213 protein-coding genes and 7 pseudogenes (1 of these 220 cut by a window edge) are annotated in these 226,518 nt (G+C 58.5%); 106 read left to right on the top strand and 114 right to left on the bottom strand.

Annotated elements, in window-relative coordinates; translation table 11 throughout:
• Window positions 1-164 carry the start of a MarC family NAAT transporter gene (locus tag CWM54_RS04750; protein WP_002904403.1) on the bottom strand. Its footprint begins 505 nt before the window's first position, so the window shows 164 of its 669 coding nt (coding positions 1-164); the start codon lies at window positions 162-164; its stop codon lies off the left edge, out of view.
• A gap of 261 nt (window positions 165-425) precedes the next feature.
• Here CWM54_RS04750 and marR point away from each other — a divergent pair, with 261 nt between their 5' ends.
• The 3 genes from marR to marB are packed head-to-tail and all read left to right on the top strand — an operon-like array spanning window position 426 to window position 1,513.
• Window positions 426-860 carry a multiple antibiotic resistance transcriptional regulator MarR gene (gene marR, locus CWM54_RS04745; protein WP_008804963.1) on the top strand — a complete coding sequence of 145 codons (435 nt, stop codon included), beginning with the start codon at window positions 426-428 and terminating at the stop codon, window positions 858-860.
• A 19-nt stretch (window positions 861-879) separates the two neighbouring features.
• Entirely contained in the window at window positions 880-1,254 is a 375-nt protein-coding gene (gene marA / locus CWM54_RS04740; protein ID WP_002904397.1) for an MDR efflux pump AcrAB transcriptional activator MarA, read from the top strand.
• A gap of 40 nt (window positions 1,255-1,294) precedes the next feature.
• Entirely contained in the window at window positions 1,295-1,513 is a 219-nt protein-coding gene (marB, locus tag CWM54_RS04735) for a multiple antibiotic resistance protein MarB (RefSeq protein ID WP_038422522.1), read from the top strand.
• A 45-nt stretch (window positions 1,514-1,558) separates the two neighbouring features.
• Here the strand turns inward: marB and eamA are convergent, their stop codons facing one another.
• Window positions 1,559-2,458, bottom strand: coding sequence for an O-acetylserine/cysteine exporter (eamA, locus tag CWM54_RS04730; RefSeq protein WP_061154654.1), 900 nt, complete (start codon window positions 2,456-2,458; stop codon window positions 1,559-1,561).
• Window positions 2,459-2,652: 194 nt separating this feature from the next.
• Between eamA and ydeE the strand changes: the two genes are divergently transcribed.
• Both ydeE and CWM54_RS04720 read left to right on the top strand, forming a co-directional pair.
• Entirely contained in the window at window positions 2,653-3,846 is a 1,194-nt protein-coding gene (gene ydeE, locus CWM54_RS04725; protein ID WP_100680192.1) for an efflux MFS transporter YdeE, read from the top strand.
• 140 nt (window positions 3,847-3,986) lie between these two features.
• Window positions 3,987-4,469: a helix-turn-helix domain-containing protein gene (locus tag CWM54_RS04720; protein ID WP_012541779.1), complete on the top strand. Its 483-nt coding sequence runs from the start codon at window positions 3,987-3,989 to the stop codon at window positions 4,467-4,469.
• 35 nt (window positions 4,470-4,504) lie between these two features.
• Here the strand turns inward: CWM54_RS04720 and urtE are convergent, their stop codons facing one another.
• The 7 genes from urtE to CWM54_RS04685 form a co-directional block, all read right to left on the bottom strand.
• On the bottom strand, window positions 4,505-5,203 hold the full coding sequence (gene urtE, locus CWM54_RS04715) for an urea ABC transporter ATP-binding subunit UrtE (RefSeq protein ID WP_008804968.1): 699 nt from the start codon (window positions 5,201-5,203) through the stop codon (window positions 4,505-4,507).
• Window positions 5,204-5,212: 9 nt separating this feature from the next.
• Window positions 5,213-6,010, bottom strand: coding sequence for an urea ABC transporter ATP-binding protein UrtD (gene urtD, locus CWM54_RS04710; protein WP_002904321.1), 798 nt, complete (start codon window positions 6,008-6,010; stop codon window positions 5,213-5,215).
• Window positions 6,010-7,083 (bottom strand): urea ABC transporter permease subunit UrtC, encoded by a 1,074-nt coding sequence (gene urtC / locus CWM54_RS04705; RefSeq protein ID WP_008804969.1) that lies wholly within the window; start codon window positions 7,081-7,083, stop codon window positions 6,010-6,012. Before urtC ends, urtD begins: the two co-directional genes overlap by 1 nt.
• Window positions 7,083-8,657 (bottom strand): urea ABC transporter permease subunit UrtB, encoded by a 1,575-nt coding sequence (gene urtB, locus CWM54_RS04700; protein WP_008804970.1) that lies wholly within the window; start codon window positions 8,655-8,657, stop codon window positions 7,083-7,085. Before urtB ends, urtC begins: the two co-directional genes overlap by 1 nt.
• Window positions 8,658-8,718: 61 nt before the next feature.
• A complete protein-coding gene (gene urtA / locus CWM54_RS04695; protein ID WP_012968272.1) occupies window positions 8,719-9,990 on the bottom strand; it encodes an urea ABC transporter substrate-binding protein in 1,272 nt (423 codons plus the stop codon).
• A gap of 170 nt (window positions 9,991-10,160) precedes the next feature.
• Window positions 10,161-11,264, bottom strand: a complete 1,104-nt coding sequence (locus CWM54_RS04690) for a cobalamin-independent methionine synthase II family protein (RefSeq protein WP_100696202.1) — start codon at window positions 11,262-11,264, stop codon at window positions 10,161-10,163.
• Window positions 11,265-11,412: 148 nt separating this feature from the next.
• Complete coding sequence (locus CWM54_RS04685) at window positions 11,413-11,811, bottom strand: rhodanese-like domain-containing protein (protein ID WP_100696200.1); 399 nt, start codon at window positions 11,809-11,811, stop codon at window positions 11,413-11,415.
• Window positions 11,812-11,878: 67 nt separating this feature from the next.
• On the opposite strand from CWM54_RS04685, the gene ftrA reads away from it, so the two are divergent.
• Both ftrA and CWM54_RS04675 read left to right on the top strand, forming a co-directional pair.
• Window positions 11,879-12,976, top strand: a complete 1,098-nt coding sequence (ftrA, locus tag CWM54_RS04680; RefSeq protein WP_100696198.1) for a transcriptional regulator FtrA — start codon at window positions 11,879-11,881, stop codon at window positions 12,974-12,976.
• Entirely contained in the window at window positions 12,945-13,160 is a 216-nt protein-coding gene (locus CWM54_RS04675; RefSeq protein ID WP_004205985.1) for a DUF4177 domain-containing protein, read from the top strand. The genes ftrA and CWM54_RS04675 overlap by 32 nt, the downstream gene beginning before the upstream one ends.
• A 52-nt stretch (window positions 13,161-13,212) precedes the next feature.
• Here CWM54_RS04675 and CWM54_RS04670 read toward each other — a convergent pair whose 3' ends face one another.
• Window positions 13,213-13,653 (bottom strand): GNAT family N-acetyltransferase, encoded by a 441-nt coding sequence (locus CWM54_RS04670; protein ID WP_100696196.1) that lies wholly within the window; start codon window positions 13,651-13,653, stop codon window positions 13,213-13,215.
• Between the two features lie 265 nt (window positions 13,654-13,918).
• Window positions 13,919-14,983 (bottom strand): LacI family DNA-binding transcriptional regulator, encoded by a 1,065-nt coding sequence (locus tag CWM54_RS04665; protein WP_100696194.1) that lies wholly within the window; start codon window positions 14,981-14,983, stop codon window positions 13,919-13,921.
• A 196-nt stretch (window positions 14,984-15,179) separates the two neighbouring features.
• Between CWM54_RS04665 and CWM54_RS04660 the strand changes: the two genes are divergently transcribed.
• Window positions 15,180-18,287: a beta-galactosidase gene (locus CWM54_RS04660; protein ID WP_100696192.1), complete on the top strand. Its 3,108-nt coding sequence runs from the start codon at window positions 15,180-15,182 to the stop codon at window positions 18,285-18,287.
• 54 nt (window positions 18,288-18,341) lie between these two features.
• The gene (locus tag CWM54_RS04655; RefSeq protein ID WP_100696190.1) at window positions 18,342-19,607 is read left to right on the top strand and encodes an MFS transporter; all 1,266 of its coding nucleotides are present in this window, start codon (window positions 18,342-18,344) and stop codon (window positions 19,605-19,607) included.
• A 28-nt stretch (window positions 19,608-19,635) separates the two neighbouring features.
• Here CWM54_RS04655 and CWM54_RS04650 read toward each other — a convergent pair whose 3' ends face one another.
• Window positions 19,636-20,724, bottom strand: coding sequence for an AAA family ATPase (locus tag CWM54_RS04650; protein WP_023322574.1), 1,089 nt, complete (start codon window positions 20,722-20,724; stop codon window positions 19,636-19,638).
• An 86-nt stretch (window positions 20,725-20,810) separates the two neighbouring features.
• Window positions 20,811-21,071 (bottom strand): hypothetical protein, encoded by a 261-nt coding sequence (locus CWM54_RS04645; protein ID WP_008804980.1) that lies wholly within the window; start codon window positions 21,069-21,071, stop codon window positions 20,811-20,813.
• 294 nt (window positions 21,072-21,365) lie between these two features.
• On the opposite strand from CWM54_RS04645, the gene blaLEN reads away from it, so the two are divergent.
• A complete protein-coding gene (gene blaLEN / locus CWM54_RS04640; RefSeq protein ID WP_100696188.1) occupies window positions 21,366-22,226 on the top strand; it encodes an LEN family class A beta-lactamase in 861 nt (286 codons plus the stop codon).
• Window positions 22,227-22,244: 18 nt separating this feature from the next.
• Here blaLEN and CWM54_RS04635 read toward each other — a convergent pair whose 3' ends face one another.
• Window positions 22,245-23,006 (bottom strand): DeoR/GlpR family DNA-binding transcription regulator, encoded by a 762-nt coding sequence (locus tag CWM54_RS04635; RefSeq protein ID WP_074385925.1) that lies wholly within the window; start codon window positions 23,004-23,006, stop codon window positions 22,245-22,247.
• A gap of 260 nt (window positions 23,007-23,266) precedes the next feature.
• Here CWM54_RS04635 and ltnD point away from each other — a divergent pair, with 260 nt between their 5' ends.
• The 7 genes from ltnD to CWM54_RS04600 all read left to right on the top strand — a co-directional run bounded on the left by ltnD (window position 23,267) and on the right by CWM54_RS04600 (window position 30,969).
• The gene (gene ltnD / locus CWM54_RS04630) at window positions 23,267-24,169 is read left to right on the top strand and encodes an L-threonate dehydrogenase (protein ID WP_100696186.1); all 903 of its coding nucleotides are present in this window, start codon (window positions 23,267-23,269) and stop codon (window positions 24,167-24,169) included.
• A gap of 11 nt (window positions 24,170-24,180) precedes the next feature.
• Window positions 24,181-25,446, top strand: coding sequence for a 3-oxo-tetronate kinase (gene otnK, locus CWM54_RS04625; protein WP_100696184.1), 1,266 nt, complete (start codon window positions 24,181-24,183; stop codon window positions 25,444-25,446).
• Window positions 25,439-26,059: an aldolase gene (locus CWM54_RS04620; RefSeq protein ID WP_100680178.1), complete on the top strand. Its 621-nt coding sequence runs from the start codon at window positions 25,439-25,441 to the stop codon at window positions 26,057-26,059. The genes otnK and CWM54_RS04620 overlap by 8 nt, the downstream gene beginning before the upstream one ends.
• Window positions 26,060-26,063: 4 nt before the next feature.
• On the top strand, window positions 26,064-26,846 hold the full coding sequence (locus CWM54_RS04615) for an HPr family phosphocarrier protein (RefSeq protein ID WP_100696182.1): 783 nt from the start codon (window positions 26,064-26,066) through the stop codon (window positions 26,844-26,846).
• Between the two features lie 57 nt (window positions 26,847-26,903).
• A complete protein-coding gene (locus CWM54_RS04610) occupies window positions 26,904-28,268 on the top strand; it encodes a GntP family transporter (RefSeq protein WP_100696180.1) in 1,365 nt (454 codons plus the stop codon).
• 426 nt (window positions 28,269-28,694) lie between these two features.
• On the top strand, window positions 28,695-29,306 hold the full coding sequence (locus CWM54_RS04605) for a helix-turn-helix transcriptional regulator (protein ID WP_100696178.1): 612 nt from the start codon (window positions 28,695-28,697) through the stop codon (window positions 29,304-29,306).
• Window positions 29,307-29,751: 445 nt separating this feature from the next.
• The gene (locus tag CWM54_RS04600; protein ID WP_100696176.1) at window positions 29,752-30,969 is read left to right on the top strand and encodes a diguanylate phosphodiesterase; all 1,218 of its coding nucleotides are present in this window, start codon (window positions 29,752-29,754) and stop codon (window positions 30,967-30,969) included.
• A 20-nt stretch (window positions 30,970-30,989) separates the two neighbouring features.
• On the opposite strand, the gene CWM54_RS04595 is transcribed toward CWM54_RS04600, so the two are convergent.
• The 3 genes and pseudogenes from CWM54_RS04595 to CWM54_RS28380 form a co-directional block, all read right to left on the bottom strand.
• The gene (locus tag CWM54_RS04595) at window positions 30,990-31,502 is read right to left on the bottom strand and encodes a 2-oxo-tetronate isomerase (protein ID WP_100696174.1); all 513 of its coding nucleotides are present in this window, start codon (window positions 31,500-31,502) and stop codon (window positions 30,990-30,992) included.
• A 168-nt stretch (window positions 31,503-31,670) separates the two neighbouring features.
• Window positions 31,671-32,144, bottom strand: a complete 474-nt coding sequence (locus CWM54_RS04590) for an Hsp20 family protein (protein ID WP_100680175.1) — start codon at window positions 32,142-32,144, stop codon at window positions 31,671-31,673.
• Window positions 32,145-32,587: 443 nt separating this feature from the next.
• Window positions 32,588-32,680 (bottom strand): annotated as a pseudogene (locus tag CWM54_RS28380) (hypothetical protein); the annotation flags it as partial.
• On the opposite strand from CWM54_RS28380, the gene CWM54_RS29420 reads away from it, so the two are divergent.
• Together CWM54_RS29420 and CWM54_RS04575 are read left to right on the top strand one after the other, a co-directional pair.
• On the top strand, window positions 32,640-32,735 hold the full coding sequence (locus tag CWM54_RS29420; RefSeq protein WP_272482055.1) for a YnaM/YnfT family protein: 96 nt from the start codon (window positions 32,640-32,642) through the stop codon (window positions 32,733-32,735). The pseudogene CWM54_RS28380 and the gene CWM54_RS29420 sit on opposite strands and share 41 nt — an antisense overlap.
• A gap of 428 nt (window positions 32,736-33,163) precedes the next feature.
• A complete protein-coding gene (locus CWM54_RS04575) occupies window positions 33,164-33,793 on the top strand; it encodes a helix-turn-helix transcriptional regulator (RefSeq protein WP_100680568.1) in 630 nt (209 codons plus the stop codon).
• On the opposite strand, the gene CWM54_RS29470 is transcribed toward CWM54_RS04575, so the two are convergent.
• Complete coding sequence (locus tag CWM54_RS29470; protein WP_012541799.1) at window positions 33,790-33,912, bottom strand: small membrane protein; 123 nt, start codon at window positions 33,910-33,912, stop codon at window positions 33,790-33,792. The genes CWM54_RS04575 and CWM54_RS29470 overlap by 4 nt on opposite strands.
• 344 nt (window positions 33,913-34,256) lie before the next feature.
• Window positions 34,257-34,796: pseudogene (locus CWM54_RS04570) on the bottom strand (GNAT family N-acetyltransferase).
• 219 nt (window positions 34,797-35,015) lie between these two features.
• Here CWM54_RS04570 and CWM54_RS04560 point away from each other — a divergent pair.
• A complete protein-coding gene (locus CWM54_RS04560; RefSeq protein WP_100696166.1) occupies window positions 35,016-35,909 on the top strand; it encodes a LysR family transcriptional regulator in 894 nt (297 codons plus the stop codon).
• A gap of 4 nt (window positions 35,910-35,913) precedes the next feature.
• Here CWM54_RS04560 and CWM54_RS04555 read toward each other — a convergent pair whose 3' ends face one another.
• The 3 genes from CWM54_RS04555 to CWM54_RS04545 all read right to left on the bottom strand — a co-directional run bounded on the left by CWM54_RS04555 (window position 35,914) and on the right by CWM54_RS04545 (window position 37,977).
• Window positions 35,914-36,507 carry a LysE family translocator gene (locus CWM54_RS04555; protein WP_100696164.1) on the bottom strand — a complete coding sequence of 198 codons (594 nt, stop codon included), beginning with the start codon at window positions 36,505-36,507 and terminating at the stop codon, window positions 35,914-35,916.
• Window positions 36,508-36,652: 145 nt separating this feature from the next.
• On the bottom strand, window positions 36,653-37,342 hold the full coding sequence (locus tag CWM54_RS04550) for a VIT family protein (protein ID WP_074385938.1): 690 nt from the start codon (window positions 37,340-37,342) through the stop codon (window positions 36,653-36,655).
• Window positions 37,343-37,395: 53 nt separating this feature from the next.
• Window positions 37,396-37,977: a cytochrome b/b6 domain-containing protein gene (locus CWM54_RS04545; RefSeq protein ID WP_100696899.1), complete on the bottom strand. Its 582-nt coding sequence runs from the start codon at window positions 37,975-37,977 to the stop codon at window positions 37,396-37,398.
• Window positions 37,978-38,074: 97 nt separating this feature from the next.
• On the opposite strand from CWM54_RS04545, the gene CWM54_RS04540 reads away from it, so the two are divergent.
• Window positions 38,075-38,356 (top strand): hypothetical protein, encoded by a 282-nt coding sequence (locus CWM54_RS04540; protein WP_206053111.1) that lies wholly within the window; start codon window positions 38,075-38,077, stop codon window positions 38,354-38,356.
• 690 nt (window positions 38,357-39,046) lie between these two features.
• On the opposite strand, the gene CWM54_RS04530 is transcribed toward CWM54_RS04540, so the two are convergent.
• On the bottom strand, window positions 39,047-39,958 hold the full coding sequence (locus tag CWM54_RS04530) for a LysR family transcriptional regulator (protein ID WP_061154681.1): 912 nt from the start codon (window positions 39,956-39,958) through the stop codon (window positions 39,047-39,049).
• 101 nt (window positions 39,959-40,059) lie between these two features.
• Here CWM54_RS04530 and CWM54_RS04525 point away from each other — a divergent pair, with 101 nt between their 5' ends.
• From CWM54_RS04525 to CWM54_RS04515, 3 genes are all read left to right on the top strand, one after another.
• A complete protein-coding gene (locus CWM54_RS04525) occupies window positions 40,060-40,464 on the top strand; it encodes a carboxymuconolactone decarboxylase family protein (protein ID WP_061154682.1) in 405 nt (134 codons plus the stop codon).
• Between the two features lie 292 nt (window positions 40,465-40,756).
• The gene (locus CWM54_RS04520; RefSeq protein ID WP_100696160.1) at window positions 40,757-41,389 is read left to right on the top strand and encodes a histidine phosphatase family protein; all 633 of its coding nucleotides are present in this window, start codon (window positions 40,757-40,759) and stop codon (window positions 41,387-41,389) included.
• A gap of 67 nt (window positions 41,390-41,456) precedes the next feature.
• Window positions 41,457-42,377, top strand: a complete 921-nt coding sequence (locus CWM54_RS04515; protein WP_100696158.1) for a LysR family transcriptional regulator — start codon at window positions 41,457-41,459, stop codon at window positions 42,375-42,377.
• Here CWM54_RS04515 and CWM54_RS04510 read toward each other — a convergent pair.
• The 9 genes and pseudogenes from CWM54_RS04510 to CWM54_RS28370 form a co-directional block, all read right to left on the bottom strand.
• The gene (locus CWM54_RS04510) at window positions 42,374-44,068 is read right to left on the bottom strand and encodes a thiamine pyrophosphate-binding protein (protein WP_100696157.1); all 1,695 of its coding nucleotides are present in this window, start codon (window positions 44,066-44,068) and stop codon (window positions 42,374-42,376) included. The two genes, CWM54_RS04515 and CWM54_RS04510, sit on opposite strands and share 4 nt — an antisense overlap.
• Window positions 44,069-44,456: 388 nt before the next feature.
• A pseudogene (locus CWM54_RS04505) lies at window positions 44,457-44,854 on the bottom strand (DUF1367 family protein); the annotation flags it as partial.
• A 247-nt stretch (window positions 44,855-45,101) separates the two neighbouring features.
• Window positions 45,102-45,629 (bottom strand): hypothetical protein, encoded by a 528-nt coding sequence (locus CWM54_RS04500; protein ID WP_100696155.1) that lies wholly within the window; start codon window positions 45,627-45,629, stop codon window positions 45,102-45,104.
• Between the two features lie 111 nt (window positions 45,630-45,740).
• Window positions 45,741-46,250, bottom strand: a complete 510-nt coding sequence (locus CWM54_RS04495) for a hypothetical protein (RefSeq protein ID WP_100696153.1) — start codon at window positions 46,248-46,250, stop codon at window positions 45,741-45,743.
• Window positions 46,251-46,690: 440 nt separating this feature from the next.
• Window positions 46,691-47,011 carry a TonB family protein gene (locus tag CWM54_RS04490; protein ID WP_100696151.1) on the bottom strand — a complete coding sequence of 107 codons (321 nt, stop codon included), beginning with the start codon at window positions 47,009-47,011 and terminating at the stop codon, window positions 46,691-46,693.
• An 81-nt stretch (window positions 47,012-47,092) separates the two neighbouring features.
• Entirely contained in the window at window positions 47,093-47,356 is a 264-nt protein-coding gene (locus CWM54_RS04485) for an immunity protein (protein WP_100696149.1), read from the bottom strand.
• A gap of 62 nt (window positions 47,357-47,418) precedes the next feature.
• Window positions 47,419-47,544 (bottom strand): annotated as a pseudogene (locus tag CWM54_RS04480) (DNA polymerase III subunit theta); the annotation flags it as partial.
• A 40-nt stretch (window positions 47,545-47,584) separates the two neighbouring features.
• A complete protein-coding gene (locus tag CWM54_RS04475) occupies window positions 47,585-48,085 on the bottom strand; it encodes a hypothetical protein (protein ID WP_100696147.1) in 501 nt (166 codons plus the stop codon).
• Window positions 48,086-48,159: 74 nt separating this feature from the next.
• Window positions 48,160-48,318, bottom strand: coding sequence for a hypothetical protein (locus CWM54_RS28370; RefSeq protein ID WP_165785882.1), 159 nt, complete (start codon window positions 48,316-48,318; stop codon window positions 48,160-48,162).
• A 37-nt stretch (window positions 48,319-48,355) separates the two neighbouring features.
• On the opposite strand from CWM54_RS28370, the gene CWM54_RS04470 reads away from it, so the two are divergent.
• A complete protein-coding gene (locus tag CWM54_RS04470) occupies window positions 48,356-48,733 on the top strand; it encodes a hypothetical protein (protein WP_240613986.1) in 378 nt (125 codons plus the stop codon).
• Window positions 48,734-48,881: 148 nt separating this feature from the next.
• On the opposite strand, the gene dcp is transcribed toward CWM54_RS04470, so the two are convergent.
• Complete coding sequence (gene dcp, locus CWM54_RS04465; RefSeq protein ID WP_100696143.1) at window positions 48,882-50,927, bottom strand: peptidyl-dipeptidase Dcp; 2,046 nt, start codon at window positions 50,925-50,927, stop codon at window positions 48,882-48,884.
• Between the two features lie 130 nt (window positions 50,928-51,057).
• Between dcp and ydfG the strand changes: the two genes are divergently transcribed.
• Together ydfG and CWM54_RS04455 are read left to right on the top strand one after the other, a co-directional pair.
• A complete protein-coding gene (gene ydfG / locus CWM54_RS04460; RefSeq protein WP_061154691.1) occupies window positions 51,058-51,807 on the top strand; it encodes a bifunctional NADP-dependent 3-hydroxy acid dehydrogenase/3-hydroxypropionate dehydrogenase YdfG in 750 nt (249 codons plus the stop codon).
• A gap of 91 nt (window positions 51,808-51,898) precedes the next feature.
• Window positions 51,899-52,585: a GntR family transcriptional regulator gene (locus CWM54_RS04455; RefSeq protein ID WP_008805006.1), complete on the top strand. Its 687-nt coding sequence runs from the start codon at window positions 51,899-51,901 to the stop codon at window positions 52,583-52,585.
• 51 nt (window positions 52,586-52,636) lie between these two features.
• Here the strand turns inward: CWM54_RS04455 and CWM54_RS04450 are convergent, their stop codons facing one another.
• The 4 genes from CWM54_RS04450 to CWM54_RS04435 all read right to left on the bottom strand — a co-directional run bounded on the left by CWM54_RS04450 (window position 52,637) and on the right by CWM54_RS04435 (window position 56,846).
• Window positions 52,637-53,068, bottom strand: a complete 432-nt coding sequence (locus tag CWM54_RS04450) for a universal stress protein (protein ID WP_008805007.1) — start codon at window positions 53,066-53,068, stop codon at window positions 52,637-52,639.
• A gap of 267 nt (window positions 53,069-53,335) precedes the next feature.
• Window positions 53,336-54,799 (bottom strand): mannitol dehydrogenase family protein, encoded by a 1,464-nt coding sequence (locus tag CWM54_RS04445; protein ID WP_100696141.1) that lies wholly within the window; start codon window positions 54,797-54,799, stop codon window positions 53,336-53,338.
• A 286-nt stretch (window positions 54,800-55,085) separates the two neighbouring features.
• Window positions 55,086-56,369 carry an MFS transporter gene (locus CWM54_RS04440; RefSeq protein WP_064170107.1) on the bottom strand — a complete coding sequence of 428 codons (1,284 nt, stop codon included), beginning with the start codon at window positions 56,367-56,369 and terminating at the stop codon, window positions 55,086-55,088.
• A gap of 114 nt (window positions 56,370-56,483) precedes the next feature.
• The gene (locus CWM54_RS04435; RefSeq protein WP_162493261.1) at window positions 56,484-56,846 is read right to left on the bottom strand and encodes a YnfA family protein; all 363 of its coding nucleotides are present in this window, start codon (window positions 56,844-56,846) and stop codon (window positions 56,484-56,486) included.
• A gap of 108 nt (window positions 56,847-56,954) precedes the next feature.
• On the opposite strand from CWM54_RS04435, the gene CWM54_RS04430 reads away from it, so the two are divergent.
• Window positions 56,955-57,296 carry a DUF1283 family protein gene (locus CWM54_RS04430; protein ID WP_061154695.1) on the top strand — a complete coding sequence of 114 codons (342 nt, stop codon included), beginning with the start codon at window positions 56,955-56,957 and terminating at the stop codon, window positions 57,294-57,296.
• A 78-nt stretch (window positions 57,297-57,374) separates the two neighbouring features.
• Window positions 57,375-57,935: a spermidine N1-acetyltransferase gene (speG, locus tag CWM54_RS04425; protein WP_008805012.1), complete on the top strand. Its 561-nt coding sequence runs from the start codon at window positions 57,375-57,377 to the stop codon at window positions 57,933-57,935.
• Here the strand turns inward: speG and CWM54_RS04420 are convergent.
• Window positions 57,929-58,639: a YnfC family lipoprotein gene (locus CWM54_RS04420; protein WP_100696139.1), complete on the bottom strand. Its 711-nt coding sequence runs from the start codon at window positions 58,637-58,639 to the stop codon at window positions 57,929-57,931. The genes speG and CWM54_RS04420 overlap by 7 nt on opposite strands.
• 101 nt (window positions 58,640-58,740) lie before the next feature.
• Here CWM54_RS04420 and CWM54_RS04415 point away from each other — a divergent pair, with 101 nt between their 5' ends.
• The 6 genes and pseudogenes from CWM54_RS04415 (at window position 58,741) to clcB (ending at window position 65,099) form a co-directional block, all read left to right on the top strand.
• On the top strand, window positions 58,741-59,010 hold the full coding sequence (locus tag CWM54_RS04415; protein WP_008805014.1) for a DUF1161 domain-containing protein: 270 nt from the start codon (window positions 58,741-58,743) through the stop codon (window positions 59,008-59,010).
• 165 nt (window positions 59,011-59,175) lie between these two features.
• Window positions 59,176-61,533: pseudogene (gene ynfE, locus CWM54_RS04410) on the top strand (selenate/tellurate reductase subunit YnfE); the annotation flags it as partial.
• A gap of 10 nt (window positions 61,534-61,543) precedes the next feature.
• Window positions 61,544-62,161 (top strand): DMSO/selenate family reductase complex B subunit, encoded by a 618-nt coding sequence (locus CWM54_RS04405; RefSeq protein ID WP_100696135.1) that lies wholly within the window; start codon window positions 61,544-61,546, stop codon window positions 62,159-62,161.
• Between the two features lies 1 nt (window position 62,162).
• The gene (locus tag CWM54_RS04400; RefSeq protein ID WP_100696133.1) at window positions 62,163-63,020 is read left to right on the top strand and encodes a DmsC/YnfH family molybdoenzyme membrane anchor subunit; all 858 of its coding nucleotides are present in this window, start codon (window positions 62,163-62,165) and stop codon (window positions 63,018-63,020) included.
• 41 nt (window positions 63,021-63,061) lie between these two features.
• Window positions 63,062-63,670: a Tat proofreading chaperone DmsD gene (dmsD, locus tag CWM54_RS04395; RefSeq protein WP_008805018.1), complete on the top strand. Its 609-nt coding sequence runs from the start codon at window positions 63,062-63,064 to the stop codon at window positions 63,668-63,670.
• A gap of 133 nt (window positions 63,671-63,803) precedes the next feature.
• Window positions 63,804-65,099, top strand: coding sequence for a voltage-gated ClC-type chloride channel ClcB (gene clcB / locus CWM54_RS04390; protein ID WP_100680149.1), 1,296 nt, complete (start codon window positions 63,804-63,806; stop codon window positions 65,097-65,099).
• Here clcB and bioD read toward each other — a convergent pair.
• The 3 genes from bioD to CWM54_RS04375 form a co-directional block, all read right to left on the bottom strand.
• Window positions 65,052-65,747 carry a dethiobiotin synthase gene (bioD, locus tag CWM54_RS04385; RefSeq protein WP_061154702.1) on the bottom strand — a complete coding sequence of 232 codons (696 nt, stop codon included), beginning with the start codon at window positions 65,745-65,747 and terminating at the stop codon, window positions 65,052-65,054. The two genes, clcB and bioD, sit on opposite strands and share 48 nt — an antisense overlap.
• A gap of 127 nt (window positions 65,748-65,874) precedes the next feature.
• Window positions 65,875-67,095, bottom strand: a complete 1,221-nt coding sequence (gene mlc / locus CWM54_RS04380; protein WP_044649713.1) for a sugar metabolism global transcriptional regulator Mlc — start codon at window positions 67,093-67,095, stop codon at window positions 65,875-65,877.
• Between the two features lie 124 nt (window positions 67,096-67,219).
• Window positions 67,220-68,122: a LysR family transcriptional regulator gene (locus tag CWM54_RS04375; protein ID WP_100680148.1), complete on the bottom strand. Its 903-nt coding sequence runs from the start codon at window positions 68,120-68,122 to the stop codon at window positions 67,220-67,222.
• 130 nt (window positions 68,123-68,252) lie between these two features.
• Between CWM54_RS04375 and CWM54_RS04370 the strand changes: the two genes are divergently transcribed.
• A complete protein-coding gene (locus CWM54_RS04370; RefSeq protein WP_008805023.1) occupies window positions 68,253-69,503 on the top strand; it encodes an MFS transporter in 1,251 nt (416 codons plus the stop codon).
• Between the two features lie 30 nt (window positions 69,504-69,533).
• Here the strand turns inward: CWM54_RS04370 and CWM54_RS29160 are convergent, their stop codons facing one another.
• Entirely contained in the window at window positions 69,534-69,626 is a 93-nt protein-coding gene (locus CWM54_RS29160) for a KPN_01571 family protein (protein WP_004206050.1), read from the bottom strand.
• Between the two features lie 225 nt (window positions 69,627-69,851).
• On the opposite strand from CWM54_RS29160, the gene CWM54_RS04365 reads away from it, so the two are divergent.
• From CWM54_RS04365 to CWM54_RS04350, 3 genes are all read left to right on the top strand, one after another.
• Complete coding sequence (locus tag CWM54_RS04365) at window positions 69,852-71,339, top strand: carboxypeptidase M32 (protein WP_100696132.1); 1,488 nt, start codon at window positions 69,852-69,854, stop codon at window positions 71,337-71,339.
• Between the two features lie 175 nt (window positions 71,340-71,514).
• Window positions 71,515-71,934: an acid resistance repetitive basic protein Asr gene (gene asr, locus CWM54_RS04360; RefSeq protein WP_043875352.1), complete on the top strand. Its 420-nt coding sequence runs from the start codon at window positions 71,515-71,517 to the stop codon at window positions 71,932-71,934.
• Between the two features lie 937 nt (window positions 71,935-72,871).
• Entirely contained in the window at window positions 72,872-73,684 is an 813-nt protein-coding gene (locus tag CWM54_RS04350; protein ID WP_165785881.1) for a trypsin-like serine peptidase, read from the top strand.
• Here CWM54_RS04350 and CWM54_RS04345 read toward each other — a convergent pair whose 3' ends face one another.
• Window positions 73,685-75,841 carry a putative bifunctional diguanylate cyclase/phosphodiesterase gene (locus CWM54_RS04345; protein WP_100696128.1) on the bottom strand — a complete coding sequence of 719 codons (2,157 nt, stop codon included), beginning with the start codon at window positions 75,839-75,841 and terminating at the stop codon, window positions 73,685-73,687.
• Here CWM54_RS04345 and CWM54_RS29465 point away from each other — a divergent pair.
• Entirely contained in the window at window positions 75,801-75,890 is a 90-nt protein-coding gene (locus CWM54_RS29465) for an ArsR family transcriptional regulator (RefSeq protein WP_407028635.1), read from the top strand. The two genes, CWM54_RS04345 and CWM54_RS29465, sit on opposite strands and share 41 nt — an antisense overlap.
• A 56-nt stretch (window positions 75,891-75,946) precedes the next feature.
• Here the strand turns inward: CWM54_RS29465 and kpnF are convergent, their stop codons facing one another.
• A complete protein-coding gene (kpnF, locus tag CWM54_RS04340) occupies window positions 75,947-76,276 on the bottom strand; it encodes a multidrug efflux SMR transporter subunit KpnF (RefSeq protein WP_061154707.1) in 330 nt (109 codons plus the stop codon).
• Complete coding sequence (gene kpnE, locus CWM54_RS04335; RefSeq protein ID WP_008805029.1) at window positions 76,263-76,625, bottom strand: multidrug efflux SMR transporter subunit KpnE; 363 nt, start codon at window positions 76,623-76,625, stop codon at window positions 76,263-76,265. The genes kpnF and kpnE overlap by 14 nt, the downstream gene beginning before the upstream one ends.
• A gap of 441 nt (window positions 76,626-77,066) precedes the next feature.
• Between kpnE and CWM54_RS04330 the strand changes: the two genes are divergently transcribed.
• The 9 genes from CWM54_RS04330 (at window position 77,067) to mdcH (ending at window position 85,386) form a co-directional block, all read left to right on the top strand.
• Window positions 77,067-78,101 carry an AI-2E family transporter gene (locus tag CWM54_RS04330; protein ID WP_100680145.1) on the top strand — a complete coding sequence of 345 codons (1,035 nt, stop codon included), beginning with the start codon at window positions 77,067-77,069 and terminating at the stop codon, window positions 78,099-78,101.
• A gap of 225 nt (window positions 78,102-78,326) precedes the next feature.
• The gene (gene mdcA, locus CWM54_RS04325) at window positions 78,327-79,982 is read left to right on the top strand and encodes a malonate decarboxylase subunit alpha (RefSeq protein ID WP_100680144.1); all 1,656 of its coding nucleotides are present in this window, start codon (window positions 78,327-78,329) and stop codon (window positions 79,980-79,982) included.
• A complete protein-coding gene (locus tag CWM54_RS04320) occupies window positions 79,982-80,824 on the top strand; it encodes a triphosphoribosyl-dephospho-CoA synthase (RefSeq protein ID WP_100696126.1) in 843 nt (280 codons plus the stop codon). Before mdcA ends, CWM54_RS04320 begins: the two co-directional genes overlap by 1 nt.
• Before the next feature lie 17 nt (window positions 80,825-80,841).
• On the top strand, window positions 80,842-81,141 hold the full coding sequence (mdcC, locus tag CWM54_RS04315) for a malonate decarboxylase acyl carrier protein (protein ID WP_012541865.1): 300 nt from the start codon (window positions 80,842-80,844) through the stop codon (window positions 81,139-81,141).
• The gene (locus tag CWM54_RS04310) at window positions 81,134-81,967 is read left to right on the top strand and encodes a biotin-independent malonate decarboxylase subunit beta (protein WP_012541866.1); all 834 of its coding nucleotides are present in this window, start codon (window positions 81,134-81,136) and stop codon (window positions 81,965-81,967) included. The genes mdcC and CWM54_RS04310 overlap by 8 nt, the downstream gene beginning before the upstream one ends.
• On the top strand, window positions 81,967-82,767 hold the full coding sequence (gene mdcE / locus CWM54_RS04305; protein WP_100696124.1) for a biotin-independent malonate decarboxylase subunit gamma: 801 nt from the start codon (window positions 81,967-81,969) through the stop codon (window positions 82,765-82,767). Before CWM54_RS04310 ends, mdcE begins: the two co-directional genes overlap by 1 nt.
• A 136-nt stretch (window positions 82,768-82,903) precedes the next feature.
• Window positions 82,904-83,863 carry an AEC family transporter gene (locus tag CWM54_RS04300; protein ID WP_012541868.1) on the top strand — a complete coding sequence of 320 codons (960 nt, stop codon included), beginning with the start codon at window positions 82,904-82,906 and terminating at the stop codon, window positions 83,861-83,863.
• Between the two features lie 3 nt (window positions 83,864-83,866).
• Window positions 83,867-84,484, top strand: coding sequence for a malonate decarboxylase holo-ACP synthase (locus tag CWM54_RS04295; protein WP_100696122.1), 618 nt, complete (start codon window positions 83,867-83,869; stop codon window positions 84,482-84,484).
• Entirely contained in the window at window positions 84,484-85,386 is a 903-nt protein-coding gene (mdcH, locus tag CWM54_RS04290; RefSeq protein ID WP_100696120.1) for a malonate decarboxylase subunit epsilon, read from the top strand. The genes CWM54_RS04295 and mdcH overlap by 1 nt, the downstream gene beginning before the upstream one ends.
• Here the strand turns inward: mdcH and CWM54_RS04285 are convergent.
• The 4 genes from CWM54_RS04285 to CWM54_RS04270 form a co-directional block, all read right to left on the bottom strand.
• Window positions 85,376-86,302 carry a LysR substrate-binding domain-containing protein gene (locus tag CWM54_RS04285; RefSeq protein ID WP_100696118.1) on the bottom strand — a complete coding sequence of 309 codons (927 nt, stop codon included), beginning with the start codon at window positions 86,300-86,302 and terminating at the stop codon, window positions 85,376-85,378. The genes mdcH and CWM54_RS04285 overlap by 11 nt on opposite strands.
• Window positions 86,303-86,472: 170 nt before the next feature.
• Window positions 86,473-87,657, bottom strand: a complete 1,185-nt coding sequence (locus CWM54_RS04280) for a multidrug effflux MFS transporter (protein ID WP_100696116.1) — start codon at window positions 87,655-87,657, stop codon at window positions 86,473-86,475.
• A 186-nt stretch (window positions 87,658-87,843) separates the two neighbouring features.
• Window positions 87,844-89,454, bottom strand: coding sequence for a malate dehydrogenase (quinone) (mqo, locus tag CWM54_RS04275; RefSeq protein ID WP_240613990.1), 1,611 nt, complete (start codon window positions 89,452-89,454; stop codon window positions 87,844-87,846).
• 309 nt (window positions 89,455-89,763) lie between these two features.
• Window positions 89,764-90,687, bottom strand: coding sequence for an N-acetylmuramic acid 6-phosphate etherase (locus CWM54_RS04270; RefSeq protein WP_100696112.1), 924 nt, complete (start codon window positions 90,685-90,687; stop codon window positions 89,764-89,766).
• Window positions 90,688-91,060: 373 nt separating this feature from the next.
• Between CWM54_RS04270 and CWM54_RS04265 the strand changes: the two genes are divergently transcribed.
• Both CWM54_RS04265 and dcuR read left to right on the top strand, forming a co-directional pair.
• Complete coding sequence (locus CWM54_RS04265) at window positions 91,061-92,677, top strand: sensor histidine kinase (protein WP_100680137.1); 1,617 nt, start codon at window positions 91,061-91,063, stop codon at window positions 92,675-92,677.
• Window positions 92,674-93,393, top strand: a complete 720-nt coding sequence (gene dcuR / locus CWM54_RS04260) for a two-component system response regulator DcuR (RefSeq protein ID WP_008805043.1) — start codon at window positions 92,674-92,676, stop codon at window positions 93,391-93,393. Before CWM54_RS04265 ends, dcuR begins: the two co-directional genes overlap by 4 nt.
• Here the strand turns inward: dcuR and CWM54_RS04255 are convergent.
• Both CWM54_RS04255 and CWM54_RS04250 read right to left on the bottom strand, forming a co-directional pair.
• Window positions 93,374-94,324, bottom strand: coding sequence for an FAD:protein FMN transferase (locus CWM54_RS04255; RefSeq protein WP_100696109.1), 951 nt, complete (start codon window positions 94,322-94,324; stop codon window positions 93,374-93,376). The genes dcuR and CWM54_RS04255 overlap by 20 nt on opposite strands.
• 65 nt (window positions 94,325-94,389) lie before the next feature.
• Window positions 94,390-97,167, bottom strand: coding sequence for a flavocytochrome c (locus CWM54_RS04250; RefSeq protein WP_100696107.1), 2,778 nt, complete (start codon window positions 97,165-97,167; stop codon window positions 94,390-94,392).
• A gap of 641 nt (window positions 97,168-97,808) precedes the next feature.
• Here CWM54_RS04250 and CWM54_RS04240 point away from each other — a divergent pair.
• The 3 genes from CWM54_RS04240 (at window position 97,809) to CWM54_RS04230 (ending at window position 102,808) form a co-directional block, all read left to right on the top strand.
• Window positions 97,809-99,320 (top strand): anion permease, encoded by a 1,512-nt coding sequence (locus CWM54_RS04240; protein ID WP_012968326.1) that lies wholly within the window; start codon window positions 97,809-97,811, stop codon window positions 99,318-99,320.
• A gap of 54 nt (window positions 99,321-99,374) precedes the next feature.
• Complete coding sequence (gene fumA, locus CWM54_RS04235; protein ID WP_100696105.1) at window positions 99,375-101,027, top strand: class I fumarate hydratase FumA; 1,653 nt, start codon at window positions 99,375-99,377, stop codon at window positions 101,025-101,027.
• 164 nt (window positions 101,028-101,191) lie between these two features.
• Entirely contained in the window at window positions 101,192-102,808 is a 1,617-nt protein-coding gene (locus tag CWM54_RS04230) for a mechanosensitive ion channel family protein (protein WP_165785880.1), read from the top strand.
• A 1,003-nt stretch (window positions 102,809-103,811) separates the two neighbouring features.
• On the opposite strand, the gene pcaC is transcribed toward CWM54_RS04230, so the two are convergent.
• From pcaC to CWM54_RS04190, 6 genes are read right to left on the bottom strand one after another with little or no spacing between them, the layout of a single operon-like run.
• Window positions 103,812-104,201: a 4-carboxymuconolactone decarboxylase gene (gene pcaC, locus CWM54_RS04215; RefSeq protein ID WP_100696102.1), complete on the bottom strand. Its 390-nt coding sequence runs from the start codon at window positions 104,199-104,201 to the stop codon at window positions 103,812-103,814.
• Window positions 104,191-104,958 carry a 3-oxoadipate enol-lactonase gene (gene pcaD, locus CWM54_RS04210; protein ID WP_100696100.1) on the bottom strand — a complete coding sequence of 256 codons (768 nt, stop codon included), beginning with the start codon at window positions 104,956-104,958 and terminating at the stop codon, window positions 104,191-104,193. The genes pcaC and pcaD overlap by 11 nt, the downstream gene beginning before the upstream one ends.
• Window positions 104,948-106,300 carry a 3-carboxy-cis,cis-muconate cycloisomerase gene (locus CWM54_RS04205; protein ID WP_100696099.1) on the bottom strand — a complete coding sequence of 451 codons (1,353 nt, stop codon included), beginning with the start codon at window positions 106,298-106,300 and terminating at the stop codon, window positions 104,948-104,950. The genes pcaD and CWM54_RS04205 overlap by 11 nt, the downstream gene beginning before the upstream one ends.
• Window positions 106,301-106,309: 9 nt before the next feature.
• On the bottom strand, window positions 106,310-107,512 hold the full coding sequence (gene pcaF / locus CWM54_RS04200; RefSeq protein ID WP_100696097.1) for a 3-oxoadipyl-CoA thiolase: 1,203 nt from the start codon (window positions 107,510-107,512) through the stop codon (window positions 106,310-106,312).
• Window positions 107,513-107,522: 10 nt separating this feature from the next.
• Complete coding sequence (locus CWM54_RS04195; RefSeq protein WP_061154726.1) at window positions 107,523-108,179, bottom strand: 3-oxoacid CoA-transferase subunit B; 657 nt, start codon at window positions 108,177-108,179, stop codon at window positions 107,523-107,525.
• 10 nt (window positions 108,180-108,189) lie between these two features.
• On the bottom strand, window positions 108,190-108,876 hold the full coding sequence (locus CWM54_RS04190) for a 3-oxoacid CoA-transferase subunit A (RefSeq protein WP_100696095.1): 687 nt from the start codon (window positions 108,874-108,876) through the stop codon (window positions 108,190-108,192).
• A gap of 169 nt (window positions 108,877-109,045) precedes the next feature.
• Here CWM54_RS04190 and CWM54_RS04185 point away from each other — a divergent pair, with 169 nt between their 5' ends.
• Window positions 109,046-109,852, top strand: a complete 807-nt coding sequence (locus CWM54_RS04185) for an IclR family transcriptional regulator C-terminal domain-containing protein (protein ID WP_061154728.1) — start codon at window positions 109,046-109,048, stop codon at window positions 109,850-109,852.
• Here the strand turns inward: CWM54_RS04185 and smrA are convergent.
• Complete coding sequence (gene smrA / locus CWM54_RS04180) at window positions 109,849-110,412, bottom strand: DNA endonuclease SmrA (protein ID WP_061154729.1); 564 nt, start codon at window positions 110,410-110,412, stop codon at window positions 109,849-109,851. The genes CWM54_RS04185 and smrA overlap by 4 nt on opposite strands.
• A gap of 101 nt (window positions 110,413-110,513) precedes the next feature.
• Window positions 110,514-111,422, bottom strand: coding sequence for a LysR family transcriptional regulator (locus tag CWM54_RS04175; RefSeq protein ID WP_061154730.1), 909 nt, complete (start codon window positions 111,420-111,422; stop codon window positions 110,514-110,516).
• A 166-nt stretch (window positions 111,423-111,588) separates the two neighbouring features.
• Between CWM54_RS04175 and CWM54_RS04170 the strand changes: the two genes are divergently transcribed.
• The 3 genes from CWM54_RS04170 to abgT all read left to right on the top strand — a co-directional run bounded on the left by CWM54_RS04170 (window position 111,589) and on the right by abgT (window position 115,994).
• The gene (locus tag CWM54_RS04170) at window positions 111,589-112,899 is read left to right on the top strand and encodes a M20 family metallo-hydrolase (RefSeq protein ID WP_100696093.1); all 1,311 of its coding nucleotides are present in this window, start codon (window positions 111,589-111,591) and stop codon (window positions 112,897-112,899) included.
• The gene (locus tag CWM54_RS04165) at window positions 112,899-114,344 is read left to right on the top strand and encodes a M20 family metallopeptidase (protein ID WP_100696091.1); all 1,446 of its coding nucleotides are present in this window, start codon (window positions 112,899-112,901) and stop codon (window positions 114,342-114,344) included. The genes CWM54_RS04170 and CWM54_RS04165 overlap by 1 nt, the downstream gene beginning before the upstream one ends.
• Window positions 114,345-114,467: 123 nt before the next feature.
• Window positions 114,468-115,994 (top strand): p-aminobenzoyl-glutamate transporter, encoded by a 1,527-nt coding sequence (abgT, locus tag CWM54_RS04160; RefSeq protein WP_100696089.1) that lies wholly within the window; start codon window positions 114,468-114,470, stop codon window positions 115,992-115,994.
• A gap of 32 nt (window positions 115,995-116,026) precedes the next feature.
• Here the strand turns inward: abgT and CWM54_RS04155 are convergent, their stop codons facing one another.
• A complete protein-coding gene (locus CWM54_RS04155; protein ID WP_061154734.1) occupies window positions 116,027-116,185 on the bottom strand; it encodes a hypothetical protein in 159 nt (52 codons plus the stop codon).
• A gap of 257 nt (window positions 116,186-116,442) precedes the next feature.
• Between CWM54_RS04155 and ogt the strand changes: the two genes are divergently transcribed.
• The 3 genes from ogt to uspE all read left to right on the top strand — a co-directional run bounded on the left by ogt (window position 116,443) and on the right by uspE (window position 118,994).
• The gene (ogt, locus tag CWM54_RS04150) at window positions 116,443-116,958 is read left to right on the top strand and encodes a methylated-DNA--[protein]-cysteine S-methyltransferase (RefSeq protein ID WP_023297535.1); all 516 of its coding nucleotides are present in this window, start codon (window positions 116,443-116,445) and stop codon (window positions 116,956-116,958) included.
• A 194-nt stretch (window positions 116,959-117,152) separates the two neighbouring features.
• Window positions 117,153-117,905, top strand: coding sequence for a fumarate/nitrate reduction transcriptional regulator Fnr (gene fnr / locus CWM54_RS04145; protein ID WP_002903394.1), 753 nt, complete (start codon window positions 117,153-117,155; stop codon window positions 117,903-117,905).
• Between the two features lie 138 nt (window positions 117,906-118,043).
• Window positions 118,044-118,994, top strand: coding sequence for a universal stress protein UspE (gene uspE / locus CWM54_RS04140; protein WP_061154735.1), 951 nt, complete (start codon window positions 118,044-118,046; stop codon window positions 118,992-118,994).
• Between the two features lie 116 nt (window positions 118,995-119,110).
• Here the strand turns inward: uspE and CWM54_RS04135 are convergent, their stop codons facing one another.
• The 3 genes from CWM54_RS04135 to pntA all read right to left on the bottom strand — a co-directional run bounded on the left by CWM54_RS04135 (window position 119,111) and on the right by pntA (window position 122,376).
• On the bottom strand, window positions 119,111-119,299 hold the full coding sequence (locus CWM54_RS04135; RefSeq protein WP_061156371.1) for a YdiH family protein: 189 nt from the start codon (window positions 119,297-119,299) through the stop codon (window positions 119,111-119,113).
• Window positions 119,300-119,447: 148 nt separating this feature from the next.
• Window positions 119,448-120,836, bottom strand: coding sequence for a Re/Si-specific NAD(P)(+) transhydrogenase subunit beta (gene pntB / locus CWM54_RS04130; RefSeq protein WP_100680126.1), 1,389 nt, complete (start codon window positions 120,834-120,836; stop codon window positions 119,448-119,450).
• A 10-nt stretch (window positions 120,837-120,846) separates the two neighbouring features.
• On the bottom strand, window positions 120,847-122,376 hold the full coding sequence (pntA, locus tag CWM54_RS04125) for a Re/Si-specific NAD(P)(+) transhydrogenase subunit alpha (RefSeq protein WP_023340072.1): 1,530 nt from the start codon (window positions 122,374-122,376) through the stop codon (window positions 120,847-120,849).
• Between the two features lie 521 nt (window positions 122,377-122,897).
• On the opposite strand from pntA, the gene ydgH reads away from it, so the two are divergent.
• The 3 genes from ydgH to folM all read left to right on the top strand — a co-directional run bounded on the left by ydgH (window position 122,898) and on the right by folM (window position 126,167).
• Window positions 122,898-123,848 (top strand): DUF1471 family protein YdgH, encoded by a 951-nt coding sequence (gene ydgH, locus CWM54_RS04115; protein WP_061154737.1) that lies wholly within the window; start codon window positions 122,898-122,900, stop codon window positions 123,846-123,848.
• Window positions 123,849-124,025: 177 nt separating this feature from the next.
• The gene (locus CWM54_RS04105; protein ID WP_061154738.1) at window positions 124,026-125,408 is read left to right on the top strand and encodes an amino acid permease; all 1,383 of its coding nucleotides are present in this window, start codon (window positions 124,026-124,028) and stop codon (window positions 125,406-125,408) included.
• Between the two features lie 36 nt (window positions 125,409-125,444).
• Window positions 125,445-126,167, top strand: a complete 723-nt coding sequence (gene folM, locus CWM54_RS04100) for a dihydromonapterin reductase (RefSeq protein ID WP_100680125.1) — start codon at window positions 125,445-125,447, stop codon at window positions 126,165-126,167.
• Here the strand turns inward: folM and CWM54_RS04095 are convergent.
• Entirely contained in the window at window positions 126,164-126,499 is a 336-nt protein-coding gene (locus tag CWM54_RS04095; RefSeq protein WP_061154740.1) for a GlpM family protein, read from the bottom strand. The genes folM and CWM54_RS04095 overlap by 4 nt on opposite strands.
• A 128-nt stretch (window positions 126,500-126,627) precedes the next feature.
• Between CWM54_RS04095 and rstA the strand changes: the two genes are divergently transcribed.
• The 5 genes from rstA (at window position 126,628) to tus (ending at window position 131,494) form a co-directional block, all read left to right on the top strand.
• Window positions 126,628-127,344 (top strand): two-component system response regulator RstA, encoded by a 717-nt coding sequence (rstA, locus tag CWM54_RS04090; RefSeq protein WP_100680124.1) that lies wholly within the window; start codon window positions 126,628-126,630, stop codon window positions 127,342-127,344.
• Window positions 127,345-127,595: 251 nt separating this feature from the next.
• Window positions 127,596-127,958, top strand: a complete 363-nt coding sequence (locus tag CWM54_RS04085) for a hypothetical protein (RefSeq protein WP_061154742.1) — start codon at window positions 127,596-127,598, stop codon at window positions 127,956-127,958.
• A gap of 244 nt (window positions 127,959-128,202) precedes the next feature.
• Window positions 128,203-128,943 carry an SDR family oxidoreductase gene (locus CWM54_RS04080; RefSeq protein WP_100680122.1) on the top strand — a complete coding sequence of 247 codons (741 nt, stop codon included), beginning with the start codon at window positions 128,203-128,205 and terminating at the stop codon, window positions 128,941-128,943.
• 242 nt (window positions 128,944-129,185) lie between these two features.
• Entirely contained in the window at window positions 129,186-130,487 is a 1,302-nt protein-coding gene (gene rstB, locus CWM54_RS04075; RefSeq protein ID WP_061154744.1) for a two-component system sensor histidine kinase RstB, read from the top strand.
• Between the two features lie 74 nt (window positions 130,488-130,561).
• Window positions 130,562-131,494, top strand: coding sequence for a DNA replication terminus site-binding protein (tus, locus tag CWM54_RS04070; protein ID WP_100680121.1), 933 nt, complete (start codon window positions 130,562-130,564; stop codon window positions 131,492-131,494).
• On the opposite strand, the gene fumC is transcribed toward tus, so the two are convergent.
• Together fumC and fumA (CWM54_RS04060) are read right to left on the bottom strand one after the other, a co-directional pair.
• Window positions 131,484-132,884, bottom strand: coding sequence for a class II fumarate hydratase (gene fumC, locus CWM54_RS04065; protein ID WP_061154746.1), 1,401 nt, complete (start codon window positions 132,882-132,884; stop codon window positions 131,484-131,486). The genes tus and fumC overlap by 11 nt on opposite strands.
• 337 nt (window positions 132,885-133,221) lie before the next feature.
• Window positions 133,222-134,868 (bottom strand): class I fumarate hydratase FumA, encoded by a 1,647-nt coding sequence (gene fumA, locus CWM54_RS04060; RefSeq protein ID WP_100696087.1) that lies wholly within the window; start codon window positions 134,866-134,868, stop codon window positions 133,222-133,224.
• Window positions 134,869-135,069: 201 nt separating this feature from the next.
• Between fumA (CWM54_RS04060) and manA the strand changes: the two genes are divergently transcribed.
• Both manA and CWM54_RS04050 read left to right on the top strand, forming a co-directional pair.
• The gene (manA, locus tag CWM54_RS04055; RefSeq protein ID WP_100696085.1) at window positions 135,070-136,248 is read left to right on the top strand and encodes a mannose-6-phosphate isomerase; all 1,179 of its coding nucleotides are present in this window, start codon (window positions 135,070-135,072) and stop codon (window positions 136,246-136,248) included.
• Window positions 136,249-136,335: 87 nt separating this feature from the next.
• Window positions 136,336-137,913: a YdgA family protein gene (locus CWM54_RS04050; RefSeq protein WP_100696083.1), complete on the top strand. Its 1,578-nt coding sequence runs from the start codon at window positions 136,336-136,338 to the stop codon at window positions 137,911-137,913.
• A gap of 39 nt (window positions 137,914-137,952) precedes the next feature.
• Here CWM54_RS04050 and CWM54_RS04045 read toward each other — a convergent pair whose 3' ends face one another.
• The gene (locus CWM54_RS04045; protein WP_008805079.1) at window positions 137,953-138,981 is read right to left on the bottom strand and encodes a Mal regulon transcriptional regulator MalI; all 1,029 of its coding nucleotides are present in this window, start codon (window positions 138,979-138,981) and stop codon (window positions 137,953-137,955) included.
• Between the two features lie 173 nt (window positions 138,982-139,154).
• Here CWM54_RS04045 and malX point away from each other — a divergent pair, with 173 nt between their 5' ends.
• Both malX and CWM54_RS04035 read left to right on the top strand, forming a co-directional pair.
• Window positions 139,155-140,747: a maltose/glucose-specific PTS transporter subunit IIBC gene (malX, locus tag CWM54_RS04040; RefSeq protein ID WP_012541901.1), complete on the top strand. Its 1,593-nt coding sequence runs from the start codon at window positions 139,155-139,157 to the stop codon at window positions 140,745-140,747.
• A 52-nt stretch (window positions 140,748-140,799) separates the two neighbouring features.
• Window positions 140,800-141,972, top strand: a complete 1,173-nt coding sequence (locus CWM54_RS04035; RefSeq protein WP_100696081.1) for a MalY/PatB family protein — start codon at window positions 140,800-140,802, stop codon at window positions 141,970-141,972.
• Between the two features lie 13 nt (window positions 141,973-141,985).
• Here CWM54_RS04035 and CWM54_RS04030 read toward each other — a convergent pair whose 3' ends face one another.
• The gene (locus CWM54_RS04030; RefSeq protein WP_008805082.1) at window positions 141,986-143,014 is read right to left on the bottom strand and encodes a CorA family divalent cation transporter; all 1,029 of its coding nucleotides are present in this window, start codon (window positions 143,012-143,014) and stop codon (window positions 141,986-141,988) included.
• A 299-nt stretch (window positions 143,015-143,313) separates the two neighbouring features.
• Between CWM54_RS04030 and ydfZ the strand changes: the two genes are divergently transcribed.
• A complete protein-coding gene (ydfZ, locus tag CWM54_RS04020) occupies window positions 143,314-143,517 on the top strand; it encodes a putative selenium delivery protein YdfZ (protein ID WP_061154751.1) in 204 nt (67 codons plus the stop codon).
• Between the two features lie 69 nt (window positions 143,518-143,586).
• On the opposite strand, the gene CWM54_RS04015 is transcribed toward ydfZ, so the two are convergent.
• Window positions 143,587-144,066, bottom strand: a complete 480-nt coding sequence (locus CWM54_RS04015; protein ID WP_162678305.1) for a hypothetical protein — start codon at window positions 144,064-144,066, stop codon at window positions 143,587-143,589.
• A 237-nt stretch (window positions 144,067-144,303) separates the two neighbouring features.
• On the opposite strand from CWM54_RS04015, the gene CWM54_RS04010 reads away from it, so the two are divergent.
• The 4 genes from CWM54_RS04010 (at window position 144,304) to CWM54_RS03995 (ending at window position 146,855) form a co-directional block, all read left to right on the top strand.
• The gene (locus tag CWM54_RS04010) at window positions 144,304-144,657 is read left to right on the top strand and encodes a DUF1304 domain-containing protein (protein WP_100696075.1); all 354 of its coding nucleotides are present in this window, start codon (window positions 144,304-144,306) and stop codon (window positions 144,655-144,657) included.
• Window positions 144,658-144,760: 103 nt separating this feature from the next.
• Entirely contained in the window at window positions 144,761-145,972 is a 1,212-nt protein-coding gene (yedE, locus tag CWM54_RS04005) for a selenium metabolism membrane protein YedE/FdhT (protein ID WP_023322530.1), read from the top strand.
• The gene (gene yedF / locus CWM54_RS04000; RefSeq protein ID WP_002903233.1) at window positions 145,969-146,202 is read left to right on the top strand and encodes a sulfurtransferase-like selenium metabolism protein YedF; all 234 of its coding nucleotides are present in this window, start codon (window positions 145,969-145,971) and stop codon (window positions 146,200-146,202) included. The genes yedE and yedF overlap by 4 nt, the downstream gene beginning before the upstream one ends.
• Before the next feature lie 260 nt (window positions 146,203-146,462).
• Entirely contained in the window at window positions 146,463-146,855 is a 393-nt protein-coding gene (locus tag CWM54_RS03995; RefSeq protein ID WP_061154754.1) for a DUF1398 domain-containing protein, read from the top strand.
• Window positions 146,856-146,893: 38 nt separating this feature from the next.
• On the opposite strand, the gene CWM54_RS03990 is transcribed toward CWM54_RS03995, so the two are convergent.
• Window positions 146,894-147,052 carry a YqaE/Pmp3 family membrane protein gene (locus tag CWM54_RS03990; protein WP_002903230.1) on the bottom strand — a complete coding sequence of 53 codons (159 nt, stop codon included), beginning with the start codon at window positions 147,050-147,052 and terminating at the stop codon, window positions 146,894-146,896.
• Between the two features lie 282 nt (window positions 147,053-147,334).
• Between CWM54_RS03990 and gap the strand changes: the two genes are divergently transcribed.
• Entirely contained in the window at window positions 147,335-148,333 is a 999-nt protein-coding gene (gene gap / locus CWM54_RS03985) for a type I glyceraldehyde-3-phosphate dehydrogenase (protein WP_061154755.1), read from the top strand.
• Window positions 148,334-148,381: 48 nt separating this feature from the next.
• On the opposite strand, the gene aldA is transcribed toward gap, so the two are convergent.
• Window positions 148,382-149,821 carry an aldehyde dehydrogenase gene (gene aldA / locus CWM54_RS03980; RefSeq protein WP_049152573.1) on the bottom strand — a complete coding sequence of 480 codons (1,440 nt, stop codon included), beginning with the start codon at window positions 149,819-149,821 and terminating at the stop codon, window positions 148,382-148,384.
• On the opposite strand from aldA, the gene CWM54_RS28360 reads away from it, so the two are divergent.
• Window positions 149,820-149,957: a hypothetical protein gene (locus CWM54_RS28360; protein ID WP_046622578.1), complete on the top strand. Its 138-nt coding sequence runs from the start codon at window positions 149,820-149,822 to the stop codon at window positions 149,955-149,957. The genes aldA and CWM54_RS28360 overlap by 2 nt on opposite strands.
• Window positions 149,958-150,018: 61 nt before the next feature.
• Here the strand turns inward: CWM54_RS28360 and CWM54_RS03975 are convergent, their stop codons facing one another.
• The gene (locus CWM54_RS03975; RefSeq protein ID WP_100696073.1) at window positions 150,019-150,819 is read right to left on the bottom strand and encodes a YdcF family protein; all 801 of its coding nucleotides are present in this window, start codon (window positions 150,817-150,819) and stop codon (window positions 150,019-150,021) included.
• A gap of 20 nt (window positions 150,820-150,839) precedes the next feature.
• Window positions 150,840-151,115, bottom strand: coding sequence for a hypothetical protein (locus CWM54_RS03970; RefSeq protein WP_100696071.1), 276 nt, complete (start codon window positions 151,113-151,115; stop codon window positions 150,840-150,842).
• An 86-nt stretch (window positions 151,116-151,201) separates the two neighbouring features.
• On the opposite strand from CWM54_RS03970, the gene CWM54_RS03965 reads away from it, so the two are divergent.
• Window positions 151,202-152,527, top strand: a complete 1,326-nt coding sequence (locus CWM54_RS03965) for an MFS transporter (RefSeq protein WP_100696069.1) — start codon at window positions 151,202-151,204, stop codon at window positions 152,525-152,527.
• A gap of 210 nt (window positions 152,528-152,737) precedes the next feature.
• Here CWM54_RS03965 and CWM54_RS03960 read toward each other — a convergent pair whose 3' ends face one another.
• Genes CWM54_RS03960 through CWM54_RS03935 form a run of 6 tightly spaced genes read right to left on the bottom strand, consistent with a single transcriptional unit; the run spans window position 152,738 to window position 160,249 of the window.
• A complete protein-coding gene (locus CWM54_RS03960) occupies window positions 152,738-154,168 on the bottom strand; it encodes an amino acid permease (protein ID WP_061154759.1) in 1,431 nt (476 codons plus the stop codon).
• A 9-nt stretch (window positions 154,169-154,177) separates the two neighbouring features.
• A complete protein-coding gene (astE, locus tag CWM54_RS03955) occupies window positions 154,178-155,173 on the bottom strand; it encodes a succinylglutamate desuccinylase (protein ID WP_100696067.1) in 996 nt (331 codons plus the stop codon).
• Between the two features lie 10 nt (window positions 155,174-155,183).
• Window positions 155,184-156,524 carry an N-succinylarginine dihydrolase gene (astB, locus tag CWM54_RS03950; RefSeq protein ID WP_100696065.1) on the bottom strand — a complete coding sequence of 447 codons (1,341 nt, stop codon included), beginning with the start codon at window positions 156,522-156,524 and terminating at the stop codon, window positions 155,184-155,186.
• A gap of 21 nt (window positions 156,525-156,545) precedes the next feature.
• Window positions 156,546-158,012 carry a succinylglutamate-semialdehyde dehydrogenase gene (gene astD / locus CWM54_RS03945; RefSeq protein ID WP_100696063.1) on the bottom strand — a complete coding sequence of 489 codons (1,467 nt, stop codon included), beginning with the start codon at window positions 158,010-158,012 and terminating at the stop codon, window positions 156,546-156,548.
• Window positions 158,003-159,025, bottom strand: coding sequence for an arginine N-succinyltransferase (gene astA / locus CWM54_RS03940; protein WP_165785129.1), 1,023 nt, complete (start codon window positions 159,023-159,025; stop codon window positions 158,003-158,005). The genes astD and astA overlap by 10 nt, the downstream gene beginning before the upstream one ends.
• Before the next feature lie 18 nt (window positions 159,026-159,043).
• Window positions 159,044-160,249, bottom strand: a complete 1,206-nt coding sequence (locus CWM54_RS03935) for a bifunctional succinylornithine transaminase/acetylornithine transaminase (RefSeq protein ID WP_100696059.1) — start codon at window positions 160,247-160,249, stop codon at window positions 159,044-159,046.
• A gap of 169 nt (window positions 160,250-160,418) precedes the next feature.
• Here CWM54_RS03935 and CWM54_RS28355 point away from each other — a divergent pair.
• A pseudogene (locus CWM54_RS28355) lies at window positions 160,419-160,565 on the top strand (hypothetical protein).
• Window positions 160,566-160,777: 212 nt separating this feature from the next.
• Window positions 160,778-162,052: a Glu/Leu/Phe/Val family dehydrogenase gene (locus tag CWM54_RS03930; protein WP_061154764.1), complete on the top strand. Its 1,275-nt coding sequence runs from the start codon at window positions 160,778-160,780 to the stop codon at window positions 162,050-162,052.
• Between the two features lie 66 nt (window positions 162,053-162,118).
• On the opposite strand, the gene CWM54_RS03925 is transcribed toward CWM54_RS03930, so the two are convergent.
• From CWM54_RS03925 to CWM54_RS03895, 7 genes are all read right to left on the bottom strand, one after another.
• Complete coding sequence (locus CWM54_RS03925; protein ID WP_100696057.1) at window positions 162,119-162,772, bottom strand: HAD family hydrolase; 654 nt, start codon at window positions 162,770-162,772, stop codon at window positions 162,119-162,121.
• Window positions 162,753-163,538 (bottom strand): AfsA-related hotdog domain-containing protein, encoded by a 786-nt coding sequence (locus CWM54_RS03920; protein ID WP_100696055.1) that lies wholly within the window; start codon window positions 163,536-163,538, stop codon window positions 162,753-162,755. Before CWM54_RS03920 ends, CWM54_RS03925 begins: the two co-directional genes overlap by 20 nt.
• Window positions 163,539-163,551: 13 nt before the next feature.
• Window positions 163,552-164,757 (bottom strand): acetyl-CoA C-acyltransferase, encoded by a 1,206-nt coding sequence (locus tag CWM54_RS03915; RefSeq protein WP_023297522.1) that lies wholly within the window; start codon window positions 164,755-164,757, stop codon window positions 163,552-163,554.
• Between the two features lie 2 nt (window positions 164,758-164,759).
• On the bottom strand, window positions 164,760-166,244 hold the full coding sequence (locus tag CWM54_RS03910; RefSeq protein ID WP_100696053.1) for an FAD-dependent oxidoreductase: 1,485 nt from the start codon (window positions 166,242-166,244) through the stop codon (window positions 164,760-164,762).
• Window positions 166,245-166,305: 61 nt separating this feature from the next.
• Complete coding sequence (locus tag CWM54_RS03905) at window positions 166,306-167,370, bottom strand: aldo/keto reductase (protein ID WP_100696051.1); 1,065 nt, start codon at window positions 167,368-167,370, stop codon at window positions 166,306-166,308.
• Window positions 167,367-168,554, bottom strand: a complete 1,188-nt coding sequence (locus tag CWM54_RS03900) for an MFS transporter (RefSeq protein WP_100696049.1) — start codon at window positions 168,552-168,554, stop codon at window positions 167,367-167,369. The genes CWM54_RS03905 and CWM54_RS03900 overlap by 4 nt, the downstream gene beginning before the upstream one ends.
• 49 nt (window positions 168,555-168,603) lie before the next feature.
• Window positions 168,604-169,602 carry an aldo/keto reductase gene (locus CWM54_RS03895; protein ID WP_100696047.1) on the bottom strand — a complete coding sequence of 333 codons (999 nt, stop codon included), beginning with the start codon at window positions 169,600-169,602 and terminating at the stop codon, window positions 168,604-168,606.
• Between the two features lie 100 nt (window positions 169,603-169,702).
• Here CWM54_RS03895 and CWM54_RS03890 point away from each other — a divergent pair, with 100 nt between their 5' ends.
• The 6 genes and pseudogenes from CWM54_RS03890 to CWM54_RS03865 all read left to right on the top strand — a co-directional run bounded on the left by CWM54_RS03890 (window position 169,703) and on the right by CWM54_RS03865 (window position 176,082).
• Window positions 169,703-170,617 carry a LysR family transcriptional regulator gene (locus tag CWM54_RS03890; protein ID WP_100696045.1) on the top strand — a complete coding sequence of 305 codons (915 nt, stop codon included), beginning with the start codon at window positions 169,703-169,705 and terminating at the stop codon, window positions 170,615-170,617.
• A 137-nt stretch (window positions 170,618-170,754) separates the two neighbouring features.
• Entirely contained in the window at window positions 170,755-171,186 is a 432-nt protein-coding gene (locus tag CWM54_RS03885) for a MarR family winged helix-turn-helix transcriptional regulator (protein WP_008805105.1), read from the top strand.
• Window positions 171,186-172,838 (top strand): annotated as a pseudogene (locus CWM54_RS03880) (MFS transporter). The gene CWM54_RS03885 and the pseudogene CWM54_RS03880 overlap by 1 nt, the downstream one beginning before the upstream one ends.
• A 28-nt stretch (window positions 172,839-172,866) precedes the next feature.
• Entirely contained in the window at window positions 172,867-173,952 is a 1,086-nt protein-coding gene (locus tag CWM54_RS03875; protein ID WP_100696043.1) for an HlyD family secretion protein, read from the top strand.
• On the top strand, window positions 173,949-175,319 hold the full coding sequence (locus CWM54_RS03870) for an efflux transporter outer membrane subunit (protein WP_100680105.1): 1,371 nt from the start codon (window positions 173,949-173,951) through the stop codon (window positions 175,317-175,319). Before CWM54_RS03875 ends, CWM54_RS03870 begins: the two co-directional genes overlap by 4 nt.
• A 103-nt stretch (window positions 175,320-175,422) precedes the next feature.
• Window positions 175,423-176,082 carry an O-methyltransferase gene (locus CWM54_RS03865; protein WP_100680104.1) on the top strand — a complete coding sequence of 220 codons (660 nt, stop codon included), beginning with the start codon at window positions 175,423-175,425 and terminating at the stop codon, window positions 176,080-176,082.
• A gap of 100 nt (window positions 176,083-176,182) precedes the next feature.
• Here CWM54_RS03865 and CWM54_RS03860 read toward each other — a convergent pair whose 3' ends face one another.
• Both CWM54_RS03860 and hrpA read right to left on the bottom strand, forming a co-directional pair.
• A complete protein-coding gene (locus CWM54_RS03860) occupies window positions 176,183-177,088 on the bottom strand; it encodes a hypothetical protein (RefSeq protein WP_227521607.1) in 906 nt (301 codons plus the stop codon).
• A 137-nt stretch (window positions 177,089-177,225) separates the two neighbouring features.
• A complete protein-coding gene (hrpA, locus tag CWM54_RS03855; RefSeq protein WP_240613998.1) occupies window positions 177,226-181,071 on the bottom strand; it encodes an ATP-dependent RNA helicase HrpA in 3,846 nt (1,281 codons plus the stop codon).
• Between the two features lie 260 nt (window positions 181,072-181,331).
• Here hrpA and azoR point away from each other — a divergent pair, with 260 nt between their 5' ends.
• From azoR to nadS, 3 genes are all read left to right on the top strand, one after another.
• Window positions 181,332-181,937: an FMN-dependent NADH-azoreductase gene (gene azoR / locus CWM54_RS03850; RefSeq protein WP_100680102.1), complete on the top strand. Its 606-nt coding sequence runs from the start codon at window positions 181,332-181,334 to the stop codon at window positions 181,935-181,937.
• 244 nt (window positions 181,938-182,181) lie between these two features.
• Complete coding sequence (locus tag CWM54_RS03845) at window positions 182,182-182,514, top strand: type II toxin-antitoxin system RelE/ParE family toxin (RefSeq protein WP_100680101.1); 333 nt, start codon at window positions 182,182-182,184, stop codon at window positions 182,512-182,514.
• Between the two features lies 1 nt (window position 182,515).
• On the top strand, window positions 182,516-182,800 hold the full coding sequence (nadS, locus tag CWM54_RS03840) for a NadS family protein (protein WP_088716961.1): 285 nt from the start codon (window positions 182,516-182,518) through the stop codon (window positions 182,798-182,800).
• A 32-nt stretch (window positions 182,801-182,832) separates the two neighbouring features.
• Here nadS and paaY read toward each other — a convergent pair whose 3' ends face one another.
• The 13 genes from paaY to paaA form a co-directional block, all read right to left on the bottom strand.
• Window positions 182,833-183,429 (bottom strand): phenylacetic acid degradation protein PaaY, encoded by a 597-nt coding sequence (gene paaY, locus CWM54_RS03835; protein WP_008805114.1) that lies wholly within the window; start codon window positions 183,427-183,429, stop codon window positions 182,833-182,835.
• A 9-nt stretch (window positions 183,430-183,438) separates the two neighbouring features.
• On the bottom strand, window positions 183,439-184,365 hold the full coding sequence (gene paaX, locus CWM54_RS03830) for a phenylacetic acid degradation operon negative regulatory protein PaaX (RefSeq protein WP_165785879.1): 927 nt from the start codon (window positions 184,363-184,365) through the stop codon (window positions 183,439-183,441).
• A gap of 99 nt (window positions 184,366-184,464) precedes the next feature.
• Entirely contained in the window at window positions 184,465-185,781 is a 1,317-nt protein-coding gene (paaK, locus tag CWM54_RS03825) for a phenylacetate--CoA ligase PaaK (protein ID WP_004224503.1), read from the bottom strand.
• A 26-nt stretch (window positions 185,782-185,807) separates the two neighbouring features.
• Window positions 185,808-187,013, bottom strand: coding sequence for a 3-oxoadipyl-CoA thiolase (gene pcaF, locus CWM54_RS03820; RefSeq protein ID WP_100696035.1), 1,206 nt, complete (start codon window positions 187,011-187,013; stop codon window positions 185,808-185,810).
• Window positions 187,013-187,435: a hydroxyphenylacetyl-CoA thioesterase PaaI gene (gene paaI, locus CWM54_RS03815; protein WP_008805118.1), complete on the bottom strand. Its 423-nt coding sequence runs from the start codon at window positions 187,433-187,435 to the stop codon at window positions 187,013-187,015. Before paaI ends, pcaF (CWM54_RS03820) begins: the two co-directional genes overlap by 1 nt.
• Window positions 187,425-188,849 (bottom strand): 3-hydroxyacyl-CoA dehydrogenase, encoded by a 1,425-nt coding sequence (locus CWM54_RS03810; protein ID WP_165785878.1) that lies wholly within the window; start codon window positions 188,847-188,849, stop codon window positions 187,425-187,427. Before CWM54_RS03810 ends, paaI begins: the two co-directional genes overlap by 11 nt.
• Complete coding sequence (paaG, locus tag CWM54_RS03805; RefSeq protein WP_023297510.1) at window positions 188,850-189,638, bottom strand: 2-(1,2-epoxy-1,2-dihydrophenyl)acetyl-CoA isomerase PaaG; 789 nt, start codon at window positions 189,636-189,638, stop codon at window positions 188,850-188,852.
• A 2-nt stretch (window positions 189,639-189,640) separates the two neighbouring features.
• On the bottom strand, window positions 189,641-190,408 hold the full coding sequence (gene paaF, locus CWM54_RS03800; RefSeq protein WP_008805121.1) for a 2,3-dehydroadipyl-CoA hydratase PaaF: 768 nt from the start codon (window positions 190,406-190,408) through the stop codon (window positions 189,641-189,643).
• Entirely contained in the window at window positions 190,405-191,475 is a 1,071-nt protein-coding gene (paaE, locus tag CWM54_RS03795) for a 1,2-phenylacetyl-CoA epoxidase subunit PaaE (RefSeq protein WP_100696033.1), read from the bottom strand. The genes paaF and paaE overlap by 4 nt, the downstream gene beginning before the upstream one ends.
• Window positions 191,476-191,482: 7 nt before the next feature.
• Window positions 191,483-191,980: a 1,2-phenylacetyl-CoA epoxidase subunit PaaD gene (paaD, locus tag CWM54_RS03790; protein WP_100696031.1), complete on the bottom strand. Its 498-nt coding sequence runs from the start codon at window positions 191,978-191,980 to the stop codon at window positions 191,483-191,485.
• Between the two features lie 11 nt (window positions 191,981-191,991).
• On the bottom strand, window positions 191,992-192,747 hold the full coding sequence (gene paaC, locus CWM54_RS03785) for a 1,2-phenylacetyl-CoA epoxidase subunit PaaC (RefSeq protein WP_100696029.1): 756 nt from the start codon (window positions 192,745-192,747) through the stop codon (window positions 191,992-191,994).
• A gap of 7 nt (window positions 192,748-192,754) precedes the next feature.
• A complete protein-coding gene (gene paaB, locus CWM54_RS03780) occupies window positions 192,755-193,042 on the bottom strand; it encodes a 1,2-phenylacetyl-CoA epoxidase subunit PaaB (RefSeq protein WP_004224492.1) in 288 nt (95 codons plus the stop codon).
• Between the two features lie 11 nt (window positions 193,043-193,053).
• Window positions 193,054-193,983: a 1,2-phenylacetyl-CoA epoxidase subunit PaaA gene (paaA, locus tag CWM54_RS03775; RefSeq protein ID WP_025713674.1), complete on the bottom strand. Its 930-nt coding sequence runs from the start codon at window positions 193,981-193,983 to the stop codon at window positions 193,054-193,056.
• Window positions 193,984-194,269: 286 nt separating this feature from the next.
• Between paaA and paaZ the strand changes: the two genes are divergently transcribed.
• Together paaZ and tynA are read left to right on the top strand one after the other, a co-directional pair.
• The gene (gene paaZ, locus CWM54_RS03770; RefSeq protein ID WP_100696025.1) at window positions 194,270-196,321 is read left to right on the top strand and encodes a phenylacetic acid degradation bifunctional protein PaaZ; all 2,052 of its coding nucleotides are present in this window, start codon (window positions 194,270-194,272) and stop codon (window positions 196,319-196,321) included.
• A 640-nt stretch (window positions 196,322-196,961) separates the two neighbouring features.
• A complete protein-coding gene (gene tynA, locus CWM54_RS03760) occupies window positions 196,962-199,229 on the top strand; it encodes a primary-amine oxidase (protein ID WP_100680090.1) in 2,268 nt (755 codons plus the stop codon).
• 2 nt (window positions 199,230-199,231) lie between these two features.
• Here tynA and CWM54_RS03755 read toward each other — a convergent pair whose 3' ends face one another.
• From CWM54_RS03755 to CWM54_RS03725, 7 genes are all read right to left on the bottom strand, one after another.
• Window positions 199,232-200,215 carry a zinc-dependent alcohol dehydrogenase family protein gene (locus CWM54_RS03755; protein ID WP_165785877.1) on the bottom strand — a complete coding sequence of 328 codons (984 nt, stop codon included), beginning with the start codon at window positions 200,213-200,215 and terminating at the stop codon, window positions 199,232-199,234.
• A 22-nt stretch (window positions 200,216-200,237) separates the two neighbouring features.
• Window positions 200,238-201,056 (bottom strand): phytanoyl-CoA dioxygenase family protein, encoded by an 819-nt coding sequence (locus CWM54_RS03750; RefSeq protein WP_100696021.1) that lies wholly within the window; start codon window positions 201,054-201,056, stop codon window positions 200,238-200,240.
• Between the two features lie 24 nt (window positions 201,057-201,080).
• Window positions 201,081-202,250, bottom strand: coding sequence for an acetylornithine deacetylase (gene argE / locus CWM54_RS03745; RefSeq protein ID WP_100680088.1), 1,170 nt, complete (start codon window positions 202,248-202,250; stop codon window positions 201,081-201,083).
• Window positions 202,243-202,917 (bottom strand): DUF1028 domain-containing protein, encoded by a 675-nt coding sequence (locus CWM54_RS03740; RefSeq protein WP_100680087.1) that lies wholly within the window; start codon window positions 202,915-202,917, stop codon window positions 202,243-202,245. Before CWM54_RS03740 ends, argE begins: the two co-directional genes overlap by 8 nt.
• Window positions 202,914-203,348 carry a RidA family protein gene (locus tag CWM54_RS03735; protein ID WP_061154791.1) on the bottom strand — a complete coding sequence of 145 codons (435 nt, stop codon included), beginning with the start codon at window positions 203,346-203,348 and terminating at the stop codon, window positions 202,914-202,916. The genes CWM54_RS03740 and CWM54_RS03735 overlap by 4 nt, the downstream gene beginning before the upstream one ends.
• A gap of 24 nt (window positions 203,349-203,372) precedes the next feature.
• On the bottom strand, window positions 203,373-204,632 hold the full coding sequence (locus tag CWM54_RS03730; protein WP_100696019.1) for a flavin-containing monooxygenase: 1,260 nt from the start codon (window positions 204,630-204,632) through the stop codon (window positions 203,373-203,375).
• A gap of 168 nt (window positions 204,633-204,800) precedes the next feature.
• A complete protein-coding gene (locus CWM54_RS03725; protein ID WP_100696017.1) occupies window positions 204,801-205,715 on the bottom strand; it encodes a LysR substrate-binding domain-containing protein in 915 nt (304 codons plus the stop codon).
• A 488-nt stretch (window positions 205,716-206,203) separates the two neighbouring features.
• On the opposite strand from CWM54_RS03725, the gene CWM54_RS03720 reads away from it, so the two are divergent.
• From CWM54_RS03720 to CWM54_RS03705, 4 genes are read left to right on the top strand one after another with little or no spacing between them, the layout of a single operon-like run.
• Window positions 206,204-207,724, top strand: coding sequence for an amino acid ABC transporter permease/ATP-binding protein (locus CWM54_RS03720; protein ID WP_100696015.1), 1,521 nt, complete (start codon window positions 206,204-206,206; stop codon window positions 207,722-207,724).
• Window positions 207,725-207,750: 26 nt separating this feature from the next.
• The gene (locus tag CWM54_RS03715; RefSeq protein ID WP_100680086.1) at window positions 207,751-208,623 is read left to right on the top strand and encodes a phytanoyl-CoA dioxygenase family protein; all 873 of its coding nucleotides are present in this window, start codon (window positions 207,751-207,753) and stop codon (window positions 208,621-208,623) included.
• A gap of 23 nt (window positions 208,624-208,646) precedes the next feature.
• A complete protein-coding gene (locus tag CWM54_RS03710; RefSeq protein WP_061154796.1) occupies window positions 208,647-209,477 on the top strand; it encodes an ABC transporter substrate-binding protein in 831 nt (276 codons plus the stop codon).
• A gap of 5 nt (window positions 209,478-209,482) precedes the next feature.
• Entirely contained in the window at window positions 209,483-210,214 is a 732-nt protein-coding gene (locus CWM54_RS03705; protein ID WP_100680085.1) for a class II aldolase and adducin N-terminal domain-containing protein, read from the top strand.
• A gap of 17 nt (window positions 210,215-210,231) precedes the next feature.
• On the opposite strand, the gene CWM54_RS03700 is transcribed toward CWM54_RS03705, so the two are convergent.
• Together CWM54_RS03700 and CWM54_RS03695 are read right to left on the bottom strand one after the other, a co-directional pair.
• Window positions 210,232-211,122 carry an oxidoreductase gene (locus tag CWM54_RS03700; protein ID WP_100696013.1) on the bottom strand — a complete coding sequence of 297 codons (891 nt, stop codon included), beginning with the start codon at window positions 211,120-211,122 and terminating at the stop codon, window positions 210,232-210,234.
• 124 nt (window positions 211,123-211,246) lie between these two features.
• On the bottom strand, window positions 211,247-212,746 hold the full coding sequence (locus CWM54_RS03695) for an aldehyde dehydrogenase family protein (RefSeq protein ID WP_100696011.1): 1,500 nt from the start codon (window positions 212,744-212,746) through the stop codon (window positions 211,247-211,249).
• A gap of 235 nt (window positions 212,747-212,981) precedes the next feature.
• Here CWM54_RS03695 and feaR point away from each other — a divergent pair, with 235 nt between their 5' ends.
• On the top strand, window positions 212,982-213,884 hold the full coding sequence (gene feaR, locus CWM54_RS03690) for a transcriptional regulator FeaR (protein ID WP_100696009.1): 903 nt from the start codon (window positions 212,982-212,984) through the stop codon (window positions 213,882-213,884).
• On the opposite strand, the gene CWM54_RS03685 is transcribed toward feaR, so the two are convergent.
• The 3 genes from CWM54_RS03685 to CWM54_RS03675 are packed head-to-tail and all read right to left on the bottom strand — an operon-like array spanning window position 213,885 to window position 217,037.
• Window positions 213,885-214,208, bottom strand: a complete 324-nt coding sequence (locus CWM54_RS03685) for a YdbL family protein (protein ID WP_012541948.1) — start codon at window positions 214,206-214,208, stop codon at window positions 213,885-213,887.
• A 7-nt stretch (window positions 214,209-214,215) separates the two neighbouring features.
• The gene (locus tag CWM54_RS03680; protein WP_012968375.1) at window positions 214,216-214,401 is read right to left on the bottom strand and encodes a YnbE family lipoprotein; all 186 of its coding nucleotides are present in this window, start codon (window positions 214,399-214,401) and stop codon (window positions 214,216-214,218) included.
• Window positions 214,398-217,037 carry a YdbH family protein gene (locus CWM54_RS03675; RefSeq protein WP_100696007.1) on the bottom strand — a complete coding sequence of 880 codons (2,640 nt, stop codon included), beginning with the start codon at window positions 217,035-217,037 and terminating at the stop codon, window positions 214,398-214,400. The genes CWM54_RS03680 and CWM54_RS03675 overlap by 4 nt, the downstream gene beginning before the upstream one ends.
• Before the next feature lie 205 nt (window positions 217,038-217,242).
• Between CWM54_RS03675 and CWM54_RS03665 the strand changes: the two genes are divergently transcribed.
• From CWM54_RS03665 to hslJ, 3 genes are all read left to right on the top strand, one after another.
• Complete coding sequence (locus CWM54_RS03665; RefSeq protein ID WP_100696005.1) at window positions 217,243-217,743, top strand: DedA family protein; 501 nt, start codon at window positions 217,243-217,245, stop codon at window positions 217,741-217,743.
• 147 nt (window positions 217,744-217,890) lie between these two features.
• Complete coding sequence (locus tag CWM54_RS03660) at window positions 217,891-218,880, top strand: 2-hydroxyacid dehydrogenase (RefSeq protein WP_008805143.1); 990 nt, start codon at window positions 217,891-217,893, stop codon at window positions 218,878-218,880.
• A gap of 122 nt (window positions 218,881-219,002) precedes the next feature.
• A complete protein-coding gene (gene hslJ, locus CWM54_RS03655) occupies window positions 219,003-219,443 on the top strand; it encodes a heat shock protein HslJ (protein ID WP_061154805.1) in 441 nt (146 codons plus the stop codon).
• Window positions 219,444-219,488: 45 nt separating this feature from the next.
• On the opposite strand, the gene CWM54_RS03650 is transcribed toward hslJ, so the two are convergent.
• The gene (locus CWM54_RS03650; RefSeq protein WP_004140155.1) at window positions 219,489-219,752 is read right to left on the bottom strand and encodes a DUF333 domain-containing protein; all 264 of its coding nucleotides are present in this window, start codon (window positions 219,750-219,752) and stop codon (window positions 219,489-219,491) included.
• Window positions 219,753-220,115: 363 nt separating this feature from the next.
• Between CWM54_RS03650 and nifJ the strand changes: the two genes are divergently transcribed.
• The 4 genes from nifJ (at window position 220,116) to uspF (ending at window position 225,998) form a co-directional block, all read left to right on the top strand.
• The gene (nifJ, locus tag CWM54_RS03640; protein ID WP_100696003.1) at window positions 220,116-223,643 is read left to right on the top strand and encodes a pyruvate:ferredoxin (flavodoxin) oxidoreductase; all 3,528 of its coding nucleotides are present in this window, start codon (window positions 220,116-220,118) and stop codon (window positions 223,641-223,643) included.
• A 358-nt stretch (window positions 223,644-224,001) separates the two neighbouring features.
• A complete protein-coding gene (ompK37, locus tag CWM54_RS03635; protein ID WP_100696001.1) occupies window positions 224,002-225,126 on the top strand; it encodes a porin OmpK37 in 1,125 nt (374 codons plus the stop codon).
• A 142-nt stretch (window positions 225,127-225,268) separates the two neighbouring features.
• Window positions 225,269-225,481: a KTSC domain-containing protein gene (locus CWM54_RS03630; protein ID WP_074386033.1), complete on the top strand. Its 213-nt coding sequence runs from the start codon at window positions 225,269-225,271 to the stop codon at window positions 225,479-225,481.
• Between the two features lie 82 nt (window positions 225,482-225,563).
• The gene (gene uspF, locus CWM54_RS03625) at window positions 225,564-225,998 is read left to right on the top strand and encodes a universal stress protein UspF (protein ID WP_008805149.1); all 435 of its coding nucleotides are present in this window, start codon (window positions 225,564-225,566) and stop codon (window positions 225,996-225,998) included.
• The last annotated feature ends 520 nt before the right edge of the window (window positions 225,999-226,518 follow it).

Genomic DNA, 226,518 nt, shown 5'->3' with positions numbered 1-226,518 from the left:
AGGATGGCGAACACATACACCGATGCCATCAACGCCTGCTTGTTCCGCTCGGCGTTGTTCATATTGCCCGCCAGGCCGAGGAACAGCGCCACGGTGGTCAGTGGGTTTGCCAGCGGTAAAAGCACCGCCAGGCCAAGCCCTATTGCTTTAAACAAATCGAACATAGTTAATTAAAGTCCCGTTAATATTCATTTTTTAAGTATTGTTTCGTTCCGTGAGTATACCGGCTTCGACACTTTCGCCGCCAGCCTGCTGATAAACCACTTCCGCTAAAAATTAACAAGCGTTAGCAAAACCACAAACAGTGACCCACGTCAGATTTTTTTATTTTAGCAAATCGTGGCATCGGCCAATTCATAATGTTGACTTATGATTGCCTGGGCAATAGTATCACTTGCAACTAATTAATTGCCTGGGCAACCATCATGAAAAGTACCAGCGACCTGTTTAATGAAATGATCCCGTTGGGCCGCTTGATCCAGATGGTTAACCAGAAAAAAGATCGCCTGCTCAACGACTACCTCTCACCCATGGATATTACCGCGACCCAGTTTCGCGTGCTCTGTTCCATTCGTTGCGAAGTATGTATTACCCCCGTTGAGCTGAAAACCGTGCTTTCCGTCGACCCGGGCGCGATGACGCGTATGCTCGACCGCCTGGCGTGCAAAGGCTGGATTGAACGGTTACCCAACCCCGCTGACAAGCGCGGCGTGCTGGTGCAGTTGACACCGGACGGCGCAGCCCTTTGCGAGCAGTGTCATCAGGTTGTGGGTCAGAAGTTACACCAGGAGTTAACAAAAAATCTGTCGGCGGACGAAGTCGTCGCGCTTGAGCAACTACTCAAGAAGGTCCTGCCGTAAAATAAGAAGAGGTAAGATGATGTCCAGACGTAATAATGACGCCATCACTATCCATAGTATTTTGTCGTGGATCGAGGATAACCTGGAATCGCCCCTGTCGCTGGAAAAAGTGTCTGAGCGTTCAGGTTACTCCAAGTGGCACCTGCAACGAATGTTTAAGAAAGAGACCGGCCATTCCCTCGGCCAGTACATCCGCAGCCGCAAGCTGACGGAGATTGCGCAAAAGCTCAAGCAGAGCAATGAGCCCATTTTGTACCTGGCGGAACGCTACGGTTTCGAGTCGCAGCAGACCCTGACGCGAACGTTCAAGAACTATTTCGATGTTCCGCCCCACAAGTATCGCATAACGAATGTACCTGGCGAATCCCGCTATCTGCATCCGCTAAATAACTGATGTTAATCGCCTGCATTATCAAAGACGTATTGAGGAAATCATGAAATTATTCGCTACCGCAGCTATCGTACTCCTGTCGCTGGTCTCCAGCCTCAGCTATGCGGAGCAAAACACCACGCCGGTGCGTCAAAACCAGCGTGATACAATGATTATCCCTTCGGAACATAACGATTCGCCATTTGATTTCAATCATATGGCGGCTGGCAGTGATAAATCCGACGAACTGGGCGTGCCGTACTACCAGCAGCACGACCTGTGATGCCATTACACGCGTAATTGTGTAGCCCCTTCTTCGGGGCTTTTTTTATCCGCGCGCTATACCCGGCCGCACCAGACGTAAGCCGAAGACGTTAATATAGAGCCCGGCCATAATCAGTACCGCCCCGGTGAGCTGCAGTCCGCTCAGCGTCTCCCCCAGCAGCAGCGCAGCGCTGGCCATCCCCACTACCGGCACCAGCAGCGACAGCGGCGCCACCCGCCAGGTCTCATAGCGCCCCAGCAGCGATCCCCAGATACCATAGCCGACGATAGTGGCGATAAACGCCAGATAGAGCAGCGACAGTATCGTCAGCAGATCGATGTGTTGCAGACTCGCCAGCATGGTCTGCGGGCCATCAATTAGCCATGAGGCCAGCATAAACGGCAGCACCGGGATCAACGCGCTCCACACCACCAGCGACATAATGGGCGGCCGGGCGGCATGCGACATGATTTTCTTGTTGAAGATATTACCGCAGGCCCAGCTGAGCGCTGCCGCCAGGGTCAGCATAAAGCCCACCAGCGGCACATGCTCCCCGCCGAGGCTGCCCTCTACCAGCACCAGCACGCCAAAGATCGCCAGCGCGATCCCCGCCAGCTGCTTGCCCTGCAGACGTTCGCCAAAGACGAAGGCGCCGAGAATGATGGTAAAGAAGGCTTGCGCCTGCAGTACCAGCGAAGCCAGCCCGGCAGGCATACCCAGGCCGATAGCGCAGAACAGAAAGGCAAACTGACCAAAGCTAATGGTCAGGCCATAACCCAGCAGCAAGCGCAGCGGGATGGCAGGCCGGGACACAAACAGCAGCGCCGGGAAGGCGACCAACATAAAGCGCAGCCCCGCCAGCATCAGCGGCGGCATATTGTGTAATCCCAGCTTAATCACCACAAAGTTAAGCCCCCACACCACCACTACCAGCAGCGCCAGCAGTCCATCTTTCCTCGTCATACCCTGCCTCTGTCGTTATTAGAATTTTTGTGAACAAAATCAAAGTAACCAAAAAGCGGCCATCGGGATAGATCATTATTTTTGGCAGGCCAGGAAGTGCGCCCGGCGACCGGGCTGACCTGTACAAGGCGTAATGAGCATGTTATTTGTGATCGAAGACATAAAATTATAACAACATGACAGGCAAGGAAATCATGATCACCACTCTCAGGCGCTCCACCATCGCGCTGCTGGCATCGTCGTTACTGTTAACTATTGGCCGCGGGGCCACACTGCCGTTTATGACTATTTACCTCACCCGACGTTATCAGCTGGATGTCGATGTGATTGGCTACGCGCTGTCGCTGGCGCTGGTGGTCGGCGTGCTGTTCAGCATGGGCTTTGGCATCCTCGCGGATAAGTTCGACAAAAAGCGCTATATGGTGTGGTCAGTGCTGGTGTTTATTCTGGGATTTAGCGCGATACCGCTGGTCGATAATCCCATCCTGGTGGTGATCTTCTTTGCGTTGATCAACTGCGCCTACTCGGTGTTTTCCACCGTGCTAAAAGCCTGGTTCGCCGACCGACTGACGCCGGAGAAAAAAGCGCGTATCTTCTCGCTGAACTATACCATCCTCAATATCGGCTGGACCGTCGGGCCGCCCATCGGCACGCTGCTGGTGATGCACAGCATCAATTTGCCGTTCTGGCTGGCGGCCGCCTGCGCCGCCTTTCCATTGGTGTTTATTCAGCTGTTTCTCCAGCGGGAGGTGGCCGCGGCCCAGCCGGGTGCTGCCGCCTGGTCTCCCTCAGTGTTGCTGCATGACCGGGCGCTGCTGTGGTTTACCTGCTCCGGGCTGCTGGCCTCCTTCGTCAGCGGCGCTTTCGCCTCCTGTCTCTCGCAGTATGTACTGGTGGTCGCCAGCAGTGACTTCGCCGAGAAAGTGGTGGCCGTCGTGCTCCCGGTTAACGCCGCGGTGGTGGTCGCTTTGCAGTACGCGGTTGGCCGACGACTGAGCGCCAGAAATATTCGCCCGCTGATGACCTTCGGCACCGTCTGCTTTGTTATCGGCCTCGTGGGCTTTATGTTCTCTGGCGCCAACCTGTGGGCGTGGGGGATCTCGGCGGCGATCTTCACCCTCGGCGAAGTGATTTATGCCCCCGGGGAGTATATGCTGATTGACCATATTGCCCCGTCGGGGATGAAGGCCAGTTACTTCTCCGCCCAGTCGCTGGGGTGGCTGGGCGCGGCATTTAACCCGATGTTCACCGGGATGATCCTCACCCATCTGCCGCACTGGTCGCTTTTTGTCATTCTTATCGTGGCGATTGTCGCCGCCTGGCTGATGATTTTCCGCGGGATGAATGCCCGTCCCTGGCAGCCGGATTGTCCGCTGGCCAACGCCTGACGCCAGCTGGCATGCGGCTGTCGGGTTGATGTCGGGTTGATGTCGGGCCGCTGTCGGGTCGCTGTCGTGGTGGCTGGCGGCCCGGTTCACCATACTCCATCACAGGTTTACATCCGCAGAACGTCATGGAGCATACGAATATGAACAGCAACAATCAGGTCAAACAATTACGGCTACAGCGCGCCTGGTCCCAGGAGCAGCTGGCCGAAATGGCGGGTCTCAGCGTCCGCACGATCCAGCGCATTGAGAATGGCGAACGCCCGGGGCTGGAGACCCTCAGCGCCCTCGCCGCGGTCTTTGAGGTCACGGTGGCCGAGATCGGCGGCGAAGCCTCGCGGGAGGGTGCGCCGGGCCCGGAAGCCTCGCTGGATCTGCGCATAGAGGAAGCCAAAGCGCGGGTGCATCAGGAGAGCCGCTTTTTCCGTTCGCTGTCGGTGGCGCTGGTGGTTTGCGTGCTGCTGGCGGTGCTTAACCGCTTTACTAATCCACAGTACTACTGGTCCGGCTGGGTCGCCCTGATCTGGGGCGCCCTGCTGGTGGTGAGAGGATTACGCCTGTTCGTGTTCGGCGAATGGATCAAAAACTGGCGCCAGGCGCGCCTGCAGCGGCTGTTGCGCAAATAGCCCGCAAACCGGCGGCGCGCACGCCGCCGGCCTGGTCAGATGGTCACCATGGCGCGCACGCCGTCGCTCTCCATATCACCGCCCTTACCCTGCTGGACGATGGCGCCGCGCGACATCACCAGGTAGTGGTCCGCCAGCCCGGCGGCAAAGTCATAGAACTGCTCCACCAGCAGGATCGCCATATCCCCGCGGCTCGCCAGCTGGCGGATCACCTCGCCAATCTCTTTGATAACCGAAGGCTGGATCCCCTCGGTGGGTTCATCAAGGATCAGCAGCTGCGGACGGCTGGCCAGCGCGCGGCCAATCGCCAGCTGTTGCTGTTGACCGCCGGATAAGTCACCGCCCCGCCGCTGCTTCATGGTCTTGAGCACCGGGAAAAGCTGGTAGATCTCCTCCGGCACCTGCTGCGCTTCGCGGGCGGGAAAGCGCGACAGCCCCATCAGCAGGTTTTCTTCCACTGTCAGGCGCGGAAATATCTCGCGCCCCTGGGGAACGTAGGCGACCCCGGCCTGCACCCGCTGGTGCGGTTTGCGATGGGTGATGTTCTGATCCTGCCAGCGTACCTCACCGCTGCGCGCCGGGATCAGCCCCATCAGGCATTTCAGCAGCGTGGTCTTACCGACGCCATTGCGCCCCAGCAGGCAGGTGACTTCGCCCTGACGGGCGGAAAAATCCACCCCACGCAAAATATGGCTGCCGCCGTAGTATTGATGTAGCTGACTCACCTGTAACATTGGCGCTCCTTAACGTCCCAGATAAACTTCAATGACCTGCTCATTGGCCTGCACCTCCCGCAGCGATCCCTCCGCCAGCACCTGGCCCTGATGCAGGACCGTCACCCGGTCGGCGATGGTCTCGACAAATCCCATGTCGTGCTCCACCACCATCAGGGAGTGCTGTCCAGCCAGGGTACGAAACAGCTCCGCCGTATACTCCGTTTCCGCATCGGTCATGCCGGCCGCCGGCTCATCAAGCAGCAGCAGATGCGGCTCCTGCACCAGCAGCATGCCGATCTCAAGAAACTGTTTCTGGCCATGGGACAGCAGACCGGCCTGGCGGTAGCGCTCGCCGTCGAGACGCAGCAGGCGCAGTACCTCATTCAGCCGATCGTCCTGTTCGCTGCTCAGCCGGGCGCGCAGGCTGGCCCACACCGATTTATCTCCCTTCATCGCCAGGGCGAGATTTTCCGCCACCGTCAGCGCTTCGAAGACCGTCGGCTTCTGAAACTTGCGCCCGATGCCCTGGCGGGCGATGGCCACCGGGTCAAGAGTGGTCAGATCCACCGACTGGTCATAGAGCGCTTTGCCGCTTTGCGGCCGGGTCTTGCCGGTGATCACGTCCATCAGGGTAGTCTTGCCCGCCCCGTTGGGGCCGATCACGCAGCGCAGTTCGCCGACGCCTATCGCCAGCGACAGATCCGTCAGCGCCCGGAAACCGTCAAAGCTGACGTTGATATTCTCCAGCTGCAGCACCGGATCGGTTTGTTCGCGAAAGCGATCGCCGGGCAGCTGACGGGTAAACAGTCCTTCATCCGGTTGCATTAGCGGTCTCCTCGACGCAGCAGGCCCATCACTCCGCGGGGTAAAAACAGGGTCACGATGATGAAGATGAGGCCCAGAAACAGCTGCCAGTACTCTGGCATCGCCACGGTGAAAATGCTTTTCGCGCCGTTGACCAGCCCCGCGCCAAGCACCGGGCCGATCAGGGTGCCGCGCCCGCCGAGCGCGACCCAGATGGCGGCCTCGATGGAGTTGGTCGGCGACATTTCGCTGGGGTTGATGATCCCGACCTGCGGGACATATAACGCCCCCGCCAGACCGCAGAGCACCGCCGACAGCGTCCATACCAGCAGCTTGAAGCCGCGCGGGTCGTACCCGCAGAACATCAGCCGGTTTTCGGCGTCACGCACCGCGGTGAGGATCCGGCCAAACTTACTCTGCGCCAGCGCCGAGCCCAGCCACAGGGTCAGCAACAGCAGCAAAACCGTGGCCATAAACAGGGTGGCGCGGGTGCCGGTGGCGGTGACCGGAAAACCCAGCAGCGTGGTAAAACCGGTGAAGCCGTTGTTGCCGCCAAACCCGGTCTCGTTGCGAAAGAACAGCAGCATACCGGCATAGGTCAGGGCCTGGGTCATGATCGAGAAATAGACCCCTTTGATCTTCGAGCGAAAGGCAAACCAGCCGAAAACCAGGGCCAGCAGACCGGGAACCAGCACCACCAGCGCCATCGCCCAGGCGAAATGCTGCGTGCCCCACCAGAACCAGGGCAGCTCGCTCCAGGAGAGAAAAGACATAAACGCCGGCAGGCCGTCGCCCGCCGCCTGGCGCATCAGGTACATCCCCATGGCGTACCCGCCGAGGGCAAAGAAGATCCCGTGCCCCAGCGACAGCATGCCCGCATAGCCCCAGACCAGATCCAGCGCCACCGCCACAATGGCGTAGCAGAGGATTTTGCCGCTCAGCGTCAGCAGCCAGCTCGGCACCGCCAGCGGATGCGAGGCCGGCAGCAGCGCCAGGAATGGCATACTCAGCAGCCCCAGCACCAGCAGGATCCCCAGCCAGCGCAGAGGCCGCGGCGCGCGCTGTGCCAGCGTTAAGGTGATTGGTTGGCTCATCAGTCAATAACCCTCCCTTTCAGCGCGAACAGACCCTGCGGGCGTTTCTGAATAAACAGAATAATCATCACCAGGATCAGGATTTTGCCCAGCACCGCGCCCATTTGGGGTTCGAGAATTTTGTTGAAAATGCCCAGCCCAAAGGCCGCCGCCACGCTGCCGGCCAGCTGGCCGACGCCGCCCAGCACCACTACCAGAAACGAGTCGATGATGTATCCCTGACCCAGTTCAGGCCCGACGTTGCCAAGCTGCGACAGCGCCACGCCGCCCAGCCCGGCAATACCGGAGCCGAGGCCAAAGGCCAGCATATCCACCCGCCCGGTAGGCACGCCGCAGCAGGCGGCCATCGCCCGGTTCTGCGTCACGGCGCGGACGTTCATCCCCAGACGGGTACGGTTCAGGATGAGCCAGGTAAAACACAGCACCAGCAGGACGAACGCCAGCACCGCCAGCCGGTTCCACGGCAGGATCAGGTTCGGCAGGACCTGCACGCCGCCGGAGAGCCAGGCCGGGTTTGCCACCTCCACGTTCTGCGCGCCAAACAACATCCTCACCAGCTGGATAAGCATCAGGCTGATCCCCCAGGTGGCGAGCAGCGTTTCCAGCGGCCGACCATACAGATGACGAATAATGGTGCGCTCCAGCGCCATGCCGATCCCGGCGGTCACCAGAAACGCCACCGGCAGCGCGACCAGCGGATAAAAGGCCAGCCATTGCGGCGCGAGCTGCGCCAGCGCCTGCTGTACCAGCCAGCAGCTGTAGGCGCCGATCATTAACATCTCACCGTGGGCCATGTTAATCACCCCCAGCAGGCCATAGGTGATCGCCAGCCCCAGCGCGGCCAGCAGCAGCACCGATCCCAGCGACAGCCCCATAAAGGCCTGGCCCAGCAGATCGCCGAGCAGCAGACGATGTTTGATCTTTTGCAGGCTGTCGCTGGCCGCCTCGCGCACCGCCGCATCCGGCTCATGCTGGGCATCGGTAAAGGGGATCAGCAGCGCCTGGGTTTCCGGGTCCGCGGAATGGCCGAGCAGCGTCACGGCGGCCAGCCGCGCGCTGGCCTCAGGCTGAGTGAGCTGCAGGCGCGCCAGCGCCACCTCCAGCAGGCCCCGCACATTTTCATCGGTTTCTGCCTGCAGCCGCTGTTGCAGCAGCGCGGCCATGGCCGGGGTCGCTTCCCGCTGAAGCGTGCGCGCGGCGGAAGCTCTCTCCGTGACGTTGTCACTTAAAATAAGGTGGCTGGCCAGCGCGCCGGCAGCCAGATTGCGCAGCCTGTTGGTCAGACGGACCGGTCGGGTTTCGCCCTGCGGCGCGGCGACGGCACCCAATGGCTGTAATCCGCCCTGTCGGGTGCGGAAAGCATGTTTTCCGTCGTCCATCACCAGGCTCTCGGTGGTCAACGCCCGCAGCAGCGGCAGACGATCCGCCTGCGGTGCTGCCGCCCACTGGGTCAACAGCTGCGCCTGCTGGCTGCGGCTGGCGGCAACGAAGTCGTCCGCCTCCGCGGCCTGCGCCCGCCACGGCAGCAGGATCAGCAGTAGCGCCAACACACTCATGAGACGCAATGCGTTCATGTCGTTCTCCTCTGGTCAGCGGCCGACAGGTGCTATGCTCCAGCCCCGCCGGCCCTGGCGCTTACTGGCTGACGGTTTTCACCGGATGGTCAGGTTTCTTATCGTTACCGGGGATCCACGGACTCCACGGCTGCGCGCGGACGGGTTTATCGGTTTGCCAGACCACGTTGAACTGACCGTTACCTTCAATTTCACCGATCATCACCGGCTTATGCAGATGATGGTTGGTGGCATCCATAGTCAGGGTAAAACCGGACGGCGCATTGAAGGTCTGCCCGGCCATCGCCTCGCGCACTTTGTCGACATCGGTGGTGCCCGCTTTGGTCACCGCCTGCGCCCACATATGCAGACCCACCCAGGTCGCTTCCATCGGATCGTTGGTCACCACCGTATCGGCATTCGGCAGCTTGTGCGCTTTGGCGTACGCGCGATAGTCGGCGACAAAGGCTTTGTTGGTCGGATTATCGACGGACTCAAAGTAGTTCCATGCCGCGAGGTTGCCGACCAGCGGCTTAGTATCGATGCCGCGCAGCTCTTCTTCCCCTACCGAGAAGGCCACCACCGGCACATCGGTCGCTTTCAGACCCTGGTTAGCCAGCTCTTTGTAGAACGGCACGTTGGAATCGCCATTGATGGTGGAGACCACTGCCGTTTTGCCACCGGCGGAGAATTTTTTGATATTGGCGACGATGGTCTGGTAATCGCTGTAGCCGAACGGGGTGTAGACCTCCTCGATATCTTTGTCCTGGATCCCTTTGGCATGCAGGAAGGCGCGGAGGATCTTGTTGGTGGTGCGCGGATAGACGTAGTCCGTCCCCAGCAGGAAGAAACGTTTGGCGCCGCCGCCATCCTCACTTAGCAGGTATTCCACCGCCGGGATAGCCTGCTGGTTAGGCGCCGCGCCGGTATAGAAGACGTTGGGGGACATCTCTTCCCCTTCATACTGCACCGGGTAGAACAGCAGGCCGTTCAGCTCCTCAAACACCGGCAGCACCGATTTACGTGAGACCGATGTCCAGCAGCCAAACACCACCGCCACTTTATCCTGGGCCAGCAGCTGGCGCGCCTTCTCGGCAAACAGCGGCCAGTTGGAGGCCGGGTCGACCACCACCGGCTCCAGTTTCTTGCCCAGTACCCCGCCTTTGGCGTTGATGTCGTCGATGGCCATCAGCGCGACGTCCTTCAGCGGCGTTTCGGAAATCGCCATCGTCCCGGAGAGCGAATGCATGATCCCGACTTTGATGGTGTCGGCGGCGTAGGCCTGGAATGAGAGGCCCATAGCCATAACAGAGGCGGAGAGTGCAAAAGCTTTTAATAACGTTCTACGTTGCATGATTCACTCCTGAGTAGCGCAAAAATAAAGAATTAACAGCTAACCAGAGGTGATAAGGCAAAAACGGTGCCAGGTTGTGAAAGCAGCAGGATGCGGGACAGGTGGGCGGCGGAGACGGTGGGGACGGCAGCGTTGCCTCATCACGGTGCAACGCTGCGCTATGAAAGTCATTACCAGACGTCGGCGGCGATCGACGTCACCAGACGGACTTTTTGCCACTGCTGGTCTTCGCTGAGGGCATTGCCCTCTTCAGTGGAGGCGAAACCGCACTGCGGGCTCAGGCAGATCTGCTCGAGCGGCACGTACTGCGCCGCCTCGGTGAGACGCGCTTTTACCCCCTGCGGATTTTCCAGCTCGCCATTTTTGGTGGTGATCAGCCCGAGGACCACCTGCTGATGGCCGGGACGAATAAAGCGCAGCGGCGCGAAATCCCCGGAGCGGTCGTTGTCGTACTCAAGGAAGAAGGCATCGACATTAACGCCGCCAAACAGCACCTCGGCAACCGGCTCGTAACCGCCTTCCGAGATCCAGGTTGAACGGAAGTTACCCCGGCAGACGTGCAGGCCCACCGTCAGATCGGCCGGCTTACCTTCCAGCGCCTGGTTCAGCACCCGGGCATAAATGCGCGCCAGCGCATCCGGATCGTCGCCGCGTTCGCGTACCTGCTGACGCTGGGCATCGGAGCACAGATAGGCCCACACGGTATCGTCCAGCTGCAGATAGCGGCAGCCGGCGTCATAAAACGCGCGGATCGCGTCGCGCCAGGTGGTGGCCAGATCGTCGAAGTAGTCGCTAAGGTCCGGGTAGACTGTGGCATCAATATCTTTCCGCCCGCCGCGGAAGTGCAGCACGCTCGGGCTGGGAATGGTCATCTTCGGCTGCGCGTCGCCGCTGATGCTTTTCAGATAGCGGAAATCCTCCAGCATCGGGTGGTCGCCGAAGGCCAGCTTGCCGGTGACGCGAACGCCGTGCGCTTTGGTCTGCACGCCGTTGAACTGGATCCCCTGCTCGGCATCGTAACGTTCAACGCCCTGCAGGCCATCGAAGAAATCGAAATGCCACCATGCGCGACGAAACTCACCGTCGGTGACCACATGCAGGCCGCAGTCGCACTGCTGCTGGACCAGATGACGGATCGCGTTATTCTCAATCTCGCGTAGCTGACTGGCGTCGATAATCCCCTCAGCCAGCTGCTGACGCGCCTGTTTAATGCTGTCCGGGCGTAAAAAACTGCCGACGATGTCTGCGCGGAACGGGGCCTGTTGACGTTGCATGCTGTCTCCTTAGCGGTGGGCGCGTTAGTTGCCCACCGTGATAGTTCATTATTTGAATTTTTAGACTTCTGGATGGCTATATGTCCAGATACTGGCATGCAGGTTGGCGGGTCGCAAACGAGAATATTTCATGGTACATGAAAAAAATTCATTCAGCGTCGGCGAACGCAAATCCTTCATCCTCCCAGCCGGTGAGCCCGCCGAGCATCATTTTCACCGGCCGTCCCAGCTCGGCCAGCTTCAGCGCGGCCATATCGGCGCCGTTGCAGTGCGGCCCGGCACAGTAGACCACAAACATGGTATCTGTCGGCCAGGCTGCCATTCTCCCGGCGGTGATCTCCCGGTGCGGGAGATGCAGCGCGCCAGGCAGGTGACGCCTGGCGAAGGCTTCCTCGCTGCCAACCACGTGCAGCAGGACAAAGTCGACCTCGCCGGCACGCTGGGCGCTGTGCACATCGGCGCAGTCGGTTTCAAGATGCAGCTTGTGGCGGAACCAGCGGATAGCCTCAGCGGAGGTGGCGGGGGTAAATTGGGTTACTACACTCATGGCGTCTTCTCCTTGTCTGTGATAACACTACTTTACTGACGCCCATCACCCTGATCTGCCGGCAACCATGACAGAAAACGCTAACATCCTGACAACCCCTTCTGTGACACCGTCACGTCATCAGGTGATCGCCCTCGCCTACGATGGACTCTGCACCTTTGAGTTTGGCGTAGCCGTGGAGATCTTCGGCCTGCCGCGCCCGGAAATGGGCGGCAACTGGTACCAGTTCGCGGTCGGCGCCGTCGATGAAGGTCCGCTGCGCGCCACCGGCGGCATCCGCCTGATGACTGACGGCGGGCCTGAACTTCTCGCCCAGGCGGATACGATTGTGGTCCCCGGCTGGCGCGGCATCGACGCCCCGGTCCCGGAGGCGCTGTGCGCCGCCCTGGCTGCCGCCCACGCCCGCGGATGCCGGATTATTTCCATCTGTTCCGGGGTGTTCGTTCTCGCCGCCGCCGGGCTACTCAATGGCCGCCAGGCAACCACCCACTGGCGCTACACCGCGGCGCTGCAGTCCCGTTTCCCGCAGATCCAGGTGGTGGAAGATGTGCTTTACGTGGGCGATGATTTGCTGATGACGTCCGCGGGCAGCGCGGCGGGGATCGACCTTTGTCTGCACCTGGTGCGCAAGGATTTCGGCAGCGAAGCAGCCAACGTCGTCGCCCGCCGCCTGGTGGTCTCTCCCCATCGCGACGGCGGTCAGGCGCAGCAGGTCCTGCGCCCGGTAGCCCGCAGCCGGGAGAGCCAGCGCCTTGGGCAGCTGTTTGACTATCTGCACCAGCATCTTGCCGCCAGCCATACCGTCGCTTCCCTCGCCCAGCGCACCGGCATGGGACCACGCACTTTCTTGCGCCGCTTTGAGGAGGCCACCGGTAAAACGCCCGCCCGCTGGCTGCTGGACGAGCGGCTGCTGCGCGCCCGCCAGCACCTGACGGAGAGCACGATGTCCATCGATCAGATCGCTGAGTGCTGCGGGTTTGCCAGCGCCGGCACCCTGCGCCACCATTTTCGCCAGCAGTTTGCGCTAAGCCCGCTGCAGTACCGGAAACAGTTTGCCACTTCTCCGATTGCAAAATCGTCGCGGCAACGGACAATAGACAGCAACAGTAAACGGGTCGCCAGGAGGGTCGATGATGAAGAAAGAGTGTCGGGTAGTGATCTATAAAGAGGGGCTGCTGGGCAGCCTGTTTTTTGGCGAAGCCAAGGCGGACCCTGACAAAATGAGCCAGTTTCTCAGCAGCTATACCCGTGAAGGATGGGAAGTGAAAACCATGTCGGTGGAGCGCCGCCGCACCGCTTTGTTCTGGTCGCGGGAAGCGTATCTTTTCGTGCTCGAACGCCCCCTCTGACAGCCTGCGCCTGGTTTACACGTTTAAGCCAGGCGTTTCTAAGCGCCTGCTTTCATCGCTGACGGATATAGCCCTGCTCCTGCATGTTGTGCATGCCCTCATCGCTGGCGCAGACCATGCCGGTGGTCAGCATGGCAAAACCAAAGCGCTGATAAAACGTAATTTTATCGGCGACCGCATAGATAAAAATTTTGCCAAAGGGAAGCAACTGCTCCCGGATGGCCAGCATCAACTGTTGTCCGTAACCCTGCCCCTGACGGGCGGGGACGATCGCCACATCCGACAGATAGCTGCTCCAGGTACAGTCGCTGATAGCTCGCGCCACGGCAATCAACTGGCCGTTCTCATAGCCAAACCAGCAGAAGGTGCTCTGGCGGAACGCCTGCTCCAGTTGCTGAACATCGCGCTCATTCAATCCGGCCTCGGCGATAATGGTTCGCACCCGCTGCCAGTCCACCCGCGCGATCGCCTCTTTACCCTCTATCACCATCATAACCTTGCCTCCCGTCGTCTCCCGGATGGATCCCCGGAAGCAAGATCTAGCATGCCGCGGCAGGATATGCCAGGCGGAAAGGCGAACGGAAGAAAACGATAGAGGCAGGCGATGGCAAAAAAAAACCGCCATATGACTGGCGGTAAATCAATGCTTGCATGGATAGATTGTGTTTTGCATTTTTCGCAGACAGATAATCCTGACCTCTCTACGTTTGATGACGAGGTTAACAGAGTCAACCTCAATAAAGCCTAAACGGCCTGCGCTAAAGTTTTTCCACCAGCGCTTTCAACTGCGCGAGGGTCTGCTGCTGGTCCTCCGCGACGGCGGCAGGCCAGGCCGACTGGCGCACGATAAGCCGGGTCGGCAGCAGCTCGCGGATCCGCAGCTGCGGCGCCGCCATCAGGGCGATCAGCCGCTCCACCGCCCGCTTGCCCAGCAGATCGAAGTCCTGCGCCACCGTAGTGAGCGGCGGCTGGAAATAGAGGCTGTCGGCGGTGTCGTCATAGCCGGTCACCGATACCGCCCGGCTACCGCTGCGATTAAGCTGGGCCAGCGCGCTGAGCACGCCGAGCGCCATTTGATCGTTCGCCACCACAATGGCGCTGATCCGCGGCTGCAGATGCAGCAGCTCGAACGTTTTTTGCCAGCCGCTGGCGGCGCTCCAGTCGCCAAACACCGTTGTTGAGCGAGCGATATTCAGACTGTGTAGCGCCTCGCGCCAGCTGGCGAGACGCAGACGGGCGGAAACCGAACTTTCCGGGCCCGCCAGCAGGCCGAATTCGCGATGCCCCAGCTCCCACAGGTGGCGCACACAGGCTCCGCAGCCGTCGCGGTGGTCGAAGCGCACGCAGCAGACATCGGCCTCCGGAGAGACATCAAGAAACAGGCAGGCCATATCCGGGTTCTCTTGCACCAGCCGCTCGGCGGTGGCGCTCTCCAGGGGCAGACTGACGATCACCCCGCGAATATGCTGAGCGCGCAGCTCATCCAGCCGCGCCTGTAGCGCGACAAAATCGGCCTGCGCCGGCATCGCTATCGCCACTTCCAGCTGATGCAGGCTGGCATGGCTTTTTATCGCGGCGGCGATCTGCGAGGGGGCATGCAGCGTCAGCGAGGCGGTAATTAGCCCGATGGAGGGCGCCGCCTTGCCGGCAAGCAGTTGCGCCGAGCGGTTAGGCACGTAGTGCAGCGTCTGCATCGAGCGGATCACCTGTTCCCGGGTGCGGGCTGACACCACCTCAGGACGGTTCAACACCCGGGAGACCGTCTGTTGGGAGACCCCCGCCGCGCGGGCGACATCCTCCAGGGTTGCGGTACGACGCGGCATATTTTCTCCTCAGCGATAACAATGTCGTGCGCTAACATTTTATGTTTAACGCGCGACAAAAAACAGCGTTTTGCCCCCGCTTTCGTGATCGTCTGTTCATTTCATTTTCAGCGTGATTGCTGGAAAAAACAAATTACCCGATAACGTTAATCATCCTGTTTAGCGAATGACATTTTCTGACTTACCGGGGATTAAAATGCAAATTAGCGATACCGGCCACAGCCACACGCCCGACTTTCACGCCGTCCTCGCCCGTGAAGACTGGCAGAACCAAACCATTACCCACCTTAACCGCCTGCCGGCGCATCCCGCTTTCGCCAGCTGGCGCGATGAGCTTGCCGCCCGGGATAACCATCCCTCCACACGCCGCCGTCAGCTGGACGGCGAGTGGCAGTTCGCTTACGCCCGCAGCCCGTTCGCCGTCGATGCGCAGTGGCTGACGCAGGATCTGCCGGACAGCCGCGGCACGCCAGTGCCCTCCAACTGGCAGATGGAGGGTTATGACGCGCCGATCTACACCAACGTCCGCTATCCCATCGATACCACGCCACCGCGGGTACCGGAGGATAACCCGACCGGCTGTTATTCCCTGCACGTTGAGATCGAAGAAGCCTGGCGCGCAGATGGACAGACGCAGATTATTTTCGATGGCGTCAACTCGGCATTTCATCTGTGGTGCAATGGCGTCTGGGTCGGCTATTCACAGGACAGTCGCCTGCCGGCAGCGTTCGATCTCAGCCCCTTCCTGCGTCCAGGCGCCAACCGCCTGTGCGTGATGGTCATGCGCTGGAGCGCCGGCAGTTGGCTGGAAGACCAGGATATGTGGCGGATGAGCGGCATTTTCCGCTCGGTGTGGCTGCTGAATAAGCCGCAGCAACGGCTATGCGACGTGCAGTTGACGCCAGCCCTCGACGCCCTCTACCGCGATGGCACTCTGCAGGTCCAGGCGACGATCGAAGCGACAGAGGCGGCGCTTGCCGGGCTCAGCGTCGGGGTTAGCCTGTGGCGCGGCGAGGAGCAGGTCGCCGCCGGGCGGCAGCCGTTAGGCACCCCGGCGGTGGATGAACGCGGCCACTACGCGGAACGGGTCGATTTCTCCCTGGCGGTGGCGACGCCGGCGCACTGGAGCGCGGAAACCCCGAACTGTTATCGCGCCGTGGTCACCCTGTGGCGCGGCGACGAACTGCTGGAGGCCGAAGCATGGGACATCGGTTTTCGCCGCATCGAGATTGCCGATGGCCTGCTGCGTCTCAACGGCAAACCGCTGCTGATCCGCGGCGTTAACCGCCATGAGCATCATCATTTGCGCGGTCAGGTGGTCACCGAGGCGGATATGGTGCAGGACATTCTGTTGATGAAGCAGAACAACTTTAACGCCGTGCGCTGCTCTCACTACCCCAACGCGCCGCGCTGGTATGAACTCTGCAACCGCTACGGTCTGTACGTGGTCGATGAAGCCAATATTGAAACCCACGGGATGGTGCCGATGAATCGGCTGTCCGACGATCCGGCGTGGCTGCCAGCCTTCAGCGCCCGCGTCACCCGGATGGTACAGAGCAACCGCAACCATCCGTGCATTATCATCTGGTCGCTGGGCAACGAGTCCGGCGGCGGCGGTAACCACGAAGCGCTGTACCACTGGCTGAAACGCAACGACCCGAGCCGTCCGGTGCAGTACGAGGGCGGCGGCGCGGATACCACCGCCACCGATATTATCTGTCCGATGTACGCCCGCGTCGAACGCGACCAGCCGATCCCGGCGGTACCCAAATGGGGGATCAAAAAATGGATCAGCCTGCCCGGCGAACAGCGGCCGCTGATCCTTTGCGAATATGCCCACGCGATGGGCAACAGCCTCGGCAACTTCGCCGATTACTGGCAGGCCTTCCGCGAGTATCCGCGGTTGCAGGGCGGGTTTATCTGGGACTGGGCCGATCAGGCGATCCGCAAAATCTTTGACGACGGCAGCGTCGGCTGGGCCTATGGCGGCGACTTTGGCGATAAGCCTAACGATCGCCAGTTCTGTATGAACGGTCTGGTGTTTCCCGATCGCACGCCGCATCCGTCGCTGGTGGAGGCGAAGCACGCCCAACAGTATTTTCAGTTCACGCTGCTGTCGACCTCGCCGCTGCGGGTGCGCATCACCAGCGAATACCTGTTCCGTCCAACCGATAACGAAGTGGTGCGCTGGCAGGTGCAGTCGGCCGGTGAAACCCTGTATCACGGCAACCTGACCCTTGCGCTGCCCCCTGAGGGCAGCGACGAGATAACGCTGCTCGACAGCCTGATCCTGCCTGAAGGCGCCCGCGCGGTGTGGCTGACGCTGGAGGTGACCCAGCCCCGGGCGACCGCCTGGTCAGAAGCGGAACACCGCGTCGCCTGGCAACAGTTTCCCCTGCCCGCCCCGCTGGCGCTGCCGGCGCCCACCGTGCCTGCCGGCGCTCCGGATCTTATCGTCAGCGACGAGGTCTGGCAGATCCGCGCCGGTTCGCAATGCTGGACCATCGATCGCCGGACGGGTCTGCTGAGCCGCTGGTCGGTTGGCGGTCAGGAGCAGCTGTTGACCCCCCTGCGTGACCAGTTTATTCGCGCGCCGCTCGACAACGACATCGGGGTCAGCGAAGTAGAGCGCATCGACCCCAACGCCTGGGTGGAGCGCTGGAAAAGCGCCGGCCTGTACGATCTTGAGGCGCACTGCGTCCAGTGCGATGCGCAGCGCCTGGCAAATGAAACCCTCGTCGACTGCCGCTGGCACTATCTGCGCGGCGAAGAGGTAGTGATTGTCAGCCACTGGCGCATGCACTTCACCGCGGACGGTACGCTGCGGCTGGCGGTGGACGGCGAACGGGCAGAAACCCTACCGCCGCTGCCGCGGGTCGGGCTGCACTTCCAGGTGGCGGATCAGCAGGCGCCGGTGAGCTGGCTGGGGCTGGGGCCGCATGAGAACTACCCCGACCGGCGGAGCAGCGCCTGCTTCGCCCGCTGGGAGCTGCCGCTGGCGGCGATGACGACGCCCTACATCTTCCCGACGGAAAACGGCCTGCGCTGTGATACCCAGGCGCTGGACTGGGGACGCTGGCACGTCAGCGGTCATTTCCACTTCTCCGTTCAGCCGTGGAGTACCCGTCAGCTGATGGAGACCGACCACTGGCACAAGATGCAGGCCGAAGACGGCGTGTGGATCACCCTCGACGGCCTGCATATGGGGGTGGGCGGCGATGACTCCTGGACCCCCAGCGTGCTACCGCAGTGGCTCCTGAGCCAAACGCGCTGGCAGTACGAGGTCTCATTGCGTTGCCTTTAATCCGTGGGGGCGACAGCCCCCACCCTACAAACAGAATAACAAGGGATCATGGTGATGAAATTCTCTGAACTGGCGCCACGAGAACGGCATAATTTTGTCTATTTCCTGCTGTTCTTTTTCTTTTACTATTTCATTATGTCGGCCTACTTTCCGTTTTTTCCGGTGTGGCTGGCGGACGTTAACCATTTAACCAAAACGGAAACCGGGATCGTTTTCTCGTCTATTTCGTTATTCGCCATTATTTTTCAGCCGGTGTTTGGCCTGATGTCGGATAAGCTCGGCCTGCGCAAACATCTGCTGTGGACTATTACGGTGCTGTTAATTCTGTTCGCACCGTTCTTTATTTTCGTTTTTTCACCGCTGCTGCAAATGAATATTATCGCCGGGGCACTGGCGGGCGGGATCTATCTGGGGATTGTTTTCTCCAGCGGCTCCGGGGCGGTGGAAGCCTATATCGAACGCGTCAGCCGGGCCAACCGCTTTGAATATGGCAAAGTGCGGGTCGCAGGCTGCGTCGGCTGGGCGCTGTGCGCCTCGATAACCGGCGTGCTGTTCGGCATCGATCCCAACATCACCTTCTGGATCGCCTCCGGTTTTGCGCTGGTGCTCGGTCTGCTGCTCTGGTTGTCGCGACCGGAAAGCAGCAACAGCGCCGAGGTTATCGAGGCGCTGGGCGCCAATCGCAAGGCCTTTTCGCTGCGCACGGCGGCAGAGCTGCTGCGTATGCCGCGCTTCTGGGGCTTTATCGTCTATGTGATCGGCGTCGCCAGCGTCTATGACGTGTTTGACCAGCAGTTCGCCAACTTTTTCAAAAGCTTTTTCGCCAGCCCGCAGCGCGGGACCGAAGTGTTTGGCTTTGTTACCACCGGCGGCGAGCTGCTCAACGCGCTAATTATGTTCTGCGCCCCGGCCATCGTTAACCGCATCGGCGCCAAAAACGCCCTGCTGACCGCGGGGATGATCATGTCGGTGCGTATTCTCGGGTCGTCTTTTGCCTCATCGGCGGTGGAGGTGGTGATCCTCAAGATGCTGCATATGTTTGAGATCCCCTTCCTGCTGGTCGGGACCTTTAAATATATCTCCTCCGCCTTTAACCCGCGGCTCTCGGCCACCCTGTTTCTGATCGGCTTTAACCTGTCGAAACAGCTTTCCGGGGTGGTGCTTTCCGCCTGGGTTGGCCGGATGTACGACACCGTCGGCTTCCATCAGGCCTATCTGATCCTCGGGTGTATCACCCTGAGCTTCACCCTGCTCTCGTTCTTTACCTTACGGGGCGGGAAAAATCTGCTGCCAGCAGCGGGGACGCAGACCCCCGCCTGACTCCGGCTCCCGTCAGGGACGACGGGACTCACTCGACAATCCGCGTCTCCCCGCCGCGATTCTCCAGGGCATAGCGCTGGCAAGGCGCCCCGGCGGCAATCAGCTCCGCCAGCTCTGCCGAGTGGCTGGTCAGCCAGATCTGGCTGTAGCGCGAGGCCTCGATAATCAGCCGGGCCAGCGCGGGCAACATGTCGCGATGCAGGCTGTTCTCCGGTTCATTGATCGCCAGAAAGGCCGGCGGGCGCGGGCTGAGCAACGCGACGGCGAGGCACAAAAAGCGCAGCGTACCGTCAGACATCTCCGCCGCCAGCAGCGGGCGGCGGATCCCCTCGCGACGCATTTTCAGGGCGAAACGTGACTGCTCGTTTTCACAGTAAAACTGGCAGCCAGGAAAGGCGTCGGCGAGGATCTCGTGCAAAATCTCTTCCGCGCCAATTTCGACAATGGTCTGAAAGGCGGCCGCCAGATTATGGCCATCGCTGTCGAGCACTGGCGAACGGTATCCCACGGCCGGCTGACGCAGCGGCGAATGGCGGCCGATGGCGAACTCATGGTAAAACCGCCAGCGGCGCAGGGTCTCCCGCACCCGCGACACCTCGGGAAAACGATGCGGTTCGCCGAGCTGACCGAACACCGACTCGTTTTCATAGATGCTCTCAGTGAACGTACTTTTCTCCCCCGTCACATCGACGAGAAACGCCGCCTGATTCTTACGCTGCAGTACGCGGGAGGAAGGCCGGCGGGAGTAGCCGGCCAGCCAGATGTTCTCTTCTTTAACGATGGGATCGAGCATGAACTGCGTCGGATAGGGCAATTTTTCCGGGAAGCCTATCTGCAGCTCATAATCGAAGCTGTCGGTCCGGCAGGCGATTTGCAGACGGCGGGGATGACGATCAACGGGCGAACGCTCCCCGGACCACATCATATTCTCCAGACCGCCCTCTTCGCTGATAAACCCCGACAGCTTGCCGTCAGCGGCGGCGGTCAGCAGGTGGATGGCGTTATAAATATTGGATTTGCCGCAGCCGTTGGGGCCGAAGACAATGTTCAGCGGCCCGAGCTCCAGCGCGATATCCCTGACCGAGCGAAAGTTTTGAATACGGATGTACTGAATCATCATAGGTCCTGCCCTGGAAATAGAAGGCTGCCACAGTAGCATAGCGGCGCCAGGGATACCCTCTCACGCCCTCATTCGGGCAGGGTTTAACAGAACATTTTTTTCATTCCACGGGTCAGGGCGACCCGCGTCAGCTTGTCGCTATCCTGATGGGCTTCACTGAAGACGCCAAAATAATAGCGTTCATCGTCAATGGTTTGACTGACAATACGATAGCTCAGCGGTTGCCCGGATGGGGCACCGTACTGAGCAGGCGTCACCGAGACCTCGGTCGCGTCATCGGCGACGCTGACCAACAGCCCGTCGGCCTTACCTCCCACCAGCATGACCTTAATTATCGGGTGCACCAGTTCCTCCCGGGATGGCGTATATCATTGGCGAACCGCGGAGTCCGGCGGGCATTGTTGTCAACAAACGGCGCCAGCCTGAGTGCGGCATTACGTACTTTCTTATAGTTCATCGCGGCCTTGAGTCAAAAAATAGCGTGCTGAGGCTGGGCTAAATATTGATTATTCGAAATAAAAGATGACAAATGATGAAGGAAAAAAGAGGAATTGTGAATCAGCAAAACGCCGGGTTATTCTTATTTGTCGCTCCTTTGCTCGCCTTTATCGGCCCTCACTCAAGGAAGTATTGCGGTTATGCGTTATGTTCGCCTGTGTGTTATCTCCCTGTTAGCCACCCTGCCACTGGCGGTAGACGCCGGTCCACAGCCGCTTGAGCAGATTAAACAAAGCGAAAGCCAGCTGTCGGGCCGCGTGGGGATGGTGGAAATGGATCTGGCCAGCGGCCGCACGCTGGCCGCCTGGCGCGCCGATGAACGCTTTCCCATGGTGAGCACCTTTAAAGTGCTGCTGTGCGGCGCGGTGCTGGCGCGGGTGGATGCCGGGGTCGAACAACTGGATCGGCGGATCCACTACCGCCAGCAGGATCTGGTGGACTACTCCCCGGTCAGCGAAAAACACCTTGTCGACGGGATGACGATCGGCGAACTCTGCGCCGCCGCCATCACCATGAGCGATAACAGCGCCGGCAATCTGCTGCTGGCCACCGTCGGCGGCCCCGCGGGATTGACCGCCTTTCTGCGCCAAATCGGTGACAACGTCACCCGCCTTGACCGCTGGGAAACGGCACTGAATGAGGCGCTTCCCGGCGACATGCGCGACACCACTACCCCGGCCAGCATGGCCGCCACGCTGCGTAAACTACTGACCGCGCAGCATCTGAGCGCCCGTTCACAGCAGCAGCTCCTGCAGTGGATGGTGGACGATCGGGTTGCCGGCCCGCTGATCCGCGCCGTGCTGCCGGCGGGCTGGTTTATCGCCGACAAGACCGGGGCTGGCGAACGGGGTGCGCGCGGCATTGTCGCCCTGCTCGGCCCGGACGGCAAAGCGGAGCGCATTGTGGTGATCTACCTGCGGGATACCCCGGCGAGTATGGCCGAGCGTAATCAACATATCGCCGGGATCGGCGCAGCGCTGATCGAACACTGGCAACGCTAACCCGGCGGTAGGCACGCGTTATCCGGCCCTCAGCACCTCGCAGGCGTGCCGGGCGATATGACTGGCGGCGGCATCGGACAGATTCCGGTCAGTAATGATGGTGGTGAACCGGGTCAAGGGTAACGCCATAAACGTGGCCACCTGATTGTATTTCGAACTGTCGCACAGCAGGATGCTTCTTGCGCTGACCTGGCTGACGGTCTCCTTGACGGTAACCTTGTTCTCATCAGGGGTGAAAATACCGCGGCTGTCCCAGCCGCTGGCGGAGATAAAGGCCGTATCGATAGCCAGGTGGCGTAACGTTCGCGCCGCCGATTCGCCCACGCAGGAGCGATTCTCCCGGCACAGCGTGCCGCCGGTGTGGATCACGCCGCACTGGCTGGCATCGATCAGCAGTTGGGTTATCTCAAAATCATTGGTGACCACCTGCAGATCATCCCGGTCGAGGATCGCCCGCGCCAGCGCCAGGGTGGTGGTCCCGGCATCCAGATAGATACAGCTGTTTTTGGCGATGTGACTCGCCGCCAGCGCGCCAATCGCCTGTTTCTCCTCACTCTGCAGGGTACTTTTCACCAGATGACTGGGTTCTGTGGCCAGCCGGCTGACGGCGCGCACGCCGCCCGAGACGCTGACCAGCAGCCCCTGTTCCTCCAGTTTACTGACGTCCCGACGGATGGTCATATGGGACACGCCGAGGATCTCCGTCAGCTCATTGATGCTTACCGCCCCACGCTGCTCCACCAGGGCTAAAATACGCTGATGTCGTTCTATTGGAATCACCGCTCTCCCCTTACCATTTTTTCACACCAGGCGTCACCACTCGGGCTGCGGGCCTGGCGACACCCTGTATTGTTATCGCGCTTTACCACTGTTTTTACGCTATTTTAGGGCAAGAATCGCCGTTGTGCAGCCTCTTTCCGCCTGTGAATTTTTTATATTCATGTGGGTTATTCGTGATAGCTCTCACATTACTTCACATGATAACGCTTTATTCTATCATTAAATCACATTAATTAACTAATATTCACAAGGAGACCATCATGGCTGCACACACTAACGTCTGCGTGATTGGACTGGGTTCAATGGGCATGGGCGCCGCCCGCGCCTGCCTGCAGGCGGGCCTGAACACCTGGGGCGTTGACATCAACCCCGACAACTGTCGCGCACTGCTGGCGGCGGGCGCCAAAGGCGCGGGGCCCAGCGCGGTGCCTTTCGCCGCTGAACTGGATGCGGTCGTGCTGTTGGTGGTCAATGCCGCCCAGGTGCGGGGGATCCTGTTCGGCGAAACCGGCCTCGCCGCCCATCTGAAGCCGGGCACCGTCGTGATGGTGTCGTCCACCATCGCCTCCGCCGATGCCCAGGCGATGGCCGCGGCGCTGGCAGAATACCAGCTATTGATGCTTGACGCGCCGGTATCGGGCGGCGCAGTGAAAGCGGCCGCCGGCGACATGACGGTGATGGCCTCCGGGAGCGATGTCGCCTTTGCCCGCCTCGCGCCGGTGCTGGACGCTGTGGCCGGCAAAGTCTACCGCATCGGGAGCGACATTGGCCTTGGCTCGACGGTAAAGATTATTCATCAGCTGCTGGCCGGGGTGCATATCGCCGTTGCCGCCGAAGCGATGGCGCTGGCCGCCCGCGCCGGGATCCCGCTGGAGACGATGTACGACGTGGTGACACACGCGGCGGGTAATTCCTGGATGTTTGAGAATCGCATGCAGCACGTGCTGGATGGCGATTACTCGCCAAAATCCGCCGTCGATATTTTTGTCAAAGATCTCGGTCTGGTGAATGACACCGCCCGGGCGCTGACCTTCCCGCTGCCGCTCGCCACCACCGCGCTAAATATGTTCACCTCCGCCAGCAATGCCGGATTCGGCCGGGAAGATGACAGCGCGGTGATCAAGATTTTCAACGGCATCACCCTGCCGGGCCACAAACAGTGAGGAGAGATAACATGCAGCTTGGTGTCATTGCCGATGACTTCACCGGCGCCACGGATATCGCCAGCTTTCTCGTGCGCAACGGCATGCCGACGGTGCAACTGAATGGCGTGCCGACCCGCGATCTTCCGCTGACCAGCGAGGCGGTGGTCATCAGCCTGAAAACCCGCTCCTGCCCGGCGGAAAGCGCCGTCAGCCAGTCACTGGCCGCGCTGCGCTGGCTGCAGGCCCAGGGCTGTCAGCAATTCTACTTCAAGTACTGTTCCACGTTCGACAGCACCGCGCAGGGCAACATTGGCCCGGTGCTGGATGCCCTGCTGGCCGAGCTGGGCGAGACGCGGACGGTCATTTCCCCGGCGCTGCCGGTGAACGGCCGCACGGTCTATCAGGGGTATCTGTTTGTCGGCGAGCAACTGCTGAATGAGTCCGGGATGCGCCACCATCCGGTGACGCCGATGGAGGATGCGCACCTGGGCCGCTTAATTGAGCGCCAGGGGCGCGGAAAAGCCGCGCTGATTGCCTGGCCGATTGTCGACCGGGGACCGGAGGCGGTCGCCGCCGCGCTGGCGACAATCAGCGATCCGGCGGTGCGCTATGTGGTGCTCGACGCCCTCAGTGAACAGGATTTGCTCACCCAGGGCGCAGCGCTGCGAGAGATGAAGCTGGTCTCCGGCGGTTCCGGTCTCGCCATCGGCCTCGCCCGCGACTGGGCGCAACGTCATGGCGCCCGGGGTGAAAGCGCTCAGGCGGGCATGCCGCTGGCCGGCCCGGCGGTGGTGCTCTCGGGCTCCTGCTCGGTGATGACCAACAGCCAGGTGGCGGCCTATCGTGAACAGGCCCCCGCCCGCGCCGTCGACTTAAGCGCCTGCTTTACCGATCTGGAGAGCTACGTCAGGACGCTGACTGACTGGGTGGACGCGCAGCGCGATGCGCCGCTGGCGCCGATGATCTATGCCACCACCGAGCCGCAAACGCTGCAGCGGATCCAGGCGCAGTATGGCGACAAGGCCAGCAGCGAACGGGTGGAACAGCTGTTTGCCGCCCTTGCCGCCGCCCTGAAGGCGAAAGGATTTACCCGGTTTATTGTGGCCGGAGGGGAAACATCGAGCATTGTGGCGCAGACGCTGGGAGTCGAGGCGTTCCATATTGGGCCGACCATCTCCCCCGGCGTGCCCTGGGTGCGTGACACCCGCCAGCCGCTCTCCCTGGCGCTGAAGTCAGGTAACTTCGGCGATATCCACTTCTTTGCCCGTGCCCAGCAGGAGTTTCGTCATGACTGAGCAACAGCTGCGAGATGAAATGGTGCAGATTGGCGCCTCGTTGTTTAGCCGCGGCTATGCCACTGGCTCCGCCGGCAATCTGTCGCTGCTGCTGCCGGACGGCAACCTGCTGGCGACGCCGACCGGCTCCTGCCTCGGCGAACTGCAGGCACATCGGTTGTCGGTGGTGACGCTGCAAGGTGAATGGATCTCCGGCGACAAACCGTCGAAAGAGGTCACTTTTCACCGGGCGGTCTATTTGCACAACCCGGCCTGCAAGGCGATCGTCCACTTACACAGCCACTATCTGACCGCGCTCTCCTGCCTGCAGGGGCTCGATCCGCACAACTGTATTCGTCCCTTTACCCCCTATGTGGTGATGCGTGTCGGCGACGTCCCGGTGGTTCCCTACTACCGACCGGGCGATGACCGTATTGCCCAGGCGCTGGCCGGGCTGGCGCCGCGCTATAACGCCTTTTTACTGGCCAACCACGGTCCGGTGGTCACCGGCTCATCGCTGCGCGAAGCCACCAACAATACCGAAGAGCTGGAAGAGACCGCGCGGCTGATATTTACCCTCGGCAACCGTGAGATCCGCTACCTGACCACTGACGAAGTGGATGAACTGAGATAAAACCATGCCAAAATTTGCTGCTAATTTAACCATGCTGTTTACCGAGCTGCCGTTCCTGGACCGGTTCGCCGCCGCTGCCCGCGCGGGTTTTGAAGCCGTGGAGTTTCTGTTTCCCTATGAGTATGACGCCGGGGAAATTAAACAGCGCCTGCAGGAAAACCAGCTGCAGCTGGTGCTGTTCAATACCCCGCCCGGCGACGTCAACGCCGGAGAATGGGGGCTCGCCGCGGTGCCAGGCAGAAGCGCCGAGGCCCGCCAGCAGATCCAGCTGGCGCTGGAGTATGCCTGCCAGCTGGATTGCCCGCAGGTGCATATCATGGCCGGCGTGGTACAGCCGGGGATGGATCGCGCAGCCTGCGAGGCCGTGCTTATCGATAATCTGCGCTACGCAGCGGAGTGCTTTGCCCGCCACGACAAGCGGATACTCATCGAAGCGCTGAATCCTCAGACCAAACCGGGCTATCTCTACCACAGCCAATATCAAACGCTGGAGATGGTGAAACGGGTCGACAGGCCGAACGTCGCGGTGCAGTTAGATCTGTTTCACGCGCAGAAGGTAGACGGCAATTTAAGCCATCTCATTACCGAATATGCCGGCCAGTATCGCCATATTCAGATTGCCTCCCTGCCCGACCGTCATGAACCGGATGAGGGCGAAATAAACTATCCGTGGCTCTATGCGCTACTGGATAAAACCGGTTATGACGGCTGGATCGGCTGCGAATATATCCCCCGAGCAGACACGCTTTCCGGGCTGGGGTGGTTCTCGGCCTACCGGAAAAAATAAACGCCGTTTTCTAAAAAAATAACTCTCTGTACACCTGTTAATACCCGAGGCAAACCTATGTCGACATCGGCGCTGTTACTTATTGCGTTAGCCAGCGTAGTGCTGTTGCTCCTGTTGGTGATCAAAGCGAAAGCACATCCTTTTGTGGCGCTCCTGATCGTCAGCCTGCTGGTGGCATTCGCCACCGGCATTCCGGCAGATAAAATTATTACCACCATTGAAAAAGGCATGGGCGGCCTGCTTGGTCACATCGCCAGCATTATTATTCTGGGCTCTATGCTGGGGGTGCTGATTGAAATGTCCGGCGGCGCCGAATCGCTGGCGAAAACGTTGACCGGCGTACTGGGTGCAAAACGGACCATTGCCGCCTTAACCATCGTGGCTTTTATTCTCGGCACGCCGGTCTTTTTTGAAGTCGGCTTTATCATCATCATTCCGTTAATTTACGGCTTCAGCAAAGTCGCCCACGTGTCGCCGCTGAAGTTTGGCCTGCCGATGGCCGGAGTGATGTTAACCGTGCACGTCGCGCTGCCCACCCACCCTGGCGCGGCAGCGGCGGCAGGCATTCTGCATAGCGATGTCGGTTGGCTGATGCTGGCGGGAATTGGGGTATCGATAGTCGTCGGTATCGTGGGTTATTTTGTCGCCCGGTTTATCAATCGGCGCCATTATCATCTGTCGATTAACGTGCTGGAGCAGCAGCAAACGGCTGAAGTGCCGGACCTCTCGGTTAACGCGCAGCAGACCCGTCTGCCGCCGCCGAATGCGCTGGTTATCAGTGGGCTGATCGTGGTGCCCATCATGCTGATTGTTTCCGGGACACTCTGTCAGGCGCTGCTGCTGCCGGAAAACGCGGTTCGCCAGCTGATGACCGTCATTGGTACCCCGCCGGTCGCCCTGCTGATCTCGCTGGGATTGGCCAGCTGGACGCTGGGCATCCGTCGGCGGATGAGCCTGAAAAAGCTGGGCGAAGTCACCGGCAGCGCGATCCCCTCTTCGGCGGATGTGATCCTCGTCGCCGGCGCCGGCGGCGCCTTTGGTGGCGTACTGGTCGCCTCCGGCATCGGCAATGCCTTAGCCGAGGCGCTGGAGACCATTCATCTGCCGCTGATGCCCGCCGCCTTCCTGCTCTCGCTGGTACTCCGGGCCTCGCAGGGATCGGCTACCGTGGCGATCCTCACCACCTCCGGTCTGCTGTCTCAGGCGGTTATCGGGCTGGATCCGATTCAGCTGGTGCTGGTGACGCTGGCGACCTGCTTCGGCTCGCTTGGGTTATCGCACGTCAACGATGCCGGGTTCTGGGTCGTCACGCGCTATCTCGGGCTCTCGGTGCCGGACGGGTTAAAAACCTGGACCGTGCTGACGACCATCATGGGAGTGACGGGCTTTCTGATCACCTGGCTGCTGTGGTTTGTACTGTGATATTCGCGAAGGTGGCCGCCAGGCCACCTTTCACGATCCGCCCCCCATGGACTTCACGCAATGGAAGATGGCTGAGGCAAACTGACTTCGTACCGCTGGGGCGTTTTTGCCCCATTTTTCATCAAGCCCAGCAGGTGTCTTTCGCCATGTTGTTACGGCTTCTGTTTAAGCTACTCGCTCCCTCCTCATCAGCCTGCCTTAACCTACCGTAAGAGAAGTTTACCCTGGTGAAAATACAGGAATATATTCACCAGCCAGGTAATCACTAAGAAAATTCCTACACACACCAACCTTTATCTCACTTTCCCTGATAAATATTGCATTAGAGAAGTATATGACCTAGATTACGCCGTCTAATAGCAACTGGATTACTATTTTTCGTTATTTTATCTCACCTCCATTCGCTATGCCCAACAGGGATGTCACATGCTCACTTTTCTGTTTAATATAAAAAATCACTATTTTAGAATGGCGATTGCAGAGCTCATTCATGAGATTATGAATACCTCCAACCAGACAACATACACGCTTTCCCAGCAATGGAACGTACAGGGCATTGCCAGTGCGAATATTATTTTCACAGAGATGACTGCAGGGGAGTGGTACTTGTGTCATGACATATTCAAAGAGACAAACGAATGTTTTAAGCTATTTATTCTGCAATCCAGTGAACAACACCTTACCACCTCTGAATTACCGAATTGCCTTCAGAGTGCGGTATTTATTGATAAACAGACTACGGCGTCTACTCTAAAAAAAGAAATAACCAAGGCGGTGATGTCTTGCGCTACCCCGAGTGTCCCCCATTCCTTTAATCGTCTCAGACGCTGTATTAACTGCTCTTGTAGGTCGGTTAGTGAAGCACAATTGAGAGTGATATACGCATTCAGCATTGGCCTCAGTCCGCATGAAATCGCGGCCGCATTAAATATTAGTCATAAGACCATTTACTCACACAAACAGCATATTATGCATAAGTTTAAATTACAGAGCCAGCAACAATTTAATAGTTTTATTCAGATATTAACCAGACGTTAAACCTTCACAGCGCTCTATTATCCTCGGGATTGCTCTTGTACCCGGGAAGTGATATTACCTGCAGCACTGTTGAAAATTACATTTTTTCTGCGCCCGGAAATATACGAGTTCTCTGGAAAGAATACGACCTGGTGTATATCCTGGATACTCTCTTCTTGCTTAGAACAAACCGCTTTTTTGGCACAATTATATGACTTACCGCCAAACCTGACGATTAGCGACATCCTTAACGCCCGTGAATCACCGCAGTAATAAAAAGATAGCTAAACATCCGATTCCCTGTAGAGTGGAGGGAATCACCATGTGAATCTCCCGTTCCGCGTAGCGGACATCACGGTTGGTTGAATGTCAGAAAATGCTGGCCTCCTCCTTGAGGGTATGGCCAAACCTCCCTATTTTCGCTCTGTACAGGCCATCGGGCTCTGCTACAGCGAACGGAATGACTATGCTAACCACCTTGATTTACCGCAGCCAGGTTGATCCTGCCTGGCCACTGATCGATCTTGACGCCCTTATTCATCGCGCCAGCGGGAAAAATATGCCCCTCGGGATAACCGGCATTCTGCTGTTTAATGGCCAGCAGTTCTTTCAGGTGCTGGAAGGAAATGAGGAAATCCTCGAGTCGTTATTCAGCGCAATACAATGCGATCCCCGCCATCGCGACGTGGTGGAGCTGATGCGCGACTACTCGGCCTTTCGCCGCTTCCGGGATGTCGGGATGCGCATGCTGGATCTCCGCCATTATGAGAGCGACGCCGCGGTAGAAGCGATACTGCGCTTCAGCACCTTCGGTGAAACCGAGCCAATCAACGACCGCATGTTCAGGCTGATTAGCGCCTTTATCGCCGACGGCGGACGCTATTGCCTGCCCGAGTCTCTGCAACCCTCTCGCTGGACGATGACTCCCGCAATGGGCAACGCCTCGCCGCGCAACCTGGCGGACCAGCCCTGCCAGTTCGCCCTGCAGGCCATCGTCGAGCCGGCTAAAAGGCGGGTCTCTTCCTTTGAAGCGTTGATCCGCAGCCCGACCGGCGGCTCACCCGTGGAAATGTTTGCCGCCATTGCGACTGAAGATCGCTACCGTTTCGACCTCGAGAGCAAAGCGTTCGCCTTCTCTCTTGCCGCCCGCCTTTCGCTCGGCAAACAGCAGCTGGCGATCAACCTGCTGCCGGGCTCGCTGTATCACCATCCTGACGCCGTAGGCTGGCTGATGGACAACCTGCTGGCGGCAGGTCTCAGGCCAGAACAGGTTTTGATCGAGGTGACTGAGACGGAGGTTATCTCCTGTTTCGACCAGTTCCGCAAAGTTCTCAAAGCGCTGCGCGTGGCCGGCATGAAGCTGGCCATCGACGACTTTGGCGCCGGTTACTCCGGTCTGTCGCTCCTGACCCGCTTTCAGCCTGATAAAATCAAAGTGGATGCGGAGCTGGTGCGCGATATTCATATTAGCGGCACCAAACAGGCGATTGTCGCCTCGGTCGTCCGCTGCTGTGAAGATCTCGGCATCACCGTTGTCGCAGAGGGCGTCGAAACCATTGAGGAGTGGTGCTGGCTGCAGTCGGTAGGCATTCGTCTGTTTCAGGGGTTTCTCTTTTCCCGACCGTGCCTTAACGGCATCGGGGAGGTCTGCTGGCCGGTAGCACGCCAGGCAACGGACCTGTAGGGCCACGCCCCCGGGCATCGTCACTGCCAGTGGGCAAGCTTTTCGCTCAACGCCGCCAGGGCATATCGTACCGCTTTCGCCACCACGGTCTCGCAGTCGCCGGCAAAGCACATCCGTTTGGTTTCGGTCTGGCCGCGAAAATTCCAGGCAAACCATACCGTGCCGGCGGGGGTACCATCTTCCCCGCCCTCCGGTCCCGCGTAGCCGCTGATGGCGATGGCGATATCGGCGTCAGCGATTGCCAGAATACCGGCCGACATCTCCTGGACGCACGCTTCGCTGACGGCGCTGTGTACCGCCAGGGTTTCCGCACGAACCTGCAGCACGTTTCGTTTGGCTTCATCGCTGAAAGTGACGACGCCAGTATCATAAAACGCCGCGGTATCCGCCTGAGCACAGAGCGCCGCCGCCAGATTGCCCCCGGTGCAGGACTCTGCCGTGGTTAGCCGCCAGCCACGCGCAACCAGCATCTGAGCCACTTCCGCCGTCAGCGCTGAGGTCGGTTTTGCATCGTAACTCATCTCGTCTGTCATTCAGCCCCCTCGCAAAATATCAAAGGAATAACAGCAGCATCGCCCCAGTTAAAAGAATAGCATATCGAGTTCTCTCGCCGGCCGTAGACCGATTGCGTCAGTGCGGGGGGAAAAATAAAGGCCCGCAGCGCGGGCCTTAGCAGGATACTCGTTTAAACTGTTGCCGAATCAGACTTTGTGTTCAATCACCCGGCCCTGATTCTCAATGGCAATTTTTCGCGGTTTTTCGCTCTCCGGGATCTCCTGGTGGATAGTCAACTTTAAGATCCCACTATCCAGTTGCGCCTGATTAATCTGAGCATGTTCAGGGAGCGAGAAACTCAGCTGGAAATCGGCGCGGCGGATGCCTTTATATATCCAGCGCTGGCTACCGTCGGTCCCGGGATCAGTTTCTGCACGTTTACCGGTAATATGCAGATTACCGCCGACGGTCTCTATTTCCAGTTCCTCATCTTTCCAGCCGGGCACGCTGACGCTGAGCAGGAAATTACTGTCATCTATTTTCTGCAAATCATAGGCCGGCAAGGTGCCCACCGGCGTATCGCCAGTTAACTGGCTGAAAAGACGGTCAATGCGGTTGAAACGATCGGCAAAAAGAGAATCAGCGAAAACAGGGAGTGCTGACAAGGTTTTGAGTGCCATAATTAACCTCCTGAATATCCATTCAAAAGCTCAACATAAAGGCAAGCATTGCTTGTCCGCTATATAAAATAATATCTGCAGTGCATTTTTCAAGAGCGAAAATAAAATTTTTTATCACTCGCCACAGGAAAAAATAACCAGGCCGGGTGGCAGAGTGCCCCCCGCCCGACGGCGGGGGCAGTGGCGCTTCTGAGTCCCATAACTGATGCTGTTTAACATGCAATAAACAGAAGCGACATGTATATATAACTTGTTCAAAGGGATGTCAACGCCCGGACTGCTCCACCTCACCTGTCAACAGTTGCCCCTTGCGACAGCGTGGGGACAAGCGCATACATCACCTCCCGCCCGAGGCGCGCTGACAAGACATTAGCCTTGCTGGCACCAACCGAAAAGCCACTGATGGAAATATACTCAGCCCGGCAAGGAACCTTTCTCGCAGTCCCGTGCCTAATAACCTGCATACGCACTTTCTGAGGCATCACCATGACCGGCATTTTTATCTCCACCACCTTGTTCGCCCTCTTCGCGTCGATGTTGATCGGCCTGGGGATGGTCTGGAAAGGCATTTCCAACAACCCTGATAACTGATCCTTTTGTACGCCGTTGCTGTTCACCCTCCGCAGCGGCGCGTCTATACCCAGCGTCCTTCTCGTCAATGACAACCGCAGGCCTCGTTCTGGTGACATTTAACCGTGGATCAGCGCCTGCACACCGTATTTTTTGAAATAGCAATTCACACTGTGAATAAGTAACTTTAATTAATATATTTGAGTCCAGAATTAACGCATGCGTTATAAGCAATTTAAGCAGTTTGTGCCAAATTGCTGACAGTGCACACGCGATTAAGATTTGTAACTTACTGATTTCAAAACTTTTATATCAACAGCATCGCAACAAGTCCAATTTTGGACTTGTTGCTTTTATTGGTTATTAGAAATATCCTAAGCCCATATTCGCAAAACAATTTTGCTTTAAATATTCTATCAACCTTTATCCATTTCGTGTTCACCATTACTATGACTGATTTTTTAATTAACACTGAAAATATTTATCTGAAGCGGGGAATTTGCGAGTTACTTCTCGAGATCGCCATCGAAGAAAATATCCGTACGCCCTTTTCTCTTCACGAATATTCACCTGAGATCATTAGCCAGACTGATGTGCTTTTTACAGAAATGGAAATCGGTGAACATTACCTGTGCCACCCGTGCTTCAAAAAGGTACCACAGGAGACACCTATTTTTGTTTTTGTCCCCAGCGACAGCGGCGCGCGGGTTGACCGCTTGCCGCTTTGTCTGCGTGATGCCACTTTTATCAGTATTAACGCCGATCTGCGCAGCATAAAAAATCAAATCGCAAACCGTCTGACAGCGTCAAGCAAACCCGTTGCTGGGGGGCCGGAGAAAGACAGCAAACGGTGTCTTAAATGCCCACGATTAACACTGACCAAGTCGCAGCTTTATATTATCGATGCGATAAAAACGGGAATGAACAATCAGCAGATAGCGCAAGAACTGGGCATCAGCCATAAGACCGTTTTTTCTCATAAAATCAACATCATGAAAAAATTCCAGATTGATACAAAGCAAGAGCTGGCGCGATTCTCGGCCATCGCTCTTGCACTATCCTCAAGAGCGATCAATTAACGCCGGGTTTTGTTAAAACGCATCTTAAGTTTCCTTCTGTCTTTAACATATGACAGACCACAAAATAATGATGTTAACAATAATACCACCGCCAGGGCTAATAGCAGAAAATTACTCATACACGACCTTTTCAGAGATAAAGATGATTATCAAATAATACGGGGTATAAGTTTTCGAAAACAACCATCCAACAGCCATTTCAGATTAAGGTAATACCTTGTGCGATAATTCTGAAAATGAATAATGCTGAAGACCTCATTTTTATTATTATGTGCGCATTTGGATAATAAAAGCGAGCAACTACACCGGGTAAAGCCAGGCGTGACGGTCTGCGGTTAATCACGGTAAATTTAGGGTCTGAAGTCAAAGAGTAACGTCGTGGGCAGGCCTGCCTGTTTTGCCGGAAAGGCCCCCAAAGCAACGGTGTCATTATCCGTCGCGAGGGTTAAGCAGAACGTTTGGTTCAGTTAGTAGACTGGTTTAACCACTCGTTTAACGTCAATGAATAAAGCAGGCTCGGCGGCGCATCTTTTACATCAGCAATATCGTTGATGTACCTCATCCCTGCTTTCTCGAGGACTTTCTGCGAAGCCAGATGGTTAGCCCTGACAACCGCTGACATCTCTGCAAGCTTAATCTCCTCGAAGCCATATTTTATCGCACCAATCGCAAACTCGGTGGCCAGTCCTTTTCCCCATGCCTCAGTGGAAAACCGATATCCAAGATTGTTAATGGTGACATCGTTATAGCTACGAAGACTGACGCCGCCAAAGCCAATGATATGTTCTGGGGTAGAGCGCGGTGCTATTGCCCAGTTTCTGAAGCCGTAAGTTTGCCAATGCGCGAGCCAGCGCCTCAGAACGACTTCCGCATGGTCAACATTCGGCTATGGCCCGGCGGGGTTAAAGGTATTGGTCGCGGGATCGCCATAAATTCGGTACAGATCGTCGACATCAGAAGCCATGACCGGGCGAAGATGCAAACGATGGGTATCAATGTGCAAACTTACCTCCTGACGGGGAGTATTACCAATGATGCTTCGAAGATTTATGCCTGCTCATTTAAGCACAAATTTGCATACCCGGGAACCGGTTAGCCCGCGTTGTGAAGCGCTTGAAAAAATATGCTGCCGGTGATGAAAATAAGATATGTTAATTCTATGATGGATTTAAGCTTTTGCTGGCTCTACGCACAGCATGACTGAGTGAACACAGGACTGTAAATGATCGATGACATCCGCTACCTGATAGTATTTGCCAAAATTGTAGAACGAGGTTCAATCTCAGGTGGCGCCGCAGCGTTAGGCCTGACGACCGCCACGGCAAGCACACATTTATCCAGACTTGAGAAAAACCTCAATAGCGCCTTGCTGTACAGAAATACGCGGAAGATTTCACTAACCCAGGATGGCATCAGTTTGCTGGAGACCGCCAGATCGATGCTGGAGTTGTATGAAAAGGGCGTCATTGAATTTAAACAACGCTCTATTTCTACCGTCGGCAAGCTGCGCATTTCCCTCCCTGCTGTTTTTTTAAACGGCCCATTCACCCGCCATCTCGCGAATTTTATTAAAGAAAACCCGGATATTTCCCTGAGTATTTCTTATAGTGATCTGCGTGAGGACATCATCGCCGATAGCATTGATGTCGCCTTCCGTATTGGCGAACTTCCCGACAGTTCACTCAAAGCAAGGCATCTATTTGTTCTGCCACGACAACTGGTAGCGTCAAAGGGCTTGCTCATTCAGCACAAGCCCATTAACCATCCCGTTGAGCTGGCATCCCTGCCGTGGATTGGGTTAACAATGAGAGAGAACATTCGAGAGTTCAGGCACAAAAACGGCGAACTGGCGGTCATTAAGTATGCACCTATGGTATGCGTAGATAACATTGAAGCTGCCTATGTCCTTGCCAAACAAAACATAGGACTTGCCGTACCTCCCCGTTTCCTCTGTGAAAATGATGTTAAACTCGGGGAGATGCATGACGTACTTCCTGACTGGTCATTAAAGCCGCTAAAAGTTTATGCCATTTGGCCTGCCAATATATCAACCAGCAGCGCTGCCTATAAACTAATCAATTACATTTATAATTCTATGGAACAACATAGGCTTTGAATCGTTAAAATAATTGTGGATAAAGCATATAGAATGCGATAACGCATAAAAAACCGCCCATCAATAAATTAAAGACGCGGATTTGTACCCTTCCCTGAAGAAATATTGACATTTTATCACCAAATATTGCCCAAATGGATAATGAGATATAACAGATAAAAAAGTAAATAATAATAAAAAGTATTAGCGGCAGACTAGTTGATGGCTCAGAAAACAAGGTAGTTCCAGAGGTACAGGCAGCCCAGGCTTTTGGGTTGAGCCATTGCATTAAGACTCCCTGAACAAATCCGGGGGCATTTTCTTTTTTTAATGACCAATCAGGTTGTGATGTAGCAATTTTATAGCCCTGATACAGTATAAAAATCGAGCCGAGAACATTCAGGCATTTGAAAAATTGTGGATGCGTGGCAATGACTGTGTATACCCCAAAACTAACAAAGATAAGTAACAAGGTGAAACCAAGCGTCGCACCGGATACGAAGGCGAATGTTTTTCTAAAGCCATGTATAACACCGGAAGAGATAATGACCATATTGACCGGGCCAGGCGAAAACGACAGAGCCAGAGAGTACAGAAACATAGTAGCAATCAAAACCATTTTTACATCCACTTTTCCAATGAAAGATATCGGTGTAGCGAAACTTATATAACAAGTTATTTCGCTATATTTAAAGACTACCCCGATATGGACGTTAGATTAAATGGCTCTTTCTCTAAAGGTGTGTTTGATAATTTAGCGATTTTTACAACAGTACCTGCCCGGCTATACGTCCAATCCCCATCGAAAAAAGCATGGCCAGCGTGCTCCAGAACGTAATTCTGCTGATAGCTCTGACAGGCGGTGCGTTACTCACCATGGAAGAGAGATAGCCAAGAGCCGCCAGTGAAAAGAGAGTGGAAAGGAAAATAGCGATAAAAATCAGTTTTGCTGGCGAAAGCACTGCAACGATCAAGGGCAACCCCGCCCCGGCTGAAAAACTCACGGCCGAAAAGAGGGCCGCCTGCAAAGGTCGCGCAGAATGAGTGTCCGTGAGTCCCAGCTCTTCGCGGGCATGAGCCTCCAGGGCATCTTTGGCCATGAGCTGCTCTGCAACCTGGCGGGCAAGCGCAGGCTCAAGTCCGCGCTGGATATAAAGAGACGTCAGTTCCCGCATCTCTCCCTGATAATCTGCGTCCAGCTCACTTTTTTCCTCGGCAAGCGCGGCGGTTTCCGTATCCGCCTGGGATGATACCGAAACATATTCCCCTGTTGCCATCGACATGGCTCCAGCAACCAGCCCGGCGACACCGGCCAGCAACACGCCCGAAGGGCTGGTATTTGCAGACGCCACGCCGAGCACCAGGCTGGCGGTAGAGACAATCCCGTCATTCGCCCCGAGTACCGCCGCCCTTAACCAACCGACTTTTTCAATGCTGTGTCGTTCAAGATGCATGCCTTTTTCCTTTTAATACGCGTCCTCATCGAGATTAGCGAGAGAGCACAAGATTACTCCACAACGGGATGTTTCCTTTGACTGCGAAAGGTGAGGAAGATATGCAGCAATCCCATTGCACCATGTGCCCAGAAATAGGTTTCAATAAACACCGTCAGAAATTTATGCAAATGCAGGACCGCTTCTGCCAGCGCCGATGACGCCCCTGGCGCAATGTCCAGTACAAACCAGAGCCCTCCACAGAGTGCGACCGCCAGCAAAGCAAGTACGCCAAGCCCCTGGATCATCGCCGCTATGCCACCGGCATGTGCTTCAGGAAGACGAAATGTCATTAGCATTTTAATGTCTTCAACTACACCGCGAAAATCAAGGGACAACCAGGCAAAATAGTAACGAAACCCACGTTGTTTAAGCATCCATACCAGCATCACTACACCAAGAACAATCAGCGCTAATCCAGAGATAACATGGAACCATGTCACGACCCCGGTCAGAGATACGTCGCGAAGCGCCTCACTTTCGGTGAGATTAGAGCTAATGATCTGCAATAGAATCAGGGTGGCGACAATAATATGTAGCATGCGGAAAAAAGGGGTGTCTTTGTGCGGAAGCGCATTGCGTAGTTTTTCGTTCATCATTTGGCCATTTTATGAGTTGATCGGCCACATCAGTATTGCGTCTGTTTGTTAACGCAACCTTAACGCCTTGATATTGAAATGCACTGAATGATGTGTGAATAAAAGGCAAACCATACCGTCTATCTCAGCAGCTAATAGCATCCATGGACTTACTCGTGAAACTGATGCGCCTGTCTCCTCCGCCTTATTTCCTCATGGAGCGACAGAAGAAGCCACTGCCTCAATGCTGGCCAAAGGGGTAAACATTATCGTGGTTCGTTTGGCACTGGCTCATGTTGATCCTGGTGCTTCAGGCAAAGCTACCCAGACTCAGCCAGGTTGGTTACCGGATGGACCTGGTTTGCCAGAAGACTTACGTAATATGAATAAAGGCTAAACAGACCATTTTCAACCAAAAGTCTTAGCCTTCAACACACGAATCAATAATCGTCCTGTTGAAGGGTCCCTCCTGTGAACGCGCATAGCGTGTGCTTTAAAAACAGTCATATAGCTTTTGCTGAAGAAAGGGAGAAACACAAGCAGCAGAATCCCTGCGCCAAATGCAGCCAAACCATGTAACCAGTCAATCATAGTCAACGGTATGAGGAATAGGCAGTAGTGCAAAACACAGAATACCGTCGTGCATGTCTTCGCCCATCCAGGGACTAAAACATTTGGATCCGCTTCGTAAAATTTATTCTTTCTCAGAATGTCCTCAGAGGCTATCCGCATGCCTACGAACCAGAACAAAGGGAGGTACGTCGCTGAAAATAGAGACAGCACAATAATATTCCAATCAGACACTCGCGCACTTCCTTATTCATTGCTTCCCTGGATAAAAATCATTAGCACGAATATATCATTTGAACGATATAATCCACGCTCAGACGGCTTTATTTCATCTGGCATAATACACTACGATGAGAAACATACCGAGCAATCTTATGCAAAGTCAACATTAAAAAGTGACGCACGCTCGGGAGTGTTCAGGAACAGAGGCGAATTATTACGTATTATCAACGTCAGATGGTGCCTCTCTGCCACCGACGCGGCATTCGGTCAACCGTAGCCGCGTACAATTCATTATTTATTCAAGGTTCAATGCGTAGAGTGATGCACTGAAATTTTTCAATAGAAAATCAACGTATAAACGGATTTTTGGTAACTGTTGACGGTTTGCAAAGGTCAATATATGCACTGGCTTAGCTAATGGTTGAAATTCAGACATCAGAGGCAGCAGTCGGCCTTGTTGCAGATCTTCAGCCAACAGGATCTCGGGTTGCATAATAATTCCCAACCCATTCAATGCTGCCCTTCGCAATGCTTCCCCATTGTTACAGGTCATCGTGATGTTTACCGGAGCTCTGACAGGTTTGCCTTCCCTCTGAAGTGTCCATTCATTCGCTGCAATGGGATGGGCAAACCCAAGACATCGATGATGGCATAATTCTTCAGGTGTTATGGGTTTCCCTGCCCGTTTTATATAGGCCGGAGAGGCACACATGACTGAGCGATATGGCGCTATCGGACGGGCAACAAGTGTATTGACATGCAGGAGCTCACCAATCTTAATCATGACATCTAAACCTTCATCTGCCATATCCATCGATTTATCGCTCAGTACCAGGTCTACTGCCATATCAGTCCATTCAGTAAGAAACTGAGCAGTAACAGGCGAAAGCGCATGGACACCAAAGGAGACTGGGCAACCTACTCTCAGTTTTCCACGTGGCTTCTGGTGAAGAGCAAATGCCTGTGACTCGCTATCTTCAATATCAGCTAATATCCGACGGCAACTCTGATAATAAACCTGACCAAAATCGGTCAGACTTTGCCGACGCGTTGTGCGATTAAGTAAGCGAACGCCGAGATGTTCCTCTAACGCTTTGATATGCAGCCCAACCATGGTTCCGCTGATTCGCATCTCTTCGGCAACAGCGCTAAAGCTGCCCCTGTCCACGACGCGGACAAACACCGCCATACTTTCCAGTTTATTCACTATTATCAAGCCTGGCTTGTTAAAGATAAAAACATAACGCTGTTTATCAAATTTCACCAGCGGGTTTTAATCTGTTTTCACTTAGTGCAGGAGGGTTAAAAATGATGACTAATACAGAGCTCCGTGAGCGAGGAATGAGATTGTTTAATGAGCTGTATGGAAATGGTGCGGGAGAAGAACTACGAAAGGACATGGCCGATTTGTGCCCTGATTTTACTGATATCTCGATCGAATGGGCTATGGGAGGCATCCTTGCACGCCCGGGGCTGGACGCTAAAACGCGGGAGCTGGTTGTCATTGCTTCCTGTGTCACTCTGGGTCATACGGTTCCACAATTGAGGGCGCACGCTCAGGCAGCGCTAAATGCAGGGGCAACCAGAGAAGAAATCATCGAGGTTGTCCTGCAATTACTGTTTTATGCAGGAGGCGCCGCGGTGCGCAATGCACTCGTCAATATACGCGATATTTTAAATGCTGAATTAAACGTCGAAGCGAAAATGTCCTGAAGAAAATTGCTGTTTGCCATTCTAGCCATCCCATTTGACAAGCGTGCTGGCTCGGGTCATTGTCTGGCGCGTTTTTTGGATTGTCTGCATCACATTCCGAACCGGGCGTTACTGATTAAGGGAATGGGATGGCTCACTCTATTTCAGAGACGGTATCTCATCACGACATACTGTCAGATACAAGGAAATCGGGGAGGCAGAGTCTGTCTTCGTCCAGTGCTAAAAATCCCACTCAATTAAAGGGATATGTCTAAACTGTAGCATTTAAATCAACAACATATATGGCCATTTAATGATGCAAGTGATACTTGTTCGACACGCGGAAACAGAGTGGAATATAAAAGGAATGATTCAGGGACAGAGTGATAGTGCGTTAACCCCTCGGGGGGAGCGCCAAACATCAGCTTTACTTGCCGCGTTTGCAGCGAGTGATTACCGGGTAGACTGCGTTTACACGTCTCCGCTTGGTCGTGCCTGGCAAATGGGACAACGCCTGGCTGACCGTTTTCGTTGCCCATTGATAGCTGAGCCGGCCCTCAAAGAACAGGCCTTTGGCCAGTTCGAAGGTATGTTAACGTCACAGCTCATGCAACAACGTCCCCACGATGCGCATGCGTTATTCACACATGATGCCGAGTATTGCCCACCACAGGGAGAGTCATTAGCACAAGCAACCCGACGAGTAACAGGTTTCATACAAAACCTACAAGAAACCACAGAACATCAGCGCGTCTGTATTGTCACGCACGGGCAAGTCAGCCAGGGCGTGCTGGCGGTGCTTAAAGAAGGAACTATTGAGAACTTTTCGCGGTACGCTCACCCTAATGCAAGCTACGCTGTGTTCGATTTCCGGGGTGGGAAATGCCTGGCAATCAGATGGGGAATTGCCACACACCTGCTTCAACTCGAACGCCAGAACGCTTAATTTCATATGCCTCTCTGCGGCAAACAAGTGATACCCTGGAAGGTATTAACCTGCTTCAGGAATGCTTATGAAACCGACCCTTAATCAGTTGTTTAACTTTTGCACTGTTGCTGAAACCGGAAACATTGGCAAAGCCGCCAGTAAACTCAATATTTCGCAGCCCCCCTTAAGCCGGCAAATAGCCCAGCTGGAAACCATCCTCGATGCAAAGCTATTTAACCGGGCCGCTAAAGGGGTCAGTTTAACCCTTGCCGGTGAGCAATTTCTGCTGGACTGTCGCGCGATGCTGGCAATGCTGGAGCAGGCCTGTAATAACGTACGGGCAATAGAATCAGGGCAGAAAGGGGTTCTGAAATTAGGTGCAACAATGTATGCCAGCTATAGCGTTGTGCCGCATGTTGCGATGCAGCACAGGAATACCTGTGCCGACGTGGAATTGCATTTTCAGGAGAGGGTCCCCTCTGATTTACATGCCGCATTACAGGATGGCAGATTGGACGCGGCAATTAGCTTCTCCGAGACGGCCACGCCGGGAATTCATTCACTGGTGCTCTTGCGTGAGCCGCTCATCGCCGCCCTTCCTGTCAACCACCCTCAGGCTCAACGCGAGCATTTCAGGCTTGAATCACTCTGTGATGACCCGTTCATCACGGTTCCGCGCCAGAGCGCGCCGATGCTCTATGATTCCATCCTTCATCAGTGCCTCAAAGCTGGATTTAGTCCGCAAATAGGTCTGGAAGCCTCCGTGCAGCAGACTGTGATGAATTTTGTGGCCCATGGTGTTGGTGTCGCGCTTATTCCTGCCAGTATGGAAAATGCTCAATTACGCGGTGTGGTTTACCGGAGGCTGGAAAATCCGAATATGGTGGAGAATATGCTGATGTGGTCGGCAAAGAACACGAATCCGGCTTTACCGGGTTTTGTGAACCTGTGCCGCAGTATCAAGGATAAACTGGATGCGGCACAGTCCGGACGGATAAACGATTAACTTTTACTGATGATGATTTCGATGACATTAGGCTTGCCACTCGCCAGTGCGGCCTCAACGGCCGGGGCGATATCGCCGGCACGGATAACTTTTCGGGTCTCCAGCCCCATAGATGCACCCAGTGCCTGATAATCCACTGCCGGATTAACCAAATCCATTGCGATGAAGCGATCTGTTTGGGCCGACGTATAATCTGCCTGAGAACGCATGAAGTTTTTCAATACGTTATATTCCGTGTTATTCATGACAATAAAGGTGACTGGCAGTTTTTCATGTGCGGCCGTCCAGAGAGCCTGAGGGGAGTACATCGCCGCGCCGTCTCCCACAAAGCACACCACAGGCGCTTTTCCCAAACCGAGTGAATAGCCGACAGCCGCGGGCATTCCCCATCCCAGGCCACCGCCGCGTAAAAAGGCATATTGATCCGCACGGTGACTGTTGAGAGATTTGCGAAGCGAGCCGCTGGTGGCAATCGCCTCGTCAACAATGGCCACATCTGGTCCGATCGCCCTTGCTGCCTCAAACGCCGCCACCAACGGCGTAATTACCGTAGCAGATTGTTGTTCCTGAACCTGCCCGAGCAGACTTTCTTTGCTTAATTCAAACTCATTAGCCGCCTTTTCAAAACGGCGTTGATAATCACGGCGATGGTTTGCCGTGGCTTTCTCCAGTTCAGGTAGTAGTGCCATTAACGAGGATTTAATATCGCCAACCACTGAGAGTTCACTACTGTAGGTGCGTCCCAGGTCGCCTGCATCAGCTGATAACTGGAACACTTTACACTGGTCCGGCACTGCCTGACCTTCGGTATAAAGAATAGTGATAAGCGACTTACCGCCAAGGGCAAAAATAGCATCGTACTGGCTTAATGCTCGGTTAATTTCCGTCGCTTTCGTGGACAAATTGCCCCGCCAGAGAGGGTGTGCTGTTGGGTAGGGGATCCGGTTCGGCCATGTTGAACCGTACACGTCAGCGGCAAGCATCTCAGCAAGAGCAACAACCTCATTGGCCGCTTCACTTTGATAGATTTCGTCGCCGGCAATCAGTGCGACGTTACCCGGAGTAAATGCCGCCAGCCTACTCGCCAGCAAAGGTAACGAACCCGCGACTGCATTGCGGTCGATAGTAGAAGGCGCGCCGATGCCGATAGCACTCATCGCCTCCATCACATCCATCGGAAGCGACAGGAAAACGGAGCCTTTCGGTGCAGCGTCAGAATCGTGGAAAGCCCGGCGAACTAATACCGGTAACTGGTCAACGTGGGTAACCTCCTGTGACCATTTCGCGAACGTTTTACCCATACCGACCAGATCACCCAACAATAATGGGTCGGTTGTCGTGTGGCGTGAATCCTGCTGCCCCGCCGTCACCACCAGTGGTGTCTGTGAGCATTTTGCATTCAACAGATTTCCCATGCCGTGGCCTAAACCACCGGCGGTATGCAGATTCAGAAAGCCTGGTTTTTTTGCTGCCTGCGCATAACCGTCCGCCATGGCGACTGCACTCGCTTCCTGCAGAGCTAACACGTACTGAATTGACGGTTTTCTTAACAGCGCATCCATAAACGGCAGTTCGGTGGTACCTGGATTACCAAACACATATTCCACCCCTTCACTTTCCAGAACTTCTAACAATACATCACCGCCACGGCGTGCATTGGCGTTCTGAACTTTAGTTATTGTGTTACTCATAGAATGATCACCTCTGTCTGGGTATTCGTTCGCCCTGTCTGGCGGGTGATTCAATCTTAATCACGGGTCTAACCCCCTTTCCAATACTATATTGATGCCCAGCCATACCCTTTTAGGTATGGGAAGTCATTCGCTGTTCGCCAGGAGATGGAAAGCTATGACGGACTGAGACACTGACACTCAATCAAAGCCAGCCACATTATCGAAACCCTCTCTGATGTCTGCTATTCGCTGAATCTCGCCGCCGCAGTGCGGGCATGATGCCGGATTTTCTTTAGCCATCTACTCTGGCTCACCTGGCGCTGGACCCCCTTCTGGCTCGCTACCAATTCGTCGGCCTGCTGCGTTGTGCATTCGAGATGGTGAAACCATGAGCGTTTCATCGGCATCACCCCGCGAAGCTTAAAAGCTGGTTGGCGGCGTTTTCAGCTTCCTGCAAACTGTTGAACGAACGAGAGAGGATCCACCGCCAGAGAACATCGAGCGATGCTTTGTACAGTTCCTGGAACTCGCATTCGTCCATGCTGGCGAAAGAAATACTGCAAGGATGTTTTTTAGTGTGCCGTCCGGCAGCTGTATGGCGTCATAGTGGCCGGCTTCAACGATGACCCACGCCCGGTAAGCATCGAAAGATTTGCAAATACTGATATAGCCGGATCGCTTCTCGGCTATTCGGTCGAGATATTGCCAGGCGGCATCAAGTAACACCGATTCACTCCCGCCATATGCAGCAAGGTATTTGGCGTAACCTGTGATAAGCCTGCACTCATTAGACGAAATAGCTCCGCTGTAAGCATTGATCTCCTCCCTGAAAACATGATCTCCTCCCTGATAATGTGCGCAAGGACGAAAGCAACCACTTATCGCAGGCAAGTTGGGAGTGGAGCTTAAGAAATCATCGTGGTAATTATTGTCGCACTTGTCACTTCCTAAAATCTAAAGTGCTGCATGTAGAGCGCATAGCTCACCGGAGTTTTTCAGACTCCGATGGAATGAATATGGCGGGTTGATTAAGATAAATCAAAGTAGAAAGTCAAAAAACTTTCCACAAATTACCCTTCGTTTGGAAGAGTAACATCTGTAAAAGATCATTTGCTGCCTTGAAATTATCATGTTGGTCGGTGAAGTGATATTTCCATTTTTCACCGTGAAATAAGTTGTTTCTAAGGCAGTGCAGAACCTTTAAGCAAAGACTCAGCATCTGTTTCTCGTCGGGACTCTGATTTTCCATCAATACAATCATTCGAGGTTTAGTTTCACCCCTAGCGTAATTATCTGGAAATAGCTCGTGAAACAGATGATTAACCTCTCCTGAGTCTAAATATCGTTTCGTATAGTGACTATGCACTTTTCTCACTAAATTAAGATCGATACTTCCTGAAGACAAAAGCCAATCGGCAACATTGCCTGTGGTTGCAATACTTGTCCCATTGTGTGACCATTTGCTTTCTCCGAAGGCATAAAGCAACGTGAACAGATATATATTGTCCCATTCTTCACGCTTTAGATTTTTCCCACCGTCGGTCAATTCAATCAATACATTTTCGAATTTGTGTTGCATACTACCTCCTTTACAAACTATTTTTTATGTTCTGCTCAGCCATTTCGAGATAGCACGGACGCATGTGCACTGGAGTAGCACATGCGGTCCATAAAACAGTATATTGGTCAACTATCTGCCCCTGTCATACAATTTCCCATCAGAGCTTAGCCATACACCATCACTTAGATATACATCATCATAGGAATCATCATGCGAGAGAAAGGAGTAAATCTCTTTCATATCATTCATTACATCTTCTCTGCCGGGGTTGCAGGTATCGTATATCTGGAAAAAATGCTCAAGAACTTGACGAACCTCTTCTATGTCTTCTTTCTCTTTTCCAGGAACAAACGCTATAGTACATATGCGTATGAACTTTCTACCCGAGCTATCCGTCTCATGGGAAGGTGGAATGTTTAGCCATGTGCCTAGTTGCAACGCAGAAGATATTAGCTTAATTTTATCTCTGCACACATAGTAGCTTTTGTCATCTTCACTGGCCGTCACGGTCATCAGTGAGTAATGAGGATCATTACCAACTATTCGCAAATAGCTCGTCTTTCCCCTTGTAACGATGAAGCTTTCTTGACCACCAAAACCACGCTTGTTTGATTTTTTAATTATTATCTCTTGAACCATTATCCCCTCCAGACATTATGTTACGCTCACTCCTTAGAACAACTGTGGAGTTATATGCCCCTTAATTTTCTCTTCAATCTCGCTATGTATGCAACATCGAAAGCGTCGAGAGCGTCGTGACCTTGGTCTGCTCGTCTTTAGTTTTGTCTGCAATTTTACACAGTGACATACCCCCCCCTCTAATGTTGAGGGGATTATAATTTATTTTTGATCAGGAGGGTCGCCTTTGATAAGCAAACTTTCGGGTATAGGTTGAGGTTTTAACCTGTCAATAAGAGCATTAATCTGTACTGAATCTGATGATGCCCCGATAGCAATTGCATATGTTTTCCCGTCATACTTATGTTGAACAACGTCAAAAACCAAGACTGGCCTAACGGTGGCTGGCTCATTGGCAGACTCAACAGTTAACTCAGTAACCCGTAATTTATCAGGAGCACTTACGGTTGAGACGGCCTAAATTTTATGGTTCCACGGGCAATGCCCGGTCTTCCTGGCTCAAACTTGCATTTCCTGATTGCTGATCTAGTTTCTCTAAAAAAGATCTCAGTACCGGTTGTCTCAACAGAAGTAACCTCCCCTTTTTCATTTACTGTGGCAAAATATGTTACAGTGCCGCTATTCTTATTAGCCATAGCAGAAGCTGGATAATAAGGGAAAGGGCAGCTTATGCGCACAGGTGATATTTCTTCTTTATTTTCAACAGCAAACGCTACATTTGATATTAGAACAGCACAAACCAGAGGTAATGTTTTTTTCATAAACGATACCAACTTTTGTTTTCCTTGTATCCCTAGGCTACTGGAAGTTGAGAGTTCCTAGGCGTTTAGTTGCACGATATTTTATTTAACCCCATACCGTTTTTCCTTGACAAATTCAGGTTCTCTCCAGTTAGGGCCTTTATCGGGAAGAGGTTGACCTGTATGTTTTAGTTTTCCTTCCTTGAACAGTCTCTCATGAGTCCTTAGTAACTCACCATTAGCAAAAGCATCAAAGTTATACCTAACATACATACGGTCGATGCTAGGATATGGAGTAATAGGTGAAAAATACAGAAGAACATCTTCCACACTTACATTTTTATAAATGCCTTCAAGATCTAGCATGATTTTTCCTCCCCTGTACTTCCTCACTCGAAATTATAAAACGCCCTTCCCTACCTGATTATCGCTACTTCTTCGGCGACAACCGGCATGTTCATGCGATCTTTGTAGGCGACGCCGGAAGCCACGAGGTCGACGTTGACCTTATCCTGCTCGTCCTTGGTTTTTGTTGCGATGTTATGCTTTGACATAGGCTATATCTCTGATGTGGATGCAGTTATCTTTCAATTCTCAATCTGCCAGATCAGCATCCGTCGCTATCATTAGGCTGAAAAAATTAATGGCATCATCCCAATGATCTTTAAGCTTAACTGCAGCGTCCCAATCTCCTTTTCCCTTAAATAAAGCTCTAGGAGCATCGTTATTATTCAGCTCTTCGAATAGTTCCATATTAATTTTATTTATAAAGTATTCTTTTAATTCATCCCTTTCCTTGTTATCACTGTACTCATTATAATCTTGTATTATTTTCATCGCCTGTCGCAGACTTCTGACAATGTTTGCTCCATCATGGAATGTCCAATCAGAACCTTGCTTCCCTTTGGCATATCCATTAGCCCTCTCTGCGCAGTTCTTTAATGACTCATAAGCATTCATTCTGCTTTGCAGTTGAAGAGATTTCGTTGCTGTCTGTCTACTTAAGAATGCTGCATATGCCGCAGCCAAGCCACCAAATGCCGTAACTGCTGCAATAGCCATGTTCCAGTCGGCACTAGTAAATTCCCGATTCATAATTACTCCAAAAACTCCCCTCAGTTTGTGAAGGGAGTATACATCACTGCGCGGCTTTGCGTTCTGCGGGGGATTTAGGCATGCTCCCGTTCCTTCTCGTGCTCGTCTTCATTGCTGAAGTCGTCGTCGATAGGCATCAGATACTGCGCCTTCTCCAACGCCTCTACCAGCGCATGAATGCGGTCTTGCTGATAGTTCCACGCTGTTACTACGTCAGCCCATGCGCGCCCCAATCGGCAATACCTGCACATTAAGCAGCGAAAGACAGGTGTGAAACTTGCTATTCCACTCAGTTTGCGCAGTGAGGTGCTGGACATTAGCCTGGCACAAGTGATCAAGCGCTGTAGGGATCGGGTTGTTAGCCCGTGGCTTCTTCACCACGTAACGTCCAGCGGGAAAGTAAAAGCCGGCGATCAGGTTGGCGAGAACAGCCTTAGCGTTTCCTTCAAACTCGCAGTGGATAGCACTAACCTTTCCATTGAAAGAGGGAAAACAATGCCTACTTTCCATGAGCAGCGCTCACTGTCCGAACGTCTGTATGAGGCACAGGGAATCAATACCCAACAGCTGTTAGGACACTCATCAGAAAAAATGACAGCACAGTATCACAACGATCGGGGTCTCGATTGGGTGAAAGTAAAGGTGTAGCTACGTGAAAAATTGGGCCGTACCCCCATGCAAATTTAGCAAAATTTAAAGATTCATTTTGGGGAAAAATTTTGGAGGGATTTTGGGGAAGAAAAAATCGAAAAAAACCGGGCATCGCGCCCGGTTATCGTGTCAGCCCGAAATGGCCCTACGTATTCAACCCGCGATTTTTCAGCATCGGCTCAATCTGTGGATCGTGCCCGCGCCACTGGCGATAAAGTTCAGCTAAATCAGTGCTATTACCGCGCGACAGAATCGCCTCCCGGAAGCGCTGACCGTTCTCACGGGTCAAACCGCCCTGCTCCACAAACCACTGATAGCCATCGTCGGCCAGCATCTGGGTCCACAGATAGGCGTAATAGCCTGCCGCATAGCCGCCGCCGAAGATATGGGAGAAATAGCTGCTGCGATAGCGCGGCGGAACGGCCGCCAGATCCAGGTGTTCTTCCTGCAATATCTTCTGCTCAAACCCATCCACGCCCTCCGGTATTGCCGAGGTCGACAGGCTATGCCAGCGCATATCGAGTAACGCAGCAGCCAACAGCTCGCTCATGTCGTACCCTTTATTGAAGGTTGCCGCACGCAACATATTGTCGCGTAGCGCCTCCGGCATCGACTCCCCGGACTGGTAGTGCTTCGCGTAGTGGGCAAACACCTGCGGCTGGCTGGCCCAGTGTTCGAAGATCTGCGAAGGAAATTCGACAAAATCGCGCGGGGTATTGGTTCCGGAGAGGCTGGCGTAACGCTGGCTGGCGAACAGCCCATGCAGGGTATGACCAAACTCATGGAACAGAGTGATCACCTCATCCCACGACAACAGCGCGCTCTGCCCTGCCTGCGGCCGGGCGTAGTTGCAGACATTGTAGATAACCGGTCGCTGCTCCCGCAGGGTAGACTGTTCGACAAACACATCCATCCAGGCGCCGCCGCTTTTTGAGTCGCGTGCGTAGTAGTCACCATAAAACAGCGCCATCCCTTCGCCGTTGTGATCGAAGATCTCCCAGACCCGAACATCCGGGTGATAGACGGGGATATCGAAGCGCTCGACAAAGCGGAGGCCAAAGAGCTGTGTGGCCGTCCAGAAGACGCCATCCTGCAGCACGCGCTCGAGAGCAAAATAGGGTTTAAGCTGCGCATCATCAATGGCAAAGGCAGCTCGCCGCACCTGTTCGCTGTAATAGAGCCAGTCCCATGCCGCGGCGCGAAACGCCCCGCCCTCGTTGTCAATCACCTGCTGGATGTCAGCCAGCTCTCGTTCCGCCCGCGCCCGCGCTGCCGGCGCGATCCGGCGCATAAAAGTTAATGCCTCCGCCGGAGAGGCCGCCATTTGATCGGTCAGCGCCCAGCTGGCGTAATCGGCCTCACCCAGCAGCTCCGCCTGCTGCGCGCGGATCGCCGCCAGTCGCAGCACCAGGCGACGCGTATCATGCTCATCGCCCTGCTGATTGCGCGTCCAGCCAGCGGCAAAGAGATTCTCCCGTGTCTGTCGGTCGCGCAAAGAGAGCAGCGGCGGCTGCTGGGTGGTATTGGTCAGCGTCAGCAGCCAGCGGTCACTGAGCCCTTTTTCCCGCGCCGCATCGGCCGCCGCGGCTATCTCCTCATCCGCCAGGCCATCCAGTTGATGTCGGTAATCAACCACCAGGCCACCGCTTTTGGCCGCCCCCAGCAGCCGCTGCTGGAACTGACTTTGCAGGGTCGCCGCTTCGGTGTTCAGCGTGCGCAGCACCGCCTTCTGCGCCGGCGCCAGCGTCGCCCCGGCATGAACAAAACGTTGCCAGGTGAGGGTCAGGAGACGATGAGATTCGCTGTCTAACGCCAGCGCGTCACGCTGCTCATAGACGCTGTTCACTCGCTGAAATAAGGCCTCGTTAAGCCAGATGTCATTCCCCAGCTCGGCGAGCTCAGCGGAAAATTCTTCATCCAGAGACTGAATGAACGGGTTGGTGTGGGCGCCAGCCATGGCGAAAAAGACCCGCGTCACTCGCGCCAGCAGCTGTCCGCTCTGTTCAAGAGCCTCAAGAGTGTTGGCAAAATTCGCCGGCTCGGGGTTGTCGATTATCGCGCGGATCTCCGCGCGCTGCTGCCGAACACCCTCATCAAACGCCGGGCGATAGTGGCAGTCCTGGATGAGATCAAACGGGGGTGCCTGGTAAGGCAGCAAACTGACGCTAAAAAAGGGATTTTGTTCAGACATCTTTCTCTCCTGCACAGGCTAATCCTGTAAGATTAGGCTTCTCCTTAAGGGGTCGCAATGATTTCCGTTACCGGTCGCCGTCTGTGCGTGCTATGGTATGAAAACACAAAAAGCGTTGAGGAACAGTAAGATGATTATCATGGTTACCGGTGCCACCGCCGGTTTTGGTGAAAGTATTACTCGCCGTTTCGTCGCTAACGGCCATAAAGTGATTGCCACCGGACGTCGTGAAGAGCGCCTGAAGACGCTGAAAGACGACCTTGGTGATAACCTTTATATCGCCCAGCTTGACGTGCGCAACCGCGCCGCCATTGAGACGCTGATTGCCGATCTGCCCGCTGAGTGGCAGGCGATTGACGTCCTGGTGAATAACGCCGGTCTGGCGCTTGGTCTGGAGCCGGCGCACCGCGCCAGCGTGGAAGACTGGGAAGATATGATCGACACCAATAATAAAGGGCTGGTGTACATGACCCGCGCGGTCCTGCCGGGTATGGTGGAGCGCAATCGCGGGCATATCATTAACATAGGCTCCACGGCAGGTAGTTGGCCTTATGCCGGGGGCAACGTCTATGGGGCGACCAAAGCCTTCGTCCGTCAGTTCAGCCTGAATCTTCGTACCGACCTGCACGGCACCGCGGTGCGCGTCACCGACATTGAGCCGGGTCTGGTGGGAGGCACCGAGTTCTCCAACGTCCGCTTTAAAGGTGATGACGCCAAAGCCGGGAAAACTTATGAGAACACCGAAGCCCTGACGCCGGAAGATGTGACCGAGGCGGTCTGGTGGGTGGCCACCCTGCCGAAGCACGTCAACATCAACACCCTGGAGATGATGCCGGTGAGCCAGAGCTTTGCCGGACTCAGTATTCACCGTCAGGGCTAACCGTCAGCCACCCGGCCTGCGGGCCGGGTATGGGCGGAACCGCAAAAAACGCGTAAAATAGTGCGCATAATCCCTTAAAAAGTAACCATCAATGGCCGCAGAATCGCAACTGAATCCGACGCAACCCGTCAATCAGCAAATTTATCGCATCCTCCGCCGGGATATCGTTCACTGCCTGATCCCGCCTGGCACACCGCTGTCCGAGAAAGAAGTCTCCGTGCGTTTCGATGTGTCACGTCAGCCGGTGCGCGAGGCCTTCATCAAGCTGGCGGAAAATGGGCTTATCCAGATACGTCCCCAGCGCGGCAGCTACGTCAATAAAATTTCCTTGTCGCAGGTGCGCAATGGTTGCTTTGTCCGCCAGGCGATTGAGTGCGCGGTGGTCCGCCGCGCCGCCGGCATGATTAACGATGAACAGGTTTATCAGCTGGAGCAGAATCTCCATCAGCAGCGTATTGCCGTCGACAGACAACAATCAAACGACTTTTTCCTGCTTGATGATGAGTTTCACCAGAAGCTGTCGATCATTGCCGATTGTCAGCTGGCATGGGATACGGTGGAAAATATTAAAGCCGCCATCGACCGCGTGCGCTACATGAGCCTGGACCATATCACCTCGCCGGAGATGCTCCTGCGTCAGCACCATGAGATTTTCACCGCGCTGGAAAAACGCGACGCGGAGGCAGTAGAGCAGGCAATGAATGTCCATCTGCATGAAATCAGCGAGTCCGTGTTACTGATCCGCCAGGAGAACCGCGACTGGTTTAGCGAAGATTAATGGTCAGACGGCTGCCCAGCGTGGCTGACGCAGCCGTCGTGATTGAGGGGATTAACGGACGACCAGCACCGGCGTTTTGGCGTAGCGCAGAATCGACTCGGCGTTGGAGCCCAGCAGATGGGTGGAGATGCCCGGTTTGCGGGAGCCAACCACTATCACATCGAACTCTTCGTTATTACTGATAGCCAGAATTTCGTCGCGCACGTTACCAAAGACCACCCGGGTATGGATCCGCGACATCGGGATGTCAAACAGTCGCGCCACCTCGCGCATCTTTTTCTCCGACTCTTCTTTCATATAGGCTTCGAATTTACGAATATCCGCCGTAAAACCGCGTAATAGCGAACGACTGCTGTTCGGCAGAACGTTGAGCAATGTGATTTCACCGTTTTCTGCAGTGGCGAGGAATTCCGCGTGACGCACAGCTTTATCGCTTAAATCCATTTCAAAGACATCAACAGGCAATAAAATTTTTTTATACATGGCCCGTACTCCTTTTCCAGAGAAAGTTCTTTTTCAATGACTTAACTATGCCATTATGGCAGTAAATTACCAGCCATTATTCGGAAAAATAACAGCTAATTATCTTTAGTAAATCAGGGAAATATAGAGTTATGTATAGACATTGCGTTCGATCATATTTTCAGCACGCCAAAACCGATCGACAGCAAAGAAAAGGAAATATCAGCGGAAGGTGGCAGAGATAACAAAATAGCCGGTGTCGACGATGAGGCCGACACCGGAAGCGGATTATTGCTCGGCAGCCCACGCGGCGACGGTGGCTTTGGCCCCCTGCCGCTGCAGCGCCAGATAGGCGCGGGTCACCGCCGAGACGAAACGGGGCTCCTGCGGCAACGCCAGGCCGAAGATCGCCTCAATACCCAGCAGCGCTTTCACCCGCGCTTCACCCTCGGCGCTGGCCGCCACCGCCTGTTGGATAACCGGCAACAGCGGATCGCAAATCTCAATCGGCTGGCCGGCATCGTCAACGCCGCCGACATAGCGCATCCAGCCCGCCACACCGAGCGCCAGCAGTGTGAAATCTTGCTGGTGCGCCAGATGCCAGCGTACTGAGTCCAGCATGCGCTGCGGCAACTTCTGGCTGCCGTCCATGGCTATCTGCCAGGTACGGTGCTTCAGCGCCGGATTGCAGTAGCGGTCAATCAGCAGACTGGCGTAGCGCGGTAGATCCACCCCCTGCACTTTCAGCGTCGGCGCCTGTTCGTCCAGCATCAGCGCCAGCGCCGCGCGGCGGTAGTTGTCATCCTGCATACAGTCGTTGATGTGCTGATAACCGGCCAGATAGCCCAGGTACGCCAGGAACGAGTGGCTACCGTTGAGCATCCTCAGCTTCATCTCTTCAAAAGGCACCACATCGGCGACCAGTTCCGCTCCCGCTTTTTCCCACTGCGGACGTCCGGCAACAAAGTTATCCTCAATCACCCACTGACGGAAAGGTTCGCAGGCCACCCCGGCCGGGTCGCGCACGCCGGTCAGTTGCTCAATTTTATCGAGGGTTTCCGCGGTAACGGCCGGGACAATGCGGTCCACCATGGTCGATGGGAAGGTGGCATTCTGTTCAATCCAGGCCGCTAGCTCCGCGTCCAGCGCCCGGGCGTAGGCGCAGACGACATTGCGCATGACGTGACCGTTTTCCGGCATGTTGTCGCAGGACATCACGGTAAAAGCCGGCAAGCCTGCCGCCCGACGGCGAGCCAGAGCCTCTACCACCACACCCGGCGCCGATTTTGGCTGGTGCGGGTTGTGCAGATCGGCGACGATCAGCGGGTGATCGAGCTGCAGCTCGCCGCTGGCCGGCGAATGACAATAACCTTTCTCGGTAATGGTCAGGGATACAATGGCTACCTGAGGCTCACACATCGCCGCCAGCACCGCTTCGAGGCCATCAACCTGGGCGTGCAGCGCCTGCTTCACCACCCCAACCACGCGTGCGGTCCAGGCGTCGGCGGACATTTCGGCCACAGTGTACAGCCGATCCTGCTGGCGGAGGTCGGCGATCTGCTGCTCGCCGCCGATAAGATTGACTTCGGTATAGCCCCAGTCGCTGCCATGTTCACTGGCAAGAATATCGGCATATACCGCCTGATGGGCGCGGTGGAATGCGCCAAAACCAAGGTGCACGATACGGGGGATCAGCGCGCTGCGATCGTAGCCTGGCAGCATGGCGTTGGCGGTTAAAAGGGTGTTTTCCATGATGACTCTCGTTGTTATGTGTCTCATCAACCATTCTCGGGGAGAACTCTCGAGGAGAATGCCTTTGTGTCTCAACCATCGCACGCAATTGGTATAACATCTTTGATTTCTGTCAACTACCATACAAGAAGATGTAGCCGGTTCGCTGCCGGGAGTGAACCGTCACAAAATCATCGCTGATGGAATGGGAAATAGTCGCCGCGAGGAAATAAAAGAAGTCGACGAATGACACACCGGCCACGCGTCCCTGCGGGCCTGTCACTTAGCCGGGAGTCCGGTCTGGCGGTTAGTCGATACGGGTTTTAACGATAAAGAAGTAACACAACGCCCCGGTGAAGGTCACGCCGGCGGCGATCACCAGCGCCAGATTAAAAGAATGGGTGGTATCCACCACCCAGCCGGTGACGATCGGCGCAAAGGAGGCAAACACAAAGCTGCCAAAGTTTTGGATCGCTGCCACCGAAGCCACTTTATGCTCCGCCACCAATACCTGCACCAGCCCCCAGGCCGACGTCCCGGCAAAATGGACGCAAAACAGCGCCATGGAGATAAAAGCCACCGCCTGGGTCGGCGTGGAGGATTGTACCACCAGCAAGGTGCCCAGGGCCGACAGCACCAGACCGATCACGATCGCCATTTTGCGGGTTTTCGCCAGATCGTAACCTCTGCGCGCCAGGGCATCGACCACCAGGCCATTGACCCACATCCCCACCGCCGCGGCAAGGAACGGGATCGCCGCCACCCAGCCGGTACGGGCCAGGCTTAACCCTTGCTGCGCCTGCAAATAGCCGGGCAGCCAGGCGATATACAGCCAGCCGGTGTAGTTCACACCGGAAAAGCCCAGAATCATCCCCCAGGTGGTGCGCCGTTTAAACAGAGCCAGCCATTCGCTAAATTTCAGCGCCGGGCGGGCCACCTCCTCGCTGGCCAGATACTGCTGCTCCTCTTCCTGCAGGGTGAAGTGCCGGCGATTTCGGTAGCCCACATACCAGCACAGACCGACCACGATACCGGCTAAGCCAATCACCACAAACATCGTTCGCCAGCCCCAGGCCAGTTGCATAATAACCAGAGCCGGTGGCGCAATGGCCTGCCCCAGCACCGTCGAGGAGTTAAATATCCCCACCGCCGTACCGCGCTCTCTTTGCGCATACCAGTCATTGATTGATTTCACACCGGCGGGCATAAATGGCGCTTCACCAATCCCAAGGCCAATGCGCAGCAGAATAAAATGCGAGAACGAATTGACCATCCCGGTCAGGGCCTGCATTGCGGACCAGAAAATCAGTCCGGCGCCGAGCACAATGCGCGGTCCAACGCGATCCAGCAGTATTCCCGATGGCAATTGTGCGAAGCCGTAGGAGAGCGAAAAGGCGGAGAGCAGCACCCCGAACTCGGTGGCGCTGAGTCCCAGGTCGGCGCGTATTGCCTCCCCGGCGACGCTCAGCGAAGAGCGGTCAAGAAAGTTGACGATACCGGCGATAAACAGCAGCGTCAGGGTGATCTTCTGCACCCGACGGATGCGCAGCGGCGTCGCCCCCGTCCGGGCGGCAAGTGTCTCGATAGCCATCGTTGTTCCTTACAGAGTCATAACAAAAGAGAATGTCTGATAAGTAAGGCAACAGGTCGACTACCATACAAGAATTAGGGTTTAAAAAAGCGGCAGCGATCACACAAGGCGAGCTCAGGCCCGACCCCAGCCCGCCACGATGATCAGCATGCCGCACAGGGCGATGATCGCCCCGGCCCAGTCGTAATGGCTGAGCTTGACGCCATCCACTACCCGCAGCCAGAGTAAGGCGGTACAGACGTACACCCCACCGTAGGCGGCATAGACCCGCCCGCTGGCGGCAGGATGGAGCGTCAGGAGCCAGACGAACAGCGCCAGCGCCAGACCGGTGGGGATCAACAGTAGCGGCGTGGCCCCGCGCTTTAACCATAACCACGGCAGATAGCAGCCGATGATTTCGCACAGGGCAGTGGCAAAGAACAATAGCGTTGTTTTGAGCATTAAAAGATTCGTAAATGAGACAAAGCGTTGAACCATTCTACGCGATAATAGCCCTTTCCCTACGCTGTTTTGTCGGCTATGCCCGGCATAAGAGCTGTAGTAAACTTAACCTGAGGATTAACCCATCACTTAAAGGAAATCGTGATGAACATGACACTGAACAAACGCTGGTGCCTGACCGCCATTCTGGCGTTAAGCGCCGTGGTCTATACCTCCAGCTCCTTCGCCGCCACCGACCGGCTGGTGATTGAATCTGGCGACAGCGCGCAAAGCCGTCAGCAGGCGTCGATGGAAAAAGAGCAATGGAACGACACCCGCGGCCTGCGCCAGAAGGTCAATAAGCGGGCGGAAAAAGAGTGGGACAAAACCGATGTCGCCTTCGACGCGCAGGATAACTGCCAGAAAAGCGCCAACGTCAACGCCTACTGGGAGCCGAACACCCTGCGCTGCCTTGACCGCCGCACCGGCCGGGCAATCAATCCCTGATCCGCTTCCTGTCAACGCTGGCGCCTGCGGGCGCCGCCTTTCACAACGCTCTGTTCAGCTTTAACCACAGGATTACCCATGACTGACGCGCTACACGTCAAACTCCGCCCCCTCGAACGGGAAGATTTGCGCTTTGTCCACCAGCTCGATAACAACGCCAGCGTCATGCGCTACTGGTTTGAAGAGCCGTACGAGGCCTTCGTTGAGCTCTCCGATCTGTACGACAAACATATTCACGATCAAAGTGAGCGTCGCTTTGTGATCGAATGCAATGGCGATAAAGCCGGGCTGGTGGAGCTGGTTGAAATCAACCATGTGCACCGCCGGGCCGAGTTCCAGATCATTATCTCACCGGACTTCCAGGGAAAAGGCCTTGCCACTCGCGCGGCGCGGCTGGCCATGGACTACGGTTTTACGGTTCTTAATCTGTATAAGCTGTATTTAATTGTCGATAAAGAGAATGAAAAAGCGATCCATATTTACCGCAAGCTCGGCTTTATCGTCGAGGGTGAACTGATCCATGAATTTTTCATTAACGGCGAGTACCGCAACACCATCCGCATGTGTCTGTTCCAGCACCAGTATCTGGCCGAACACAAAACCCCTGGTCCGGCCCTGCTGAAGCCGACGGCTCAGTAATAATCAATGTGGTTCTTGATGGTGTAGTGGCGAGTCAGCGGCGGCTGCACGCTTTCATCAATAACCTGCAGCTCACAGCTCAGCGGATTGTCGTGGCGATCGTAGTCGCAGGTCTGACGCACCGTGCCCAGCGTGCGTTCGTTGAAGGTGCTGATGGCGGTATAGTCCATTTTCTTGCGCGGATCCTTCGACGGCGTGGAGGCGACGGTAAATTGCTCTTCTTTGGCGGTGGTGGTTTTTCCCAGCGGATAGCCATCGCTGTCATAGCGGTAGGTGGCGGTGGTCTCTTTGCCGCGGGCACTGATAATAAAACCGTTATCATCCGTCTCCCAGCTCACCCCGGTGGCAGGCATCTCTGCCAGCTGACACTTGCCCTGCAGGCGCAGTCGCTTCTCGTGGGTGCGCCCATCGACGTAATAGTTGGCATCCAGCAGCAGCGTGGCGCCGGTATTGTTCTCCACATCTTCCAGGGTCAGCAGATCAAAACATCCCTCTTTTGACAGCTGAGCGCTCACCTTTTTGACCACCACATCGTGTTCATCCAATAGCGTCTGGCTAAAATCTTTCACCGGCCCGCGCAGCGGATCGAACTCAAACTCATTGGAAAAACTCGCCATCTCGGGGGTGAAGGCTTCCGGGGCGCTTTTGCGGTCGCACGCCGTCAGCAGCAGCGCTGCCGGGATCAGCCAATACAATCTTTTCACAGGCGATTCCTTTTGTGTACATCAGATCATATTAGCAAATACAATTGTTTACACCAGTTCTGCTATGCTTAATTCTGGATAACATCGATAAGGAGTGTAAGATGAAACTATCCCTCTGGACAGGCGCCGCGCTACTGCTGTGCTCCACGACCGTGCTGGCGGCCCCCGACTCTTGTGAACGGGTTAAAAGTGACATCCAGCAGAAGATCATCAACAATGGCGTACCGGAAACTGCCTTCAGCCTGGCCATTGTGCCAAACGATCAGGCAGACCAGCCCGGGGTTCAGGTGGTCGGCCATTGCGCCAATGACACCTTCAAAATCACCTATACGCGTAACAGCGACAGTCCCGCCGAAAACGACGCTCAGTAAGACCTCTTCGGTTTCAAATGAAAGATCTTATCCCTGCATTGACCAGGGATAAGATCGGCTGGCTACCCATAACGTATTATCGCTCACCCCTGCGTCTGTTAATGACGTGGCGGCCCTTCTCCGCACAGCATAACTATCATGGAGTGAGCAATGTCGAATCAGGAATCCGCCGGCGGGCTGACCCTGCCCTTTACACTGCGCAGCGCCGCGGCAGCAGTACAACAGGCTACCGGCGACAACACCCGCGTCGTCTGGGGCGCCTGTTCGGTCAACTGTGGCAGCCGCTGCGCCCTGCGGCTGCACGTGCGTGATGATGAAGTGGTTTACGTCGAAACGGATAACACCGGCGACGACCGCTACGGCGACCACCAGGTCCGCGCCTGCCTGCGCGGGCGCTCGATTCGTCGGCGCATCAATCACCCGGATCGCCTTAACTATCCCATGAAGCGCGTCGGTAAACGCGGGGAAGGCAAATTTGAACGCATCAGCTGGCAGGAGGCGCTGGATATCCTCGCTGACCGTCTGAAAAGCACCGTTGCCCAGTATGGCAATGAAGCCGTGTACATTAACTACTCTTCGGGGATCGTCGGCGGCAACATCACCCGTTCGTCGCCTTCAGCGTCGCCGGTAGCGCGGCTGATGAACTGCTACGGCGGCTCGCTTAACCAGTACGGTACCTACAGCACCGCACAGATTGCCTGCGCGATGCCCTATACCTACGGCAGCAACGACGGCAACAGTACTTCGGATATTGAAAACAGCAAGCTGGTGGTGATGTTCGGCAATAACCCAGCGGAAACCCGGATGAGCGGCGGCGGCATTACCTGGTATCTGGAGCAGGCTCGCGAGCGCTCTAACGCGCGGATGATCGTTATCGACCCGCGCTACACCGATACCGCTGCCGGTCGGGAAGATGAGTGGATCCCTATTCGTCCCGGCACGGACGCCGCGCTGGTCGCCGGTATCGCCTGGGTGCTGATAAACGAGGGGCTCGTCGACCAGCCATTCCTCGACAAATACTGCGTTGGCTACGATGAGAAAACGCTGCCGGTCGGGGCGCCGGCAAACGGCCACTACAAAGCGTATATTCTTGGCGAGGGCGACGACGGGATCGCCAAAACGCCGCAGTGGGCCTCGCGTATTACCGGCATCCCCGCCGATCGCATCATTAAGCTGGCGCGCGAAATCGGCATGAGTAAACCGGCTTATATTTGCCAGGGCTGGGGACCGCAGCGCCAGGCCAACGGCGAACTCTCCGCCCGCGCGATCGCCATGCTGCCGATCTTAACCGGCAACGTCGGCATCAACGGCGGCAACAGCGGCGCCCGCGAATCAACCTACACCATCACTATCGAACGTCTGCCGGTGCTGGAAAATCCGGTGAAGACCGCCATCTCCTGCTTCACCTGGACCGACGCCATCGCTCGAGGCCCGGAGATGACCGCCACCCGCGACGGCGTGCGCGGCAAAGAGAAGCTGGATGTGCCGATCAAGTTCCTGTGGAACTACGCGGGCAACACCATCATCAACCAACACTCCGACATCAATAAGACCCACGAGATCCTGCAGGACGAAAGCAAGTGCGAAACCATTGTGGTTATCGACAACTTTATGACCTCGTCGGCGAAATACGCCGACCTGCTGCTGCCCGATCTGATGACCGTTGAGCAGGAAGATATTATTCCCAACGACTATGCCGGCAATATGGGCTATCTCATTTTTATCCAGCCCGCTACCTCGGCGAAGTTCGAACGCAAACCGATTTACTGGATCTTAAGTGAAGTCGCGAAACGACTCGGCGACGACGTGTACCAGCGTTTTACCGAGGGGCGCACTCAGGCGCAGTGGCTGCAGCATCTGTATGCCAAAATGGTGGCGAAAGACCCCGCGCTACCTGGCTACGACGACCTGAAGCAGATGGGCATCTACAAGCGTAAAGATCCGAACGGCCACTTCGTCGCCTATCGCGACTTCCGCCGCGATCCTGAAGCGCATCCGCTCAAAACCCCGTCCGGCAAAATTGAAATCTACTCCAGCCGGCTCGCCGAGATTGCCGCCCACTGGCAGCTGGAGAAAGACGAAGTTATCAGCCCGCTGCCGGTCTACGCCTCCACATTTGAAGGTTGGGACGATCCACTGCGCGGCCAATATCCGCTGCAGCTGTTTGGTTTCCACTATAAAGCGCGCACCCACTCCAGCTACGGCAACGTCGATGTATTACAAGCGGCCTGTCGCCAGGAGGTGTGGCTCAATCCGCTTGATGCGGAAAAACGCGGGATTAAAAACGGCGATATGGTGCGCGTCTTTAATCAGCGCGGCGAAGTCCGTCTTCCGGCGAAAGTGACGCCGCGCATCATGCCGGGCGTGTCGGCGATGGGCCAGGGCGCCTGGCACGACGCGAATATGGCCGGAGACCGGATCGACCATGGCGCCTGCATGAATACGCTGACCACCCACCGCCCATCGCCGCTGGCGAAGGGGAATCCACAGCATACCAACCTGGTCGACATAGAGAAGGTTTAAGGAGTAAACCATGAGCACGCAATATGGATTCTTTATCGATTCCGCTCGCTGTACCGGGTGTAAAACCTGCGAACTGGCCTGTAAGGACTACAAGAATCTCACCCCGGAGGTCAGCTTCCGTCGCATCTATGAGTATGCCGGCGGCGACTGGCAGGAGGACAACGGCGTCTGGCAGCAGAATGTGTTCGCCTACTACCTCTCCATCGCCTGTAACCACTGCGAAGATCCGGCCTGCACCAAGGTCTGCCCGAGTGGGGCGATGCACAAGCGCGACGATGGTTTTGTGGTGGTCAACGAAGCGGTGTGCATTGGCTGCCGCTACTGCCAGATGGCCTGCCCGTACGGCGCCCCGCAGTACAACGCCGACAAAGGTCATATGACCAAGTGCGACGGCTGTCACGAGCGCGTCGCCGAGGGGAAAAAGCCGATCTGCGTCGAATCCTGCCCGCTGCGGGCGCTCGATTTCGGGCCGATTGCCGAGCTGCGCGCCAAGCACGGCCAGCTGGCCGCAGTGGCCCCGCTGCCCTCGGCGCATTTTACCAGGCCGAGTATCGTTATTAAACCTAACGCCAATGCCCGGCCGTGTGGCGATACCACCGGTTATCTGGCAAATCCAAAGGAGGTGTGAGATGGGAAGCGGATGGCATGAATGGCCGCTGGTGCTGTTTACGGTACTGGGGCAATGCGTGGTCGGCGCGACCCTCGTCAGCGGGCTGGGCTGGCTATCGCTGACAGATCAGCGCGAAGCGCAGCAGCGGCTGGTGCGCAGCATGTTTTTTATCTGGCTGCTGATGGGCATCGGTTTTCTTGCTTCAGTGATGCATCTCGGTTCGCCGCTGCGGGCGTTTAACTCGCTGAACCGCGTCGGCGCCTCGGCGCTGAGCAATGAAATCGCCAGCGGCGCCTTGTTCTTCGCCGTGGGAGGATTCTGGTGGCTGCTCGCGGTAGTGGGCAAAATGCCGGCGGCGCTGGGTAAAGTCTGGCTGGTGATCACCCTGCTGTTGGGGCTGCTGTTTGTTCTGGCGATGACCCGGGTTTACCAAATCGATACTGTGCCAACATGGTACAATGGCTACACTACCAGCGCGTTCTTCCTGACGGTGCTCCTCAGCGGGCCGCTGTTCGCCGCCCTGCTGCTGCGGCTGGCGAAAGTCGACTTTAACGGCTGGTTTTTTGCCGGGCTCAGCGTGGCCGCGCTGGCGATCAGCGCCGCCGTTATCATTATGCAAAGCGCCGGGCTCAGCACCATTCACAGTTCAGTCCAGCAGGCAGCCACCCTGCTGCCAGATTACGGCACACTCCAGGCGTTACGCCTGATACTGCTGGCTCTCGGTCTTGGCTGCTGGCTGTGTCCGCTGATCCGCCGCCAACCGCCGCGCGCTACGGGGCTGCTGATCGGCCTGCTGCTGGTCCTGATCGCGGAATGTATTGGTCGCGGCCTGTTTTATGGTCTGCATATGACCGTCGGTATGGCGGTTGCCGGTTAATGAGACGGCGCGCTGGCGCGCGCCGCAGAAAGGAATAAGTAATGATGCCGATCCCAAACCGCGACGCTGTCGCGTTAAGCGCCCGCACCCTGGGCGCGCTGTTCTCTTATGCGCCGAATAGCGCGCACATTGCGCCGCTGGTCGCCGCCTTCCAGGACGGCAGCTGGCAGCAACAGTGGCCCTTCCCGGTAACCGCCCCACTGGCGTCAGCCTTTGCCGCGTCGACGGAAGAGTCATTACCAGAAGCCTGGCAACGCCTGTTTATCGGCCCGTGGGCCCTGCCGGCGCCGCCATGGGGATCCGTCTGGCTGGATAAAGAGTCAGTGCTGTTTGGCGATTCCACGCTGGCCCTGCGCGAGTGGATGCGCACGAACGGCATCGCACTGGACGCCGAGCGTAACGAACCGGAAGATCATTTCGGCACCCTGCTGCTGCTGGCGGCATGGCTGTGCGAGACGGAGCAGGATGCGTTGTTTGCCCAGCTGCTGGCCTGGCACCTGCTGCCGTGGTCCGGGCGCTTCCTGAGCGTCTTTGTCGACCATGCCGCCCACCCCTTCTACCAGGCGCTGGGTCAGCTGGCGCAGGCAACGCTGGCGCAGTGGCAGGAGAATCTGCCGATCGCCGTGGCGGAAAAAGCGCTCTATCGTTAACCCTTCACCGCGCCGGTATCCGGCGCGGTTTTATTTCGTCGCTTCCCAGCCCCTCACCCGCACTTATCGCTTTTGCATCTAAGGTTATTCCCTATCACAATAAGGCCATGTTTTCCGAACCTCGCCGTAACTGATGCACCGTCTTCATCCCTATCCTGATGTGCAGGTGATGTTTCGCCGCCTGCTGATCGCCACCCTGATTGGCCTTCTCGCCGCCCTGGCGGTGGCGCTGTTTCGCCATGCGATGGTGGTGCTGGAAACGCTGTTTCTTGGCAATGACAGCGGGAGCCTGGTCAACGCGGCGCAGTCGCTGCCGGCGTGGCGGCGGCTGATTACCCCGGCGCTGGGCGGCCTGGCGGCAGGGACACTTCTCTGGCTGTGGCAGCGACGCAGCATCGCGCGCCCGCATGCCGCCACCGATTATATGGAAGCCCTGGAGACCGGCGACGGTTGCTTCGATACGCCGGCAAGCCTGGTGAAATCGCTGGCGTCATTGCTGGTCGTGGTCACCGGCAGCGCGATTGGCCGGGAAGGCGCCATGATCCTGCTGGCCGCGCTGGCGGCGTCGCTGTTCGCCCGCCGCTTCACGCCGCAGACTGAATGGAAGCTGTGGGTCGCCTGCGGCGCCGCTGCCGGGATGGCCAGCGCCTATCATGCCCCGCTGGCCGGCAGCCTGTTTATTGCTGAAATTCTCTTTGGCACGCTGATGCTGGCCTCGCTCGGGCCGGTCGTTATCTCGGCGGTGATCGCCCTGCTGTTGACGCAGTTTCTCAACGGCGGCGCCACGCCGCTGTACCACGTCGTCCTGCAGCAAAACCTCAGCGCGCTGCACTATGGTTTAATGCTGGCGACTGGCCTGCTGGCCGGGGTATGCGGCCCGCTGTTTATCTGGCTGATGGACTACAGCCACCGTGGCTTCGTCAAACTGAAACTGGCACCGCCGTGGCAGCTGGCGCTGGGTGGGCTGATTGTCGGCAGCTTATCGCTCATCACCCCGGCGGTGTGGGGCAACGGCTACAGCGTGGTGCAAAGCTATTTGCAGGTGCCGCCGTCTGGCCTACTGCTGGCCGGCGTTTTCCTGTGCAAACTGCTGGCGGTGCTGGCCAGTAGCGGCTCCGGCGCGCCGGGCGGGGTCTTTACCCCCACGCTGTTTGTCGGCCTGGCGATGGGCATGCTATTTGCCAGCGTCAGCGGGCTATGGCTACCCGGGAATGAAGAGATGGCTATGATGATCGGTCTAACCGGCATGGCGGCGTTTCTGGCTGCCACCACCCATGCGCCAATCATGTCGACCCTGATGATATGTGAGATGACCGGGCAGTATACGCTGCTGCCCGGCCTGCTGATCACCTGCGTGGTGGCGTCGGTGCTGTCGCGGACGTTACGCCGGGATTCGATCTATCGCCATCACGTTGCCGAGCATGTCTAAGTCGACATAGCGGCTCAGCTCACGCTGTTCGGCGCGCGGCAGGTACGGCAGCTCGCCAATCAGCGGCGCCGGCAGCTTCTTGCTGAGGACATCGATGATTTCGGCGTAGTGCGCCAGACCGGGGTTGATGCGGTTGGCCACCCAGCCGATCAGCGGCAGTCCGTCATTGGCGATCGCCTGGGCCGTCAGCAGCGCATGGTTGATACACCCCTCCTGGATCCCCACCACCATCAGCACCGGGAGCTGCTCCTGTACCACCCATTCGGAGAGCGGGCGCAGGTCGTTCATCAGGCTGCGCCAGCCGCCGGTACCTTCAACCACTACGTGATCGACCTGGCCGGCCAGTCGCTGCAAACCATCCGACAGCAAACCATAGTTGATCGGGCAGCTGTGCGCCACGCTGCTTTCGTCTTCGCTTAACGCTATGGGATTGACAGCTTCATACGGCAACGCCAGCGTGGAGACGCTCTGCAGCACCAGCGCGTCTTTGTTACGCAAACCGTCTGGCGTCTCTTTGCTGCCCTTCGCCACAGGCTTGTACCCGGCCACGCTTTTGCCTTTGGCAGCAAGTGCCTGCAACAGCGCACGGGAAACCACTGTCTTCCCGACAGAGGTGTCTGTACCTGTAATAAAGAAACGCTTAAACATCACTAACCCCACAGTTTTGTCGATGAAATATACGGGAGAGAAATAATCAACAGTGGGCAAAGTCTACGTGATGCCGCCAGAGGTCGGCTTGAGATAGCGCAATTTTTGGTGCGACTATGAAAAAATGTTAACCCTGTAACAGTCGTATGAGTAAGGATCCGTTATAGAGCGCATCCTTGACCAGCGCCGCGCCAGCCATCGTGCCGCGATTGGAAAACTGGGTGCTTTCAACCGCGATATGCTGGCTGTAGGCCGGGAGTGATTGTTGCCGAATGCAGCTGGAAATTGCCGGAAAAAGGATATCTGCCGCCAGATTAAACGGCGAGCCAATCAGAATTTTCTGCGGGTTAAACAGATTGACCATGATCGCCAGAATCCGGCCGACGTGGTTACCCACGCCGCTGATAATGTCTCTGGCCAGCAGATCGCCCTGCAGCGCGGCCTGGCACAGCCACTCCACGCTCAGCGGACGCTGGTGCAGCAGCGAGCTCATCGACTGGGCCATTCGCATCTGCGCCAGCTCCAGCACGCTCTCTACGCTGGCAATGGTTTCCAGACAGCCATGGTTGCCGCAGTAGCAGCGCTTGCCATAGGGATCGACCTGAGTATGGCCGATCTCCACCAGGCTGCTGCTGCCGGCATGCAGCAGGCGCCCGTCGGTGATAACCCCGGCGCCGACGTTATGATCGATAACCACCTGGATGACGTCCCGGGCGCCGCGCGAGGCGCCGAACAACGATTCCGCCATAGTCCAGGCGCTGATGTCATGCTGAATATAGACCGGCACCCCGGTATGGTTAGCCAGCACATCGCCCAGCGGCACATCTTTGACATCCTCATAAAACGGCATGCGATGAATAATGCCATTTTCGGTATCAATAATACCCGGCATCGTCATGGCGATGGAGGTGAGACGTTCCAGCTTCTTCTGGTGACGAATAAAGAACCGATCGATGTGGTCAATAATGCGCGTCAGAAACGGCGTGCTGTCGGTGAGGGCCAGCTCCAGCTGATCCTCCACCACCAGCTGACTGCTTAAATCACGCAGCGAAAGGTGGATCTCGCCGCGGCTGACGCGCACCGCGAGATAGTGCCAGGCCTCGGTTTCCACCATCAACCCTACCGCCGGGCGGCCACGGCTGCCGGGCTCCTGGATCTCCGTCTCCTGCACCAGATGCGCTTCCAGCATCTCACGGACAATCTTGGTGATGCTGGCGGGAGCCAGTTGCGCAAATCGGGAGAGGTCGATACGCGATACCGGGCCGAGCTGATCAATCAGGCGATACACAGCGCCCGCATTGGTCTGCTTAATTTGATCGATATGGCCTGGTTGACTATCCGCTACCACCATTGACTCCCTTTATTTTCGCGCTTCGAAATAAACTTTCGGCTATGGTGAAGCACTTCGATGGTGAACGTCAAATTTTTACTTAGCCTTGTGATTTACCGCACATTTCCAGCCCCTTTTCGCCTCAATTCTGCTCGGTTTTCCAGGCCAGCAGCGACTCGCGAAAGCGTTTTGCCAGCGCCCCCTGTTCATGATGTTTCGACCACACCAGCCACATCTCCGAGACCGCATCCTGTTCGTCGATCGGCAGCCAGCGCATTTCACTGAGCTGTACGCGCTGAAAGGAGGCCGGCAGGATAGACACCCCCAGTCCGGCGGCCACCAGACCAATAATGGTCATCGCCTCCCCCACCTCCTGGGCAATCACCGGCGTATGGCCGTAACGACGCAGCAAGCCGAGGATATCGTCATACAGGCCGGTACCCACGTGCGGGTCGAAAAAGACGAAGGGTTCGCGCGCCAGCGCCGCCAGGCTGACCGAGGGCTGGCGGGCCAGCGGATGGTCGGCCGGGACCATCGCCAGCAACGGCTCGCGCAGCACTCGTTCCCATGCCAGGGTGTCCGGCAGTTGGGTATTGCGCAGCAGCCCCAGATCGAGAGCCCCCTCGCTCAGTGGCACAATCTGTTCGCGGGTGTTGGTCTCGCGGGTCAAAATATGCACATCCGGGTAGCGCTGACGAAACATCGACAACGTATCGGATACCGCCTTGATAAAGGGGGCCGAGGAGGTAAAGCCGATACGCAGTTCGCCAGTTTCACCGTGATGCAGACGCGCAGCGCGGGCGGCCGCGTCATCCACCTGGGCAAGAATTTGTCGGCTATCGGCGAGAAACTGCTTTCCAGCCGCCGTCAGGCTGACGCTGCGATTGGTGCGCGCGAACAGGCGGGCGCCGGTCTGCTGCTCGAGGATCTGAATTTGCTGGCTTAACGGCGGTTGAGAAATATTCAGTCGCGCAGCGGCCCGGCCAAAATGTAATTCCTCGGCGACGGCGACAAAGTAGCGCAGATGACGCAACTCGATATTCATATTTAAAACGTCTTATTTGAGATTATTAATATATTAGACAGAATATTTACATTTTCATACCCTAAAAATGTGAGCTGAATGGTCACAACATTCTGTTGGTAAGCAGCAACTTCTACGCAAGGAATTCTCTGTGAGTCGTACAACAACCGTTGACACCGTGCCGGCGGGCGAGGTCAGCGTCGCTGGTGCATCCCGCCCGGATCAGTTTATTAAGCGCGGCACCCCGCAATTTATGCGCGTCACCCTCGCGCTGTTCTCCGCCGGTCTGGCCACCTTTGCTCTGCTCTACTGCGTGCAACCGATCCTGCCGGTGCTGTCGAACGAGTTCGGCGTATCGCCGGCCAGCAGCAGTATTTCACTCTCCATTTCCACGGCGATGCTGGCGGTGGGCCTGTTGTTTACCGGCCCGCTGTCCGACGCCATCGGGCGCAAGCCGGTAATGGTCACCGCCCTGCTGCTGGCCGCCTGCTGCTCGCTGCTGTCGACCATGATGACCAGCTGGCACGGCATCCTCATTATGCGCGCCCTGATCGGCCTGTCGCTGAGCGGCGTGGCGGCGGTCGGCATGACCTATCTGAGTGAGGAGATCCACCCCAGCTTCGTCGCCTTTTCGATGGGCTTATATATCAGCGGCAACTCTATCGGCGGCATGAGCGGCCGCTTGCTGACCGGGGTCTTTACCGATTTCTTCGGCTGGCGCGTGGCGCTGGCGGTGATCAGTGGCTTCGCGCTGGCCGCGGCCATCATGTTCTGGCGCATTCTGCCCGAGTCGCGCCATTTCCGCTCGACCTCGCTGCGACCGAAAAACTTGCTGATCAACTTCCGTCTGCACTGGCGCGACCGCGGTCTGCCGCTGCTGTTCGTCGAAGGTTTTCTGCTGATGGGCGCTTTTGTCACCCTGTTTAACTATATTGGCTACCGCCTGATGATGTCGCCGTGGTCGCTAAGCCAGGCGGTGGTAGGCCTGCTGTCGGTCGCTTATCTCACCGGCACCTGGAGTTCACCGAAGGCGGGCGCCATGACCGTACGCTTTGGCCGCGGGCCGGTGATGCTCGGCTTTACCGCTGTCATGCTCTGCGGCCTGCTGCTGACGCTCTTTTCTTCCCTGTGGCTTATTTTCATCGGCATGCTGCTGTTTTCCGCTGGCTTCTTCGCCGCGCATTCCGTCGCCAGCAGCTGGATTGGCCCACGCGCCCGCCGTGCCCGCGGTCAGGCGTCATCGCTGTATCTGTTCAGCTATTATTTGGGTTCAAGTCTTGCGGGAACGTTAGGCGGAGTGTTCTGGCATCACTACGGCTGGAATGGCGTCGGTGGGTTTATCGCGCTGCTGCTCCTTGCCGCGCTGTTGACCGGCACCTGCTTACATCAACGACTGAAATAGTCGTGTGTGACGTGGCCTGCGGGCCACGTTTCACCACATGCCCATAATAGAAGACAAGCCCATCAGCTCTCTGACGGCATCAACGGACAGTAGTGCAATAAACAGCCAGGTGAACGGATTCATAAACCACCCCCGAACCTCCAGACCTGCGTTATAGATCACAGTTTAGTTCCGATATGTTACCGTTTTCTGCAATATTGCTCACAGAGTCACTTTTTTTTCTTTCCCGCTCGGGCTGACGTTTTTCCGGTCCTCCAGCGCACAATGCTCGACCCGCCAGGCGTATCAGGATAGTGTAGAAGCATACCGATAATCTGTTCATTCACCTGTCACGGACCGAACGCCACTATGACTGAAAATACGCCTTATCAGCAGCTTACCCGTACCTTTCAGCGCCTGTCGCGCTTTTCGCATCTCTCCGCCATCGCTGGCTGGGATATGTTTGCGATGATGCCTCCGGGTGGCAGCGCCGCCCGAGGCGAAGCGCTGGCGGAGCTCGGCGTGCTGCAGCATCAGATCCTGACCAAAAAAAAAGTGGGCCAATGGCTGCAGGAAGCCCGCCAGCAGGACCTCAATGACGTCGAGCAGGCCAACCTGCGTGAAATGCAGCGTCAGTACGATCAGGCCGCGCTGCTGCCGGAGAGCTTGGTGGAGGCAAAATCCCTTGCCGGCAGCCGCTGTGAGCATGCCTGGCGCAGCCAGCGTCCCGCTAACGACTGGGCTGGCTTTGCCGACAATCTTCGCGAGGTGGTCAAGCTGAGCCGTCAGGAAGCGCAGATCCGCGCCGAGGCCAGAGGCGGCTCACGCTACGACGCGCTGCTCGATATTTTCGAACCAGATATGACCAGCGCCCGGCTGGATAGTCTGTTTGCCGACCTCAAGTCCTGGCTGCCTTCCCTCCTGCGGCAAGCGGTCGATAAGCAAGCGACGCAAACATTACTCGCCCCGCAGGGGCCTTTCCCGATTGCCGATCAGCGCGAGCTGGGCCTGCAGGCCATGCGCATCCTCGGCTTTGACTTCGACGGCGGGCGCCTCGACATCAGCGCCCACCCATTCTGCGGCGGCGTCCCCCAGGATGTGCGTATCACCACCCGCTACAATGAAAACGACCTGCTCAGCGCCCTGTTCGGCGTGATCCACGAAACCGGCCATGCCCGCTATGAGCAGAATCTGCCTCGCCCGTGGGTCGACCAGCCGGTAGGACTCGCCCGCTCCACCGCTATCCACGAGTCGCAGAGCCTGTTTTTTGAAATGCAGCTGGGACGTAGCGAGCCTTTCCTTAACCGCCTGTTACCGGCGGTGCGTGAGCGCTTTGGCGATCAACCGGCCTTTAGCAGCAATAACTTTGTCGCCTGGAATCAGCGGGTGAAACCGGGCTTTATTCGCGTCGATGCCGATGAGGTCAGCTACCCGGCGCATGTGATCCTGCGTTATGAAATTGAACGCGCGCTGATTGACGGCGAGATTGAAGTAGATGATATCCCATCGCTGTGGGACGAGAAGATGCAGCACTGGCTGGGGCTGTCGACCACCGGCAACTACCGGGACGGCTGTATGCAGGATATTCACTGGACCGACGGCGGATTCGGCTATTTCCCTTCCTATACGCTTGGCGCGATGTATGCCGCCCAGCTGATGGCCGCCGCCCGGCGCGCGCTGCCGACGTTAGACCGCGATATTGCGGAGGGAGATTTCAGCGCCCTGTTCGACTGGCTGCGGCAGAATATCTGGCAGCATGGTAGCCGCTTCTCCACCTCGCAGCTGATCCAGCAGGCCACCGGCGAGGATCTTAATAGCCGCTACTTCCGCGAACACCTTACCGCCCGCTATCTGTGATCGTGCGCGCCGGGTTGCCCGGCGCGTCCTTCCACTCCCCACGGCCAGGCGTGTTGTACATTCGGTTACACGCCGATACCAAACACTCACGGAAAGCTCGAAAAGACAAGCATATAGTGATTTCACCGGCCCCGCAGTGGGGTTGAAATTAAGAAAACTTTTCGAGGATATCAGAATGAAAAAAGTATTAGCTCTGGTCGTTGCCGCTGCTATGGGTCTCTCTTCCGCCGCTTTCGCTGCTGACGCAGTAAGCACCACTCAGGCACCGGCTGCTACCCACAGCACTGCTGCCAAGACCACCCATCATAAAAAACACCACAAAGCCGCGGCAAAACCAGCTGCAGAGCAGAAAGCTCAGGCTGCCAAAAAACACAAAAAAGCAGAAGCTAAACCAGCCGCTGCCCAGAAAGCCCAGGCCGCTAAAAAACACAAAAAAGTAGAAGCTAAACCCGCTGCTCCGCAGAAAGCTCAGGCGGCTAAAAAGCACCACAAAGCTGCGGCTAAACCGGTAGCACAGAAAGCGCAGGCTGCGAAAAAACACCACAAAACCACTAAACACCAGGCCGCGAAACCTGCTGCACAGCCGGCAGCATAATTCCTCCCGGTGAACTAACCTTCTTAATAATCGGCGCTGTTTCAGCGCCGTTTTTTTCTGGAGAGCACTATGCTGCGGCGCTATCGTTTTGAGCTCATCCTGATCCTGTTAATCATTTGCGCAGTGGTTGCTACCCGCTTTTTCCTCTATTAATCATTTCCACCACGCTCTCATTTACTGCTTCTGCCGCCTTTGCAGAAAAATAAATACCGTACGGCGATCGCTGAAGACACCTTCCCGCTTCTCATTACCCCGAATTTCCTGCGGCACAAAAAATGCCCGGCGCCCGAAGACGCCAGACCCTGTAATCATAAACTAGCGCGCGCCGGCCACCTCGCGGTGACCAGACGCTTCACAGTACGCGCACCGCTTCCATCACCAGATAACCGGTCGCGCCCCAGATAGCGACTGAGACCAGGGAAACATAAACCAGTGCGCGAATACCTTTTTTAGACATATACCCTCCCAACGTCGGGGAAATAGAATTCAGGCTATCATCGCCGGTATTACCTCTCTATTTACTCAACGGCGGAGTGACGGTAACAACGTTTTCGGTGAGAAAATGTTTCGCATTGAAAATAATTACGAGAGGCGTAAAGAAGTGCGAATTCTGGTGAAGTTTTGGCGGGCAAGCGCGTTATTTTCAGCGAATCGCTGGCAAACCAGGAATAATCTTAATGTCCGATTGGTGAATTATTCACCGGGTTCAGTACGTTCTGATACACGAATTTTGTTGCGTCGGACGTCGCTTTCTGCGGAAATAGCTAAAGCAATCAGCTGGCATTAACCGTTTGAAATCAGACGGTTTTGCCAGCGGCAGCGTCAGCCCGCCTCGCCTGATGGCAGCGGTTTGGTCTGATTAGAATTATTGTTTACTTTCAAAAACTTAAATCTCCTGCTACTGTCAATAGACATCATAGCCTCCCCAGAGAGTGATATGCGTAGAGACGTTCTGTTATTGCTGTGTTCATTTTATCTGTTACCTCTGGGCGCACATGCCGATGATAGCGGACTGAGCGCCAAAGATATTAAGACGCTGTTCTTCGGCCATGATGACCGAAAAGCGGTCAGTCACCCCGAGGAAAGCCCGTGGGATGCGATCGGCCAGCTGGAAACCGCCAGCGGCAATCTGTGCACAGCGACGCTTATCTCCCCTCACCTGGCGCTGACCGCAGGTCACTGTCTGTTGACGCCTCCGCGCGGCAAACCGGACAAAGCGGTTGCTCTGCGCTTTATTTCGCGCAAGGGCGGCTGGGTATATGAAATTCACGGCATTGAAGGGCGAGTGGATCCGGCCTTAGGTAAGCGCCTGAAGGCCGATGGCGATGGCTGGATCGTGCCCTCCGCCGCGGCGCCGTCAGATTTTGGCCTGATCGTACTGCGCTATGCTCCCTCGGGCATCACGCCGATCCCACTCTTCCCGGGTAGCAAGGCCGATCTCACCGCTGCGCTGAAGGCAGCGGACCGGAAAGTGACCCAATCGGGATATCCGGAGGATCATCTGGATAATCTGTACAGCCATCAGGATTGCATCGTGACCGGCTGGGCGCAAAACAGCGTGCTGTCGCATCAGTGCGATACGCTGCCAGGTGACAGCGGGTCGCCGCTGCTGTTGAAATCGGAGGACGGCTGGCAAGTGATCGCCGTGCAGAGCTCCGCTCCCGGCCCGCAGGATCGCTGGCGGGCAGACAACCGCGCCATTTCGGTTACCGGCTTTCGCGATAAGCTGGAAGCGCTGGCCGGAGAGTAATCACCCCTGCTGCTGACGCCGCTGCAGCAGGTCGGCGATCGGCATCGGTTTACTGAAATAGTACCCCTGAAGCCGGTCGCAGCCGGCCCGCCGCAGCAGCGCCAGCTGTTGCGGATCCTCCACCCCTTCCGCGACCACCGTCATTCCCAGCGCGCGGGCTATCCGCACCGTCCCGCGCACCATTTCTGCCGCCTGCTCATCACGCTCCACCCGCCCGGCAAGAGATTTATCGATTTTAAGACTGTCGAAGCGAAAGCGGCGTAAATAGCCAATGCTCGAATAGCCGGTACCGAAATCGTCCAGCGCCACGGCGATGCCCTGGGCCTTCAGATTTTCTACCACCGCCAGCGAACGCTCCGGATTTTCCAGCACATAGCTCTCCGTCACCTCCACCTGCAGGCGCGACGGCGGAAAGCGGCAAGCAGCGACGGTCTTCATTACCCGGTTTTCAAAGGCCGGGTCGCGAAATTGCGCCGGCGAGATATTCACCGACAGGAGGAGATCGTCCATCGGTTGCAGATCGCTGCAGGCGCGTTGCAGGACAAACTGCCCGAGGGCATCGATCAGGCCGCTGCTCTCGGCAATACTAATAAATGCGTCCGGCGCCAGCGCCCCCTGCGGGCGTCGCGGCCAGCGCAGCAGCGCCTCCACGCCAATCATCGCCAGGGTATCGGCATCAACCACCGGCTGATACCAGACCTCAAATTCATCCTCCTCCAGCCCCTGGCGGATGCCATTCTCAATCGTCATCTGATGGCGGCGCACGGCATCCAGCGCATCGTCATACCAGGCCGTACGACCTTTGCCGCTCTTCTTGGCATGGTACATAGCGATGTCCGCCCGGCGAAACAGCTCGGTACTGGAGCATTCCGCCGGAGCGCCGCTGGCGATGCCAATGCTGGCGCCGATATAAATTTTGCGTTTGCTGAGCGTCACCGGCGCTTTCAGCAGCTCCAGCGCTGCCCAGGCGAACGCCGCCGCCCGGTCAATCGCTTTTGCGCCGCTCACCGCCATGGCGAACTCATCCCCGCCCATTCGCGCCAGCATGGCCCCCGCCGGTACCCGCGTCTGTAGGGCGCTGGCAATATGGCGGATCAGGGCGTCGCCGACATCATGACCATAATTATCATTGACGTCCTTAAAACCATCCAGATCGATAAACACCACGCATTGAATGTCGTGTTTCCCCGTCTCGCATACCTGACTTAACCGCAGCAGAAGCGCTCGCCGGTTAGGCAGACGGCTCAGCCAGTCAATCATGGCTATCTCCCGCGCCTGACGTTCGCCGCGCGCCAGCTTATACATGCCCAGACTGCTAAAAAGGATAAACAGCAGGATCAGGCTGGCCGCCACACCAGCTATCAGTCGCATACTGCCTGACGAGGCCTGCGCCGCTTCGGCTCCGGGCAGGCGTGGCTGCCAGGCCAGGTATCCCAGTACCTCACCCGCCTGCGTTCGCAGCGGAATACGGTAGGCGCCGGGGCCCTCGGCGAGATGCAGATGGCTTATCTGGAAGGTGTCGCCCAGGCGTTCCAGCAACTGGGGGTTGATATGCCGGGTAATCACCAGATAGCGCCGCGTCGCATCAAATACCTGAAGCCGAGCTGTCGTCGGGCGTATCAGGCCGATACCGACAAAGGCGATCCCGGCCTCCGTGCGGGTGATACCGGCAAAGGCGTTTTTTCCCTCACGCAATGCCTGCGCATGATAGTGGATCAGACTGGTCAGGCCAGCCCCAAGAAATGAGAGGTCGGTCCGGGGCATGACCTGGCTCTGAAAGGCGCCCCACAGGATGCGATAGTGTTCGTCCAGGACAAAGGTACCATCGTACAGATTATTGATTTTAAAGCCTGACCCCCACGAGTCGTACAGCCATTTCTGATCCAGCGAGGGCGCGTAAGTCTGCGTGACCGCATCGTCCCAGATGGCATTATCCAGAACCAGCGACAGCACCCGATTGACCGAGGTCTGCACGGCCCCTTCCACCGAGAGGACTGACCGCTGCTGGTCAATTTCATTGGATTTACTGGCAATGAGGTGTTGCGAAAGATAAAGCAGGGAAATGACCGACGCGGTGAGTCCGAGGCCGGCGAGAAAAATCATTATCGACAACGTCCTGGCGGAAGGAATTTTCCGCCAGCCGAAAGCATTGAACATGCGCAGTCCTCATCGTCACCGGACACAAACTCAGCGGGGCCGGTCTTGAGATAAGCATACTACAGAGGACCTGTTTTGCCGCCTGGCTTTGCAGGCGGCGAGACGTCAGGCGAGTTTAATTAATACCATGCCGGCCACCAGCAGGATGAGCCCCGCCCAGCCTTTGTTATTCAGGCGCTGACCAAACAGTACCCAACCGGCGGCAATGGTCGCCGCGATACCGAAGCCGCCCCACAGCGCATAGGCGACCGACAGATCGATACCTTTGACCGCCTGCGACAGGGCGCTGAATGCGCCCAGCACCGCCGCCAGGGACAGGATGCCGTAGACCTTGCGGCGGAAGCCGTCGGAAAACTTCAAAAAGACGTTGGCAATGATTTCAAGCACGATGGCGATCGCCAGCCAGGCGGCGTGGATCCACTCAAACTGCTGCATGGGCCACCTCCTGCTTTGACGACGCTTTTTTCTGGGTGCCGGATTTAATTAAGACGATCCCCACCACCAGGGTGGTCAGGCCGGCGATCTTCAGCGGCGACAGGCTTTCATCAAACAACAGCACGCTGAACACGGTAATCAGCAAAATGCCGATCCCTTCCCATAGCGCATAGGCCACACCCAGGGCAATTTTTTTAACCGCAAAGGCAAGAAAAATATATGACAGAGCAATCATGGCCAGCATTAAAATAAAGCCGGTGTGCCCGCCACTCACGCTTGCCCATTTCATCGACAAGGTGCCGGTAATTTCAGCAACAATAGCTAAAGCTAATAAAATCCAATAAAACATGATCCCTTCTCCTGCTTGAGAATATAATCCATTACCGTTTACGCGAGGCGTAAACAGGAAAATTTCTGACGTAGATTTCGCTGTGCGCTTGGCGCCAGCTCAGGCAGAGAGAAGGTGACTATAGCGCCGAATGCCAGTGCTGCTCGCCGGCAAAACGGGAAAAAGAGAGAGAGACTGCGGGGTGGTTTAAAATATACATCCTGAACTGATTGTCCATAAAATTACAATTATCCGCGGTGTTGCTTCTCGTCCGTTGCGGATGAAAATTGTCCTCAGTAGTTATACACAGGTAAATTTGTAGCATAGTGCTACATTTAATTCAAAGAATTTGCAGTTCTTTACGCCGCCGTTTTGCTTCAATGCGTTTTTTCTGCAAAAAAACGTCATTATGCTAATGTAACGCAACCTGTTAATAGGCAAGGAAGATTGAGGTCGGGACCTATGGCTAAACCCATTATTACACTTAACGGATTAAAGATGGTCATCATGCTGGGCATGCTGGTGATCATCCTTACCGGCATTCGCTTTGCGGCGGACATTATTGTCCCCTTTATTCTCGCCCTCTTTCTGGCGGTGATCATTAATCCGCTGGTACAACTGCTGGTCCGCTGCCGGGTCCCACGCGTGCTGGCGATCTCGATACTGATTGGCCTCATCGTCATGCTGGCCATTGTGCTGCTGGCCTCGCTGGGGACCTCGCTTAACGAGCTGGCGCGCACCTTACCGCAGTATCGCAACTATCTCTACGAGCCGATGCAAACCATCGCCCCCTGGCTGCAGCGCATGGGGTTCACCGTCTCGGTGGTGGAGCTGAATAAATACATCGACCCTAACGCGGTGATGACGCTGGTCACCAGCCTGCTCACTCAGCTGTCGAACGCGATGTCCTCGATTTTTCTGCTGCTGCTGACGGTGGTATTTATGCTGCTGGAGGTCCCCCAGCTTCCCGCCAAGCTGCAACAGCTGATGTCCCGTCCGGTTGAAGGGATGGGCGCCATTCAGCGCGCCATCGACAGCGTGTCGCATTATCTGGTGCTGAAAACCGCGATTAGCCTGGTGACCGGCCTGGTGGTCTGGGGCATGCTGGTGCTGCTGGACGTGCGCTTCGCCTTTATGTGGGGACTGCTGGCCTTCGCGCTCAACTATATTCCCAATATTGGCTCCGTGCTGGCGGCTATCCCGCCGATCCTGCAGGTACTGGTGTTTGGCGGGCTGTACGAGGCGCTGGTGGTCCTGGCCGGCTACCTGATCGTCAACCTGGTGTTCGGCAACATTCTGGAGCCACGGGTGATGGGACGTGGCCTGGGGCTCTCCACGCTGGTGGTGTTTCTGTCCTTGATCTTCTGGGGCTGGCTATTGGGTCCGGTCGGCATGCTGTTGTCGGTGCCACTGACGATTATCGCCAAAATTGCCCTCGAGCAGACCAGCGGCGGTCAGAGTATTGCTTTCTTATTAAGTGATGTCAGTAAAGAATAACCCCTTCCCACGGCCGGCCGTGTACCGGCCGGCTTCCTCACCTGCGCTCTCCCCGTAGACCACTACGCCTTTCGTATTATTGATCCCTATCACAAACGGTAAGACCCAATCGTTACTCTAAAGCTAACAATCAGCCGCCGTGCTTAATTGATGCGCAGCGCCACGCATCGCACACTAACTTCCACCAGGACAAACGAAACGATTTGTCGAATCAGGAGGTTAACAATGAATGCTGAACAAACGACGGCGCGGGTCTGGAACCGTCGCCGGACGGAAAAACAGCGGCGGCTGGCCGAAGCGAAGATCGCCGGCAAAGTCATCCCCACTGACCAGCTGGTCAGCGTACTGGAAAATCTGCTCGCCCCGGGCGATCGGGTGGTACTGGAAGGCAACAACCAGAAACAGGCTGATTTCCTCTCCCGCATGCTCGCCGAGGTCAATCCGCAAAAAATTCACGACCTGCATATGATTATGCCCAGCGTAGGACGCAGCGAGCATCTGGACCTGTTTGAAAAAGGCATTGCCCGTAAACTGGATTTCTCGTTCTCCGGCACCCAGAGCCTGCGCATCTCGCAGCTACTGGAAGATGGCCTGCTCGAAATCGGCGCCATCCACACCTATATCGAACTCTACTCCCGCCTGTACGTTGACCTGTCGCCAAACGTTGCGCTGATCGCCGGCTATAAAGCGGACCGTAAAGGCAACCTGTATACCGGGCCAAGTACCGAAGATACCCCGGCGCTGGTCGAAGCCGCCGCCTTCCACGACGGCATTGTGATAGCCCAGGTCAACGAACTGGTGGACGACGAATGCGATCTGCCGCGGGTCGATATTCCCGGCTCGTGGATCGATTACGTGGTGGTCGCCGATAAACCGTTCTTTATTGAGCCACTGTTCACCCGCGATCCGCGCCTGATTAAGCAAGAACACATTCTGATGGCGATGATGGCGATCAAAGGCATCTACGCGGAACACCAGGTGCAGTCGCTCAACCACGGGATTGGCTTTAATACCGCCGCCATCGAGCTGCTGCTGCCCACTTACGGCGAGCAGCTCGGCCTGAAAGGCAAAATCTGTAAACACTGGACGCTGAACCCGCATCCGACCTTAATCCCGGCCATCGAGAGCGGCTGGGTGGAGAGCGTGCACTGCTTCGGTGGCGAACTGGGGATGGAAGAGTACATCCGCGCCCGCCCGGATATCTTCTTTACCGGCCCGGATGGCTCGATGCGCTCTAACCGCGCCTTCTGCCAGCTGGCAGGTCAGTACGCGGTAGATATGTTTATCGGTTCGACCCTGCAGGTTGATGGCCTGGCGAACTCCTCCACCGTCACCCGCGGCCGCCTTTCCGGCTTCGGCGGCGCGCCGAATATGGGCCACGACCCGCACGGTCGCCGCCACGCTACCCCGGCCTGGCTCAATATGATCACTGAACCAGACCCGATGCAGCGCGGGAAAAAACTGGTGGTACAGATGGTCGAAACCTTCCAGGCCGGCGTGAAACCGACCTTCGTTGAAACCCTCGACGCGGTTGAGGTGGCGAAAGCTTCCGGCATGCCGCTGGCGCCGGTGATGATTTATGGCGATGACGTGACCCACGTGCTGACCGAAGAAGGTATCGCTTACCTGTACCGCGCGGAGAGCCTTGAAGAGCGCCGGGCGATGGTCGCCGCGGTGGCCGGGATCACCGATATTGGCCTCGGGGTGGACGCCAAACGTGTCGCCGCCCTGCGCCAGAGCGGCAAAGTGGTCTACCCGGAAGATATCGGCATTCGCCGCAGCGATGCCACCCGCTCGCTGCTGGCGGCCGGCAGCGTCGCCGACCTGGTGGAATGGTCCGACGGACTGTACAACCCACCGGCAAAATTCCGGAGCTGGTAATGAAAAATCTCTCTCCCCAACTCGCAGAAAGCCGCGTCAGCTGGCTGGCGCATACCGCCAGCGCGTGTCTGATTGACGAAGCCCGTCTGAGCCCGAAACCGGGTCTGGTCGATAGTCGCGGCAACGGCGCGCATCAGGATCTCAATCTGGACCTGATGGAACGCTCCGCCCGCAGCCTGCAGCCGACCTTTCACGCGCTGGCACAGCAAAGCTGGCAGCGTCCGGCGGATATCGCCCTGCGCGAAACCGTCGGCCACCTCGGTCGCGAAGGTGAAGCGCAGATGATGATGGCGACGGGTGGGGTTAACACCCACCGCGGCGCCATCTGGGCGCTGGGCCTGCTGGTCAGCGCGGTGGCGATGTTGGGTGGGGAGGGTCAATCACAGGCGATCGCCGGGACCGCCGCCGCCCTCGCCCGTCTGCCTGACGGCTTCGCGCCGAAAAGCTTTAGTAAGGGGCTGCGCGCCAGCCGCCGCTGGCAGGTGCCGGGCGCACGCGAGGAAGCGCAGCGCGGATTTCCGCATGTTACCACCCTGGCGCTGCCGCAACTGCAGCAAAGCCGGGCGCGAGGCGCCAGCGAGCCGCAGGCGCGCCTCGACGCGTTGATGGCCATCATGACCTCGCTGAGCGATACCTGTGTGCTGTCGCGCGCCGGCATGAACGGCCTGCACGCTATGCAGCAAGGCGCTCGCGAGGTTCTGGCGGCGGGCGGTTGCGCCAGCGTCGCCGGTCGCGCCGCGCTGGCGCGCCTTGATGCGCAGATGCTGGCGCAAAACGCCTCGCCGGGTGGCGCGGCCGATCTCCTTGCCGCCACCCTGTTTCTCGACCGGGTTTCCGGCTAACGCATTCAGAGGATGTTATGGAACAGATTACATTGTCATTTCCTGCCAACCGCGCCCTCAGCGGCAAAGCATTGGCAGGGGTCGTAGGTTCAGGCGATATGGAAGTGCTTTATACCGCCGCACAGAGCGCCACGCTCAACGTACAGATCACCACCTCCGTGGATAACAGCCAGGCGCGCTGGCAGGCGCTGTTCGACAGGTTGAACCTGATCAACGGTCTGCCCGCCGGGCAGTTGATTATCCACGACTTCGGTGCCACGCCGGGCGTCGCCCGTATTCGTATTGAACAAGTCTTTGAGGAGGCCGCTCATGCGTAACGATCGCAGCTTTATCGAACTGCGCGCTCGCGAACGCGCCCACGCCCTGCTGGACGACGGCAGCTACCGCGAACTGCTGGATCCGTTTGAAGGCATTATGTCGCCGTGGCTCGGCGCGCAGGGCATCGTCCCGCAGTCCGACGACGGTATGGTGGTCGCCAAAGGCACTATCAACGGGCAACCTGCGGTGGTAATTGCCATCGAAGGCACCTTCCAGGGCGGCAGCATGGGCGAAGTCTCCGGCGCCAAAATGGCCGCCGCGCTGGAACTGGCGGCGGAAGATAACCGCAACGGTATCCCGACGCAGGCGGTACTGTGCCTCGAAACCGGCGGCGTACGTCTGCAGGAGGCCAACCTTGGTCTGGCCGCCATCGCCGATATTCACGCCGCGATTGTCGACCTGCGCCGCTACACCCCGGTGGTCGGCATTATCACCGGTACCGTCGGCTGCTTCGGCGGCATGTCCATCGCCGCGGCGCTGTGCAGCTACCTTATCGTCACCCGTGAAGCCCGTCTCGGCCTCAACGGCCCGCAGGTTATCGAGCAGGAAGCCGGCATTGAAGAGTACGACTCCCGTAACCGGCCGTTTATCTGGAGCATGACCGGGGGTGAAATTCGCGCCGCCAGCGGACTGGTCGACGCGCTGGTTAACGATGGCGTTAACGCCGTTAAAACCGCAATGAATGAGGCGATCGCCAAAGGCGTACCGGCCCAGCACCGCAGCGACAACTATGACGATTATCTGCGTCGCTTGAGCCAGTTCGATACCCGCCAGCAGGCGGATACCGCGCAGATTAAACAGCTTTTTGCCCGGGAGGATAAATAATGAGTCAGTTCCCAAACCGCGCCGCGCTGTGGCTGAATAAACTGGCGCCCGACGCGCCGCTGATGAGTGGTCTGTGCCCGTCGGTGCAGGTCGCAGATGGCCAAATTGATGGCGAAAGCGTCCGCTTTATCGCCGTGGTGCCTGACGCCAACAACCACTACCCGCGCGCCGCCGGCGGCGAAGTCGGCCTGCTGGAAGGCTGGACGCTGGCGAAAGTGGTCAACGAAACCATCGCTGCCGACGCCGACCAGGCTATCAAACGGCCGATCGTGGCAGTGATCGATGTACCGAGCCAGGCCTATGGCCGCCGCGAAGAAGCTTTCGGCATCCACCAGGCACTGGCCGGAGCCGCGGGCGCCTACGCCAAAGCCCGTCTTGCCGGCCACCCGGTGGTTGGTCTGATTGTCGGAAAAGCGATGTCCGGGGCGTTTCTGGCCCATGGCTACCAGGCCAACCGCCTGATCGCCTTTAACGATAGCGGCGTGCTGGTTCACGCCATGGGTAAAGAGTCGGCAGCGCGCATTACGCTGCGTACCGTAGAAGCGCTGGAGAAATTAGCGGCGACAATTCCGCCGATGGCCTACGACGTCAGCAACTATGCGACGCTCGGCCTGCTCTCCGCCCTTTTGGATATTAATAATCCGGATGCCCCTGACGACCACGATCTGTCGTTGGTCAGCAACACGCTGCGCGACGCCATCGCTGACGCGCGCAAAGATACCTCGCTGAAGTGCCGCCTGGGCGCGGAAAACCGCCGCAGCTCACAACGGGTTCGCGATCGCATGCGCGCCAGCTGGTAAGACGTTCGTACGTAAGTAGTAGAAGAAAACCTGCCGGAAGTCGTCCCCCGGAGCGCGGAACAAGCGCTCCGGGAAGGGATGGCTTTTAGAAAAAATAACAATCGCGCCAGTACTCTATTTTATTTACAGGTGATTTATGACTTATGTGATTATTCATGCTCTCGCGCCCATTTTCGTTATCATGCTGCTGGGTTTCTGGGCCGGAAAGGCCGGGATGGTAGATAACAAAAACGTCTCGCTGCTTAATATTTTTGTAATGGATTTTGCCTTACCCGCCACGCTGTTTAGCGCCACGGTACAAACGCCGTGGGCCGGTATCGTCGCCCAGTCGCCGCTGGTGCTGGTACTGACCGGCGCGATGTGGATCACCTATGCCGCGATCTACTTCCTCGCCACCAGCGTGTTCAAACGCACGCCGCAAGATGCCGCGGTGCTGACCCTCACCGTCGCCCTGCCAAACTATGCCGCGCTGGGTCTGCCGATCCTCGGCAGCGTGCTCGGTGAAGGCGCGTCAACCTCGCTGTCGGTAGCGGTCTCTATCGCCTGCGGCTCGGTACTGATGACCCCGTTCTGCCTGCTGATTCTGGAACGTGAAAAAGCCCGCGCCGCAGGTGAAAACAGCGGTTCTACGCTGGCGATGCTGCCGGTGCTGATGTGGCGCTCGGTGAAAAAACCGATCGTCTGGGGCCCGCTGCTTGGGGTGGTGCTTTCCGCTATCGGCATTAAAATGCCGGAAATGCTGCTGGCCTCCATCAAACCGCTGGGCCTGGCCGCTACCGCTGCCGCGCTGTTCCTCACCGGGGTGATCCTGTCGGCACGTAAACTGCAGCTCAATGCGCTGATCGCCACCTCCACCATCGTGAAACTGCTGGTGCAGCCGTTTATTGCCTGGGGTCTGGTGATGCTGCTGGGTCTGCACGGATCCATCGCCATTACCGCGATCCTGATGATTGCCCTGGCCGCCGGCTTCTTCGGCGTGGTCTTCGGCAACCGCTTCGGCGTGCAGTCTCCGGATGCTGAAGCCGTGCTGCTGTTGAGCTCGGTTCTGTGTATCCTGTCGCTACCGCTGTTTATCTCTTTGACTTCAGGACTGTAAACCATGTCATCAACGCCGCGTCCCCACGATTTAGTTTGGTTAAACCACGCCAGCGCCCTGGAAGACATTGCCGAGCCGTGGGTGGCTCAACAGTGGCGGGCCGCGCTGCCGGTAGTGGTGAGGCGCGACGTTGACGGCCAGGCCCGCATCCCGGTTGGGGTGCGGGGCATGAAGCGCGAGCAGCGCGCCGCCGGCTGGGTACAGGCGCACCATATCGTGCGCTGCGTGACGCCGGAAATGCTGGTGGAGCGCGACCGTCTGCTGGGCTCCCCTTTTGTTTCGCAGCCGCCGGTCCAGGCGGCTATCGCCCTTACCTTGCACAACTGGCCCTGGCGCTGGGGCGTCACCGGTAGCACCGGCTACGCGCTGGCAACCGAAATCCCGGTACTGCATGGGGCAAGCGATCTGGATCTGCTGATCCGCGCGCCGCAGCTGCTGGACCGCGAGGCATTGCTGGAATGGCAGGCCCGCGTGGCCCAACTACCGTGCCGCGCCGATACCCAGATAGAAACACCGTATGGCGCCTTCGCCCTTAATGAGTGGCTGCGCGATGGCCGCGCGCTGCTGAAAACATCCCGCGGCGCACGCTTAACCGCGACGCCGTGGCACAGGGAGGAATGATGAAAATTTTGTTTACTTTTCCCGGTCAGGGCGGCCAGCACCCCGCAATGCTGGCGGCCATCCCCGACCGCGAGAACATCTTCGCGCAGGCGCGCGAGGTGCTGGGGAATGAAGTCGATACTCTCGATAGCGCCGACGCGCTGAAGCATACCCGTGCAGTCCAGCTTTGTCTGCTGATCGCCGGTGTCGCCTGGGCGCGCGAACTACAACGCCAGGGCGTGGATCCGCAGATGGTCAGCGGGCTCTCTATCGGCGCGTTTCCGGCCGCGGTGATCGCCGGCGCGCTCGATTTCGCCAGCGCGCTGCGGCTGGTGGCGCTGCGCGGTGATTTAATGGAGCAGGCGTATCCTGAAGGTTACGGGCTGACGGCGATTATGGGCCTGACCCGCCCGCGGGTTGAGGCGCTGATGCAGGGCCACGAGGTTTATCTCGCCAACCTCAACGCCGAAACGCAGATCGTGATCGCCGGGCGTGATGAAGCCATGGCCGAGGTGGCGCAGCTGGCGCTGCGGGCTGGCGCCAGTAAAGCCCAGCGGCTGGCGGTCAGCGTGCCCTCGCACTGCGCACTGCTGGCTAAACCCGCCGCAGCGCTGGCAAAAGCCTTTGCCGATGTCACACTGACGCGGCCTAAGTGCACCTATTTAAGCGGCTCGACGGCGCGCGTGCTGTGGGATCCACAGCGGATCGCCGACGATCTGGCGATGAACATGGCGCGCACCGTGCACTGGCAGGAGGCGATGATCGCCGCCGATGAACGCGACGCCAGGCTGGCAATCGAGATGCCGCCCGGCGGGGTGCTCACCTGCCTGACCCGCCAGGCGGGCTGGCGCGGCGAGACCATTTCGCTGGAGCGCAGCGGCGTAGACGTCGCCCGCCACCTGGCGCAACGGCTTAGCGATTAATACTGCGGGCGTACATCCGCCCTTCCGCCGCCAGCGCCAGCAGGTCGGCATCGCGCTCGCGGTGGTGCGAATAGACGATAGCGATCAGCTGGCGCATCTGATAGGGTTCCGCCAGCTTTAACAGCTGCACATCGTTTTCATAAACTTTCTTCATGCGTCCCGGCAGCAACGCGAAGCCAACCCCTGCCTGCACCAGACTTATCATCGAAAAGATATCATTCACCCGGGTCACAATTTCCGGCTCAAAACCGGCCACCTGAAAGGCCTCCTGAAACCCGGCATAAGTCGCAAACCCTTCCGCCAGCGAGACAAACTTGCGGTCGCCGTAATCGCGCAGGTCAGCGAGCTCTGTGGTATCCAGCTGTTCCGTCGCCGGCGCGGCGAGGAAGATATCGTCTTCAAACAGCGGCACCACGTCGAAGGCCGAATGATTGTACTCGCCTTCATTGGTGGCGATTAAGATAGCATCCAGCGCATCGTCCTCCAGCATATCCAGCAGCATCTGGTTAGAGCCCATGGTCAGATCCAGCTCCAGCTCCGGACGACGCAGCTTCATCCCCATAATGATGCGCGGAACGGTTTCCAGCGTCAGCGAATAGAGGGTACCGATGCGCAACCGTCCCTGACCGACGCCGGCGACTTTACGCGTCGCCTCAAGCCCACGGCTCATTAGACTCATCACATCCTGGCAGTATTCAAGCAGCGTCCACGCCGCCTGCAGCGGCAGCAGGTTGCGCCCTTTGTGGACAAACAGCGGGCAGCCGACCCCCTCTTCGAGCGTATGCAGCGCGCGGTGCACGCTAACGCTGCTGAGCTTCATGGCTTCGGCGGTTCTGGCGATATTGCCCTTCGCCATAAACATCATAAAGACCGATAGCTTGCGGAAGGTGATCTCCTGGTTGATATCGTCTTTCATAGCCCTTCCACACTCCTGGTTATCGTTTTTCTGCAGTAATTCAAGGCAGTATAACAATAACCCTCACGTCCGTTTTGACCGCAACCGCTAATTATCGTCAATATCCCCCGCGTTGTCGGTTCGCTTACTCGCCAGCCGGGAAATCGACTTGTCTCTATGAGCTCAATTCATTAATCGACGCGCCGATGGAGCCACGCCAAAAGCAGGCTGGCGAGCGTAAAAGCGGCCATGATCCACGCCATCGTCCACGGAGTACCGTCGTGGAGCCATGCCAGCAGTAGCGAAGAGATAATGCCGCTGCCATACTGCAGCGAGCCGATCAGCGCCGAAGCGGAACCGGCATATTCACCGGCCTCATCCAGCGCCGCGGCGGTTGAGGTGGCGGCAATCACCCCATTCATTGAGAAGAACAGGAAAATACTCACCACAATCAGCGCCACGCCGCCGATATGCAGACGCACGCCGGCTGCCAGCACGACGACGGCAATCGCCGATACCGCCAGCGCCGCTTTCAACAGCGAACCTAACGCATGGCGCTGCACCAGACGACGATTGACCACGCTCATCAGCATAACCCCAACGATATTGACCGCGAACAGCCAGCCGTAGTGCTGCGGCGCAACGCCGTAATAGCGAATATAGACATCCGGCGAACCGGTGATAAAAGCGTAAGCCGCGACGTAAAAGAAAGTCAGACTGAGGGTATAACGCATAAACGTCCGGTTTTTTACCAACGCGGCGTAATTGCGAAACGCGCTAAGCGGCGATCCTTTCTGCCGACGCTCTGGCGGCAGAGTTTCCGGCAGCCAGCACAAGGCGATAAACATCAGAGCGCCAATCACCACCAGCAGCCAGAAAATGGTGTGCCAGCTGGTGAATTTAATCATCTGCCCGCCGATCAGCGGCCCGGCAATCGGCGCAATCGCCATCACGATAGTCAGCGTCGAGAGCATCTGCGCGGCGCGGGTACGAGCAAACAGATCGCGAACCATCGCCCGCGCCAGCATCGGCCCAGTGCAGGCGCCAAGCGCCTGAAACACGCGCCAGAAGACAATCTGATCGATGGTGGTCGACAGCGCGCAGCCGGCGGAGCCGATAATAAATAGCACCATGCCGATGAACAGCGGCGTGCGACGCCCCAGCCGGTCACTTATTGGCCCCCACACCAGCTGCGCCAGCGCAAAGCCAATCAGAAATCCGGTGATCGTCAGTTCGGCATCACCGTGCAGTTGCGCGGCCATCATCGGCATGGCCGGCAGATAGATATCGGTGGAGAGCGAAGTAAAGGCCATCAGGCCGCTTAAAATCAAAATAAAAAGCACCCCGCTGGTGGCGCGCTGATGCGATGAAGTCATTATGGTATCCGTTAAGGAGAGGAAAGCGGTGAAGTGACTGGCTATTTTAGCCGTTTCGGGGTAACGGATAATCCCCGGAAATCATAACAGGGTTATGAGCATCATTCATAAATAGCGGCAGGGAAATGTGGATGTAAAAAAGGGAAGACCGTGGTCTTCCCTTTTGTTCACTGCACGAATGTGCTTTTACAGCGCCATATCGTGCTGCGGCGAGGCGTCGCGCTGCGGTTCAGCCGGTTTGGCGGTCGCGGTTGGCGCAGCCGCTGGCATCTGGATCACCGGCGGCTTAGTCAGCTGCAGCGCCGCGGCGGTGTCATCCCATACCTGCTGGGTCAGCGCCACGTTACCGTTCAGCTTCTGACCGTAGCTCGGCACGATAGCGTGAATACGGCTCTGCCACTCCGGCGAGTTAAACTGCTGCGGGAACATCTGCTTGAGTACGTTCAGGGTGATCGGCGCGGCGGTGGAAGCCCCCGGCGACGCACCGAGCAGCGCAGAAATCGTTTTCTGCTGATCGACCACTACTTCGGTACCCAGCTTCAGAACGCCGCCCTTCTCTGCGTCTTTCTTAATGATCTGCACGCGCTGGCCGGCCTGGATCAGCTTCCAGTCTTCTTTACGCGCGTCCGGGTAGTACTCTTTCAGCGCAGCGAAACGGTCATCATCACTGAGCATCACCTGGCTGACGAGATATTTCACCAGATCGAAGTTGTCGAGACCGACGTGGGTCATCGGCAGCACGTTATCGGTGGTGGTGGTGCTGAGCAGGTCAAAGAACGAACCATTTTTCAGGAACTTGGTCGAGAAGGTGGCGAATGGCCCGAACAGCACCACGCGCTTACCGTCGAGGTAACGAGCGTCAAGGTGCGGCACCGACATCGGCGGCGCGCCGACCGAAGCCTGACCGTAGACTTTCTCCAGATGCTGCGCGGTGACCGCCGGGTTCTCGGTCATCAGGAACGAGCCGCCCACCGGGAAACCGGCATAGTTATCCGCTTCCGGAATACCGGTTTTCTGCAGCAGCTTCAGCGCGCCGCCGCCGGCACCGATAAAGACGTATTTGGCGTCAATAGTCTGCGCTTCCCCGCTCTGCACGTTCTTGATCGTCACGTGCCAGGAGTTGTCGGCATTGCGTTTGAAATCGGTCACCTCGGAGGAGGTTTGCAGGGTGAAGTGGTTATTTTTCTTCAGGCTGCCGATCAGCTGGCGGGTAATTTCGCCGTAGTTGACATCGGTACCCACCGGCGTCCAGGTGGCGGCCACCTTCTGCTGCGGATCGCGACCTTCCATCACCAGCGGCGCCCACTGTTTAATTTGCGCGTGATCGGTGGAGAATTTCATTCCCTGGAATAAGGTGGTCTGCTGCAGCGCGTTATAACGTTTTTGCAGGTAATCGACATTATCGCCCCACACGAAACTCATATGCGGTGTGGAGTTAATAAAGGAGTGCGGGTCGTGCAAAATACCGCGCTTCACCTGTGACGACCAGAACTGACGGGAAATCATAAACTGTTCGTTAATATCCAGCGCTTTGCTGACGTCAATCGACCCGTCCGCCCGCTCCGGGGTATAGTTCAGCTCCATATTCGCTGAGTGGCCGGTACCGGCGTTATTCCAGCCATTGGAAGATTCCAGGGCCACGCCGTCCAGTTTCTCCACCATGGTCAGGTTCCAGTCCGGCTGCAGCGCCTGCAGCCAGGTGCCGAGCGAGGCGCTCATGATCCCGCCGCCAATCAGCAGGAAGTCGGTTTTTTTAGAGGTATCCGCTTCAGCATGCGTCGCCGCGCTGACGAACATCGCTAATGCGGTAAAGGAAATAATCGTTTTTTTCATTGCAGGCATAATAGAATTATCACGTAGCACACGGTAATAAGAGGCAGCATATTAACGCACTTTTACTTTATTTTAAAATATCATTTACACTCTGGCATTTTTAATCAAATAATTATTTAACTTAAAAAAGTAAAGCGAGACATCAAAATGATACCTGGTGAAAAATAAGATCGAAAATTCAGCCTGATTGCTGAGAAAAATAAAAAAAAGAGAGATTTTTTTAGTTAATAAAGTCCAGGCGCGTACGACAATCGCGCGCGCCTGGCAGAGGGGTTAATGGGCGGGAGTGGCCGTGCTGCTGCGCTGTGCTTCGCGCAGAGCAAGACGCAGATGATCGTGATGTTCCCTCAGCAGCTCGCGCGCGTGCCAGGCATCCAGCCCGCTGAGCAGCATCAGGATCGCGGTGCGACAATGCTGATGGCAGCTGGCCAGTACCGCTTTTGCTTCACTGCGCGTGCAGTCGGTGGCCGCCATGACAATCGCTATCTGCCGCTCCGCCCAGTGCGAATTGTCAGCCTGCACGTCCACCCGCAGATTGCTGTACACCCGACCGTCACGGATGGCGAGCCCGGTCGTCAACATGTTGACGATCTGCCGCTGGGCCAGTTGAGCCTTCGGATTGGCTAAGCCCGACACTGCCTCCGGCCCGGTCTGTGGGGCAATAATGATATCCGCCAGTTGCGCCGCCTCGCTGGCCGCCTGCTGAGTGACGACAGCGATAGGGGCCCCCAGCGACCAGGCGTGGCGCATCGCGCCCCACACCCATGGCGTCTTGCCGCTGACGGTCAACGCCAGCAGCATATCGTGGTTGGAAAAGTCCAGCGACTGCAGTTCAAAGGCGCCCAGGTCATAATGGTTTGCCGCGGTTTCCCGCTCGGCCATCGCCGCCGTCTGCCCACCGGCAATCAGTCCCACCAGCGCGTGTTTGCCTTCCGGCGAATAGTCACTGACCGCCTCGATGGCCGTCCGGCCTGACGCCCCGGCGCCGATAATGACCAGGCGCCCTCCCCGGCCCATCGTCGCGGTGGCGACATCAATCAGCCGGGCGATGTCCGGCAGGCAGGCGCCGACCGCCTCCGATATCTGCTTATCATCCTGATGCAGCATCGCCAGCATGTCGGCCGTGGCGAGACGATCGATGTGAGTGGTATCCGGGTGACGGCGGGCCTGCATTGCAGCGGTTAGCGAACTGTTCATAACAACCTCCATTTACAACAGAAAAAGCGCATCTCGGCGTAATCAGCGGCCTGATGCATATCCTTATATTCATCATGCCTATTTAATCTATGTCGCCACTATAAGGGCATTCTTCCGCACTTTACCGCCGTCGGGGTCACAGTTTACTGTCCCAACTGCCCCGTCAGGGGGCGATTGCCGGTTATCTGAGCAATCCTGTCTTACGCGTCATCTTCGCCGCCCGCCGGCATGGCCAGCCAGAAGGATTGCTGACCGGGCATGTGAAACGGTTTACGCATCGGCTAGATCGCCTCGATTTGCTTTGATTACACGGCTTTATGAAAACCGTCCTATCGGCGATAATATGCCTTCACTGAATCTATCCGGGATCGTCATGAAGGCATCAGAGCAGCAGCCTCGCGTTCGTCAACGCACCTTACCGTTAAAGCTGAGCACCGCCGTATCCTTGATGATTGGCAGCGTCATCGGCGCCGTGCTCCTGCTGGTCTATGCCCTGTGGTATATGCAGATAAGCAATGCCACCCGCGACGGTTTGAAAGAGACCGCGCTGGCGGTGGCGCGCACCATGGCTGATATGCCGCAGGTGAAGCGCGGACTGGAGGCGCCCCCGCAGCAGCAGATCATTCAGCCGCTGGCGCAGGCCATCACCCGGCGCAACGACCTGCTGTACGCTATCGTCACCGATATGCACGGTATTCGCTATTCGCATCCGGATACCTCCATCATCGGTAAGCGGTTTATCGGCCGGGATATCCTGCCCACGCTGCAGGGAAAAGAGAACGTTGCCATTAACCACGGCGTGCTGGCCCCGGCGCTGCGGGTGTTCACCCCGGTGTTCAACGACCAGCGCCAGCAAATTGGCGTGGTGGTGGTCGGCATTTCGCTGAGTAAAGTGGACGAACAGATCGCCAACAGCCGCTGGGACGTGCTGCTGACCATCCTGTTCAGCGCGCTGGTCTGCGCGCTGGGCACCTGGAGCCTGGTGCGGGGCCTGAAGCGCGTCCTGCTGGGGCTGGAGCCGCAGGAGATTTCCACCCAGTTTCAACAGCGTCAGGCCATGCTTCACGCCCTGAAGGAGGGCGTCGTTGCCGTCGATGCCCACGGCGAAGTCAATTTGATCAACCCGGCGGCGCAGGAGATCCTCTTTTCCGGGCCGGACAAAACCCTGGCCCACACGCCGCTGCTCGCCGACCTGCAGACCGTCTTGCAGAGCGGCGAGCCGATGTACGACCGCGAGCTGGGATGCAATGGCCTGTTGCTGATCGGCAATACGGTGCCCATTCGCAGCCAGGAAGCGGTAGTCGGCGCCATCTGTACCTTCCGCGATAAGACCGAGGTGAGCCAGCTGCTGCAGCGGCTGGACGGCATGATGAGCTATGTGGATGCCCTGCGCACCACCTCCCATGAATTTATGAATAAACTGCACGTGATCCTCGGCCTGCTGAATATGAAAAGCTATGGCAAGCTCGAGGAATACGTGCTGCAGACCGCCCACCGCTATCAGGCGGACATCGGCGACATTCAGCACCGCATTAAATCCCCGGTGGTGGCCGGCTTCCTGATAAGTAAAATTCAGCGCGCCACCGAGTGCGGCTTTACGCTAACGCTGGCGGAAGAGAGCCTGGTGCCGGATTGCCCGAATGAGAAGCAGGTCACGGTGCTGGTGACGGTGCTGGGCAATCTTATCGAGAACGCGCTGGACGCCATGAGCGGCCAGGCGGAGGGTGAGATCGGCCTGCTGCTGCACTACCAGGACGGCTGGCTAAGCGGTGAAGTGAGCGATGACGGACCGGGGATCCCGGAAAATAATATCGACGCTATCTTTAACAAAGGCTTCTCCACCAAAGGCGAGAATCGTGGCGTCGGGCTGTTTCTCGCCAACCAGCAGCTGCGCGAACTGGGCGGCACCCTCGCCGTCGAGTCGGAACCCGGCGTATTTACCCAATTTTTTGTTCATCTCCCCTGGGATAGTAAAAGGAAACATGCGTGATAAATGTGTTGATTGTTGACGATGATGCGATGGTGGCCGAACTGAATCGCCTGTACGTGGCAAGAGTTCCCGGCTTTCGTTGCAGCGGGAGCGCTTCGACGCTCAGTCAGGCCCAGGAGATGATTAACGATAAGCAGCGGGAGATCGATCTGGTGCTGCTGGATGTCTACATGCAACAGGACAGCGGGCTGGATCTACTGCCGACCATCCGCGAGTCGGGGCGCGCTATTGACGTCATCATGATCACCTCGGCGGCAGACGCCGCCACGGTACAGACCGCGATGCATTACGGGGTGGTTGATTACCTGATCAAACCTTTCCAGTTTCCGCGCTTTGAAGAGGCGCTCACCACCTGGCGGGAGAAGCGTAAACTGATGACCGGCCAGCCGTATTACGAACAGGCCGACGTCGACCGTCTGCTGCACGGCGGCGCGCCGGAGGCCAGCGACGCGCGCAAGCTGCCCAAGGGGCTAACCGCGCAAACGCTGCGTACGCTCTGCCAGTGGATTGACGCCCATCCGGACGTCGAATTCTCTACCGATGAGCTGGCGGCGGCCGTGAATATCTCCCGCGTCTCGTGCCGCAAGTATCTGATTTGGTTGGCGCAGATCAATATCCTCTACACCACTATCCACTACGGCGCTACCGGGCGACCGGTCTATCGCTACCGCCTGGTCGCCGAACAATACAGTTTGCTTAAGCAGTACAGTCAATAACCTGATAGCCGCTGTCCAGCGGCGCAAAACGCAGCCGCTGCGGCGATGAGAGAATGATGTCGCGATTTTTGGTGACGAAAATCGCGTCGATATCCTCACGCTGACGCAGTGCTGCGCAGCCCTTCTCTACGCCGAGGCCAAACAGCAGCGTAGTCCAGATATCGCCGTCTAAAGAATCCGTGGAAATCACCGTCACGCTGTCGAGTTCGTTATCCAGCGGATAACCGCTACGCGGGTCGAGAATATGGTGCCAGCGTTTGCCGTCCTGCTCAAAGTAACGTTCATAGGTTCCGGAAGTGACCACCGACTGCCCGTTGATCGTCAGGGAGCCGATCAGCGCCTGCGCGTCGGCAAACGGTTTTTTCAGGCCAATGGTCCATTCGCCGAGGGTGTGCACATTGCCGCCGAGGTTAATCAGCGCTTTCTCGACCTGCTGCTGACGCAAATAATCGCGTATCCGGTCAGCGATATAGCCTTTGGCGATCGCCCCGAGATCCAGCTCCATCCCCGGCTGCTGGAGAAACACGCTACAGGTTGCCTCATCAAGGACAACCTCCTGCGGGCGGGTCAGCGCCAGCCGGGCCCTGATATCAGCCGCGTCAGGCACGCTGTGCCCGTGAAAGCCAATTCGCCACAGCTTCACCAGCGGGCCGATGGCAAGGTTAAAGGCGCTGTCGCGCACCATGCTGGCGGCTTTGGCGCACTGAATCAGCTGAAAGACCGGGCGACTGACCGTGACCGGATGGCGCCCGGCGGCATGGTTGATATCCATCACCTGCGACTCGGCGCGGTTAACGGTAAGCAGATCTTCGTAGCGTTTAATTAACTGAAATACGCGGGAGGCCAGCGCCTCATCGTGGGAGTAAAGTTTGAGCAGGATGGGCGAGCCCATCAACACGGCGGAGTAGCTATAGACGCGGTTATCGGACATCGGGCTCTCCTTAGAAGGGATAAGCCGGGCGGCGAAAGCACCAGCCCGGCATCAGCAATTACCTGTTATCCTCTGGCACGTTTCGCCGCCTGGTGGCCCGCGAGGGTACCGAAGATGATGATATCCGCGACCGCGTTACCGCCGATGCGGTTACCGCCGTGGATCCCGCCCACCACTTCACCGGCGGCGTAGGCGCCGCGGATCGGCTGCTGGTCAACATTCAGCACTTCGCCATCGGTGTTAATGGTCACGCCGCCCATGGTGTGGTGCACCCCGGGGGCGATGCGAATGGCATGGAACGGGCCTTCGTTAATCGGCGCGCGCAGCGCGGTGGTCCGGCCAAACTGTTCATCATGCTGTTTTTCCACTGCCCCGTTGTAGCACTCGAGGGTGGCGAGGAAGGCATGGTAATCCATCCCCAGTTTCTCCGCCAGTTCACGTGGCGAGCTGGCGCTGGTGACGAAACCTTTGGCGATGTACTCATCGGCAGCTTTGTTTTTCGCCCGCACATGCTCGTCAAAGACAATGTACGCATAGTGTTCCGGCAGGGCGATAATCGCCGCCGAGACTTTATCGCGGGTCTCCATTTCGTTAAAGAAGCGGTTCCCCTGCTGGTTAACAAGAATAGCGCCGCCGCCGCGAATCGATTCGGAAATCAGGTACGAGGTCTGCTGTTCGACGGTAGGGTGAATCTGAATTTCGCCCATATCCACGGTGCCGGCGCCGATGCGTTCCAGCAGCGCGATACCGCTCCCGGTCGCCCCTTTGTGGTTGGTGGTCACGAAACCGTCGAGGTCCGGACGATACTTCACCACCATCGCGCTGTTGGCACTGAAGCCGCCGGTGGCCACTACGATGCTTTTGGTCTGCACTTCGATGACTTCTTTCTCGTCGTTGACCAGACGTACACCGCTCACCTCATCCCCGCGCATCAGGATCTCTTCCACCGAGGTATCCAGCAGGACGTCGATGCCGCGTTTGGTGATGTTGCGCACCAGGCCGCTAATCAGATAGCCGCCGACCGCTGACCCGTCGCGCGGACGGTGGGTACGGTCAATGCTCATCCCACCGGTGGTGGTGATGTCGTTGAGCATAATGCCGCGGTCCGCCAGCCACTCAATGGCTTGCGGCGCATTCTCCACGAAGCGACGCAGCAGCTGCGGGTTGTTTTTGTTGTGGCCGCCCTTCAGGGTTTCCTGATAGAACAACTCTTTACTATCCTGAATACCTTTGACCCGCTGGAAGCGAGTTTCCGCGGCGTTCATCCCGGCGGAAGCCTTGATGGTGTTGCCACCAATGGTCGGCATTTTTTCGACGATCAGCACGCTGGCGCCTTCGTCGTGAGCCTGAATAGCTGCCGCCAGGCCGGCGCCGCCGCTGCCGACCACCACCACGTCATAACTTTTCGGCGCGGCGTCATTGCCGCCCTCTTCCGCTGCCAGCGCTTTGCTGGATTTCAGCATCGCTTTGGCGACCGCTTTTTTCACCGCTTCGCTCTGGCTGGTGGCACCGGAAATGGCGTCCACGTGCGGGGTATTGGCGGTCAGAATACGTTCGCGGATCTCTTCGAAGCTGGTGGTGAACTCGACGGTCTGCACCGGGCTCGCCGCCAGTTCGATATCGGCAATATGATCATTTTCGAGGCTGACGTTGATCACCAGTTCATTGGTGTCATCCTGAACGGTTTCAACAAACATCCCCGGCTTAAATTTGGCGTCGCCCATGCTCATGTCGCGGATCATCGCTTCCACCAGCGAGAAGCGCCACAGCGGTTCCGGAATATGCAGCGCCTCGCGCTGGGTGCTGTCGATAAACAGCTCCAGCTCTTCACCGGCGGCAATGCGTGCCGCCCAGTCCGGATAGGCGATGCAGGCGCGACCCACGGCGATCAGGTCATAACCGTGATCGAGGCCCAGTTCGGCATCAGCAACGTTAACCACCCCGCCGACGCCCATCACCGGCACCTGGGCCAGGGTTTCAGAGCGCATCGCGCAGTATTTCTCGATCAGCGGTGTCGGATCGCGGGTATCGACGATAGACGGACGCAGGGTCGCGCCCACCGAGAAGTGCAGATAATCGACACCGCGGGCGGCCAGCTTTTCCAGCAGATACATGGTGTCGTCGAAGCGGATCCCCGGGACCTCCATCTCTTCCGGCGAGAAGCGATAGCCGATGATAAAGGCATCGTCAGCGTACTGGCGGGCCATTTTGTGGGTGATGTCGAGGACCGCCAGCGGGAAACGAGCGCGATTGTCGCGGCTACCGCCCCACTCGTCGTCGCGCTGGTTGGAGTTCGGCGAATAGAACTGCTGGATAAGATAGGTGTTGGCCCCATGGATTTCGACGCCGTCGAAACCGGCGAGAATGGCGCGACGGACGCCGTCCCCAAACTTGGCGATCATCCCTTCCACTTCTTCTCCGCTCAGCGCCCGCGGCATCGCGGCGCCCTCACGCGGCGCGGCAATAGCGCTTGGCGCCACCGGCTGACGCCCCCCGATCAGCTGCGGGTCGACCATGCGTCCGCCGTGATAGATCTGCAGAATCGCTTTTGAACCTTGCGCTTTGATCGCCTCGGCGATTTTCGCCAGGCCGGCAATTTTTTCATCATTATCGATGCCGATCGCGCCCGGGAAGGCCAGGCCGTAGTCATCAATAAAGCAGCACTCGACAATAATGGTGCCGATGCTGCCGGCGCGAGCGCGATAGTACTCCACCAGCTCGCTGGTGACAGTCCCATCGAAATAACCGGTGCAGGTGGTCATCGGCGCCATGAGCAAACGGTTTTTCAGCTCCGTACCATTTGGTAAAGTAAATGGCTGCAGAATTCGTTCGTTACTGGTCATAAGTTACGCTCCAGATTTTAAAATATTAAAAACTCAGAATGGGGTGACGGAATCATTAATGGTTTTGGTTTTTTAATTCCTGTTGTCATGCCAATAATATAGCGTGTTTTTTAGTTACTAAATCAATTACGTTAGTTATAAAACTATTTAACCCCAACAATAACATCACTACCTCTATTGTATTATTAAAATAATAAATAACATTTACATAATACAAATGTACGATAACATTTTAGATACTTATGTTAACATTCAAAACGATTGCAGCGAAAAATAAAAGCATTCACTTTCATGTAGTTATGTAAGTAATGAATAAATTAAGCATTAATTGTTCATTTTTATTTTAACATTTATCGATATTTTAGCAAAATTAACACCTCATCACATAGGGTTATACTGATAATAAAAAAATAGTGAAATCACCTGCTTTTCTTGATCTCGATCAATTGCAACGGCCATTGAAAGCGCAATATATAAATAACCAACAAATTTAATTTAACGCCTAGACAAACGCGTTAAATAATCGCCCTGACGATACTCAGAAACGAAAAATAAAAACTAAAGTAACTTTTGTAATTAAAGAAATCACTGAGCATGTCGCTGGCGTAAACGCTATTTTCAACAACTTGCAGATACTCATTATGAAAGAGAAAAAGACAACCATACCGCCTGCCGGTGCAGTCAATCCAACGACTGCGACTAAAAAACGTCTCCTGATGATGGCGCTGCCGATAATCGTCGCTGTGCTGTTACTGTTTGTTCCCGTCCCCGATGGCCTGCCGCCGTATGCCTGGCACTACTTCGCCATCTTCGTCGGGGTGATCGTCGGGTTGATTTTTGAACCGCTGCCTGGCGCCGTTATCGGCATCACCGGCGTGGTGGTGATCGCCCTCTGTAGCCAGTGGCTGTTGTTCAGCCCAGAACAGATGGCCGCCCCGAGCTTCAAGCTGGCCGGCGCCTCCTTTAAATGGGCGGTGAGCGGCTTCGGCAACTCCACGGTCTGGCTTATTTTCGGCGCCTTTATGTTCGCTGCCGGCTACGATAAAACCCAGTTTGGCCGCCGCCTGGCACTCATCCTGGTGAAATATCTTGGCCGTCGCAGCCTGACGCTGGGCTACGCCATCACCTTCGCTGACCTGTTACTGGCGCCGTTTACGCCGTCTAACACCGCGCGCAGCGGCGGTACCATCTACCCGATCATTGCCAACCTGCCGCCGCTGTACGGTTCAAAACCAAACGACCCGAGCGCGCGTAAAATCGGTTCCTATCTGATGTGGGTGGCGATCACCGCCGCCTGTATCACCAGCTCGATGTTCCTGTCGGCGCTGGCACCGAACCTGCTGGCCCTGGCGCTGGTAAAAAGCATCGTCGGCATCAACATTTCGTGGGGGACCTGGTTCATCGCCTTCCTGCCGCTCGGTGTCCTGCTGATCCTGACCATGCCGCTGCTGGCGTACTGGTTCTATCCGCCGGAAGTGAAAATCAATAATGAAGTGCCGCTGTGGGCCGCACGTGAGCTGGAAAAACTGGGCAAACTGTCGCGCAATGAAATTCTGCTGCTGGTGTTCGTCTGCTTCGCGCTGATGATGTGGATCTTCGCCGCCGACTGGATTGAACCGGCGCTGGCCGCCCTGCTGGTTATCGTGCTGATGCTGTGGACCGGTGTGCTCTCCTGGAGCGACATCACCAACAACAAAGCGGCGTGGAACACCTTTGTCTGGTTTGCCACCCTGGTGGCACTGGCCGACGGCCTCTCCTCCACCGGTTTCATCGCCTGGTTGGGTAAAGAGGGCGGCGCGCTGATGGGCGGTATCTCCCCAGGCGTGGCGACCATCGTCCTGCTGCTGGCGTTCTACCTGCTGCACTACCTGTTTGCCAGCACCACCGCCCACACCACTGCCCTGCTGCCGGCCATGCTGACTATTGCGGCCACCATTCCGGGTATGAATATGGAAGTGTTCGTCCTGCTGATGGTCACCTCGCTGGGCGTAATGGGGATTATCACCCCGTACGGTACTGGCCCAAGCCCAATCTACTACGGCAGCGGCTACCTGCCGACCAAAGACTACTGGCGCCTCGGCACCATCTTTGGCGCCATCTTCCTGGCCGCCCTGCTGCTGATTGGCTATCCGTGGATGTCCATGATGTTCTGATTCATAACCGCCGGGACCACCCCGGCGGTTTTTATCTTTATGGAGTAAGTGACTATGTCGACTAAACCGTTTGTTTATCAGGATCCGTTCCCGCTGGCGCACGACGATACCGAATACTATCTGCTCAGCAAAGAGCACGTCTCTGTCGCCGAATTTGAAGGCCAGCCGGTTCTGAAAGTAGAACCGCAGGCGCTGACCCTGCTCGCCCAGCAGGCCTTCCACGACGCCGCCTTTATGCTGCGCGTCTCTCATCAACAGCAGGTCGCGGCCATTCTGCTCGACCCGGAAGCCAGCGAAAACGACAAATACGTGGCGTTACAGTTCCTGCGCAACTCCGAAATCGCCGCCAAAGGTATTCTGCCGACCTGTCAGGATACCGGCACCGCCATCATCATGGGTAAAAAAGGCCAGCGCGTCTGGACCGGCGGAGGTGATGAAGCCGCCCTGGCGCAGGGTGTGTACAACACCTATACCGAAGATAACCTGCGTTACTCGCAGAACGCGCCGCTGGATATGTATAAAGAGGTCAACACCGGCACCAACCTGCCGGCGCAGATCGATCTCTACAGCGTCGACGGTGAAGAGTATAAGTTCCTGTGTATGGCGAAAGGCGGCGGTTCCGCCAACAAAACCTATCTCTATCAGGAAACCAAAGCGCTGATCACCCCGGCGAAGCTGAAAAACTATCTGGTTGAGAAGATGCGCACCCTCGGTACGGCCGCCTGCCCGCCATACCACATCGCGTTTGTGATCGGCGGCACCTCGGCAGAAGCGACGCTGAAGACCGTGAAGCTGGCGTCCACCCGCTACTACGACGGCCTGCCAACCGAAGGCAACGAGCACGGCCAGGCGTTCCGCGATGTGCAGCTGGAGCAGGAATTGCTGCTGGAAGCGCAGAACCTCGGCCTCGGCGCGCAGTTCGGCGGGAAATACTTCGCTCACGATATCCGGGTGATCCGTCTGCCACGCCACGGCGCCTCCTGTCCGATCGGCATGGGCGTCTCCTGCTCCGCTGACCGCAACATCAAAGCGAAAATCAACCGCGACGGCATCTGGATCGAGAAGCTGGAGAGCAATCCGGGGAAATATATCCCTGAGCACCTGCGTCAGCAGGGTGAAGGCAATGTCGTCAGCATCAACCTGAATCAGCCGATGAGTGAGATCCTGACGCAACTGTCGGCGCACCCGGTCTCCACCCGCCTGAGCCTCAACGGCACCATCATCGTGGCCCGCGACATCGCCCACGCCAAGCTAAAAGAGCTTATTGATAACGGCGAGGCGCTGCCGCAGTACGTGAAAGATCACCCGATCTACTACGCGGGCCCGGCGAAGACGCCGACCGGTTATGCCTCCGGCTCCCTCGGTCCGACCACCGCAGGCCGCATGGACTCTTATGTCGATCTGCTGCAGTCGCACGGCGCGAGCATGGTAATGCTGGCGAAAGGCAACCGCAGCCAGCAGGTGACCGATGCCTGCCATAAACACGGCGGCTTCTACCTCGGCAGCATCGGCGGCCCGGCAGCCGTGCTTGCCCAGCAGAGCATTAAGAGCCTCGAGTGCGTGGCCTATCCGGAACTGGGGATGGAAGCCATCTGGAAGATCGAAGTGGAAGATTTCCCGGCGTTCATCCTTGTTGATGATAAAGGTAACGACTTCTTCCAGCAGATCCAGAATAAGCAGTGCGCCGGCTGTAAACAGCACGGCTAACGCTCACTTCTGACGCTGATATCAGGCCGTCGCCGTTTGGGCGACGGCTTTTTTTATGCCCACGCCGCGCCAACTTGAATTCATTTCGCGCCAGGCTATGCTCAACTACAAGCCGTCCGTTGTTTGCTGAAAAATAACAATAATTCTCTTTCTCAGGTGCCTCTATGAACAGGATGAGCGTGGTGATCCTCTGGGCGCTGGCGCTGCTGGTGCTAAAGCCGGCGCTGGCTGCCGAACCGCGGCAGCAGCCAACCGCGCGCGAGCAGGCACGCACGGTCACCGTTTTCCACCAACCTGTCGTCATGTTGCAGGCTACTTTCGGCCAGACCACGCCCGAAGAGCGCGTCCTGCGTACCCGCAGCGCCCTGCGCGCCTTTACTGAAGACGATATTCGCCAGCCGCTGCGGGTCGTTGCGGTCAACCGCTATGGTCAGCCAGGCCGGCTGTTCCTGATGAACGGCAAACCGGTGCTGCTGCTGAGCCAGGCGGATCTCGACGAGGGCGATGATCTAACCCTCGACCAGGCGGCCCAGCGGGTGCTGGCGCGAATGGAGGCCCAGCGCACCAGCCTGCAGGAACAGTTCAACCACCGCTATCTGCTGCTCTCCGCCGGCAAAGCGCTGGCCGGGGGGCTGCTGCTGGCACTGTTTTATTACGGCGCCTTCCGCGCCTGGCGGCGGGTGCGGCGCTTTTTCCACCTGCGTATCCTCGAAAAGCGCAGCGCTATCCCGCAGCACTGGCGGCGCTATCTCGGCAATATTGAGGTCCGGCTCTACGCCGTGCTGGTCATCCTTATCGGCGTGCTGGCCTGTTATATCTGGTTGAGCTGGGTCTTCAGCCTGTTTCCCTGGACACGGGTGTGGAGTGAATCGCTGGGCGACTGGTCGCTGGGCGTGATCCGCGATCTCTCCCTGTCGATTGTCGCCTCCCTGCCGGGGCTGATGATTGTGGTACTGATTTTCCTGATCACCTGGCTCATCATTCGCCTGGTGAAAGTCGCTCTCGACCAGGTCGCCGCCGGCCGCATTCAGGTGCCGGGCATCCATCCGGAAACTGTCAGCGCCACCCGCCGGTTGATCTCGGTGGTCATCTGGCTGTTTGCCCTGTCCGCCGCCTACCCGTTCCTCCCCGGCGCCAACTCCCTCGCCTTCAAAGGCATTAGCGTGTTCTTCGGCCTGATGCTGACTCTCGGGTCGACCGGGGTGATGACCCATGCGATGAGTGGCCTGGTGCTGATCTACTCCCGGGCGCTGCGCAAAGGCGACTGGATCCGCCTCGCCGACAATGAGGGACAGGTCAGCGAGATTGGCGTGCTGGCGACCAAAATTCTCACCCGTGAAAATTACATTGTCACCGTCCCGAACGCGGTGGTGGTGAGCGGGAAAATTATTAATCTCAGCGCCGAGAGCACCGACGGCGGGTTCAATCTCACCACCAGCGTCACCATCGGCTACGATACGCCGTGGCGTCAGGTTCATGCGCTGCTGGAGCTGGCGGCAAGACGCACCCCTGGGGTGGATCAACAAATCGCCCCAGTGGTGCGTAAGCTGGGGTTGCTTGACTGGTACACCTCGTATGAACTGCAGGTGCGCTTGCTCCCCGCGACGTCGTTGCCGGAGGGCCGCAACGCGTTGCATAGCAGTATTATTGATGTGTTTAACGAATTCGGCGTGCAGATTATGTCGCCGAACTTTGTGATGCAGCCCAAGGCGGCGGTGGTGGTGCCGCAGGAGGCCTGGTACGCCGCCCCAGCCGTCGCGCCGCAGGAGCCTGAGAAATAAGGGATAATATAGCGGCATGTCCGCCGGGTGGCGGCTGCGCCTTACCCGGCCTGGGGTTCGTGCGGCCTGCCGTTAATTTATTCACCATTGTTGCTGAAACTGCCGGTGCTGACGGCCTCAAAATCGCTGAGACGTTCCCGGAAGGCCGGGGCAGCCCGCATGGATGCGGGCTGAGGGCCGTGTCTTGCAGGGACGCTGCCTCGGCCCGACCCGCAGCCTGCAGGGATAAGTCGAAGGCACCACGCAGTGGCGATTTTGCTGGCCGGAGCCCGGGGGTACAGGGGGCGGCGGCGACTGGCCGCCCCCTGTGCGCTCCCTGCGCCATAAGAGACATAACGCAGAAGATCAACCGGGAGCGCAATCTGCCCGGAATTAACATAGAAGTTGTAGCCCTGCCAAACGTTGTGGCCCTGCCAAACATAGTACGAACAGGGACATTTCCGCTTGTGCCGTTATTTCGCCGGATGGCGGCTGCGCCTTACCCGGCCTGGGGTTCGTGCGACCTGTCACTCATTTACCCACTTGCGCGACTGAAACTGCCGGTGCTGGCGGCCTCAAAATCGCTGAGACGTTCCCGGCAGGCCGGGGCAGCCCGCATGGATGCGGGCTGAGGGCCGTGTTTTGCAGGGACGCTGCCTCGGCCCGACCCGCAGCCTGCAGGGATAAGTCGAAGGTACCACGCAGTGGCGATTTTGCTGGCCGGAGCCCGGGGGTACAGGGGGCGGCGGCGACTGGCCGCCCCCTGTGCGCTCCCTGCGCCATAAGAGACATAACGCAGAAGATCAACCGGGAGCGCAATCTGCCCGGAATTAACATAGAAGTTGTAGCCCTGCCAAACGTTGTAGCCCTGCCAAACATAGTACGAACAGGGACATTTCCGCTTGTGCCGTTATTTCGCCGGGTGGCGGCTGCGCCTTACCCGGCCTACGGGGTCTACAGGCGATCTTCGCTTCCCAGGCCCGGCAAGCGCAGTGCCGCCGGGCAATCCGACTCGGACGACGACTCAACCCTGCGCGGCGTCGATGTCATCAAACACCTGCTGCGCCAGATGCATCGTGGCATTCGCCGCCGGCAGCCCACAGTACAGCGCAGAGTGCATGATCAACTCTTTCAGCTCATCACGGGTCACCCCGTTGTTAAACGACGCGCGCAGATGCATCTTCAGCTCCGCCTCGCGATTGAGAGCGATCAGCATGGCAATGGTGATCATGCTGCGGGTATGGTGATCGAGCCCCGGACGCGTCCAGGTCTCGCCCCAGGCGTAGCGGGTAATAAAGTTCTGAAACTCATCATTCAACGGCGTCAGATGCTGCAGCGTACGGTCGACGTGGGCGTCGCCTAATACTTTGCGCCGTACCGCCATCCCGTCCTGATAGCGCTGTTTATCCTCCATGGCGTTCCCCCTGGAAAAAGCTCAGCAGCGCCGAAGTAAAGCTTTTCGGCGCCTCAATGTTTGACAGATGCGATGCCGCCAGCACCACCACCTGGGAAGCGGGGATCTGCTGCTGCAGGAAGCTGGCGTCACTGACCGTAGTGACAGGGTCACTTTCACCGGCGATAATTAACGTCGGCAGCGGGATCTGCCCTACTTCGCCCCGCAGGTCGGCCGCGGCCAGCGCCTCACAGCAGGCGGCATAGCCTTCGGCGTCGGTATGGGTTAACTGGTGGCATAGCGCCTCCACCACTTCCGGCGCCTTCTGGCGAAATGCATGAGTGAACCAGCGATCCGCCGCCCCGGCGGCCACCACCGTCATTCCCTCCTGGCGTACCGCCCGCGCCCGCGACAGCCAACTGGCCTGATCGCCAATACGCGCCGCGGTGTTGGCGACAGCCAGACCATAAAAACGCTCTGGCGCAAAGCGTCCCAGCCACAGGCCGGTCAGACCGCCCATTGAGATCCCGCAGAACCAGGCGCGGTCGATATTCAGGTGATCGAGCAGCGTAATCACATCCTCACCCAGCTGGGCGAGGGTGACTTTGCCATTTTTCGTCGTATTACCGTGACCGTGGGTGTCATAGCGCAGCACCCGAAAATGGGCGGTTAACGCCTCGATCTGCGGCTGCCACATCGCCCGGGTGGTGCCCAGCGAGTTGGAGAGGACGATAACCGGCGCGCCCTCCGGCCCGTCGAGTTGATAATCAAGATTCATCACGTTGCTCCTGATAACGCGCCAGCACCTGGCGCACAAAGCGTTCGGCGCTGCCGGTCGCCGTTGCCGGGTCCAGCAGCGTGGTTAAGCGTTCACGAGAGAGATACTGACTGACCTGTGGGTCAGCCGCGAGCAGATCGACCAGCGGAGAGTGACGGTCCAGCGCCTGACGGCACAGTGCCTCGATATGATGATGCGCCTCGGCTTTGCCGATGAATTCCGCCAGCGCCAGGGTCACCGCCTCAGCCATGATCAGCCCATGGGTGATATCGAGATCGGCGCGCATTTTCTGCGGGAAGACCTGCATATCGCGCACCAGCGCTTCACTTTGCACCAGCGCCCCACCCACCAGGGTAATCAGCTCCGGCAGCGTCTCCCACTCCGCCTGCCAGCCGCCCAGCGCCCGCTCGTGCTGCTGGAGTTGGCTGGCGTAGAGGGTCGCCATCAGCCCCGGCGTACGCTGGGCGGCGGTCAGGATCGCCGCGCAGGCCACCGGATTGCGCTTATGCGGCATCGTCGATGAGCCGCCGCGGCCTTCCGCCACCGGCTCGCCGACCTCAGCCACTTCGGTCTGCATCAGCAGGGAGAAGTCGTTAGCGAATTTCCCCAGGGTTCCGCAGACACCGGCAAACCAGGCGCCCGCCTCCAGCAGCCGATCGCGCTGGCTGTGCCACGGGGTATCCGGCAGCGACAGACCGAGGATCTGCGCCAGCGTCTGGCCAACCGCCGGCCCTTTCTCTTTTAGCGCGTCCAGAGTGCCCGCGGCGCCGCCAAACTGCAGCACCAGCAGCCGCGGACGCATCTCGCGCAGCCGCTGCTGCCAGCGCAGGAGCGCGTCGAGGGTGCCCGCCAGCTTCAGGCCAAAGGTCACCGGCAGCGCATGCTGCATCCAGGTCCGACCCGGCATGACAGTATCGCGATAACGATCCGCCTGGGGAGCCAGGGCAGCCAACAGTTGCTCAAGCAAGGTCTCAGCGGCATCCAGCGCCCCGCGTAGCTGGAGCACCAGTCCGGTGTCGATGGCGTCCTGACTGGTGGCTCCCCAGTGGACGTAACGTGCGGCGTTCGGATCTCGTGCTTTTACCTGCGCCGTCAGCTGTTTCACCAGCGGGATCGCCAGGTTACCGGCCCCCACCGCCGCCTCGCCCAGCGCGGCAAAATCGATGGTCTCGTGGCGGCAGGCCGCGACAATCGGCCCGACCGCTTCCGGCGGCACCATCCCGCAGGCGGCCTGCGCCTGCGCCAGCGCCGCTTCAAAATCCAGCATGCCCTGCACCCGCTGCGCGTCGCTGAACCAGTCGGTCAGCGGACTGCTGCGCAGCATTGGGGTCAACAAACTCATTCTGGCTCCTTAAACACGTTCAATAATCAGGGCAATCCCCTGTCCGACGCCGATGCACATGGTGCACAGGGCGTAGCGGCCGCCGGTCCGTCTCAGCTGATAAGCCGCGGTCATCGCCAGCCGGCCGCCGGAGGCGCCGAGCGGGTGGCCCAGCGCGATCGCCCCGCCGTTAGGGTTAACGTGGGCGGCATCATCCGGTAAGCCCAAATCACGGGTCACCGCCAGCGCCTGAGCGGCGAAGGCCTCATTCAGCTCGATGACATCCATCTGGGCTAATGTCAGGCCGGTCTGCGCCAGCACCTTACGCACCGCGGGCGCCGGGCCAAAGCCCATGATCCGCGGCGCAACACCCGCCGTCGCCACGCCGACCACCCGGGCCAGCGGTTGAAGATCGTGAGCCGCCAGCGCCGTCTCGCTGGCCAGCAGCAGCGCACAGGCGCCATCGTTAACGCCGGAGGCGTTACCGGCGGTGACGCTGCCGTCGGCGCGCACCACGCCGCGCAGTTTAGCCAGCGCCTCCAGCGAGGTACTGCGCGGGTGTTCATCGCGGCTAAACAGCAGTGGCTCGCCTTTGCGCTGCGGCACCTGGACGGCAATCAGCTCATCGGCGAAACGCCCCGCCTCCTGCGCCGCGGCGGTACGCAGTTGACTGCGTAAGGCGAACGCGTCCTGATCGGCACGGGAAATGGCAAACTCATCGGCGACGTTTTCCGCCGTTTCCGGCATGGAATGCACGCCGTACAGGGCTTTCATCTGCGGGTTAATAAAGCGCCAGCCGATGGTGGTATCCTCCATCTGCATGCTGCGGCTAAAGGCGCTCTCCGCTTTCCCCATCACAAACGGCGCGCGGGACATGCTCTCCACGCCGCCAGCGATCATCAGCTGCGTCTCGCCGCTTTTAATCGCCCGCGCCGCGACGCCGATCGCATCGAGGCTGGAACCGCACAGGCGGTTGATGGTGCTCCCGGGCACGCTCTCCGGCAGCCCGGCCAGCAGCAGCGCCATCCGCGCCACGTTGCGGTTATCTTCCCCGGCCTGGTTGGCGCAGCCAAAGATCACATCGTCAATGCGCGAGGGATCCAGTCCCGGGTTACGCGCCAGCAGGGCTTTCAATGGCAGCGCCGCGAGGTCGTCGGCGCGCATCGTCGCCAGGGTACCACCGAAACGGCCAAAGGGTGTACGCACCGCATCACAGATAAATGCCTGATTCATCATAGGTTCCTTACGCGCTTTCCGCCAGTTGTTCAAAGGTCAGCGCCACCGGAGTGATGCGCTGCAGCTCTTCAAAAGAGAGACCGTTAAAGATTTCACGTACCACCGGGCCGCGGTCGGTGATGTCGATCACCGCCAGGTCGGTATAGATCCGGCTGACGCAGCCGACGCCAGTCAGCGGGTAGCTGCACTGCTCCACCAGCTTGCACTCGCCGTCACGGGTCAGGTGGTCCATCATCACGAACACCTGGCGGGCGCCGATGGCCAGATCCATCGCTCCGCCAACGGCCGGGATCGCATCCGGCGCACCGGTGCTCCAGTTCGCGAGGTCGCCGCTGGCGGAGACCTGATAGGCCCCCAGCACGCAGATATCGAGATGGCCGCCGCGCATCATGGCGAAGGAGTCGCCGTGGTGGAAATAGCAGCCGCCCTGCAGGAGGGTGACATACTCTTTACCGGCATTGATCAGCTCGGGATCTTCTTCCCCGGGCTGCGGTTTCGGCCCCATCCCCAACAGGCCGTTTTCGCTGTGCAGGAACACTTCTTTGTCGGCGGGCAGGTAATTGGCAATGCGGGTCGGCAGGCCGATACCGAGGTTGACGTAAGCGCCTTCGGGAATATCGCGGGCCACGCGCTGGGCCATTTCGTCACGGGTCAGTTTTTGCATCTCGGGCTCCTCAGGCGCGTTGTGTGGCAGTCAGGTTTTCCAGCGAGAAGACACGCTGGACGAAAATGCCGGGGGTGATGATAGTTTCCGGGTCGAGGTCGCCCAGCGGCACCAGCTGCGAGACCTCTACGATGGTGGTTTTCGCCGCCGTCGCCATGATCGGGCCAAAGTTGCGCGCCGCCTTGCGATAGACCAGGTTGCCCCAGCGGTCGCCCTGATGGGCCTTAATCAGCGCGAAATCGGCTTTGATCGGATACTCCAGCACGTAGTGACGACCGTCGATTTCCCGCGTCTCCTTGCCTTCCGCCAGCGGTGTGCCGTAGCCGGTGGGGGTAAACACGGCCCCCAGCCCGGCGCCAGCCGCCTGGATCCGCGCCGCGAGGTTACCCTGCGGCACCAGCTCCAGCTCCACTTTGCCGCGGCGATAGAGGTCATCGAAAATCTGGGAATCCACCTGGCGCGGGAAGGAACAAATCATCTTGCGTACTCGCCCGGCCTTGAGCAGCGCCGCGAGACCTACTTCCCCGTTGCCGGCATTGTTATTAATGATGGTCAGGTCGCGGGCGCCCTGGTCAATCAGGGCGTCAATCAGAAAGGTCGGCTGGCCGGCGGGACCAAAGCCGCCGATCATAATAGTCGCCCCGTCGTGGATCCCGGCGATGGCCTCGCTCAGCGTCGATACGCTTTTATCAATCATCAGGTCGCTCCAGTGATGTGCGGTAATCGCACTTTTATTCGTTGTTCGCACAAAATGTGACCCGCTTAACGATGTCGGTCAAGGGCGATAATCGAAATATGGTGCGATAATCGAACATCGGTTATCTTTAGCGAAAGAATGTGATCGATGGCAAATATGGGGAACAGAAATGGACAAGCATCCAGACGATTTACTGACCGGCGACGGCGATCCGTTTAAAGGCGATCCTAACTTTATGGCCTCCCTGGCGCGGGGTCTGGAGGTGATTCAGGCGTTCACGCCGCAGCGGCCCCTGCTGTCTATCTCGCAGATCAGCCAGAAGACCGGCATTCCGCGCGCGGCGGTGCGCCGCTGCCTGTATACCCTGAGCAAGCTGGGGTTCGTGTATGCCGAAGACGGTAAGAATTTCCAGCTGCGACCGCGGATCCTGGCGCTGGGCCACGCCTGGCTGGCCTCGACGCCACTGGCGCGTTCGGCGCAGCCGGTGCTGCGACATCTGAGCGAAATGCTCAATGAGTCCTGCTCCATCGCCACCCTCGACGGGGACGATATTCTGTATATCGCCCGCGCCTCCAGCTCGCGGATTATGACCATCGACCTGGATATTGGCAGCCGCCTTCCGGCCTGGGCGACCTCGATGGGCCGGGTGCTGCTCAGCCATCAGCCGGAGGAGAAGCTCAACGATATGCTGGCTCGGGTGACCATGATCCGCTACACCCCGCAGACGGTGGATTCGGTGGCGAAGCTGCGCACCGAACTGAAACGGATTCACCAGCAGGGGTATGCCCTCAACGATCAGGAACTGGAGATGGGCCTGCGCTCCCTCGCGGTACCGCTGTTCAACGCTCAGGGGCAGGTCCAGGCGGCGCTGAACGTTGGGGTGCATGCGGGCCAGATGTCGGCCCGCGAGATGATCGATCGCGTGCTGCCGGAGCTGCAAAAAGCCGCTCGCGAGCTGACGTTGCTTCTGCGCTAACGACTGCGCTTGGCGTGCTGCTCCCAGGTCTCCTGCTTCGCCTCGGCCGATTTACGCAGCGCGACATAGCAGGCGCCGCTACCGCCATGATGTGGAAGCGCGGTGCAGAAGGCCTGCACCTCCGGCAGCTCTTCCAGCCAGCGCGCCAGATAGCTGCGGATAATATTGGCGTGGGACTGGTCGTCGCGGCCTTTGCCGTGAACGATCAGCACATTGCGTAACCCCTCTTTCTGCGCCTGCACCATAAAGGCGAAGAGCATCTGCCGGCACTGTTCCACCGGCTGGCGCAGCAGGGAGAGGCTCGCCTGCTGGCTGTATTTCCCCCGCCGCAGCTTATCCAGCACGCCGCTCTGCAGCCCTTCACGCTTAAATTCCAGCGACGTGGCGAGCGGCACGATATCGAGATAGCCGGTGGTGAGAAAATTATCCAGTTGCAGGGTATCGACGCGCTGCGGGGCGCGGCTGTTGCGCCCGGGATGCCAGTGCACGTCATTGTTACGTTTCAGAGGCTGGACATCTTCCATGGCGTCAAGAAACAGGGATTTGTCATCAAGGTTCATGGGCTCTCCTCCAGCGGCTGTCGCCAGCTACTATAGCCGCCCCGCGCTCCCCCCTCAACGCGTTTAGCCGCGTTCGCTGGCAAAGTGAGCGCCACGGGCGATTAAGGAAACAATTGTCGGCTCTGGCGGCGAAACAGCGTGATTAACGACGCCGTTAATGGCGTCTGCCGGGTGTCGCGCCGCTGGATCAGAAAATAGGCGGCCGTCGGCAAGACGTCGCGGACAGGGATCATCACCAGCTTGTCCGCCATCAGCGGATCGTTGCCGAGCTCCACCGGCAGGATGCTGAGAAAATCACTTTTCACCACCAGGCTAATGCACGACGAGAAGGTTTCGCAAACAATATCCACCTTAGGCGCCAGCCCGGCCTGATTAAGCCGGTCCTGCAGCTGTTTAAAGTAGCTGCCGCGCGGCGTCGGCATGGTCCAGTGGTGATCCATCAGCTCCCCCAGCGAGGTGGCCTGCGCCGCCGGATGTCCCGCGCGGGCAAACACCGCGAACGGTTTCTCAAACAGTTTCTCAAAGCTGAACTCATGGTCGTACGGCCCGGGGTAATAGGTATTGATGGTGAAATCCAGCTCTCCCTGGCGCAGCTCATTGATCATCGCCAGCAGCTGGCCCTCCATGATCCGCACCTTCACCTGCGGATGCTGCTGATGAAAGCGGCAGATCACCGACGGCATCAGCGACCGGGCGACGCTGGCGCCGAGGCCAATATTAATTTGCCCGGCCTGCTCGCCCTGGCGCTGCAGCAGTTCGTCCTGCGCCGCCCGCAGCTCCTCAAGGATCAAGCTCGCATGTTGGTAAAAGCTTTCGCCGTTTTCGGTCAGCGCCACCCCCTGACTGCGGCGCACGAACAGCTGGGCGGAAAGCCCCTCCTCCAGCTCTTTAATCGCTTTGGTCAGGGCCGGCTGCGAGACCGCCAGCGCCCGGCTGGCGCCGCGAATACTCCCTTCCCGGGCCACTTCGACGAAGGCGCGGATATGATGAAATTTAATCTGAAATGCCATGCTTTAGGTGATAACCATTGTTTATCAGACAGAAGAAAATCACATCTACTGTAATCCATCAGGCTGTGGCAGGTTAAGTGGGGTACGGCCTGTAAAACGTAAGTGATAAACAAAAGCTATCACATCGTGAACGCCGTCACACTTTTTACTTATGACAGGATGAGCTATGCCGCAACTTGATGAATACCTCCACCAGCTGGCGCCGGCCATGACCGAATGGCGCCGTGATTTTCACCTGCACGCGGAATCCGGCTGGCTGGAATTCCGCACCGCCAGCAAGGTGGCGGAGATCCTCGACGGGCTCGGCTATCAGCTGGCGCTGGGGCGCGACGTCATCGATGCCGATAGCCGGATGGGGCTGCCGGACGAGGAGGCCCTGGCCCAGGCTTTCGAACGCGCCCGCGAACAGGGGGCGCCGGAACGCTGGTTACCGGCGTTTGAAGGCGGTTTCGCCGGCGTGGTCGCCACACTCGACACCGGGCGGCCCGGCCCAACACTGGCCTTTCGCGTCGATATGGATGCCCTTGACCTCAACGAACAGCACGACGACAGCCACCGCCCCCATCGCGACCATTTCGCCTCCTGCAACGCCGGCATGATGCACGCCTGCGGCCATGACGGCCATACCGCCATCGGGCTGGGTCTGGCGCATGTCCTGAAGCAGTATGCCGCGCAGCTCAACGGGGTAATTAAGCTGATTTTCCAGCCCGCTGAAGAGGGCACCCGCGGCGCCCGGGCGATGGTGGCCGCCGGCGTGGTGGATGACGTGGATTATTTCACGGCGATCCATATCGGGACCGGCGTGCCGGTGGGCACCGTGGTGTGCGGCGGCGACAACTTTATGGCCACCACTAAATTCGACGTGCAGTTTAGCGGCGTGGCCGCCCACGCCGGCGGCAAGCCCGAGGATGGGCGCAACGCGTTGCTGGCCGCCGCCCAGGCCGCTCTTGGCCTGCACGCCATCCCGCCGCACAGCGCCGGCGCCTCGCGGGTCAACGTCGGGGTGATGCAGGCCGGTACCGGGCGCAACGTGGTGCCCTCTTCCGCGCTGTTAAAAGTGGAAACCCGCGGCGAAAGCGAAGCCATTAACCAGTACGTGTTCGAGCGGGCGCAGCATGTCGTCGCCGGGGCGGCGGCGATGTACGAAGCCCGCTACGAACTGCGCATGATGGGCGCAGCGACCGCCAGCGCACCGTCGCCGGCGTGGGTGGACTATCTGCGCGAACAGGCCGCCCGGGTGCCCGGCGTGCAACAGGCGGTGGATCGCATCGCCGCCCCGGCGGGCTCGGAAGACGCCACCCTGATGATGGCCCGGGTCCAGGCGCGCGGCGGCCTCGCCTCGTACATGATCTTCGGCACCGAACTGAGCGCCGGTCACCACAACGAGAAATTTGACTTCGACGAGAGCGTCATGGTGATAGCGGTAGAAACCCTGGCGCGCATCGCGCTTAACTTTCCCTGGCAGCGGGGGGTGTGATGGGATCCATTTTTACGTTTGTGGACGAGGTGATTGAGACGCGACGCGAGGCGTACTGTGCCATCGCCGATGACATCTGGGATCACCCGGAGACCCGCTTTGAGGAGTTCTGGTCCGCCCAACGCCTGGCGGACGCGCTGGAAGCGGAAGGTTTCCAGCTCACCCGCGATGCAGGAGGGATCCCGAATGCTTTTATCGCCAGCGTCGGCGAAGGCCAACCGGTCATTGCCCTGCTGGGCGAATTTGACGCGCTGGCGGGTCTCAGTCAGCAGGCCCATTGCGCGGAGCCAATGTCGTTGACGCCGGGGGCAAACGGCCACGGCTGTGGGCACAATCTGCTCGGTACGGCGGCATTCGCCGCGGCGGTCGCCGCCAAAGCCTGGCTGCAACAGCATGGCGGCGCGGGCACGCTGCGCTTCTATGGTTGTCCCGGCGAGGAAGGCGGATCGGGAAAAACCTTTATGGTGCGCGAAGGGTTGTTTGATGATGTCGATGCGGCGCTGACCTGGCATCCGGAAGCCTGGGCCGGGATGTTCAGCACCCGCACCCTCGCCAATATTCAGGCGGCATGGCGTTTTACCGGCACCGCCGCCCACGCTGCGAATTCGCCGCACCTGGGCCGGAGCGCGCTGGATGCCGTCACCCTGATGACCACCGGCAGCAACTTCCTCAATGAACATATTATCGAGAAGGCGCGGGTCCATTATGCCATTACCGATACCGGCGGTGTCTCGCCCAACGTAGTGCAGGCTCAGGCGGAAGTGCTGTATCTGATCCGCGCGCCGGAGATGGCCGACGCGGAGCAGATCTTCGCCCGCATCGAGAAGATTGCTCAGGGGGCCGCGCTGATGACCGAGACCCAGGTCAGCTGCCGCTTTGAAAAAGCCTGCTCCAGCTATCTGCCCAACCGCACGCTTGAGGCGGCGATGTATCAGGCGATCTGTCATTACGGTACCCCCGACTGGAGCGACGAGGAGCGCGCCTTTGCCGCGGCGATCCGCGCTACCCTCTGCGCCAACGATATTAACAACAGCCTGAACAATATTGCCGGCACCAGTGGGGAGGAAGGCAAAACGTTCGCTCGTCGCCACCGCGACACGCTGCTGATTGATGAGGTGGCGCCCTGGGCGGCCACGGATAACGTCCTCGCCGGCTCCACTGACGTCGGCGATGTCAGCAGGAAAGCGCCGGTGGCTCAGTGCTTCAGCCCGTGCTTCGCGGTGGGAACCCCGCTGCACAGCTGGCAGCTGGTGAGCCAGGGCAGAACCTCCATTGCCCATAAAGGGATGTTGCTGGCGGGGAAAGTGCTCGCGGCGACCGCGATCCGTTTATTCAGCGACAGCGCCCTGCTGGCGGCCAGCCAACAAGAACTCAGGCAGGTACTGGCCGAACGCCCCTATCGTTGCCCGATCCCGGCGGAGGTGAGTCCGTCCGCTTTACGATAACCACTTAAGACAGGCTACTCCTGGCCAACGCTGACCGGCATCGCGGCACGCACCGACCATAATAACCGCCGGCAGTACGGGAGCAGGCCTGCCCAACACAACAACGACAACAGAGGAACGCCCATGAGTATGTCATCCATACCGTCGTCTTCCCCCGGCGGAAAGCGCTATGGCTGGGTAGAGAAGATCGGTAACAAAGTCCCGCACCCGTTTTTGCTGTTTATCTATCTTATCGTGGCGCTGATCGTGGCCACGGCGATACTCTCCGCCTTCAACGTCGGGGTGCAGAACCCTACGGACGGTTCACGGGTGGTGGTCAAAAATCTGCTCAGCGTGGAAGGGTTGCACTGGTTTTTGCCCAACGTCATTAAAAACTTCAGCGGTTTCGCGCCGCTGGGGGCGATCCTCGCCCTGGTGCTGGGCGCTGGCTTCGCCGAGCGGGTGGGCCTGTTACCCGCGCTGATGGTGAAGATGGCCTCTCACGTCAGCGCCCGATATGCCAGCTATATGGTGCTGTTTATCGCCTTCTTCAGCCATATCTCTTCTGACGCGGCGCTGGTAATTATGCCGCCGCTGGGCGCGCTGATGTTCCTCGCCGTCGGTCGGCATCCTGTCGCCGGCCTGTTGGCGGCGATTGCCGGCGTGGGCTGCGGCTTTACCGCCAATTTACTGATCGTCACCACCGACGTACTGCTCTCGGGGATCAGCACCGAGGCGGCAAAATCCATCGATGCCTCTTTGCACGTCAGCGTGATCGACAACTGGTACTTTATGGCGACCTCAGTGATCGTTCTGACGCTCGTCGGCGGACTGATCACCGATAAGCTGGTTGAACCGCGGCTGGGCCAGTGGCAAGGCAGTCGTGATGAAAAGCTGCAGACGCTGACGCCCGAGGAGCGTTTCGGCCTGCGCATCGCCGGCGTGGCAACGCTGGTATTCGTGGCGGTCATCGCCCTGATGGTGGTCCCCGAGAACGGTATTCTTCGCGACCCGGTTCAACATACGGTCATGCCCTCGCCGTTTATCAAAGGCATTGTGCCGCTGATTATTTTTTTCTTCTTTGTCGTGTCGCTGGCATACGGCATCGCCACCGGCAAAATTCGCCGCCAGGCCGACCTGCCGCAGCTGATGATTGAGCCGATGAAAGAGATGGCCGGGTTTATCGTGATGGTCTTCCCGCTGGCGCAGTTCGTGGCAATGTTCAACTGGAGCAACATGGGCAAGTTTATGGCCGTCGGTCTGACGGACCTGCTGGAGAGCGCAGGGATGAACGGCGTCCCGGCGTTTGTCGGGCTCGCGCTGCTGTCGGCTTTTCTGTGTATGTTTATCGCCAGCGGCTCGGCCATCTGGTCGATTCTGGCGCCGATCTTCGTGCCGATGTTTATGCTGCTGGGCTTTCACCCGGCCTTTGCGCAGATCCTGTTTCGCATCGCCGATTCATCGGTGCTGCCGCTGGCGCCGGTGTCGCCGTTTGTGCCGCTGTTTCTCGGCTTCCTACAGCGCTACCGGCCGGATGCCCGCCTCGGCACCTACTACTCGCTGGTGCTCCCTTACCCGCTGATTTTTCTCGCCGTCTGGCTGCTGTTGCTGGTGGGCTGGTATCTGGTGGGACTGCCGATCGGCCCGGGCATCTATCCGCGTCTTCCTTAACCCGCTTGCAGGCCAGGGACGGCCGCATAACGTTAACGCGCCCCCTTCGTTTTCACTTTGCTGGCAACATGATCCGCACTGGCGAATTTGTAGAAAAGCGCTTTGTACACCCTTTCAAACACCAGGGTCAGGCCGTGGATCGCTAAGCCGCTGATGATCAATACCAGTACGCCAGTCAGTATAAATTGCATAGCTCCACCTCTGAGTGATTAACAGCGCCGCGCTGAGGCGTCGGCACCCTACCGGGCGCGTGAAGCACCGGCATCGTCAGTTAAAAAGTAGCAAAAACCATGCCCGATAACCCGCCGGGATCGATCCAAAAATAAATCATTGTGGCTTACGCAGAGCGCCAGCCCGTGATGCGGCTTTATCTTTTGGGAGTATAGTTGACTGTCGTCAGCGCGTGGTATCGTGTGCCCCTCATGTACGATGGTGGATGACAGAAACGATGTTGACCTTGCTGCAGGATAAAATGGATACCCCGCTGGGGCCGCTGTGGGTACTTTGCGACGAACAGTTTAATTTGCGCGCCGTCGAGTGGGACGAGCACCGCGATCGGATGGAAACCCTGCTCGACGTACACTATCGCCGGGAAGGTTATCAGCGCGTCGACTGCCGCAATCCAGGCGGTCTCAGTAGTAAGCTGAACGACTATTTCGCCGGCGATCTGGCAATTATCGATACGCTGCCTACCGCCACCGCTGGCACCCCTTTCCAGCGTCAGGTCTGGCAGGCGTTACGCGATATCCCCTGTGGCCAGGTGATGCACTATGGCCAGCTAGCCGAGGCGCTCGGACGCCCCGGAGCCGCTCGCGCCGTGGGGGCCGCCAATGGCGCCAATCCGGTGAGTATCGTGGTGCCCTGCCATCGGGTCATCGGGCGTAATGGCACCCTGACCGGCTATGCCGGCGGCGTGCAGCGAAAAGAGTGGTTATTGCGCCATGAAGGGTATCTTTTACTTTGACTGAAAATGCCTTTTCTGGAATCTTCAGGTAATTTTACAATCAAACATAGCGAAATAATCTATTGTTAATCAAATAGATATATACCCGTTTTGATTTACCCTGCTGATATTACGTGTTTCCGGGTCTGAAGACTTACCTGCTGATCAAAAAGATGTTAAAATTGACCAATATCAATTAAGGCCTGAGCAGACATATGATCCCTGAGAAGCGAATTATTCGACGCATTCAGTCTGGCGGTTGTGCTATCCATTGTCAGGATTGCAGTATCAGCCAGCTCTGCATCCCCTTTACTCTGAACGAGCATGAGCTTGATCAGCTGGATAATATTATCGAGCGGAAAAAGCCTATCCAGAAAGGTCAAACCTTGTTCAAAGCCGGTGATGAGCTGAAGTCGTTGTACGCTATTCGCTCCGGGACCATCAAAAGCTACACCATCACCGAGCAGGGTGATGAGCAGATCACCGGCTTCCATCTGGCGGGCGATCTGGTGGGCTTCGACGCCATCGGCACCGGTCTGCACCCGAGCTTTGCGCAGGCGCTGGAAACCTCGATGGTCTGCGAAATCCCCTTCGAAACCCTTGACGATCTTTCCGGAAAAATGCCGAATCTGCGTCAGCAGATGATGCGCCTGATGAGCGGTGAGATTAAAGGCGACCAGGATATGATCCTGCTGCTTTCCAAAAAGAATGCCGAAGAGCGCCTGGCTGCGTTTATCTATAACCTCTCTCGTCGTTTCGCCCAGCGCGGCTTCTCACCGCGTGAGTTCCGCCTGACCATGACCCGCGGCGACATCGGCAACTATCTCGGCCTCACTGTCGAAACCATCAGCCGTCTGCTCGGGCGTTTCCAGAAAAGCGGCATGCTGGCGGTGAAAGGCAAATACATCACCATTGAAAACAGCGATCTGCTGGCCCAGCTGGCCGGTCAGGCTCGCAACGTCGCTTAATCTCTGCGCACCACCTGGTCACGATCGGCAATTTTTTAAGATTTGTTGATCTGACCAGGCTCCTCCCCTGTTTCAATTCATCCATATAGGTTATCTTTTTAGTAACTGACGGTAGCTGCAGTTGTAAGGAGACCCTGTATGGCGAAGTATCAGAGCATGCTGGTAGTAATCGATCCTAACCAGGACGACCAGCCGGCACTTAGGCGCGCGGTGTACCTGCACCAACGGATTGGTGGACGCATCAAAGCCTTTTTGCCGATCTATGATTTTTCTTATGAAATGACCACCCTGCTGTCACCGGACGAACGCACGGCGATGCGCCAGGGCGTCATTGCCCAACGTACGGCCTGGATCCGCGAGCAGGCGAAATTCTATATTGAATCGGGTGTGCCGATTGACGTGAAAGTGGTGTGGCACAACCGCCCCTTCGAAGCCATTATTCAGGAAGTCATTAGCGAGAAACACGATTTGCTGTTGAAGATGGCCCACCAGCACGACAAACTGGAGGCGGTGATCTTCACCCCGACCGACTGGCATCTGCTGCGTAAGTGCCCGTGCCCGGTGTGGATGGTGAAAGACCAACCGTGGCCGGAAGGTGGCAAAGCGCTGGTCGCGGTCAACCTTGCCAGCGAAGAGAATTATCACAATACCCTGAACGAAAAGCTGGTTCGGGAGACACTGTCGCTGGCGAAAGAAGTCAACCATACCGAAGTACATCTCATCGGCGCCTATCCGGTGACCCCCATCAATATCGCGATTGAGCTACCGGATTTTGATCCCAGCGTCTACAACGACGCCATTCGCGGTCAGCACCTGCTGGCGATGAAAGCGCTGCGGCAGAAGTTTGGCATCGATGAGAAATTCACCCATGTGGAAAAAGGCCTGCCTGAGGAGGTGATCCCGGATCTCGCCGAGCATCTGCAGGCGGGGATCGTGGTGCTGGGAACGGTCGGACGTACCGGCCTGTCAGCAGCGTTCCTCGGCAATACGGCGGAACAGGTGGTCGATCATCTGCGCTGCGACCTGCTGGTACTCAAACCGGAGGCCTACCAGACGCCGGTGGAACTGGACGACGACGACGACGATTAACCCTCTTCTCGTACCGCTCATCTTCCCCCGCCCCGCGGGGGATTTTTTTGCTTGCTGCCAGTCAGGCACAAAAAAAGGGCCGCTGGCGGCCCCTGTCACTGTCCAGCGAGAATGGCTTAGTGGATACCCAGACGCCAGGCCAGATCGATCTCTTCTTTCAGCTCCAGCGATGAGAGCGCCATCAGGTCAGCAAACTCCAGCTCCAGCAGTTTCAGCTTTTTCAGATACTGCGCTGGGGTCATGGCGGTAGTGTCGCGGCGTAAGAATTCGATGGCCATCTGCGTTGGGGTTAACTCGGTATCCATAATATCCTCTGTCTGATGTAATAACCGGGACATTATATCACCTCTTGCCGCTTATTTTATGAACAATTCCAGGTGCCGCCCCGTATATAAAAAAGCCGTCTCACAGGAGACGGCTTATAAACAAACGTTGTAAAACAAACGTGCTACATTACAGCGCTTTCAGGATCGCATCGACGCTGGCTTTCGCATCCCCAAACAGCATATGGGTGTTCTCTTTGAAGAACAGCGGGTTCTGTACGCCGGCGTAGCCAGTGTTCATCGAACGCTTAAAGACCACCACGTTCTGCGCTTTCCAGACTTCCAGCACTGGCATACCCGCGATAGGACTCTTCGGATCGTCCTGCGCCGCCGGGTTGACAGTGTCGTTGGCGCCAATCACCAGCACGGTGTCGGTATCGCTGAAATCGTCGTTGATCTCATCCATCTCCAGCACGATGTCGTAAGGCACTTTGGCTTCCGCCAGCAGCACGTTCATATGCCCCGGCAGACGCCCGGCCACCGGGTGAATACCAAAGCGTACTTTGATACCCCGCGCCCGCAGCTTCTCGGTAATTTCTGCCACCGGATACTGCGCCTGAGCCACCGCCATACCGTAGCCGGGGGTGATGATCACCGACTGCGAGTTTTTCAGCATCTCCGCCGTCTCTTCCGCGCTAATCTCGTGATGCTCGCCCACTTCTTCATCGCCGCCGCTGGAAGACCCATCGGTGCCGAAGCCGCCGGCAATCACGCTGATAAAGGAGCGGTTCATCGCCTTACACATAATGTAAGAGAGGATGGCACCGGAAGAACCCACCAGCGCGCCGGTGACGATCAGCAGGTCATTGCTCAGCATAAAGCCCGCTGCCGCTGCCGCCCAACCCGAGTAGGAGTTCAGCATGGAAACCACCACCGGCATGTCCGCGCCGCCGATAGAAGCCACCAGGTGCCAGCCGAAGGCCAGCGCGATCGCGGTCATCACCAGCAGGCACAGGACCTGGGTGCCGGTGCTGTCGGCGCGAACAAAAATCACCATCAGTACGAAGGAGACCACCAGCGCCGCCAGGTTCAGCTTATGGCGATTGGGCAGCATCAGCGGCTTCGAGGAAATTTTGCCGCGCAGTTTACCGAACGCCACCACCGAACCGGTGAAGGTGACTGCACCGATGAAGATGCCGAGGAACACTTCGGTCAAATGGATATTGACCAAAATCTGCTCCATCCCGGTTTCATGCTGCAGGTAGCTGTTAAAACCCACCAGCACCGCCGCCAGGCCCACGAAGCTGTGCAGGATAGCCACCAGCTCCGGCATCTCGGTCATCTCGACCTTCTTCGCCAGACGAATACCGATCGCTCCGCCGATCACCATCGCGAGGATGATCCAACCGACGTTGCCGGCGTCCGGCCCCAGAATCGTGGCGATCAGGGCGATGGCCATCCCGGCGATACCGAAATAGTTGCCCTGCTGCGACGTTTCGTGTTTCGACAGACCCGCCAGGCTGAAAATAAACAGGATTGCGGCAACAATGTATGCAGCTGTAACTAATCCACCAGACATGTGCTACCCCTTATCCTTTGCGAAACATTTTCAGCATGCGCTGAGTCACGGTAAAACCACCGAAAATATTAATGCTGGCGATCAGTACCGCGATAAAGCTCAGGAAGCTGACCCAGCCCCCGTGGCCTATCTGCAACAACGCACCAACAACGATAATGCCCGAAATCGCGTTCGTCACCGACATCAGCGGCGTATGCAGCGCATGGGAGACGTTCCATACCACGTAGTAACCCACTACGCAGGCCAGCGCGAAGACGGTGAAATGGCCAAGGAACTCTTTTGGCGCGACGTTGGCCAGCCAGCCGAAGAGGATAATCGCCAGCGCTATCAGGGCATATTTACGCCATGGGGATACCGGTTTTGCCGCTTCTTTCGGCGCTTCTACTTTTTTCGCCGCAGCCTGCGGCTGAGCGGAGACCTGAATCGGCGGCGCCGGCCAGGTGATTTCGCCTTCACGCACCACGGTCACGCCGCGCACCACCACGTCATCGAAATCGATAACAATGTTGCCATCTTTCTCTTTGCACAGCAGCTTCAGCAGGTTAACCAGGTTGGTGCCGTAGAGCTGGGAGGACTGGGTCGGCAGACGGCCCGGCAGGTCGGTGTAACCGATAATTTTCACGCCGTTGGCGGTGGTTACCACTTCGCCAGGTACGGTGTACTCACAGTTGCCGCCGTTTTGCGAGGCGAGGTCGACCACCACGCTGCCCGACTTCATGGAATCAACCATTTCGCGGGTGATCAGCTTCGGCGCCGGTTTACCCGGAATTAACGCCGTGGTGACGATGATATCGACATCTTTCGCCTGGGCGGCGAAGAGCGCCATTTCGGCCTTAATAAAGGCCTCAGACATCACCTTGGCATAGCCGTCGCCGCTGCCCGCTTCCTCTTTAAAGTCCAGCTCGAGGAACTCGGCGCCCATACTCTGCACCTGCTCCTTCACCTCCGGACGGGTATCAAAGGCGCGAACGATAGCGCCCAGGCTGTTAGCGGCGCCAATCGCGGCCAGACCGGCCACCCCGGCGCCGATGACCATCACCTTCGCGGGCGGAACTTTGCCTGCCGCCGTAATCTGCCCGGTAAAGAAACGGCCGAATTCATGAGCCGCCTCAACGATTGCGCGATAGCCGGCGATATTCGCCATTGAGCTGAGCGCATCCAGCGACTGGGCGCGAGAAATACGCGGCACCGAATCCATCGCCATCACGTTGATATTACGGGCCGCCAGTTTTTCCATCAGCTGCGGGTTTTGCGCAGGCCAGATAAAACTTATCAGCGTAGTTCCCGGATTCAGCAGCGCAATTTCATCGTCATTTGGGGCATTAACCTTGAGGATGACGTCAGACTGCCACACCTCGTTGCCCGTGACGATCTCAGCCCCTGCCTGGGTAAAGGCTGCATCGTCAAAGCTGGCCAGTTTCCCGGCACCGCTTTCTACCGCGACGCTAAAGCCGAGTTTAAGCAATTGCTCAACGGTCTTCGGCGTGGCGGCGGCCCGGGTCTCCTGGGCTAGCCTCTCTTGTGGTACACCAATACGCATAGTTTTCCCTTCCATCGGTTTTTGATGATGGTTTACTTTTCTGACCAACAACGACAAGACGGCGAAATCTTCCTCGCCATCTTCCGCTGTCTGCAAAATGAAACAGTAACAAACTTTTTATAACCTACTGAAAATAGCGATTGTGATCTACAGCGATAAAACAGAAATTTTGATTTTATTGCTTATTGTCAGCACAGATGGTTCCGGGCAGCAATATTTACCTGAATTTCTCACTCAGGCCTGATAATCCGCTTATCCAGTGGTATAAAACGCCATTTATCGCCATTGAGATCATTGTATTAACATTACGTTAACTAATAAAAGTGGTATCGATTATCGTTTTTGCTGCTCAAGCGGCTGTTTTTTCAACATATCGAAAAATGTTATCTTTCCGTAGTATACGATTCGGGCGGCAAGCAAAAAATGACGCAGACAGTCACAACGATTAAATGCAATAATCAAACGTTTTCAGTCAACAACAACACCAGTATATGGTTTGCGCAAGGCAAAGGATTATTTTTATGAAGCTTAAAAACACCCTCCTGGCGTCTGCTCTCCTGACAACCGCCACGTTGTCTGCCCATGCAGCGACCGAGTTGACCCCGGAGCAGGCGGCTGCGCTGAAGCCCTACGATCGCGTTGTCGTCACCGGCCGGTTTAATGCCATTGGCGACGCGGTACAGGCGGTATCGCGCAAAGCCGACAAAGACGGCGCGGCCTCATTCTATGTTGTCGACACGTCGGACTACGGCAATGGCGGCAACTGGCGCGTCACGGCTGACCTCTATAAAGACAACGCACCACAAGCGGATACGCCGAAAAATCGCATCATCAATGGCGTGGTAGAACTGCCGAAAGATCAGGCTGTTGCACTGATGCCTTACGACACCGTCACCGTTCAGGGCTTCTATCGCAGTCAGCCGGAAGTGAACGATGCCATCACCAAAGCGGCAAAAGCGAAAGGCGCCTATGCGTTCTTTATCGTGCGCCAGGTGGATGCCAACCAGGGTGGCAACCAGCGCATTACCGCTTATATCTATAAAAAAGATGCTGAGAAACGCGTACTGCAGAGCCCTGACGCCATTCCGGCGGACTCTGACGCCGGTCGCGCAGCGCTGGCCAAAGGCGGCGAAGCGGCAAAAACTGTGGAAATCCCGGGCGTCGCCACCACTGCAGCTGTAGGGTCAGGCACTGGCGTCGGTCGTTTCTTCGAGACCCAGTCGTCCAAAGGCGGGCGTTACACTGTCACGTTGCCGGACGGCACCAAAGTCGAAGAAGTAAACAAAGTGACCGCGGCGCAAATGGTGCCGTTTGATAATATCCAGTTCACCGGCAACTACGGCAACATGACCGAAATCTCCTATCAGACGGCGAAACGCGCGGCGAAGAAAGGGGCGAAGTACTATCACATTACCCGCCAGTGGCAGGAACGCGGCGGCAACATCACCATCAGCGCCGATTTGTACAAATAATCACTGCTGACTGGCTAAAAAGGCGGCGCAATGCCGCCTTTTCATTTTTTTTCATCCCCCGCCATTGCATGGCTCCCGGACACTCCGTAAAATCCCGCGCCTTAGCGCAATCCTCCATTTTTATGCGATTTCGCAAAATAAATATTCTGGAACAGCCATTTTCACCTCGGGAATGCAATGGAAAAGAAACTGGGCCTGAGCGCCCTGACCGCCCTGGTCCTTAGCTCAATGCTCGGCGCTGGCGTATTCAGTTTGCCGCAAAATATGGCTGCCGTAGCCAGCCCCTCCGCTTTGCTTATCGGCTGGGCCATCACCGGCGTCGGGATCCTGTTCCTCGCCTTCGCCATGCTGCTGTTAACCCGAATTCGCCCCGACCTCGACGGCGGGATCTTCACCTACGCCCGCGAAGGGTTCGGTGAGCTGATTGGCTTCTGTTCCGCCTGGGGATATTGGCTCTGTGCGGTGATCGCCAACGTCTCCTATCTGGTGATCGTCTTTTCGGCGCTCAGTTTCTTCACCGATACCCCTGAGCTGCGCCTGTTTGGCGATGGCAACACCTGGCAGTCTATCGCTGGCGCTTCAGTTCTGCTGTGGGTTGTCCATTTTCTGGTTCTGCGCGGCGTGCAGACGGCGGCGGGGATTAATCTGGTGGCCACCCTCGCCAAACTCCTGCCGCTGGGCGCGTTTATCGCGCTCGCCGCCCTGGCCTTCCAGCTGGATACGTTTCGCCTCGATTTCCGTGGGCTGGCACTGGGTATACCCGTATGGGAGCAGGTTAAAAACACCATGCTGATCACCCTGTGGGTGTTTATCGGCGTGGAAGGTGCCGTCGTGGTTTCTGCCCGCGCCCGGCATAAGCGCGATGTCGGTCGCGCAACGCTGCTGGCGGTCATCTCTGCCCTCGCGGTTTATCTGCTGGTCACCCTGCTGTCACTGGGCGTGGTGCCGCGCAGTGAACTGGCCGGCATGCGTAACCCGTCGATGGCGGGACTGATGGTCAACATGATGGGCTCGTGGGGAGAAATCGTGATTGCGGCGGGCCTGATCGTGTCGGTGTGTGGCGCCTACCTGAGCTGGACCATCATGGCTGCGGAAGTGCCGTTCCTGGCCGCCACGCATAAAGCCTTCCCGCGCCTGTTTGCCCGCCAGAACAGCAACAATGCCCCGTCCGCCTCGCTGTGGCTGACCAATATCAGCGTTCAGGCATCGCTGGTGCTGATCTGGTTGACCGGGTCGGACTACGGCACCCTACTGACCATCGCCTCAGAGATGATCCTCGTCCCCTATCTGCTGGTTGGCGCCTTTCTGCTGAAAATCGCCACCCGCCCGCTGCACAAAGCGGTGGGTATCGGCGCCTGCATTTATGGCTTATGGTTATTATACGCGTCGGGACCTGTGCATTTACTGTTGTCGGTGGTACTTTACGCTCCGGGTCTTCTGGTCTTTTTGTACGCTCGACGTACGCACCAGCACGATCGTTCGCTCAAACGCCGCGAATTGGCGCTAATTGGTTTATTGCTGGTTGCCGCTGTGCCGGCAACGTGGATGCTGGTGGGGTAAGCGGTCGCCCTGCCGCAGAACGCATAGGAGATACCCATGGCTGAACAACAGCCCCGCCCGGTTCTGATCACAGGAGGAGGCCGCCGCATCGGTCTCGCGCTGGCACACCATTTTCTGCTGCAACACCAGCCGGTCATCGTCAGCTATCGCACGCCCTATCCGGCGATCGATGGCCTGCGCGACGCGGGCGCCCTCTGTCTGCAGGCCGATTTCAGCAGCGATGACGGCATACTGACCTTCGCCGAGGCGGTCAAATCGCATACCAGCGGCCTGCGCGCCATCATCCACAACGCCAGCGACTGGATGGCGGAGAAACCGGGGGTCGCGCTGAGCACAGTGATCAACCGCATGATGCAGATCCACGTCCATGCCCCCTATCTGCTCAACCACGCGCTGGAGGATCTGCTGCGCGGCCACGGCCATGCCGCCAGTGATATTATCCATATTACCGATTACGTCGTGGAGCGCGGCAGCGATAAACATATCGCCTACGCCGCCAGCAAAGCCGCGCTGGACAATATGACCCGCTCCTTCGCCCGCAAGCTGGCGCCGGAGATCAAGGTCAACGCCATCGCCCCGTCGCTGATCATATTTAATGAGAGTGATGACGAAGCCTATCGTCAGCAGGCGCTGGATAAATCGCTGATGAAAATTGCCCCAGGCGAAAAAGAGATTAGCGACCTTATCGACTACCTGTTTACCAGCCGCTATGTCACCGGCCGGTCATTCGCTGTCGACGGTGGTCGCCCGCTGCGCTAGTGGAAGCGGCTCCAGCCAACAATCAGCAGCCAGGCGCATAGCCCCCAGCATCCCACTGCGCCTGCCAGCGCCAACGGCAGGCGCATGATCCCGGTGAAGTACCACAGCGATAACAAATAGACAAAATAGGGAACGATCGACCACATGCCGAACACGATGGTGGTGCGCAGGGCTTCAATACCGCGCTCGCTGGCGACGATATAGTGGGCGATGAGCGCAAAGGTGGGAAACAGCGGGATCAGCCCGGCGAGAGCGTAATTTTTCGTTTTTGCCAGCACGCCAATCAGCACCACCACCAGCGCACCCAGCAGCCCTTTGATTAACAGCCCCATGTCCGTATGCCTTAACAATGAATCAACAAGTTAGCGCAGCATAGCGGAAATAGCGCTGTTTATAAAAGAGTAATGGCGGGTAAAATAAGCGCGGTGTATGTTACTTCTTTTACTGATGTGCAATAGACATGAATAAAATCGTTTTTGTTGAGGATGACCCTGAGGTAGGGGCGCTGATCGCCGCCTATCTCGGCAAGCATGATATGGATGTGGTGGTCGAGCCTCGCGGCGACCGCGCAGAGGACGTGATCGCGCGGGAGAAACCGGACCTCGTGCTGCTGGACATTATGCTGCCCGGCAAAGACGGGATGACGCTCTGCCGCGACCTGCGCGGGCAATGGCAAGGGCCCATTGTCCTGCTGACCTCGCTCGACAGCGATATGAACCATATCCTCTCCCTGGAGATGGGCGCCAGCGATTATATCCTGAAAACCACGCCGCCAGCGGTACTTCTCGCGCGACTGCGTCTGCATCTACGCCAGCATATCGCTCCGGCGGGCGCCGGTACCTCCTCAACGCTCACGCCACATAAAACCATCTCCTTTGGTTCGCTGACCATCGACCCGGTCAACCGCCAGGTGCTGCTCGGCGGGGAAAGCGTCGCATTGTCGACGGCCGATTTCGATCTGCTGTGGGAGCTGGCCACCCATGCCGGGCAAATTATGGACCGCGACGCGCTGCTGAAAAATTTACGCGGTGTCACCTACGACGGGATGGATCGCAGCGTCGACGTCGCCATCTCCCGCCTGCGTAAAAAACTGCTCGACAACGCCACGGAGCCTTATCGGATTAAGACCGTTCGCAACAAAGGCTACCTGTTCGCCCCTCACGCCTGGGACAACTAAGCTTCTTCCTCGGCCCTGCGAGGGGCCCGTTTTATGGCGCACTCCGCGACGATAACCGCCTCAGCTTTGCTGCTTAGGGCAACTGCGCGGGTTTCCCTCTGCGCGCTGGCTGCCCGCCGCGAATTTGTCATATTACGTAAATCAATAGGTTTAGCCGTACAGTTCCCCATCACATAAGCCCTCAATATGATTGTGCTCAAGGACTTACCGTTATCAGAGTGGCATAAAGCCTGAAAACACAGGACTTTTGCATGATGAAATACGTTGTACTTTTGGCACTCTCACTCTTCACTTCACTCTCTGGCTGGGCTTTTTCCCTCGACAACGCCGATATTCGACTCCTCTGTCCGCAGCGCGGGCAAATCGAGGTGATCCTCCACCGCTATGAACATACCCAGCAATCCTGGGGACAGCATCACTTTGAAACGGGAGGCGGCCACGTTCGCCAGGGACCGCTGCTGGTGATCCCGTTTGCCAACCTCGATCAGATGATTTACCACCAAACCACCGGCGAGTTTGCTTACTGGTATGCCGAAACGGAAAAGCTGGTGCGCTGTCGGCTGCTAAGCCTGACGACCACCTATCCGGTAGATATTCCCTACTTTCGCGAGTAGCGATACCCCGCTCGATTCCCTGGAAGGCGCAGGTCTGGTGGTTAAAATTAATTTGTGACAACGTCACTAATTCAGATATTCCCGGCCGATATCATCCCGGATGACGCTATCTATACCGGTTATAGCGGCGCCACAAAGATGGCAAGGCGCAACACGCCGGGCCCCCCAAAGATGGTCGTTTTACAATAAATTTTCATTGTTCTAGTGTGACTTAACTCAACACTCACGCGGTACGGGAGAGACAATGGGACGGTTCTCAGGTAAGAAAATTGTGATTACAGGGGCGAGCAGCGGTATTGGTCTCGCAGGGGCAATGCGCATTATTGATGAAGGGGGCGAAGTGATGCTGACCGGACGCCATCAGCAAAAACTGGAATCGTTACGCGCAGTGCTGCCCGAGCGCGCCTGGTTTCTCCAGAACGATGGCGCGGAACCTGAGGCAGCGCATGCCCTCGCCGAGTCTGTAGAATCATTTGGCATGCTGGATGGCCTGTGGCTGAACGCCGGCCAGCTCGCCTTTTCAACGGTGGAAAATACCACCGAAACGCAGTTCGATACCATCATGGCCAACAATGTTCGTTCTGCCGTCCTGCAAATCGCCGCACTTTCGCGTTTTTTGAAGACCGGAGCCTCGGTGGTCATCACCGCCTCTACGGCCGCCTACGAAGGCACGCCACTGGCGGCGCTCTATGCCGCCAGCAAAGGCGCGCAGCTGGCCCTGGTTCGCAGCTGGGCAACGGCCTTCGCCGCCCGCGGGATCAGAGTTAACGCGCTGGTGCCCGGGGCAATCGATACCCCTCTGCTTGACGCGATCCCCGCCCCCTTCCGCGAGCAGTATGATACGCAGATCAGGGCTACCGTGCCGCTAAAACGCCCGGGAACGCCGGAAGAAGCGGCGGCGGTTGCGCTGTTTTTATTATCGGATGATGCCGGGTATGTGACGGGTAGCCAGTATGTGGTGGATGGCGGACTGCTGCGCTTATAAGGGCTGCGTCATTATTTATGCCTGCGGGATGTTGTCAGTGAGGGTGAACCCTGCTTTGATAGCACATTAAACCGGGCGTGAAACGCAGAAGTCATTTTTTACGGTATATTCTGCCGTGACAAACGCCCTGGACTGCGGTCTGGTTTCGTTACTGCATCACCGCTTTAGCGGAAAGGCACATATCACACCGCGCCATGAAGGCAAAAGATAGGTAACTAACATTCTGATTTAAGTGAGATTTAATGAAAAAGCTGTTTGTGCAGTTCTATCTTTTGCTCTTCGTCTGCTTTCTGGTGATGACCATGCTGGTAGGCCTGGTCTATAAATTTACCGCTGAGCGCGCCGGACGACAGTCGCTTGACGATCTGATGAAAAGCTCGCTGTATCTGATGCGCAGCGAGCTGCGGGAAATTCCGCCGCGCGACTGGAGCAAGACGCTCAAAGAGCTGGATCTGAACCTGTCGTTCGATCTGCACATCGAACCAATGAGCAAATTCAAGCTGTCGGAAAGCTCGATGCAGCACCTGCGCGCCGGCGATATCGTCGCGCTGGATGACCAGTACACCTTTATTCAGCGCATTCCCCGTAGCCATTATGTGCTGTCGGTGGGCCCGGTGCCCTATCTCTATTTTCTGCATGAAATGCGCCTGCTGGACATCGCGCTGATGGCGTTTATCGCTATCTCGCTGGCCTTTCCGGTGTTTATCTGGATGCGTCCGCACTGGCAGGACATGCTGCGTATTGAAACCGCTGCCCAGCGCTTTGGCGAAGGCCACTTCAGCGAGCGCATTCATTTTGACAGCATGTCCAGCTTTGAACGGCTCGGCGTGGCCTTTAATCAGATGGCCGATAACATTAACGCCCTCATTGCCAGTAAAAAGCAGCTGATTGACGGTATCGCCCATGAGCTCAGGACGCCGCTGGTCCGCCTGCGCTACCGTCTGGAGATGAGCGAAAACCTCACTGAGGCGGAATCGCAAGCGCTGAACCGCGATATCGGCCAGCTGGAGGCGCTGATTGAAGAACTCCTGACCTACGCCCGCCTCGACCGCCCGCAGACAGAACTCAGCCTGACGACGCCTGATTTCCCCGCCTGGATCAGCGATCATGTCGAGGATATTCAGATGGTCAACCCGCAGCGCGAGGTCGCTCTGGCAACGCTGACCCACGGCAACTATGGCGCGCTGGATATGCGGCTGATGGAGCGGGTACTGGATAATCTGGTAAATAACGCCCTGCGCTACAGCACCCAGCGGGTGGCGGTCAGCCTGACCCTGCAGGGATCGCGTGCCTCGTTGCAGGTCGAGGATGACGGCCCGGGCATTGCCCCTGAAGAGCGCGAGCGAGTGTTTGAGCCCTTTGTCCGTCTTGACCCCAGCCGGGATCGGGCGACCGGAGGATGCGGCCTCGGCCTGGCGATTGTGCACAGTATTGCCCAGGCGATGGGCGGTGACGTGCGCTGCGAGGCCAGCCCTCTCGGCGGCGCCCGCTTCTGCTTTAGCTGGCCGGTTTATCATCAGTTGCCCGATTTTACCTCTGCCTGAATAAAACTTGCGCAGAGGCCGCGCGCTGCGTATGCTGCAAAAACTGAATAGTATGTTGTAACTAAGGTGAATCGATGGCTCGCTACGACCTTGTTGAACGTCTGAATGATACCTTTCGTCAGATCGAGCTGGAGCTGCAGACGCTCCAGCAGGCGCTAAGCAGCTGCCGGCTGCTGGCGGCCCGGGTATTTGAACTGCCGGCGGTCAGTAAGGATGCCGAGCACGATCCGCTGGCCAACATTCCGGTGGTGCAACACATCGGCAAGGCGGCGCTGACCCTCACCCTGCGCCACTACAGCCATCTGTTTATCCAGCAGCAGTCGGAAACCCGCAGCAGCAAAGCCGCCGTTCGTCTGCCGGGGGCTATCTGCCTTCAGGTCACCGCCGTGGAGCAGCAGGATCTGCTGGCGCGCATTCAGCATATTAACGCCCTGAAGGCTACCTTCGAGAAAATCGTCACCGTCGATTCAGGCCTGCCCCCCACTGCCCGTTTTGAATGGGTGCATCGCCACCTGCCGGGCTTGATCACCCTCAGCGCCTACCGCACGCTGACGCCCCTCGTCGACCCGAGCACCATCCGCTTCGGCTGGGCCAATAAACATGTGATCAAGAACCTGACCCGCGACCAGGTATTGATGATGCTGGAGAAAAGCCTGCAATCACCGCGGGCGGTGCCGCCGTGGACCCGTGAGCAGTGGCAGAGCAAGCTTGAGAGGGAGTATCAGGACATCGCCGCCCTGCCGCAGCGGGCGCGGCTGAAAATCAAACGGCCGGTGAAAGTGCAGCCGATTGCCCGCGTCTGGTACGCCAGCGAGCAGAAACAAGTGCAGTACGCCTGCCCCAGCCCGCTGATCGCGCTGATATCCGGCAGCCAGGGGGTCAGCGTCCCGGATATCGGCGAATTGCTGAACTATGACGCCAACAATGTCCAGTACCGCTACAAACCGGAGGCGCAGTCGCTGAGATTACTTATCCCGCGCCTGCACCTCTGGCTGGCTAGCGAGTAGCCAGGCTGCCGACCATCTCCTCAGGGCGCACCCAGCTGTCGAATTCGGCTTCCGTCAGGTAGCCCAGCGCCAGCGCCGAGGCTTTGAGGGTCAGCCCCTCATGGTGCGCTTTTTTAGCGATTTCCGCCGCCTTGTCGTAGCCGATATGGGTATTCAGCGCAGTGACCAGCATCAGCGACTCATTGAGCAGCTGGCTGATCCGCTCGCGATTCGGTTCAATACCCACCGCACAGTGCTCATTAAAGCTCTCCATACCATCCGCCAGCAGACGCACCGACTGCAGGACATTGTGGATGACCATCGGACGATAGACGTTAAGCTCAAAGTTACCCGAGGCGCCGCCGATATTCACCGCCACGTCGTTACCCATCACCTGGCAGCAGACCATGGTCAACGCTTCGCACTGGGTTGGGTTAACCTTGCCTGGCATGATTGAAGAACCCGGCTCATTCTCCGGGATGGCGATTTCGCCAATGCCGCAGCGGGGGCCGGAGGCCAGCCAACGGACATCGTTAGCGATCTTCATCAGCGACGCCGCCAGGCCTTTCAGCGCGCCGTGGGCATGGACCAGGGCATCCACAGTAGCCAGCGCTTCGAATTTGTTCGGCGCGGTGACAAATGGCTGTCCGCTGAGCGACGCCAGCTCGGCCGCCACCCGCACGGCATACTCCGGATGGGTATTCAGCCCGGTTCCTACCGCCGTCCCGCCCAGCGCCAGCTCGGCAAGATGCGGCTGGCTGGCTTCAATGTGCTTCAGGCTATGGTCCAGCATCGCCACCCAGCCGGAGATCTCCTGGCCTAACGTGAGCGGTGTGGCGTCCTGCAGATGGGTGCGGCCGATCTTGACGATATCCCTGAAGGCCACTGCTTTTTCGTTGAGCGTCGCCCGCAGCGCCTGCAGCGACGGGATCACTTTTTCCCGCAGGGCAATCAGCGCCGCGACGTGCATGGCGGTGGGGAACACGTCATTTGAGCTCTGGCTCTTATTCACATCGTCATTGGGATGAATTTTTCGCGCCATCCCCCGTTCACCGCCCAGCAGTTCACTGGCGCGGTTGGCCAGCACCTCGTTCATATTCATATTGCTTTGGGTGCCGGAGCCGGTCTGCCAGATAGCCAGAGGAAACTCCTGTGAGTGCTTTCCGGCCAGGACTTCGTCAGCGGCAGCGACGATCGCCCCGGCTTTCTCCGCCGTCAGCAACCCAAGATCCTGGTTAACCTTCGCCGCCGCCCGCTTGGTCAGCGCCAGGGCGTATATCAGCTCCCCGGGCATTTTTTCGGTCGAGATGCGGAAATGCTCCAGCGAGCGCTGGGTCTGGGCGCCCCAGAGTTTATCGGCCGGGACGTCGATGGCGCCCATCGAGTCTTTTTCACTGCGATGCGTTGTCATTACTTTCTCCTTGGATTCAAAGTGCGTCATAGCGACAAAGCTCACCTGCTTAAAAGACTAAGTATTGGCCAGATTTATAAGTTGTTTTGGTGGTTCGTGCCGCGAAGCGACATAAAAAAGCCGCCCCGAAGGGCGGCCTAGACCGCTGACAAAATGCAATCGTCGGGATTGCCCGGCGGCGCTGCGCTTGCGCGGGCCTACAGAGAACTGCATAACTGTTTGATATTGCTTTTTTCGTAGGCCGGGTAAGGCGAAAGCCGCCACCCGGCAGAAAGGCGATCACAATAACGAAAACCGGTTTGTCATCGGCCAGAGCCGCCCCGAAGGGCGACCAGGGTTACTTCACGCAGCGTGCGCACTGCGACGTCTGGATCTGCTGGAAGAAGTCATTGCCTTTATCATCGACGAGGATAAACGCCGGGAAATCTTCCACTTCAATTTTCCAGATAGCCTCCATACCCAGCTCCGGATACGCCACGCACTCGAGGCTGCGGATGCTCTGCTGGGCCAGCACCGCCGCCGGGCCGCCGATACTGCCGAGGTAGAAACCGCCGTGTTTGTGGCACGCATCGGTCACCTGCTGGCTGCGGTTGCCTTTCGCCAGCATGATCTTGCTCGCGCCGTGCGACTGCAGCAGATCGACGTAAGAATCCATGCGGCCTGCGGTGGTCGGCCCCAGAGAGCCGGAGGCGTAACCGTCCGGCGTCTTGGCCGGGCCCGCGTAGTAGATCGGGTGATCTTTGACGTACTGCGGCAGTGATTCACCGCTGTCGATAAGCTCCTTCAGCTTGGCGTGGGCGATATCGCGGGCCACGATGATAGTGCCGCTCAGCGACAAACGGGTGGACACCGGGTACTGCGACAGCAGCGCCAGGATCTCGCTCATCGGCTGGTTAAGATTCACCTTCACCGCTTCGCCTTCCCCGGCCTGGCGCAGATGCTCAGGGATATATTTCCCCGGATTGCTCTCCAGCTTCTCGATCCAGATGCCGTCGCGGTTGATTTTGGCTTTGATGTTGCGGTCGGCGGAACAGGAGACGCCCATCCCTACCGGGCAGGAAGCCCCGTGACGCGGCAGACGGATCACCCGGATATCGTGGGCGAAGTATTTCCCGCCGAACTGCGCGCCGAGGCCGAGGTTCTGCGCTTCCAGCAGCAGCTCTTGCTCCAGCTGCACATCGCGGAACGCCTGACCATGTTCGTTACCTTCCGTCGGCAGGCCATCGTAGTATTTGGTGGAGGCCAGCTTCACGGTCTTCAGCGTCGCTTCCGCCGACGTCCCGCCAATCACAAAGGCGATATGGTACGGCGGACAGGCGGCGGTGCCGAGGGTGCGCATCTTCTCGACGAGATAGTTTTTCAGCTTCGCCGGGGTGATCAGCGCTTTGGTTTCCTGGTACAGATAGGTTTTGTTCGCCGAACCGCCGCCCTTGGCGATGCAGAGGAATTTGTACTCATCGCCATCGGTAGCATAAAGATCGATCTGCGCCGGCAGGTTGGTACCGGTGTTAACCTCTTTATACATATCCAGCGGCGCGTTCTGCGAGTAGCGCAGGTTGTCCTGGATATAGGTGTTGTACACACCCTGCGCCAGCGCGGCTTCATCGCCGCCGCCGGTCCACACGCGCTGGCCTTTTTTACCCATGATGATCGCGGTGCCGGTGTCCTGGCAGGTGGGCAGAATGCCTCTGGCGGCGATATCCGAGTTGCGCAGGAACTGCAGCGCGACGTATTTGTCGTTTTCGCTGGCTTCCGGGTCGTTAAGGATATCCGCCACCTGCTGCTGATGCGCCGGGCGAAGCATAAAGGAGGCGTCGTGGAAAGCATGCTGCGCCAGAAGGGTCAGCGCCTGAGGGTCGACTTTTAGCACTTCCTGGCCGGCAAATTCGGCGACGGAGACGTAATCACTGCTGAGGAGATAATACTCGGTGTCATCCTTTTTGAGGGGAAAAGGATCCTGGTAAACAAACGGTTTATTCGACATTGTACTCTCACTTACTGCTTTGGCTGATTATGTTTCAGGCAGGGACTCCATGTGCCTGTAGAAAAGCGAGTCGATCAATCTTACACAATTTTTTAACAAAAACTGAGACAGGGACGACTTTTTCTTTCAGCAGTTGCTTCTCCACGGTTTGCTGGTTTAATAGAGCAATAATTTTTACTTTGATTGATACAGGGAATGAGAATGCAAAAGCTGATCAACGCCGTACAGAACTACGCATGGGGAAGCCACACCGCTTTAACTGAACTGTATGGCATTGCCAACCCGGACAACATGCCGATGGCAGAGCTGTGGATGGGGGCGCATCCGAAGAGCAGCTCGCAGATCCTGGCGGCCGACGGCCAGCCGCGTTCGCTGCGCGAGGTGATTGACGCGGATAAAACCGCCCTGCTCGGCGACAAGGTTGCCGCCCGCTTTGGTGAGCTGCCGTTCCTGTTTAAAGTACTGTGCGCCGCTCAGCCGCTCTCTATTCAGGTACATCCCAACAAGCAGGCATCAGAAGAAGGTTTCGCCCGCGAGAACGCCGCCGGCATCCCGCTCTCCGCCGCCGAGCGTAACTATAAAGATCCAAACCACAAGCCGGAGCTGGTTTTTGCCCTGACGCCGTTCCTGGCGATGAATGCGTTTCGCGAGTTCAACGAGATTGTCACTCTGCTGCAGCCGGTAGCTAGCGCGCATCCGGCGATTGGCGCCTTCCTGCAGCAGCCGGACGCGGCTCACCTGAGTCAGCTGTTTGCCAGCCTGCTAAATATGCAGGGTGAGGAAAAAGCCAAGGCGCTGCAGGTACTGCGCGACGTACTGGTCCGTGAACAAGGCGAACCGTGGCAGACTATCCGCCTGATCGCGGAATTCTATCCGGACGACAGCGGCCTCTTCTCGCCGCTGCTGCTGAACGTGGTGAAGCTGAACCCTGGCGAAGCCATGTTCCTGTTCGCCGAAACGCCGCATGCCTATCTGCAGGGGGTGGCGCTGGAGGTGATGGCCAACTCGGATAACGTACTGCGCGCCGGTCTGACGCCGAAATACATTGATATTCCTGAGCTGGTCGCTAACGTCAAGTTCGAAGCCAAACCGGCGGGTGAGCTGTTGACCCAGCCGCAGCAGCACGGCGCAGAGCTGGACTTCCCGATCCCGGTGGAAGATTTTGCCTTCTCGCTGCACGACCTCTCCACCGAGGCCAGCGATCTGGCTCAGGCAAGCGCGGCGATTATTTTCTGCGTCGACGGCGAAGCCGTACTGCACAAAGGTGACCAGAGCCTGACGCTCAAGCCGGGCGAGTCGGCTTTCGTGGCCGCCAACGAATCACCGGTGCAGGTCAGCGGCCGCGGCCGCGTGGCGCGCGTGTTTAATAAGCTCCAGTAAGTGACTGACCTTTCAGGTCGCGCTTACTGAATGATGACAACTCAGCCAGGCGGTCTCTCCGCCTGGCTTCATTTATGGACAAATGCTATGAAAAAATCGCTGGTCGCAGCAGGCATCATCGTGGCGCTGGGCGTGGTATGGACAGGCGGCGCCTGGTACACCGGCAAACAGCTGGAAGGCCGGATCGCCGATATGGTGCAGCAGGCTAACGCGCAGCTACGCAGCAGCGCGCCGGAATCAGGGCTGGAGCTGAGCTATCAGGATTACCGGCGCGGGCTGTTCAGCAGCCATCTGCAGCTGGTGGTTAAGCCGATCGCCGGTCAGGCCAGCTGGCTGGCCGCCGGACAGAGCGTGGTGCTTGACGAGGTGGTCGATCATGGCCCCTTCCCGCTGGCCTCATTAAAAACCTTTAATCTGGCGCCGGCGATGGCCTCGGTCCACACCACGCTGGTGAAAAATGACGCCAGCCAGGCGCTGTTCGAGATCGCCAAAGGCAACACTCCCTTTACCGTCGATACACGCATCGCCTACAGCGGCGACAGCCAGTCGGCGATCGTGCTCAATGCCCTCGACTATGCCAAAGGTGATGAGAAAGTCACCTTCAGCGGCGGTCAGTTCCAGCTCGACGCCGACCGCGACGGCAAAAACATCAGTCTGAAGGGCCAGGCCGGCAGCGGGCAGATCGATGCGCTCAACGAATATAATCAGAAGGTACAGCTGCGCTTCGTCAACCTGACCACCGACGGCGCCACCGAGCTGGCCAGCTTCAACGAACGTATCGGCCAGCAAAAAATGACCCTCGATAAACTGGCCATCAGCGTCGAAGGCAAAGAGCTGGCGCTGATCGACGGCATGGCGCTGGATGGCGGCTCGACGCTGACCCAGGACGGCAAAGGCGTGAACAGCCAGGTGAACTACACCGTCAACAGCCTCAAACTGCAGGGGCAAGATATGGGCAGCGGCAAACTGACGCTGAAAGTGGATAATGTCGACGGTCAGGCGTGGCACCAGTTCAGTCAACAGTACAGCGCACAGTCTCAGGCGCTGCTGGCGAAACCGGAGCTGGCGCAAAACCCGGAACTGTACCAGCAGGCGTTAACCGAAACCCTGTTCAATGCGCTGCCGATCCTGCTTAAAGGCAACCCGTCGGTGACCATCTCTCCGCTGAGCTGGCGCAATGCCAAAGGGGAAAGTACCCTGAATCTGTCGGTTCTGTTGAAGGATCCGGCCCAGGTGACCACCCCACCGCAGACCCTGGCAGACAGCCTGGATCGCGTGGTGCAGTCTCTTGACGGCAAGGTAGTGATCCCGGTGGATATGGCGACGGAGTTAATGACTAAGATCGCCGGTCTGGAAGGTTACCAGCCAGCCGATGCGGCCAAGCTTGCCGATCAGCAGGTCAAAGGCCTGGCGGCGATGGGCCAGATGTTCCGCATCACCACCATGGAAGATAACGCCATCAGCAGCAGCCTGCAGTACGCTAACGGCCAGGTGACGCTGAACGGACAGAAAATGCCGCTGGAGGATTTTGCCGCGATGTTTGGTCTGGAAGCGCCTGCTCAACCGGACGCGGCGCCGCAGGAAGGCCAGCCGCAACAGGATGACGCCGCTCCGCAGCAAGATGACGCCGCTCCTCAGCAGGACGACGCCGCCCCGCAGCCGTAACTTATCGGCTCAGGAGACGGCCATCGCGCGCCGTCTCCCTCATTTCCGTGTCACCAGCCGCGGCGGCATAATCTGGTTGCGCGCCTCGCCGGTGCCTTCCTCCAGCCGTCGCAGCATCGACTCTGCCAGAGTTTTCCCCATCTCGCGCGCCGGGGTCGTCACCCAGGTGAGCGGCAGATCATCCAGGGCCGCCTCCGGCACGTCGGCGAAGGCCGCCAGCGCCACCCGCTGTTCGAAGTAGCTCTCGACACCGTCTTCTCCGCTCTGCCTTCCGGCCCGCAGTAAACCAAACCACGCGCCGGTGGCCACCACGTTGTTGTAGCACAGCACCGCGGTGATAGTCGGATTCTGGCGCAGCAGCCCCGCCATCGCCTCCGCCGCCTGCTTCTGGCTCGACTCGCACTCCAGCACCCATTCGCTGTGAAACGGCAGACCGTATTTCAGCAAGGTGGCGCAATAACCGCCGACCCGCTCGGCGCGCGTCAGCGACGAGCTCTGCCCGCCAAGCCAGGCGATCCGCTGATGGCCGCGGCGGATAAGATGCTCGGTCACCAGCTGCGCCGCCTGCATGTTGTCCGGGCGGATCAGGTCGACATCGTCAAGGTAGCTGGCGCGGGAAGCAAACACCAGCGGCACGCCAGCCTGCGCGGCCCGCTCGCGCAGTTCGCTCCCGCGATCGATCGACCCGGCGATGATCACCCCGTCGACCCCCTGCGCCGCGAGGGTATCAAACCGCTGGTCTATCTTCTCGCCGCTGCGCCCGCCCTGGGTGAGGAACACCATTTTCCCCTGCCTTTCCAGGGCGTCGGTGAGGCCGGCGGTTAATTCGGCGTAAAACGGCTTTGACAGATCGCTAACGATAAGGCCAATCACCCCGCTCTGCCCGCCACGCAGCGAGGCGGCCTGGCGGTTGCGCACAAATCCCAGCTGTTCGATGGCCTGATTAACCCGCTCGCCGGTGGCGCTGGAGATGCGCCCTTTACCGCTCAGCACCAGCGAGACGGTGCTCACGGAGACCCCGGCGGCCTGCGCCACATCATTGATGGTGATCTTTTTTGCGATAGCCATAACGTGCTGGCTGACTCCCTTGCCTGTCGATAAAACGTTTTATCATTGTGCGATCTTTATAAACCTTATTATCGCTTGATTATGTGATTTTTATCGCACTAAAAAGTGGTAAAACGTTTTATCTTGCCGTGGCGTTAGTTCTTCCCGACCACTTGAGAATCAGGAACCGTGTTATGACGGCGAAAACAGCACCAAAAATCACTTTATGGGAGTTTTTCCAGCAGCTCGGAAAAACCTTTATGCTGCCCGTAGCGTTGCTCTCGTTTTGTGGGATCATGCTGGGGATCGGCAGTTCGTTAAGCAGTCACGATGTTTTGACGCTGCTGCCGTGGCTGGATATGCCGCTGCTGCAGGCCATCTTTATCTGGATGAGCAAAGTCGGCTCCTTTGCTTTCAGCTTCCTGCCGGTCATGTTCTGTATCGCCATCCCACTGGGACTGGCGCGGGAGAACAAAGGCGTCGCCGCCTTCGCCGGCTTTGTCGGCTACGCGGTCATGAACCTGGCGGTCAACTTCTGGCTGACGGCGAAAGGCATTCTGCCCACCACCGACGCCGCGATCCTGAAGGCCAACAATATCCAGAACATCATCGGTATTCCGTCGATCGATACCGGGATCCTCGGCGCGGTTATCGCCGGGATTATCGTCTGGCTGCTGCATGAACGCTTCCATAACATTCGCCTGCCGGACGCCCTGGCCTTCTTCGGCGGCACCCGCTTCGTGCCGATCATCACCACCGTGGTGCTGGGTCTGGTCGGGCTGGCGATCCCGCTGGTGTGGCCAGTCTTCGCCATGGGGATCAACGCCCTCGGGAAGATGATCAACAGCGCCGGGGATTTTGGCCCGATGATCTTCGGCACCGGCGAGCGACTGCTGCTGCCGTTTGGCCTGCACCACATTCTGGTGGCGCTGATCCGCTTCACTGAAGCCGGCGGTACCCTCGACGTCTGCGGCCACAGCGTCAGCGGCGCGCTGACCATCTTCCAGGCGCAACTGAGCTGCCCGACCACTCACGGCTTCTCCGAAAGCGCCACCCGCTTCCTGTCGCAGGGTAAAATGCCGGCCTTCCTCGGCGGCCTGCCGGGAGCCGCGCTGGCGATGTACCACTGCGCCCGTCCGGAAAACCGGCATAAAATTAAAGGCCTGCTGATCTCCGGGGTCATCGCCTGCGTGGTCGGCGGCACCACCGAGCCGCTGGAGTTCCTGTTCCTGTTCGTCGCGCCGGTGCTGTATGTCATCCACGCGCTGCTGACCGGTCTCGGCTTTACCATCATGGCGGTGCTCGGGGTGACCATCGGCAACACCGACGGCAATATCATCGACTTCGTGGTGTTTGGCATCCTGCATGGCCTGGCGACCAAGTGGTATCTGGTGCCGGTGGTAGCGGCTATCTGGTTCGCGGTCTACTATGCCATCTTCCGCTTCGCCATTACCCGCTTCAATCTGAAAACGCCGGGTCGCGATATCGACACCGCCGCCAGCGTGGAGAAAGCCGTCGCCGGTACCATCGGCAAATCCGGCTATAACGTGCCGGCGATTCTGGCGGCGCTCGGCGGCGCCGAGAACATTGTTTCGCTGGATAACTGCATTACCCGCCTGCGTCTGTCGGTACACGATATGAGCAAAGTGGACGCCGCCGCGCTGAAAGCCCATCGCGCCATCGGGGTGGTTCAGCTCAATCAGCATAACCTGCAGGTGGTTATTGGCCCGCAGGTGCAGTCAGTAAAAGATGAAATGGCCGTATTGATGAATACTGTTCAGGCCTGACCCCACTGGTCCCCCTTCCGCACGGAGGGGGACATTCGCTAAGGAAGTTCCGATGTTTGATTTTGCCACCCCCATCGACCGCCACGGTACCTGGTGCACACAGTGGGACTATGTCGCCGACCGGTTTGGCGCCGCCGACCTGCTGCCGTTCACCATCTCCGATATGGATTTCGCCACTGCGCCCTGCATTCTCGACGCCGTCAGCCAGCGGCTGGCCCACGGGGTGTTCGGCTACAGCCGCTGGCAGAACGAGGCGTTTCTCGGGGCGATTGCCCACTGGTACGCCAGCCGGTTTAACAGCGTCATCGATCCGCAAACGGTGGTCTACGGGCCGTCGGTTATCTACATGGTGGCGGAAACCATCCGCCAGTGGTCAAGCAAAGGCGACGGCGTCGTCGTCCATACTCCCGCCTACGATGCGTTCTATAAGACCATCACCGCTAACCGCCGGGAGATTGCCCCGGTGCCATTGACCCTGACGGATAACCAGTGGCACTGCGATATGGCCCGCCTGGAAGCCGTGCTGGCGGAACCGAAGAATACCCTGCTGCTGCTGTGCAGCCCGCACAACCCAACGGGGAAAGTCTGGCGTCGCGAGGAGCTGGAGACCATGGCGGCCTTGTGTCAAAAACATGGCGTCAGGGTGATTAGCGACGAAATTCATATGGACATGGCCTGGGACGAACACCGCCATATCCCGTGGAGCGAGGTTGCTCAGGGGCCATGGGCGCTGTTCACCTCCGGTTCGAAGAGCTTTAATATTCCGGCCTTTACCGGGGCCTATGGCTTTATCCCCGAGGCGAACGCGCGCGACAGCTACCTGCAGGCGCTGAAGGCCCGCGACGGGCTCTCTTCTCCCTCCGTGCCGGCGCTGGTCGCCCATATCGCCGCCTACCGCGACGGGGCTCCCTGGCTCGACGCCTTGCGTGACTATCTGCAGGCGAATATGCGCTATGTCGCCGACACGCTTAACAATGCCTTCCCCGCGCTCTGCTGGCAGCCGCCGGAGGCCACCTACCTGGCGTGGATCGACCTGCGCCCCCTGAACATCGACGACCACGCGCTACAGCAGGCGCTGATCGCCGAACAGAAGGTGGCGATTATGCCGGGTTATACCTATGGTCCTGAGGGCAATGGCTTTCTGCGCCTCAACGTCGGCTGCCCGCGCGAGAAGCTGGAACGCGGTGTCGAAGGACTGATTGCCGCCCTGCGTAGCCTCAGCTGATTCGACGCGCAATCTACAGGTCATCGCGCCGGCGGAATGCCAGGTAGCCGGCGCCGAGGGTAAAGATGGCGACTATCACCACCAGCAGGATAAACCCGTGGTGGTTACTCGCCAGCGGGATCCCACCGACGTTCATGCCGAAGAAACCAGCGACGATGTTAATCGGCAGCGCGAGGACCGTGATCACCGTCAGGGTGTAGAGGGTGCGGTTGCTCTGCTCCAGCTGGCGGGCGCCAATCTCCTCCTGCAGCAGACTGATGCGCTCGATCAGGCCGGACAGGTCATTGAGCACCACGCTAAACTCTTCGGTGAACTGACGAAACGCCTGCACCACGGCACGATCCATCCACGCCGGCGGCCGGTTAAGCAGACGGAACATCGCCGCCGGCTCCGGCGCCAGCAGCCGCTGAAAGCGTAAAAGCATCCGCCGCAGCCGCGCCAGATCGGCCCGGTTGCGCTGCACATGATTGCTCAGGAGACGCTCTTCGATAAGGTCGACATGGCGGCTGGCCTGGCGGACGACCTGCTCCAGCACCTCCTCCTGCTCCTCCAGCAGAAAAGCCAGCAGCTCGGTAGAGGTATTCACCCTGAGCGTCTGCAGACGCGGCAGCATCCATTCGATAAACCGCAACGGTTTGAAGCGCGCCGTCACCACCAGCTTAGGGCTACAGTAGAGCCACAGCGTGGCGGTTTCCGCGCTGGTATCCTGCGGCCGAAACAGCACATCGTTGAGCACAGCGAACAGATTCTCCCCCTGTCGCTCAATGCGAGTGGTGTGCGAGCCGCTGCGGATCTCCTCGAAGAAAAAGTCCGCCACCGGAAAGTGGCTGGTTAACCATTTCTCGGCGGTGGCATGATTGAGATTCAGGTGTAACCAGATAAACGCCTTGTCATCGGCGAGCGCCTGATAGCGGGCGCACACCTCGCCAGAGGCGATGGGCTGCGGGGGGCGCTGTTCATGAAACAGATAACCATGCACCAGACCGGAAACTTCACTATCAAAATCGGGCTTTAACATCTTCGCGGTGACGTCTTGACTCATGGCTCCCTCAGGACACGCACTGGCACTGTTGATGCCCGAATAGCGCCATCTTTCGCTATTTTCCTCGGGCTGGCAAGGTTAATAATCTGGTCATAAAACAGTAACCTGAATGACATATTGCCGTCAGTGTCGCGCGCCACGCAGGCGATGCGATCGGCGCGAATGGAGGGGGCTTCTGGTCCATTTCGCTCCGGGGTTATTAAAATAAATTTGATTATCCTCAAAACTTTTTTAGGCAAAAAAGCGTATTAATTAAGCCGCTTAATCATTGCTTACACTGGTTTATTGAGGAGGAGACCATGAAAACCTATGACCGTAATCGTAACGCTATTGCTACCGGCAGCAGGGTAATGATCGCCGGTAACGGCACGACAGGCGTGATTAAAGCTATCCATGGTGAAGGGAAAACCGCCGAGCAGCTTCGCCGGGCGGACTGCGTTGAAATCGACGGCTGCGAGGGCCGCTTTTGCCCGTTAGATCTGATCCGTCTCGGCTTCCATTAATTCCTGCCGCCAGGTCATCCGTATCAGGCCACCTGAGGTGGCCTGCTCTTTTCCCGACTAATAAAGCGGCTAGCGAAAGCTCCACTGAATACTCATCACAAAGATCGCCGGCACAATAATGCCGCCTTCCACACCGAAATAATCGGTGAAGTTATATTGCAGACCATGATAGATGTAGGGCGAAAAACCGACGCCGGTGATTTTTTTGGCGGTGCGGTAGGTGCCAGAATCCCCACAGTGGCTGAAGGCGTCAAAGAAAAATTCCCCGGTATAGGCATACACCCCTTTCAGCACCCAGCCGGTATCGTTTTTCAGCCAGTCGCGGCGCACGCCGAGGGTCAGGCAGCGATCGTCAAAGCTGTTTTTCATCGTTCCGACCAGCACGCTGTATTTTGAATCCTGAGAAAACTTGCGCTCCACCGAGAAAAAGTTGTTATTGAAATGTTCGTTATATTGTCCGTGGTTACCGGTCATATGATAAACATAGGAGCCGGTATTCATCGAATAGAGGTTTAATTCCCCGGCCTGCGCCGACGGCATGGCAACCATCAGTAGCCCTGATAACAAAATCCATAATTTATTTAACATTCAGTAACCTACACCACACCCGAAAAAAAGAACCCGGCATACTAGCACCGCTAAGCTAAACCAAAGGGCAATCGGATAAACCGACGCTCGTCACGGCAGAAAACATGACCCTATCTGCACTATAGCAGCGGCGCTCCCGCTTCGTTAGCGCTTGCAGCTATACTGCAGACACATTCCTCTTATTGATTAAGGACCGCTGTGTTAGCCACTTTCCTCGTTGCGCTGGTCGCTATTATTCATCTCGCCATCCTGGTGCTGGAGATGTTTCTCTGGGAAGCCCCCGCCGGGCGCCGGGCCTTTAACCTCAGCGCCGATTTCGCCCGGGAGACCCGGGTGCTGGCGGCCAACCAGGGGTTGTATAACGGTTTTCTGGCCGCCGGCCTGGCGTGGGGGCTGTGGCTGGGGGCGTCGGGCGTGCAGGTGGTTATCTTTTTCCTGGCCTGCGTGCTGGCCGCAGGGATTTTCGGCGCGCTGACCGCCAGCCGCAAAATTCTTTATATTCAGGCGCTGCCCGCACTGCTGGCGCTGCTTGCCATGCTGGCGCAAGCGTAGGGTCTTGATCCAAAACAGAGAAAGCAGGCGTTAAGGCGGGTACTATTTGCCCCCTTCGGTCGGTCATCGACCTTTAATACCTTCTGAGTTCAGAGGCATTTTTATGACATGGCAATCCTTCAAACAGGCCTGGCTTATCCGGTTCTGGTCCCCTGTCCCGGCGGTCATCGCGGCGGGCATCCTCTCTACCTACTATTTTGGCATCACCGGCACCTTCTGGGCGGTGACCGGCGAATTCACCCGCTGGGGTGGTCAGCTGCTGCAACTGCTGGGCGTCCACAGCGAACAGTGGGGCTATTACCAGCTGATTCATCTCGAAGGGACGCCGCTGACCCGCATCGATGGCAGGATGATCATCGGCATGTTCGGCGGCTGCCTGGCCGCCGCGCTGTGGGCCAATAACGTCAAACTGCGCTTTCCACGCAGCCGGATCCGCATTGTGCAGGCCGTGGCAGGCGGCATCATCGCCGGGTTCGGCGCACGTCTGGCGATGGGCTGCAATCTGGCGGCTTTTTTCACCGGTATTCCGCAGTTCTCCCTGCACGCCTGGCTGTTTGCCATCGCCACCGCCATCGGCTCCTGGTTTGGCGCCCGCTTCACGCTGCTGCCCCTTTTTCGCATCCCGGTAAAAATGCAAAAGGTGTCCGCCGCCTCGCCGTTAACCCAAAAACCGCAGCAGGCGCGCCGCCGTTTCCGGCTGGGGATGGTGATCTTTTTCGCCATGATCGGCTGGGGTCTGCTCACCGCCGCAGACCACCCGGCGCTCGGCCTGGCGATGCTGTTCGGCATCGGCTTCGGTCTGCTTATCGAGCGCGCGCAGATCTGCTTTACCTCCGCCTTTCGCGATATGTGGATCACCGGCCGGACGGTGATGGCGAAGGCGATTATCTTCGGCATGGCGGCGAGCGCCATCGGTATCTTTAGCTATGTGCAATTGGGGATGGCGCCGAAAATTATGTGGGCCGGTCCCAATGCGGCGATTGGCGGGCTGCTGTTTGGCTTTGGCATCGTGCTGGCCGGCGGCTGTGAAACCGGCTGGATGTACCGGGCGGTGGAGGGCCAGGTTCACTACTGGTGGGTTGGGCTGGGCAATGTCATTGGCTCAACGCTGCTCGCCTGGTGCTGGGACGATATCGCCGCTCCGCTCGCCACCCACTGGCAGAAAATCAACCTGCTGAACGCCTTCGGCCCCTTCGGCGGGCTGCTGGCGACCTATCTGCTGCTGCTGATCGCCCTGCTGCTGGTGATCGCCTGGGAAAGACATTTTTTCCGCCGCCAGTCGACGGCGGTCCGGACCCTGAAGGAGAGCGCATGAAAAACATCATCCCTGATTATCGCCTGGATATGGTCGGCGAACCCTGTCCCTATCCGGCCGTAGCCACTCTGGAGGCGATGCCCTCCCTGCAAAAAGGCGAGATCCTGGAAGTGGTCAGCGACTGTCCGCAGTCGATCAATAACATTCCCCTCGATGCCAGGAACCACGGCTATACGGTGCTGGATATTCAGCAGGATGGCCCAACCATTCGCTATCTGATCCAGAAATAGCCACGGCTCGTGGCCCCGCCGGCGACGATCATCGCCGGCGCTAATTTCGCCCCTTCCCGTCTTATCACACCTTCTGCCTGTCTCGAGGATCCCCTGCGAACCTTTGCAATAGCTTGTAACACTTGAAACGGTGTTCCAGTTACATAATAACCATTAATATAACGCGCCTATATTATTAAAATACGAATAAGTAAACGTGTGAATGGTTTATGCCGACAGACGCCGAAACCATGCGCAGCAACAACACCACAAGGATTGAAATGGAACTGCTGGCAAGGCTGGGTCACTTTTTCGAACAGGTTCGCGCGGATGCCGATTTTACCACCTTCGCCAGTGAACTCCGCCGGTATCAGGTCTCCTACTACATCTATTTTGTCTCCACCGGCAATATGAATTTCGTGATGGCAAACGACGAGGTGATTTCGATAAAAAGCGCCCGCGGCCTGCTACGCGTGCGCAGCGCCCCCAGCCATCGGCTGACCTCGGCCGCAGTCATCCGCCATTTTGCCGGCGCCATCAACTTTGAACAGTACTGCAAGGATCTCGCCAGCGCCGGCGTGTTTAAGTGGATAGTTGATCTGGAAGAGGAGACCCGGCACTACTGGTCGAAGGATAATACGCTGCTGTATAAAGAGAACCTGATGCCCCCCTGAGCGGGTCCCAGGGGGAGACGTGGTTATCTGCTCGGCCCTCAGTCGCGGGTTTGCACCCAGAAGGCGTGGATCAGGCCAGGAATATAGCCCAGCAGGGTCAGAATAATGTTGAGAATAAACGCCCAGCCGAAGCCTTTCCCCAGCAGTACGCCCAGCGGCGGCAGAATGATAGTGAAAACGATTCTCCAGAATCCCATAACCTCTCCCTTCGTCTAACGTCAATATTTTACTAAGCTATTCAATAGTTAAGCATAGACACTTTTCACCGCTTCGCCAGCAGGCGGCGCCCTCATCTCCGGTAACAAAAATTATTCCCTGCTGTCAGCGCTAAAAAAGACCGGGAAAACATTCACTTTTTCCCTCTCCGGGCCGGAAGCGCTGGCATACCGCACAGATTGTCAGTTGACCAATCAGGGGGACAGGACTAAGCCTGGAGGAGTTTTATCACATCGAGTCGTTTTACCAACCGGAGAATGTCCATGAGTAAACTTGGGATTAATGGATTTGGTCGTATCGGACGTTTGGTGTTACGCCGTTTATTAGAAGTCGACAGCAGCCTGGAAGTGGTGGCTATCAACGACCTCACCTCGCCAAAGGTGCTGGCCTATCTGTTGAAGCATGATTCAAACTACGGCCCCTTTCCGTGGAGCGTCGACTTTACGGAAGATGCGCTGATCGTCAACGGCAAAACCATTACGGTGTATGCCGAAAAAGAGGCGCAGCATATTCCATGGCAGGCGGCAGGCGCCGAGGTGATTGTGGAGTGTACCGGGTTCTACACCTCGGCAGAGAAATCGCAAGCCCATCTCCAGGCCGGCGCGCGCAAAGTGCTGATTTCTGCCCCCGCTGGCGAGATGAAAACCATCGTCTACAACGTCAACGATGACACCCTGACCCCGGAAGATACCATCATCTCCGTGGCCTCCTGCACCACCAACTGCCTGGCGCCGATGGCCAAAGTACTGCAGGATGCCTTCGGCATCACCGTGGGCACCATGACCACCATCCATGCTTATACCGGCACCCAGTCGCTGGTGGACGGGCCGCGCGGCAAAGATCTGCGCGCCTCCAGAGCGGCGGCAGAAAACGTCATCCCGCACACCACTGGCGCAGCCAAAGCCATTGGTCTGGTGATCCCCGCCCTGAGCGGTAAACTGAAGGGCCATGCCCAGCGCGTACCGACCAAAACCGGCTCGGTGACGGAACTGGTGTCGGTGCTGGAGAAAAAGGTCAGCGTTGAGGAAATCAATCAGGCGATGAAGCAGGCGGCCGAGGGCAATGAATCTTTCGGCTACACCGAAGAAGAGATTGTCTCATCGGATATTATCGGCAGCCATTTCGGCTCGATCTACGATGCCACTCAGCTGGAGATTGTGGAAGCCGGCGGCGTACAGCTGGTGAAAACCGTCGCCTGGTACGATAACGAATACGGCTTCGTCACCCAGCTGATCCGCGTGCTGGAGAAATTTGCCCGCTAAGCGAACGGCGGGCAGCCTGAGCTGTCCGCCGGTTCTGTGTTGAGTGCCTCAGGCCTGCAGATAGACCACCTGGGTCTGCAGGTACTCATTCAACCCGTGGCGGCCATCAGCGCCGCCGATCCCCGATTTGCGCCAGCCGGCGTGGAAACCCTGCATCGCCTCAAAGTTTTCCCGGTTGATATAGGTTTCGCCGAACTTCAGTCCCTTAATCGCCTTCATCGCCACGTTCAGATCGCGGGTATAGATCGAGGAGGTCAGGCCATAGTCGCTGTCATTGGCCATCGCCAGCGCCTCATCGAGGGTCGAAAACGCCACCACCGGCAGCACCGGCCCGAAGGTTTCCTCGTGGATAATGTCCATCTCCTGACGCACATCCAGCAGCAGGGTCGGCGGATAAAAATAGCCTTTGCCCTCCAGCGGCTGGCCGCCCAGCGCCACCCGCGCCCCCTGCGCCACCGCCTTCGCCACTTTGCCCGCCACCTGATCCCGCGCCGCGGCGTTGATCAGCGGCCCCATCGCGATGTCATCCCGCGCTGCCGGGTCGCCAAACTGCACGGCCTTCATCGCCTCACCGAGGCGGTTGACGAAGCGGTCGTAAATGCCCTGCTGAACATAGACCCGCTCGACGCAGTTACACACCTGTCCGGTGTTAATCACCCGCGAGTCCACTACCGCTTTCACCGCCAGCTCCAGATCCGCATCGTCCATCACAATGGCAGGCGCTTTGCCGCCGAGCTCGAGGCACACTTTGGTGATATTTTTCGCCGCAGCGGCCATGATTTTCTCTCCTGCCGCCACGCTACCGGTCATGCTGACCATCGCCACCTTCGGATTGCCGGCCAGCTCCTGACCAACGGTTTCTCCGCGGCCGAGCACCAGGTTAAAGACCCCTTTCGGCAACCCTACCTGATGGACAATCTCGGCAAAGGCGATGGCATTATTGGGCGTAAATTCGCTGGGCTTAATGACGATGGTATTCCCGGTGATCAGCGCCGGCGCCAGCTTGCGGGCGATAAGAAAGAACGGAAAGTTCCACGGCAGGATCCCGGTGGTCACCCCCAGCGCGCGTTTAAAGACGAGGATATTCTCTCCCGGGCGATCGCTCTGCACGATCTCGCCTTCGTAACGGCGCGCCCATTCGGCCATATAGTCGAGATAGTCCGCGGTGAATGCGACTTCCACCGCCGCCAGCTGCTGGATCTTGCCGCCTTCAGCCACGATCAGCCCGGCAATCTCTTCAGCACGCTGGCGGATACCCGCGGCAATCTTGCGCAGCCAGCCCGCGCGCTCAATCGCCGGCAGTGCTTCCCAGGCGGGCTGGGCGCGCTCAGCCGCGTCAATCGCCAGCCGCGCCTCTTCAGCAGTCCCGTCCGGGATCCGCGACAGCAGCGCTTCGGTCGCCGGGTTAAGCACGTCGATCCAGCCGTCGCCGCGACCGGAAACGAACTGGCCATCAATATACATTTGGTGTTGAACGGGTGCTGTCATGGCTGCTCCTGTAGTGCGTTTGTATTTAACAAGTGATTTTTTTGTTAAATATCGGGCGGATAAGCCGTGGCTTCGCAGCACGTTGGCGCAGTTCTGTGAGCTGATTCATAAAACCGGGCCAAAAATGCCCGGTTGAGATTACATTTCAATAACACAAACTGCCCGTTTGCGACAAATTTGCCGCAAACGGGCAGTTTTTAGCCGAGGGTGCGGGCCTGCAGCGCCCCGGCAAGCTGGGCGTCCTCCCGCAGCTGTCGCCAGGCATCGAGGACCTCAGGCGGGAAGGTGACGTGGCTGATGAAGTCTTTCCCGCGCGGACCGTATCCTTCAGGCGTATCCTGCAGGCGCGGCAGCTCGCCCAGCAGCAGCGCCAGGTAGCGGGTGACCGGCCACAGCCCCGCCCCGCCGCCCGCGAACCTCAGCTGGCCATCGGTCTGCTCCAGCACCGGCGAGCAGCCGGGAAAGCTCAGCCACTGTGGCGGCGTCGTCGCCCCCTGCCAGACGCGGGCGAAGGTAGCCATGGTTCGTCGCTGCATGGTGGGGTCCTGAATGACGATCCCGCGACGATGCAGGATCCTCCGGCTCTCCAGCGTTGTACGGGTAAAACGGGCGTTCTCGCCGCAGTTGGTCGACTGGTCCTCCACGACCAGCCGCGAGCGCGGAATGTGCCAGTAGTCATGAGCAATATCGGCCAGAATATGCGCTTCCGGACGCCCCTCCACCGGCAACGTACGGTAGCGGCTGTCCTGACGCACCGCCTCGTAGAGAAAGCCCGTAGAATGCCCCACGCCGCCGCTGATCAGCAGCGGGACGTCCTGCGACGCCGCCAGTCGGCAGGCGGCGTCGATGGTCGGGATCACGGCGTTGCCGGCCAGCACCACCACGTCCACCTGCGGCAGCGCGGGCAGCGTCGCCAGATCGTCCTGCGCCAGCCAGGCGCCGACCTGGTTAGCCGCCGCCAGCGTCGCCGCCGACAACGGGGGAAATTGTTCTGCCATTCTGTCTCCTTAATCCCCTCTCAGCCGATCGGAGAGGATGCTTTCGCCATCATAAACGCCGCCTCGCGGGACGCAAAGCGGCGTCGATTTGTAACCATTTTGAAATAACAAGAAACATCTAAAAACAGGCGGGTTGCACCTGAACAACTCACTATGAAAATAACAAAAAACAGCAAAATCAGGTGGAAAATAAAAAATAGCGTCGCGGTTACACCACGCCAAACCTCGCCATGTCGCCCAGTTTTGCCAGCGATAAACTTGCCAATTGTAACCTTCAACCCTAAGTTGCTTAACAATTACACAACCTTTTTCACACCAGGTTGCACCCTGCTTACACAGAGTGACACCTGACCTATTTACCGTGGCGGGAGAACGTTTCGTAATGAGCAATCCACAAGACAACACTGCATCCATTCTGCAGAAAAACAAGAAGGTCCTGATAGCGAGCCTGACAGGCAGCGCCATCGAATGGTTCGATTATTTTCTCTATGGCACCGCCGCCGCGCTGGTGTTCAACAAAATCTTCTTTCCGATGGTCGACCCGGTCATCGGTCTGATCCTCTCCTGGCTCTCCTTCTCGCTGACGTTTTTTATCCGCCCCATCGGCGGCGTCATTTTCGCTCATATCGGCGATCGCATCGGCCGCAAGAAGACGCTGGTGCTGACCCTGTCGCTGATGGGCAGCGCCACGGTGGCGATCGGCCTGCTTCCCACCTATGAGATGGTGGGCCTCTGGGCGCCCGCCCTGCTGATTACCCTGCGCATTATTCAGGGCATGGGTATCGGCGGTGAATGGGGCGGTGCGCTGCTGCTGGCCTACGAATACGCGCCGGAAAAGCGGAGAGGTTTTTTCGGCAGCATTCCCCAGGCCGGCGTGACCATCGGCATGCTGATGGCGACGTTTATCGTCTCGCTGATGACCCTGTTTGACGAGGCGCAGTTTCTCGCCTGGGGCTGGCGCATACCGTTCCTGCTCAGCTCCGTTCTCGTTTTTCTTGGGCTGTGGATCCGCAAAGATATCGACGAAACGCCCGCCTTTAAGCAGGTGAAAAAATCCGGCCAGGTGGCGAAGGCCCCGTTGCGCGAAACGCTCAAGCACCACTGGCGGGAAGTGCTGATTGCCGCCGGTCTGAAAGTGGTGGAGACCGCCCCATTCTATATCTTCTCCACCTTTGTGGTCAGCTATGCCACCACCACCCTGAGCTACCAGAAGTCGCAGGCGCTGGAATCCGTGACCCTGGGCGCGCTGGTGGCCACCGTGATGATCCCGCTGATGGGGCTGCTGTCAGACAAGGTGGGGCGGCAAAAGATGTATACCCTGAGCGTGGTGCTGCTGGGGCTGTTTATCGTTCCGTGGTTCCTGCTGCTCGACACCGGCACCAGCTGGGGCATCATGCTGGCGACGGTCGTTGCCTTCGGCATCCTGTGGGCGCCGGTAACTGCGGTGCTCGGTACCTTGTGCTCTGAGATTTTCAGCGCCAATGTGCGCTATACCGGGATCACCCTCGGCTACCAGCTGGGTGCCGCGCTGGCCGGGGGCACCGCGCCGCTTATCGCCACCGGTCTGCTGGCAAAATATGACGGGGACTGGCGGCCGGTGGCCGTTTATCTGGGCGTAACGGTGGTGATTTCGCTGCTGGCAATTTTCTGCGCCAGCCGGATGAAGTCCGCGCCGGGTGCGGCCCCTTCCCGGGCGGAAAGCGCCTAACCGCCGCCGTCTGGGCAGGTAGCGTGCCGACTATCCCGCCCGGCGGCGCTGCGCTTGCGCGGGCCTACAGAGGGAGATCACGCCGCGGGGGAAACAGCTCATCCCAGGTCCGGTAAGACAGTAGGCCCGGTAAGGCGCCAGCCGCCACCGGGCAGAAACAGACGTAACGTCTTCACCTCCTGCTTAGCCGGCCAGGTTGGCCGGCGAGTGTCAGGCGCTCTGGTTATCCAGCGTCAGCTGCCCCTCACGCCGCTGCTTCAGCTTCCAGAAGCCCCACAGCGCGATAAACCACAGCGGAGAAGCCAACAGCGCCAGCAGCGTGTCCGGGTCAAAGATCATGATGAAGATGGCGAAGGCGAAGAACAGCAGGCTCACCCAGCTCATCACCACTCCGGCAGGCATCTTAAAGATCGACCCGGCGTGCAGGTCCGGACGCTGACGGCGATAGACCAGATAGGCCACGAGGATCATCCCCCAGCTGAACACCACCATAATCGCCGCCAGGGTCGAGACGATGGTGAACAGGGTCATCACGTTCGGCACCAGGAACAGCAGCAGCGTGCCGATCAGCATGCAGAAGCAGGAGAACAGCAGGCTACGCACCGGGATGCGGGTATTGCGCGACAGGATGCGAAACTGCCAGTGCGCATGCTTCTCCACCGACAGGCCGTACAACATGCGGGTGCTGGAGAAGACGCCGCTGTTGGCCGAGGACATCGCCGAGGTTAGCGCCACGAAGTTAATCACCGCAGCGGCGGCAGGCAGCCCGGCCTTGGCAAACAGCGTCACGAACGGACTGGTCTCCGCCGATACCCCCGGCCAGGAAGCGACGGCGATGATCACCACCATCGACAGCAGATAGAAGATGATAATCCGCAGCGGCAGAGCATTGATCGCCTTGGGCAAAATGCGCTGCGGATCGCGGGTCTCCGCCGTCATGGTGCCCAGCAACTCAATGCCGGTAAAGGAGAAGATCGCTATCTGGAAGCCGGCGAAAAAACCGATGATACCGTGAGGCATAAAGGCCGTCGGGTCGGTAAGATGGCTGAGAGAAGCCGTCACGCCGTCCGGAGAAGTCCAGCCGGTGGCAATCATCCAGCCGCCGGTGCCGATCAGGGCGATAATCGTGATCACCTTGATCAGGGCGAACCAGAACTCCGCCTCGCCAAACATTTTCACCGACAGCAGGTTAAGCAGGAACAGGATCGCCAGCATGCTGAGGGCCGGCATCCATGCCGACAGTTCCGGGAACCAGTACTGCATATAGCTCCCGCAGACCACCACGTCGGCGATACAGGTCACTACCCAGCTTAGCCAGTAGGTCCAGCCGAGGTAAAAGCTCGCCTGCGGCCCGAGATACTCGCCGACAAAGTCGGCAAACGAGCGGTAGTCATGGCGGGTGAGCAGCAGCTCGCCCATCGCCCGCATCACCATATAGGTAAAGAACCCGACCAGCACGTAAATAACCAGAATCGAGGTTCCGGCGACGGCGATGTTGCGCCCCGCCCCCATAAACAGCCCGGTGCCGATAGCGCCCCCGAGGGCAATCATTTGAATGTGGCGGGCGCCGAGCCCGCGTTTAAGCTGTGACGCGTCCTCACCTCCGGCGGCAGGTGACGCCTGATGTTGATGTTCAGTCATGGTGTTTCCTCAGGCTGGTTGTGGGAGGCGAAGAGCCGCAGCGCGCAGCAGCAGCCCGGCGCGCTGACCGGTGGCAACCCCGGCGTTGGGAAAGAGGATATAGGGGGCCCGGGCCTGCACCACCCACCGTTTCTCCGCCTGGCGAGCAATTTCGTACCCCGCCGGGAGCGCGGTGAAGTTCTCAACGTTGGCCGCGAGATTAAGCGTAAATTCCCCCTCGCGCTTGATGATGCTCTCCTCGACCAGGAAGTAATCCACCGGCGCTTTGTCGCGCGGCGGCAGCGGCGCGTCAGAAATCCAGGCCCGGATCGCCGCGTCGGTGGCGGCGAACAGGCTGAGATCGTTGGCGCCGAACGGCATCACTTTCCCCAGCTCCAGGGTGGCGCTTTGCGCGGCAAACTTTTCGCAGGTGAAATGGGTGAAGGTGCCGCCCGCTTCGGTATGCCGCACGATGGCGTCCATCCCGCTGGCCTGCAACAGCTGATAGAAGCCGGAAGAAAAATCCCCCGCGTGGGCCGGGAGCAGCGCAAACTGGCGATACAGCGACCCGCGAATAGCGGTGTGCATATCGAGATGGCTACGGTTGACCGGACCCGCCGCATCGGCGGCGCGATAGAAGGCCTGCACCGCCTGCTCCAGCGCAAAAGCCCGCCGCGACTCATTCCCCGGGGTGACCGCCAGATGGCGGCCGCCGAACAGGCGATTCAGGTCGTTGTGCAGATAGCGGCGCGCGGCGCGGATCGCCGGCAGGTTACCAAAGACGATCAGCAGCGCCTGAGTGAGCGGCTGCCGCCCCTGGCTCAGATCGTGGATCAACTGCAGCAGCAGCTCCGTCGGCGCGGTCTCATTGCCATGCACGCCCGCGGAGAGGATCGTCGCCTGGCGCCACGGCGCCGTCGGCAGCAACTGCAGGATCCCCTCGCCCAGCCAGCGGGCCTCGATGCCCGCCGGGAAGGTCCACTCCTGCAGGCGGCAGTGCAGTAAATCGTTAACCAGGTGCTCCATCTGCCGCTCCTTAACGCTGAAAATCATAGACCGCGCCCAGGCGCAGGATCTGCGTCAGCTCATCCAGCGCCTGATAAACCTCGCGCAGCAGCTGCGGGTCCGCCAGATCGCGGGCGTGCAGCCGGTCGCGATAGTGTTTTTCCACCCATGCCGTCAGCTGCTGATAACGCTCGTCGTTCATCAGGCTATGCGCGTTGACCGCCTGGCGTTCAGCCTCGTTGAGCACCACCCGCAGCCGCAGACAGGCCGGGCCGCCGCCGTTGCGCATGCTTTCCCGCAGATCAAAGACCGCCACTTCATCGATCGGCGATGCGCTGTCGGCGGCGAGGTCGCTCAGATAGCGCCAGACGTTTTCCCGCTGGCGGCACTCCTCCGGGACCACGATCAACATCTTGCCGTCGGGTTTGCTCAGCAGCTGGCTGTTGAACAGATATGAGGCCACGGCGTCATCGAGCGACACCCGCTCGTCCGGCACCTCCACGCTGGTGAACGGGATATCCAGACTGGCGCTTTTAGCCCGCAGCGTCGCCAGCACCGTCGCCTGATCGACAAACGCCTGCTGATGGTGAAACAGCACATGGCGATTGCTGACCGCAATGACGTCGTTATGAAACACGCCGCGATCGATAGCCTGCGGCGCCTGCTGGGCAAACACCGTGTAGCGCGGATCCAGCTGATGCAGGCGAGCCACTGCTTCGCTGGCCTCGAGGGTCTGCCGCGCCGGATACTTCACCGGGGCGATCCCGCCGCTGGCGCGTCGACCGTAGACAAAAAACTGCACCCCCTGCCGGTCATACTCCCGGCAGAAGCGGTTATGGTTGGCCGCCCCTTCATCACCGAGGTCGCCATGCTGCGGCAGCGCCGCATGGTGGGCGAAGTAGCGCGGATCGGCGAACGTGGCGCCCAGGATCGCCGAGGTGGTGGGCGCCTCCTGCATACGGTGCAGCTTATTGTTCAGGTTGGCGACGGTGAAATGGACTTTGCCATCGGTGCTGTCCGCCGACGGTGAGACGGTCGCCGCGTTGGCGGTCCACATCGACGAGGCGGAGCTGAAGGCGGAGAGCAGCTGCGGCGCCGCGTGGGCCGCCTGCTGGATAACCTGCTCATCGCTGCCCTGGAAACCCAGTTCGCGTAGCAGACGCAGATTCGGCCGCGGCTGGGGCGGCAGAATGCCCTGCACGAACCCGCGATCGGCAAGGGCTTTCATTTTATACAGCCCCTGCAGCGCCGCCTTTTTAGGGTTAGAGAGACCATCGCGGTTATTTTGCGAGGCTTCATTGCCGACGGAGAGTCCGGCGTAGTGGTGCGTCGGGCCGACCAGGCCATCAAAGTTTGCTTCAAAACCAGACATATGTCCTCACAGGATCCGTTATCAGAATGGCAGGCCCGGCGATACCGTCGCCGGAAGCGTCAGCGTATCGCTGACCAGAGAGGCCATCGGCCAGGCACAGTAATCGGCGGCGTACCACGCTGCCGCGCGATGGTTGCCGGAGGCGCCCACCCCGCCAAACGGCGCTTTACTGGAGGCGCCGGTCAGCGGCTTGTTCCAGTTGACGATCCCGGCCCGCGCCTCGTCCGCCAGCTGGTCAAACTGCGCCGCATCGCTGGAGATCAGCCCGACGGCCAGGCCATAGCGGGTCTGGTTGGCGAGGCGGATGGCCTCCGGGAAGTCGTCATAACGGATAACCGTCAGCAGCGGGCCAAAGTACTCTTCATCCGGCACGTCGATACCGGTGACGTCAACGATCCCCGGCGTCAGTACCGTGGAACGTGGGTCGGGCTGGCGCATGCGCAGCAGCACCTTGCCGCCGAGCCCCTCCAGTTTTTGCTGCGCCGCCAGCATGTTCTGCGCGGCGTCGAGAGAAATCACCCCGCCCATAAACGGCGCCGGCTGGTCATCCCATTTGCCGGCGCGGATCTGCGCGCTGGCCGCGACCAGCCGCTGCAGCAGCGCATCCCCCTGCTCGCCACGCGGCACGATCAGCCGGCGCGCGCAGGTGCAGCGCTGTCCGGCGGAGATAAACGCCGACTGGATAATCACATGCAGCGCCGCATCGACATCGGCCACGTCGGCGACGATCAGCGCGTTGTTGCCGCCCATCTCCAGCGCCAGCATCTTCTCCGGCTGGCCGCCGAAGTAGCGATGGAAGTGGAAACCCGCCGCCGCGCTGCCGGTGAACAGTACGCCGTCGATATCACGATTTTCCAGCAGCGCCTGGCCAGTGGTTTTTCCGCCCTGCAGCAGATTGATCACGCCGTCAGGGACGCCCGCCTGCTGCCACAGCTGGACGGTCATTTCGGCGGTGGCCGGCGTCAGCTCGCTGGGTTTAAACACGATGGTGTTCCCGGCGATCAGCGCCGGAATGATATGCCCGTTGGGCAGGTGGCCCGGGAAGTTGTAGGGACCAAAGACCGCCATCACACCGTGCGGTTTGTGGCGCAGCTGTGCTTTTCCGTCCGGCAGCGTCGACTCGTGAAAGCCCGTCCGCTGGTGATAGGCCTCGATGGAGATCGCGGCCTTGCCGATCATCGCCTGCACTTCGGTGCGGGTCTCCCACAGCGGCTTGCTGGTCTCCCGGGAAATCAGGGTCGCCAGCGCCTCTTTATGCGTCTCCAGCAGCGCGGCAAAACGCTCCACCACGGCAATACGCTCGGCCAGCGGCCGGTGCGACCAGGGGTAAAACGCCGCGCGCGCCGCGGCGCAGGCCGTCTGGACGTCGTCGGCACCCGCGCTGGCCGCCTGCCACAGCAGCGACTGATCCTCCGGGGCCAGTTTGCTCATCGTTGCGCCGCTGCCCGCCAGCCACTGCCCGGCTATAAACTGTGCTTTTACCGCCATGATCTGTTTTCCTCTGGATTCAGGGTTACCGTATAAACGCGGTCGGTGTCACTGACCTGCAGCGCGTCCAGCGCGGCGGCATCCAGTGAGACCTGCTCTTCGTGGGCCACCAGCAGCGCCCGGAAATTGTCGAACTGACCGTTGGCGACGAGCGTCGGCGCCGGCAGGGCGCCCATCAGCTGCTGGGCCGGCAGGCACTGGCTGTCGCGCACGGCGCGGATCTGATCGGTGTTCGCCTCCAGCACCGGACCGGCATCGAAAATATCCACCGAGCCGCGCCAGCTGAATCCCTCTTTCTCGAGGATCGCCCGCGCCGGGGCGGTATTGGGATGCACCTGACCGATGACCTCGCGGGCCGCTTCCGGCAGCAGTGAGATATAGATCGGGTAAGCCGGCATCAGTTCGGCAATAAAGGTTTTCATGCCGGTGCCGGTCAGCCGGTCGGCATCGGCAAACGGGATGTCAAAGAAGTGATGGCCCAGCGCATCCCAGAACGGCGACTGCCCCTGCTCATCGCTGCAGCCGCGCAGTTCGGCAAACAGGTGCGGGGAAAACCACTCGCGAAAGGCGGCGATAAATAAAAAGCGCGCCTTGGAGAGCAGCAGACCATTGCGGTTGCGCTGATAGGCCGGGTCGAGAAACAGCGTACACAGCTCGCTGTGCCCGGTGTGGTCATAGCTGAGATTAAGCAGCTCCTGAGGCTTATAAACTCCCAGCGCTTTCGAGGCGCGAACCGTTTTCTGAATGCGAAAATTGTAAAACGGCTCGTCCAGGCCCACCGCGACCTCAATGGCGCTCACCCCCACCACCCGCGCCAGCGCGGTGTCTTCCAGCACAAACAGGAAACCCTGCTGACCGCGCGGCAGTTCGCCGGCGAAGGTCTCGATACTGCGCTGGATACGGGCCGCCAGGCGCCCGGCATCATGCGGTAAGGAGGTCATGCCGACCCCCGCCCGCGCGGCAAGGCGGACGATGTCGTCGAGATCGTTTTCCCGTACGGGACGAAATAGCATCACAGGCCATCCTCCCGGTTAGCGGGTTAAGCGGGCAACGGCGCGATCAAGGCGCACGAAGGCTTCCGCAATATCCGCCAGCGGGATATTGAGCGCCGGCGCGAAGCGCAGCACGTCCGGGCCGGCAATCAGGGCGATCAGCCCCTCTTCCGCCGCCAGGTTGGTCAACGTTTTGGCCTTGCCGCGCAGCGGCCCCGCCAGCTCAGCGCCGATCAGCAGACCGGTGCCGCGCACGGCGCTGAACGCATCGTAACGGGCAGAGATCGCATTCAACTGGTCAACAATCAGCGCATGGCGCTCGCCAACGCCCGCCAGCAGCGGCGCATCGAGATGGGCCAGCACGGCGTTAGCGACGGTCGCCGCCAGCGGGTTGCCGCCGAAGGTGGTGCCATGGGTGCCGGGCTGGAAGACCTGCGCCCAGGCCTCTTTCGCCAGCATCGCGCCGATTGGGAAGCCGCCCCCCAGCCCTTTGGCGCTGGTGAGGATGTCCGGGACGACGTTGTAGTGCTGGTAGGCGTAGAGATGGCCGGTACGGCCCGCCCCGGTCTGCACCTCATCGAATATCAGGGTCGCGTGATGGCGATCGCAGAGGGTGCGCAGCGCCTGCAGGAACGCCGGGTCAGCGGGTATCACGCCGCCTTCGCCGATGATCGGCTCGACGATCACCGCACAGGTGCGTGAAGAGATGGCCGCGGTGACCACCTCGATATCGTTATAGGGCAGATGGGTAATGCCCTGCGGCAGCGGAGCATAATCGCTGGAATATTTCGGCTGGCCGCCGACGGAGACGGTGAACAGCGTCCGGCCATGGAAGGCATGGTTGAAGGCGATGATTTCGCTTTTTTCACCACCAAACTTATCGTGAGCGTATTTCCGCGCCAGTTTGAGAGCGGCCTCGTTGGCTTCGGCGCCGGAGTTGCAGAAAAACACCTTATCGGCAAAGGTCGACTGCACGAGGGTTTTCGCCAGCTGCAGCACCGGCTCGTTGGTATAGCCATTGCCGATATGCCACAGCTTCGCCAGTTGATCCTGCAGGGCCTCGGCCAGTGCCGGATGGGCATGGCCTAAGGCATTCACCGCAATGCCGCCCGCCATATCGATATACTCTTTCCCCTGCTGGTCCCAGACGCGGGAACCCGCCGCCCTGACCGGAATAAACGGCGCGGGGGCAAAACAGGGAACCAGGTAAGCGTCAAAATCTTCGCGAGTCATAGTGCCTGACATCATTCATCTCCGGAACGTAAGACGACGGAAAACGCTCCCGCCGCGTTGGACAATCGACATTAACCCTGACCCTCGGCTTATTTTGGACACGAGCGCGCCCGCTGTGATGGCAAAAATATTCACCACAGGAAAAATAAGCCCTATTTATTTTGCGGGTATTTGTTAATTCATGGTTAACGTCATGTTGTTGTGTGGCCTAATGCTGGCCTGTGAACAATAAGATTGTCAATACGGGTGGAAGCAATTTATTCACTTTTTGAAGATCATCAAGATAATGAAAAACATAGAAAAAATATTTTTCTATGCACTTAAGTGAATAAAAAGTGAATTAAAATGCACAGCTTGTAGGTGGTTGGCGTGCGTAGTTATTCACTTAAAAAATAAAAAATCTAACAAAAATTTAAAAATCGGAATTGCCGTCAAATACCGCTTTATAAAATTGGTGATACCATTCATTGCACAGAGTTTACTGCTGTAGCTATTCCACGGTTTTACACGACATAAATAACACTGAGAAACAGGACTCTTATGGAAAAGTTATCTTACGCATCTGAAAGTAGTACATCTCCATGGACCACCTACCTGCGCCAGATCGACCGTGTCGCGCCTTATCTCGGCGATCTTGCCTACTGGGTGGAAACCCTGCGCCATCCGAAGCGTGCGCTGATCGTCGACATTCCTGTGCAAATGGACGACGGCACCATCCGCCACTTCGAGGGCTATCGCGTTCAGCACAATCTGTCGCGTGGGCCGGGTAAAGGTGGTGTTCGCTACCATCCGGATGTCGATCTCAACGAAGTCATGGCACTTTCTGCCTGGATGACCATTAAGTGCGCCGCGGTCAATATTCCTTACGGCGGGGCCAAAGGCGGCATTCGCGTCGACCCCTTCTCACTGTCAGAAGGTGAACTGGAGCGTCTGACCCGCCGCTACACTAGCGAAATCGGCATTATTATCGGGCCGCAGAAAGATATTCCGGCGCCGGACGTCGGCACCAACGGTAAAGTGATGGCATGGATGATGGACACCTACTCCATGAACCATGGCACCACCATTACCGGCGTGGTCACCGGCAAACCGATCCACCTCGGCGGCTCCCTCGGCCGTGAAAAGGCCACCGGGCGTGGCGTATTTGTCACCGGCCGGGAAGTGGCTCGTCGCGCCGGTATCGAAATTGAAGGCGCCAAAGTGGCGCTGCAGGGCTTTGGTAACGTCGGTAGCGAAGCAGCCCGCTTGTTCGCCGGCGTCGGCGCCCGCGTGGTGGTCATTCAGGATCATACCGCGACCCTGTATAACGAAGGCGGGATTGATATGGCCGCCCTCACCGCCTGGCAGGCTGAGAAAAAGCAGATTGCCGGTTTCCCGGGCGCCCAGGAGATCGATAAAGACGCTTTCTGGACCACCCCGATGGACATCCTGATCCCGGCGGCACTGGAAGGGCAAATCACCCGCGAGCGCGCGGAGAAGCTGAGCTGCAAACTGGTGCTGGAAGGGGCCAACGGCCCAACCTATCCGGAAGCGGACGACGTGCTGGCTGAACGCGGTGTGATCGTGGTTCCGGACGTCATCTGCAACGCCGGCGGGGTGACCGTCAGCTATTTTGAGTGGGTGCAGGACATGGCCAGCTTCTTCTGGAGCGAAGAGGAGATCAACGCCAAGATGGACCGCATCATGACCGACGCCATCATTCACGTCTGCGATAAAGCCGCCGAGAAAGCGTGTACGCTGCGTACTGCCGCCTATATCGTGGCCTGCGAGCGCATCCTGATGGCGCGTAAAGACCGCGGCATCTACCCGGGCTGATCCCCGTCAGGGACTGAATCAGGGGGGTGGCGTAGCGCCGCCCCCCTTTTTTTCGCTATTGTACCGTCAGCTGCCGGTGGACCACAGCACCGGCCATCCCCGACGCTGCGACTCCGCCAGCAGCGCCGCGCACGGATTGACCGCACAGGGGTGCCCAACCAGCGCGAGCAACGGCAGATCCGAGATATGATCCCCAAAGGCATAGCACGCCGCCAGCGGCTGGCCCTGTTCCTGCGCGTAGCGTTGGGCATGCAGCGCCTTATGTTCGCCAATGGCGGTCCGCCAGAGTTCCCCGGTATAGTGATCGTCAACCACCACCGGCTCTGAACACAGAGCATGCTCCACCCCCAGCGCCGCCATCGCTGGCCAGAGAATGTCGGTCATTGACCCGGAGACAAATACCACATCATCCCCCCGCGCCTGATGCTGCTTGAGGATCGCCACCACCTCACGGTGAAAACCATATCCCCCTTCGCGATACAGTGACTCAGCGACCGCCCGCACCTGGGCGCGCGGCTCATGACGAAACAGCGAATAGTAGTAGCGATTGATCGCCTCACGCGAACTGCCTGCCTTGCTGAGACCCTGCACCATCTGGACAATCGCTGCGGCAGTCAGGCCGCACTGCAGCGGATACTCCCAGGCATAGCGGTGCAGAAACAGAAACATACTCTTGCCGTTGATGAGGGTTTCATCCACGTCAAAAAAGGCGATGCTCATCCCCGTCCCCCTGCTCAATACTGACCAGATAATGTTGATGGCAGAGCGCCGCCTGCTCACACTCCTTACGAGTAATGTAGGTCAGGTCGTAGACGCTGAAGCTAAAGCCGACTTCCGCTTTGCGGGTGCCGGTCTGGTCAAAACCGACCGAACACTCGCAGGTAAAGCGGCCGTGGGCTGAGCTTTTGCGCGACACCACATTCAGAACAATGGTCACCGACAGCGGGAAAACAAAGCTGGAAAAAGCCACCTGCAGCGAGCTTAGCGTGAAGTACTTCTCGTCCATCGCAACCCCCGCCTCCGCCAGCAGAAATTTCTCCGAAGTGGCGATGATGGTTTGCCTCGCCGCCTCGATCAGCACCATCCCCTGAATATGTTGCCCGGTCTGGTGGTCACAGAGCAGCTCCGAGGCGTCCTGCAGGATCAGACGCGCGCAATAGCTATCTTCATCGCGTTTTTCCGGCGAGGTAATGAGGATGTTCTCTTTTTTACGTTTATGCACCAGCCGCTGATGATCGCGGTTGTTTTGATAATAGAGATCCTGCAGATTGACGATCTGGCGGATTTTATCCGGATAGTGCTGACGAATAATGCAGACCGTGCGGGAGATGTCGTCGAGCTGCACGCCCTGACCAATGACGATTTTATCGACGCCTGCGAGCTCGCCGCTCCAGACAAAACGCTCAAACTCGTTGACGGTCAGCACATGCTGATGCCGCCGGGCAAAATCGGTAAATTTCTCACCCACCACAATTAATTTTTCCATGGCGCTTGTCTCCTCAGATCGCTTTCACAATTAACGCAATACCCATCCCGCCGCCGATACACAGCGAGGCCAGGCCGGTCGGTTTATTCTCCCGGCGCAGCGCGTGCAGGAGGCTCACGACAATCCGGGTTCCGGAACTGCCAAGCGGGTGCCCGAGGGCAATCGCGCCGCCGTTGACGTTCAGGCGGGCGGCTATCTCCTCCGCCGTCATCTGATGCTCTCGGGCCAGCCCCTTGACCACCCCCAGCACCTGCGCGGCAAAGGCTTCGTTAATTTCCAGTCGCGCCATATCGCTGAGCTGAAAACGCCCGCGGCGCAGGGCGCACGTCATGGCCGGCAGCGGCCCAAGTCCCATCATCGCCGGGTCGACACCGCCCTCGCCGAAGGAGACTATCTCAGCCAGCGGCCGCAGGCCGTACTGCGCAACGGCGCGCGCCGAGGCGAGGATCACTGACGCCGCGCCGTCGTTCAGCCCCGAGGCGTTGCCCGCCGTGACGCTCCCGTCGCGACGAAAAGCCGGTTTCAGCGCCGCCAGCTGGTCGGCGCTAAGGTCATGGCGGATCTGCTCATCCTCGCGGACCACGCTGACGCCCCGCTTCGCGCTGACCGTCACCGGCACTATCTCCTCGGCAAAATGGCCGGCGCGGCTGGCGGCGGAGGCTTTTTGATGGCTGTCCAGCGCGTACTGGTCCTGTTCTGCGCGCGAGATCTGCTCATGCGCGGCGATGGCCTCCGCCGTTTCCCCCATCGGAATATGCAACAGCGGATCGGTTAAGCCATCGCTCTGGATCAGATCCTCGCTGCTGAACGCGCCAAATTTCATGCCGCCCCTTATCTCTCCCCGCAGCAAAAACGGCGCCTGGCTCATGTTTTCCATCCCGCCAGCGACGACCAGGTCGGCATAACCGCTCTGGATATGGATCGCCCCCTCGGTAATACTTTTCATGCCGCTACCGCAGATCATATTCAGGGTGTAAGCCGGCTTTTGCACCGGGATCCCGGCCCGCAGCGCGACCTGACGCGCCGGCCCCATCCCCTGTCCGGCAGAGAGGACGCTGCCGCAGATCACTTCGTCAATCCACGCCGGGTCAATCCCGGCCTGCTGCAGGTTGTGGCGGACGGTGAGCGCGGCCAGTTCCACCGCAGAGACCGTTTTCAGGGCGCCAAGAAAGCGCCCCACCGGCGTACGGCAGGCCGCGACGATATACACTTTATTCATGATTATTCCATTACGTAGAGCGAGGAAAGATACTGCAATGTCCCGGCTTCGCTGCCGGTAAAGCCCACATAGCCATCGGGATTGATCACCGCATAGTCATCGCGGCCAATCTGTAGCGCCTCGAGAAACGCCTCGTCCGCCGGGTCAAGGGCGCAGAATATAAACCAGCCGCTATGTTTCAGGCGGGATAAGGGAGGACAGTCGACGCGCGCGGAATAGACCACGACCTTACCGCTGGCGAAGGCGTCATAACTGTTGCGAAACCTCGCCTGCGGCGAGGTAAAGACGTACCACGGGACATGGTGGCCCATCAGGCCGTTCGGGTGAGCGCTCTGCGGCGCGGCAAAGCCGGCGTACTGCAGCGGCAGCTGGTGGCGATAATAGTGACGGTTGCAAAACTCCGGAAAGTAGACCGCGTCGATATGATTATTCGGCACCAGACCGGCGATCAAGCCGGTATCGTGATCGGTGGCGTGCAGCACGCCACTCACCGCGGCGAAGCGCTCGGTGCGATAGGATGCCAGCAGCCGGTCGCTGGCGACGCCATGCAGGTAAAAGGCCAGCTTCCAGGCCAGGTTAATCGCATCCTGAATACCGGTATTCATCCCCTGCCCGCCAATCGGACTGAACAGATGGAAAGCATCGCCCGCCAGCATGATATTGTGCTGCAGATTGTCATCGGCGATCCGGTTATAGAAGTTAGCGCTGGAGGACCAGGTCAGCGCCTGCGCCGGAGGAACCTCGGGGCAGAAGCGCGCCAGCGCCACGTTGATCTCCTGCAGATCCGGCACCGGACGCGGCGACGGTAATCGACCGGCTCTTTTAATCACGATCCTGACCTGATTGTCCGGCATGGGCAGAAAGATCAGAAAGCCTTGCTCGTCAATATAGTAGGAGGTTCCCGGGAGCGTCGCCGCGCTGGCGAACTGCACGTCCGCCATCACAAAATGCAGCGGGTAATCATGGCCGCTAAAGCCAATCCCGGCCAGCTCCCGAACGGTGCTGGCCGCGCCGTCGGCGCCGATAATATAGTCATAGGTAGCGGAACAGGCCCGGCGGGCATCGTCGAGCAGAGAGACGTGATAGCGCCCTTCCTCCCGCCGCCAGGAGACCAGCTGATGCCCGCGTTTCACCTGCTGACCGGCCTCGGCCAGCGCCGTTTCAAGGATCTTCTCCGTCCGCGGCTGCGGGATACTGACATGGAAGGGATAGCAGGTGGGGAGATGGCGGTTATCGATGTGCAGAAATTTGCGGTTTTTATACCAGGCGTAAATTGACTGAACCTGCTTGCCCTGGGCGATCAGTTCCCCGGCAAGGGCTAAGCCGTGGAAGGCTTTAATCGTCGCCGGACTGACGCTCAGCGCTTTGGACCAGGTGGTGCTGTGTGTATTTTTATCAATAATATCAAAATCAATTCCATACTTATTCAGATAGCAGCCAATGATTAACCCTACCGGGCCGGCGCCAACAATGAGTACTTTTTTCACGATCGAGCCTCTCTGTATGCCCCGGAGGGGGCATACGCGTGTTGCCTGGGTGCAGGGTGAGTTAGGGGTAGATATCGTCGGCCAGACGGCGATCGCCGGCGACATTGCAGATATGCCAGTAGGGATAAGGCTTCTCTTTTTCGCTCACGCTGTTGAGGATCGCCGCCTCCTCGTCGCTCAGCGTCCAGTTCAGTGCCGCCAGGTTATCCTCCAGCTGGGCGAGTTTGGTCGCGCCGATCACCAGCGATGTGATCCCTGGGCGAGTACGCAACCAGTTGAGCGCCACCTGCGCCACGCTGGCGTTGCGCTGACGGGCAATCTCCTGCATCACTTCCAGGGTCTGCCAGGCTTGTTCACGATTGGCGATCGGCGCCGACTCAAACGGGGTGGCGTTCGCCAGCCGACTGCCCTCAGGAAACACCTGATTGCGAGGGTATTTACCGGTGAGGAAGCCCCCGGCCAGCGGGCTCCAGACGGTGATGCCGACGTTCTGATCGACGCTGAGCGGGATAATCTCATGTTCCAGTTCACGCGCGGCGATATTGTAATAGCCCTGATAGACGCAGAATTTTTCCAGTCCGAGGCGCTCTGAGATCCCCAGCGCCTTCGCCAGCTGCCAGGCCGCATAGTTGGAGACCCCGATGTAGCGAATTTTCCCGGCGCGAATCAACGCATCCAGCGTCCGCAGGGTATCCTCCAGCGCGGTGCGCGGATCGAACCCGTGGAGATGATAGATATCGATATAATCCGTTTTCAGCCGCTGCAGGCTGGCGTCGACGGCATTAATAATATGGTAGCGCGACGCCCCCAGCGCGTTCGGATTGGGGTCGGTTTGCCAGCGTCCTTTGGTGCCGATAATCACCTGCTGGCGTTTCCCCTTCAGCGCGTTGCCAAGCAGCTCTTCGCCCTGGCCATTTTTATAACAGTCCGCGGTATCAAAAAAGTTAATCCCGGCGTCCAGCGCTTTGTACACCAGATCGTATGCCGTATGCTCAGGCACCACGCCGAATTCCGACCAGTTGCGTCCCGGCGCGCCGAGAAAGGCCCCTTTCTCACCAAACGTCATGGCGCCAAAACAGAGCTCCGACACCGACAGCCCGGTGGAACCTAAATACCGATACTTCATGCTTGACTTCCTTTTAAAGGTGACAACGTCACACTAGCGATAACAAATCCGCTGGCGGTCAGGCACGCACCGGCCAGGGGAATATGCGAGAGGGAGACGCCGGCGGTGAGCAACAGCCCACCAAACCAGGCACCAGCGGCATTGCCGAGGTTAAAGGCGGCGATATTGCACGAGGAGACCATGCTTTTGCCGGTCTCACTGCTGTCCAGCGCCTGCATCTGCAGCGGCGGAATGGTGGAGAACATCGCCGCCCCCAGCAGAAACACCGCCGCGCAGGCGCCGGGTAACGTCTGAATGGCGAACGGAAAGAGGCACAGGACGACGATTAGCAAGGCCAGGGTCAGCAGCAGCGCCCGGCGGACCCCACCGTCGGTCAGGCGGCCGCCGAGGTGATTCCCGGCGACCATCCCGACGCCAAACAGCACCAGCACCGGTGGAATGAGATGGTCGCTCATCCCGGTGACGGTTTTCAGCATTGGCGCAATGTAGGTAAAGGCGGCGAAGACGCCGGAAAACCCGAGCGCGGTGATCAGCAGGCTGCGCAGCACCGTCGGATGGCGCAGCACCTTCAGCTCGTCGCGGATCCGGCTCTGCACCGCCGGCTGGGCCTGACGGCCGGGCACCAGGGCAATGACTGCCAGGGCGGAAAGAATGCCAATCAGCGTGACCATAAAGAAGGTGTAGCGCCAGCCAAGGTATTGCCCTACCCAGGCGCCGAGGGGCACGCCCAGAATATTGGCCAGGGTGGCGCCGAGAAAGACGGCGGAGACCGCCGAAGCCCGTTTATCCACCTGCGCCAGCTCCGCGGCATAGACCGAACTGATGCCGAAGAATGAGGCGTGAGCTAAGGCGGTTATTACCCGGAAAATAATGAGCATGGTCATATTACCGGCAATACCGCAACCTAAATTACCGATGGAAAATAAGATCATCAGAAATAACAACGCCGGTTTTTTGGGGTAGCGGCTTAATAGCGGTGTGAGGAGCGGCGCGCCAATCACCACCCCACAGGCATAAGCGGTAATAGACCAGGCGGCAAGCGTAATGGATATATGAAAATCATGGGCCACATCGAGTAATAATCCCATAATCACAAATTCGGTGGTACCAATACCAAATGAGCCCACGGAAAGCGCATAAACTGCCGCAGGCAATCCCGCCGAACGGGAAACAGCAATAGTCATAAGTAACCTCATCTCCCGCCAGGGCGGCGGGAGAATAGTATTCAGGGGGTTATTTTTCGATTAAGTTAAAGTCGCCCTGGTTATAGCGTAAGCCAGTGACGTTATCGGGAGTGAAAATATGTTCGATGGTGAGAATATCCTCAGGAGAGAGGGTAATATTCGCGGCTCCGGCATTATCGCGCAGATGGGCAATTTTCCTCGCCCCCGGGATAGGCACAATATCCTCGCCTTTGCTCATGACCCAGGCAAGGGCAATCTGCGCAAGAGTCGCGTCATAGCGCGTGGCCACCTGCTGCAGGCGCTCAAGCAGCAGCTGGTTTTTGCGCATGGTCTCGGCCTGGAAGCGCGGCAGATTGCGGCGGAAATCATCCTCAGCGAAGACGCCAGGATCGGTGATTTTTCCCGTCAGGAAGCCGCGCCCCAGCGGGCTGTATGGGACAAAGCCCACCCCCAGCTCGCGGCAGGCGTTGAGAATACCGGCCTCCGGCTCGCGGGTCCACAGCGAGTATTCCGTCTGCACGGCGGTAATCGGATGCACCTTACAGGCCCGGCGCAGCGTCTGGGCTGAGACTTCCGACAGTCCGATATGGCGAATTTTACCCTCTTTAACCAGGTCGGCCATGGTGCCCACCACGTCTTCCACCGGCACCGCCGGATCGACGCGGTGCTGATAGAGCAGATCGATGGTCTCAATATTCAGCCGCTTCAGCGACCCTTCCACTGACTCGCGAATATGTTCCGGACGGCTGTCGACGCCTGCCATGCGCTCCAGTCCCTGGCCGGTCGGCAAAATACGAAAACCAAACTTGGTGGCAATCTGCACCTTATCGCGGATACCTTTTATCGCTTTCCCGACAAGGACTTCATTATCGAAAGGGCCATACACTTCGGCAGAATCCAGGAAGGTCACGCCCATGTCCACCGCGGCATGAATCGTATTAATCGCCTGCGACTCCTCGGCACCGCCGTAGGCGAAACTCATTCCCATACACCCGAGACCCAATGCGGAAACCTGGAACTTCTCTTTTCCGAGATAACGTGTTTTCACCTTATTTTCCTTACGTGCTGAATGTTATTAAATATATACTTCCCTTTTACATTGATAACAATTAATCTATTCCGAACGCGGTGTTAGCTGGAAATTAACAATGAAAACCTTGCCGGATTTGCAACAAATTGAAATATTAATACTCATAGTGAAACATGGCAGTTTTCGCCAGGCCGCCAGGGCATTAAATCTTTCACCACCGGCCCTCACCAGCGCTATTAATCATCTGGAAGAAAAGTTAGGCGTGCGCCTGCTAAATCGCTCGACGCGCAGTTTGTCATTAACTGCCGTGGGTGAGGAATTTCTTAATAATATGACGCCGGTGGTCAATGATTATCGCCGGGTGGTTGACAGCCTGAATTATCATCGTCTGACGCCGGAAGGCGTGGTGAAAGTCAATTTACCGCGTATTGTTCTTGACCTGTTTTTTCAACACTATTTTATTGCCTTTAAAACCGCCTATCCCGATGTGACGCTCGAACTGTATACCACCGATCGGAAAGTCAATATTATTGAGTCCGGTTTTGACGCCGGTATTCGCTATTCGCAGGATGTGCCCAAAGATATGATTGCCATCCCCTTTGGCGAGAAGCTGTCGCTGATCCCGGTGGCCAGCCCGGCCTATATCCGCGAGGCCGGAGAGCCCAACACCCCGCAGTCGCTGGTCAATTTCCGCTGCATCAACCGCTGTTTTCCCAGCGGGGAAAAGTACCGTTGGGAGTTTATTAGCCCCAGCGGGGAACCTAGCGAAGTCACGGTCAGAGGCGATCTGGTCGTTGATTCCGATACGGCGATGATCCAGGCGGCGGAGAGCGGATTAGGCATCGCCTTTGTCTATCAGTCGCTGGTGACGCAGCAGCTGAGCGCGGGCAGTCTGGTCCGTTTGTTACCCGACTACCACTATCCGGCAGACCATTTCTGCGTCTACTACCCGAGCCGGAAACATATTCCGGTGCCGCTGCGGGCCTTTATCACCTGGGTGATGGCGCAGAATAAGAACATCCTCAGTGAGTAAAGGGTTCGCGGGTTAACCCATCGCTATTTGCCACAATAAACGCACATACCGTTAACCACTTTTTTTCCTTCGCCTTGAATTATGGCGGTCGCCCGGCATAAACTCGTTAGAGCTCTAACGATATTGGCAGACGACCTATGGATAACCGACAGCTAAACTTCTCTCATCTTTTATACCTCACCGCCCATCACTGGCGGCTGGCGGTTAACCGTCGGTTGAAGGACCTTGGCCTGAGCCAGGCCAGCTGGGTGGCGGTCGCGGCCATTGCCCGCCAGCCACAGCCGCTGTCGCAAAGCGAACTGGCGCAGGAGCTGGGGGTAGAGAGTCCGACCATTGTGCCGCTGATCAACCGGCTGGTCGCCCTCGGTCTGGTGGAGCGTGTCACCACCGCCAGCGATAAACGTAAGCGGCTGCTGGTCGCCACCGAGCAGGGAATGGCGCTGTATGAGCAGGTCAAAACGGTGGCGGACGATCTGCGCGAGGAGATCCTGACGGCGATCACCCCGCAGGAGCGGGAACAAACTCAGCGGGTGCTGGAAAAGCTGTTGCGTGAAGTGGAGAAGAAATAATGCCCCGTCGCCAGGGTAACCCCTACGCCCCGCATGACTGGGCGCCGCATGAAAAACCGGCCCTGCTCGGCTCGCCCTCGACGCCGCTGCACAGTCCGGCGAAACGTCTCGCCTATGGCGTGGTCGGCCTGCTGGTGTGTCTCACCGGCGCGCTGGGCAACGCGGTGGTCACCGCCAACCTGCAGCTGCTGCAGGGTACCTTCGCCGCGTGGTCGACCGAGATCGCCTGGCTGCCGGCGGTATACGTCATGACCAACGTCTCCATCAACCTGCTGCTGGTGAAATTTCGCCAGCAGTTTGGGCTGCGCGCCTTTACCGAAGGCTTTCTGGTGCTCTATGTGCTGGTCACCTTTTTCCACCTGTTCGTCAACGATCTCAGCTCGGCGATAATGGTCCGCGCCGCCCACGGCATGGTGGCCGCAGCGCTCAGCTCGCTGGGGATCTACTACCAGGTGCAGGCCTGGCCCGCACGCCACCGCCTGAAAGGGCTAACCATCGGCATCACCGGCTCGTCGCTGGCCATTCCGCTGGCGCGTCTCTTTTCCACCGAACTGCTGCAGATCGATGAATGGCGCGGCCTTTACTTCTTTGAACTGGGGCTGGCGCTGGTGTCGCTGGCCTGCGTCATCGCGCTGAAACTGCCGCCGAGCGATCGTAAAAAGGTGTTCGAGAAGAAGGATTTTATCACCTTCTTTCTGCTGGCGCCCGGCATGGCGCTGGTGTGCGCCGTGCTGTCGCTGGGGCGGCTCGAGTGGTGGTTTGAAGCGCCGTGGATCGGCTGGTCGCTGGCGGCAGCGGTGGTGCTGATCGTCGCCGCTATCGCCTTTGAGCATAACCGCAGCAATCCCCTGCTCAATACCAAGTGGCTCTCCAGCGGCAGCATCGTACGCCTCGGCCTGATTATGCTGCTGATCCGCATCGTGCTGGCGGAGCAAAACACCGGGGTCATCGGCTGGTTGCAGTACGTTGGTCTGCAAAACGAACAGATGACTAACCTCGCATGGTCAATTTTCGCCGGCATTCTGTGCGGGATCATCGCCAGTTGTCTGACGCTCAACCCGCAGAAGCTCTACTGGCCGACCGCCACCGCCCTGGCGCTGATCATGGTAGCCTCGCTGCTCGACAGCCAGTCCAACGCCCTCACCCGTCCGGAACAATTAATGTTCAGCCAGTTTTTACTCGGCTTCGGCAGCGCCTTCTTTCTGGCCCCGGCGATGCTCGCCGGCATTGGCGGCGTGTTTGCCGATCCGCGCAACCTGGTCAGCTTCTCGGTGCTATTCGGCATGAGCCAGAACATCGGCGGTCTGCTGGGGTCGGCGATCCTCGGCACCTTCCAGACCTGGCGGGAAAAATTTCACTCCAGCCAGCTGGCGGACCAGATCACCACCCTGAACCCGCTGATCGTCGAGCGGCTGCAGCAGTATAGCCAGATGTATCAGAGCCAGATCGGCGACAGCACCCTGCTTAACGTTCAGGCCACCACCCTGCTGCAAAACGCCGCGACGCTGCAGGCCAATATTCTCGCCTGGAATGACACCTACCTGCTGACGGCGGCCATCTCCGCCGGGACATTAGTGTGGGTTTTCTGGCGCTTAATTCGCTTACGACTGACCGCCCGTATCGCCTTAAAACGCGCCACCGGCAGCAAATAATTATCATCATTTCATCTCTGGAGTCGTTATGAGTCAGCAGGATGCGGCCAAACAACAGGCCAACACCCGGAACAACATTCGCGTGGTCTCCATTTTTTCCGCCGCGGCGATAGGTATCGTCGGCGTACTGGTGATCCTCTACGCCTGGCAACTGCCGCCGTTCACCCGGCATAGCCAGTTTACCGATAACGCCTATGTGCGCGGGCAGACCACCTTTATCAGCCCGCAGGTCAACGGCTATATCACTGCCGTCAACGTCAAAGATTTCGCGATTGTCGAGCCGGGCGAGGTGCTGTTCCAGATAGACGATCGCATCTATAAGCAGCGGGTGCATCAGGCTCAGGCTACCCTGGCGATGAAAGAGGCGGCGCTGCGCAACAACCTGCAGCAGCGCAAAAGCGCCGAGGCGACGATTGCCAAAAATGAAGCCGCGCTGCAAAACGCCCGCGCGCAGAATCTGAAAATCCAGGCCGATTTAAAACGGGTGCAGGAGCTGACTGCCGATGGTTCGCTGTCGATCCGCGAGCGTGATTCGGCGCGCGCCAGCGCGGCGCAAGGGGCTGCGGATATTGAACAGGCGAAAGCGGCGCTGGAGATGTCGCGCCAGGACCGTGAATCGACCATCGTCAATCGCGACTCGCTGGAAGCCGACGTGGCCAGCGCCAAAGCCGCACTCGAGCTGGCGCAGATCGACCTGCAGAATACGCAGATCAGCGCCCCCACCGGCGGCCAGCTGGGGCAGATTTCGGTGCGTCTTGGCGCCTACGTCAGCGCCGGGACCCATCTGACTTCGCTGGTACCTCCCCAGCACTGGGTGATCGCCAACCTGAAAGAGACCCAGCTGGCCGATGTGCGTCTCGGTCAGCCGGTGACCTTCACCGTCGACGCGCTCAACGGCGAGCGTTTCCACGGCAAGGTGCAGAGCATCTCCCCGGCGACCGGGGTGGAATTCAGCGCCATCTCACCGGACAACGCCACCGGCAACTTCGTCAAGATCGCCCAGCGGATCCCGGTGCGCATTACGGTCAACGACGGGCAGAAGTACAGCGAACACCTGCGTCCCGGTATGTCGGTGCAGGTGACCATTGATACCCGCGCGGAGAAACAGCCATGATCCGCCCGGTCACCCTTGCCCTCGCCCTGGCGCTGGTCGGCTGTCAGTCCGCCGACGTGCAGCGGGCGCAACCGACGCTCACCATCCCTGCCGCCTGGCGGGCCGACGTTGGCCCTGCCAGCCCGGTGGAAGGCGTCTGGTGGCGTAATTTCCATGACAGCACGCTCAACCAGTATGTCGACCGGGCGCTGCGCTATAACAGCGATGTGCTGATCGCCCGGGAGCGGGTGAATGAGTATCAGGCGCGGGCCTATGCCGCCGACAGCAGCCTTTTCCCCTCGCTGGACGCCAGCCTGACCGGCACCCGCGCCCGCGCGCAGTCCGCCGCCACCGGCCTGCCGATCCACAGCACGCTGTACAAAGGCGGCCTGACCGCCAGCTATGACGTCGATATCTGGGGAGCGAATCGCAGCGCGGCCAGCGCCGCCGGGGCCAGCCTCGAGGCGCAAAAAGCCGCTGCAGCCGCGGCCAATTTGAGCGTCGCCAGCTCGGTGGCCGTCGGCTACCTGACGCTGTTGTCGCTGGATGAGCAGCTGCGGGTTACCCAGCAGACGCTGAAATCACGGGAAGACGCGTGGCGCCTGGCCAAACGTCAGTTTGAAACCGGGTATACTTCACGCCTTGAGCTGATGCAGGCAGATTCGGAGCTGCGCTCAACGCGGGCGCAGATCCCGCCGCTACAACATCAGATTGCGCAGCAGGAAAATGCCCTCAGCGTGCTGCTCGGTGATAATCCCGGCGCGGTAAAACGCGGCGAGTTCGCCCAGCTCACTCCGCTGCGTCTGCCGTCGCAACTGCCGTCCACCTTACTCAACCGCCGCCCGGATATCGTACAGGCTCAGCGTCAGCTGGTGGCCGCCGATGCCACCCTGGCCTCGTCGCAGGCGCAGTTGCTCCCCGTCATCAACCTCACCGCCACCGGCAGCCTGCAGGATCGTACACTGCCGGACCTGCTGGACAACCCGCTGCGGCTGTGGAGCGTCGGCGGCAGTATTCTGGCCCCGCTGCTTAACCGCCAGGCGCTAAATGCCCAGGTAGATGTCTCCATGGCCCAGCGCAACCAGGCGCTCTACAGCTATGAGAAAACGGTGCGCGGCGCGTTCAAAGAGGTGAATGACAGCCTTGACGCCATTAGCCGCTACGGTGAACAGCTGACCGAACTGCAGGGGCAGGTGGCGGTGGCGGAGGAAACATTGCGTATTGCGCAGAATCGCTACCGTAACGGCTACTCTTCGTATCTGGATGTGCTTGATGCCCAGCGAACGCTGTTCTCCACCCAGTTGAGCGTGGTGCAGGTGAAAAACAACCTGCTGCTGGCGCAGATCGATCTGTACCGGGCGCTGGGAGGCGGCTGGATGAACGCGTGAATACCCTGTGCGCGCCGGTCCACAACCGTGGAGAGCACGGAAACCCATATTCAGACCGGGATAGCGTCGCGCTACCCGGCAACTACCACCAGGGAGTCAATCTATGCAACAACAGTGGTCTGCCGTCGATAATTTCATGATTTCTTCGCTTATTCCTGAAGATGACGTACTGAGTCAGGTACTGGAAAACAACAAACGCGCCGGGCTACCTGAACATGATGTTGCGGCCAATCAGGGGCAATTTCTGGCGCTGTTGGTGCGCATAACGCAGGCGCGGCGGATCCTGGAAATTGGCACACTCGGCGCCTATAGCGCTATCTGGATGGCGCGCGCGCTGCCCGCCGACGGAAAGCTGATTACCCTCGAGGCCGATCCTGGCCATGCCGGGGTGGCGCGCCAGAATATCCGCCTTGCGGGGCTAAACGATCGTATTGAACTTATTGAAGGACCGGCGCTGAACACGCTGGAAAATCTCGCGGATGTGCAGCCGTTCGACCTGATCTTTATTGATGCCGATAAACCTAATAATCCTCGCTATCTGGAGTGGGCGCTGCACTATTCGCGCCCCGGGACGCTGATCGTGGGCGATAACGTGGTGCGCGACGGCGAAGTGATTAACGGGCAAAGCGATGATGCGCGTGTACAGGGCGTGCGTCGGTTTATCGAAATGATCGGGGATAACCCGCGGCTCACCGCCACCGCGTTGCAGACGGTGGGCATTAAGGGATGGGATGGGTTTACACTGGCGCTGGTGAATGGGTGAGATCCGGGCGGCCTGATGCCCTCACCCCGGCCCTCTCCCCCAGGGAGAGGGAGAAAACCCGCGCCGGGACGCGTCACCAGCGGCATTCTTCCGCTGACGATCATTGGGGATAATACGTATACTGATAGTGCAGAGAGTCTTCGCTTTTTCCGCCGTATCCTTCATGCTCGCCATATTCCCCGGTACAGTTCCCCTCGGGGTCCCAGCCTAAACAGCGCGACTGGTGTTTTGTACGATACGTGGTGGTTCTTTCCTCGGATAACCACCGCCCTTTTTCATCCCAACGCAGCGTCGTGGTCGCATCCGAGTCGGCAATGCGGCTTAAATGCCCTTCCGCGTAGCGATAATTGACAACAAGCATGGCCATCATGCCGCCATTGACCGTTTTACGCACCAGCCGGTGGCGGTCGTCATAGTGATAGGTGGTTGTGCTCATGGCTTTGGGCGGTTGCTGCGACACGAGTAGATTCTCTGAACGTACAATGCGCCCGAGATTATCGGTGTAGAACTGCTTACGCATGACCATTTTTCTGATATTTCCCGTCGCGCTCCGGGTCTGTCGGATATATTCCCGCATCCATCCTTTATCATTTCGCCAGTGAACATTATCTCTGACTATCGTGGAGTCATTCGCGGTATTAAAAGTTTTTGCTCGCTCGTAACTTTCCAGCCGGCGGCACCGGGCAAAACGCAGCGTGCCTGCGTCGTTATTTTGGCTACCGTCAATTTTTACGCTCTGCACCTCACCATTGAGCGGCGGAAGATAGGTCAAAATAAAAAAATTGGCATCGTTGATCGCCCGCTGTGTTTCATCACAGGAAAAAGCGTCAACGAAAGGCTTACACGCCGTAATAACAAGAATGGCCGACACCAGCATAAATAGTCTGTACATAGCCATCATCGTAAAAATAGACTCCGTGTCCTGTTTATCCGGCAAAGCGAGGCTAAACATACGCCAATAAAGCAGGTTCCCCAAGCCACCGGGTTGATTTTCAGAATCCGTCAATTTTACGTCCGGGATAACCGGTATGGGCCACATCTGGGGCGGGAAGATTATCGGGTGCGGCGTACTGATGAGTATCAGCCTCAGGATATGCCCCCACCCGGCAAGCGCAGCGCCACCGGGCGGGGGGAAGGAAGGGATTACGGCGTGATCTGCTCCATCGCCTGCAGGACGCGTTTGTCCGAGATAGGATACGGGGTGCCCAGCTGCTGGGCGAAGAAGCTCACCCGCAGTTCCTCGATCATCCAGCGGATCTCCCGGACATCGTCGTCCTCACGGCGGTTCGGCGGCAGCTTATTCAGCCACTGCTGCCACGCCTGCTGCACGCTCTCAATTTTCAGCATCTGTGCGCGATCGCGGTGCGGATCGATAGCCATCTTCTCCAGACGCTTTTCAATCGCCTGCAGATAGCGCAGCGTATCGCCAAGACGGCGGAAGCCGTTGCCGGTGACAAAGCCACGATACACCAGGCCAGCCATCTGCGCTTTGATATCCGACAGCCCCAGCGCCATGGTCATATCCACCCGGCCTTTCAGCCGTTTGTTGATATTGAACACCGCGGTGAGGATCTGCTCGACCTGTTTGGCGATCTCCACCACCGTGTCGTTAAGCTCGGCGCGGACCTTCTCGTGCAATTGACTGAAGCCCTCTTCCGTCCACACCGGACCGCCCGCCTCGTCGATAAGCTTATCAACGCCGCAGGAGATGCAATCGTCAATCAGATCCAGCACTTTGCCGTACGGATTAAAATAGAGCCCAAGCTTGGCTTTATTTGGCAGTTTCTCGTGCAGATACTTAATCGGCGACGGGATGTTGAGCAGCAGCAGGCGACGCAGACCGCGCCACATGGCCTGCTGCTGTTCCTGTGGATTATCAAACAGCTTGATGGCCACGCTGTCGCGCTCGTCCACCAGCGCCGGCCAGGCTTTCACCTTATAGTTGCCGCGCTTCTGTTCGTAACTTTCCGCCAGCGTGCCAAAGCTCCAGATATGCAGCCCGCTCTGCTCGATGCCGTCATCGGCCACCGCCGACAGCGTCTCCTGAACTTTGCCCTTCAGCGCGTCTTTCAATGCCTGCAGCGAGCGCCCTTCCTGCAGCTTCTTGTTTTTGTCATCCACCACCCGGAAGGTGATTTTCAGGTGATCGGGCACCTGATCCCACTGCCAGGCCTCGCGGTCGATGGTCACGCCGGTCATCTTACGCAGCTCCCGCTCCAGCGAATCGAGCAGCGGCAGCTCAAGCGGCGTCGCCCTGCCGAGAAACGCTTCCGCATAGTTAGGGGCCGGGACGAAATTGCGACGCACCGGCTTCGGCAGCGATTTTATCAGCGCGATAATCAGCTCGCGACGCAGGCCGGGGATCTGCCATTCAAACCCGGCCTCCTCCACCTGGTTCAGAAGCGGCAGCGGAATATGCACCGTCACGCCATCGGCATCGGCGCCCGGTTCAAACTGGTAGCTAAGCCGCAGCTTGAGGTTGCCCTGATGCCAGAAGTTCGGGTAGTCCAGCTTGCTGACCTGCTCCGCCCCCGCTTTAATCAGCATGCTCTTTTCAAAATTGAGCAAGTCTGGCGTTTCGCGGCTGGCCTGCTTCCACCAGGCATCAAAATGGCGGGCGGAGATGACGTCGTGGCTAATGCGCTGGTCGTAGAACTCGAACAGGGTTTCGTCATCCACCAGAATGTCGCGGCGGCGCGATTTATGCTCCAGCTCTTCGATTTCCGCCCGCAGCTTCAGGTTTTCCCGGAAGAAGGCATGCCGCGTCTGCCAGTCTCCCTCCACCAGCGCGTGGCGAATAAACAGCTCGCGGCACAGCGCCGGGTCGATCTGGCTGTAGTTGACCTTACGCGCGCCAACGATCGGCAGGCCGTAGACGGTGACCTTTTCCGTCGCCATCACCGCGCCCTGCGCCCGTTCCCAGTGCGGTTCACTGTACGAGCGCTTGATCAGGTGCTGCGCTACCGGCTCCACCCACTCCGGCTCAATGCGGGCGGCGATGCGCCCCCACAGTCGGCTGGTTTCCACCAGCTCGGCCACCATCGTCCACTTCGGCGGCTTTTTAAACAAGCCGGAACCCGGGAAGATGGAGAAGCGGGCGTTGCGCGCGCCGGTAAACTCCTGCTTATCGGCATCCTTCATGCCGATATGCGACAGCAAACCGGTCAGCAACGCGGTGTGGATCTCGCGATATTCCGCCGGCTCGCTGTTGATCGGCAAGCCGAGCTCTTTCACCACCTGGCGCAGCTGGGTGTAGATGTCCTGCCACTCGCGCACGCGCAGATAGTTAAGAAAATCGACCCGGCACTGGCGGCGGAACTGATTCGACGACAGCGTCTTCTGCTGCTCGCCAAGGTAGTTCCACAGATTGACGAAGGCGAGGAAATCAGACTCTTTATCGTGGAAGCGGCGGTGCTTCTCGTCAGAGGCCTGCTGCTTATCCATCGGCCGCTCGCGCGGGTCCTGAATCGACAGCGCGGAGGTGATGATCATCGCTTCCCGCACGCAGCCGTGCTTCTGAGCCTCCAGCACCATGCGCGCCAGACGGGGATCCACCGGCAGTTGGCTAAGCTGGCGGCCCATCGGCGTTAGCTTATAGGCGGTGGCCTGCTCATCGGTGGTGATGGCGCCCAGCTCTTCCAGCAGGCGCACGCCGTCCTGAATATTGCGCTTATCCGGCGCTTCGACAAACGGGAAGGCGGCGATATCGCCTAAGCCCAGGGCGGTCATCTGCAGGATGACCGACGCCAGGTTGGTACGCAGAATTTCCGGGTCGGTAAACTCCGGGCGCGACAGGAAATCGTCTTCCGAATAAAGACGAATACAGATCCCTTCCGAAACGCGGCCGCAGCGGCCCTTACGCTGGTTGGCGGACGCCTGGGAAACCGGCTCGATCGGCAGGCGCTGCACCTTGGTGCGGTAGCTGTAACGGCTGATACGCGCAGTACCGGGATCGATAACGTATTTAATGCCCGGCACGGTCAGCGAGGTTTCCGCCACGTTGGTCGCCAGCACGATGCGTCGTCCACTGTGCGGCTGGAAGACGCGGTTCTGCTCGCTGTTGGACAAACGGGCGTACAGCGGCAGCACTTCGGTATGGCGCAGATCCAGTTTATTCAGCGCATCAGCGGTATCGCGAATCTCCCGCTCACCGCTCATAAAGATCAGAATATCACCGGGCCCTTCGCGCCCCAGTTCGTCAACCGCATCAAAAATCGCCTGTAACTGATCGCGCTCGGTATCGTCCGCCTCTTCCACTATCGGCCGGTAGCGGACTTCCACCGGGTAAGTCCGCCCGGAGACTTCGATAATGGGCGCATGATTGAAATGCTTTGAGAAACGTTCCGGGTCGATGGTCGCCGAGGTAATGATGATTTTCAGGTCCGGACGACGCGGCAGCAGCTCTTTCAGATAGCCGAGCAGAAAATCGATGTTCAGGCTACGCTCGTGCGCTTCATCGATAATGATGGTGTCGTACTGCATCAGCATGCGATCCTGCTGGATCTCCGCCAGCAGGATACCGTCGGTCATCAGCTTGACCATGGTGTTGTCGCTGACGTGATCGCTAAAGCGGACTTTATAGCCGATGCAACCGCCCGGCTCGCTTTGCAGCTCTTCGGCAATACGGTTGGCGACGGTCCGCGCCGCCAGACGACGCGGCTGGGTATGGCCGATCAGCCCTTTCAGCCCGCGGCCCAGCTCCATGCAGATTTTTGGCAGCTGGGTGGTTTTACCCGAACCGGTCTCCCCGGCGACGATCACCACCTGGTGGTCGCGCACCGCCTCGAGAATCTCTTGTTTTTTCTGGCTAACCGGCAGGTTTTCCGGATAGGTGATGGCCGGACGCGCCGCTTCGCGCAGCAGGACTTTACCGGCTGCCTGGCTTATCTCCTGCGCCATCTCCTGCAGAATGGCCTGTTGCGATTCAGGATTTTTAACCTTCTTCACACCGTGCAGACGGCGGGAAAATCGCGTTTTATCGCGCAGCATCAGGCCGTCGAGCTGTTGATAAAGCTGGGGGAAGGTGATTTTTTGTTGTTCTGTCATAGCGTTATCGGGCAGAGCTCTGCCGGGAAAATCTCTTTTGAAGTATTGCCTTAGAGTACCACATCTGTGTCACTCGCGCCTTGTTCAAAAAATCTGAACATAGGATTCGATATATTGCGCTATCTCTGTGGCGCGATTGTGAATACAGTGTCAACAAGCACCAGGGCATTGACCCGTCAATCACATTAAAAAAGGAAACACCCATGAGCAAAGTATTAGTTCTGAAATCCAGTATTCTGGCAGGGTACTCACAATCTGGTCAGCTTTCCGACTATTTTGTTGAACAATGGCAGGAAAAACACCCGGGCGATGAGATCACCGTGCGTGACCTGGCCGCTAATCCGATCCCGGTCCTGGATGGTGAACTGGTCGGCGCCCTGCGTCCGAGCGACACCCCGCTGACCCCGCGTCAGCAGGAAGCGCTGTCCCTTTCCGACGAGCTGATCGCCGAACTGAAAGCGAACGATGTGATTGTTATCGCTGCCCCGATGTACAACTTCAACATCCCGACGCAGCTGAAAAACTATTTTGACCTGGTGGCTCGCGCCGGCGTCACCTTCCGCTACACCGAGAAAGGGCCGGAAGGTCTGGTGACCGGTAAACGTGCGGTCGTCGTTACCAGCCGCGGCGGTATCCATAAAGATACCCCGACCGACCTGGTCACCCCGTACCTGTCCACCTTCCTCGGCTTCATCGGCATCACCGACGTGAACTTCGTGTTCGCCGAAGGTATCGCTTACGGCCCGGAAGTGGCGGCCAAAGCGCAGTCCGATGCCAAAGCGGCCATCGACAGCGTGGTTGCAGCCTAAGATTTCCACTCCCGCCGCCCGGTGGGAGTGTTTTTTCCCCCTCGCCCGTTTCCCCTTTTACGAGCCGCCTCGTAAATTCACGCATCATTCCAACGCCTTAAGCATCCTGCCTGTACCATGGCTGTCGCCGCACGAATCTGGCTCACTACCGGTGGCTGACGGCAACCGTTGTCATGGTCAAAAACAGGAGTGCGTACTATGTACACTCAATGGTGTACATGGTACCTTAGCAAGGAGCGTTTTCGTGTGTCATGCCATTGAATTTATCGAAACGTCGCTATTTACCCGCCAGATAAAACAGCTGGCCTGCGATGAAGATCTGAGGGCACTGCAGAGGCAACTCATAGGCAACCCGGATTTTGGCGATGTCATCCAGGATACCGGCGGGTTACGCAAAATAAGAATGGCGACAGGCTCACAGGGAAAAAGCGGCGGCGTGCGGGTGATTTATTTTCTGGCAACCCGCGAGATTATCTATCTCGTCTTAGCCTACCCGAAGCACACCAAAGAGAGCCTGAGCGCAGCGGAAAAAAACGAACTCAGGAAACTGACCCGGCGACTAAAAAATGAGGTTTGAAATGGGTTACTTTGACGAGCTTAAAGCATCTCTGGAAGAGGCTGTTGAGATCAAAGACGGCAACAAGGCCCCAGCCCGAGCGACGCGCTATGAAGTGGCTGATGTGAAAGCCATCCGCGCGCAGCTTAATGTTTCGCAGGCGGAAATGGCAAAAGCACTGGGTACCAGCGTGGATACCATCAAAAGCTGGGAGTCCAGGCGGCGCAACCCGACAGGCCTGGCAGCAAAAGTACTGGCGGTTATCCAGGCCAACCCGGCGTTCTTTCGCGAACTGGCTGAGCACTAATCCACTCAACCTCTCCGGGTTGCCCTGGGAAGTTAGCGCTGCGTTTTTGGCCGCAGGTTTTCATCAAACTCCAGTCGCTTACGCCCTGCTTCCACTTCCCGTAATGGCTCCACCTGATGCAGCGTCTGCTTACAGCGCTCCACCAGCACCTGGTATTCACGTGTACCCTGTTTTTTCCACGCCAGCTCCTGTTCGCTCAGGGTGCGAATCGCTTTTGCCGGGCTGCCGATAATCAGATGGTTGGCGGGCATCTCGGCGTTGGCTTTGACAAAGGCCGAAGCGCCGACAATGCTGTTTTCGCCAATGACCGCCCCGTCGATAATCACCGCGCTCATTCCCACCAGCGCGTTGCGGCCAATCACGCAGCCGTGCAGAATTGCGCCGTGACCGATGTGGCCATCCTCTTCCACCACCGTATCCTGGCCGGGGAATCCATGCATGACGCAGTTGTCCTGAATATTGGCGCCATCTTTGACCACGATGCGGCCAAAATCGCCGCGCAGGCTGGCGTTGGGCCCAACATAGACCCCTTTACCGAGGATCACGTCGCCAATCAGCACGGCGGTTGGGTGGACGTAGCTCTCTTCCGGCACCACCGGCGTCAGTCCATCAATCTGATAAATCGGCATGCAACCTCCTTATGCGCCCGGCAAACCGCCAAAGCGCTGATAATAGAGCGGGCCCGGCGCCGGAAGCTCGCCCACCGAGCTTTCCCCTTTCTCGCTGACGAACGCCAGCGCGCCGGGATTCACGCGTTGATAAATATTGATACACAGCTGGCGGGCGGTTTGCCCCGCCCAGTGCGCCGGCAGCAGCTCTTCCGGCAGCAGCGGATCTTTGAGCACCACCCGGCGATAAAAATGGATCAGCAGCAGCTGGATCTGGAAACAGCGCTCAGGCGTCAGCTCGGCCGGGTCGCAGTCGCGCAGCAGCGGCAGTAACGGTCGGAATAGCGAGATGAACGATTCATACATCTCGTTTTGTTCGGTGAGATGCCAGCACTCCTCCACGCGGCTGCGCAGCGCCGCACGGGAGAGCGCCAGCGGCGAATGGGCTTCAAAACAGATGACGTTTTCGGCGACGCCCGCTTCGTGAAGCAGCGACTGGACATCCGCCAGTTTTTGCGACGGCGAGGCCAGCAGGCTCGGCGCCAGCGCGCCAAATCCCTGCCATAACAGTTGCTTTTTGACTTCCGCCAGAACCGTTTTTTCTAACCCTTCCGACAATAGCAGCAGCCAGGTGCCGTCCCATTCGGGGGCATTCGCCCGATAAATTTTATGTTCCGCGCGCCGGGTCAGGCGCAGGCCTTTATCGCTCAGGCGATAGAAGCTGCGCCGGCCGATACGCACGACATCGAGCCACGCTTCTTTATTGAGACGGAATAGCGCAGTGCGGACAAAGCGCTCGCCAAATCCTAATCCTTCCAGCAGCGCCGCGACGCTACCCAGCCACACTTCCCCACCGCGTTGTAATAACGCGTCGCCATACAGCGAGGCAATCAATGACGTACCGCTGATCGGCATCGTCGTCACCGCTTGTTGAATAAAGGCGTCGAGTTTACTCATCTGATTCATTCTGTTGTTATATTTTTCCTTTATGAATCATAGCACAGGAAAATCCCGGCTTATGGCGTAAAGGCCTCAGCCGGGTTACCGGGGAGAGAATTAACCGCTGACCACCGCTTTACGCAGGTCGAATACCCGACAGGCTTTCCCTTCCGAGCGCGGAATGCTGCCGCAGTTGACGATAGTAATATCGGTGGAGATCCCGACCATCGACTTAATGCGGTGACGCAGCTGATGGCAAATCTGGCAGCGCTGTTCATGACTCAGCGCCAGCCCGCTCTCTTTCAGTTCAACGCGCACCGCCAGCGAATCAAGATGACCGCGGCGATTCACCTCTAACTGATAGTGCGGCGCCAGGTGTTCAAACTTGAGGATCTCCTCTTCCAGCTGCGATGGGAAGACGTTAACCCCGCGGATAATCAGCATATCGTCGCTGCGTCCGCTGATGCGATCCATGCGGCGCATGGTCCGCGCGGTGCCCGGCAGCAGGCGCGTCAGATCGCGGGTACGATAGCGGATCACCGGCAGTGCTTCTTTGGTCAATGTGGTGAACAGCAGCTCGCCATGCTCGCCATCTTCCAGCGGCGTACCGTCGTCCGGGTTGACGATTTCCGGGAAGAAGTGATCTTCCCAGATGGTCGGGCCGTCAACGGTTTCCAGACACTCCATTGCCACCCCTGGCCCCATCACCTCTGACAGACCGTAAATATCCAGCGCGGTGATCCCCAGGCGGCGCTCGATTTCCGCGCGCATCGCCAGCGTCCACGGCTCAGCGCCAAAGACCCCGACCCGCAATGAACAGCCGCGGGCATCGCCGCCCATCTGGCGCTCCAGCTCTTCAATCAGATTCAGACAGTAGGACGGCGTCACCATGATCATATCCGGCTGGAAGTCGCGGATCAGCTGCGCCTGTTTTTCGGTCTGTCCGCCGGACATCGGGATCACCGTCGCGCCTAAACGCTCCGCGCCGTAGTGCGCGCCAAGGCCGCCGGTAAACAGGCCGTAGCCGTAGGCGACGTGAATTTTATCTTTTGCAGAACCACCGGCCGCGCGCAGCGAACGGGCGACGATATTGGCCCAGTTATCAATATCGTTCTGCGTGTAGCCCACCACCGTCGGTTTGCCGGTGGTGCCGGATGAAGCGTGAATGCGCACCACCTGCTCCATCGGCACCGCGAAGGTATCGAAGGGATAGTTGTCGCGCAGATCTTGTTTGGTGGTACAGGGGAATTTTTTCAGATCGTTTAATTCCCGAAAGTCGTCAGGGTGCACGCCGGCGGCGTCGAATTTGCGGCGATACATCGGCACATTTTCATACGCATGCTTGAGCGTCCATTTCAGGCGCTGGGTTTGCAGGGCCTGCAGTTCATCACGCGATGCGGTTTCAATCGGATCTAATTTTGTAGTAGTTATCATTGTAGGGTACTCGCAGGTAAATTAGCTCACACTCGCTCGAGGATCATGGCAATGCCCTGACCCACGCCAATACACATCGTACACAGCGCATAACGCCCGCTCCGGCGTTGCAGCTCAAGGCTGGCGCTCAGTGCCAGTCGCGCGCCGCTCATGCCCAGCGGATGACCTAACGCAATGGCACCGCCGTTGGGATTCACATGCGCCGCATCATCCGGCACGCCGAGTTGCCTGAGCACCCCCAGCGCCTGGGCGGCGAAGGCCTCATTCAGCTCAATCAGATCCATATCGTTAATATTGAGCCCGGCTCGCTCCAGCACTTTACGCACCGCCGGTACCGGCCCCAGCCCCATCAGGCGCGGTTCAACACCCGCCGTCGCCATCGCCACGATACGCGCCCGCGGCGTGAGCCCCTGGATAGCGGCCTGCTGTTCGCTGGCGATGATCAGCGCCGCGGCGCCATCGTTGACGCCGGAAGCATTGCCCGCGGTAATGACGCCGCCCTGGCGGAACGGCGCTTTCAGTTTCGCCAGCTGCTCAAGCGTGGTTTCCGGGCGGGGATGCTCATCATCGCGTACCGCGCTGACCGCCCCTTTCTTGCCGATGATCTGCACCGGCACGATCTCCTGCGCCAGAATGCCGTCGCGCTGGGCCTGCGCCGTACGCTGCTGGCTGCGCCAGGCGAAAGCGTCCTGATCGATCCGGCTGATATTTAACAATTCAGCTACATTCTCGGCCGTTTCCGGCATGCTGTCAGTTCCGAAGTGTTGCGCCATGAGCGGGTTCACAAAACGCCAGCCAATCGTGGTATCGAAGAGTTCCGCCTGACGCTGATAAGGCGCGCTGGCTTTTCCCATCACGAACGGCGCGCGAGACATCGATTCCACGCCGCCGGCAATCAACAGATCGGCATCGCCGGCTTTGATCGCCCTGGCGGCAAAACCGATTGCATCCAGACCCGATCCGCACAAGCGGTTAATCGTGGTGCCCGGCACGGTATGCGGATAACCTGCCAACAACGTCGCCATATGCGCTACGTTGCGGTTATCTTCACCGGCCTGGTTAGCACAACCGAAAATCACATCATCAATTGCTGCCGGGTCGAGCCCGGGGTTACGGCTCAGCAACTCACGTAGCGGGATCGCCGCCAGGTCGTCGGCGCGGACGCCGGCCAGCGCGCCGCCGTAGCGGCCAATCGGCGTGCGGATCCCGTCACAAATAAAGGCGTCGCGCATTACACGTCTCCTGTGATTGTGCCGCCGATGCGGTGCGATTTGCCGCGGAACAGGGCCACAATCTTTTGCTGTTGATTAACAATTTCAATGTCGTAGACGCCGGTCAGCTTGCCCTGCTGTTTGACTCGGGCGGTGGCGACCAGCCGGTCGCCGGCAAACGCCGGACGAAGAAAATCAATGTTTGCCGCCGAAGCCACCGCCGCCAGCCCCTGGCTGTTACAGGCGTAGGCGAAAGCGGTATCGGCAAGCGTAAATAGCTGACCGCCGTGGCAGGTTTGATGGCCGTTAAGCATGTCCGCCGAGACGGTCATGCTCATCTGCGCAAAGCCGTCGTCCATTTCGATAAGTTCGATCCCCATCTTTCTGGCGCAGGTATCTTTTTCGTACATCACGCGCGCGTTGCGCCACGGATCATTGCTCATGGTGCTTCTCCATCAGCGCCTTCTGGCGCAACAGGGAACAGGGGCGATAGCGCTCCTCGCCATAATGGTGTTGCAGGTTCTCCAGCAGTTGCAGCACCCGTCGCCAGCCAAGGCTTTCTCCCCACGCCAGCGGGCCTTGCGGATAGTTGACGCCAAGGCGCATGGCGGTATTGATATCCTGCGCGCTGGCGACCCCTTTTTGCACCGCATCCAACGCTTCGTTAATCAGCATCGCCACCGTGCGCCACACCAGCAGTCCGGGATAATCGGCGATACGTAGCACTTTCTTGCCCTGCTGTTGGAAGTAATGCACCGCTTTATCCGTCGCCGCTGGCGCGTTGGTCGCCGCTGCGGCCAGCACCACCGTATCGTTGGCGCACAGGTCATACACCACCACCGGGCGGTGATGCTTAACGCTTAGCGCCAGCGCGGTCTCACCTTCGGTCTCCAGCAACAGCAGTTCGTCCAGCTCAGTGACACTGTCACTTATCGTCATCACGGATTGAGCGCCAATAGATACCGGCGGCAACGCCGCGTCCGGCAGTGTCTCAGCGGGCCAGCGATAGACGCCGTAACCGCTCTTTTTACCCAGCCGCCCAGCCAGCGCCAGCTCTTGCTGGAGGAGCGATGGCAGGTAGCGGCGGTCCTGCCAGAAGGCGTTAAACACCGAACAGGTCACGGCGAAATTGACGTCCTGGCCAATCAGATCAGTCAGCGCCAGGGGTCCCATCGGAAAACCGCCGCCGTCACGCAAAGCGGCATCGATAACCTCCGGGGCGGCAACCTGCTCTTCCAGCGCGCGCCAGGCCTCGGCGTAGAACGGACGCGCTACGCGGTTAACGATAAAACCGGGCGTTGAGCGGCAGCGTACCGGCTGTTTCCCCCAGCCGCTTACGCACTGGCACAGCTGCTCTACTACCTCAGCAGACGTCTCCAGGCCGCTGACCACCTCGACCAGCTTCATCACCGGCGCCGGATTAAAAAAGTGCAGCCCGGCCACCCGCTCCGGGTTTTTGACCCCGGCGGCGATGGCGGTAATCGAAATAGACGAAGTGTTACTGGTCAACAACGTTGACGGCGCGCAGATCGCCGCCAGCTGCGCGAACAGCGCCGTTTTGACCTCCAGCCGTTCAGAGGCCGCTTCAATCACTAAATCCGCGTCGGCAAGCGCGGCTAAATCGTGAGCCGGATGCAGGCGCGCCAGCAGCGCGTCGGCCTGCTCTGACGCCAGTTTGCCGCGCTCGACCCGTGAGGCGAGACGCCTGGCAATGCCGTCGATCGCCCGGGCAATGGCCTGATGATCGATGTCGTAAATCAGCACCGGATGTCCGGCGGCGGCAGCCACTTCGGCGATGCCGGCCCCCATGGTGCCGCTGCCGATCACCGCCACGTTGGCTAAGGATGTCGTCATCATCTATTTCCCGCTGAACTGTGGTGGCCGTTTGGCCAGAAACGCGCTGACCCCTTCGCGGTAATCATCGCTGCGTCCGGCCAGGCGCTGATAATCGCGCTCCAGATCCAGCTGCGCATCGAGACTGTTGGTTTCAGAAGCCAGCAGCGCCTTTTTAATCAGCCCAAGACCAAACGTCGGCTGCGCCGCCAGATGGCGCGCCAGCTGCAGACTGGTATCCGCCAGTTCTGAATCGTCCACCAGTTGCCAGATCATTCCCCACTGCGCGGCCTGTTCCGCGCTGAGGCTATCCCCCAACAGCGCCAGCCCCATCGCGCGCGCGCGGCCGGCCACCCGCGGCAGGAACCAGCTACCGCCGCAGTCCGGCACCAGGCCGAGCTTGCTGAACGCCATCACAAATTTGGCCGAACGCGCGGCCAGCACGATATCGCAGCCCAGCGCCAGGGTGGCGCCAGCGCCGGCGGCAACGCCGTTGACCGCGCAGATAACCGGCTTCGGCAGCGCCGCCAGACGGCGCACTAACGGGTTGTAAAAGCGTTCTACCGACAGGCCGAGATCCGGCGGTGGGCCGCTGGGGTCGACATTGCGATCGTTCAAATCCTGGCCGGCGCAAAAGCCGCGACCGGCGCCGGTGATCAGCAGGCAGCGCACGCCATCATCGCGCTCGGCCTGCTTCAGACATTCCGCCAGCTGGTGATGCATCAGATCGTTAAAACTGTTGAGACGGTCCGGGCGATTGAGGGTAATGGTCATGACGCCCTGTTCCACTGCGCTGAGAATGAAAGCTTCCACGATTAGCGTCCTTTAAAGTCCGGTGTACGTTTTTGTAAGAAGGCGTCGATGCCTTCGCGGCGGTCCTCGGTGGCGCTCAGCAGGCTAAACAGCTGGCGCTCCTGTTGCAGACCGGCCTGCAGGCTGACTTCCTGCGACAGGCGCAGCGACTGTTTTGCCGCCCGGAGCGCCAGCGGCGAGTGGCGGGCAATGGTGGTTGCCAGTTTCAGGGCATACTCATCGGTTAACGCCGCCGGATGGATATCACTAACCAGCCCGGCCTGCTGCGCCTGGCGGGCGTCAATACTCTCGCCGCTCAGCACCATTCGGCTGGCCAGCGCCTTGCCTACGCTGCGGATCAGCCGCTGGGTGCCGCCCGCGCCCGGCATAATGCCGAGGGTAATTTCCGGCAGGCCAAAACGGGCGTTGTCGCCGGCGATAATCAGGTCGCACAGCAGGGCCAGCTCGCAGCCGGCGCCAAGCGCGTAGCCGTTGACCGAAGCGATGAGCGGTTTAGTGAAAGCATCAATTCGCGCCCACAACCGTGGGCGAATATCATCAAGGGTGGCAGGCAGATCTTTTTCCGCCATCTCATTGAGGTCGGCCCCGGCGGCAAAAAAACGCGGGTTGCCGCTGATAACGCAGACGCCGACGCTGTCATCAGTGGCCGCAACCTCCAGCGCCTCGGCAATCTGGGTTAAGAGGGCATTGTTCAGCGCGTTGCGGGCCTGCGGGCGGTTTAGCGTCAACTGAAGCACCCGGCCATGACGGTGGATCAGCAGGTCACTCATGCCATCCCCCGCGCGTCAAAGTCGACCACCACATCGCCGCTGGTCGGCAACGACTGGCAGCTCAGGACATATCCCGCCGCCAGCTCATCTGCTTCCAGGCTGTAATTGGCGGCCATCGCCACTTCACCGCGTAGCACTTTGCATTTACAGGTGGCGCATACCCCGCCCTTACAGGCGAACGGCAGATCGGCGCCCTGACGCAATGCGGCATCCAGGATGCTGTCGTCTTCGGCGCTGAGGGCGATAAGCCGATCGCGCCCGTCCTGGCGGATGGTCACCGTGCGCCCTTCCGCCTGCACGCCGGCGGCCCGCTTCACATTGCCGCCTGGGGTATTAAAGCGTTCGAGATGAATCGATTTCTCCGCTACGCCAAGTTCACGTAACGCCGCTTCCGCCTCATCCATCATCGCCGCCGGGCCGCAGATAAAAGCCTCGTCGAAACGGCTAAAATCCAGCAGATGGTCAGCGAGCTGGCGCAGTTTGTCGCCGTCAATGCGCCCCTGTAGCAGATCGCTGTCCATCGACTCCTGGCTAAACAGGTGTATCACCTGCAGGCGCTGCGGATAGCGGTCTTTTAAATCGGCCAGCGCCTGGCGGAACATCATGCTATGGCTGCTGCGGTTGCCGTAGATCAGCGTAAAGCGGCTTTGCGGCTCGGTCGCCAGCGTTGCGCTAATGATCGCCATCATCGGCGTGATCCCGGAACCGGCGGCAATCGCCAGATACTCACCCTGCCGTTCGGCCTGCGGTTGATAACCGAAATGCCCCTGCGGCACCATCACTTCCAGCACGATACCCTGCTGGATATCGTGCTGGGCGTAGCGCGAAAAGCGCCCGCCGTCGATAGCTTTGACCGCGACGCTAATTTCGCCGGGCGTGCGGCTGCGACAAATGGAATAACAGCGGCGCAGTTCTTCGCCGCCCAGACGGGCTTTTAGCGTCAGATGCTGGCCCGGACGAAAGCAGTACTCCGCCTGCAGGGCTTGCGGAATCGCAAAAGTGATGGTCACCGCATCGCGGGTTTCCGGCTCGACTCTCGCCACCTTAAGCGAATGGAACGTCGTCATGGCAACCTCAAATACATTTAAAGTAATCAAAAGGTTCGCGGCAGCTGTCGCAGCGATATAGCGCTTTACAGGCCGTGGAACCGAATTCGCTAATCAGCGAGGTATGGATGCTGCCGCAGCGCGGGCAGCTCACCTCGATGGGCATGTCCGCATGGCAGGCGTGCCCCTGGGGCGGGCTGATGCCGTACTGGCGCAGGCGCTCGCGAGCATCCTGGCTCATCCAGTCGGTGGTCCACGGCGGATCCAGCTGCAGGACGATATGTACCGGCACAAAGCCATGCTCGCTCATGACCGTGCGGATCTCGCCCAGCAGATGCTCCGTCGCCGGACAGCCCGAATAGGTCGGGGTAAAGCCAATCACCCAGCCGTCGCCGTGGCGCGCGACGCTACGCACCATTCCGAGGTCGGTGATGGTGAGTACCGGCACTTCCGGATCCGGGATCGCGCTTAATAATCCCCAGATGGTACGAACCTCTGCTGGAGCGATGTCGGCAAGACGTTGCATAGTCACCTCACTTACCACTGCAGTCCGGGATGCGAACGCTGCTGATACTGCATCTCCGCCAACAGTGGGCCGAGATGTTCACTGTGCAGCCCCTGTTTGCCGCCGCTGCGGAAAGCCGCTTCCTGCGGGATCTGTAAGCCGGAGTCGAGCAGCGCCGTGTGTACCGCGCTTTGCCATTCGGCCTGAAGCTCGCGCGGATCAACCGCAATGCCCTGCTCAACCAGGAGGAGATCCACTTCATCGGCAAGGAACAGTTCGCCGGTGAAGCGCCACAGATTGTCGACCGCCTGCTGCATTTTGCGATTTGATACCTCGGTGCCGTTACCGAGACGCTCCAGCCAGCCGCGGCTAAAACGCTGGTGGTAACGCACCTCTTTCAGCCCTTTAGCGGCAATGGCCGCCAGCTGCGCGTCGCGGCTGTTCACCAGGCGGCTGAACAGGGCGACATGCCAGACGTCGATAAAGAACTGACGGGCGATAGTGTCGGCAAAATTGCCGTTTGGCTGTTCCACCAGCAGCAGGTTGCTGAACTGGCGTTCTTCGCGGCCAAAGGCCAGCGTATCTTCGTCGCCGCAGCCGTTAAGTTCGGCGGCATAGCTTAAAAAGTTGCGCGCCTGGCCGAGCAGGTCGAGGCCGATGTTGGCCAGCGCAAGATCGATCTCGAGCTCGGGAGCATGGCCGCACCAGGCGCCTAAACGCTGGGCCAGAACCAGACCATTGTCGCCAAGACGCAGGGCGTAGGTGGCTACGGAGTTAGGGGTATTCATCGCCGCCTCACATATGTTCCATGCCGTCCGGCACGGTATAGAAAGTCGGATGACGGTAGACTTTGCTTTCCGCCGGGTCGAAGAATTCGCCGCGCTCTTCCGGCTGCGAAGCAACGATTTCGCTGGCCTTCACCACCCAAATCGAGCAGCCTTCGCTGCGGCGGGTATAGGCATCGCGGGCGTTCTCCAGCGCCATTTGATCGTCGGCGGCGTGCAGACTGCCAACGTGGCGATGGGATAATCCCTGTTTGCTACGAACGAACACTTCATATAACGGCCAGTAAACTTTGCTCATGTTCTCTCTCCTCATGCCGCGCTGCGGGCCTGCTGTTTTTGCGCATGGGCCAGCGCGGCCTCGCGCACCCACTCGCCCTCTTCCCAGGCCTTACGCTTGGCGGCCAGTCGTTCGTGATTGCAAATCCCACGGCCGCTAATTACCTCGTTAAATTCCTGCCAGTCGATTTCGCCAAAGCGGTAGTGGCCGCTGGCTTCATCAAAGCGCAAATCCGGGTCCGGTACGGTCATGCCGAGGATCTCTACCTGCGGCACCGTGTTATCGACGAAGCGCTGACGCAGCTCGTCGTTGGAGTGAAGTTTGATTTTCCACGCCATGCTGCGGGCACTGTTCGGCGAGTTGTCATCGTTGGGGCCAAACATCATCAGCGCCGGCCACCAGAAGCGGTTAATGGCGTCCTGCAGCATCTGCCGCTGCGCGTCATTGCCCTGCGCCAGCGCCATGCAGGCTTCAAACCCCTGCCGCTGGTGAAAGCTCTCCTCTTTGCAGATTTTGACCATCGCCCGGGCATAGGGGCCGTAGGAGGTCCGGCACAGCGCCACCTGGTTGACGATGGCCGCGCCATCGACCAGCCAGCCGATCACGCCGATATCGGCCCAGCTGAGGGTCGGGTAGTTAAAAATGGAGGAGTATTTCATCTGCCCGTCGAGCATCTTCTGATACAGGTCTTCCCGGGCGCAGCCGAGCGTTTCCGCGGCGCTATAGAGGTACAGCCCGTGTCCGGCCTCGTCCTGTACCTTAGCCAGCAGGATCGCTTTGCGGCGCAGCGTTGGCGCGCGGGTGATCCAGTTGCCTTCCGGCAGCATGCCGACGATTTCCGAGTGCGCGTGCTGGCCTATCTGACGAATCAAGGTCTTACGGTAGGCATCCGGCATCCAGTCCTGCGGTTCGATGGCCGTTTCCTGCGCGATGCGCTGGTCAAAGCGTTGTTCTTCTGTCACGTCATCACCTTTATGATTCCGATATTCACAATAAAAATTTTTATGTGAATCACTTTGTTTATTGAAGGTTACATATTGGTTAAATAAAACCACAAATTTTGTTTGTTCTTTTTGTGATGCTAACCGCAAAACCTTTTGTAAACAGCAGATAAATCAGTGATATAAACAAAACAACCAATTAAGCACCGATCACAATGTTAATAAAATATTAAATATAGACTTGCATTTTATGATTCATAAAAGAACTATTTATAGTAATCATGCGTAACACATTTGGAGATTTGCGATGCAGCAGTTAGCCAGTTACTTATCCGGCGCCTGGCAGACCGGCCGGGGCCGGGGCCGCGCCCGTACTATCCATCACGCCATTACCGGGGCGGCGCTGTGGGAGGTGACCAGCGAAGGCCTGGATATGGCGCAGGCGCGCCGCTTCGCGATTGAGCGCGGCGGTAAAGCTCTGCAAGCCATGACCTTTATTGAACGCAGCGCGATGTTAAAAGCGGTAGCAAAACGGTTGCTGGAGCAGAAAGACGAGTTCTACGCCATTTCCGCGCAAACCGGCGCGACCCGCGCCGACAGTTGGGTGGATATTGAAGGCGGCATCGGCACCCTTTTCACCTATGCCGGGCTCGGTAGTCGCGAATTGCCGGACGATATCCTGTGGCCGGAGGACGAGCTGATCCCGCTCTCCAAACAAGGCGGTTTTGCCGCGCGTCACGTGCTGACCTCGAAATCAGGCGTCGCCGTCCATATCAACGCCTTCAATTTCCCCTGCTGGGGAATGCTGGAAAAACTGGCACCCACCTGGCTTGCCGGCATGCCAGCTATCATTAAACCGGCCACCGCTACCGCCCAGCTCACCCAGGCGATGGTGAAAGCGATTGTCGACAGCGGCCTGGTGCCGGAAGGCGCCATCAGCCTGATTTGCGGCGGCGCGGGCGATCTTCTCGACCATCTCGATAGCCAGGACGTGGTGACCTTTACCGGCTCCGCCGCCACCGGCCAGCAGCTGCGGGCGCACCCTAACCTGGTGGCCAAATCGATTCCCTTTACCATGGAAGCGGATTCGCTCAACTGCTGTGTGTTAGGCGAAGACGTCACGCCGGAGCAGCCGGAATTCGCGCTGTTTATCCGCGAGGTGGTCCGCGAGATGACGGCAAAAGCCGGGCAAAAATGTACCGCTATCCGCAGAATCATCGTGCCACTGGCGCAGATCAATGCGGTTAGCGATGCACTGATCGCCCGCCTGCATAAAGTGACCGTCGGCGACCCGGCGCAGGAAGGCATAAAAATGGGGGCGCTGGTCAATAGCGAGCAGCGTCAGGACGTACAGGAGAGCGTGAATAAACTGATTTCCGCTGGCTGCGAAGCGTTGCTTGGCGGAGAAGCGGACCTCAGCGCGGCCGGCGCGTTCTTCCCACCGACCCTGCTGTACTGCCCGCAGCCGGATGAAACGCCGGCGGTTCACGCCATTGAAGCCTTTGGCCCGGTGGCGACGCTAATGCCGTATCGCGACCGCCAGCATGCGCTGACGCTGGCACGCGCCGGCGGTGGCAGTCTGGCTGGTACGCTGGTCACCGCCAGCGGCGAGCTGGCGCGCGAGTTTATCCTTGGCGCCGCGCGCGCCCATGGTCGTATTCAGATCCTTAACGAGGAGTCCTCGGCAGAGTCGACCGGCCACGGCTCGCCGCTGCCGCAGCTGGTACACGGCGGCCCTGGCCGCGCGGGCGGCGGAGAAGAGCTTGGCGGGCTGCGCTCGGTGAAACACTATATGCAGCGTACCGCGGTCCAGGGCAGCCCAACGATGCTGGCGACCATCGGCCAGCAGTGGGTGCGTGGCGCGCAGGTTAGCGAAGACCGCATTCACCCGTTCCGTAAATACTTCGAAGAGATCCAGCCTGGCGATAGCTTATTAACCCCGCGCCGAACGCTGACCGAAGCGGATATCGTTAATTTCGCCTGCCTGAGCGGCGATCATTTCTATGCGCATATGGACAAAATCGCCGCCGCTGAGTCGATTTTCGGCGAGCGGGTGGTCCACGGTTATTTCCTGATCTCCGCTGCGGCCGGGCTGTTCGTCGATGCCGGCGTCGGGCCGGTTATCGCCAACTACGGCATGGAAAACCTGCGCTTTATTGAGCCGGTCAAACCGGGAGACACCATTCAGGTTCGCCTGACCTGTAAGCGGAAAACGGTCAAACGTCAGCGCAGCGCCGATGAGAAAGCCACCGGCGTGGTGGAATGGGCGGTGGAGATTTTCAACCAGCACCAGCAGGCGGTGGCGCTGTATTCCATTCTGACCCTGGTGGCGCGCCAGCAAGGGGATTTTCCGGCGTAATAGCGGAAAATAGACCGCTGGCGCTCTGTTGGCCGATCCTTGAGCCATTGATCCTGCAATCGGTTTGCAACGGTTTCGCCCCGGGAAGTCCTTTATGTTATCTGTGGCTTCAGCGCACATTGCGCTCCCGATTAATCGTCTGCGTTATGTCACTCATGGCGCAGGGAGCGCACAGGGGGCGGCCAGTCGCCGCCGCCCCCTGTACCCCCGGGCTCCGGCCAGCAAAATCGCCACTGCGTGGTGCCTTCGACTTTTCCCTGCAGGCTGCGGGTCGGGCCGAGGCAGCGTCCCTGCAAAACACGGCCCTCAGCCCGCATCCATGCGGGCTGCCCCGGCCTTCCGGGAACGTCTCAGCGATTTTGAGGCCGCAACACCGGCAGTTTCAGCAAGAATGGTGAATAAATTAACGGCAGGCCGCACGGACCGTAGGCCGGGTAAGGCGTCAGCCGCCACCCGGCAAAAAAATCGGCGCACGTTCTCAATGCCTCTGCGGAGGCATTTTTTACGTCCGTCTGGCAAAACTGACAAACAAGCTGGCAAAAGCAAACAAACGCCCCGGCGCCGCTGGCTGGTAGCTTAAGGGTGACAAAGCCGACATTCGCAGCGGCAAGAGACAACACAACAATAAGATGAGGTCATCATGGCAAACGGCTTGAAATTTTCTCCTCGTAAAACCGCGCTGGCGCTGGCCGTGGCGGTGGTTTGCGCCTGGCAATCACCGGTCTTCGCCCACGGCAGCGAAGCCCACATGGTACCGCTGGATAAAACGCTGCAGGCGTTCGGAGCCGATGTGCAGTGGGATGACTACGCACAAATGTTTACCCTGATAAAAGACGGCGCTTACGTCAAAGTGAAGCCCGGCGCCAAAACCGCGATCGTCAACGGTAAAACCCTTGACCTGCAGGTGCCGGTGGTGATGAAGGAGGGTAAAGCCTGGGTCTCCGATACCTTTATCAATGATGTATTCCAGTCCGGTCTCGATCAGACCTTCCAGGTGGAAAAGCGCCCGCACCCGTTAAACTCGCTCTCGGCAGCGGAAATCAGTGAAGCGGTGACCCTTGTTAAAGCCGCGCCGGAATTCCAGCCCAATACCCGCTTTACCGAAATTTCCCTGCACGAGCCGGATAAAGCGGCGGTGTGGGCCTTTGCTTTGCAGGGAACACCCGTTGACGCACCGCGCACCGCCGATGTGGTGATGCTGGATGGCAAACACGTGATTGAAGCTGTCGTCGATCTGCAAAACAAAAAAATCCTCTCCTGGACGCCAGTTAAAGGCGCCCACGGGATGGTACTGCTCGATGATTTTGTCAGCGTGCAGAACATCATCAACGCCAGCAGCGAATTCGCTGAGGTGCTGAAAAAGCACGGCATTACCGATCCTGGCAAAGTGGTCACCACCCCGCTCACCGTCGGCTATTTTGATGGCAAAGATGGCCTGCAACAGGATGCGCGTCTGCTGAAGGTAGTGAGTTATCTCGATACCGGCGACGGCAACTACTGGGCGCACCCGATTGAAAACCTGGTGGCGGTGGTCGACCTTGAAGCGAAGAAAATCATCAAAATTGAGGAAGGCCCGGTGATCCCGGTGCCGATGGAACCCCGTCCGTATGATGGCCGCGACCGCAACGCCCCGGCGGTGAAACCGCTGGATATTACGGAACCAGAGGGCAAAAACTACACCATTACCGGGGATACCATTCACTGGCAGAACTGGGATTTCCACCTGCGCCTTAACTCGCGAGTCGGGCCAATCCTCTCGACGGTGACTTACAACGATAACGGCAAAAAACGCCAGGTGATGTATGAAGGTTCCCTCGGCGGGATGATCGTTCCCTACGGCGACCCGGACGTCGGCTGGTATTTCAAAGCCTATCTGGACTCCGGCGATTACGGCATGGGCACCCTGACCTCGCCGATTGTCCGCGGCAAGGACGCGCCGTCGAATGCGGTGCTGCTGGATGAAACCATCGCCGACTACACCGGCGCGCCGACCACCATCCCGCACGCAGTCGCCATATTCGAACGCTATGCCGGGCCGGAATATAAGCACCTGGAGATGGGCAAGCCCAACGTCAGTACCGAACGCCGGGAGCTGGTGGTGCGCTGGATCAGTACCGTCGGCAACTACGACTATATCTTTGACTGGGTGTTCCACGACAACGGCACCATCGGTATCGACGCCGGCGCTACCGGCATTGAAGCCGTTAAAGGCGTGATGGCGAAGACCATGCATGACCCCAGCGCCAAAGAGGATACCCGCTACGGGACGCTGATCGACCATAATATTGTCGGCACCACCCACCAGCACATCTATAACTTCCGCCTCGACCTCGACGTGGACGGCGAAAACAACACCCTGGTGGCGATGGATCCTGAAGTGAAGCCCAACACCGCCGGTGGCCCGCGCACCAGTACCATGCAGGTCAATCAGTACACCATTGACAGCGAGCAAAAAGCAGCGCAGAAATTTGACCCGGGCACCATTCGCCTGCTGAGCAACACCAGCAAAGAGAACCGCATGGGCAACCCGGTCTCTTACCAGATTATCCCTTACGCCGGCGGCACGCACCCGGCGGCGACCGGCGCGAAGTTCGCCCCGGACGAGTGGATATATCATCGTCTGAGCTTTATGGATAAACAGCTGTGGGTGACGCGTTACCACCCGACAGAGCGTTACCCGGAAGGGAAATACCCTAACCGTTCCGCCCACGATACCGGCTTAGGCCAGTATGCGAAGGATGATGAGTCGCTGACCAACCACGACGACGTCGTGTGGATCACCACCGGCACCACCCACGTGGCGCGCGCCGAAGAGTGGCCGATCATGCCGACCGAGTGGGCGCACGCCCTGCTGAAGCCGTGGAACTTCTTTGACGAAACCCCAACCCTTGGCGAGAAGAAAAAGTAATCTTAACCGGCGGTGAAATCGAGCAGGATTTTACCGCCTCTTCCCGGCTGGTCGGCGGCGGCAATCGCCTCCCGCCAGTCGTTCAACGCTATGCGCTGGGCCGGCGGCTGGGTGGTCGTTGGCAAGCGCAGCCAAATCTCGTCAAACGCCGCCCGCCACGCCGCCACGCTGAGTGTCGGCAACGCCTCCCGCAGATGAAACTTGCGCACCGTCGCGCTACCGCGCGTCTGGGTCAGCGGCCGCCCGGATAACAGCCCATAGGAGATCAGGGTCGACGACGCGGGCAGCACCGACAGCAGCGTATTCGCCAGTTCGCCGCCCACCGCGTCAAACACCAGATCGCTGTGTTGGCTGACCTTCTCCATCAGCGCCCGGTCGGTATCGAGGATCGGATAGATCCCGGACTGTTCCAGGCGCGCCCGGTGCTGCGGCGAGCGAATAATCCCGCTCACCGAGCGGGCGTCCATCGCCAGCGCCCACTGTCCCAGCAGACTGGCGCAGGAGGACGATGCCGCGGTCAGCACAAGGTGTTTTCCGGCAACCGGCCAGCGCTTGAGCATCAGCATAGCCGTCAGCGGATTGATATACCCGCGGGCGGCCAGCAGATCGTCAACCGCTGGCGGCACCAGCACCAGCCAGGTCTCATCCAGATCGATAAACCGCTGCCAGGTGCCGCCCCCGCGCAGAGGCAGCACCCGCTGGCCCGCGGTCAGCCGGCTACCGTATGGCGCGGCGACCACCTCGCCAAGGCCTTCATAGCCAGCGACGGCCGGCAGTCGGGTGCGGTGGCGATAGGCGCCGGTCACGGGGATCAGATCCGAGGGATTCACTGGGGCATAGCGCATCCTGACCCGCACCCGTCCGCCCGCCAGCGGCGCCAGCGGCAGGCGTTTCAGGGTCAGCACGGCGGCCGGCGGCCCGTAGCGGTCATAAACAATGGCGTCGTTGAACATCGACAGGCTCCAGACAGCGAAAGGCGGGATCATAGCAGATCCCGCCGCCAGTGGCTCACGCCCGCGGCCAAACCTGGGGGAACAGCGGGGAATCCAGCGGGTCGCCGTCCCGCAGGGTCAGCTCGGGGAACGGTGGCGACGTCACGCCGCCGCGATCGGCAAACGCGGCGTCATCCCCCACCCAGCGGGCGGAGAAGACCCGTCGCGCCCGCGCGCCGGGGTTGCCGCGGGCGCCATGAACGGTGCGGAAATGGAAGGCCACCGCATCCCCCGGCTCCAGCGCCCAGCTGACGATATCGTACTCGTCCTCATGGGCGTCGATATCCGGCAGGGTGCTGAACCGGGTGTGCTCGTAAAGCTTAGTGCCATTGAAACGGGTAGGACTGTACTCCTCCTCCCAGCGATGCGACCCGCGAATGCAGCGCAGCGAGGTGGCCTCCGCCACCGGGTCCAGCGGGATCCAGAAGCTGACGTTCTGTCTGCCGGAGACGCAATAGTAAGGCTGGTCATGATGCCAGGGAGTCACCGTGCTGCCTCCGGCCGGTTTGACCAGCGTATGTTCATGGAAAAATTTCGCCGTCTGCGACTGCATCAGCGCCGCCGCGATCTCGGCGGCCGTTGACTGAAAGACAAATTCGCTAAACGCCGGGATCCGCGACCAGTTGCAGTAGTCCTGAAAAAAAGGCGGCGAACCATCTTTGGGGATCACCGTGCGCGCATGACCATACTCGCTGGGGCTGGCCATCAGCGCCGTGACCCCCTCGGCGAGGCGATCGACCCAGGGGGTAAAGACGCCTTTTAATAACACCGCGCCATCCGCCTGCCAGCGGTCGATGGTCGCTTGATCGATGTGGGGAGAGTGTTGATTGTGCATCGCTTGGGTTCCTGTGTTGAGGGATCAGGTGAGCGGTTCCGCGGGGTCGGCACGCATCCACGCGCAAAGCTGTCGCAGCATCGTCATACAGCGCTCGGTCTGCGCGATGCTGATGTACTCATCGGCTTTATGGCCCTGGGCCATGCTGCCCGGCCCGCAGACCAGGGTTGCGACGCCCATCTCATCGAACAGTCCTCCTTCGGTGCCGAACGCCACGGTGGAGAAGCGATCGCTGCCGCACCACTGCGCCAGCCAGCGGGCGAAGTCGGACTGCGGATCGCTGAGCAGGGGCGGATAGTGGCTTAACAGCTGGAACTGGATGTCGCTCCCGCTGCCTACCCGGCGCATCTCCGGCAGCAGCTGGCGACGGGCGTAGGCCGCCAGCGCCTCGGTGACCGCTTCGGGACGCATCCCCGGCAGGTAGCGGATCTCAAAATCAAAGCGGCAGGACTGCGGAACGATGTTCAGCGCGGCCCCACCCTGAATGGTGCCCACCTGCAGCGTGCTGAAGGGCGGCGAAAAGCGGCTGTCCTGCTGCCGGGCCAGATGCACGCCCAGCCGATCCAGACGGTTGATCAGCCTGGCCGCGTAGCGGATGGCGTTCACCCCCTGCGGGGCGTAGGCCGAATGGCAGGCCTGCCCCTCGATGCAGCAGCGCATAGCCAGTTTGCCTTTATGACCGAACACCGGCTGCATCTCCGTCGGCTCGCCGATGAGGCACAGCGCCGGTTTCTCCGGCGAGGCCTGCAGAAAATCCACCAGGCTGCGCACACCGAGACAGCCGACCTCTTCGTCATAGGAGAAGGCCAGATGCAGTGGCATGCGCAGCGGCGCCGCCAGAAAGTCATCCACTGCCGCCAGCACGCAGGCGAGAAACCCCTTCATATCGGCGCTGCCGCGGCCATAGTAGCGGCCATCGCGCTCGGTGAGGCTGAAAGGCGGAACGCTCCAGGCCTGGCCGTCCACCGGGACCACGTCGGTATGGCCCGAGAGCATCACCCCGCCGCCGCCGGACGGCCCCAGCCGGGCGTAGAGATTGGCCTTGCCGCCCGACGGGTCATAAAAGCGGCGGGACGCCACGCCGCGGGCAGCGAGAAAATCGGCGATCCAGTCGATCATCGCCAGGTTCGAATGGCGGCTGGTGGTGTCAAAGGCCAGCAGCGCGGCCAGGATCGCCCCCGGCGTGTTATTCATCGCCGGGGACGCCATAGGCGGGCGCATCGCGCGGGTCGAGCGCCCGGGTAATGTAGGCGTCCATTTGCGGCTCCCAGGCCAGCCACAGTTGCTCAAGGGCCGCCAGCGGATCCGTCTCCGCCCAGTCAATGCGCAGATCGACCACCGGCCACGGGTAATCGTCCACCACCTTCACCGCCGCCGAGTGGACCGGGCCGGCCTCGCCCCCGGCGGCAATCCCCGCGCGCAGTCCGGCCAGCAGACGGCTGGCCAGTTCGCCGCTCGCCGTCTCGAAGGCGGCCACCATCGCGGCGATCACCCCGTGACTGGCCAGCATGTTGCCCGCCGCCACGCAGTTATCCCCCGCCAGGGTGCCGCCGATGCCGAGGGTATGTTCCCCGCTGAACACCGCCACTTCACCGTTGGCGTCAATCGCCGCAACCTGACGATATTCGCGGAAGCGATCCTCCGCCAGGGCCAGGTTCAGAGCCTGCTCAACGGAGGCCCCCGCCTCAAGCGCGCCAAGAATATGCGGCCCCAGCGACGGTAACGTGATGTTCTGACTGGCGACCGCGCCGACGCCGGGCAATAGCCACGGACAGCGCGATCCCACGGCCATGCTCGACGAACTGATGGCAATGCCCAGCTGACCTGATTCCGGGCAGCGGGCGCTAATAGAGAGAGTCATTCTGCTGCCTCCCCCTGCCAGTCGTCGGGGATCACCGCCGTAACGTCAATCTCCATCAGCCACTGCGGCTGTGCGAGGGCCGACACCACCACCCCGGTGGAGATGGGAAAGACGCCTTTCAACCATTTGCCCACCTCCTGATAGACCGGCTCGCGATAGCGGGGATCGATCAGATAAGTGGTGGTCTTGACGATATGCGTGAGGTCGCTTCCGGCCTCTTTCAGCAACTGGGCGACATTCTTCATCGCCTGCTCCGCCTGCGCCCGCGGGTCGCCGAGGCCAATCAGATTGCCGGCGAAGTCGGTGCCAACCTGGCCGCGAACGTAGACGGTATTGCCGGCCCGCACCGCCTGGCACAGATCGTTGTTCAGCGTCTGGTTCGGGTAAGTCTCTTTGGTGTTAAACATGCGAATACGGGTATGAGTTGGCATCAAAGCACTCCTTAAGGAAAACGGTTAACAGGACGGCTGGTAACGCTGGTACTGGCGCTGAATGGCGATCTGGTCGGCAATATATTTGGCATCGTGCCAGACGCCCCAGATAAAGGTGGACCCGCGCCGCGAGAGCCACGGCAGGCCGAGGAAATAGACGCCCGGCTCCGTCGACACGCCGCGATGATGCTGTGGCCGCTGTGCGTCATCGAAAGCGTTGACCTTCAGCCAGCGATAGTCGGTGGTGTAGCCCGTCGCCCAGATGATGGTGCCGATCCCGGCCTCGGCCAGATTGAGACTGAGCAGCGGGTCGGTGACGCAGGCCGGATCGGGCAGAAATTCGCGTGCGGAGGGCTCTTCGGGTAGGTCCATGCCGTTGCGGGCCACCCACGCGTCCGCGGCGTCGAGCAGCGCAAGGTAGGAGGCATCGCCGCGGCGGATATTCTCCGCCAGGTCGTGGTGAAACAGTGCCTTGTCACCGTCAAAGCCGCGGGTCTGCCCCACTAACGTGACCCCCTGATGCGCCAGCTGGCGAAAATCGACGGTATGGCCGCCGCGCGCGCCGCTCACCGCGATAGTGACATGCTCTTTACCCGGCGCATTGGCCGCGGCATCCCACATTCCCAGCACCCCGAGCCACCAGCAAAAATCGCGCTGACGATAGCGACGCGGCGGGCGGTCGTGCGCTCCCACCGACAGCCACACCGCGCGTCCGGCCCGCTGCAGCTCATCGGCAATCTGCACGCCGGAGGAGCCTGCGCCAATCACCAGCACACCGCCCTCCGGCAGCTGCTGCGGGTTAAAATAGTGCGCGGAGTGGAGCTGCTGAATAGCCTGACTCTGCGGGGCGATGGCCGGGATCACTGGCCGCTGAAACGGCCCGGTGGCCGCTACGATCCGCTGTGCTTCAATCACCCCCTGCGAGGTGTCGACACGAAAGCCCGGCCGTCCGACGAGGCGTTCGGCGCTGAAAACCTCCACCCCGGTACGGATCGGCGCATTGAAGCTGCGGGCATAGGCGGCAAAATAGTCTGCCACCTGCTCTTTGCCGACAAAGCTGTCTGCCGGGCAGTCCGGGAACACCATGCCCGGGAACCGATCGTGCCAGGCCGGGCCGTTGGCGACCAGCGAATCCCAGCGTCCGCTGCGCCAGGCCTGGGCAATACCCTGCTTTTCCAGCACCAGGTGGGGGATATCCAGCCGGGTCAGATGCTCGCTCATGGCGACGCCCGCCTGCCCCGCGCCCACCACCAGGGTATCGATCTCGGTAATCTGTTCAGTCATTTCGCTATCCTTCAAGCACAGTTGCCGACGACGTCGCCGGAATTGACGGCTTTCAGGTTATTTAACTGTGACGAATTGGTAAAATATTATAAAACGATCGACTGAATAGAATTTTACGAGGCTGAGTGACGACAAAAAATAATGCCTGCCGGATCGACAGGCGTTATTTCAGGCGTGAGTTGGGGTTAATTCGATGCTGCGACAATAATCCATAAACAGTTGCGTCGGCCGCGTGGGCTCATTATTCGCGAGATGCGCCATAATTAAGGTTGAGGCGGGCATCTCATCGGCAATATCCCGCTGCACCACTCTTTCGCCATCGTAGGTCATATCACAGCAGGGCCGGGTGACCAGCACCGAAAAACCCAACCCCTGGCCCACCATACAGCGCACCATTTCAATGGAGGGGGAACTGTAAGCCACTTCCGGGTGATAACCCTTTTCCTTAAAGATGGAGATAAAATAATTTTTACTGGGGACCGCATCGAGGAGGATCATCGGCTCGCGGCTCAGCTCCTGCAGCGTCACCTGCGCCTTCTGCGCCAGCGGATGCGCGGCGGGCAGCAGCGCGTAGGGTTTATGCGGGGCATTGAGCCGTTCTTTATTGATCGAATGGCCGAGCTCCAGATCGTAGACCAGCGCCAGGTCGAAGCGGCCGCGGTGCAGGCCATGCATCAGCTCATGCTGTTCGCCATCGTACAGATGCAGGGTGATGTCCGGGTAGCATTTTTTAAATCCGGCCACCAGCTTCGGCATATACAGCGGGGCCACCGATTCAAAGCAACCGATGGAGATCATGCCAGAAACCAGCTCTTTATCCGCACGCGAATTCTGTTCGAACTCCCAGGACAGGCGCAGCAACTCTTTCGCTTTATCGTAGATCCGCCGGCCGCTGGAGGTGAGCGAAACGCCCTGCGCATGGTGGCGAATAAACAGCTGCTGGTCGAAGGTGCTCTCCAGATTCTTGATGGCAATCGAAATCCACGGCTGCGCAATGTGCAGCTGGCGGGAGGCCTCGGCGATACTCTCCGTCTCCACCACGGTGACGAAATATTTGAGCTGCTTCAGGGTAAATCGGTTCATAGCATCACCATTGATAAAATATGGTCCGGCGCACACGGGGAATAGTTTTCCTCTAAGTCCCAAGCAATCCGCGTGCCACCCCCGGAAAAGAGCGGCGCATTGCCCGACAAGGGGAGACAATATTTATTATTGCTCTATGCCCGCGTGGTTTATTTCCACCATTGCACCATCATGCGCCACGCTGCACGCCAGACTGGCAGCGTCTGCCCCAGTTTCGCGCAAAATACCCTTCTTCCACAAAATAGCGTTATTGAATTACAGTCATTGTTTTTAAATTGTTTACGCAAAGTATCTTAACAATCACTTTAAATTCCATATCGTTAATATCGCTGTATAGTTTTTTTAAACTTAAAGGCCAAAAATTTACTAATTGCCTCTGAAAGCATCCTGCCAGCATAGTGTATTCGCACGATGAATACCGGTGGCGCTCCATTACGGCACAGCCGAGCCACTTTCATTTTTGATAATTATGACGAGTGAAATAGCCCATGACGTTTAACTGGAACTACATGTTAAGCCTGCTCAGTGATGCCGATTTTTGGTGGGCCACCTGGACCGTCATTAAATTAAGTCTGCTGACCTGGGGCTGCAGTATTGTGCTCGGATTTATTCTGGCGCTGGCCAAACAGTCGCCGCGCGGCTGGTTATCCACCCCAGCCCGGCTGTATATCTGGTTATTTCGCAGTATGCCGCTGCTGGTCCTGCTGATTTTTGTCTACAACATGCCGCAGGCGCTGCCCTCCTTCGCCCCGGTGCTGAACGATCCCTTCTGGGCCGGCCTGCTGGCGATGGTCCTCAGCGAAGCGGCTTATATCGCCGAGATCCACCGCGGCGGGTTGCTCTCCATCCCTCGCGGGCAGAGCGAAGCCGCGCGGGCCCTGGGGTTGCGCTACGCCGGGATCCAGTGGCGGGTGATCATCCCCCAGGCGCTGCGCGTCGCCCTGCCGGCGCTGGCCAATGAATATATCGCCATCGTGAAGCTCAGTTCGCTGGTGTCGGTGATCTCCCTGACCGAAATATTGATGGTCGGCCAGCAGCTCTACTCGCAGAACTTTCTGGTCATGGAGACCATGACGGCCGTGGCGCTTTATTACATCTTTATCGTCACGGTGTTCGATTTTCTGCTGAAACGGCTGGAGAACTACCTTGACGTGACCCAGCGCAATACCGCTCGTCCGGTAGATGCCGAGATGCAGCGGCTGGCCAGCGCCCGCCGCCCGGCGATGGCGCGCAGCGTCACCCAGAGTCATGAGCCGGCGCTGCAGGCCTCTAAGCTGCATAAGGCCTACAACAACGTCGAAGTGCTGGGAGCGGTGAGCCTGCAGATCCAGCCCGGCGAGGTGGTCTCGGTCATCGGTCCGTCAGGCTCGGGTAAAACCACCCTCATTCGCCTGCTGAACGGTCTTGAGCAGATCGATAACGGCGAAATTCAGATTAACGGCCAACCCTTTATTCACCTCGACCGCCAGGGGCAGCAGAAGCCGCGCTTTATGGAGAATGCCGAACATCGCCTGAACATCGGCATGGTGTTCCAGAGCTTTAACCTGTTCCCGCATCTGACCGTGTTCGGCAATCTGCTGCTGGCCCCGCGCTATCACCATCTGGCAAGTGACGCGGAGCTGCGCCAGCACGCCTGCGAACTGCTGCACAAAGTGGGCATGCTGGAGCACGCCTGGAAGTATCCGCACCAGCTCTCCGGCGGACAGCAGCAGCGGGTGGCGATCGCCCGCGCCCTGATGATGCGTCCGCAGATCATGCTGTTCGATGAGCCCACCTCGGCGCTGGATCCGGAAAAAGTGAATGAAGTGCTGCAGGTTATCGAATCCCTGGCCCACGAAGGCATCACCATGGTCATCGTCACCCACGAGATGAACTTCGCCTTCAAAGTGTCCGACCGGATCGTGTTTATGGAGAAAGGCCGGGTGGTGTGCGATGACACGCCGCAGGCGATGCGTAGCGGGCAACACCCGCGGGTCGAGGCCTTTCTCAAAGATGTTTCTCTGGCTTAACTATCGGAACGTGAAGAGGAAAAACTATGATTGCGCAGTGGCAAATTGATCAGTTTCATCAGCAGGGTTTTCTGGTGGTCGAAGAGGTGCTTTCCAGCGCCGACATCGCCGCCCTGCAGAGCGATTTCGACGGCTGGGTCGAGGAGAGCCGCGGTCACGCGACGGTGTGGGGAGAAACCCTCGACGGGCGGCCGCGCTTCGATATCGAGCGCGATCATGCTCCTGACCATCCGTCGCTGCGCCGGGTCGCCTCCCCGACGGAGATCTCCGAGGTCTATCGCCATACTGCGCTGAATTCGCGGATGGCGACCATCGCCGCGCAGTTGATCGGCGGCAGCGGCACCCGCTTTCATCACAGCAAAATTAACTCCAAGCTGCCGCACACCGCCACCGAGGTGAAATGGCATCAGGATTTCCTCTTCACCCCGCACAGCAATGACGACATCATCACCGCCCTGCTGATGGTCAGCGAGGTGACGCCGGAGAATGGCCCGCTCAACGTGGTGCCGGGCAGCCATCAGGGGCCGCTGTGGTCCCACTGGCAGGAGGGGCGCTTCACGGGGGCGGTGGATGATGAGGTGGTGGCGACGCACTGCCAGCAGCCGCAGGCCTGTTTTGGCCCGGCGGGCTCAGTCTGCTTTATGCATACCCGCCTGCTGCACGCCTCCAGCCCCAACGAGACCGCCCTGCCGCGCACCCTGTTCATCAGCGTCTACGCCGCGGAGGATGCGCTACCTTACGGCGAAAACCCGCTGCCGAGCCGCCATGCCGGCCAACTGGTCGCGGGAGAAGAGAGCGGTCTGGTGCGCAGCACTGATAACCAGCTTCGTCTGCCGCAGAAGCCGCGCGGCGCTTCGTTTTTTGTTCAGCAGGCCGGCGCCGATCGCGCCAGCATGTAATTTGTCCACACTCCGGAGGTTTTATGACACGCATTTACGCACCACGCCCGCTGACCCTGCTGCTCTGCGCAGCGGCTGCCCTGACATCCTTTAGCGCACTGGCCTTTCAGCAAAGCGGTAAGATCACCGCCGGTTCGGACATGACCTTTTTTCCTTACGAGTACATGGAAAATAATAAGCCAGCCGGTTTTGACATCGAGCTGCTCGATGGTCTGGCGAAGACCATGGGCCGTGAGGCAGTGAATATCGATACCCGCTTCCCCAACCTGATCCCCGGGCTGCAGGGTGGGCGCTTCGATATCACCAACTCGTCGATGTACATTACCGCCGAACGCCTGAAGGTGATCGATATGGTGCCGTACCTGAAAAGCGGGGAAGCGATCCTCGCCCGCAAAGGCGGCGACTACCAGCCTAAGACCCCGGAGGACTTCTGCGGGCATAAAATCGGCTCGATGGGCGCCACCTCGTGGCTGGCGCAATTGCAGAAGCTTTCCGCCGACTACTGCGTGAAGAAGGGGCTGAAGCCGATTGCGCTGAGCGTTTATACCACCGACCCGCAGACCACCCAGGCGCTGCTTTCGCGCGCCGTCGATGCGCAGATCACCGACGCCGCCGTGGCGCGCGGGGTGGTGGAAAAACTGGGTGACCGGGTGGTTATCTCCTCTGACACGCTGATCTATCCGGTGCTGAACGGCTTTGGCGTTAAAAAAGGCAATACTGAGGTGAAAACCGCCCTCGAAGAGGCGCTGAAAAAATACAGCGCGACGCCGGAATATGCCGCCCTGCTGAAGAAATATCACTTCCAGGCGCCGACGGCGGACGATCTGCAGACCCTGATGCCGAAAGCGGAGTAATGCCCATGCGCGATACCGATGAAGAGCAGATCCGCATCGACCTGGCGGCCACCTTTCGCATCATTGCCCATCTCGGCATGCATGAGGCGGTGGCCAACCATTTCAGCGCCGCGCTCTCCGACGACGGGAAAACGTTTTTACTCAACCCGAAGTGGAAACACTTTTCGCGCATCCGCGCCAGCGATCTGCTGGTGCTGAACGCCGATGATGAACGTTGCGCCGCGCGCCCTGACGTCGATGCCACCGCGTGGGCTATTCACGGGCAGATCCATCAGCGGCTCCCGGACGTGCGGGTGGTGCTGCATCTGCACCCGGTGTACACCACCAGCCTCGCCTGTCTGGCGACGCCGCAGATCCTGCCCATCGACCAGAACACGGCCCGCTATTTTAACCGGGTCGCCGTCGATACCCTGTACGGCGGGATGGCGGACACCGCGGCAGAAGGCGCCCGGCTGGCGGGCCTGCTGGCGGACAAACGCCGCCTGCTGATGGGGAATCACGGGGTGCTGGTGACCGCCCCGACCATCGGCGAGGCGTTCGATGATATCTGGACCCTGGAGCGCGCCTGTCAGATCCTGATCACCGCCTGGTCCACCGGCCAGCCGCTGAAGGTGCTGTCAGACGCGGTGGCGGAAAAAACGGCCCAGGACTGGGAGAAGATTGCCGATTTCTCGCGGCAGCATTTTGCCGAAATGAAGCAGTTAATGATCGACCTCGATCCCTCCCTGGTGGACTAACCCCGCGCCTGCCCGGGTCAGCCCGGGCCGTCGCTGGCTGCCGCCAGCAGCGGCACGATGATATCGCTGAGCGGTGTCGGAATGCCGTGCTGACGCCCGCGACGCTGCACCACGCCGTTACGAATATCCCACTCCAGCGGTCGGCCATTCAGGCGATCGATCAGAATAGAGGTGCTTAAGTCGGCAGGCGCCCGGTGAAAACCGGCGATAATCTCCTCCGGCACGCTGTCGCCCAGGGCGGCCCCTTCCGCCCGCGCCACCTGCAGACATTCGCGCAAATAAGCCAGTCCGAGGGCAGTAATGTCCTCCCGGGCAAACATCCCGGCGCGGCGTCCGGTCATCACCATCAGTCCGGCGACGGCGTTCTGCAACAGTTTACGCCAGGCCACGGTGGTAAAATCCGCCGCCAGGTCCACCGCGCAGCGGGTCCCCGCCAGCGCCTGCTGCACTCGCTCTGCCCCCGGCAGATCCGGGAGGGTCAGGCGCGGCGTGGCGCGCAGCCAGACAGAGGCATCGGCATCGCGCTGCGCCGGAAACCAGACCACCGAGGGCAACACCGTCGCGCCGCCGGTCAAGGGGGCAAACTGCTGGCGCTGTTCAACGCCGTTTTGCAGCACGCACACCACGGTGTCCGCGGAACACAGGGCCGTCAGCCAGGGGGCGATGGCCTCCGTCTGGGTGGTTTTCACCGCGACAAACACCAGGTCGAAGGGGGCGGCTATCGCCGTTGGGTCGGTGTGCACCGGGCCGGGCACCACGATCTCGCCCTCTTCTGTGCGCAGCACCAGCGCCGAATGGGCGGTACGCCCGCAGACCACCGGCGCTCTCCCCACCTCAAACAGGGCGGCGGCGATAGTCGTGCCGATGGCGCCGGGACCAATAAGTGCAACCTTAGGAAATGCTGTCATGCCGAAGACCTCCTGATGATTCACCGCCCTGGTTGGGCAAAGATTGCCCTCCACAGTAGCGAGAAAGACCGGAGCTCGGCAAGCGGCGCGTCGGGAAAAGCCATTCGCTTTCCCCGACAGAGGTCTAGTAACGCACGCAGACGGATTTAGTTTCGCACCAGCCGTCGAGCCAGTCCGGGCCGAAATCGCGGCCGGTACCGGACTGCTTCATGCCGCCGAAAGGCAGGTTGGCGTCAATCAGGGTATGGCTGTTGATCCAGACCGTTCCCGCCTGCAGACGGTCGGTGTAGTTCAGGGCCTGGGTCAGATCGCGGGTCCAGACGCTGGCGGTCAGGCCAAAATCGCTGTCGTTGGCCAAGCGCAGCGCCTCCTCGCCGTCGGCCACCCGCACCAGGTTCACCACCGGGCCAAACACCTCCTCACGGGTGAGGCGCAGTCCGGCGTCGGGGTTAACCACCAGCGTCGGCGGAATATAGTATCCCCCCGCATCCGGTCCGGCGCTGCCGCTGATAAGCTCTGCCTTCTGCTGGCGAGCCTCTTCGAGGTAGGCCGCCACCTTGTCGCAGTGGGCCCGGGAAACCACCGGGTTGATCTGCGCCGTCTCCTGCATCCCCGGCCCCACCTGCAGCGATTTTACCGCCTGCTCGAAACCGCTGACCAGGGTGTCAAACAGCGGCGCTTCGATGTAGATCCGCGAGCTGGCGGCGCAGACCTGCCCCTGATTGAGGAAGCTACCGGTCATCAGCCCCTCAATAACCCACTGGGGGTCGGCATCTTTGAGCACAATCGCCGGGTTCTTGCCGCCCAGCTCCAGCGTCACGCGGGTCAGGCGGTCGGCGGCCACGCGGGCAATCTGTTTCCCGGTCGCCGTCGAGCCGGTAAAGCTGACCTTCGCCACCTGCGGATGGGCGGTCAGCGCCGCGCCGCAGCCGGCGCCGCTGCCGGTGACTACGTTGAACACCCCGTCAGGAATGCCCGCCTGGGTCGCCAGCTCCGCCACCCGCAGCAGGGTCAGCGGGGTGGTTTCAGAGGGTTTGATGACGATCGAACAGCCCGCCGCCAGCGCCGGCATGACCTTCCACATGCCGATCATCAGCGGGAAATTCCACGGGACGATGCCCGCCACCACCCCGACCGGCTCTTTTTTGGTCCACGCCTGGTAACGCGCCCCTTGCGGGAACGGGATCGACACGTCCAGCGTCCGGCCGCTGATCTTGGTGGTCAGCCCCGCGGTGTAGCGCATCCAGTTCAGGGTGCAGCCGACCTCAAAGGCGCGAGAGATCGCAATGGATTTGCCTTGCTCGAGGGTTTCCAGTTGCGCCAGCTCTTCGCCGTGCTGCTCCACCAGATCGGCAAAACGCAGCAGGATGCGTTCACGGTCGGCCGGGGTGCGCCCGGCCCAGCGGCGATCGACAAAAGCGCGCCAGGCGGACATCACCGCCCGGTCAACATCCGCCGGGCTGGCGTCGGCGGTGGTGGCAATCGCCTGCCCGGTGGCCGGATCCCAGACGGTTAACCGGTTTTCGCTCTGCGCGGCGCAGGGTGCGCCGTCGATATACAGGCCATGCTGACGGTCTAAAAACTGCTGGACGCTGGCAAGCAGCGCTATCTGAGAGGTGGACATACCCTTTCCTTATTCTTCGCGGATAGTGCTTTCAGTCTATGTCCGGTTGGCGGCTGGCGCTTTTTTCTCTGTGACATTCGTTTGCGCCGCTGTGACAGTCGCCGCAATTCCGCGGCTTGCCCTGGCAGAAATGTGCCGCAGGTAATAGTTCTTTCATATACCCGCCATCGCGGCCTTGCCTGAGGCGGCATAAATGCAACAATGCGGAAACATTGTTATTACAGGAGAAGGGCGAATGATGACCACGGCAGAGGGAGGGCTGGCGTACCAGCGCTGGCTGGCGACGATCAATCAGGTCTGCGGCCATTTCGCCGCCCGGCCGCTGGAGGGGCGCTTCCACGGCGAGATTGACGCCCGCTACGCCGGCAGCCTCAAGGTCAGTACGGTCACCGCCGCCGGCGTTAATCTCTACCGCACACACAATGAGATAAAACGCGATAACGACGCCTGGTTCTACACCGTATTTCAGCTTGCCGGCGAAGCCATCATCGAACAGGACGATCGCCAGGTGACGCTGGCGGCAGGCGATATCACGTTAATCGACGCCGCCCGCCCCTGCTCGATTGTCTGGCAGCAGACCTCGCGTCAGGCCTCATTGCTGCTGCCGCGCCAGCGGGTGGCGCCATCAGGCGACATCGCCACCGCCTGCCGGCTGGACAAATCCCTGCCAATGGTGCAGCTCAGCCAGCGACTGCTGCTGGAAAGCATGGGCGGCACGACACTCTCCGCCAGCGAGAGTGAAGCGGCGCTGGAGGCGATCGCCTGCCTGTTGCGCCCGGTGCTGCATCAGCGCGAGCCTACCCCTTCCCGGCGGGAAAAGCAGTTTCAGAAGATTATTGCGTTAATCGATGCGTCCATTCAGTCGGAGCATTTGCGCCCGGAGTGGCTGGCCAGCGAGACGGGGATGTCGGTACGCAGCCTGTACCGGCTGTTTGCCGACAAAGGGCTGGTGGTGGCGCAGTATATTAAGAACCGGCGGTTGGACCTGTGTGCCAGGGCGTTACAAAACGTCCATGACGACGAAAAGCTGGCGGGGATCGGCTACCGCTGGGGCTTCAGCGACCACAGCCATTTCTCCACCGCCTTTAAGCAGCGCTTTGGCGTCTCGCCGGGCGAATACCGCAAGCGCTGCCGCTGATCATTTACGCCGCCACTGGCCGTTCAGCCCCTGGACGTACTCCCCGGGCTGAGCGCGTGCCACCAGCTTCTGCCCGGCCATTTTCGCCACTTCATCTACCGGCAGATTGTTGTCATCCGCCAGCTGCTGGTAGCTTTCGCTGCGCGCGGCATTGATCTGCTTCACCAGCGCTAAGGTCTCTTTATCCTGGCGCAGCGGCGCCAGATAGCCGTTCAGCGTTTCCCCCACCCGCCCCTGCTGCCGCGCTTCGCTCAGGGTCAACGCCAGCGCGGGCGCGCTGAGTAAGGTCAGCGCCAGCGCTGCGCTTAACAGTCGTTTTCTCATCGTCGCCTCAGAACAGATCGCTGCGGGATTTCAGCAGGTTTTCCACATCCTTATCGACCTTGATGTGGATCTCATGCTCAATTTTGACATTCATGTTAATAGTGATGGGCTCTTTCGATGCCGCAATTTCGATACGCGGCGTACAGCCGGCGAGCAGCATCGGCGCCACCATGGCCAGTAGCAACTTATTCATTTAGGTTCCTTACATGTCTTACCGTCCGTACAGCGCCGCACGGGCAGCATGGCATTCTGTTCGAGCCACGCCTGTAAATTGTCGCCGAAGCGTAAACTGCGCCACAGGTCGAAAATATTCTCTTCATGAGCGTAGTTTAAATGCACGGTACTGCTTTTCCCGTCCACCCGGCTGGTGCCGTTGATGGTGGCCTTAAGCGTCAATACGCCCAGATTGTCGAGGTTAATCCGCGTCCACGAGCGGGAGATCTCCATATAGCGCAGCCAGTTAATCGCCGCCCCGGCGGAGACATTGTCCGCCACCAGCGCATCAGCAGTGTCTTTATCCAGCCGCAGGGTCATCGGCCCGTCATTACGCAGCCAGCCGTCGTGGATGATCCATTGGTTGTTTTCCAGCCACAGCGGCAGCGCGCCGCTCACCGCCCCGGACATGGCGAACTGCTTCACCTTGACGGCGCTGGTGAGTTCGCTGCTGGAGATATGTTGCAGACGGATCAGCGCCGGGTCGCGCTGCGGCATGCGCAGCTGCAGCAGGGTCAGCTTACCGCCTAACAGATCGACGCTGACGTCGCTGAGCTGCAGCGGATTGGCCTCACTCCACGGCCAGGTGCCCTGCAGGTCCGCCGTCAGATTGCGCGCGGTCACCTGGTTGACGATTTCGCCAATACGCAGGGAGACCGGACGACGGGTGCCCAGCTGCCAGTGGCCGTCGCTGAAACGGAATGGCAGCACGAAGTCGACGCCGTTAATCTGGTTATCCGGCATCCAGGCGCTGCCGCCCTTCAGCACGCCGTGGCCGCCCGCCTCAAATCCCTGCCCGGCCGCCGCCGAAAAGGCCACCTGCGCATAGAGACTGCCTTCCCGCAGGTTCATCTTCCAGTCCGGTGGCACCAGCGGCTGGAACACCGTCAGCGACTGTTTTGGCCACCACGCCTGGCCGCGCAGCCGTTCGCCGTCCCAACGCCCGGTCAGCCGCACCGGGCCAATGGCATCGGCGTGCAGGGCGCCGGTGAACTGGAACCACGTCGGATCCCTGCCGTCGAGGGCAAATTTCAGCGTTGACGCCGGGAGATAGCTGCCGCCGGAGAAGGTGGTTTTTGCCGCGTCCAGCGACAGCGCGCCGGTCAGCCGCGGGTGCTGGGCATCACGCAGCCAGCGGATCGGCTGCTCGAGCGTCAGACGCGGCGTACTGACCCGCATCGTGCCGTACTCGAGCTTATCGAAGCCGGTGGAGAGGCTGCTCAGGGTAATGGCATTGTCGCGCCACTCCCCGCTGCCCTTCACATCCCAGCGCGCCTGCATCGGGGTAAAGTGCCCCTCACCCCAGTAGCGCCATTGCCAGCGGCCGCTGTCGGGCAGAAAATCGCTCGCCTGACCGTCCAGATGCAGCGTAAAGTCGCCCATCTGCTGCTCATGGGCGCGGAGGATCGCCTGCAGGCGGCCCTCGACGCCCTGCTGGGTCACTTTCACCCCAGCCAGCGGCCAGCGAATTTCATCAATATTCAGCGCGTCGATCACCCGTCCGCGCGAACGCAGCAGCGCCCCGGGATGAAAGGCCAGCTGCGGGCTGACCAGCGACCCGCTGAGCTGGGCCGGCAGCGCCGCGTAGAAGATCATCTCACCCAGCTTGGCCTCGCCGGTGAGCCGCAGCGGCATGTCGCTGTTATCCATGCTTAGCTTGCCCGGACCGATATTCAGCACCGCGTTGCCTTTGCCGGCATGCCCCTCAGTGAGGACATTTAAGCGGCCGCTGACGGTCATCTGCTCGGTCCCCTGCTGCCAGTTGCCCACCGACAGTGCGACGCGCCCGCTGAGCGGATAGTTCTGGTAGCGGGTGCGCCAGCGACCGTCGCTGATGGTGATCCGCTCCGGGGTGATCTCCCACGGCAGGTCCAGGATCGGCTCTACCTCGCCGCGCGGCGTGACCAGAAGCTGGCCGCGATTGTGCTGCCACTCGAGCTCGGCATCGATCCATTCCGCGGTCTGTGGAAATTCAAAGGTGCCCTGCATCTGGCCGTCGACCGGCAGGCCATCCGGCACCAGCGGCAGATGGAAGGTCCCCACCAGCTTCACCGGCTGCTGATCGTCAGTCAGCCGGGCGCTGAACTGGCTGACGGTGAGGGCCTGGCCGCGCAGGCGCGCCTGCAGACTCAGTTCCTTACCGGCAAAACCGATGTCCTGCTGCGCTGGCGTCAACGACATCACCAGCCGCCCCTGCCATTTCTCCCACGGCGACAGCCGCAGGTTATCAATCGTTAACCAGCTGTAGGGCAACATCGATTGCCATTCGGCGAGGGTGCGCGGCGATCCCGGCGTGGGCTCGCTGACGGGCAATTTGCTCAGACAAGCGCTGTTGATGTCCAGTTGGCCAATATGCAGCCGCCAGCGGCTGGGACGCGAAAGGCGGGTATCGGTCACCCGGGCGAGTTCACAGTCGCCCACCAGATAGCGCAGATCGGGGATCAGCAGAGCGGACCGCGTCAGACGCGGGCTCTCCTGCAGCGAGATACGAGTGCCCACGGGCAGCCAGATGCCCGCCAGCGTCGGCACCCAGTGGGTCAGCGTCAACAGCAGCGTTAGCGGCAATAACACCAGCACTAACACCAGCGCGATGGCGGCTTTATATTTACCCTTCATGGGCAGTTAATATCCTGATTCAACATAAGTAAAAGCCAAATGGCGTCTATTGTGACACGTTCGACCAGTGAGTGAAAGTTTGCGGCCTGTTAAAGCATAGTTGCCAGCGGGTATCGCGGCGCGGCGATCGGCCGTCATCATTTAGCTTTTGTTTAAGCAACGCCTGCCACACTCCAGCCAGACAGAATGGCTTGCGGGAGAGACGGTGTCGTTCATTATTTCGCTCATTGAGAGCGCACAGGGCCACTATCCATGGGTGTTGCTGATTGTTTTCCTGCTCACTTTCACTAAATCCTGTGCGCTGGTGTCGCTGGCGATCCCCGGCACCTCCGGCCTGCTGCTGCTGGGGACATTCGCTTCGTCCAGCCTCGGGCATTTCCTGCTAATGTGGTCCAGCGCCAGCCTCGGCGCCATCGGCGGATTCTGGCTCTCGTGGTGGTTAGGCGTTCGCTATCGTCACCGCCTCACACAGTTACGCTGGCTGACCGCCGAGCGTCTGGCCCGCAGCCGGCTCTTTTTCCAGCGCTATGGCCTGTGGGCTATCTTTTTCAGTCGCTTCCTCTCTCCCCTGCGCGCCACCCTGCCCCTGGTCAGCGGCGCCAGCGGCCTGCCGCTGTGGTCGTTTCAGCTAGCTAACGTTAGCTCCGGTCTGCTGTGGCCGTTTCTGCTGCTCTCCCCCGGCGCTTTAAGCCTCAGTTTGTGGTGAAAAAACTTTGTCTTTCAAAGAGATTCCGCAAATCCGCGATATGCTCTAGAATTAGCATAAGCACCTGACAATTAAACTATTTTTTAATAATTGTACGATTATTTTAAATATGCTACCGTGACGTTATAATCACTGGAGAAAAGTCTTATGAAAATCGCGGTTTACAGTACGAAGCAGTACGATAAAAAGTACCTGCAGCACGTGAATGATACCTACGGCTTTGAACTGGAATTCTTCGACTTCCTGCTGACAGCGAAGACCGCCAAAACCGCCAACGGTTGCGAGGCGGTGTGTATCTTCGTCAATGACGACGGCAGCCGCCCGGTGCTGGAAGAGCTGAAGGCCCACGGCGTGAAGTATATCGCTCTGCGCTGCGCCGGGTTTAACAACGTCGACCTCGAGGCGGCAAAGGAGCTTGGCCTGCGCGTGGTCCGCGTCCCGGCGTACTCGCCGGAAGCCGTCGCTGAGCATGCGATCGGCATGATGATGTCGCTCAACCGCCGCATCCACCGCGCCTACCAGCGTACCCGTGATGCCAACTTCTCTCTCGAAGGCCTCACCGGTTTCACCATGTACGGCAAAACCGCCGGGGTGATCGGCACCGGCAAAATTGGCGTGGCGATGCTGCGGATCCTCAAAGGTTTCGGTATGCGTCTGCTGGCGTTCGACCCGTACCCAAGCGCCGCCGCGCTGGAGCTGGGGGTGGAATATGTCGACCTCGCCACGCTGTACAAGGAATCGGACGTGATCTCCCTGCACTGCCCGCTGACCGACGAAAACTACCATCTGCTCAATCGCGAGGCGTTTGACCAGATGAAGGACGGGGTGATGGTGATTAACACCAGCCGCGGCGCGCTGATCGACTCCCAGGCGGCCATCGACGCCCTGAAGCACCAGAAAATTGGCGCGCTGGGGCTGGACGTTTATGAGAACGAACGCGATCTGTTCTTTGAAGACAAATCCAACGACGTTATCCAGGACGACGTTTTCCGGCGCCTCTCCGCCTGCCACAACGTGCTGTTCACCGGCCACCAGGCGTTCCTCACCGCTGAGGCGCTGATCAGCATTTCGGAGACCACTCTGGGCAACCTGCAGCAGGTCGCCAACGGCGAAACCTGCCCGAACGCCATCGTCTGATTCCTTTCCCTTTTGTGCTCCTCTCCCGGGGGGAGCACATTCAGATAATCCCCACAGATCCCCGCTGCGATACCGTTACACTGGCTTTATTTTATTAGTAATGTGAATGTTTCGGAGTACAAATGAACAAATTTGCAGCGCTACTGGCGGCAGGTATGCTGCTGTCCGGCTGTGTCTACAACAGTAAGGTGTCCACCGGCGCGGAACAACTGCAACATCATCGCTTCGTGCTGACCAGCGTCAACGGCCAGGCGGTCAACGCTGGCGACCGGCCGCTGGAGCTGAGCTTCGGTGAGAAGATGGCTATTACAGGCAACGTGTATGTAACGGGCAATATGTGCAACGGCTTTAGCGGGGAAGGTAAGGTGTCGGACGGCGCGCTGAAGGTGAAGTCGCTGGCGATGACCCGGATGCTGTGCAACGATGCCCAGCTTAATACCCTTGACGCGACGATCGGCAAGATGTTGCGCGAAGGCGCACAGGTCGATCTGACGGAAAACCAGTTGACGCTGGCGACCGCCGACCAGACGCTGGTCTATAAGCTCGCCGACCTGATGCACTAGCCGGCATTGAGGTGCCGCTGACGCTGCCCCGCGACGGGGCCGCCGTTAGTAGCCGCAGCTGCCGCCCGCCAGCGCCTGCTCGCTGCAGCGTTTGCCGTTCGGCAGCGCACACATGCCAATCGCCGAACCATCGAGCTGACGAGCCACCGATAACGAGCCGCCTATCATGGCGCAGTTGGCCTGACCGGCGTCGCTCATCGCCGCCCGCATGCCTGGCGTGACGTGCGCCGCCGTGGCCTGCTGAACGGGTTCACTACTGCACGCCGACAGCAACAGCGCCGCACAACCTACTAACATCGCAGCTCGCATTCTCTCTCCCCTCGGAAACGTCTTAAAAAAGCAAACCCCAGAATAATAGGCAGCGTGGCGGGCGGCGTCGAGAGGGGAAGTACGTATTTATGCGCCTCATTAACATTTTCTAGCAAATTTTCGCCGAAAGCTTGATCTGCTCCGGCCTGGTCGCCGGGCGCGCGTGGTTCCCGCCCTCTGCAGGCAGCCATTTTCTCCGCGAACCATGCAAAATATTGATCTGGTCACGGGTGGCCGGCGCATTGAGGACACAAATGCAAAAATGGCCGCGCCAACGGTTTGCTAAACTACCCCTTATATAATTACAGGGCACGTCGCGGTTTCACGTGTCCATTCTTTTGCGCAATGTAAGGGTGTCTTCATATGATTACGATTGATGGTAATGGCGCGGTCGCTTCCGTCGCGTTTCGCACCAGTGAAGTTATCGCCATCTACCCGATCACGCCCAGTTCAACGATGGCGGAACAGGCCGACGCCTGGGCCGGCAATGGGCTGAAAAACGTCTGGGGCGATGTTCCCCGCGTGGTCGAAATGCAGTCGGAGGCAGGCGCCATTGGCGCCGTACATGGCGCGCTGCAGACCGGCGCCCTCTCCACCTCCTTTACCTCATCGCAGGGCCTGCTGCTGATGATCCCCACGCTGTACAAACTGGCCGGCCAGCTGATGCCGTTTGTGCTGCACGTCGCCGCCCGCACCGTCGCCACCCACGCGCTATCGATCTTCGGCGATCATTCCGACGTCATGGCCGTGCGTCAGACCGGGTGCGCCATGCTGTGCGCCAGCAGCGTCCAGGAGGCGCAGGATTTTGCGCTGATCTCGCATATCGCCACCCTGCAAAGCCGGGTGCCGTTTATTCATTTCTTTGATGGCTTCCGCACCTCGCACGAAATCAACAAAATCGCCCCGCTGGCGGATGACACCATTCGCGCCCTGCTACCGCAGGATAAAATCGCCGAGCATCGCCAGCGCGCGCTCAATCCGGAACACCCGGTGATCCGCGGAACCTCGGCCAACCCCGACACGTACTTTCAGTCGCGAGAGGCCACCAATCCGTGGTACGACGCGGTCTATGACCATGTCGAGACGGCGATGAACGACTTCGCCGCCGCCACCGGCCGTCAGTACAAACCGTTTGAGTTTTACGGCCACCCGCAGGCAGAGCGCGTGATCGTCATTATGGGTTCGGCCATCGGTACCTGCGAAGAGGTAGTTGATGAACTGCTGAGCCGCGGCGAGAAAGTCGGCGTGCTGAAAGTGCGCCTCTATCGCCCGTTCTCCGCCGCCCACCTGCTGGCAGCGCTGCCGGAAAGCGCCCGGGCGGTAGCGGTGCTCGATCGCACCAAAGAGCCTGGCGCGCTTGCCGAGCCGCTGTATCTCGATGTGATGACCGCCCTGGCGGAAGCCTTTAACCGCGGCGAGCGCGAAACGCTGCCGCGCACCATCGGCGGCCGCTATGGCCTCTCCTCCAAGGAGTTCGGCCCGGAATGCGTGCTGGCAGTATTCAGTGAACTGCAGTCCGCTCAGCCGAAGCCGCGCTTTACCGTCGGTATCTATGATGACGTGACCAATCTGTCGCTGCCGCTGGGAGAAAATACCCTGCCGGCTGAGGCCAAGCTCGAGGCCCTGTTCTACGGTCTCGGCAGCGATGGCAGCGTGTCGGCCACCAAAAACAACATCAAAATCATCGGCAACTCGACCCCGTGGTTCTCGCAGGGCTATTTTGTCTATGACTCGAAGAAAGCGGGCGGCCTCACCGTCTCGCATCTGCGCGTCAGCGAAAAACCGATTCGTTCATCGTATCTGATTTCGCAGGCTGATTTCGTCGGCTGCCACCAGTTGCAGTTTATCGATAAATACCAGATGGCCGAACGGCTGAAGCCCGGCGGTATTTTCCTGCTCAACACGCCGTATAGCGCCGATGAGGTCTGGTCTCGCCTGCCGCAGGAAGTTCAGGCCACCCTGAATCAGAAAAAAGCGCGATTTTACGTGGTCAACGCGGCGAAAATCGCCCGCGAGTGCAGCCTCGGCGCGCGCATTAATACCGTGATGCAGATGGCGTTCTTCCATCTCACCCGTATCCTGCCGGGCGACAGCGCGCTGACGGAACTGCAGGCAGCCATCGCCAAAAGCTACAGCAGCAAAGGCCAGGAGCTGGTGGAACGCAACTGGCAGGCGCTGGCCCTGGCCCGCGAATCGCTGGCGGAAGTGCCGCTCCAGCCGGTGAACGCCAGCAGTCCGAACCGCCCGCCGGTGGTCTCCGACGCCGCACCGGATTTCGTCAAAACGGTCACCGCCGCGATGCTGGCCGGCCTCGGCGATGCGCTGCCGGTCTCCGCCCTGCCGCCGGACGGCACCTGGCCCATGGGCACCACGCGCTGGGAGAAACGCAACATCGCCGAAGAGATCCCCATCTGGAAGGAAGCGCTGTGTACCCAGTGCAACCACTGCGTCGCCGCCTGCCCGCACTCGGCGATCCGCGCCAAAGTGGTCGCGCCGGAAGAGATGGAGAACGCGCCAGCCAGTCTGCACTCGCTGGACGTCAAATCCCGCGATATGCGCGGGCAGAAATACGTTCTGCAGGTCGCCCCGGAAGACTGCACCGGCTGCAACCTGTGCGTTGAAGTGTGCCCGGCGAAAGATCGCCAGAACCCGGAGATCAAGGCCATCAATATGATGTCGCGCCTGGAGCATGTGGAAGAGGAGAAGGTCAATTACGATTACTTCCTCAACCTGCCGGAAATCGACCGCACCAAACTTGAGCGGATTGATATTCGCACCTCGCAGCTGATCAGCCCGCTGTTTGAATACTCCGGCGCCTGCTCCGGCTGTGGCGAAACGCCGTATATCAAACTGCTGACCCAGCTGTACGGCGATCGGATGTTGATCGCCAACGCCACCGGCTGCTCCTCCATTTACGGCGGCAACCTGCCCTCGACGCCGTACACGACCGACGCCAATGGCCGCGGACCGGCGTGGGCCAACTCGCTGTTTGAAGATAACGCTGAATTCGGGCTCGGCTTCCGCTTAACCGTCGACCAGCACCGTCAGCGCGTGATGCGCCTGCTGAGCGAATTTGCCGACAAACTGCCGGCAGAGTTGAACGCGGCGTTACATGCCGAGGCGACGCCGGAAGTCCGCCGCGAACAGGTGGCGGCCCTGCGCCAGGCGCTGTCCGGCGTGGACGGCGCTGAAGAGCTGCTGACCGATGCTGACGCGCTGGTGGAGAAATCCGTCTGGCTGATCGGCGGCGACGGCTGGGCCTACGATATTGGCTTCGGCGGTCTGGATCATGTGCTGAGCCTGACGGAAAACGTCAACATTCTGGTGCTCGATACCCAGTGTTACTCCAACACCGGCGGCCAGGCGTCAAAAGCCACCCCGCTGGGGGCAGTCACCAAGTTTGGCGAACACGGTAAACGCAAGGCGCGCAAAGATCTTGGCGTCAGCATGATGATGTACGGTCATGTCTATGTGGCGCAGATTTCGCTCGGCGCGCAGCTGAACCAGACGGTGAAAGCGATTCAGGAAGCGGAAGCCTATCCGGGACCGTCGCTGATCATTGCCTACAGTCCTTGCGAAGAGCACGGCTACGATCTGGCGCTCAGCCACGATCAGATGCGTCAGCTGACCGCCACCGGCTTCTGGCCGCTCTACCGCTTCGACCCGCGTCGCGCCGACGAAGGCAAACTGCCGCTGGCGCTGGACTCTCGCCCGCCGTCCGACGCGCTGGCCGAGACGCTGCTCAACGAGCAACGCTTCCGCCGCCTGAACGCCCAGCAGCCGGAGGTGGCGGAGCAGTTGTGGAAAGACGCCGCCGCCGATCTGCAGAAGCGGTATGACTTCCTCGCCCAGCTGGCTGGCAAAGCGGAGAAATCACCGAGCGAAGGCTAAGGTTATTTTCCATCCAGCAGCCATAAAAAAAGCCCGAACATGTTGTTCGGGCTTGTCGTTTTACCGATAAACAAAATCATTCCGCAGAATGAGACGGCAACAATAAATAATTGGCATGACAATAAAGGCATATAACGCGCGAATAATACGTGATTATCCCGGGCATGTATAATTTTTATTTTGTATATTTTCCGTGGATATATTCAGCATAATTATCACCATTTCTTCGGTATTATTTATTTTAGATTTTACTTATATCGTAACAATTGAGTCTTACCATATCTCAGACCGCTCCTTTAGCATGAGTTCACTTCCTTCCCGGAAGCTAAAACATAAAAACAGTTAAAGGAATTTCTTCATGAAAAGAAAAGTACTGGCCCTCGTTATTCCGGCTTTATTAGCCACCGGTGCCGCCCATGCGGCAGAAATTTATAATAAAGACGGAAATAAATTAGATCTCTATGGCAAGGTAGACGGTCTGCACTATTTCTCCAGCGACTCGAAAAAAGACGGCGACCAAACTTATTTGCGTTTTGGCTTTAAAGGCGAAACTCAGATCAACGATATGCTTACCGGCTATGGTCAGTGGGAATATAACGTTCAGGCCAACAACACCGAAAGCTCCAGCGATCAGGCGTGGACCCGTCTGGCATTCGCGGGTATCAAAGTCGGCGATTACGGCTCCTTCGACTACGGTCGTAACTACGGCGTGCTGTACGATGTTGAAGGCTGGACCGATATGCTGCCGGAGTTCGGCGGCGACTCCTACACCTATGCGGATAACTTTATGGCAGGCCGCGCCAACGGCGTCGCGACCTACCGCAACAGCGATTTCTTCGGCCTGGTGGAGGGTCTGAACTTCGCCCTGCAGTATCAGGGTAAAAACGAAGGTCAGAACGCGCAGGATATCAACGTCGGCACCAACAACCGCAGCAGCGACAGCGATGTTCGCTTCGACAATGGCGATGGCTTCGGTCTCTCCACCTCTTATGACTTCGGCATGGGCATTAGCGCGGCAGCGGCCTACACCTCTTCTGACCGTACCAACGATCAGATGACCCAGACCAACGCCCGCGGCGATAAAGCCGAAGCCTGGACCGCCGGCCTGAAGTACGACGCCAACGATATCTACCTGGCGACCATGTACTCAGAAACCCGCAACATGACCCCGTACGGCAATGACGGCGTGGCCAATAAAACGCAAAACTTCGAAGTCACCGCGCAGTACCAGTTCGACTTCGGCCTGCGTCCGGCTATCTCCTACCTGCAGTCCAAAGGCAAAGATCTCTATAATAACGGCCGCTACGCCGATAAAGATCTGGTCAAATATATGGACGTTGGCGCCACCTATTACTTCAACCGTAATATGTCTACCTACGTTGATTACAAAATCAACCTGCTGGATGACAACGACAACTTCTACAAAGACAACGGTATCTCTACCGACAACATCGTCGCTCTGGGCCTGGTTTACCAGTTCTGATGCGCCAGCCCGCCGGTTCCGGCGGGCTTCTTCCTCCTGCCGTACAGTAGATAAAACAAAACAATATATCCCGCCGGTTAAAATAGCCGTCCATTTAGTGATATAGTCGTGCTCAGTCAGTGCTTGCCCGAGGACGTCCACCATGCATCATCACCCGGTAAAATCATCCCGAATTATCTCTGTCGCCTACGATGACGCCTCCGCCACACTGGAAATCCATTTTTATCACCAGCCACCGTTGCAATATACCGGCGTGCCACCGCGTATTTTCCGTGACTTTTTACAGGTGGTGTCAAAAGGTCGATTTTATGACGGCGTGATCAAAGGGAAATTTCCCGAACGCAAGCCACGTTAATGTCAAAGTGTGACCTCGGTCATGATACAAAACGTGCTCTAATGCCGTACAATATGAGGGGATACTTAAACAGGAGGTTTTTATGAGCAGAATGATTCTTGTCCCCATCGATATCTCTGATAAAGAATTTACTGAACGCATTATCAGTCACGTTGAATCGGAAGCACGGATTGACGACGCCGAGGTCCATTTCCTCTCCGTGATCCCTTCCCTGCCCTATTATGCCTCACTGGGAATGGCCTACACCGCCGAGCTGCCCGGTATGGATGAGCTGCGCGAAGGAACGGAAACGCAGCTTAAAGAGATCGCCAAACAATTTTCCATCCCGGAAGATCGGATGCATTTTCACGTCGCCGAAGGGTCGCCAAAAGATAAGATCCTCGCGCTGGCCAAGTCGCTACCCGCCGACCTGGTGATCATCGCTTCGCACCGGCCAGATATCACCACCTATCTGCTGGGCTCCAACGCCGCCGCGGTGGTCCGCCACGCCGAGTGCTCAGTCCTGGTGGTGCGTTAACGCCACAGCCCGCCGCCCGGCGGGCTTTTTATTTCCGCTTACACCGCCTCCGCCTGCCTGCCCGCAGCGGAAAGTGCCGGAAAGATGCTGACATTCCGGCCCTGAATCCGTACTGACCCTAGCTATAGAACTCTTCGGGCATCACGCCGGTTTTCTGGTACCTGTTTCCTTCTTTCCATAGTTACGGATGGCGTGAAAGGAAGTAGTATTCGGGCTCAGTACAAGCGCGTAGAGAATGAGTTACGAAACGTCACCGGTGAGCCCTGTATAGGGATATGTCACCGCGATTCCGTTGTCTGTTCGGCTTTATGGAGCCGATGCCGCAGGAGAACAACCGCAGAGTAGTCAAATTAGTATTTCGTACTCATAGAGGGGAGGCCTTTTCTCTGAAAGCACCGTTTTTAAATCAGATGCTTAGACTTGGTTGAACTGTATGAGTGGAATTGCTACTGATAAAAAAAATAATGCACAGCCAAATAGCTACAATAATTAATTGGGAATTCTGTATTTTCCTCTCGAT

Origin of the sequence: Klebsiella sp. D-Nf1, assembly GCF_002810515.1 — a bacterium.
Lineage (GTDB): Bacteria > Pseudomonadota > Gammaproteobacteria > Enterobacterales > Enterobacteriaceae > Klebsiella > Klebsiella variicola.
Note: the sequence above shows the minus strand (reverse complement) of the source record. Positions and strands in the feature narration are given on the sequence as shown.

What these genes read in the sequence shown, in the direction of transcription:
- marR (WP_008804963.1), top strand. Translation starts at nt 426, where the DNA reads ATGAAAAGTACCAGCGACCTGTTTAATGAAATGATCCCGTTGGGCCGC.
- marA (WP_002904397.1), top strand. Translation starts at nt 880, where the DNA reads ATGTCCAGACGTAATAATGACGCCATCACTATCCATAGTATTTTGTCG.
- marB (WP_038422522.1), top strand. Translation starts at nt 1,295, where the DNA reads ATGAAATTATTCGCTACCGCAGCTATCGTACTCCTGTCGCTGGTCTCC.
- eamA (WP_061154654.1), bottom strand. Translation starts at nt 2,458, where the DNA reads ATGACGAGGAAAGATGGACTGCTGGCGCTGCTGGTAGTGGTGGTGTGG.
- ydeE (WP_100680192.1), top strand. Translation starts at nt 2,653, where the DNA reads ATGATCACCACTCTCAGGCGCTCCACCATCGCGCTGCTGGCATCGTCG.
- CWM54_RS04720 (WP_012541779.1), top strand. Translation starts at nt 3,987, where the DNA reads ATGAACAGCAACAATCAGGTCAAACAATTACGGCTACAGCGCGCCTGG.
- urtE (WP_008804968.1), bottom strand. Translation starts at nt 5,203, where the DNA reads ATGTTACAGGTGAGTCAGCTACATCAATACTACGGCGGCAGCCATATT.
- urtD (WP_002904321.1), bottom strand. Translation starts at nt 6,010, where the DNA reads ATGCAACCGGATGAAGGACTGTTTACCCGTCAGCTGCCCGGCGATCGC.
- urtC (WP_008804969.1), bottom strand. Translation starts at nt 7,083, where the DNA reads ATGAGCCAACCAATCACCTTAACGCTGGCACAGCGCGCGCCGCGGCCT.
- urtB (WP_008804970.1), bottom strand. Translation starts at nt 8,657, where the DNA reads ATGAACGCATTGCGTCTCATGAGTGTGTTGGCGCTACTGCTGATCCTG.
- urtA (WP_012968272.1), bottom strand. Translation starts at nt 9,990, where the DNA reads ATGCAACGTAGAACGTTATTAAAAGCTTTTGCACTCTCCGCCTCTGTT.
- CWM54_RS04690 (WP_100696202.1), bottom strand. Translation starts at nt 11,264, where the DNA reads ATGCAACGTCAACAGGCCCCGTTCCGCGCAGACATCGTCGGCAGTTTT.
- CWM54_RS04685 (WP_100696200.1), bottom strand. Translation starts at nt 11,811, where the DNA reads ATGAGTGTAGTAACCCAATTTACCCCCGCCACCTCCGCTGAGGCTATC.
- ftrA (WP_100696198.1), top strand. Translation starts at nt 11,879, where the DNA reads ATGACAGAAAACGCTAACATCCTGACAACCCCTTCTGTGACACCGTCA.
- CWM54_RS04675 (WP_004205985.1), top strand. Translation starts at nt 12,945, where the DNA reads ATGAAGAAAGAGTGTCGGGTAGTGATCTATAAAGAGGGGCTGCTGGGC.
- CWM54_RS04670 (WP_100696196.1), bottom strand. Translation starts at nt 13,653, where the DNA reads ATGATGGTGATAGAGGGTAAAGAGGCGATCGCGCGGGTGGACTGGCAG.
- CWM54_RS04665 (WP_100696194.1), bottom strand. Translation starts at nt 14,983, where the DNA reads ATGCCGCGTCGTACCGCAACCCTGGAGGATGTCGCCCGCGCGGCGGGG.
- CWM54_RS04660 (WP_100696192.1), top strand. Translation starts at nt 15,180, where the DNA reads ATGCAAATTAGCGATACCGGCCACAGCCACACGCCCGACTTTCACGCC.
- CWM54_RS04655 (WP_100696190.1), top strand. Translation starts at nt 18,342, where the DNA reads ATGAAATTCTCTGAACTGGCGCCACGAGAACGGCATAATTTTGTCTAT.
- CWM54_RS04650 (WP_023322574.1), bottom strand. Translation starts at nt 20,724, where the DNA reads ATGATTCAGTACATCCGTATTCAAAACTTTCGCTCGGTCAGGGATATC.
- blaLEN (WP_100696188.1), top strand. Translation starts at nt 21,366, where the DNA reads ATGCGTTATGTTCGCCTGTGTGTTATCTCCCTGTTAGCCACCCTGCCA.
- ltnD (WP_100696186.1), top strand. Translation starts at nt 23,267, where the DNA reads ATGGCTGCACACACTAACGTCTGCGTGATTGGACTGGGTTCAATGGGC.
- otnK (WP_100696184.1), top strand. Translation starts at nt 24,181, where the DNA reads ATGCAGCTTGGTGTCATTGCCGATGACTTCACCGGCGCCACGGATATC.
- CWM54_RS04620 (WP_100680178.1), top strand. Translation starts at nt 25,439, where the DNA reads ATGACTGAGCAACAGCTGCGAGATGAAATGGTGCAGATTGGCGCCTCG.
- CWM54_RS04615 (WP_100696182.1), top strand. Translation starts at nt 26,064, where the DNA reads ATGCCAAAATTTGCTGCTAATTTAACCATGCTGTTTACCGAGCTGCCG.
- CWM54_RS04610 (WP_100696180.1), top strand. Translation starts at nt 26,904, where the DNA reads ATGTCGACATCGGCGCTGTTACTTATTGCGTTAGCCAGCGTAGTGCTG.
- CWM54_RS04605 (WP_100696178.1), top strand. Translation starts at nt 28,695, where the DNA reads ATGCTCACTTTTCTGTTTAATATAAAAAATCACTATTTTAGAATGGCG.
- CWM54_RS04600 (WP_100696176.1), top strand. Translation starts at nt 29,752, where the DNA reads ATGCTAACCACCTTGATTTACCGCAGCCAGGTTGATCCTGCCTGGCCA.
- CWM54_RS04595 (WP_100696174.1), bottom strand. Translation starts at nt 31,502, where the DNA reads ATGACAGACGAGATGAGTTACGATGCAAAACCGACCTCAGCGCTGACG.
- CWM54_RS04590 (WP_100680175.1), bottom strand. Translation starts at nt 32,144, where the DNA reads ATGGCACTCAAAACCTTGTCAGCACTCCCTGTTTTCGCTGATTCTCTT.
- CWM54_RS04575 (WP_100680568.1), top strand. Translation starts at nt 33,164, where the DNA reads ATGACTGATTTTTTAATTAACACTGAAAATATTTATCTGAAGCGGGGA.
- CWM54_RS29470 (WP_012541799.1), bottom strand. Translation starts at nt 33,912, where the DNA reads ATGAGTAATTTTCTGCTATTAGCCCTGGCGGTGGTATTATTGTTAACA.
- CWM54_RS04560 (WP_100696166.1), top strand. Translation starts at nt 35,016, where the DNA reads ATGATCGATGACATCCGCTACCTGATAGTATTTGCCAAAATTGTAGAA.
- CWM54_RS04555 (WP_100696164.1), bottom strand. Translation starts at nt 36,507, where the DNA reads ATGGTTTTGATTGCTACTATGTTTCTGTACTCTCTGGCTCTGTCGTTT.
- CWM54_RS04550 (WP_074385938.1), bottom strand. Translation starts at nt 37,342, where the DNA reads ATGCATCTTGAACGACACAGCATTGAAAAAGTCGGTTGGTTAAGGGCG.
- CWM54_RS04545 (WP_100696899.1), bottom strand. Translation starts at nt 37,977, where the DNA reads ATGAACGAAAAACTACGCAATGCGCTTCCGCACAAAGACACCCCTTTT.
- CWM54_RS04525 (WP_061154682.1), top strand. Translation starts at nt 40,060, where the DNA reads ATGATGACTAATACAGAGCTCCGTGAGCGAGGAATGAGATTGTTTAAT.
- CWM54_RS04520 (WP_100696160.1), top strand. Translation starts at nt 40,757, where the DNA reads ATGATGCAAGTGATACTTGTTCGACACGCGGAAACAGAGTGGAATATA.
- CWM54_RS04515 (WP_100696158.1), top strand. Translation starts at nt 41,457, where the DNA reads ATGAAACCGACCCTTAATCAGTTGTTTAACTTTTGCACTGTTGCTGAA.
- CWM54_RS04510 (WP_100696157.1), bottom strand. Translation starts at nt 44,068, where the DNA reads ATGAGTAACACAATAACTAAAGTTCAGAACGCCAATGCACGCCGTGGC.
- CWM54_RS04500 (WP_100696155.1), bottom strand. Translation starts at nt 45,629, where the DNA reads ATGCAACACAAATTCGAAAATGTATTGATTGAATTGACCGACGGTGGG.
- CWM54_RS04495 (WP_100696153.1), bottom strand. Translation starts at nt 46,250, where the DNA reads ATGGTTCAAGAGATAATAATTAAAAAATCAAACAAGCGTGGTTTTGGT.
- CWM54_RS04490 (WP_100696151.1), bottom strand. Translation starts at nt 47,011, where the DNA reads ATGAAAAAAACATTACCTCTGGTTTGTGCTGTTCTAATATCAAATGTA.
- CWM54_RS04485 (WP_100696149.1), bottom strand. Translation starts at nt 47,356, where the DNA reads ATGCTAGATCTTGAAGGCATTTATAAAAATGTAAGTGTGGAAGATGTT.
- CWM54_RS04475 (WP_100696147.1), bottom strand. Translation starts at nt 48,085, where the DNA reads ATGAATCGGGAATTTACTAGTGCCGACTGGAACATGGCTATTGCAGCA.
- dcp (WP_100696143.1), bottom strand. Translation starts at nt 50,927, where the DNA reads ATGTCTGAACAAAATCCCTTTTTTAGCGTCAGTTTGCTGCCTTACCAG.
- ydfG (WP_061154691.1), top strand. Translation starts at nt 51,058, where the DNA reads ATGATTATCATGGTTACCGGTGCCACCGCCGGTTTTGGTGAAAGTATT.
- CWM54_RS04455 (WP_008805006.1), top strand. Translation starts at nt 51,899, where the DNA reads ATGGCCGCAGAATCGCAACTGAATCCGACGCAACCCGTCAATCAGCAA.
- CWM54_RS04450 (WP_008805007.1), bottom strand. Translation starts at nt 53,068, where the DNA reads ATGTATAAAAAAATTTTATTGCCTGTTGATGTCTTTGAAATGGATTTA.
- CWM54_RS04445 (WP_100696141.1), bottom strand. Translation starts at nt 54,799, where the DNA reads ATGGAAAACACCCTTTTAACCGCCAACGCCATGCTGCCAGGCTACGAT.
- CWM54_RS04440 (WP_064170107.1), bottom strand. Translation starts at nt 56,369, where the DNA reads ATGGCTATCGAGACACTTGCCGCCCGGACGGGGGCGACGCCGCTGCGC.
- CWM54_RS04435 (WP_162493261.1), bottom strand. Translation starts at nt 56,846, where the DNA reads ATGGTTCAACGCTTTGTCTCATTTACGAATCTTTTAATGCTCAAAACA.
- CWM54_RS04430 (WP_061154695.1), top strand. Translation starts at nt 56,955, where the DNA reads ATGAACATGACACTGAACAAACGCTGGTGCCTGACCGCCATTCTGGCG.
- speG (WP_008805012.1), top strand. Translation starts at nt 57,375, where the DNA reads ATGACTGACGCGCTACACGTCAAACTCCGCCCCCTCGAACGGGAAGAT.
- CWM54_RS04415 (WP_008805014.1), top strand. Translation starts at nt 58,741, where the DNA reads ATGAAACTATCCCTCTGGACAGGCGCCGCGCTACTGCTGTGCTCCACG.
- CWM54_RS04405 (WP_100696135.1), top strand. Translation starts at nt 61,544, where the DNA reads ATGAGCACGCAATATGGATTCTTTATCGATTCCGCTCGCTGTACCGGG.
- CWM54_RS04400 (WP_100696133.1), top strand. Translation starts at nt 62,163, where the DNA reads ATGGGAAGCGGATGGCATGAATGGCCGCTGGTGCTGTTTACGGTACTG.
- dmsD (WP_008805018.1), top strand. Translation starts at nt 63,062, where the DNA reads ATGATGCCGATCCCAAACCGCGACGCTGTCGCGTTAAGCGCCCGCACC.
- clcB (WP_100680149.1), top strand. Translation starts at nt 63,804, where the DNA reads ATGCACCGTCTTCATCCCTATCCTGATGTGCAGGTGATGTTTCGCCGC.
- bioD (WP_061154702.1), bottom strand. Translation starts at nt 65,747, where the DNA reads ATGTTTAAGCGTTTCTTTATTACAGGTACAGACACCTCTGTCGGGAAG.
- CWM54_RS04375 (WP_100680148.1), bottom strand. Translation starts at nt 68,122, where the DNA reads ATGAATATCGAGTTGCGTCATCTGCGCTACTTTGTCGCCGTCGCCGAG.
- CWM54_RS29160 (WP_004206050.1), bottom strand. Translation starts at nt 69,626, where the DNA reads ATGAATCCGTTCACCTGGCTGTTTATTGCACTACTGTCCGTTGATGCC.
- CWM54_RS04365 (WP_100696132.1), top strand. Translation starts at nt 69,852, where the DNA reads ATGACTGAAAATACGCCTTATCAGCAGCTTACCCGTACCTTTCAGCGC.
- asr (WP_043875352.1), top strand. Translation starts at nt 71,515, where the DNA reads ATGAAAAAAGTATTAGCTCTGGTCGTTGCCGCTGCTATGGGTCTCTCT.
- CWM54_RS04350 (WP_165785881.1), top strand. Translation starts at nt 72,872, where the DNA reads ATGCGTAGAGACGTTCTGTTATTGCTGTGTTCATTTTATCTGTTACCT.
- CWM54_RS04345 (WP_100696128.1), bottom strand. Translation starts at nt 75,841, where the DNA reads ATGTTCAATGCTTTCGGCTGGCGGAAAATTCCTTCCGCCAGGACGTTG.
- kpnF (WP_061154707.1), bottom strand. Translation starts at nt 76,276, where the DNA reads ATGCAGCAGTTTGAGTGGATCCACGCCGCCTGGCTGGCGATCGCCATC.
- kpnE (WP_008805029.1), bottom strand. Translation starts at nt 76,625, where the DNA reads ATGTTTTATTGGATTTTATTAGCTTTAGCTATTGTTGCTGAAATTACC.
- CWM54_RS04330 (WP_100680145.1), top strand. Translation starts at nt 77,067, where the DNA reads ATGGCTAAACCCATTATTACACTTAACGGATTAAAGATGGTCATCATG.
- mdcA (WP_100680144.1), top strand. Translation starts at nt 78,327, where the DNA reads ATGAATGCTGAACAAACGACGGCGCGGGTCTGGAACCGTCGCCGGACG.
- CWM54_RS04320 (WP_100696126.1), top strand. Translation starts at nt 79,982, where the DNA reads ATGAAAAATCTCTCTCCCCAACTCGCAGAAAGCCGCGTCAGCTGGCTG.
- mdcC (WP_012541865.1), top strand. Translation starts at nt 80,842, where the DNA reads ATGGAACAGATTACATTGTCATTTCCTGCCAACCGCGCCCTCAGCGGC.
- CWM54_RS04310 (WP_012541866.1), top strand. Translation starts at nt 81,134, where the DNA reads ATGCGTAACGATCGCAGCTTTATCGAACTGCGCGCTCGCGAACGCGCC.
- mdcE (WP_100696124.1), top strand. Translation starts at nt 81,967, where the DNA reads ATGAGTCAGTTCCCAAACCGCGCCGCGCTGTGGCTGAATAAACTGGCG.
- CWM54_RS04300 (WP_012541868.1), top strand. Translation starts at nt 82,904, where the DNA reads ATGACTTATGTGATTATTCATGCTCTCGCGCCCATTTTCGTTATCATG.
- CWM54_RS04295 (WP_100696122.1), top strand. Translation starts at nt 83,867, where the DNA reads ATGTCATCAACGCCGCGTCCCCACGATTTAGTTTGGTTAAACCACGCC.
- mdcH (WP_100696120.1), top strand. Translation starts at nt 84,484, where the DNA reads ATGAAAATTTTGTTTACTTTTCCCGGTCAGGGCGGCCAGCACCCCGCA.
- CWM54_RS04285 (WP_100696118.1), bottom strand. Translation starts at nt 86,302, where the DNA reads ATGAAAGACGATATCAACCAGGAGATCACCTTCCGCAAGCTATCGGTC.
- CWM54_RS04280 (WP_100696116.1), bottom strand. Translation starts at nt 87,657, where the DNA reads ATGACTTCATCGCATCAGCGCGCCACCAGCGGGGTGCTTTTTATTTTG.
- mqo (WP_240613990.1), bottom strand. Translation starts at nt 89,454, where the DNA reads ATGTTCGTCAGCGCGGCGACGCATGCTGAAGCGGATACCTCTAAAAAA.
- CWM54_RS04270 (WP_100696112.1), bottom strand. Translation starts at nt 90,687, where the DNA reads ATGAACAGTTCGCTAACCGCTGCAATGCAGGCCCGCCGTCACCCGGAT.
- CWM54_RS04265 (WP_100680137.1), top strand. Translation starts at nt 91,061, where the DNA reads ATGAAGGCATCAGAGCAGCAGCCTCGCGTTCGTCAACGCACCTTACCG.
- CWM54_RS04255 (WP_100696109.1), bottom strand. Translation starts at nt 94,324, where the DNA reads ATGTCCGATAACCGCGTCTATAGCTACTCCGCCGTGTTGATGGGCTCG.
- CWM54_RS04250 (WP_100696107.1), bottom strand. Translation starts at nt 97,167, where the DNA reads ATGACCAGTAACGAACGAATTCTGCAGCCATTTACTTTACCAAATGGT.
- CWM54_RS04240 (WP_012968326.1), top strand. Translation starts at nt 97,809, where the DNA reads ATGAAAGAGAAAAAGACAACCATACCGCCTGCCGGTGCAGTCAATCCA.
- fumA (WP_100696105.1), top strand. Translation starts at nt 99,375, where the DNA reads ATGTCGACTAAACCGTTTGTTTATCAGGATCCGTTCCCGCTGGCGCAC.
- CWM54_RS04230 (WP_165785880.1), top strand. Translation starts at nt 101,192, where the DNA reads ATGAACAGGATGAGCGTGGTGATCCTCTGGGCGCTGGCGCTGCTGGTG.
- pcaC (WP_100696102.1), bottom strand. Translation starts at nt 104,201, where the DNA reads ATGGAGGATAAACAGCGCTATCAGGACGGGATGGCGGTACGGCGCAAA.
- pcaD (WP_100696100.1), bottom strand. Translation starts at nt 104,958, where the DNA reads ATGAATCTTGATTATCAACTCGACGGGCCGGAGGGCGCGCCGGTTATC.
- CWM54_RS04205 (WP_100696099.1), bottom strand. Translation starts at nt 106,300, where the DNA reads ATGAGTTTGTTGACCCCAATGCTGCGCAGCAGTCCGCTGACCGACTGG.
- pcaF (WP_100696097.1), bottom strand. Translation starts at nt 107,512, where the DNA reads ATGAATCAGGCATTTATCTGTGATGCGGTGCGTACACCCTTTGGCCGT.
- CWM54_RS04195 (WP_061154726.1), bottom strand. Translation starts at nt 108,179, where the DNA reads ATGCAAAAACTGACCCGTGACGAAATGGCCCAGCGCGTGGCCCGCGAT.
- CWM54_RS04190 (WP_100696095.1), bottom strand. Translation starts at nt 108,876, where the DNA reads ATGATTGATAAAAGCGTATCGACGCTGAGCGAGGCCATCGCCGGGATC.
- CWM54_RS04185 (WP_061154728.1), top strand. Translation starts at nt 109,046, where the DNA reads ATGGACAAGCATCCAGACGATTTACTGACCGGCGACGGCGATCCGTTT.
- smrA (WP_061154729.1), bottom strand. Translation starts at nt 110,412, where the DNA reads ATGAACCTTGATGACAAATCCCTGTTTCTTGACGCCATGGAAGATGTC.
- CWM54_RS04175 (WP_061154730.1), bottom strand. Translation starts at nt 111,422, where the DNA reads ATGGCATTTCAGATTAAATTTCATCATATCCGCGCCTTCGTCGAAGTG.
- CWM54_RS04170 (WP_100696093.1), top strand. Translation starts at nt 111,589, where the DNA reads ATGCCGCAACTTGATGAATACCTCCACCAGCTGGCGCCGGCCATGACC.
- CWM54_RS04165 (WP_100696091.1), top strand. Translation starts at nt 112,899, where the DNA reads ATGGGATCCATTTTTACGTTTGTGGACGAGGTGATTGAGACGCGACGC.
- abgT (WP_100696089.1), top strand. Translation starts at nt 114,468, where the DNA reads ATGAGTATGTCATCCATACCGTCGTCTTCCCCCGGCGGAAAGCGCTAT.
- CWM54_RS04155 (WP_061154734.1), bottom strand. Translation starts at nt 116,185, where the DNA reads ATGCAATTTATACTGACTGGCGTACTGGTATTGATCATCAGCGGCTTA.
- ogt (WP_023297535.1), top strand. Translation starts at nt 116,443, where the DNA reads ATGTTGACCTTGCTGCAGGATAAAATGGATACCCCGCTGGGGCCGCTG.
- fnr (WP_002903394.1), top strand. Translation starts at nt 117,153, where the DNA reads ATGATCCCTGAGAAGCGAATTATTCGACGCATTCAGTCTGGCGGTTGT.
- uspE (WP_061154735.1), top strand. Translation starts at nt 118,044, where the DNA reads ATGGCGAAGTATCAGAGCATGCTGGTAGTAATCGATCCTAACCAGGAC.
- CWM54_RS04135 (WP_061156371.1), bottom strand. Translation starts at nt 119,299, where the DNA reads ATGGATACCGAGTTAACCCCAACGCAGATGGCCATCGAATTCTTACGC.
- pntB (WP_100680126.1), bottom strand. Translation starts at nt 120,836, where the DNA reads ATGTCTGGTGGATTAGTTACAGCTGCATACATTGTTGCCGCAATCCTG.
- pntA (WP_023340072.1), bottom strand. Translation starts at nt 122,376, where the DNA reads ATGCGTATTGGTGTACCACAAGAGAGGCTAGCCCAGGAGACCCGGGCC.
- ydgH (WP_061154737.1), top strand. Translation starts at nt 122,898, where the DNA reads ATGAAGCTTAAAAACACCCTCCTGGCGTCTGCTCTCCTGACAACCGCC.
- CWM54_RS04105 (WP_061154738.1), top strand. Translation starts at nt 124,026, where the DNA reads ATGGAAAAGAAACTGGGCCTGAGCGCCCTGACCGCCCTGGTCCTTAGC.
- folM (WP_100680125.1), top strand. Translation starts at nt 125,445, where the DNA reads ATGGCTGAACAACAGCCCCGCCCGGTTCTGATCACAGGAGGAGGCCGC.
- CWM54_RS04095 (WP_061154740.1), bottom strand. Translation starts at nt 126,499, where the DNA reads ATGGGGCTGTTAATCAAAGGGCTGCTGGGTGCGCTGGTGGTGGTGCTG.
- rstA (WP_100680124.1), top strand. Translation starts at nt 126,628, where the DNA reads ATGAATAAAATCGTTTTTGTTGAGGATGACCCTGAGGTAGGGGCGCTG.
- CWM54_RS04085 (WP_061154742.1), top strand. Translation starts at nt 127,596, where the DNA reads ATGATGAAATACGTTGTACTTTTGGCACTCTCACTCTTCACTTCACTC.
- CWM54_RS04080 (WP_100680122.1), top strand. Translation starts at nt 128,203, where the DNA reads ATGGGACGGTTCTCAGGTAAGAAAATTGTGATTACAGGGGCGAGCAGC.
- rstB (WP_061154744.1), top strand. Translation starts at nt 129,186, where the DNA reads ATGAAAAAGCTGTTTGTGCAGTTCTATCTTTTGCTCTTCGTCTGCTTT.
- tus (WP_100680121.1), top strand. Translation starts at nt 130,562, where the DNA reads ATGGCTCGCTACGACCTTGTTGAACGTCTGAATGATACCTTTCGTCAG.
- fumC (WP_061154746.1), bottom strand. Translation starts at nt 132,884, where the DNA reads ATGACAACGCATCGCAGTGAAAAAGACTCGATGGGCGCCATCGACGTC.
- fumA (WP_100696087.1), bottom strand. Translation starts at nt 134,868, where the DNA reads ATGTCGAATAAACCGTTTGTTTACCAGGATCCTTTTCCCCTCAAAAAG.
- manA (WP_100696085.1), top strand. Translation starts at nt 135,070, where the DNA reads ATGCAAAAGCTGATCAACGCCGTACAGAACTACGCATGGGGAAGCCAC.
- CWM54_RS04050 (WP_100696083.1), top strand. Translation starts at nt 136,336, where the DNA reads ATGAAAAAATCGCTGGTCGCAGCAGGCATCATCGTGGCGCTGGGCGTG.
- CWM54_RS04045 (WP_008805079.1), bottom strand. Translation starts at nt 138,981, where the DNA reads ATGGCTATCGCAAAAAAGATCACCATCAATGATGTGGCGCAGGCCGCC.
- malX (WP_012541901.1), top strand. Translation starts at nt 139,155, where the DNA reads ATGACGGCGAAAACAGCACCAAAAATCACTTTATGGGAGTTTTTCCAG.
- CWM54_RS04035 (WP_100696081.1), top strand. Translation starts at nt 140,800, where the DNA reads ATGTTTGATTTTGCCACCCCCATCGACCGCCACGGTACCTGGTGCACA.
- CWM54_RS04030 (WP_008805082.1), bottom strand. Translation starts at nt 143,014, where the DNA reads ATGAGTCAAGACGTCACCGCGAAGATGTTAAAGCCCGATTTTGATAGT.
- ydfZ (WP_061154751.1), top strand. Translation starts at nt 143,314, where the DNA reads ATGAAAACCTATGACCGTAATCGTAACGCTATTGCTACCGGCAGCAGG.
- CWM54_RS04015 (WP_162678305.1), bottom strand. Translation starts at nt 144,066, where the DNA reads ATGGTTGCCATGCCGTCGGCGCAGGCCGGGGAATTAAACCTCTATTCG.
- yedE (WP_023322530.1), top strand. Translation starts at nt 144,761, where the DNA reads ATGACATGGCAATCCTTCAAACAGGCCTGGCTTATCCGGTTCTGGTCC.
- yedF (WP_002903233.1), top strand. Translation starts at nt 145,969, where the DNA reads ATGAAAAACATCATCCCTGATTATCGCCTGGATATGGTCGGCGAACCC.
- CWM54_RS03995 (WP_061154754.1), top strand. Translation starts at nt 146,463, where the DNA reads ATGGAACTGCTGGCAAGGCTGGGTCACTTTTTCGAACAGGTTCGCGCG.
- CWM54_RS03990 (WP_002903230.1), bottom strand. Translation starts at nt 147,052, where the DNA reads ATGGGATTCTGGAGAATCGTTTTCACTATCATTCTGCCGCCGCTGGGC.
- gap (WP_061154755.1), top strand. Translation starts at nt 147,335, where the DNA reads ATGAGTAAACTTGGGATTAATGGATTTGGTCGTATCGGACGTTTGGTG.
- CWM54_RS28360 (WP_046622578.1), top strand. Translation starts at nt 149,820, where the DNA reads ATGGCTGCTCCTGTAGTGCGTTTGTATTTAACAAGTGATTTTTTTGTT.
- aldA (WP_049152573.1), bottom strand. Translation starts at nt 149,821, where the DNA reads ATGACAGCACCCGTTCAACACCAAATGTATATTGATGGCCAGTTCGTT.
- CWM54_RS03975 (WP_100696073.1), bottom strand. Translation starts at nt 150,819, where the DNA reads ATGGCAGAACAATTTCCCCCGTTGTCGGCGGCGACGCTGGCGGCGGCT.
- CWM54_RS03965 (WP_100696069.1), top strand. Translation starts at nt 151,202, where the DNA reads ATGAGCAATCCACAAGACAACACTGCATCCATTCTGCAGAAAAACAAG.
- CWM54_RS03960 (WP_061154759.1), bottom strand. Translation starts at nt 154,168, where the DNA reads ATGACTGAACATCAACATCAGGCGTCACCTGCCGCCGGAGGTGAGGAC.
- astE (WP_100696067.1), bottom strand. Translation starts at nt 155,173, where the DNA reads ATGGAGCACCTGGTTAACGATTTACTGCACTGCCGCCTGCAGGAGTGG.
- astB (WP_100696065.1), bottom strand. Translation starts at nt 156,524, where the DNA reads ATGTCTGGTTTTGAAGCAAACTTTGATGGCCTGGTCGGCCCGACGCAC.
- astD (WP_100696063.1), bottom strand. Translation starts at nt 158,012, where the DNA reads ATGGCGGTAAAAGCACAGTTTATAGCCGGGCAGTGGCTGGCGGGCAGC.
- astA (WP_165785129.1), bottom strand. Translation starts at nt 159,025, where the DNA reads ATGCTATTTCGTCCCGTACGGGAAAACGATCTCGACGACATCGTCCGC.
- CWM54_RS03935 (WP_100696059.1), bottom strand. Translation starts at nt 160,249, where the DNA reads ATGTCAGGCACTATGACTCGCGAAGATTTTGACGCTTACCTGGTTCCC.
- CWM54_RS03930 (WP_061154764.1), top strand. Translation starts at nt 160,778, where the DNA reads ATGGAAAAGTTATCTTACGCATCTGAAAGTAGTACATCTCCATGGACC.
- CWM54_RS03925 (WP_100696057.1), bottom strand. Translation starts at nt 162,772, where the DNA reads ATGAGCATCGCCTTTTTTGACGTGGATGAAACCCTCATCAACGGCAAG.
- CWM54_RS03920 (WP_100696055.1), bottom strand. Translation starts at nt 163,538, where the DNA reads ATGGAAAAATTAATTGTGGTGGGTGAGAAATTTACCGATTTTGCCCGG.
- CWM54_RS03915 (WP_023297522.1), bottom strand. Translation starts at nt 164,757, where the DNA reads ATGAATAAAGTGTATATCGTCGCGGCCTGCCGTACGCCGGTGGGGCGC.
- CWM54_RS03905 (WP_100696051.1), bottom strand. Translation starts at nt 167,370, where the DNA reads ATGAAGTATCGGTATTTAGGTTCCACCGGGCTGTCGGTGTCGGAGCTC.
- CWM54_RS03900 (WP_100696049.1), bottom strand. Translation starts at nt 168,554, where the DNA reads ATGACTATTGCTGTTTCCCGTTCGGCGGGATTGCCTGCGGCAGTTTAT.
- CWM54_RS03890 (WP_100696045.1), top strand. Translation starts at nt 169,703, where the DNA reads ATGAAAACCTTGCCGGATTTGCAACAAATTGAAATATTAATACTCATA.
- CWM54_RS03885 (WP_008805105.1), top strand. Translation starts at nt 170,755, where the DNA reads ATGGATAACCGACAGCTAAACTTCTCTCATCTTTTATACCTCACCGCC.
- CWM54_RS03875 (WP_100696043.1), top strand. Translation starts at nt 172,867, where the DNA reads ATGAGTCAGCAGGATGCGGCCAAACAACAGGCCAACACCCGGAACAAC.
- CWM54_RS03870 (WP_100680105.1), top strand. Translation starts at nt 173,949, where the DNA reads ATGATCCGCCCGGTCACCCTTGCCCTCGCCCTGGCGCTGGTCGGCTGT.
- CWM54_RS03865 (WP_100680104.1), top strand. Translation starts at nt 175,423, where the DNA reads ATGCAACAACAGTGGTCTGCCGTCGATAATTTCATGATTTCTTCGCTT.
- hrpA (WP_240613998.1), bottom strand. Translation starts at nt 181,071, where the DNA reads ATGCTGCGCGATAAAACGCGATTTTCCCGCCGTCTGCACGGTGTGAAG.
- azoR (WP_100680102.1), top strand. Translation starts at nt 181,332, where the DNA reads ATGAGCAAAGTATTAGTTCTGAAATCCAGTATTCTGGCAGGGTACTCA.
- nadS (WP_088716961.1), top strand. Translation starts at nt 182,516, where the DNA reads ATGGGTTACTTTGACGAGCTTAAAGCATCTCTGGAAGAGGCTGTTGAG.
- paaY (WP_008805114.1), bottom strand. Translation starts at nt 183,429, where the DNA reads ATGCCGATTTATCAGATTGATGGACTGACGCCGGTGGTGCCGGAAGAG.
- paaX (WP_165785879.1), bottom strand. Translation starts at nt 184,365, where the DNA reads ATGAGTAAACTCGACGCCTTTATTCAACAAGCGGTGACGACGATGCCG.
- paaK (WP_004224503.1), bottom strand. Translation starts at nt 185,781, where the DNA reads ATGATAACTACTACAAAATTAGATCCGATTGAAACCGCATCGCGTGAT.
- pcaF (WP_100696035.1), bottom strand. Translation starts at nt 187,013, where the DNA reads ATGCGCGACGCCTTTATTTGTGACGGGATCCGCACGCCGATTGGCCGC.
- paaI (WP_008805118.1), bottom strand. Translation starts at nt 187,435, where the DNA reads ATGAGCAATGATCCGTGGCGCAACGCGCGCGTGATGTACGAAAAAGAT.
- CWM54_RS03810 (WP_165785878.1), bottom strand. Translation starts at nt 188,849, where the DNA reads ATGATGACGACATCCTTAGCCAACGTGGCGGTGATCGGCAGCGGCACC.
- paaF (WP_008805121.1), bottom strand. Translation starts at nt 190,408, where the DNA reads ATGAGTGACCTGCTGATCCACCGTCATGGCCGGGTGCTTCAGTTGACG.
- paaE (WP_100696033.1), bottom strand. Translation starts at nt 191,475, where the DNA reads ATGACGACGTTCCATTCGCTTAAGGTGGCGAGAGTCGAGCCGGAAACC.
- paaD (WP_100696031.1), bottom strand. Translation starts at nt 191,980, where the DNA reads ATGCAACGTCTTGCCGACATCGCTCCAGCAGAGGTTCGTACCATCTGG.
- paaC (WP_100696029.1), bottom strand. Translation starts at nt 192,747, where the DNA reads ATGAATACCCCTAACTCCGTAGCCACCTACGCCCTGCGTCTTGGCGAC.
- paaB (WP_004224492.1), bottom strand. Translation starts at nt 193,042, where the DNA reads ATGAGCAAAGTTTACTGGCCGTTATATGAAGTGTTCGTTCGTAGCAAA.
- paaZ (WP_100696025.1), top strand. Translation starts at nt 194,270, where the DNA reads ATGCAGCAGTTAGCCAGTTACTTATCCGGCGCCTGGCAGACCGGCCGG.
- tynA (WP_100680090.1), top strand. Translation starts at nt 196,962, where the DNA reads ATGGCAAACGGCTTGAAATTTTCTCCTCGTAAAACCGCGCTGGCGCTG.
- CWM54_RS03755 (WP_165785877.1), bottom strand. Translation starts at nt 200,215, where the DNA reads ATGATCCCGCCTTTCGCTGTCTGGAGCCTGTCGATGTTCAACGACGCC.
- CWM54_RS03750 (WP_100696021.1), bottom strand. Translation starts at nt 201,056, where the DNA reads ATGCACAATCAACACTCTCCCCACATCGATCAAGCGACCATCGACCGC.
- argE (WP_100680088.1), bottom strand. Translation starts at nt 202,250, where the DNA reads ATGAATAACACGCCGGGGGCGATCCTGGCCGCGCTGCTGGCCTTTGAC.
- CWM54_RS03740 (WP_100680087.1), bottom strand. Translation starts at nt 202,917, where the DNA reads ATGACTCTCTCTATTAGCGCCCGCTGCCCGGAATCAGGTCAGCTGGGC.
- CWM54_RS03735 (WP_061154791.1), bottom strand. Translation starts at nt 203,348, where the DNA reads ATGCCAACTCATACCCGTATTCGCATGTTTAACACCAAAGAGACTTAC.
- CWM54_RS03730 (WP_100696019.1), bottom strand. Translation starts at nt 204,632, where the DNA reads ATGACTGAACAGATTACCGAGATCGATACCCTGGTGGTGGGCGCGGGG.
- CWM54_RS03725 (WP_100696017.1), bottom strand. Translation starts at nt 205,715, where the DNA reads ATGAACCGATTTACCCTGAAGCAGCTCAAATATTTCGTCACCGTGGTG.
- CWM54_RS03720 (WP_100696015.1), top strand. Translation starts at nt 206,204, where the DNA reads ATGACGTTTAACTGGAACTACATGTTAAGCCTGCTCAGTGATGCCGAT.
- CWM54_RS03715 (WP_100680086.1), top strand. Translation starts at nt 207,751, where the DNA reads ATGATTGCGCAGTGGCAAATTGATCAGTTTCATCAGCAGGGTTTTCTG.
- CWM54_RS03710 (WP_061154796.1), top strand. Translation starts at nt 208,647, where the DNA reads ATGACACGCATTTACGCACCACGCCCGCTGACCCTGCTGCTCTGCGCA.
- CWM54_RS03705 (WP_100680085.1), top strand. Translation starts at nt 209,483, where the DNA reads ATGCGCGATACCGATGAAGAGCAGATCCGCATCGACCTGGCGGCCACC.
- CWM54_RS03700 (WP_100696013.1), bottom strand. Translation starts at nt 211,122, where the DNA reads ATGACAGCATTTCCTAAGGTTGCACTTATTGGTCCCGGCGCCATCGGC.
- CWM54_RS03695 (WP_100696011.1), bottom strand. Translation starts at nt 212,746, where the DNA reads ATGTCCACCTCTCAGATAGCGCTGCTTGCCAGCGTCCAGCAGTTTTTA.
- feaR (WP_100696009.1), top strand. Translation starts at nt 212,982, where the DNA reads ATGATGACCACGGCAGAGGGAGGGCTGGCGTACCAGCGCTGGCTGGCG.
- CWM54_RS03685 (WP_012541948.1), bottom strand. Translation starts at nt 214,208, where the DNA reads ATGAGAAAACGACTGTTAAGCGCAGCGCTGGCGCTGACCTTACTCAGC.
- CWM54_RS03680 (WP_012968375.1), bottom strand. Translation starts at nt 214,401, where the DNA reads ATGAATAAGTTGCTACTGGCCATGGTGGCGCCGATGCTGCTCGCCGGC.
- CWM54_RS03675 (WP_100696007.1), bottom strand. Translation starts at nt 217,037, where the DNA reads ATGAAGGGTAAATATAAAGCCGCCATCGCGCTGGTGTTAGTGCTGGTG.
- CWM54_RS03660 (WP_008805143.1), top strand. Translation starts at nt 217,891, where the DNA reads ATGAAAATCGCGGTTTACAGTACGAAGCAGTACGATAAAAAGTACCTG.
- hslJ (WP_061154805.1), top strand. Translation starts at nt 219,003, where the DNA reads ATGAACAAATTTGCAGCGCTACTGGCGGCAGGTATGCTGCTGTCCGGC.
- CWM54_RS03650 (WP_004140155.1), bottom strand. Translation starts at nt 219,752, where the DNA reads ATGCGAGCTGCGATGTTAGTAGGTTGTGCGGCGCTGTTGCTGTCGGCG.
- nifJ (WP_100696003.1), top strand. Translation starts at nt 220,116, where the DNA reads ATGATTACGATTGATGGTAATGGCGCGGTCGCTTCCGTCGCGTTTCGC.
- ompK37 (WP_100696001.1), top strand. Translation starts at nt 224,002, where the DNA reads ATGAAAAGAAAAGTACTGGCCCTCGTTATTCCGGCTTTATTAGCCACC.
- CWM54_RS03630 (WP_074386033.1), top strand. Translation starts at nt 225,269, where the DNA reads ATGCATCATCACCCGGTAAAATCATCCCGAATTATCTCTGTCGCCTAC.
- uspF (WP_008805149.1), top strand. Translation starts at nt 225,564, where the DNA reads ATGAGCAGAATGATTCTTGTCCCCATCGATATCTCTGATAAAGAATTT.